General features: G+C 65.2%; 138 protein-coding genes. 83 read left to right on the forward strand and 55 right to left on the reverse strand.

Annotated features, from left to right (window positions below):
* The 3 genes from PAN31108_RS26410 to PAN31108_RS26415 all read left to right on the forward strand — a co-directional run.
* The coding region (locus tag PAN31108_RS26410; RefSeq protein ID WP_217426324.1) for a hypothetical protein at window positions 1–239 on the forward strand (239 nt) is incomplete at its 5' end.
* A 425-nt stretch (window positions 240–664) separates the two neighbouring features.
* Window positions 665–1,468, forward strand: coding sequence for a MetQ/NlpA family ABC transporter substrate-binding protein (locus PAN31108_RS16340; RefSeq protein ID WP_150669881.1), 804 nt, complete (start codon window positions 665–667; stop codon window positions 1,466–1,468).
* A gap of 156 nt (window positions 1,469–1,624) precedes the next feature.
* On the forward strand, window positions 1,625–1,786 hold the full coding sequence (locus PAN31108_RS26415) for a hypothetical protein (protein ID WP_174995021.1): 162 nt from the start codon (window positions 1,625–1,627) through the stop codon (window positions 1,784–1,786).
* A 78-nt stretch (window positions 1,787–1,864) separates the two neighbouring features.
* Here the strand turns inward: PAN31108_RS26415 and prpR are convergent, their stop codons facing one another.
* Window positions 1,865–3,835, reverse strand: coding sequence for a propionate catabolism operon regulatory protein PrpR (gene prpR, locus PAN31108_RS16345; protein ID WP_174995031.1), 1,971 nt, complete (start codon window positions 3,833–3,835; stop codon window positions 1,865–1,867).
* A gap of 410 nt (window positions 3,836–4,245) precedes the next feature.
* Between prpR and prpB the strand changes: the two genes are divergently transcribed.
* The 5 genes from prpB (at window position 4,246) to PAN31108_RS16370 (ending at window position 11,775) form a co-directional block, all read left to right on the forward strand.
* Entirely contained in the window at window positions 4,246–5,136 is an 891-nt protein-coding gene (prpB, locus tag PAN31108_RS16350) for a methylisocitrate lyase (RefSeq protein WP_039397405.1), read from the forward strand.
* Between the two features lie 27 nt (window positions 5,137–5,163).
* Window positions 5,164–6,315, forward strand: coding sequence for a bifunctional 2-methylcitrate synthase/citrate synthase (gene prpC, locus PAN31108_RS16355; protein WP_150669882.1), 1,152 nt, complete (start codon window positions 5,164–5,166; stop codon window positions 6,313–6,315).
* A gap of 168 nt (window positions 6,316–6,483) precedes the next feature.
* A complete protein-coding gene (gene acnD / locus PAN31108_RS16360) occupies window positions 6,484–9,081 on the forward strand; it encodes a Fe/S-dependent 2-methylisocitrate dehydratase AcnD (RefSeq protein WP_150669883.1) in 2,598 nt (865 codons plus the stop codon).
* Window positions 9,082–9,092: 11 nt separating this feature from the next.
* A complete protein-coding gene (gene prpF, locus PAN31108_RS16365) occupies window positions 9,093–10,286 on the forward strand; it encodes a 2-methylaconitate cis-trans isomerase PrpF (RefSeq protein ID WP_150669884.1) in 1,194 nt (397 codons plus the stop codon).
* A gap of 31 nt (window positions 10,287–10,317) precedes the next feature.
* Window positions 10,318–11,775 carry a bifunctional 2-methylcitrate dehydratase/aconitate hydratase gene (locus PAN31108_RS16370; RefSeq protein ID WP_150669885.1) on the forward strand — a complete coding sequence of 486 codons (1,458 nt, stop codon included), beginning with the start codon at window positions 10,318–10,320 and terminating at the stop codon, window positions 11,773–11,775.
* A gap of 131 nt (window positions 11,776–11,906) precedes the next feature.
* Here the strand turns inward: PAN31108_RS16370 and PAN31108_RS16375 are convergent, their stop codons facing one another.
* On the reverse strand, window positions 11,907–13,097 hold the full coding sequence (locus tag PAN31108_RS16375; protein WP_246184009.1) for an MFS transporter: 1,191 nt from the start codon (window positions 13,095–13,097) through the stop codon (window positions 11,907–11,909).
* Window positions 13,098–13,340: 243 nt separating this feature from the next.
* On the opposite strand from PAN31108_RS16375, the gene PAN31108_RS16380 reads away from it, so the two are divergent.
* Window positions 13,341–14,243, forward strand: coding sequence for a LysR family transcriptional regulator (locus PAN31108_RS16380; RefSeq protein WP_150669886.1), 903 nt, complete (start codon window positions 13,341–13,343; stop codon window positions 14,241–14,243).
* 55 nt (window positions 14,244–14,298) lie between these two features.
* On the opposite strand, the gene PAN31108_RS16385 is transcribed toward PAN31108_RS16380, so the two are convergent.
* The gene (locus PAN31108_RS16385; protein WP_150669887.1) at window positions 14,299–15,462 is read right to left on the reverse strand and encodes a glycerate kinase; all 1,164 of its coding nucleotides are present in this window, start codon (window positions 15,460–15,462) and stop codon (window positions 14,299–14,301) included.
* A gap of 552 nt (window positions 15,463–16,014) precedes the next feature.
* Between PAN31108_RS16385 and PAN31108_RS16390 the strand changes: the two genes are divergently transcribed.
* The 4 genes from PAN31108_RS16390 to glpK all read left to right on the forward strand — a co-directional run bounded on the left by PAN31108_RS16390 (window position 16,015) and on the right by glpK (window position 20,903).
* A complete protein-coding gene (locus tag PAN31108_RS16390; protein WP_150669888.1) occupies window positions 16,015–16,512 on the forward strand; it encodes a hypothetical protein in 498 nt (165 codons plus the stop codon).
* A gap of 137 nt (window positions 16,513–16,649) precedes the next feature.
* Entirely contained in the window at window positions 16,650–17,519 is an 870-nt protein-coding gene (locus tag PAN31108_RS16395; protein ID WP_246184004.1) for a DeoR/GlpR family DNA-binding transcription regulator, read from the forward strand.
* Window positions 17,520–17,760: 241 nt separating this feature from the next.
* A complete protein-coding gene (glpD, locus tag PAN31108_RS16400; protein WP_150670002.1) occupies window positions 17,761–19,308 on the forward strand; it encodes a glycerol-3-phosphate dehydrogenase in 1,548 nt (515 codons plus the stop codon).
* A gap of 92 nt (window positions 19,309–19,400) precedes the next feature.
* Window positions 19,401–20,903: a glycerol kinase GlpK gene (glpK, locus tag PAN31108_RS16405; RefSeq protein ID WP_150669889.1), complete on the forward strand. Its 1,503-nt coding sequence runs from the start codon at window positions 19,401–19,403 to the stop codon at window positions 20,901–20,903.
* Between the two features lie 839 nt (window positions 20,904–21,742).
* Here glpK and PAN31108_RS16410 read toward each other — a convergent pair.
* Both PAN31108_RS16410 and PAN31108_RS16415 read right to left on the reverse strand, forming a co-directional pair.
* Window positions 21,743–22,447 carry a fumarylacetoacetate hydrolase family protein gene (locus tag PAN31108_RS16410; RefSeq protein WP_150669890.1) on the reverse strand — a complete coding sequence of 235 codons (705 nt, stop codon included), beginning with the start codon at window positions 22,445–22,447 and terminating at the stop codon, window positions 21,743–21,745.
* A 152-nt stretch (window positions 22,448–22,599) separates the two neighbouring features.
* Entirely contained in the window at window positions 22,600–23,019 is a 420-nt protein-coding gene (locus PAN31108_RS16415; protein ID WP_150669891.1) for a VOC family protein, read from the reverse strand.
* A 146-nt stretch (window positions 23,020–23,165) separates the two neighbouring features.
* On the opposite strand from PAN31108_RS16415, the gene PAN31108_RS16420 reads away from it, so the two are divergent.
* Entirely contained in the window at window positions 23,166–24,107 is a 942-nt protein-coding gene (locus tag PAN31108_RS16420) for a LysR family transcriptional regulator (protein WP_150669892.1), read from the forward strand.
* A 290-nt stretch (window positions 24,108–24,397) separates the two neighbouring features.
* Complete coding sequence (gene folE, locus PAN31108_RS16425) at window positions 24,398–24,964, forward strand: GTP cyclohydrolase I FolE (RefSeq protein ID WP_150669893.1); 567 nt, start codon at window positions 24,398–24,400, stop codon at window positions 24,962–24,964.
* A gap of 189 nt (window positions 24,965–25,153) precedes the next feature.
* On the opposite strand, the gene PAN31108_RS16430 is transcribed toward folE, so the two are convergent.
* The 6 genes from PAN31108_RS16430 to PAN31108_RS16455 form a co-directional block, all read right to left on the reverse strand.
* Window positions 25,154–25,726: a YbhB/YbcL family Raf kinase inhibitor-like protein gene (locus tag PAN31108_RS16430; RefSeq protein WP_246184005.1), complete on the reverse strand. Its 573-nt coding sequence runs from the start codon at window positions 25,724–25,726 to the stop codon at window positions 25,154–25,156.
* 10 nt (window positions 25,727–25,736) lie between these two features.
* Window positions 25,737–25,940, reverse strand: a complete 204-nt coding sequence (locus tag PAN31108_RS16435; protein ID WP_150669894.1) for a hypothetical protein — start codon at window positions 25,938–25,940, stop codon at window positions 25,737–25,739.
* Window positions 25,924–26,922, reverse strand: a complete 999-nt coding sequence (cydB, locus tag PAN31108_RS16440; RefSeq protein WP_150669895.1) for a cytochrome d ubiquinol oxidase subunit II — start codon at window positions 26,920–26,922, stop codon at window positions 25,924–25,926. Before cydB ends, PAN31108_RS16435 begins: the two co-directional genes overlap by 17 nt.
* 129 nt (window positions 26,923–27,051) lie before the next feature.
* A complete protein-coding gene (locus PAN31108_RS16445; RefSeq protein ID WP_174995022.1) occupies window positions 27,052–28,497 on the reverse strand; it encodes a cytochrome ubiquinol oxidase subunit I in 1,446 nt (481 codons plus the stop codon).
* 253 nt (window positions 28,498–28,750) lie between these two features.
* Entirely contained in the window at window positions 28,751–29,422 is a 672-nt protein-coding gene (locus PAN31108_RS16450; RefSeq protein ID WP_150669896.1) for a DUF1345 domain-containing protein, read from the reverse strand.
* A 115-nt stretch (window positions 29,423–29,537) separates the two neighbouring features.
* Window positions 29,538–31,349 (reverse strand): CPBP family glutamic-type intramembrane protease, encoded by a 1,812-nt coding sequence (locus tag PAN31108_RS16455; protein WP_174995023.1) that lies wholly within the window; start codon window positions 31,347–31,349, stop codon window positions 29,538–29,540.
* Between the two features lie 599 nt (window positions 31,350–31,948).
* Here PAN31108_RS16455 and PAN31108_RS16460 point away from each other — a divergent pair.
* Window positions 31,949–33,337, forward strand: coding sequence for an MFS transporter (locus PAN31108_RS16460; protein WP_150669898.1), 1,389 nt, complete (start codon window positions 31,949–31,951; stop codon window positions 33,335–33,337).
* A 68-nt stretch (window positions 33,338–33,405) separates the two neighbouring features.
* Here the strand turns inward: PAN31108_RS16460 and PAN31108_RS16465 are convergent, their stop codons facing one another.
* Window positions 33,406–34,230: an isocitrate lyase/PEP mutase family protein gene (locus tag PAN31108_RS16465; RefSeq protein ID WP_150669899.1), complete on the reverse strand. Its 825-nt coding sequence runs from the start codon at window positions 34,228–34,230 to the stop codon at window positions 33,406–33,408.
* Window positions 34,231–34,597: 367 nt separating this feature from the next.
* On the opposite strand from PAN31108_RS16465, the gene PAN31108_RS16470 reads away from it, so the two are divergent.
* The 4 genes from PAN31108_RS16470 to mnmH are packed head-to-tail and all read left to right on the forward strand — an operon-like array spanning window position 34,598 to window position 38,534.
* Entirely contained in the window at window positions 34,598–35,140 is a 543-nt protein-coding gene (locus PAN31108_RS16470; RefSeq protein WP_246184010.1) for a cytochrome b, read from the forward strand.
* A gap of 20 nt (window positions 35,141–35,160) precedes the next feature.
* Complete coding sequence (locus PAN31108_RS16475) at window positions 35,161–36,705, forward strand: glycosyltransferase family 2 protein (RefSeq protein ID WP_150669901.1); 1,545 nt, start codon at window positions 35,161–35,163, stop codon at window positions 36,703–36,705.
* Between the two features lie 24 nt (window positions 36,706–36,729).
* Window positions 36,730–37,434, forward strand: a complete 705-nt coding sequence (locus PAN31108_RS16480; RefSeq protein WP_150669902.1) for a tetratricopeptide repeat protein — start codon at window positions 36,730–36,732, stop codon at window positions 37,432–37,434.
* Window positions 37,431–38,534, forward strand: coding sequence for a tRNA 2-selenouridine(34) synthase MnmH (gene mnmH / locus PAN31108_RS16485; RefSeq protein WP_150669903.1), 1,104 nt, complete (start codon window positions 37,431–37,433; stop codon window positions 38,532–38,534). The genes PAN31108_RS16480 and mnmH overlap by 4 nt, the downstream gene beginning before the upstream one ends.
* Here the strand turns inward: mnmH and PAN31108_RS16490 are convergent.
* The 15 genes from PAN31108_RS16490 to gspG all read right to left on the reverse strand — a co-directional run bounded on the left by PAN31108_RS16490 (window position 38,470) and on the right by gspG (window position 51,868).
* Window positions 38,470–39,303 (reverse strand): AraC family transcriptional regulator, encoded by an 834-nt coding sequence (locus PAN31108_RS16490; protein ID WP_150669904.1) that lies wholly within the window; start codon window positions 39,301–39,303, stop codon window positions 38,470–38,472. The two genes, mnmH and PAN31108_RS16490, sit on opposite strands and share 65 nt — an antisense overlap.
* 270 nt (window positions 39,304–39,573) lie before the next feature.
* The gene (locus PAN31108_RS16495; RefSeq protein ID WP_150669905.1) at window positions 39,574–40,461 is read right to left on the reverse strand and encodes an anti-sigma factor family protein; all 888 of its coding nucleotides are present in this window, start codon (window positions 40,459–40,461) and stop codon (window positions 39,574–39,576) included.
* Window positions 40,458–40,994 (reverse strand): RNA polymerase sigma factor, encoded by a 537-nt coding sequence (locus tag PAN31108_RS16500; protein WP_150669906.1) that lies wholly within the window; start codon window positions 40,992–40,994, stop codon window positions 40,458–40,460. The genes PAN31108_RS16495 and PAN31108_RS16500 overlap by 4 nt, the downstream gene beginning before the upstream one ends.
* A gap of 252 nt (window positions 40,995–41,246) precedes the next feature.
* Complete coding sequence (locus PAN31108_RS16505; RefSeq protein WP_150669907.1) at window positions 41,247–41,759, reverse strand: lytic transglycosylase domain-containing protein; 513 nt, start codon at window positions 41,757–41,759, stop codon at window positions 41,247–41,249.
* 6 nt (window positions 41,760–41,765) lie between these two features.
* Window positions 41,766–42,557, reverse strand: coding sequence for a type II secretion system protein (locus PAN31108_RS16510; protein ID WP_150669908.1), 792 nt, complete (start codon window positions 42,555–42,557; stop codon window positions 41,766–41,768).
* Window positions 42,544–43,065: a type II secretion system protein gene (locus PAN31108_RS27100; protein WP_150669909.1), complete on the reverse strand. Its 522-nt coding sequence runs from the start codon at window positions 43,063–43,065 to the stop codon at window positions 42,544–42,546. Before PAN31108_RS27100 ends, PAN31108_RS16510 begins: the two co-directional genes overlap by 14 nt.
* Before the next feature lie 44 nt (window positions 43,066–43,109).
* Window positions 43,110–43,637, reverse strand: a complete 528-nt coding sequence (locus tag PAN31108_RS16520; protein ID WP_370819670.1) for a type II secretion system protein — start codon at window positions 43,635–43,637, stop codon at window positions 43,110–43,112.
* Window positions 43,637–45,832 (reverse strand): secretin GspD/PilQ domain-containing protein, encoded by a 2,196-nt coding sequence (locus PAN31108_RS16525; RefSeq protein WP_150669910.1) that lies wholly within the window; start codon window positions 45,830–45,832, stop codon window positions 43,637–43,639. Before PAN31108_RS16525 ends, PAN31108_RS16520 begins: the two co-directional genes overlap by 1 nt.
* Window positions 45,829–46,488 carry a hypothetical protein gene (locus PAN31108_RS16530; RefSeq protein WP_150669911.1) on the reverse strand — a complete coding sequence of 220 codons (660 nt, stop codon included), beginning with the start codon at window positions 46,486–46,488 and terminating at the stop codon, window positions 45,829–45,831. Before PAN31108_RS16530 ends, PAN31108_RS16525 begins: the two co-directional genes overlap by 4 nt.
* On the reverse strand, window positions 46,485–47,090 hold the full coding sequence (locus PAN31108_RS16535) for a hypothetical protein (RefSeq protein ID WP_150669912.1): 606 nt from the start codon (window positions 47,088–47,090) through the stop codon (window positions 46,485–46,487). The genes PAN31108_RS16530 and PAN31108_RS16535 overlap by 4 nt, the downstream gene beginning before the upstream one ends.
* The gene (locus PAN31108_RS16540; protein ID WP_150669913.1) at window positions 47,066–47,629 is read right to left on the reverse strand and encodes a PilN domain-containing protein; all 564 of its coding nucleotides are present in this window, start codon (window positions 47,627–47,629) and stop codon (window positions 47,066–47,068) included. The genes PAN31108_RS16535 and PAN31108_RS16540 overlap by 25 nt, the downstream gene beginning before the upstream one ends.
* Entirely contained in the window at window positions 47,626–48,480 is an 855-nt protein-coding gene (locus PAN31108_RS16545) for a hypothetical protein (RefSeq protein WP_150669914.1), read from the reverse strand. The genes PAN31108_RS16540 and PAN31108_RS16545 overlap by 4 nt, the downstream gene beginning before the upstream one ends.
* A complete protein-coding gene (locus PAN31108_RS16550; protein WP_150670005.1) occupies window positions 48,473–50,146 on the reverse strand; it encodes a GspE/PulE family protein in 1,674 nt (557 codons plus the stop codon). The genes PAN31108_RS16545 and PAN31108_RS16550 overlap by 8 nt, the downstream gene beginning before the upstream one ends.
* Before the next feature lie 26 nt (window positions 50,147–50,172).
* Window positions 50,173–51,378, reverse strand: coding sequence for a type II secretion system F family protein (locus PAN31108_RS16555; protein WP_150669915.1), 1,206 nt, complete (start codon window positions 51,376–51,378; stop codon window positions 50,173–50,175).
* Between the two features lie 31 nt (window positions 51,379–51,409).
* Entirely contained in the window at window positions 51,410–51,868 is a 459-nt protein-coding gene (gene gspG / locus PAN31108_RS16560; protein WP_150669916.1) for a type II secretion system major pseudopilin GspG, read from the reverse strand.
* On the opposite strand from gspG, the gene PAN31108_RS16565 reads away from it, so the two are divergent.
* From PAN31108_RS16565 to PAN31108_RS16585, 5 genes are all read left to right on the forward strand, one after another.
* Entirely contained in the window at window positions 51,867–52,256 is a 390-nt protein-coding gene (locus tag PAN31108_RS16565) for a hypothetical protein (RefSeq protein ID WP_150669917.1), read from the forward strand. The two genes, gspG and PAN31108_RS16565, sit on opposite strands and share 2 nt — an antisense overlap.
* Before the next feature lie 180 nt (window positions 52,257–52,436).
* On the forward strand, window positions 52,437–60,401 hold the full coding sequence (locus tag PAN31108_RS16570) for a galactose-binding domain-containing protein (protein ID WP_174995024.1): 7,965 nt from the start codon (window positions 52,437–52,439) through the stop codon (window positions 60,399–60,401).
* Window positions 60,402–60,750: 349 nt separating this feature from the next.
* A complete protein-coding gene (locus PAN31108_RS16575) occupies window positions 60,751–61,308 on the forward strand; it encodes an RNA polymerase sigma factor (RefSeq protein ID WP_246184006.1) in 558 nt (185 codons plus the stop codon).
* Window positions 61,305–62,438 carry a hypothetical protein gene (locus tag PAN31108_RS16580; protein ID WP_150669919.1) on the forward strand — a complete coding sequence of 378 codons (1,134 nt, stop codon included), beginning with the start codon at window positions 61,305–61,307 and terminating at the stop codon, window positions 62,436–62,438. Before PAN31108_RS16575 ends, PAN31108_RS16580 begins: the two co-directional genes overlap by 4 nt.
* Window positions 62,425–63,624, forward strand: a complete 1,200-nt coding sequence (locus tag PAN31108_RS16585) for a cytochrome P450 (RefSeq protein ID WP_150669920.1) — start codon at window positions 62,425–62,427, stop codon at window positions 63,622–63,624. The genes PAN31108_RS16580 and PAN31108_RS16585 overlap by 14 nt, the downstream gene beginning before the upstream one ends.
* A 136-nt stretch (window positions 63,625–63,760) precedes the next feature.
* Here PAN31108_RS16585 and PAN31108_RS16590 read toward each other — a convergent pair whose 3' ends face one another.
* The 3 genes from PAN31108_RS16590 to PAN31108_RS16600 all read right to left on the reverse strand — a co-directional run bounded on the left by PAN31108_RS16590 (window position 63,761) and on the right by PAN31108_RS16600 (window position 66,365).
* Window positions 63,761–64,222, reverse strand: a complete 462-nt coding sequence (locus tag PAN31108_RS16590; RefSeq protein WP_150669921.1) for a cupin domain-containing protein — start codon at window positions 64,220–64,222, stop codon at window positions 63,761–63,763.
* 167 nt (window positions 64,223–64,389) lie between these two features.
* The gene (locus PAN31108_RS16595) at window positions 64,390–65,130 is read right to left on the reverse strand and encodes a response regulator transcription factor (protein WP_150669922.1); all 741 of its coding nucleotides are present in this window, start codon (window positions 65,128–65,130) and stop codon (window positions 64,390–64,392) included.
* A 320-nt stretch (window positions 65,131–65,450) separates the two neighbouring features.
* On the reverse strand, window positions 65,451–66,365 hold the full coding sequence (locus PAN31108_RS16600; protein WP_150669923.1) for a LysR substrate-binding domain-containing protein: 915 nt from the start codon (window positions 66,363–66,365) through the stop codon (window positions 65,451–65,453).
* Between the two features lie 148 nt (window positions 66,366–66,513).
* Here PAN31108_RS16600 and PAN31108_RS16605 point away from each other — a divergent pair, with 148 nt between their 5' ends.
* The 9 genes from PAN31108_RS16605 (at window position 66,514) to PAN31108_RS16645 (ending at window position 75,238) form a co-directional block, all read left to right on the forward strand.
* Entirely contained in the window at window positions 66,514–67,578 is a 1,065-nt protein-coding gene (locus PAN31108_RS16605) for an ABC transporter substrate-binding protein (protein ID WP_150669924.1), read from the forward strand.
* Between the two features lie 46 nt (window positions 67,579–67,624).
* Window positions 67,625–68,776: an ABC transporter ATP-binding protein gene (locus tag PAN31108_RS16610; protein ID WP_150669925.1), complete on the forward strand. Its 1,152-nt coding sequence runs from the start codon at window positions 67,625–67,627 to the stop codon at window positions 68,774–68,776.
* A complete protein-coding gene (locus tag PAN31108_RS16615) occupies window positions 68,773–69,711 on the forward strand; it encodes an ABC transporter permease (protein ID WP_370819672.1) in 939 nt (312 codons plus the stop codon). The genes PAN31108_RS16610 and PAN31108_RS16615 overlap by 4 nt, the downstream gene beginning before the upstream one ends.
* Window positions 69,712–69,725: 14 nt before the next feature.
* A complete protein-coding gene (locus PAN31108_RS16620; protein WP_150669926.1) occupies window positions 69,726–70,541 on the forward strand; it encodes an ABC transporter permease in 816 nt (271 codons plus the stop codon).
* A 3-nt stretch (window positions 70,542–70,544) separates the two neighbouring features.
* The gene (locus PAN31108_RS16625) at window positions 70,545–71,645 is read left to right on the forward strand and encodes an NAD(P)/FAD-dependent oxidoreductase (RefSeq protein ID WP_150669927.1); all 1,101 of its coding nucleotides are present in this window, start codon (window positions 70,545–70,547) and stop codon (window positions 71,643–71,645) included.
* On the forward strand, window positions 71,623–71,931 hold the full coding sequence (locus PAN31108_RS16630) for a (2Fe-2S)-binding protein (protein ID WP_150669928.1): 309 nt from the start codon (window positions 71,623–71,625) through the stop codon (window positions 71,929–71,931). Before PAN31108_RS16625 ends, PAN31108_RS16630 begins: the two co-directional genes overlap by 23 nt.
* Complete coding sequence (locus tag PAN31108_RS16635; RefSeq protein ID WP_150669929.1) at window positions 71,928–73,361, forward strand: FAD/NAD(P)-dependent oxidoreductase; 1,434 nt, start codon at window positions 71,928–71,930, stop codon at window positions 73,359–73,361. The genes PAN31108_RS16630 and PAN31108_RS16635 overlap by 4 nt, the downstream gene beginning before the upstream one ends.
* Before the next feature lie 57 nt (window positions 73,362–73,418).
* The gene (locus PAN31108_RS16640) at window positions 73,419–73,784 is read left to right on the forward strand and encodes a RidA family protein (RefSeq protein WP_150669930.1); all 366 of its coding nucleotides are present in this window, start codon (window positions 73,419–73,421) and stop codon (window positions 73,782–73,784) included.
* A gap of 326 nt (window positions 73,785–74,110) precedes the next feature.
* Window positions 74,111–75,238: a diguanylate cyclase gene (locus PAN31108_RS16645; RefSeq protein WP_150669931.1), complete on the forward strand. Its 1,128-nt coding sequence runs from the start codon at window positions 74,111–74,113 to the stop codon at window positions 75,236–75,238.
* A 98-nt stretch (window positions 75,239–75,336) separates the two neighbouring features.
* Here the strand turns inward: PAN31108_RS16645 and panA are convergent, their stop codons facing one another.
* A complete protein-coding gene (gene panA, locus PAN31108_RS16650; RefSeq protein ID WP_217426325.1) occupies window positions 75,337–75,909 on the reverse strand; it encodes a pandorabactin biosynthesis sigma factor PanA in 573 nt (190 codons plus the stop codon).
* Window positions 75,910–76,284: 375 nt separating this feature from the next.
* On the opposite strand from panA, the gene PAN31108_RS16655 reads away from it, so the two are divergent.
* The 4 genes from PAN31108_RS16655 (at window position 76,285) to fhuF (ending at window position 79,101) form a co-directional block, all read left to right on the forward strand.
* The gene (locus PAN31108_RS16655; protein WP_174995025.1) at window positions 76,285–77,022 is read left to right on the forward strand and encodes a 4'-phosphopantetheinyl transferase family protein; all 738 of its coding nucleotides are present in this window, start codon (window positions 76,285–76,287) and stop codon (window positions 77,020–77,022) included.
* Between the two features lie 108 nt (window positions 77,023–77,130).
* Window positions 77,131–77,358, forward strand: a complete 228-nt coding sequence (locus PAN31108_RS16660) for an MbtH family protein (protein WP_150669933.1) — start codon at window positions 77,131–77,133, stop codon at window positions 77,356–77,358.
* The gene (locus PAN31108_RS16665; RefSeq protein ID WP_150669934.1) at window positions 77,348–78,139 is read left to right on the forward strand and encodes a thioesterase II family protein; all 792 of its coding nucleotides are present in this window, start codon (window positions 77,348–77,350) and stop codon (window positions 78,137–78,139) included. Before PAN31108_RS16660 ends, PAN31108_RS16665 begins: the two co-directional genes overlap by 11 nt.
* Complete coding sequence (gene fhuF / locus PAN31108_RS16670; protein WP_150669935.1) at window positions 78,136–79,101, forward strand: siderophore-iron reductase FhuF; 966 nt, start codon at window positions 78,136–78,138, stop codon at window positions 79,099–79,101. The genes PAN31108_RS16665 and fhuF overlap by 4 nt, the downstream gene beginning before the upstream one ends.
* Before the next feature lie 159 nt (window positions 79,102–79,260).
* Here fhuF and PAN31108_RS16675 read toward each other — a convergent pair whose 3' ends face one another.
* A complete protein-coding gene (locus tag PAN31108_RS16675; RefSeq protein WP_217426326.1) occupies window positions 79,261–80,628 on the reverse strand; it encodes a lysine N(6)-hydroxylase/L-ornithine N(5)-oxygenase family protein in 1,368 nt (455 codons plus the stop codon).
* A gap of 284 nt (window positions 80,629–80,912) precedes the next feature.
* Here PAN31108_RS16675 and panG point away from each other — a divergent pair, with 284 nt between their 5' ends.
* The 6 genes from panG (at window position 80,913) to PAN31108_RS16705 (ending at window position 112,331) form a co-directional block, all read left to right on the forward strand.
* The gene (gene panG / locus PAN31108_RS16680) at window positions 80,913–82,595 is read left to right on the forward strand and encodes a pandorabactin export ABC transporter PanG (RefSeq protein ID WP_150669936.1); all 1,683 of its coding nucleotides are present in this window, start codon (window positions 80,913–80,915) and stop codon (window positions 82,593–82,595) included.
* A gap of 101 nt (window positions 82,596–82,696) precedes the next feature.
* The gene (gene panH / locus PAN31108_RS16685; RefSeq protein ID WP_150669937.1) at window positions 82,697–83,671 is read left to right on the forward strand and encodes a pandorabactin biosynthesis dioxygenase PanH; all 975 of its coding nucleotides are present in this window, start codon (window positions 82,697–82,699) and stop codon (window positions 83,669–83,671) included.
* A 206-nt stretch (window positions 83,672–83,877) separates the two neighbouring features.
* Window positions 83,878–97,281, forward strand: coding sequence for a non-ribosomal peptide synthetase (locus tag PAN31108_RS16690; RefSeq protein WP_150669938.1), 13,404 nt, complete (start codon window positions 83,878–83,880; stop codon window positions 97,279–97,281).
* A gap of 2 nt (window positions 97,282–97,283) precedes the next feature.
* Window positions 97,284–105,287: a non-ribosomal peptide synthetase gene (locus PAN31108_RS16695; protein ID WP_150669939.1), complete on the forward strand. Its 8,004-nt coding sequence runs from the start codon at window positions 97,284–97,286 to the stop codon at window positions 105,285–105,287.
* Window positions 105,288–105,410: 123 nt separating this feature from the next.
* Window positions 105,411–109,709 carry a non-ribosomal peptide synthetase gene (locus PAN31108_RS16700; RefSeq protein ID WP_150669940.1) on the forward strand — a complete coding sequence of 1,433 codons (4,299 nt, stop codon included), beginning with the start codon at window positions 105,411–105,413 and terminating at the stop codon, window positions 109,707–109,709.
* A 267-nt stretch (window positions 109,710–109,976) separates the two neighbouring features.
* The gene (locus PAN31108_RS16705; protein ID WP_150669941.1) at window positions 109,977–112,331 is read left to right on the forward strand and encodes a hypothetical protein; all 2,355 of its coding nucleotides are present in this window, start codon (window positions 109,977–109,979) and stop codon (window positions 112,329–112,331) included.
* Between the two features lie 84 nt (window positions 112,332–112,415).
* Here the strand turns inward: PAN31108_RS16705 and PAN31108_RS16710 are convergent, their stop codons facing one another.
* A complete protein-coding gene (locus tag PAN31108_RS16710) occupies window positions 112,416–114,647 on the reverse strand; it encodes a TonB-dependent siderophore receptor (protein ID WP_150669942.1) in 2,232 nt (743 codons plus the stop codon).
* A 127-nt stretch (window positions 114,648–114,774) separates the two neighbouring features.
* Window positions 114,775–117,444: a penicillin acylase family protein gene (locus tag PAN31108_RS16715; protein ID WP_174995026.1), complete on the reverse strand. Its 2,670-nt coding sequence runs from the start codon at window positions 117,442–117,444 to the stop codon at window positions 114,775–114,777.
* A 167-nt stretch (window positions 117,445–117,611) separates the two neighbouring features.
* Here PAN31108_RS16715 and PAN31108_RS16720 point away from each other — a divergent pair, with 167 nt between their 5' ends.
* From PAN31108_RS16720 to PAN31108_RS16740, 5 genes are all read left to right on the forward strand, one after another.
* The gene (locus tag PAN31108_RS16720; RefSeq protein ID WP_150669944.1) at window positions 117,612–118,493 is read left to right on the forward strand and encodes an ABC transporter ATP-binding protein; all 882 of its coding nucleotides are present in this window, start codon (window positions 117,612–117,614) and stop codon (window positions 118,491–118,493) included.
* Window positions 118,483–120,579, forward strand: coding sequence for an iron ABC transporter permease (locus PAN31108_RS16725; RefSeq protein WP_150669945.1), 2,097 nt, complete (start codon window positions 118,483–118,485; stop codon window positions 120,577–120,579). The genes PAN31108_RS16720 and PAN31108_RS16725 overlap by 11 nt, the downstream gene beginning before the upstream one ends.
* Window positions 120,569–121,570, forward strand: coding sequence for an ABC transporter substrate-binding protein (locus tag PAN31108_RS16730; RefSeq protein ID WP_442417681.1), 1,002 nt, complete (start codon window positions 120,569–120,571; stop codon window positions 121,568–121,570). The genes PAN31108_RS16725 and PAN31108_RS16730 overlap by 11 nt, the downstream gene beginning before the upstream one ends.
* A gap of 103 nt (window positions 121,571–121,673) precedes the next feature.
* Window positions 121,674–122,789, forward strand: coding sequence for a GNAT family N-acetyltransferase (locus PAN31108_RS16735; protein ID WP_442417682.1), 1,116 nt, complete (start codon window positions 121,674–121,676; stop codon window positions 122,787–122,789).
* A gap of 391 nt (window positions 122,790–123,180) precedes the next feature.
* Window positions 123,181–123,501 (forward strand): hypothetical protein, encoded by a 321-nt coding sequence (locus tag PAN31108_RS16740; protein WP_150669948.1) that lies wholly within the window; start codon window positions 123,181–123,183, stop codon window positions 123,499–123,501.
* Window positions 123,502–123,562: 61 nt separating this feature from the next.
* Here PAN31108_RS16740 and PAN31108_RS16745 read toward each other — a convergent pair whose 3' ends face one another.
* Together PAN31108_RS16745 and panV are read right to left on the reverse strand one after the other, a co-directional pair.
* Complete coding sequence (locus PAN31108_RS16745; RefSeq protein ID WP_370819674.1) at window positions 123,563–124,195, reverse strand: GNAT family N-acetyltransferase; 633 nt, start codon at window positions 124,193–124,195, stop codon at window positions 123,563–123,565.
* Window positions 124,196–124,405: 210 nt separating this feature from the next.
* Complete coding sequence (panV, locus tag PAN31108_RS16750) at window positions 124,406–125,077, reverse strand: pandorabactin biosynthesis transcriptional regulator PanV (protein ID WP_150669949.1); 672 nt, start codon at window positions 125,075–125,077, stop codon at window positions 124,406–124,408.
* Window positions 125,078–125,414: 337 nt separating this feature from the next.
* Here panV and PAN31108_RS16755 point away from each other — a divergent pair, with 337 nt between their 5' ends.
* From PAN31108_RS16755 to PAN31108_RS16795, 10 genes are all read left to right on the forward strand, one after another.
* Window positions 125,415–127,388, forward strand: coding sequence for an AMP-dependent synthetase/ligase (locus PAN31108_RS16755; protein ID WP_150669950.1), 1,974 nt, complete (start codon window positions 125,415–125,417; stop codon window positions 127,386–127,388).
* A gap of 99 nt (window positions 127,389–127,487) precedes the next feature.
* Window positions 127,488–128,294: an ABC transporter ATP-binding protein gene (locus PAN31108_RS16760; protein WP_150669951.1), complete on the forward strand. Its 807-nt coding sequence runs from the start codon at window positions 127,488–127,490 to the stop codon at window positions 128,292–128,294.
* A 54-nt stretch (window positions 128,295–128,348) separates the two neighbouring features.
* Entirely contained in the window at window positions 128,349–129,263 is a 915-nt protein-coding gene (locus PAN31108_RS16765; RefSeq protein WP_150669952.1) for a branched-chain amino acid ABC transporter permease, read from the forward strand.
* A gap of 55 nt (window positions 129,264–129,318) precedes the next feature.
* Window positions 129,319–130,395, forward strand: a complete 1,077-nt coding sequence (locus PAN31108_RS16770) for a branched-chain amino acid ABC transporter permease (RefSeq protein ID WP_150669953.1) — start codon at window positions 129,319–129,321, stop codon at window positions 130,393–130,395.
* Between the two features lie 130 nt (window positions 130,396–130,525).
* The gene (locus PAN31108_RS16775) at window positions 130,526–131,800 is read left to right on the forward strand and encodes an ABC transporter substrate-binding protein (RefSeq protein ID WP_246184011.1); all 1,275 of its coding nucleotides are present in this window, start codon (window positions 130,526–130,528) and stop codon (window positions 131,798–131,800) included.
* Window positions 131,801–131,939: 139 nt separating this feature from the next.
* Window positions 131,940–132,752 carry an ABC transporter ATP-binding protein gene (locus tag PAN31108_RS16780; RefSeq protein WP_150669955.1) on the forward strand — a complete coding sequence of 271 codons (813 nt, stop codon included), beginning with the start codon at window positions 131,940–131,942 and terminating at the stop codon, window positions 132,750–132,752.
* A 213-nt stretch (window positions 132,753–132,965) separates the two neighbouring features.
* Entirely contained in the window at window positions 132,966–134,204 is a 1,239-nt protein-coding gene (locus PAN31108_RS16785) for a phenylacetate--CoA ligase family protein (RefSeq protein ID WP_150669956.1), read from the forward strand.
* A gap of 359 nt (window positions 134,205–134,563) precedes the next feature.
* Window positions 134,564–136,033 (forward strand): putative sulfate exporter family transporter, encoded by a 1,470-nt coding sequence (locus PAN31108_RS16790; RefSeq protein ID WP_150669957.1) that lies wholly within the window; start codon window positions 134,564–134,566, stop codon window positions 136,031–136,033.
* Window positions 136,034–136,085: 52 nt separating this feature from the next.
* Window positions 136,086–136,247: a hypothetical protein gene (locus PAN31108_RS26420; protein ID WP_174995027.1), complete on the forward strand. Its 162-nt coding sequence runs from the start codon at window positions 136,086–136,088 to the stop codon at window positions 136,245–136,247.
* Between the two features lie 342 nt (window positions 136,248–136,589).
* Window positions 136,590–137,945 carry an MFS transporter gene (locus PAN31108_RS16795; RefSeq protein ID WP_150669958.1) on the forward strand — a complete coding sequence of 452 codons (1,356 nt, stop codon included), beginning with the start codon at window positions 136,590–136,592 and terminating at the stop codon, window positions 137,943–137,945.
* A gap of 124 nt (window positions 137,946–138,069) precedes the next feature.
* Here PAN31108_RS16795 and PAN31108_RS16800 read toward each other — a convergent pair whose 3' ends face one another.
* The 10 genes from PAN31108_RS16800 to acnB form a co-directional block, all read right to left on the reverse strand.
* The gene (locus PAN31108_RS16800; RefSeq protein WP_150669959.1) at window positions 138,070–139,092 is read right to left on the reverse strand and encodes a HEAT repeat domain-containing protein; all 1,023 of its coding nucleotides are present in this window, start codon (window positions 139,090–139,092) and stop codon (window positions 138,070–138,072) included.
* Window positions 139,089–139,955 (reverse strand): ABC transporter ATP-binding protein, encoded by an 867-nt coding sequence (locus PAN31108_RS16805; RefSeq protein ID WP_150669960.1) that lies wholly within the window; start codon window positions 139,953–139,955, stop codon window positions 139,089–139,091. Before PAN31108_RS16805 ends, PAN31108_RS16800 begins: the two co-directional genes overlap by 4 nt.
* Window positions 139,955–140,767 carry an ABC transporter permease gene (locus PAN31108_RS16810; RefSeq protein ID WP_150669961.1) on the reverse strand — a complete coding sequence of 271 codons (813 nt, stop codon included), beginning with the start codon at window positions 140,765–140,767 and terminating at the stop codon, window positions 139,955–139,957. Before PAN31108_RS16810 ends, PAN31108_RS16805 begins: the two co-directional genes overlap by 1 nt.
* A 116-nt stretch (window positions 140,768–140,883) precedes the next feature.
* Entirely contained in the window at window positions 140,884–142,311 is a 1,428-nt protein-coding gene (locus PAN31108_RS16815) for an ABC transporter substrate-binding protein (protein ID WP_150669962.1), read from the reverse strand.
* 93 nt (window positions 142,312–142,404) lie between these two features.
* A complete protein-coding gene (locus tag PAN31108_RS16820; protein WP_150669963.1) occupies window positions 142,405–142,650 on the reverse strand; it encodes a 4Fe-4S dicluster domain-containing protein in 246 nt (81 codons plus the stop codon).
* 24 nt (window positions 142,651–142,674) lie between these two features.
* The gene (locus PAN31108_RS16825; RefSeq protein WP_150669964.1) at window positions 142,675–144,453 is read right to left on the reverse strand and encodes a fumarate reductase/succinate dehydrogenase flavoprotein subunit; all 1,779 of its coding nucleotides are present in this window, start codon (window positions 144,451–144,453) and stop codon (window positions 142,675–142,677) included.
* Window positions 144,454–144,644: 191 nt separating this feature from the next.
* The gene (locus PAN31108_RS16830) at window positions 144,645–145,427 is read right to left on the reverse strand and encodes a GntR family transcriptional regulator (protein ID WP_150669965.1); all 783 of its coding nucleotides are present in this window, start codon (window positions 145,425–145,427) and stop codon (window positions 144,645–144,647) included.
* 158 nt (window positions 145,428–145,585) lie between these two features.
* Entirely contained in the window at window positions 145,586–146,200 is a 615-nt protein-coding gene (locus PAN31108_RS16835) for a 3'-5' exonuclease (protein ID WP_150669966.1), read from the reverse strand.
* 347 nt (window positions 146,201–146,547) lie between these two features.
* Entirely contained in the window at window positions 146,548–146,874 is a 327-nt protein-coding gene (locus tag PAN31108_RS27315; protein WP_150670011.1) for a YdcA family protein, read from the reverse strand.
* 140 nt (window positions 146,875–147,014) lie between these two features.
* On the reverse strand, window positions 147,015–149,600 hold the full coding sequence (gene acnB, locus PAN31108_RS16845; RefSeq protein ID WP_150669967.1) for a bifunctional aconitate hydratase 2/2-methylisocitrate dehydratase: 2,586 nt from the start codon (window positions 149,598–149,600) through the stop codon (window positions 147,015–147,017).
* A gap of 308 nt (window positions 149,601–149,908) precedes the next feature.
* Between acnB and PAN31108_RS16850 the strand changes: the two genes are divergently transcribed.
* From PAN31108_RS16850 to PAN31108_RS16865, 4 genes are all read left to right on the forward strand, one after another.
* Window positions 149,909–151,090: an alpha/beta hydrolase gene (locus PAN31108_RS16850; protein WP_150669968.1), complete on the forward strand. Its 1,182-nt coding sequence runs from the start codon at window positions 149,909–149,911 to the stop codon at window positions 151,088–151,090.
* A 122-nt stretch (window positions 151,091–151,212) separates the two neighbouring features.
* Window positions 151,213–151,992, forward strand: coding sequence for a YkgJ family cysteine cluster protein (locus PAN31108_RS16855; RefSeq protein ID WP_150669969.1), 780 nt, complete (start codon window positions 151,213–151,215; stop codon window positions 151,990–151,992).
* 217 nt (window positions 151,993–152,209) lie between these two features.
* Window positions 152,210–152,755 carry a sigma-70 family RNA polymerase sigma factor gene (locus PAN31108_RS16860; protein ID WP_281350097.1) on the forward strand — a complete coding sequence of 182 codons (546 nt, stop codon included), beginning with the start codon at window positions 152,210–152,212 and terminating at the stop codon, window positions 152,753–152,755.
* Window positions 152,752–153,393, forward strand: a complete 642-nt coding sequence (locus PAN31108_RS16865) for a DUF1109 domain-containing protein (protein WP_150669970.1) — start codon at window positions 152,752–152,754, stop codon at window positions 153,391–153,393. The genes PAN31108_RS16860 and PAN31108_RS16865 overlap by 4 nt, the downstream gene beginning before the upstream one ends.
* Window positions 153,394–153,415: 22 nt before the next feature.
* On the opposite strand, the gene PAN31108_RS16870 is transcribed toward PAN31108_RS16865, so the two are convergent.
* The 3 genes from PAN31108_RS16870 to PAN31108_RS16880 form a co-directional block, all read right to left on the reverse strand.
* The gene (locus tag PAN31108_RS16870) at window positions 153,416–153,841 is read right to left on the reverse strand and encodes a cyclic nucleotide-binding domain-containing protein (protein WP_246184007.1); all 426 of its coding nucleotides are present in this window, start codon (window positions 153,839–153,841) and stop codon (window positions 153,416–153,418) included.
* Between the two features lie 180 nt (window positions 153,842–154,021).
* The gene (locus tag PAN31108_RS16875) at window positions 154,022–154,924 is read right to left on the reverse strand and encodes an SDR family oxidoreductase (RefSeq protein ID WP_150669972.1); all 903 of its coding nucleotides are present in this window, start codon (window positions 154,922–154,924) and stop codon (window positions 154,022–154,024) included.
* A gap of 64 nt (window positions 154,925–154,988) precedes the next feature.
* Window positions 154,989–155,726, reverse strand: coding sequence for an SDR family oxidoreductase (locus PAN31108_RS16880; RefSeq protein ID WP_150669973.1), 738 nt, complete (start codon window positions 155,724–155,726; stop codon window positions 154,989–154,991).
* A gap of 136 nt (window positions 155,727–155,862) precedes the next feature.
* On the opposite strand from PAN31108_RS16880, the gene PAN31108_RS16885 reads away from it, so the two are divergent.
* The 6 genes from PAN31108_RS16885 (at window position 155,863) to PAN31108_RS16910 (ending at window position 160,386) form a co-directional block, all read left to right on the forward strand.
* On the forward strand, window positions 155,863–156,762 hold the full coding sequence (locus tag PAN31108_RS16885; RefSeq protein WP_150669974.1) for a LysR family transcriptional regulator: 900 nt from the start codon (window positions 155,863–155,865) through the stop codon (window positions 156,760–156,762).
* Between the two features lie 112 nt (window positions 156,763–156,874).
* Window positions 156,875–157,216, forward strand: coding sequence for an ArsR/SmtB family transcription factor (locus PAN31108_RS16890; RefSeq protein WP_150669975.1), 342 nt, complete (start codon window positions 156,875–156,877; stop codon window positions 157,214–157,216).
* A complete protein-coding gene (gene arsB, locus PAN31108_RS16895) occupies window positions 157,213–158,280 on the forward strand; it encodes an ACR3 family arsenite efflux transporter (protein WP_150669976.1) in 1,068 nt (355 codons plus the stop codon). The genes PAN31108_RS16890 and arsB overlap by 4 nt, the downstream gene beginning before the upstream one ends.
* A gap of 39 nt (window positions 158,281–158,319) precedes the next feature.
* Window positions 158,320–158,742 (forward strand): arsenate reductase (glutaredoxin), encoded by a 423-nt coding sequence (gene arsC, locus PAN31108_RS16900; protein ID WP_150669977.1) that lies wholly within the window; start codon window positions 158,320–158,322, stop codon window positions 158,740–158,742.
* A complete protein-coding gene (gene arsH, locus PAN31108_RS16905; protein ID WP_150669978.1) occupies window positions 158,739–159,467 on the forward strand; it encodes an arsenical resistance protein ArsH in 729 nt (242 codons plus the stop codon). The genes arsC and arsH overlap by 4 nt, the downstream gene beginning before the upstream one ends.
* Window positions 159,468–159,726: 259 nt before the next feature.
* Entirely contained in the window at window positions 159,727–160,386 is a 660-nt protein-coding gene (locus PAN31108_RS16910; protein ID WP_150669979.1) for a carbonic anhydrase, read from the forward strand.
* A 142-nt stretch (window positions 160,387–160,528) separates the two neighbouring features.
* Here the strand turns inward: PAN31108_RS16910 and PAN31108_RS16915 are convergent, their stop codons facing one another.
* A complete protein-coding gene (locus tag PAN31108_RS16915; RefSeq protein ID WP_150669980.1) occupies window positions 160,529–161,278 on the reverse strand; it encodes a hypothetical protein in 750 nt (249 codons plus the stop codon).
* A 151-nt stretch (window positions 161,279–161,429) separates the two neighbouring features.
* Complete coding sequence (locus tag PAN31108_RS16920) at window positions 161,430–162,128, reverse strand: GntR family transcriptional regulator (RefSeq protein ID WP_150669981.1); 699 nt, start codon at window positions 162,126–162,128, stop codon at window positions 161,430–161,432.
* Here PAN31108_RS16920 and PAN31108_RS16925 point away from each other — a divergent pair.
* The 6 genes from PAN31108_RS16925 to PAN31108_RS16950 all read left to right on the forward strand — a co-directional run bounded on the left by PAN31108_RS16925 (window position 162,120) and on the right by PAN31108_RS16950 (window position 170,825).
* On the forward strand, window positions 162,120–163,259 hold the full coding sequence (locus PAN31108_RS16925; RefSeq protein WP_246184008.1) for an Ldh family oxidoreductase: 1,140 nt from the start codon (window positions 162,120–162,122) through the stop codon (window positions 163,257–163,259). The two genes, PAN31108_RS16920 and PAN31108_RS16925, sit on opposite strands and share 9 nt — an antisense overlap.
* A gap of 22 nt (window positions 163,260–163,281) precedes the next feature.
* Window positions 163,282–164,502: an iron-containing alcohol dehydrogenase gene (locus tag PAN31108_RS16930; RefSeq protein WP_150669982.1), complete on the forward strand. Its 1,221-nt coding sequence runs from the start codon at window positions 163,282–163,284 to the stop codon at window positions 164,500–164,502.
* Between the two features lie 31 nt (window positions 164,503–164,533).
* Window positions 164,534–165,985, forward strand: coding sequence for an NAD-dependent succinate-semialdehyde dehydrogenase (locus PAN31108_RS16935; RefSeq protein ID WP_150669983.1), 1,452 nt, complete (start codon window positions 164,534–164,536; stop codon window positions 165,983–165,985).
* Between the two features lie 114 nt (window positions 165,986–166,099).
* The gene (locus tag PAN31108_RS16940) at window positions 166,100–167,488 is read left to right on the forward strand and encodes an amino acid permease (protein WP_150669984.1); all 1,389 of its coding nucleotides are present in this window, start codon (window positions 166,100–166,102) and stop codon (window positions 167,486–167,488) included.
* A gap of 67 nt (window positions 167,489–167,555) precedes the next feature.
* Window positions 167,556–168,851, forward strand: a complete 1,296-nt coding sequence (locus PAN31108_RS16945; RefSeq protein ID WP_174995028.1) for an alanine racemase — start codon at window positions 167,556–167,558, stop codon at window positions 168,849–168,851.
* A 219-nt stretch (window positions 168,852–169,070) separates the two neighbouring features.
* Entirely contained in the window at window positions 169,071–170,825 is a 1,755-nt protein-coding gene (locus PAN31108_RS16950; protein ID WP_150669986.1) for a peptidoglycan D,D-transpeptidase FtsI family protein, read from the forward strand.
* Window positions 170,826–170,865: 40 nt separating this feature from the next.
* Here PAN31108_RS16950 and PAN31108_RS16955 read toward each other — a convergent pair whose 3' ends face one another.
* Entirely contained in the window at window positions 170,866–171,831 is a 966-nt protein-coding gene (locus tag PAN31108_RS16955; protein ID WP_174995029.1) for a LysR family transcriptional regulator, read from the reverse strand.
* Between the two features lie 278 nt (window positions 171,832–172,109).
* On the opposite strand from PAN31108_RS16955, the gene PAN31108_RS16960 reads away from it, so the two are divergent.
* Both PAN31108_RS16960 and PAN31108_RS16965 read left to right on the forward strand, forming a co-directional pair.
* The gene (locus tag PAN31108_RS16960) at window positions 172,110–174,476 is read left to right on the forward strand and encodes a penicillin-binding protein 1A (protein WP_174995030.1); all 2,367 of its coding nucleotides are present in this window, start codon (window positions 172,110–172,112) and stop codon (window positions 174,474–174,476) included.
* Window positions 174,477–174,522: 46 nt separating this feature from the next.
* On the forward strand, window positions 174,523–175,572 hold the full coding sequence (locus PAN31108_RS16965) for a D-cysteine desulfhydrase family protein (RefSeq protein ID WP_150669989.1): 1,050 nt from the start codon (window positions 174,523–174,525) through the stop codon (window positions 175,570–175,572).
* Window positions 175,573–175,734: 162 nt separating this feature from the next.
* Here PAN31108_RS16965 and PAN31108_RS16970 read toward each other — a convergent pair whose 3' ends face one another.
* On the reverse strand, window positions 175,735–176,625 hold the full coding sequence (locus PAN31108_RS16970) for an alpha/beta fold hydrolase (protein ID WP_150669990.1): 891 nt from the start codon (window positions 176,623–176,625) through the stop codon (window positions 175,735–175,737).
* Between the two features lie 108 nt (window positions 176,626–176,733).
* On the opposite strand from PAN31108_RS16970, the gene PAN31108_RS16975 reads away from it, so the two are divergent.
* Window positions 176,734–177,612 carry a LysR substrate-binding domain-containing protein gene (locus PAN31108_RS16975; protein ID WP_370819676.1) on the forward strand — a complete coding sequence of 293 codons (879 nt, stop codon included), beginning with the start codon at window positions 176,734–176,736 and terminating at the stop codon, window positions 177,610–177,612.
* A 109-nt stretch (window positions 177,613–177,721) separates the two neighbouring features.
* Here the strand turns inward: PAN31108_RS16975 and PAN31108_RS16980 are convergent, their stop codons facing one another.
* Together PAN31108_RS16980 and PAN31108_RS16985 are read right to left on the reverse strand one after the other, a co-directional pair.
* Window positions 177,722–178,642 (reverse strand): alpha/beta fold hydrolase, encoded by a 921-nt coding sequence (locus PAN31108_RS16980; RefSeq protein WP_217426327.1) that lies wholly within the window; start codon window positions 178,640–178,642, stop codon window positions 177,722–177,724.
* Between the two features lie 355 nt (window positions 178,643–178,997).
* Window positions 178,998–179,732, reverse strand: a complete 735-nt coding sequence (locus tag PAN31108_RS16985; RefSeq protein ID WP_150669993.1) for an SDR family NAD(P)-dependent oxidoreductase — start codon at window positions 179,730–179,732, stop codon at window positions 178,998–179,000.
* 99 nt (window positions 179,733–179,831) lie between these two features.
* Here PAN31108_RS16985 and PAN31108_RS16990 point away from each other — a divergent pair, with 99 nt between their 5' ends.
* From PAN31108_RS16990 to PAN31108_RS17010, 5 genes are all read left to right on the forward strand, one after another.
* Complete coding sequence (locus PAN31108_RS16990) at window positions 179,832–180,194, forward strand: winged helix-turn-helix transcriptional regulator (RefSeq protein WP_150669994.1); 363 nt, start codon at window positions 179,832–179,834, stop codon at window positions 180,192–180,194.
* A gap of 214 nt (window positions 180,195–180,408) precedes the next feature.
* Window positions 180,409–181,038, forward strand: a complete 630-nt coding sequence (locus PAN31108_RS16995) for a hypothetical protein (protein ID WP_150669995.1) — start codon at window positions 180,409–180,411, stop codon at window positions 181,036–181,038.
* Window positions 181,035–182,015, forward strand: coding sequence for a DMT family transporter (locus tag PAN31108_RS17000; RefSeq protein ID WP_150669996.1), 981 nt, complete (start codon window positions 181,035–181,037; stop codon window positions 182,013–182,015). Before PAN31108_RS16995 ends, PAN31108_RS17000 begins: the two co-directional genes overlap by 4 nt.
* Window positions 182,016–182,033: 18 nt before the next feature.
* Window positions 182,034–183,644 (forward strand): amidohydrolase family protein, encoded by a 1,611-nt coding sequence (locus PAN31108_RS17005; protein ID WP_150669997.1) that lies wholly within the window; start codon window positions 182,034–182,036, stop codon window positions 183,642–183,644.
* Window positions 183,634–184,674: a CobW family GTP-binding protein gene (locus PAN31108_RS17010; protein ID WP_150669998.1), complete on the forward strand. Its 1,041-nt coding sequence runs from the start codon at window positions 183,634–183,636 to the stop codon at window positions 184,672–184,674. Before PAN31108_RS17005 ends, PAN31108_RS17010 begins: the two co-directional genes overlap by 11 nt.
* Window positions 184,675–184,919: the final 245 nt, after the last annotated feature.

The raw sequence follows: 184,919 nt of genomic DNA on the forward strand, positions 1-184,919 counted from the left end.
GTGGCGGCGGCGGCGGCGGCGGTGGCGGTGGCGGTGGTGGCGGCACCGGCGGTGGAGGCGGTGCGGGCGCCAGCGGTGGTGGCGGAGGTGGCGTCGGCGTGGGAGGTGGTCCCGGAGGGCGCGGTATCGGCGGCGCTGCCGGCGGCAACGGATTGGGAGCATTCGGCGGGCCGAGCGGTTTTGGCGGCGGCGGCGGATGCGCAATGAACGGCCAGGCGGGCGAGGAGCCATGCCCCTGAGCCAGTCGTGGGGAGGGGCCTGCACGCGTTCGGCACAGCGCGTGCAGGCGCTGGCCCCGCTGTTTCGATGGTTTTGCGAGTCTCGCAGGTTATTCGTCGGTTCCTGACGCGACCGGCTGACAGCCTGGCCGTCAGCCGTGCCACCCCCCCGGCCCGTGATCAGGCTGTTCTCCCGGCGAAGCGCCCCTTCGGTGATCCGAGGGGGCGTTTTTTTGTCATTTGCGAAGCCTATCGAATCGAACGGGGGATATCGAAATGCCGATTATGTATTTCGCGTAAACCCGCACTTGTGGCAGCATCCGGTTTCCGGGTCGCGCGAACGGACTGTCCGCCGCGCGCGACCGAAGCGGACTCATCAGGTTCGCCGTGACTCGCACAGACGCCCAACAGGCGTCGACTCATATAAGCACAAGGAGAAATCGCACATGCTGTCCCGTCAACTGATCAACGCGTTCCTCGGCGCCACGTTTGCGCTGGCCTCCCTGGGCGCCTCGGCCCAGACCGCCGACAAGCCCCTGAAAGTCGGCACGATGGCCGGCTCGGACGCGCAGATCTTCGAAGTCGTGAAGAAGGTTGCCGAGAAGCGCGGCCTGTTCATCAAGATCGTCGAGTTCAGTGACTACGCACAGCCGAACGCCGCGCTCGACGCCGGCGATCTGGACGCCAACGGCTTCCAGCACAAGCCGTTCCTCGACAGTCAGATCAAGGATCGCGGGTACAAGATCGCGACTGCCGGCCTCACCTACGTGTCGCCGCTCGGCTTCTATTCGAAGAAGTACAAGTCGCTCAAGGACCTGCCCAATGGTGCGCAAGTCGGTATTCAGAACGATCCGTCGAACGGTAATCGTGCCCTGCTCCTGCTGCAAAAGGAAGGTCTGATCAAGCTCAAAGCCGGTTTGGAAGGCAAGAACGCCACGCCGCTCGACATCGCCGAGAACCCGAAGAAGCTGAAGATTCGCGAACTGGAAGCTGCGCAACTGCCGCGCGCCTTGCCGGATCTGGACGCCGCGTCGATCAACACGAACTTCGCCGCCCAAGCCGGTCTGGTGCCCAAGCGTGACGCCATCGCCATCGAAGACCTGAAGGGCCCGTACGCCAACCTGATCGCCGTGCGCACGCAAGATCTGAACAAGCCGTGGGTCAAACAGCTGGTCGACGCGTATCACTCGGACGAAGTGAAGCAGTTCATCGACAGCCAGTTCAAGGGCGCGCTGATTGCCACTTGGTAAGCATGTAGGCGTGATTCGGTGCGCAAAGCGCGCATCGTTCGCGGCTAACGAAAAACCGGGGGCGGCCCCGGTTTTTTTTATGCTGCGCATTTGGGGCGTCGGCACAAAAGCGTTTGACTAGAATAGAAACATGATTCCTGTCGACGGGAGGCCGCCATGTCCATGATCAACATTTCGATGATGCTCGTCGCGTTGCTCGTCGGGTTCGCTATCGGGATGCTCGTCGATCACTTCTGGGTGACGCATCACGACGAGCCGTCCGGGCATAAGCGCCTCGACTGGCACGAGATGTGGGAACGCATTCGTCATCAGCATTGAATCGACGATCGTCGACCGAGCGCCGGGGCCCCGCGCCCCTGCGCCCCTCCTTCCCTACGCCCTTACGCCCTTACGCCCTCACGCCCCGGTGCGCAGTTTGCGCCAAAGCGTCGAGCGGCTGATGCCAAGCGCTTCGCACGCGGCGTTGCGGTCGCCACCGCAGGCGGCCAGCGTCGAGCGGATGCGCGCGAGTTCCTCGGCGGCGCGACGCTCGCGCCCCGAGCGCGGACCGCTAGCGGGTTCGGGCGGGGTAATTTGCCGTCCCTCGTTCGTTTTTGAAACATCGAACGTCGGCGCGGCGAGTTCCGGTGCGATCTCGATCAGTCGCGCCCGGCTGATTTCGCGGGCATCGACCACATCCGCGCAGACCACGGCAATGCGCTCCAGCAGATTTTCCAGCTCGCGCACATTCCCCGGCCAGCGATAAGTCGCGAGCAGCGGCAGCAGCGACGCCTGCAACGCGTCCACGCTCATGCGTGCGCCGGCCCGGGCAAGCGCGCGTTCGAGAAAGAGCGGCGTGAGACGCGGCAGGTCGTCCATGCGCTCGCGCAGCGGCGGCAGCCCCATGCGCAGAATGTTCAGGCGATAGTAAAGGTCTTCGCGGAACTCGCCGGCGCCGACTTGCTGGCGCAGGTCGCGATGTGTCGCGGCGATCACGCGCACGTCGCAAGGCACCGGCTCGTTGGCGCCAAGGCGTAGGACTTCGCGCTCTTGCAAGACACGCAGCAGGCGCGTTTGCAGCGGCATCGGCATCTCACCGATTTCGTCCAGAAAGATCGTGCCGTTGTGAGCCGTCTCGAACAGGCCGGCCTTGCCGCCACGCCGCGCCCCCGAGAACGCGCCGTCTTCGTAGCCGAACAGCTCGCTCTCGAGCAATGTTTCCGGAAATGCCGCGCAATTGATCGCGACGAACGGATAGTCGCGTCGGCGGCTCGCGTTGTGAATACCCTGCGCCAGCAACTCCTTGCCGGTCCCGCTCTCGCCATGCACGAGCACGGTCGAGTCGGTCTGCGCGTAGCGCCGCGCCAGCGCGCGCACATGCGTCATGGCCGTGGAGTCGCCGATCAGATCGTCGAGGCGGTAGCGCGCCACGAGGTGCCGTGGGCGATGGCGCGAGCGCAGTGAGCGGTCCACCCTTGCGAACGACTGCGAGTCCTGACAGGTGAGCAGTGCGCCGGTCAAGGTGCCCTGGTCGAGCAGCGGAATCCGGTTGACGACCCAGGTCTTGCCCGCCATCGAGACGATGGCTTCGAGTTCCGCGCTCGCGCTTTCCAGCGTTCGGGCGATATCGAGTGCGGGCGCAATCGCATCGAGCCCACGACCGACGGCATCGGCCACCGTCACACCGAGGATCGCCGCCATGGCGGCGTTGATCGCTTCGATACGTCCGTTGAGATCGACGGCGGCCACGCCTTCGTGCAAGTGCCGCAGCACCGTATCGAGACGCTCGCGCCGCTGCGCTTCGATACGCCCGAGGCGTGCGACTTCCAGTGCCGTGTCGAACGCTGCGCGTACCGAATCCTGCGAATAAAGAAAGATGCCCGTGAGTCCCGCGCGTTCGGTCAGTTGCGTGACGTATCCGGGGCCGACGATGACCTGCATACCTTCGTCACGCAACCGATGCACGAGGTCCTCGGCATTCTGCGCATCGACATAAGTGTGCTGCGCGATGTCGATATGAAAGGCGCTCTTGAATCGCTCGAATTCGGCGGCGGGGCGCGCGTAGGACACCAGCGCGATACGGGAATCGGGAGAGGTCGACGGCAGGGCGCGACGCGCGCGGGCCAGCGCATGCATCACATCGGAGCCCGTCACCTTCACCAGCACTACGGGCAGCGCGAGACGCTCGCGCAGGAAGTCGCCGTTCGATCCCGCGGCGACGATTCCGTCGACACTTCCGGCCGGCAGTCGCTCAAGGGCTTCGATGACCGCCTCGAAACCCTTGTCGACGATGTGGACCTCGGCTTGCGCGGCGTAGTCCGGCACGATGTCGCGATACAACTCACCGAGCTTGCTGATGCCGACCGCCCAGATCACCGGTTTTCTCATGGCGGGCATCGAGCCTGAGCGTGCAGCGTTGAGCGCGCCGGCGACGGCAACCGGCAAGCGGGACGGCAGGTCCGGCGGAATCGCATTCGGCATGGCGGTACGGAAAATGTCATGAGTCCTGCCGTGCATCGTAGCATATCGAGACGTCATGTTTCATTTTTCGTTTCAAAATGAAACATCATGCAATGAAGGTTGCGTCGGCGGTGTGAAGATTGCCTTGACGTAAACGTCATGTCGGCGAAGAATTTTCGTCGACAAATGAAGACGTTAGGCAGGCACGGGCATGTCATGTGCACCGCTTGCGGTGCGTGCTGGCACGTCCATTGCTATGACGTAACCGCTACTCAACCCACGTGCGATGGCGCGGCAGTCAGACTGCGCATCGTGCAAGACACGACCGAGGGACTCAAGTGACGCAAACCATTCGTTCGGCCGGCGCCGCCTTCCGCGAGGCCGTCAAGACCGAGCAACCGTTGCAGGTTGTCGGTGCGATCAACGCCAACCACGCCTTGCTGGCCAAAGCGGCCGGCTTCAAGGCGATTTATCTCTCGGGCGGCGGTGTCGCCGCCGGGTCGCTCGGTTTGCCCGATCTGGGCATCTCGACACTCGACGATGTGCTCACCGACGTGCGCCGCATCACGGACGTGTGCGATCTGCCGCTGCTGGTGGACGTCGACACGGGTTTCGGTCCGTCGGCCTTCAACATCGCGCGCACGGTCCAGTCGCTGATCAAGTTCGGCGCGGGCGCGATGCACATCGAAGATCAGGTCGGTGCGAAGCGCTGCGGGCATCGTCCGGGCAAGGCGATCGTCACGCAGCAGGAAATGGTCGATCGCATCAAGGCCGCCGTGGACGCGCGCACCGACGAGAATTTCGTGATCATGGCGCGCACCGACGCGCTGGCCGTCGAAGGGCTTCAGGCCGCCATCGACCGCGCGTGTGCCTGCGTCGAAGCGGGCGCGGACATGATTTTCCCCGAGGCGATGACCGAATTGCCGATGTACCGCCAGTTCTCCGACGCCGTGAAGGTGCCGGTGCTCGCCAACATCACGGAGTTCGGATCGACGCCGTTGTTCACCGTGGAAGAGCTCAAGAGCGCACAGGTCGGCCTCGTGCTGTATCCGCTCTCGGCGTTCCGCGCGATGAACAAGGCGGCGGAGAATGTCTATCACACGATTCGTCGCGACGGCACGCAAAAGGCCGTGCTCGACACGATGCAAACGCGAGCCGAACTCTATGAGAGCATCGGCTATCACGCCTACGAACAGAAGCTCGACGCGCTGTTCGCGCAACAGAAATAACGAATCCCTGATCCTGGAGGAATGAGCATGAGCGAGACGACTGCCACCGGCTTCAAACCGAAGAAATCCGTCGCCCTGTCGGGTGTGACCGCGGGCAATACCGCCTTGTGCACCGTGGGCCGTTCGGGCAACGATCTGCACTATCGCGGCTACGATATTCTGGATCTGGCGCAGACTTCGGAGTTCGAAGAAATTGCCTATCTGCTGGTCTACGGCAAGCTGCCGACGGTGGCCGAACTGCGTGGCTACAAGGCCAAGCTCAAGTCGCTGCGCGGTCTGCCCGCTGCCGTCAAGGACGCGCTCGAAGCCGTGCCTGCCGCCGCGCACCCGATGGACGTGATGCGCACCGGTGTGTCGGTGCTCGGCACCGTGCTGCCGGAGAAGGACGACCACAACATCCCCGGCGCGCGCGACATCGCCGACCGACTGATGGCGAGCCTCGGGTCGATGCTGCTTTACTGGTATCACTACAGCCAGAACGGTGTGCGTATCGACGTGGAGACGGATGACGACAGCATCGGCGGCCACTTCCTGCATCTGCTGCACGGCGAGACCCCGTCCGATCAGTGGGTGCGTGCGATGCACACGTCGCTGATCCTGTACGCGGAACACGAATTCAACGCCTCGACGTTTACCGCTCGCGTGATCGCAGGCACCGGTTCCGACATGCATTCGGCCATCACCGGCGCGATCGGCGCGCTGCGCGGTCCGAAGCACGGCGGCGCCAACGAAGTCGCGTTCGAAGTGCAGAAACGCTACAACTCGCCGGACGAAGCCGAAGCCGACATCCGTCAGCGCGTTGAGAACAAGGAAGTGATCATCGGCTTCGGTCATCCGGTCTACACCGTGAGCGACCCGCGCAACAAGGTCATCAAGGAAGTCGCGCACGCGTTGTCGAAGGACCAGCAGAACACGGCGATGTACGACATTGCCGAGCGTCTCGAATCGGTGATGTGGGACGTCAAGAAGATGTTCCCGAACCTCGACTGGTTCAGCGCCGTGAGCTATCACATGATGGGGGTGCCGACGGCGATGTTCACGCCGCTGTTCGTGATCGCGCGCACGTCGGGCTGGAGCGCGCACATCATCGAGCAACGGATCGACAACAAGATCATTCGTCCGAGCGCCAATTACACGGGACCGGAAGACCAGAAGTTCGTGCCGATCGAGAAGCGCTGAGCGGCACCTGCCTGCGCCTGCCTGCGCCGATTGGCTCCTGCCGGGCCGGTCGGCGTCGGTGAGCGTTTGTGCCGCGTTCCTACGCTCCGATACGTTTGCGTGCGTCTCAACAGGTCTCAATACGTCACCAGTCCGCCTCAATAAGCGCCAACCCCACAACACCGCGACATGAACACCGCCTACCGTAAATCTCTGCCCGGGACGTCGCTCGACTACTTCGACGCCCGCGCCGCTGTCGAGGCCATTGCGCCCGGCGCGTACGACACCCTGCCGTACACGTCGCGTGTGCTGGCCGAAAACCTCGTGCGCCGGTGCGACCCGGCAGCGCTGACCGAATCCCTCAAGCAACTGATCGAGCGACGGCGCGACCTCGACTTCCCGTGGTTCCCCGCGCGCGTGGTATGTCACGACATTCTGGGTCAGACCGCGCTCGTCGATCTGGCCGGTCTGCGAGACGCCATCGCGGCGCAGGGCGGCGACCCGGCGCTGGTCAATCCGGTGGTGCCCACGCAGCTCGTGGTCGACCACTCGCTGGCCGTCGAGTGCGGCGGTTTCGATCCGGATGCTTTCGCGAAGAACCGGGCCATCGAAGACCGTCGTAACGAAGACCGTTTCGACTTCATCAACTGGACGAAGAAGGCGTTTCGCAACGTCGATGTGATCCCGCCGGGTAACGGCATCCTTCATCAGATCAATCTGGAGCGCATGAGCCCGGTGATTCAGGTGACGCAGGGGGTGACCTATCCCGACACGCTCGTCGGCACCGACTCGCATACCCCGATGGTCGATGCGCTCGGCGTGATCGCCATCGGCGTGGGCGGACTGGAAGCGGAGAGCGTGATGCTGGGCCGCGCGTCGTGGATGCGTCTGCCGGATATCGTCGGCGTCGAATTGACGGGCAAGCCGCAGCCGGGCATTACCGCGACCGACATCGTGCTGGCGCTCACCGAGTTCCTGCGCAAGGAAAAGGTCGTGTCCGCCTATCTGGAGTTCTACGGCGAAGGCGCGTCGAACCTCACGCTGGGCGACCGTGCGACGATCTCGAACATGGCGCCGGAGTTCGGTGCGACGGCGGCGATGTTCTACATCGACGCGCAAACGATCAAGTACCTCAAACTCACCGGCCGCGACGACGCGCTCGTGGCCCTGGTCGAGACCTACGCCAGGCAGACCGGTCTGTGGGCCGACAGCCTGACGAACGCGCAGTACGAGCGCGTGCTCACGTTCGATCTGTCGAGCGTGGTGCGCAACATCGCCGGGCCGTCGAATCCGCACAAGCGGGTGCCCACGAGCGAACTCGCCGCGCGCGGAATCAGCGGCAAGGTCGAGAACGTGCCGGGTCGGATGCCGGACGGCGCGGTCATCATCGCCGCCATCACCAGTTGCACCAACACGAATAACCCGCGCAACATGATTGCGGCCGGGCTGTTCGCGCGTAACGCGAATCGTGCGGGCCTTACGCGCAAGCCCTGGGTCAAGAGTTCGCTCGCGCCCGGCTCGAAGGCCGTCACGCTGTATCTGGAAGCTGCGGGCTTGCTGCCGGAGCTGGAGGCGCTCGGTTTCGGCGTGGTCGCCTATGCCTGCACGTCGTGCAACGGCATGTCGGGTGCGCTCGATCCGGCGATTCAGCAGGAAGTCGTCGAGCGCGATCTGTACGCAACGGCCGTGCTCTCGGGCAACCGCAATTTCGATGGTCGCATCCATCCGTACGCGAAGCAGGCGTTCCTCGCGTCGCCGCCGCTCGTGGTGGCCTACGCCATCGCCGGTACGATCCGCTTCGACATCGAGAAGGACGTGCTCGGCGTCGATGCCCAGGGCAACCCGGTGAAGCTTGCCGACCTGTGGCCGAGCGACGAAGAGATCGACGCGATCATCGCGAGCAGCGTGAAGCCCGAGCAATTCCGTCGCGTGTACGAGCCGATGTTTGCCGCGTCGGTGGTGCAGGGCGAGCGCGCCGAGCCGCTGTACGAGTGGCGCGAGATGAGCACCTACATTCGGCGTCCGCCATATTGGGAGGGCGCGCTTGCCGGTGAGCGCACGCTGCGCGGCATGCGTGCGCTGGCCGTGCTGGGCGACAACATCACGACCGATCACCTCTCGCCGTCGAACGCCATCATGGCCGACAGCGCCGCAGGCGAGTACCTGGCGAAGATGGGCTTGCCGGAAGAGGACTTCAACTCCTACGCCACGCATCGCGGCGATCACCTGACGGCGCAGCGCGCCACGTTCGCCAACCCCACGCTCAAAAACGAGATGGTCGTGGTCGACGGGCAGGTCAAGACCGGCTCGCTTGCCCGCATCGAGCCGGAAGGCAAGATCACGCGCATGTGGGAAGCGATCGAGACGTACATGGCGCGCAAGCAGCCGCTCATCGTGATTGCCGGGGCCGACTATGGTCAGGGGTCGTCGCGCGACTGGGCAGCCAAGGGCGTGCGTCTGGCCGGCACCGAGGCGATCGTGGCGGAAGGCTTCGAGCGCATCCACCGCACCAATCTGGTCGGCATGGGCGTGTTGCCGCTCGAGTTCAAGCCGGGCACGAACCGCAAGACCCTCGGCATCGACGGCAGCGAGACATTCGACGTCGTCGGCGAGCGCACGCCGCGCGCCGATCTCACGCTGGTGATCCATCGCAGGGACGGCGAGCGTGTAGAAGTGCCGGTCACTTGCCGTCTCGACACCGCCGAAGAGGTCTCGATCTACGAGGCAGGCGGGGTGCTTCAGCGCTTCGCGCAAGACTTTCTGGAATCGTCGCAGGCCGTTGCCTGAGGGGAGATGTGATGGCGCATCAGCCACAAATCCGCATTCCCGCCACGTATATGCGTGGCGGTACGAGCAAGGGCGTGTTCTTTCGCTTGCAGGACCTGCCCGTCGCCGCGCAGACACCCGGCGCCGCGCGCGACGCGCTGCTCATGCGCGTGATCGGCAGCCCGGACCCATACGGCAAGCAGATCGACGGCATGGGCGGGGCGACGTCGAGCACCAGCAAGACGGTCATCATCGCGAAGAGCGAGCGGCCGGACCATGACGTCGACTATCTGTTCGGGCAGGTCTCGATCGACCAGAAGTTCGTCGACTGGAGCGGCAACTGCGGCAATCTGTCGGCGGCCGTCGGCCCGTTCGCGATCAGCGGCGGGCTGGTGGATCCGGCGCGAGTGCCGCGCGACGGTGTGGCCGTCGTGCGCATCTGGCAGGCCAACATCGGCAAGACCATCGTGGCGCATGTGCCGATGACGCAAGGCGCGGTGCAGGAGACGGGCGACTTCGAACTCGACGGCGTGACCTTTCCGGCCGCCGAAGTACAACTCGAATTCCTCGATCCGGCTGCCGAGGAGGAGGGGGACGGCGGCGGCGCCATGTTCCCGACCGGCAATCTCATCGACGACCTCGAGGTGCCCGGTGTGGGCACATTCAAGGCGACGCTGATCAATGCCGGCATTCCCACGATCTTCCTCAACGCCGAGGACATCGGCTATCGCGGCACGGAGTTGCAGGACGCCATCAACGGCGATCCGAAAGCGCTGGCCATGTTCGAGACGATCCGGGCGCATGGGGCCATCCGCATGGGACTGATCAAGGACGTGTCGGAGGCGGCGACGCGTCAGCACACGCCGAAGGTCGCGTTCGTCGCGAAGCCTGCCGGGTACACGGCGTCGAGCGGCAAGGTGGTGAATGCGAGCGATGTGGACCTGCTGGTTCGCGCGTTGTCGATGGGCAAGCTGCATCATGCGATGATGGGCACGGCTGCCGTGTGTATCGGCGCGGCGGCGTCCATTCCGGGCACGCTGGTGAATCTGGCCGCCGGTGGCGGTGCGCGCAACGCCGTGCGCTTCGGTCATCCGTCGGGTACGTTGCGTGTGGGCGCCGAGGCGAACGAATCCGGCGGCGAGTGGACGGTCACGAAGGCCATCATGAGCCGCAGCGCCCGTGTGCTGATGGAAGGCTGGGTTCGCATTCCCGGAGACGCATTCTGATCGGAAGCTGACCCCTCACAGGAGGTAGTCGATGACATCGGATACTTCGCACCCGTTGCACGTGCGTGCCTCGCCCGACAAAGTACTGACCGACATTGTCGACTACGTACTGACCTATGAGATCCGCAGCGATCTCGCCTTCGACACCGCGCGCGACTGCCTGATCGACACGCTCGGGTGCGGCTTCGAAGCGCTCTCCTATCCGGCGTGCACCAAACTGCTGGGGCCGATCGTGCCGGGCACCGTTGTGCCGAACGGCGCGAAGGTGCCCGGCACGCCGTATCAGCTCGATCCCGTGCAGGCCGCCTTCAGTCTGGGCGCGATGATTCGCTGGCTCGACTTCAACGATGCGTGGCTTGCTGCCGAGTGGGGACATCCGTCCGACAATCTCGGCGGCATTCTGATGACGGCCGACTGGCTCTCGCGCACTGCCGTGGCGCAGGGGCAGCCGCCGCTCACGATGCGTCACGTGCTCGTCGCGATGATCAAGGCGCATGAGATTCAGGGCTGTCTGGCGCTGGAGAACTCGTTCAATCAAGTCGGACTCGATCACGTCGTGCTGGTCAAAGTCGCGTCGACAGCGGTCGTCGGCGAGATGCTGGGCCTGTCGCGCGATGAACTGATCAATGCGCTTTCGCTCGCGTTCGTGGACGGCCAGAGTCTGCGCACGTATCGTCATGCACCCAACACGGGTAGTCGCAAGTCGTGGGCGGCAGGCGATGCGACGAGCCGCGCGGTGCGTCTCGCGCTCATGGCGCGTACCGGCGAGATGGGGTATCCGTCGGTGCTGACGGCGAAGACATGGGGCTTCTACGACGTGTTGTTCAAAGGCAAGCCGTTCGCTTTCCAGCGGCCTTACGGGTCATATGTGATGGAGAACGTGCTGTTCAAGATTGCTTTTCCCGCCGAATTTCACGCGCAGACGGCTGCTGAGGCGGCCATGACGCTGCACCGCCGGCTGGCGTCGATGGGACGCAGCGCGAACGATATCCGCTCGGTGAAGATTCGCACACATGCGGCGGCGATTCGCATTATCGACAAGCAGGGGCCGCTCGCCAATCCGGCGGATCGCGATCACTGCATTCAGTACATGGTGGCCGTGCCGCTGCTGTTCGGGCGGTTGACCGCCGCCGACTATGAAGACGACGTGGCGGCCGACCCGCGCATCGACGCCTTGCGTGCGCGCATCGTGTGCGAGGAAGATCCGCAGTTCACGCGCGACTATCACGACCCGGACAAGCGTTCGATTGCGAACGGACTGACCGTCACGTTGAACGACGGCGTGACGCTCGACGAAGTGCTCGTCGAGTATCCGATCGGTCACAAGCGACGTCGTGACGAAGGCCTTCCATTGCTGGTGGAGAAGTTCAGGACCCACCTCGCACGACGCTTCGCCCCGCGTGCCCAAGCGCGCATTCTCGAGGTGGCGCTGGACCGGCGCAAACTGGAAGCGATGCCGGTGCACGCCTTCGTGGACCTGATGGTCTGACGCGGCACATGTAGCCTATAGGGCGTACGGGGCATATGGGGCGTATGGGGCACGTCGCACGGGTGCCCTACGCCTGCATCTTGCGCCGTTGTGTGGCATCCGGCGCACACGCGGCGCCAGATGCCCGGGGCTTACATCGCCGAGGTGTCATGGGTCGACCTCGCTGCGCGGGCACGAAGACCGCCCAGCCAGTGCAACGCCAGTGCGAGCCCGCCGAGCACCAGTCCCATCACGACCACCCCTGTCCAACCGAACCGCGCCATCAACCCGCCGCTCGCGCTCGCGCCGAGCGCACCGCCGAAAAACGTTGCGGTCATATAGAGGCTGTTGATTCGGCCCTGTGCTTTCGGGTCGACCGCGAAGGCGCGCGTCTGATTCGCGACGAGACCGGCCTGCACGCCGATATCGAGCACGATCACCCCCAGCACGAGCAGCGCGAGAGACGCATTTGCACCGCCCAACAGCAGATAGGAGAGCGTAACGATGGCGATGCTCGCACCGATGATGCCACGGGGGCCGAGCGAGTCGGTGGCGCGTCCGCCGAGCGAGGCCGCAAACGCGCCCGCCGCGCCGATGATGCCGAAGCCTCCCGCCCAGGCGCTGCCGAGATGCCACGGCCCGTCGGCGAGCAAGGCGGCCAGATTGACCCAGAAGGCGTTGAAGCAGGCCCAGAGCAGCGCCTGAATCATCATCGATTCGCGAAGCGGACGATGATCGCGCGCGAGCGGCCACAGCGATGCCAGCAGGCGTGCGTACGAGAGGTCCGTACTCGGGCGGCCTTTGGGCAGCAGCACGGCGGCGGCGATCCACGCCGGGATCATGAAGGCCGCTTCCATGCCGTAGACGGCGCGCCAGCCGAAGGTCTCCCCGACGATACCGGCGATCGTGCGTCCCAGCAAAATGCCGACCATGATGCCGCTCACCACGGTGCCCACGGACCGGCCCCGTTGCTCGGGCCGGGACAGCACGGCAGCGAAGGGCACCAGTTGCTGCGGCACGCAGCACACCACGCCCAGACCGAACGAGGCGGCGATCAATGCCCAGATGTCCGGCGCGAACGTCGCGCCCAGCGCGAAGCAAAAGGCGAGCGCGATCTGCACGAGTACGAGCTTGCGGCGATCGTACCTGTCCCCCAGCGGCAGCAGGAGGGCGAGCCCCAGCGAAAAGCCGAGCAATGCGGCGGCGGCGACGAGATCGACCAGCCCCAGATCGACGTGCATGCCGGTTGCGATCAGGGGCAGGATCGGCTGCGTGCAGTAAATGTTGGTGACGACCGCTCCCGCAATGATCGCCATCATGAGGATCTTGCTGCGTGAGGCGATCTCCGGCGCACATACCGATGCGCGATGAGATGGCGCGAGGGCGGCTTTCGTGTCGGTGGGGTCGTTCGGGGTTTTGGGGGAGGGCACTGTGCACTCCTGTCATGGATGGATATCGCCGGCGGTGGGGCGTCGCGTATCGTGCGACGGCCGGTGACCGCGGCTGGTGATGCACGTTACGCGCTTGCACCGGAGTAGAGAATCCATCAAGATCAGGAATCATCTTTCCGGAATTTGGTAGAGTCCATGAATCGACTCGAATCGATGTCCATCCTGATCGCCGTGGTCGACGCGGGGAGTTTGTCGGCAGCGGCGCGCCGTCTGGGAATGCCGCTGGCGACCGTCAGTCGTAAAGTCGCGGAGCTCGAAGCCCACCTGAAGACACGGCTGTTGCATCGGACCACGCGGCAGTTGTCGCTCACCGAGGCGGGGAGCGCCTATGTCGCGGCATGCCGCCGGATCCTCGAAGCGATCGGCGAGGCCGAGCGCACTGCGACGGGCGAGTATGTCGTGCCGAAAGGGGAGTTGGTGCTCACCGCGCCCGTCGTGTTCGGGCGTTTGCATGTGTTGCCCGTGGTCGCGGAATTCCTCGCGCAGTACCCGGAGATCGATGTCCGTCTGATGCTGACCGATCGCGTGGTCCATCTGATGGACGAACAGACGGACGTGGCGCTACGCATTGGCGACTTGCCGGACAGTACGTTGGTGGCAAGGCGCATCGGTGCGGTGCGCCGGGTGATCTGTGCGAGTCCGGGCTATCTGGCAGCGCATGGCACACCAGTGCAACCGCGCGATCTGGCCGGGCATGCGTGTATTACGTTCGAAGTGCTGGCGTCGCGCCGCGCGTGGGAGTTCGGCGCCGGCAGGTCCGAGCAGTCGGTGCCGATTCGCTCGCGGCTGGCCGTGAACACCGCGGAAGCGGCGATCTCGGCGGCGGTGCTGGGTGTCGGCTTCGTGCGCGTGTTGTCGTATCAGGTCGCGCAGGCGTTGCGCGACGATTCCCTGCGCGTGGTGCTGGAAGATTTCGAGGCCGTGCCGCTGCCCGTCAATCTCGTGCATAAGGGGCAGAACCCGTTGCCCCTGAAGTTGCGTGTCTTTCTCGACTTCGCGGCGCCGCGACTGCGGGCGAGCATCGCCGGACTCGGTTAGCGCGTCCGAATCGAGCGGGCTCGAGCGGGCGCCCACGGTCCGGCGTGTGCGTGCATCAGCGCTTGTGCGTGTATCGCAGGCGAGCCATCTGTTCGGCGCTGTCGGCCAGCAGGCCGGCTGCGTCGGCGATGGCCTTCTCCAGCGTGGTCGGGCCGAACGTCAGCGAGAAGCATCCCGAGAACACGCGCGAGAGATGCTCCAGCGCGCTGCGGTCGATGGCGCCCGACAGCAGCGACGCCGTCGCTCCCGCCTTGATGGCGACTTGTGCGGCGATCATCGGCGTCTTGCCCGACAACGTTTGTCCGTCGCTGCGCCCTTCGCCGGTGATGAGCCAGTCGGCGCCTTCGACCGCTTGCGGCAGGCCGACGCGCTCCGCAACCACTTCCGCGCCGGAGCGGAATTGTGCGCCCAGCAAATGCAGCGCGAAGCCCAGACCGCCGGCGGCGCCGGCGCCGGCGCGGCTGGCGGCTTCGCTCGCGTTGAACGCGCGATGCGCGTGACCGGCGAAGTGCGCGATGGCGCGATCGAGCGGTTCGACCTGCGCTTCGCTCACACCCTTTTGCGGCCCGAAGATCGCCGTCGCGCCTTGCTTGCCGTTCAGCGGATTGTTCACGTCGGACATCGCCACCAGCTCGCAATCCTTCAGGCGGGCGTCGAGTCCATTCAGATCGATGGACGCCACACGATGCAGCGCGGCCGGCACCGGCGGTACTTCTTCACCGGCTTCGTCGAGCAGGCGCGCACCGAGGCCGACGAGCAGCCCGGCGCCGCCGTCGTTCGTGCTGCTGCCGCCCAACCCGATGAGCACTCGACGCGCCCCGGTGTCGAGCAAGGCGCGCAGCAGCTCGCCGAGGCCGAGCGTCGAGCGCTCGGCCACCGGCGTTTGCATGCCGACCGGGTCGGTGATGCTCACGACATTGGCGCTCTCGAGCACGCCGGTGCCGTCGGGCATCACGCCGTACTCCGCCGTCACCGAGGCCTTGCCTGCGCCGCGCACCGACAGCGGAACGCGACGTCCGCCGGCAGAGAGCAGGGCGTCGAGCGTGCCTTCGCCGCCGTCGGCCATCGGACGCAACCGCAGATCGGCCTGCGGCAGCACGCGGGCGATGCCGGACGCGATGGCTTGCGCCACTTCAGGCGCGCTTAGCGAACCTTTGAACGAATCCGGAGCGATAACAATGATCGGGGCGATGATCGGGGCTTGCGCATTGCTGGACATGGAAATCGGGACAGTCGCAAAAAGTGCTTCAGGTTGGCAGGATTCACGTGCGCCGCAGATGAACACCCGGCCCGCTTGTCGTGATCGCTTATGGCGTACCGGCAGGACGGTGGGCCCTTGGTCCGGTGGGCGGGGTCGCACGCTGGCTCGCAGTGGGGTCGGACGCGAGGCGGTGCGACGCAGTGTGACAGAAACCAGCAATATACGCGATTCGGGCCAGCGCGCATTGCGTGAATTGCCATGCTATGAATAACGCGAGTAAGATGAGCGCCAACCGGCAGTGCGTCGCCCGATAGGCCGCCAGATTCACGGATTCGTCCGTGAAACGGGCGCGGGCATGCGCGCACGACGCGCCGGTGAACCTCAACGGACACAACGACGCGCGTGTCGGCCCGGCATGGATGCATCAAGACATCCCAAGGCCGTCGCATATTCCGCGTCTCGACCCGATACCCGCATGACGTCACGACATCGCCGTGCCTGCTCCGGCAGACGGCGGCGGCAAGCTGGCGCGACGCATGCGATAACGATTTGCAAGTGTGGAGCGGGGCCATGAACCGGGGCATCAACACGAATTTCGACACGGCGCGCGGGGCGCGGCGCGGTGTCGCGCGGGCCGCTGCGCTCGCGCTGGCGGCGCTGCTGGCCGGATGCGCCCAGACGGCGCCGGTGGCCGCCACGCCTGACGATCCGCCCGTAGGCAGTGTCGCCGATGTGGCGCCGGAAAACGTAAAAGTCGAGACGTTGCCCGCCTATCGCGACACGATCAGCGACGCCCGTGCCAACGGCGCGGTCTGGCAAGGGTCGTCGAAGAAGGGGTTCGCCCGCGTGAGCGCCTGCACCGCGCGGCTCTGGAAAAAGCAACTGCCCTATGCGCGGTTGCAGCGGGTCAAGGCGGGCACGGGGCAGACACTCGAACTGTCCTCGACGGACGACGGCATCCTCGCTGTTCTCGATCTCGCGCCGGGCAAGCCGGGCAGCGAAGGCTCCCTCTACCTCGGCTCGACCGGCCCGCAATCGCTGGCCGACGCCGTGCGTCAATGTCTCTGAGCCCCAGGGGATCGACATCGACCGACGGCCCGGTTGTCATGCTGGGGTCACGGTAGCGTCATACAACGGCGGGGTATCATGACGGCGAACGCGCGGCCGGTCGGGCTGCGCGATGGCTTTTACCTGTGTGCGTGCCGATGTCCTCTATCGAATCTGTCGAATCCGCCGACCCTGTCGATTCCGTCAATTCTGTCAGTTCCGTCGACAGCCCGGACGGCACCGGGGCGACCGGTGACGCGGCTCAGGCGTCTCTGAACCCGCGTCAGCAGTCGCTGTTCGACGCCGTTCGCCGCGACGGCTTCCTGACCGTCGACGAACTCGCCGCACGCTTCGAGGTCACGCCGCAAACCATCCGTCGCGACATCAACTTCCTCGCGGAACGCAAATGGGTGCGGCGTTATCACGGTGGCGTGGGCCTGCCGGGCGGCGCGGAGAACGACGCTTACGACGCTCGCCAGACGCAACTGGCCGAAGAAAAGCGCCGCATCGCCGTGCGCCTGGCCGAACAAATCCCCGATCACGCCTCGCTCTTCATCAACCTCGGCACCACGACGGAAGCGGTGGCGCGAGCGTTGTCGCGGCATCGTGGCTTGCGGGTGATCACCAACAATCTGCATGTGGCCGCGATGATGAGCAGCTACCCCGACGCCGAGGTCATCATCGCCGGCGGCGTGGTGCGCGCGCGCGATCAGGGCGTGACCGGCGAGGCCACGCTCGATTTCATCCGTCAGTTCAAGGTCGACTTCGGCATCGTCGGCATTTCCGCCATCGACGCCGACGGCACGTTGCGTGACTTCGACTACCGCGAAGTGCGGGTGGCCGAGGCGATCATCGCGCAGTCCCGCACGGTGTTTCTCGCCGCCGATCACAGCAAGTTCGGACGCCCGGCGCTCGTGCGCCTCGGGCATTTGTCCCAGGTGGATGCGCTGTTCACCGACCGGCCGGTCCCGGCCGGTATGGCCGGCGTGATCGCCGAAGCGGGCACACGGGTCCACGTGGCGGACTGACGGGCCCGGCAAATGCCGATGTGGGAATTCGCACATTGCACTATGGAAATGCGCGAATTCGAAACTCATGTCGCGTGATCTGTTAGAATTCGAATGTTGATGTTCGAAAACGAACATTTCTGATCGTTTCGAATCTCGCTTGGAACCTGGAAGCGAGTCTTTTCGAGCTTTCCCTGATTTGCCCCCCGATATTGGGAGTGACGACGTGCAGACACCCGCTCAATCGCCATCCGCCGACGGACTGGTCGCTTCGGCCCCGCAGGCCCCCTCGGCCCCCTCGGCCCCCTCGGCCCCTTATGACCTGCTCGTCGTCGGGGGCGGCATCAACGGCACCGGCATCGCGCGCGACGCCGCCGGCCGTGGCCTGCGTGTGCTGCTCGTCGAACAGGACGATCTGGCGTCGCACACGTCCTCGGCCAGCACCAAGTTGATTCACGGCGGTTTGCGCTATCTCGAATATTACGAATTCGGACTGGTGCGCAAAGCGTTGCAGGAGCGCGAAGTGTTGCTGCGCGCGGCGCCCCACATCATGTGGCCGCTGCGTTTCGTCATGCCGCATATGCCGAATCTGCGTCCTGCGTGGCTGATTCGCGCGGGCCTGTTCCTCTACGATCACCTCGCGCGCCGCGAGATCCTGCCGGGGTCGCGCGGCATCGATCTGCGCCGGCATCCGGCGGGCGCGCCGCTGCGTCGCGATCTCACGCGTGGTTTCGTCTATTCGGACGGCTGGGTGCAGGACGCACGCCTCGTCGTGCTCAATGCACAGGACGCCGCAGAGCGCGGCGCGACGGTGCTGACCCGCACGCGGCTGGTCGGCGCCGAGCGCGGCGAACACTCGTGGACGGCGCAGCTCGAAACGACGGCCGGCGAGCGTCAGACGGTGCGTGCCCGCGTCATCGTCAATGCGGCGGGGCCATGGGTCGGGCATTTGCTGGGCGACGTGCTGCGCCAGAACGCCACGCATCGCATACGCAACGTGAAGGGCAGTCACATCGTCACGCGCAAGCTGTTCGATCACGATCACGCCTACATCTTCCAGAACACCGACAAGCGCATCATTTTCGCGATTCCGTACGAACGCGACTTCACGCTCATCGGTACGACCGATATCGAGTACCTCGGCGACCCGGCGACGGTCGCGATCAACGACGACGAAATCGACTATCTCTGCAAGTCGGCCAGTGAGTACTTCACCAAGCCGATCACGCCGGCGGACGTCGTATGGACATACGCGGGCGTGCGTCCGCTGATGGAGGAAGACGTCTCCAACCCGTCGGCCGTCACGCGCGACTACAAGCTCGAACTCGACGCGCCCGGCACGCGCGCGCCGCTGTTGTCGGTGTTCGGCGGCAAGATCACGACGTATCGCCGCCTTGCGGAAGAGGCGATGTCGTATCTTCACGGCGCACTGGGTTTCACGCACGGCGACTGGACGGCGGGCGCGCCGCTGCCGGGCGGCGACATGGCCGAGCCCGATGCCGGGGCTTTCGAGACGTCGCTGCGTGCGCAGATGCCGTGGCTGCCGTCCTCGCTCGCCCAGCGTTATGCGCACACTTACGGCACGCGCACCCATGTGCTCGTCGGCGATGCGAGCTCGCTCGACGGCCTCGGTCAGCGCATTTGCGGCGACCTCTACGAAGCCGAGCTGCGCTATCTGGTGCAGCACGAATGGGCACGCACTGCACAGGACGTGCTGTGGCGGCGCACCAAGCTCGGTCTGCACGTTGGCAAGGAAGGCGAGGCCAGCGTGGCGCAATGGTTCGCGCGTCATCTGGCCATGGCGGCCTGAGTACGCCCGTCCCGGTGGCTACCTGAGCCACAGCAAGCCAAAGCGGCCGCAGATGTCAGCGCGGCCGCCATCGCATCAAGGAGACCAAGACAATGTCAGGAGGCGCGTACATCCTCGCGTTCGATCAGGGGACGACCAGCTCGCGAGCGCTGCTGTTCGATCGCGACGGTCATGTGGTGGCGACCGCACAGAAAGAGTTTCGTCAGATCTACCCGCATCCGGGCTGGGTCGAGCACGACCCGCGTGAAATCTGGGCAACGCAGGCGGGCGTGGCCGCCGAAGCGCTGACGCACGCTGGGCTGGGCGGCAGCGACATTGCGGCCATCGGCATTACCAATCAGCGTGAGACGACCGTTGTCTGGGATCGCCGCACGGGCGAACCCGTCTACAACGCCATCGTCTGGCAAGACCGCCGCATGGCCGACTTTTGCGAGCAGCTTCGCGCGCAAGGCAACGAAGCGCTGGTCGCGAGCCGCACCGGCCTTCGCATCGACTCCTACTTTTCCGGCAGCAAGATCCGCTGGATTCTCGATCACGTGGATGGCGCGCGCGAGGCGGCGGAGGCGGGGCATCTCGCGTTCGGTACGGTCGATAGCTGGCTGGTGTGGCATCTCACCGGCGGCAAGCTCCACGTGACGGACGTGTCGAACGCGTCGCGCACCATGCTCTTCAACATCCACGCGCTCGAATGGGACGACGAACTGCTTGCGCTGCTCGATGTGCCGCGTAGCATGCTGCCCGAGGTGCGTTCGTCGAGCGAGGTTTACGGTCACACGGCAACGCCGTTGTTCTCGGCGCAGGTGCCGATTGCCGGTATCGCAGGCGATCAGCAGGCGGCGTTGTTCGGGCAGATGTGCCTCTCGCCGGGAATGGTGAAGAACACCTACGGCACCGGCTGTTTCATGGTGATGAACACCGGCGACAAGCCGCAGGCGTCGAGCCATAACTTGCTCACGACGGTCGCATGGAAGATCGGCGATCGCGTCGATTACGCGCTCGAAGGCAGCATCTTCATCGGTGGCGCGGTCGTGCAGTGGCTGCGCGACGGACTCGGCATCATTCGCCATTCGCGCGATGTCGAAGCGCTTGCCACGAGCGTGCCCGATGCCGATGGCGTCGTGCTCGTGCCGGCCTTCGCCGGGCTCGGCGCACCGCACTGGCAGCCGCACGCGCGCGGCACGTTGTTTGGCGCCACACGCGGCACCACGGCGGCGCACGTCGCTCGCGCGGCGCTCGACAGCATCGCCTTCCAGACGCTCGACGTTCTGCGGGCCATGGAAGCCGATGCCGGATTGCATGTGTCGGAATTGCGTGTGGACGGCGGCGCTGCGGCCAACGATCTGCTGATGCAATGGCAAGCCGATTTGCTCGGGGCGGATGTGGTGCGTCCGAAAGTGATCGAGACGACGGCAGCCGGGGCGGCTTATCTCGCGGGACTTGCCGTGGGCTACTGGCCCGACATCGATACATTGCAACGTCAATGGCAGTTGCAGCACCGCTTCTCTCGCAAGCTCTCCGAACCGGAGGTCGACCGCGCGGTCGGCGCATGGCAGCGTGCGGTACGCGCGGCCAAGGCGTGGGCGGAAGACAGCTGAGCGGCTGTCGGCCGGGGGGCGGGGGGCGGGCCACCGCCTCCCGGGCACTGACGTGTCCCGGCATCCTCCCCGGTGAGGGCCGATTTCAGCGCAATGCCCGCCCGGGGGCGACATGGCGGCGATCGCCGGCGCCATCGTGCCGACGATGCCGCCAGCTTGCACACCGCTCGCGCGGATGACGACGGGCCGATTTGGCCGGACTCGCCGGTGCGAGCGATCTGACGCAGGGACTTAGGGCGCAAGGCCCGGTGCGGCGCATTCGCATGATCCTCTCCCTGAAGCGATACCTTCCTCCGACCGGCATGCGCTGCGTCTTTCGTATCCGACGCAGCGATCGATGGCGGTCGCTGGTGCAGTCCGTCCGCGCCCGGGGCGCTCCCGGCGAGGCATGGGCATCGGGCGTGCCGGGGCCATGTGGCGTGCATGGCTTAATTCCCGAGGCGGTCGGCCTGGCGAGGAGACTTCCCCGGGGGCGGACGGCTTGCCACCGGGTCGATGCGAGAAGCATGCCAAGGTGCGCAACTCCTTGAATCGACTCGAAAGTTCGAGGGGGGAGGCGACGAGTTTTTCGCTGTGCAGCGAAAAACGTTTCAGGAATGAACGACAGACACGAACGTGCGCGGTCAACGTTTCACGTCCGTGAGCGACGCTTCAGGGAAGGGGGCGGCGCATCGTCGACAAGCGAATGCGCCACGTTATTGCGCGAGTGTGACGGCAAATTAGGCAATGCACTTGACAGCCAATGCCGGCGGGCGATTCCGCTGCCGGCAAGGCACTTATGCAAAGGGTTATCAACAGTTGCTGTGGATATCCTTGCCGTCACTTTCCGGGAGGTTCGCTCAGGCCACCGGCTTCTCGCCGACGGTGAAAGCGATCTCACCCACGCCCGCCACACCGGCGCTCACTTCGTCCCCCGGTTCGAGCGGACCAACGCCGGCGGGGGTGCCGGTGAAGATCAGATCGCCGGCGGCGAGCTTCACGCTGCGCGAGATCTCGGCAATCAGATCGGGCACCGACCAGATCAGTTCGTCGAGGTCGCCGGTCTGGCGGTTCTCGCCGTTTACGTCGAGCCATACACGGCCCGCGTTCGGATGCCCGACGTCGGCCACGGCATGCAGCGGGCCGCAGGGTGCCGACGCGTCGAACGCCTTGCCCCAATCCCAGGGACGGCGTGTGTCCTTGGCCTGCTGTTGCAGGTCGCGACGCGTGAGGTCCACGCCCACACCGTAGCCCCACACCAGCGACAGGGCGTCGCCTGCATCCACGTTCTCGCCGTCGGCACCGATGGCGACGACGAGTTCGATTTCGTGATGCAGCTCGCTCGTGAGCGGCGGGTAAGGCAGCGTGCCCTCGGCAGCGACGACGGCATCGGCGGGCTTCATGAAGAAGAACGGCGGTTCACGGTCCGGATTGCTGCCCATTTCACGGGCGTGTGCGGCGTAGTTGCGGCCGACGCAGAACACGCGGCGCACGGGAAAGCGGGCGTCGCTGCCAGCGACGGCGACCGACGCCTGAGGCGGGGCCGAAATAACGAATTGGCTCATGAGAAAACTCTCGACTGATGTGAGGCGAATACCAACGACAAACACAAACCGGTGCCGTCCGGGCGTGAACCCGCGACGCTACCGGGAAATCGGGGAACCTGCATAAACGATCCGACTGCGATCCGAGTGCGACCCGAGCGCTCATCGGCCCGTCACTTCGCGAAGACTTGCGACATATCCGCGAACGCCTTGAACTCCAACGCATTGCCCGACGGGTCGTAAAAAAACAGCGTTGCCTGCTCACCGACCTGTCCGGCGAAACGAATATGGGGCTCGATCACGAAACGCGTGCCCGCTGCGCGCAGCCGCTCGGCGAGGGCATGCCACGCGGGCATCTCAAGGATAACGCCGAAATGCGGAACGGGAACATCGTCGCCGTCGACCGGGTTGGTGATGCGCTTGCCCGCCTCGTCCGGCGACAAATGCGCCACCAGTTGATGACCGAAGAAGTCGAAGTCGATCCAGTGATCCGAACTGCGCCCCTCGGCGCAACCCATCACACCACCGTAGAACTGGCGGGCCGCGGCGAGATCGTGCACGGGAAAGGCAAGATGAAAAAGCGGCGTTGTCATGCGGGTCTCCTTGGGGATGTGGGGTGGGGCGTTCGCCGGCGCGGCGCTGATCGCGATGCGCGCGCCGATTTGCTGTAAATTCTATCCATCGATAAAAATAATCGAAAACGAATAATTCGACCGCTCAGCCACAAAATTTTCGATCCATGATCCGTTACCTCAAAACCTTCGTCACGGCTGCTGAAACCGCGTCGTTCTCGGCGGCCGGCGCGCGTCTCGGTCTGACGCAATCGGCGGTGAGCGCGCAGATCCAGCGTCTCGAGGACGACCTCGGTGTGCAACTGTTCGAGCGCACCGGGCGCGCCGTGTCGTTGTCGGACGATGGGCGGCGTCTGCTGGCGCAGGCGCAGGGCGTGATCGCGGGTTATCAGGCGATGCGCGGCGATGCGGGGGCGCTTGGCGGGCAGGCGGCGCTCGCACCCATTCACGTGGGGGCGATTCTGACCGCGCAGCTTGGCCTGTTGCCCGGGGCCGTGAGACGCTGGACCACGCTCGGCGCGATGCCGCATCTGAATATCGTGCCGGGCATGTCGGTGCAGTTGCTCGCGCAACTCGACGCCAGGGAACTCGATCTGGCCGTGATGATTCGCCCGCGCATCGGTGTGCCGGCCGACATGAAGTGGCTCACGCTCATGCATGAGCCTTACGTGGCTATTGCGCCCAAGGGCACGCGCGGTGACGTCGCCGGATGGGCGACGACGCTACCGTTCGTGCGCTACAACCGGCGCTCGTATGGCGGCGATCTCGTCGACCGGTACTTGCGACGTCACCGGCTATGGGTGCGCGAGGGCGTGGAGCTGGACGAGCCGGAAGTCATTCTGCGCATGGTGCGCGCGGGACTGGGCTGGTCTATCGTGCCGGCCACGCTCATCGGGCTTGCGTTCGAGGGGAAAGCGGCGGGCGCGTCCGCGCCGGCCACAGGCTCAGGCAAGTCGCCCCGGGCAGGCGCGGGTGTGCAGGTGCTGCCGCTCTCCGGCGCGCCGCTCACGCGGGAGCTTGGTGTGCTGGTGCGCCATTCGGCCCTGAAGCGCGCAGCCGTGAGTACGCTGCTGCAATGCCTCAGCGACGAGGCGGGTTCGCGGGGCTGACGCCGGTCGCGAACGCCGCGCTCGCGATGTGGCCGGCGTTCTGCGCGCGTCGTGCATCGATTCGCCTGCTTTCAGGTCGGTGGTCGATTTGGCGAGCGATGCGACCATAAGCGACGACGGATTCGCCGCATGCGCATGCCGGATCCGATAACGCGATGAAGGCCTTACGGTTTAGGCGGCTTCATGCGGGCGATGAAACTCTCTGTTATTGTGCGCACATGTTCGGTGGCGCGGGGATGCGCGAGTGGTGGCGCAGCGCGCCGAACCCAATGCAAGGGAGCTTGATTGATATGTCTCACGACACGTTCGACGAAAACGACTGGAAGCGATTCCTGAAACACATCGGCGAAGATCCGAATCGTCCAGGCCTGCATGAGACGCCGGCGCGAGTGCAAAAAGCCTGGCGTCAATGGACGGCAGGCTATGACCAGGAACCGGCCGAAGTGCTCAAAGTCTTCGAAGACGGCGCAGAGCAATACAACGAACTGATCGTGGTGCGCGGTATTCCCGTCTATAGCCATTGCGAGCACCATCTCGCACCGTTCTTCGGCAAGGCGACGATCGGCTATCTGCCCAATGGCAAGATCGTCGGGCTGTCGAAACTCACGCGGCTTGTCGATTGCTTCGCGCGTCGTTTGCAAGTGCAGGAACGCATGACGACGCAGATCGCAGAAGCGCTGATGACGCATCTGCAACCGAAAGCCGTCGGTGTGGTCGTGTCGTGCCGTCACATGTGCATGGAGAGCCGTGGCATTCGTACGGCAGGCGAAGAAACGGTGACGTCTGCGATGCTCGGTGAGTTGCAGCCGAATCTGGCACTGCGCACCGAATTCCTCGCCCTCGCCCGGGACAAGTGATCGCGGCGCGGCGAGCGGAACCGTTCGATATGTGCTCGCCGATCGGACCCGCCGAAAACAAAACGCCAGCGAACATACCGCTGGCGTTTTGTTTTGCTCGCCGACGCGCGCGCGATATGCGCGCGCCGCAGGGCATGCCTGAACGCTGCGACATCAGCGACATCGGCAACGTCGGCGACATCGACGCGCTCAGCGACCGTAGCGCGCTACGATTGTCGAGCCGTTCAGTGTGCGCCCGGCGAGTTGACTCGCGAGACCGGTGGCGTCGAGTCCGGCGGGCAGCGTGCCCGGTTCGATATCGGTCGCCGTCACCGTGATGATGTAGTGGTGCGGCGTATCGCCGACTGGCGGACATGCGCCGCGATAAGCCTGCGCGCCGGAGATGTTCTTGCCGACCGTGATGTTCTCGCTGGTTTTATTGCCGGCACCGGCAGGCAATGCGTGCACCGATGCCGGGATGTTGTAGGCGAGCCAGTGAACGACACCGCCGCCCTTCGCGCCGTCTGGGTCCGTCATCCGGATGACCACGCTGCGCGTGCCCTGCGGCAGATTGTTCCATTCGAGCGGCGGGCTCACGTTCTCGCCCCCGCAGGTATCCGCCCCGGCGTGGATCGCAGGCAGCAGGCCGCCGTCGGCGAATGCACTGGATGAAACGCTCATGCCTTGCGCGCGCGCCGTGCCGGCGAATCCGGCAAGCAGGGCGACGGCCATGGCCCCCGCGCCTGCCATGCGCTTGACGTCCGGCGATGCAATTCGCTTCATAAGCTGCCTCCTATTTGGCAGTTGCAATGATGAGTTTGAATGGTAGGGCAAGCACGACGGTGCCCGCCACCCCGGCGCACCAGAGCGCAACGAACCAGCCCCAGCGCATCCACGCCTGTCGCCGTGAACCGCGTGAATCGCATGAACTGGCGATGTCCGCCTGCTCGCGTTGCCGGCGCACGCCGGGACGCACGAGATCAGTGATAGTGCGCATCGTGTGTCACCTTGCCGCGAAAGACCCAATACGCCAGCATCGTGTAGGCGAGGATCACGGGAATGATAAAGGCCGCACCCCACATCGTGAACGAGAGACTGGATCGCGGCGCGGCGGCGTCCCACAGCGTAATGCCCGGCAGAATCGCATACGGATACGCGCTGATGAGCAGGCCGCTGTAACCGAGGAACACCAGCCCGATGGCGAGCCAGAACGGCGTGGCGTCATGCGCGCGTTGCAGCACGCGACGCATCGCAAACGTTGCGCCGGCGACCACGAACGGCACCGGCAGGCAGCGCCAGAACCATTGATCGCCGAACCAGCGCTCCGCCACGATCGGCAAGCGTAGCGGCGTCCACAGCGAGACAACGGCCATCGTGGCGACGAGCATCAACGTGAGCGGCCAGGCGAGCATGCGCAGACGGCGTTGCAGATCGCCCTCGGTCTTGCCGATCAGCCAGCAGGCGCCGAGCAGGGCATAAGTGACGAGCAAGCCGAGGCCGGTGAACAGATTGAACGCCGTGACCCATGCGAAGGCGTCGCCCGCGAACTGTCCGTTCTCGACGGGAATGCCCGACAGGTACGCGCCCAGCGCCACGCCCTGAAAGAACGTTGCACCGGCCGAACCGCCGATGAACGCCATATCCCACCATTGCCGCGTGCGTCGCGACTTGCCGCGAATCTCGAACGCCACGCCGCGGAAGATCAGACACACCAGCATAAGCACGAGCGGCAGATAAAGTGCCGAGAGCAACACCGAGTAGGCCATCGGGAAGGCGGCAAGCAGTCCCGCGCCGCCAAGCACGAGCCACGTCTCGTTGCCATCCCAGACAGGCGCGACCGAGTTCATCATCGTGTCGCGCTCACGCGCGTCGGGGAAGAAGGGGAAGAGAATGCCGATGCCGAGGTCGAAACCGTCGAGCACCACGTAGAGAAAGAGGCCAAGCGCGATGATGGCGGCCCACGCCAGGGTCAGGTCCATGAGAAGTCTCGCTATATTGGGTGTGTGTCGATGAGCGTTGATGCGTGGCGACGCTAGGCGACGTATTAAGCGACGTATTAGGCGACGTATGTCGACGCTGTGGGTCCGCTGAAGCCGATGCCGATCGGCTCACCGGCGCGCGTCGGGATCGATGCGACCGGACAACCCGGACATCGCCGGAATGGCCTGTGGCCCAAGGTGCGCGCCGTCGGTCTGCAATGGGTCCGGTGTGCGATTCGAGGGCGGCGTCACGTCGGACCCCGCAGGCCCGCCACGCAGAATTTTCAGCACGTAATACACCCCCGTGCCGAACACGAGAAAGTACGACAGCACGATCACCAGCAACGAAACCTGTACCTGTTGCGCGCTCACCGGGGACATCGCATGCGCGGTGCGCATCACGCCGTACACGACCCACGGCTGACGTCCCGCTTCGGTCGTGATCCATCCGGCGAGCAGCGCGATAAAGCCCGTTGGCGAGAGCAGCAGCATGACGCGCGCGAAGGTGCGTGACGTGAAGAACGTGCCGCGACGGCGCAGCCACACCGCCGCGAGCGCCGCGCCGATCATCGCCAGCCCGAGACCGACCATGATGCGAAAGCTCCAGAACACCAGCGGCACATTGGGACGCTCGTCCTTCGGGAATTCCTTCAGACCGCGAATCTCGCCGTCCCAGCTATGGGTGAGGATCAGACTGCCCAGATGCGGTATTTCGAGGGCGTAGCGCGTGGTCTCGGCCTCCATGTCGGGCCAGCCGACCAGGTTGAGCGGCGTGCCGCCGGTCTTCGTCTCCCATAGCCCTTCCATGGCGGCGAGCTTTGCGGGTTGGTGTTCGCGCGTATTGAGGCCGTGCAGATCGCCCACGAACGCTTGCAGCGGCGCAAAGATCAGCAGCAGCCACATCGCCATCGAAAACATCGTTTTGATGGCGGGATCGCGCCGCCCCCGCAGCAGATGCCACGCGCCGGTGCCGGCCACAACCAGCGCAGTTACCACGAACGCTGCGATGCTCATGTGCGCGAGGCGATACGGGAAGGACGGATTGAAGATCACGTCCCACCACGACAGCACGACCACACGGCCGTCCACGATCTCATACCCCTGCGGCGTTTGCATCCAGCTGTTCGAGGCCAGAATCCAGAACGTCGAGATGAGCGTGCCGATGGCCACGCACAGCGTGGCGGCGAAGTGCGCGCGCGGGCCGACACGGTTCCAGCCGAACAACATGATGCCGAGGAAGCCTGCTTCGAGAAAGAAGGCGGTCATCACTTCATAGGTCAGTAACGGCCCCGTGACCGCACCGGCGAAACTGGAGAAGCCCGACCAGTTCGTGCCGAACTGATAGGCCATCACCACGCCTGAGACCACGCCCATGCCGAAGCACAGGGCGAACACTTTCGTCCAGAAGCGGCACAGGTCGAGATAGTGCTGTTGACGTGTCTTGAGCCACAGACCTTCGAGCACGGCGATGAAGCTCGCCAGACCGATGGTGACGGCTGGGAAAACGATGTGAAACGAGACCGTGAACGCGAATTGCAGGCGTGCGAGGTCGAGGCCTTCCGGGACGGCAGTCATGTTGCGCTCTATATATGCAATTGAACCCTGTCTTGTATTGTGATAATGACGAGATTTCACCATTTATTTGCCTGCATATTAGGCGCGATTGAATTGCGGCACGCGTGGCAAGTCGTCACATGCGGCGCATTGACGCGGGATTTTTCGTTCTCGAAATCCGCCTTATTTGTATGTTTTTAAAGGGATTCATGTACGCGGACGATGCGGCGTCATGTCGCACGTGTTCCGCGTAGGCTGGCGCTGGGAGCGGGCGTCAGCTCAGCAATCCGGCGCCGATGTTGATCGACAGGCCGAGCACGGCCAGATTGAAGAAGAACGAGAGGATGGCCTGTGCGAGCGTGGCGCGTCGCATGCGGCGCGACTTCAGTGCGATGTCGGCGGTTTGCGAGGCAACGGCAATCGTGAACGAGAAGTACAGGAAATCCCAGTAGTCGGGGTCGCAGTCGCGGTCCGGCCACGCCAGCGCGTAGGGCGATTCGGTGTCGGTGAAGTACAGACGGGCGTAATGGAGCGTGTAAATCGTCGGCACGAGAAACCAGCCGGCGATCAGCGTAGCCGCGGCGAACAGTACATGCTCCGAGGCGTGCGACGCGCCGCCCGCTTTCGCGCTCGCCAGAACGTGGATGATGGCGGCCACGCTCGCGATCGCGGACAGACTGACCACTGTCAGCACGACGACGGCGCTCTGGTCCTCCTGCTCGGCAAATCGCTCGATACTGCGCTTGGGCGCGGTGACCATCATCAGCCAGATCATCGCGAGATAGGACCACGCGCCGGCGTTCCAGCCGATGAGTACGCGCGTGATCGTGCTGAACTCCCCCTTGACGAACACTTGCACGAACACGCCGGCGAGCATACCGATGACGATGGCGATGAGCAGGCGCGGGTGAAAGCGGACCAGATGCGGGAAAAGCTTGGCGTTCATGGGCGATTTCCGGGCGGGGCATGGCAGCGGATGGGGTCGATTATCCCCTACGCCTTTCGATGCCGCCATGCGTTGCTGCGCGAGGTGTCCGGCAGGATCCCTTGCCGGATTTCGCTCAGCGCGCCAGAACCATCCCGACGAAAATCGCGTTGTTGATGGCGTGAATCACGATGGGCACTGCCAGTCCGTGCGTCTTCTTGGCCAGCCAGCCGGTGGTGAGGCCGAACAGCATGAAGAACAGAAAGTGTTTGGCGTCGAAGTGCACCGACGCGAAGATCACGGCCTGCCAGAGGTTGGCGGCGGCGAAGCTCATGTGGCGTGTCAGGCCGCCCAGCAAACAGCCCCGGAACACAAACTCCTCGACAATCGGCACGGCGATGGCGATCAGCAGGAAAGCGAGTCCTGCCCCGCCTGCCTGTTCGGCGCTGCGCACGATGATTTCGTTCCAGACGGGCTTGTCGGGGGTGTCCGGCAAGCCGTGTCGCGTCATCGTCCACGCGCTCAGCGCCGTGATCGTCAGCAAAATGGCGGGCCAGATGAACCAGCGCACCTTCCATTGCCCGTCGCCGGGCCACTGACGCCATCCGAACTTCCACAAGGTATGGGCGAGGGCGAGCGAAACGAGACCGAGCGTGATGAATTGGGCAATCGCGAGTTTGGGTTGGGCCAGCGGCAGATCCGCCGGCATGCCCGTGCCTGACGTCGAGGTCTGCCCTATCATGAGCGCCGGAACGACCCAGGTGACGAGGCAGAACACGGCGAGTCCGTACCACGCATGCCGCAAGCCGATTCCCTCGAAGATCGGCAGGGTCGGTCGGCCTTTGCGAGCACGCACCGTACCGACGTAGTGCACCGGAAACATCAGCAGACCGGGCAGCGACACGATGCACAGACCGATCGCGATCAATGTGAGCATGAGCCCGAGGAATGCCGGATGCATGGCCGCTAACGGGTCGATGGTGAGCAGCACCGCGTACGACTGCGAGAGCGGCCACCGGTTGCCCGTGTCGTGTTCGAGCGAGGACTGGAGCGCGGTCGATGCGGCTTTACCGTCGCCGGCGGCGAGTGCGACCGACAAGCGCAGCGCGCGATTCTGCGCAATCTCGGCAGCGCCGGGCTGGGTATCCGCGAGGGCGCGTTGTGCGCCGGCGGCGTCCCCCGCCTGAAGCAGGGCGCGGGCGCTGGTGTATGCGTCGATCTTCAATCCGGCCTGCTGCATGCGTTGGAGCAGCTCGCGCGCGGTGGTGCCGGGCAGCACATCGTAGGCGGTGTTGATGCGAGTGCTCGCCAGCCAGGGCACTTTGGGCGCGGGGGCGTCCATCAGCAGACGCGTTGCCTGCGTCTTGTCGCCCGTCGAGGCAAGATAACGAACGGCGAGCAGCAGCACGGGCGTCTCTGGCCAGAGTCTGGCGGACTCCACCGCATGTTTGCCCGCGTTGCGCTTGTCCTGCGTGGCCTCGTAGGCATTGGCAAGTGCGGCATGCAGACGGCCGCGATCACCCGGCGACCAGCGCGCCGATGTCTCCAGAAGCGCCAGACCTTGCTCGATGGCGGCCTTGCCATGGGTGCTTTGCAGCGTATACAGCGCAACCTCCGGCACCGCGCCGAATTTTTCCTTGAGCGTTTCCTGGCAGATCGAAAGGTCCGTTTGCGCTTGTGCCGCCCAGCGCACGTCTTCCGACCACGAATAGTTCTGCATGAACTGGCAGCGTGCGAGCGCCAGCGCCGTATCGGCGGGGCGCTCGCGAATGGCGGCGTCGAACGTCGCGACGATCTCGCGATACTTGGCGTGCGATGCCGCATCGACCTGCTGTGTGAGTACATCCTGAGTCAGCAGCGGATTTCCCTTCGAGGGGGCGGCGTGGGCGTGGGTGAGCGGCAGGAGGCCGAGCGCGGCCACCAAGAGAGAACGAAAGATGCGGTACACGCGAGATTTCCCGGAATATTGTCGTCGTCGACTGCACAGGCAGTCTGCCTGAGTGGCATAACGACTCGAGGATGCCCGAACTGAAATGGCGCCGGCTATCGGGAAACGATGCTCCATCTCGAGTGAGCCTTCGGAAATCGCGACGCGCCATCGCTTGCCGTCATGCACGGTGCTGGGCATGACGCGCACGATCGCCGGCCAGTCGCGTGCCGGACGACCCGCCGGCGCACGGTAATGGTGCGCCGCCGCATCGCGATGCGGCATTGTGCCCGTTGCCATGCCATGACGCCGGGGGCCGCAGATAGCTTCGGGCGTCGCGCATCTAGACCTCATGCGTCAGGTGCGCTCCGCCGAATGCCCCGTGAAATGGACGTCCAACGGATTTCGCTGCTGAGAGGATGCGCACTTGGCACGCCAATTGCTAAGCATTGCATAAGGCCAACGGCGGCCGAGTAAAGACAAGCGAATTTTCTGCACCGCATGCATGACCTCGCGAAAGCGGGGATTTCGGGGCAACGGCGTCCCGGAGCTACAGGTCTGTTTTCAGGCCGACGGCTTCGGGACGCTTTTTTTTTCGGCATACGAACACGAGGGTACCCATGAGCACGCTCACGCAATCGTTGAAAAGTGGCAACTGGCGCGCGCTGGTTGCGTGTTTTCTCTACTTCGACACGGGTTTCACCGTCTGGGTGATGCTCGGCCCGCTGGCCCCGTTCATCGGCAAGGACATTGCGATGACGCCCGCTCAGACCGGCTTCCTCGTGGCCGTGCCGGTGCTGGGCGCCGCGATTCTTCGCGTGACGCTGGGCAATCTCTATCAGGCCTACGACGGTCGCAAGATCGCGTTGATGGGCCTCGTGCTGTCGGCGATCCCCTCGGTCGTGCTGCTGCTGATGCCGGGCACGCCGTCGTACACCCTGCTGCTCGTGCTCGGCGTGTTCCTGGGCGTGGGCGGCGCAAGCTTCGCCGTGGCGCTGCCGATGGCCGGCAGCAACTATCCGCCGAAAGTGCAGGGCCTCGTGCTCGGTCTCGCTGCTGCGGGTAACGTCGGCGCCGTGCTCGACGGCTTCATGTTCCCGGGGCTGGCCGAGCACTTCGGCTGGGCGCACGCCGCCGGCGCCGCGCTGCCGCTGCTCGCGCTCGCTGCGCTGGCGCTGGTGTTCTGGGCGAAGGATCTGGGCGTGAAGTCGGGTAGCGCACCGCGTGCGTTCTCCAGCTTCTTCGTGACGGTATTCGGTCTCGTCGCCCTCGTGCTATGCGTGCACGCCGGTGCGTTCGGCGAAGGCAAGGCTGGCGTTCTGCTGCTGCCGGTGCTGGGTGCACTGCTCGCGATCGCGGTGCTGCCGCGCCACTATCGCGGGGTGCTCGGCGAGCGCGACACGTGGGTCATCATGCTGGTCTACAGCATCACGTTCGGCGGCTTCGTGGGCATGTCGTCGTATGTCACCACGCTGCTGATTTCGTTGTACGGCATGCCGCGTCTCGAGGCCGGCCTGTTCATGTCGCTGCTCGCCTTCCTCGGCGCGCTGGTGCGCCCCATCGGCGGTCTGGTGGCGGACCGCATCTCCGGGGTGCGTGCGCTCGTGCTGCTGCTCGCCGCCATCTCGATCATCGATTTCGTCTTCGCCGCGTGGATGCCCCCGCAAGGCGCCGGTATCGCGCTGCTCGTGCTGGTCTACGTGTGCTTCGGTCTGGGCAACGGGGCCACGTTCCAGCTCGTGCCGCAACGCTGGCAAGGCAAGACAGGCCTGATGTCGGGGATCATCGGCGCCGCCGGCGGTATCGGCGGCTTCTATCTGCCGGTGATCATGGGCATCGCCAAGGAGTCGACCGGCAGCTATCAGATGGGCTTCGCGACGTTCGGGGCGCTGGCGGCGCTGGCTTTCGTCCTGGTGGTCGCCCTGCGCACGCACTGGATGTCGTGGGCGTTGCCCAAGGAAGTGGCCGGTGCGCCGGTGCTCGCCGGGGGCGTGGCGCACGCAGAGTAGGGGCGGAGTAGGGGCAGAGTAGGGGCAGAGTCGGGCGGCGTAGGCGTGGAGCCCTATCACTCGCCCTATCACGCGCCCGGTCGGAACAGCGCGTTGAGCGTTGCGCCGCTGGCCGCGCCGTCGAACCCGTCGAAGCGCCCCTCGGCGAGCGCCTGCGCGGCATGCATGAAGCCGCCCCACGCCGAGCGCGCGAGTGCGCCACCGACGCTCACGCGTCGCACGCCGAGGCTCGCCAGCGTCTGCAAGGTGAACGGCGATGTCGCACCGATCAGCACGTTGACCGGCTTGGGCGCGACCGCCGCCACCACGGCGCGGATCTGCTCGGCGGACTGGATCCCGGGGGCGTAAAGGCAATCCGCACCCGCTTCGGCATACGCCTGCAGGCGTTGGATCGTATCTTCGAGATCGGGCACCCCCGCGAAGAAGTTCTCCGCGCGGCCCACGAGCAAGGTGTCGCCCCCGGTCTCGTCGATGGCGCGACGGGCGGCGCGCATGCGGGCAACGGCTTCGTCGATAGGGAAGAGCGGCGCGTGGTCGATGCCTGTCGAGTCTTCGATGGACAACCCGGCGACGCCTGTCGCCACCGCCATCTTCACGCTTTGCGCCACCTCGTCGGGCGTGCTGCCGAATCCGCTTTCGAAGTCGGCGTTCACCGGAAGGTCGGTGGCGTCGACGAGTGTGCGCAAATGCGCAAGCACGCTGTCGCGCGTCACGCCGTTATCGGGGCGTCCCGTCGACCAGGCGAATCCGGAACTGGTGGACGCAATCGCCTGAAAGCCGATGTGTTCGAGATACCGGGCGCTGCCGGCGTCCCAGGGATTGGGGATGACGAAACAACCGGCGAGGTGGAGCTCGCGAAACGCGGCGCGTTTTTCGGCGGTGCTGCGGGGCATGGCGTGTCTCCTGAGGGGCGGCGCAGTTCGTTGCACGCTGCGCACGGAATGGCCCGATCATCGCGGTTTTGTTGCCCGCTCGCAAGGCAGATTCCATGAAGGAGAACGAGACGCATCGGGAAATACCGATCGCCAGACGTTTTTGTGCGCGTCGTAAAACGCAGCGCCCTTGCTGCGCCGGTCATTCGGGGTAATATTTTTTACGGCAACGCGGGAATAAGCGCGCTTCAACCGGCGTTATGCAATCATCTTCCCGCGTATTTTCAGGACGTCTATCGTGAATTCTCTGCCTCCCTCAGCCACTTCCGCATCTGCCGGCAAGCCACGCGTTGCCCTGTACGAAGATCCGAAGTACACCCGTGTCGCCATGCTGCTGCATTGGGCGGTCGCGCTGCTGATGCTCGGCAATGTCGCCATCGGCCAGACGATCGCCCTGCTGCCCGATGCCACGCTCGAGAAAATCGACGTGCGCTTCTGGATCGATCTGCACAAGTCCGTCGGCATCACGGTGCTGGGGCTCGCGATGCTGCGCATTCTGTGGCGCGTCACGCACCGCCCGCCCGCGTTGTCGCATGTCTTCGCGTCGTGGGAGCGCGCCGCAGCGCATCTGGTGCACTGGCTGCTGTATGCGCTGATCTTCGCGATGCCGCTCTCGGGCTGGGCGCACGACTCGGCGTGGGTGGCCGCATCGACACATCCGCTGGTGCTGTTCGGCGCCGTGCCGTTCCCGCGCATGGGCTTTCTGATGGCGATGAGCGACGCGAGCAAGGATTACTGGCATGGCGTGCTGGGCGATGTCCACACCTACTGCGCCTACGCCCTGTACGGATTGCTGGCGCTGCATATCGGCGGTGCGCTCAAGCATCAGTGGATCGACCGTCACCCGGTGATTGGCCGGATGCTGCCGTGAGTGCGTCCCCGAGCCGGATCATGACCCAGACCATCGAGACGGGCGTTGCCCGACTGGAAGCGGCGCGCGAGCAACATTCGCCGCGCTTTACCCTACCGCCCACGCCGCTCGCGAGCTGGCTGGTGCATGCCGGCGTCGCCGTGCTGTGGTGCCTGCTGTTTGCGCAGGCGTTCGTGCTCAAAGGCGTTTTTGCATGGGGCACCGGCGTGGCCTACGTCGCCTACGACACCGTGTTGCTGGCCTTCGTCTTCTGGCAGGCGTGGCGCTTGATGCGCCCGGACCCGGACGAGACGTGGGGCAATGCCGATAATGCCGGTAATGTCGGCAATGTGGGATCCGTGCGGGCCTCGGTGCGCACGTCGGCGCGGCTCACGCTCGGCGTGGTCGTGGCGGCGCACAACGAGGCGGCGGCGCTGCCGGTAACGCTGCGGGCGCTGATGGCAGGCCGCCATGTGCCCGATGCCATCGTGATCGCGGACGACGGTTCGCACGACGGCACCGTCGCCTTGCTCACCGGCGAATACGGGCTAGTCGATCCGGGCCTGGGCGCCCTGAGTGCCGCGAGCACGCGTTATCCGAACCTGCGCTGGTTGCGCGTGCCGCACGGCGGCAAGGCGAAGGCGCTCAATGCCGCGCTCGTCGGCATGGACACCGATATCGTGATGACGGTCGATGCCGACACGTTGCTCGACGCGGGCGCCTGCGCGGCGATGCACGACGCGTTCGCCCGTCGCCCGCGTCTGGTCGCGGCCACCGGCGTACTCACGCCGGTATGCGGCGACACCATGAGCGCGCGCGTGTTGCAGTTCTTCCAGACGTACGAGTACATCCGCAACTTCATCTCCCGCTTCGCCTGGATGCGGGCTGACGGCCTGTTGCTGATCTCAGGCGCGTTCGCGTGCTTCCGTCGCGAGGCGGTGCTGGCCGTGGGTGGTTTCGACCCCGCCTGTCTGGTCGAAGACTACGAACTGATCCACCGTCTGCGCCGCTACTCGGTGGCCCATGGGCTCGATTGGGAAGTGCGCGTGGTGGGAGGCGCTCAGGCGATCACCGATGCGCCGGGCAACCTGACGAGTTTCCTGCGTCAACGTCGACGCTGGTTCGCGGGCTTCCTCCAGACGCAATACTGGTATCGCGACATGGTCGGCAACGGCCGCTACGGCAATCTCGGTCGCTGGATGTTGCCGGTCAAGGCGTTCGACACGCTTCAGCCGATTTACGGGTTGACGGCCTTCGCACTGCTCGTGACGTTCGTCTGCGAGGGGCATTACGGGGTGGTGCTGCCGGTCTCCGGGATCATTCTCGGCAAGATCGTCGTCGATCTGGGTTTTCACCTGTGGTCGGTGCATGCGTATCGCCGCTGGACGGGACACCGCACCGGCACGAGCCTCGGGCTGGCTTTCGTTGCCGCCGTGCTGGAGCCGTTTTCGTTCCAGTTGATGCGCCATACCGGGGCGGCCATGGGGTGGGGGCACTTCCTCACGGGGCGTCAGCGTTGGGGTGTTCAGGTGCGACGAGGTATCCTGTCGGGCGAGCGCGGGGCGGAGGTGTCCCGCGAGAGGTGATTTCCCGGCAGGCTCTTCTCCCCGATGATTCGATCTTCGACGTGGTTGGCAATGGTGTGTGCGCTCGGTGCGGTACTGGGCGCTGCGGGGTGCACGACCCCCGTGCCCAAGCCGGCAGGCCCTGACTATGTGGCGCAAGGCGGCGCTGCCGAAGGGCGCGGCGACTGGAACGCCGCCCGACGGGCCTTTGGGCAGGCGGTGCTGGTGGCCGACCAGTCGGGCTGGCCGGCGTCGCAACGCGCGGCGGTGCATTTCGACTACGGACGGGCGCTGGGCGTGACCTGCTATTACACCGAAGCCGAACGCGAGTTGAATCAGGCTTACGATCTCGACATTCTCACGGCGCGCTACCGCTATCCGGCGCTCGTCGAACTGGCCCGGCTGGCGCTCGTGCAGCGCCGGTTCGACGTCTCGGCCAAGTATTTCGGTCGTGCGCTCGGCACGCTCGACCGTCTGGAGGCCGCACGCAAGGCGCCGTTCGCCTACGCCGAATTGCTGGACGAATACGCGCAGGCCCTCGGCGGTGCGGGCGACGCCGAGGCGGCGACGCGCATCATCGATCGGGCGGCCAAAGTCCGAGCCGCTGTCGGTGCCGATGTCGGTGCCGATGTCGGTGCCGATGTCCGTGCCGATCCCGGCGATGGCGCGCGCAGCCGGCTCGCGTCCCGCACGCCATACGGCAGCCAGTGCGCGCAGTCGGGCGAAGCCCCGGCAGTGGGGATGCGATGAACCATCTACGCGTACCGCTCGCCAGCGTTGGCGACTTCGACGAGATTATCGACGTGCGAACGCCGCTCGAATTCGCAGACGATCACATTCCCGGCGCGATCAATGCACCGGTGCTCAGCAACGAAGAACGCGTGATCGTCGGCACGATGTACAAACAGGTGTCGCCGTTCGACGCCTCGCGTGAAGGCGCCGCCATGGTCGCGCGCAACATCGCGCATCACCTCGACACGCTGTTCGCAGACCGGCCGCGCAACTGGCGTCCGCTCGTATATTGCTGGCGCGGGGGCATGCGTTCTGCCTCCATGACGCTGATGATGAACATGATCGGCTGGCGTGCGCGTCAACTGGAGGGCGGTTACAAGACGTATCGCAGCGATGTCGTGGCCTCGCTCGAAACGTTGCCGCCGACGCTCGATTACATCGTGCTCGCCGGGCATACCGGCAGCGGCAAGACGCGTCTGCTGCATGCGCTCGCCGAGGTCGGCGCCCAGACGCTCGACCTCGAAGGTCTCGCGGTGCATCGCGGCTCGCTGCTCGGGGCGATGCCGGACGCGCCGCAGCCGTCGCAGAAATCGTTCGATACGCGGCTGATCGGGGCACTGCGGGCGTTCGATCCGACGCGTCCCGTGTTCGTCGAAGCGGAGAGTCGTCGCATCGGCCTCGTTACGCTGCCGGAATCGCTGATGGCTTCGATTCGCGGTACGACGCGCTGCATCGAGGTCGAGGTCCCCATCGGCGAGCGCGTCGAGTTGCTGATGCAGGAGTACGGTCATCTGCTCGCACAACCGGACTATTTCCGCACGCAATTGCTGCGGCTCGTGCCGTTGCATGGCAGGGCGGTCGTCGATCAATGGCTGGCATTGCTCGACAGCGGGCGGCAGCGCGAACTCTCGGAAGCGCTGATCACGCGCCACTACGACCCGGCATACACGCGCAGTTCGCGCAAGCTGTTGCAAGGGCTGGCGAAGGCCATGCCCTTCGCGTTCCATCCGGTCGGGCAAGACCTGCACTCGCAGGCGCAGGCCCTGCTGGCCATCACTTCACCGGCAGACAGATCTTCGTCTGAAGCTGCGACGCCGGGGTCGAGCGCGGGGCGTTGAGGTACTGCTCGAACATCGGGAAGTCGGCGGGTTCGAGTCCGCTGTTAGGCAACCATTCCGAGAACAGCCACTGATACGGCCTGGTCATCTCGTTGTAGGGGCCCGTGTAGGTCAGCACGGCACAACGTCCGGCCGGAATCTCGAAGCGATCCAGATAGCCGCCGATGACGGCGTTGCTGGCGACCGGCACGCCCGCGAGCGAGCGCAATTGCGCGACGGGGACTTGCTCCGGGTCGTCGAAATAGATGCCGAAGCCGGTGCTGTTCGGCTGCGCCAGTCCGTGCGCGGCGGCAAGCATGAAAACGCGCGCGAAGACCGCGCCGATGGCCTGATAATCGCCGCTGTGCCGGAGTACGGCGAGCGTGGTGGCAGGAAACGATTCGACTGAGATTGGGTACATGCTGGGCTCCTGAGGATCGAGGGGGGCGGAGCGGGTGTCCCGATAGCGTCCCGGCGGCATGCCGAAGAACGCACCGAAGGCCCGGTTGAATGCGGCCTCCGACGTATAGCCGGCGCGCGACGCGACAACACGCATCGAATCCTCCGAGTCCGCCAGCGCGATGGCCGCACGGTGCATGCGAATGCGCTGCATCGTGCCGTTCACCGTCTCGCCGAGCAACGCGCGGTAGACACGGTGAAAGTGGTACGGCGACAGGCAGGCCAGTTCGGCGAGGTAGTACAGGTCCGGGGTGCTGTCCGGATGGCTGGCCAGCCAGCGCAGCACGGGCTCCATGCGTTGGGCGTAGCGAAGACGGGTCTCGGGTTTCATATGCGGCTCCTTGGACGCCAAGGTATCGACCAGCGGTTTGCCGATTTTGCGTTTTTTTTGTGACACGTCGTCGTCCATCGTCAGATCGGGGGCGTCGCCGGTGTGATGCGTGATGGCCTCGGTGCGAATGAAATCGCCGCTCCTGATCGTCGACAGAAACGCACCATTCGGCGCGCTTGACGCCTTCGCCGGCGCTGGGAGAAACGAACGCTGGCCGAAGGTTGACCGAACGTAGACTGAACGCGTTGACTGAACGCGTTGATTGAACGTTTACCCGCGCCGTTTCGCTGTTTGCCCACGCGCTGCCAACTGCGCGTCAATCTCCTGCGACAGTCCCAGCAACACCTGCCGATCGATGCCGCCCGAAATCGCGTAGCCGAACGTCCCGTCGACCCAGTAGAAGACCTTGACCGGCCCGTCCTCGTAAAAGCGGAACGCCGCGGGCTGGCCGTCGATGCCGGCTGGCGAGATGCAGACCGTGATGCGCTCGCCGGCATCGTTGCGATACATGTATTGGATCACGCGTTCGTCGCTGCCGGGCAGCGCGCGTCCGCCGCTTAGCCGGAAGCCGCGTGCGCTGAGGTCGGGGGCGTGCGCGGGGGTTTCCAGCCGGCTCGCGATCCATTGCGAGAAGCGGGCTTCGGTTTGCCCGTCCGTGCCCGACGGACGCTGGATCTCCGGCATGTAGACGACGTGTGCGATGGCCGCCCGCCGGGCGAAGCGCACGGCGCTGTCGGCAACAGCAAGGGGCTTCGTCGGCCCGTCGGTCATCGCCAGCGACGCGGCGGCGGGGGAGGCGGGTGCCGACCACATCCGGTTGCCCTGCACGCCGATACCGATGCCGACGACCAGCGCGGCGGCCAGTCCCGCGAAGCGTGGCCAGTTGGCGGCGCTGGCGCGACGGGCTCGCACCGACCGAGGGGGCGGTGCGTACGGCTGCGGTGGGCGTTGCAGGCGGGATGGCACCGGCTCGTCGAGCACGTCGTCGTACCGGGCATGCAGCGCACGCTTGAGGGCGACGATCTCGCTCACGGCCGCTGCAAGTGCGGGATCATCGGCGAGCGCCCTGTCCAGCTCGGCGCGGCGTTGCGGCGGCAATTCTCCGTCGACGTACGCGTGCAATTCGCCGTCGTCGACCGGGCGGTTCGGTTCGTTCATCGCACCACCTTCAGCTTGGCAGGTTGACCGGCATGGCCGGATGGCGCGATGCCGGACATCAGATCGCGCAGTCGTTGTCTGCCGCGCGAGAGCCTCGACATGACGGTGCCGATCGGGACCTGCAGCGATGCGGCGACATCCGCGTAACTCATGTCTTCCAGCCCGACGAGCAGCACGATGGCGCGCTGCTCGGCCGGCAAGTGCCGCAGCGCCTCGTCCAGATCGCGGATTTCGAGTCGGCGCGCCGGGTCGGCCGGCACGGCGACTTCGCGCTCGGCGACGTCGGTGTCGTCCAGTGAGATGTGCGCGGCCTGCGCGGGGGCGCGCCGTTGCTGATTGAGAAACAGGTTGTGCATGATGGTGAAGAGCCATGCGCGGGCGTCCGTGCCGGCTTCGAACATGGTGTAACGGCTCAGCGCGCGCTCCAGCGTGTCCTGCACGAGGTCGTCGGCCAACTCGGCGTTGCCGGTGAGCGCGCGCGCATACCGCCGCAGGCGCGGCACGTGATCGTACAGCTGGTCGCGGATATCCATGCTGTCAGAAGGGCCGAGTTTGGGGCCGAGTCGGGGGCCGAGTTTGGGGCTGGGACGGGGCCGGGAGCGGGCGAGACGGCATGAGGATCGGGGTCATATCCGGGTCAACACCCTTTGAAGACAGCTTATTCCATGCGACGGGAAAAATCTCGATGCGTCGCAGGGGAGCGGGCAGACTGTCCGAGCGCGGTTTGGCCTCGATCGGCCGGGCGGGAAGGGAACCGCGTCGATGCGTCGCCCGGCGCGACGCGCTTAACGCCGGTTCTCGCGTGCGTCCCTGATCGCGTTGAGCTTGGCCGCGATGCGTGCGGCGTAAGCGTCACGCAGCGCCGGGGTGGCCGAATGGTACGCGCCGATGGCGGCCCACGTGTTGCCGTACTTCGCCATCTGACGTTGCAGATGCCATGCTGCGATGTACACGCTCTTGCACGGCACCATGAGGTCGTCGGTGCCGATGCCGAAGCGCGCCAGCGTTCCCAGATGCACCGAGTTGATCTGCATGAGACCGTAGTCGACCGAGCCGTTCGTGTTCGTGCGACGGGCGTCGGGCCGGTTGTTCGATTCTTCCCACGCGATGGCGCGCAGCACGTCCGCGTTCACATGATGATAGGTCGCGGCGTCGTCGAAACAGTCGGCGAACGACGGCTGACTCGTAGCGAGGGCCGCGAGTGCGATGCCTGCGAATGCGAGTGCGCGCGAGCAGGAACGGCGCAGGACGAACCGGCGGGCGGGCTGATCGATGTCGACGGAATGGCTCGGGCGCATGAATCGTCAGAAGGGTGGGTTGGGTTGAGACGTAGGCAGCGAGGAGAATGGCGACGCTGGCGGTGGCGAGCCTCCCGACGCGTTACCGGACGAGTTACCAGACAAATCGCTCTGCGGGCTGTTGATGCTGCCGCCGAAGTTGTTGCCGCCAAGGTTGGTGTTACCGACGTTGGCGTTCGGCGAGTTCGACAGGCCCTGCGGTCCCCCGAAGGCATTGCCCAGAGGATTGTTTATCGAGTCGTCGACGGGCGTGCCGGGGCCGGCGCCCGGTGTCGGCGTGGACGGCAGTATGACCGGCGTGGCCGTCGCTGCGGAGAAGCGCCAGTCGTAATAGTGCGTCTTGCCGCCGAACGTGCCGAACTGCTCGTCGAAGTGTCCCGTCTTCAACGGGGCGGCCGACGAGCGGCTGTACACCTCCAGCACGCCCTTGTTGGTCGTCACGTAGGTTATGCCCCAGTCCGTGCTGCCGGTGATCGGGTCTGCGAAGATCTTGCGCAAATAGCGATGCGGTGTCGGAAAGCGCGGGTCGAGCAGCAGCGCAGCCAGATTCGGCGGTTGCGGCAACTGCCCGGCCGGCGTGGCGTCTGCATAAGCCCGCAGTGCGTCGCTGAACTGGGCGCCGATTTCTAGCAACTGCGCTTCGCGCGACGCCCGTTGCCACAGCGCACCGACTTTGATGGTGAGCGCCGCGACCAGTCCCAGCACGGCGACCAGAATCAGCAGCCCCACATAAGTGAACCCGCCTTGCGCCTGACGTGACGAGCGCCGGCGGCGCACGCGCCGCTCAATAGTCCGCATACGCCTTGCCCGCCGGATCCGTGCCCGTCGCGCCGCTCTTCACGCAGCACACCCCCTTGTCCTCGACGACAGGAATCGCCCCCGGCGGCGGTGTCGGCGTGGAGGCGCCGAAACGCGCCGACTCCTGCGCGGCGCGCGTCGTAGCGAGAATCTGCGCACTCGGGTCCTGCGCGGCGTTCTCGGCGAGCGTCATGGTGATCCACGTCGAGTCGCTGCCGGTCACGGGGTCGACCGGGATCGCCCGCAGATACTTGCGTTCGACCAGTTCGTTGAGGTTCACCGGGTAGTGGCCGGTGTCGTCGTAGTACTGGTCGATGACCTTGCGCAGCGTGCGCAGATTCTCGGCCAGCACGGTGTTCTTCGCCTTGTTGATGGCCGGCACGTAGTTCGGAATCATTAAGGTCGCGAGCGTGGCGATGATGCCCAGCACCACCAGCAGCTCGATCAGCGTGAAGCCGCGATACCCGCGACGGGATCGGTGCGAACGGGGTTTGGGAGAGCGGTTCATGTCGAAGTCCACAGGGTGTGCACAGGGTCCACCGGGCGTGAGCGTCACCAGAGGCGATAAGGAACGCCGTTCAGGCTGACGCCCTGCGACAGCGTGTAGACGTCGTAAATGTCGTCGCCTTCGGCGGGCGTGTCGGGCGGGCTCGCGTAGCTTCGCTTGCCCCACGTCTGCGAGTTCGTGAGCGAATCGTCGTTGTTGAACGGGTCGCGCGGAATGCGTCGCAAAAAGTACTGGCGTTTGCGCTTCGGGTCGCGCATGTCGGGCACGCCCTGCACCAGAATTTCGAGCGAAGGGGGATAGCCGGTCTCCGTCGCCTTCTTTTCCATGTGACCGGTGTCCCAGGCGCGCTTGTAGGCGTCGATCGCCTGACGGATTTCGCGCAGATCACGCGCCAGTTCCTGCTCCTGCCGACGCTGCACGGCCAATTGCGAGACGGGGACCGCCAGTGCTGCCAGCATCGCCATGATGGCCAGCGTGACGAGCAATTCGATCAGCGTGAAGCCACGCTCACGCCCGCCGCAGGGGGGGCGTGCAGCGTGGCGCGAGCGAAGCGGTGCCCGGCGCATTCGCATCAGCGCGGTGCCGGTGCGCCACCGACGGGCACCGGTTGTTGCGAGGAGAGCGGCACCGGATCGCTGGTCGGACCGAGCACTGTGGTGGGCGTCGGCGCCGGCGCAGGCACCGGGTTGCCCGGCGGTGGGGGCACGGCGCCACCGGCCTGCGGGACGGCGGCGGGCGGCGGTAGCGGGGCTACCGGCGCGGCCGGCGCGGGCGTGGTCGGCGCGGCGGCGGCCGGTGCGCCATGCGACGCTTCGTACAGCGAGAGCCCGTTGGCCGACACGGCGGCGCCGCCGGCGCCCGACGTGGTCATCACCACTCCCGGCACGACGGTCGAGGTCTGCGGGCGCGGCGTGGCGTCCGGCAGCGCCGGTGCGGGGCGGCGACGGAAGTTGCCTTGCGTGCCGGACAGGAACTCGGTCGCGCTTTCCGCCGGGCGCGCCACATTGCGCACGATGTGCGGCGTGATCGACAGCACGATCTCCGTCTTCTTGTCGTTGTTGGTCGTGTTGCCGAACAGACGGCCGAGAATCGGGAAGTCGCCGAGACCCGGAATCTTGTTCCCCGACGTTTGCTCCTGATTGTTGAGCAAACCGGCGAGCACCTGATTCTCGCCGTCTTTCAACTGGAGAACGGTGGACGCCTGACGCGTGCCGATCTGGAACACCGTGCTGCCCGACTTCGTGACCGTCTGCGTGCCGAGGCTGCTGACTTCCATGGCAATGCGAATGCCGACCTGATCGTTCATGTAGACCGTCGGCTCGACGTTGAGCGTGAGGCCGACGTCGATGTAGCTCACGGATTCCGAGGCGAATGCCCCGACCCCCGCGCCCACGGTGGTCGAAATGACTGGCACCTTGTCGCCGATCAGAATCTTCGCCTTTTCTTTGTTGCGCACGCGAATGCGCGGATTGGCGAGGATATTCGTGTCGCCATCGGTCGCATTGAGGTTGATCGTGGCCGACGGATTGCCCACGCTCACGCTGTTTCGCGTGGGAGAGAGCAAATCGGCCAGCGTGAGGGCCGCACCGTTGCCCGCCGACGCCAGCGGTGAGAGCGTGACCTTGTCCGGCCACTGAATGCCGAGGTTCTGCAAGCGGGTACGCGTGATTTCGAGCACTTCCACATCGAGCACGACTTCCGGCTCGGCGCGATCCTGGAGCGCGACGATCTGCTCGGCGACCTTGATCGCCTCGGGCGTGTCGCGCACGATCACCGCATTGAGTTTCTCGTCGACGACGATATCGGTGGACTTGGTGAGCGTCTTGAGCGAGGCGGCGACCAGCTTGGCGTCGGCGTTGTTCAGGAAGAACGTGCGCACGACCATTTCCTTGTACTCGCGCACCTTGGCGGGCAGGTTCGGATAGATGAGCAACGTGTTGTTGTCCATCACCTGTTGCTCGAGCTGGTTGGTCACGAGCATGAAGTACAGCGCCTGTTCCACGGTGCTGTTGCGCAGCGAAATCGAGACCTTGGTATCCGTCTTCAGGTCTTTGTCGAACACGAAGTTCAGCCCCGAGCGCTGTGCGATGACCTGAAAGACCTGTCGCAGCGGTGCATCGCGGAACTCGATCGACAACGGCTGACGGAAGGCGTCGGAGAGTTCTGCGCTGAGCACTGGCTGGGCGGCGCGCGACTCCACTTCGGCGAGCATGGCGCGCGCGGCGTCGTTGTCGGGGCGCTCGCGAAGAATCTGTTCGAGTGTCTTTCGCGCGGCGTCGAAGCGTCGTTCGTCCATCGAAATCGACGCCTGCTTCATCATGTTCTGGTGACGCAGCAGGGCGTCGAGCGTGCGCAGATCGGTCTTCGCCTTCTCGTTGTTCGGGTCGAGATCGAGCACCCGCTTGAACCACGGCCTCGCGGCCTGATACTTGCCGGCCGTCATCTCCTTCTCGCCACTGGCGATGAAGTCCGTGAGCATTTTGTCGCGCGCGTTGAGATAAATCAGGCGGTACTCGCCATTCGCGGGATCGCGCTGACTCGCTTCCTGCAACTTCTTGAGCCCGGCTTCGGGCTGATCGTGCGCGATCAGATCGCGCCCGTCGCGCAGTGCCATTTGCGCGGCGCAACCGGACAACGCGACGAGCGCGAGTACCGCCGTGGCACGCCATACCGTGGCGCGGGTCGTGGCGAACGACCGGCGCGAGCGGGCCGCATGCGCCGACGGGGCGGCTTGGGACGAAGGGGGAGACACGACGGGCAACTTCACTGCGCGCCTCCGATATCCAACTCTTGCTGCTGGTTCATGGGGATGTAGATGAGCGACAGGCGAGGCGGCTTGATCGACTCGACGCGATACACGTCGTCGACGACCGAGTTCTCATGCACGATGAAGGTCTTTTCGCCGCGCGCCAGATAGACCTCCCACGCCCCGGCGGCCTGCGCCTTGCCGAGATACGTGAACGGCATGGGCGGCGCGGTCGGCGGCAGAGGCGCGACGGGCACGGGCGCGGAAGACGGCGCTGGCGGCGGCGGCCCCCAGTTCTGGCTGGCGAACAGGCGTTGCGAAGCGGCGGGGGAGCCGTCCGCGTCGATGAGATTCTCGCGAGGTGTCGGCGCAACGATGGACGACGCCCCGACGCTCGGCCCGCTGCCCGACACGAACGCGCGCACCTGCGCGAGCAATTCGCGCCGGGATGCGGCGAGGGCGTCGGCATCCGCGTCGCCACGCATGGGGGCGACCGCCATGGCGGCGCTCGCCGGCGTGGCGGGATGCGCACGCGTATGCGTGACGGGCGAGGCCGCCGAGACAGCCGGCGCGCCCGACGACGACGCATCGAGAAACGGCAGAAACGAAGGATCCACGAGCGCAGCCGCAACGCTCGCGGCGAGCGATCCCCACAAGAGCAGGCGACGCCGCGTCATGGGGCGCGCACCGGGCCGTCCCGGAGATAAAGCGTGAAGCGCACTTGCGCGCTCACGGCGGCGTCGCCGATCGCGTCGCGCTTGAAGTTGATGTCCTGCAAGGCGGCGAACGGCAGCGTCTTCAGCACTTCAAGGACGAAATGCCAGATGGCATCGTAGTTGCCCTTGAGCGGCAGCACGATCTGGCACGTGGCGACGTGCGCGGCGGTGTCGTAACCGTACTGGTACTCGCCTTGCTTGAGCGTGAGGCCGTTCTGCTTTGCCAGATCGAAAAACAGCTTGATGTGCAGGTCGTTCTGCCGACGGTTGCCGAGCGTTTCGAAGAATGCGAGAAGGCCGGCGTCGACAGGCGTCGGCGTCGGCGATGCGCCTGACGGGCGGCGCTTGCCCGTGACCGCTTCGGCGACAGGCGACGCCTCGTCGCGCGACAGCGAAAAACCGAACGTGCTGAGTGCGATCAGCGCGCACAGCAAGAGTGCGATTACGCCGGCCCGCGCCGCGCCCATGCGGGCCAGGGCGACGCGCGCGCGCAGCAGCGGCGCCGTCGGGCGGGCGGGCAGACGCGCGCCGAGCGCCGTCAGTGAGCGGCCGATACCGTCCATACGGCCTCCAGTACAAAGCGAATGGGACGGTTGATGTCCTGCTCGTTGATTTCGTGATGCGTCAATTGAACGTCGGAAAAGAAGGGCTGCTCGCGCAGCACCCGCAGGTAGATGATCATTTCGTCGGAGGACGTCGTTTCTGCCGTAATTCGCACGGCATGCCGGTTGACGTCGGGCGCGAGCGAGAGCAGCGCGACGTTCGCCATGGCGGAGGCGTCGAGTGCGTCGCGCAGTTCGCGCCATGGCAGATTGAGCGTGCGGGCGATGGCGTTGATGGCGTTCGCCTGCGTCACCGGCACCACGATCGGGGGTGTCGGGGGATGGGCGCGGGCGTGTGCCGCGTCACGTTCTGCGACACGCTGGGCAGCCGCTTGCCGTGCCTGCTCGCGTGCGTAGACCCGATAACCGAGACCCCCTGCCGCCGCGGCCATCACGACGGCGAGCGCCAGCACGGCGTACCAGCGCGGCGAGAGCTGTCGTAGTGTGCGCTGCCAGCTACGCGGCGCGAAATCGATGGCGATGTGTGTCATGCCTGTCATACCAGCGCCCCTCCCGTTGCGAGGATGTCGGTGGCTTGCCAGTCGTGCGCGTCGCGCGGGGCGACCGGCGACAGGGCGTTCAGATGCAGGGCGGCGAGCGTGACGCGACCATCGTCCGGTACCGCGCCGCACAGGTGCAGCGTCGTCGTTGGGGCTACGCCCATGAGCATGGCCGTGCGGCTCAGCGCCTGCGCGAGCCAGTGGACGTCGTGCGTCGCCGGTATCGTCACCTCGTGAATCGCTTGCAGATGCCGTCGTGTGCCGCTTGAGGCATTCATGCCCCCCATGACGCCTATGACGCCTATGCGCATCAGGTGGTCGTGCATCACGGCAAACCAGCCGGGCGCGCGGCACTGCCGCTGCCAGCGGTTCCATGCGCTCACGAACTGCGGCGCGATGCTCGTCACCGGAATGCGGCACGCCTGCGCGGTCACGATGAGCGTATCGACGAGCGCGCGCGGTAATGCCGCCGTGCAGAACGGACGTGCGACCTGCCAGTCCCCCGCGATCTGCCAAGGCTCGGGCGGTTGACCGAAGAGGTTGGCGAAGCGCAGCATGGCGGCGCCCTCGATATCGGACAGACGCGTGGCGCCGGCGGGCGGCGTGGTCATCCAAAGCCGTGCGAGGCGGTCGTCGAACACGATATCGAGCGTGGCGCGGCGCAGCGCGTGAGCGCCAAGCAGCTCGCGCACGGCGTCTTGCACGGCCGGCACGTAGGCGTCGCCGGTGAAGTCGCGCAGCGACGTGGCGCCGAGGACTCGCCATGTCTGCGTCTTTCGCTCGTGCAGCACCAGACTCGCCGCATCGCGCGACACGCCCAGATGCAAGGATTGCGCGCGCCAATCAAGCATTCGTCGTCACCCGCCGGACTTCTTCCAACGTGCTGTCACCTGCGCGCACCAGCATCAGCGCGGCGTGGCGCAGGCTGCGCGTGCCGTTCGCGTGTGCGGCCGCCTTGATCTGGCGGATCGGTCGCTTGTCCACGACCAGTTCGCGAAGTTCGTCGTTGAGCATCAGGATCTCGGCAATCGAGCGCCGTCCCTTGTAACCCGATCCCCGGCACTGCGAACAGCCGCGACCGCGCATGAAGCGGAAGTCGGCGACGTCCGCGCGGGTCAGGCCGACGCTGGCCAACTCCGCGTCGTCCGGTGTCGGGGCGTCTTCGCGGCAATGCGGACAGTTCACGCGCATGAGCCGCTGGGCCCAGATGCCGTTGAGCGCGGAGACGAACGCGTACGGATCGATCCCCATGTGGTTGAAGCGGCCGAACACGTCGAACACGTTGTTCGCGTGCACGGTGGTGAGCACCAGGTGGCCTGTCAGCGCGGATTGCACGGCGATTTCCGCCGTCTCGCGGTCGCGGATCTCGCCGACCATGATCTTGTCGGGGTCGTGACGCAGGATCGAGCGCAAGCCCTTCGCGAACGTCAGGCCCTTCTTCTCGTTGACGGGGATTTGCAGAATGCCCGGGAGCTGATACTCGACCGGATCTTCGATGGTGATGATCTTCTCGCGACCGTCGTGAATTTCGGTAAGCGCGGCGTACAGCGTGGTGGTCTTGCCCGAGCCGGTCGGCCCCGTCACGAGCAGCATGCCGTACGCTTCGCGCGCCAGCGCGCGCAGGCTCACGAGCGACGTGGGGTCGAAGCCGAGGGCTTCGAGCGTGAGCGCGCCGTACGCTTCGATCATGGCGCGCTTGTCGAGAATACGGATCACGGCGTCTTCGCCGTGAATGCTCGGCATGATCGATACCCGCAGGTCGATGTCGCGCCCGGCGGCCTCCACGCGGAAGCTGCCGTCCTGCGGAATGCGTCGCTCGGCGATATCGAGTTCCGCGAGCACTTTCAGACGCGAGATCGCCTGCTCAGCGAGATCGGTGCCACGTGCGGACGCCGCGTGATCGAGCACGCCGTCCACACGATACTTGATCGCCAGACCCGTGGCCGTGCTTTCGAGGTGAATGTCGGACGCGCCGGCCTTGAGCGCATCGTAAAGCGTCGAGTTGACGAGCTTGACCGCCGGACTCGCTCCCTCGGCCACACTCGCGAACGACAGGCGCGTCGACGTGCGGTCGTTGCCCGCGGCGTCTGCGTCGCCCGAGACCACATGATCGATGGCCCTGGCCGTCTCCTCCTGCTTGGCGAGATACGCGTGGAGGTCGTCGGTCAACGCCAGCGCAAAGGGCAACGGGGCAGGGGTGGCGGCGCGCGCGCCCAGCCAGACCCGCAAGTCCAGATCGAACGGATCGCTGACGACGCCTACGAGCACCCCGTCCACGCGAGAGAGCAGGGCGCAATGGCGCTGCAACGACTGCGAGAGCGGCACGATGTCGAACGCCGGTTTCGCGGCGAGCATGTCGTTCAGGTCCATCACCGGCAAACCCAACTGCGTGCCGAGCGCGAGCGCGACATCGCGCGCATCGCCACCGGTGAGCGATTGCAGCGCCGTGATGAAGTCCTGCCCGGTGTCGCGCCGGATTTCGCGGGCGCGTGCCACTTGCGCTGCATCGATGAGCATGTCGGCAGGGCTGAGGTCGAGCGTGCTCACGAGAGATCTCCCGCCAGATCGAAGATCGGCATGTAAAGCAGAATCACGATGGCGCCGACAACCAGACCGATGGCCGCCATGAGCACCGGTTCGAACGAGCGCGTGAAGCGGTCGATCCAGCGATCGATTTCGCCGTCGTAGAAAGCGGCCGACTGCGTGAGCATCGGACCCATTTCGCCGGTGCGCTCGCCCACGCGCAGCATGCGCAGCGAAATCGGCGTGGTCAGTCCGGCCGTCTCGAACGCGGTGGACAGCGGCGTGCCGGCGTCGACGCTCGCCGACGCCGCGCCGAGCGCCGCGCGCAGATTGACGGACGCCATGGGCTGTACGGTGGCGAGTGCGCGCAGGATCGTGATGCCGCCTTCGAGCAGCATGCCGAGCGTGAGATACACGCGCGCCAGTTCATAAATGCGTACGCGCTCACGCAGCACGGGAATGCGCGAGAGCAGCAGTACGACGCCGCCACGGCTTTGCAGACGCCGCCAGAGCAGGATCAGTGTCAGCACGATAGCGCCCTGCGCCGCGAGAAAAAGGGTGGTGTGCGCGCTCACCAGTTGCCCGAAGTCGAGCATGAGTTGCGAGGCGAACGGCAGTTGACGCCCTGCGCCCTGGTACACCTCGGCAAAGCGCGGCACGACGTACATCATCAGGAAGAAACTCACCGCACCGCCCACCGACATGAGAATGCATGGATAAATGGCAGCGCTCACAACCTTGTTGCGTACGCTGTCCACACGTTGCTGATAGTCGACGTAGCGGGCGAGCGACCGTGGCAGGTCGCTCGTGCCCTCGGCCGCCTGCACGATGCCGACGTAAAGGGGCGGGAAGATGCGCGGTTGCTCGGCGAGCGCGGCGGAAAAGCGTTTGCCCGCCGACAGGCTCTCGAGCAGCCGGTGCAGGCATTCGCGAACACCGGGGTTGCTCTCCTTCTCGTGCAACGCCTGAAGCGACTCGACGACACCGAGCCCGGCGTTGATAAGGGCGAGCAACTCCTGACTGAAGAGCACCAGCGAGAGCTTCCTGGCGCTGGCGCCGCCCTTGCGGCTGCCCAGACGAAGCGGCGACATGCGCACGGCGCGCACTTCGCTCACGAAGCGGCCGTCGTCCTGTGCGCGGCGGCGGGCGTCCTCGGGGCTGTCCGCCTCGATACGAATCGTCTCAATCGTCCCCTGCGGGCCGATCGTGCGAACGTCGAAATGCATGCGTCGGTCGGTGTGGCGACAGTGTTCGCGCTTACTGCGAGACGATGTCGGCGTCGTCGCCGGTGCCGCCGGGCTGGCCGTCGCGGCCGTAGGACATGACTTCGTACTCGCCCTTCGTGGCGGGCGACGTGTACTGATACGGATGGCCCCACGGGTCGAGCGGAATCGCCTTTTGCAGGTACGGACCGTTCCATGCCTGGCCGGCGGATGTCGGCGCGACCATCAGGGCGTTCAGGCCTTCGGCCGTCGTCGGATACCGGCCCACGTCGAGACGGTAGGCGTCGAGCGACTTGGTAAAGGCGTCGATTTGCGCTTTGGCCACCGTCACTTCGGATTTTCGCAATTGCGCAAAATACTTCGGCCCCACGTAAGCCGCGAGCAGGCCGATGATCACCACGACCACCAGCAATTCGAGCAGCGTGAAACCTCGCTGAGCGCGACGTTGACTGAAGGCGGAAGCGCGACGGCGGGCGGACGGGCTGAGTTTCATGACGCGTGGGCTCGAAGTGGATATAACGGCGGATCGTTCGGCGAAGTCCACGACGCAAACCAAAAAAGCGTCCGAAAATCGACGAGCGCATCCGGGCCGAACACAATGCGGCCGCGAGCATCATCGTGGAATTGCGAAGAGGCGGGAAGATGTGAATCCCTCAGCATTGAATTGCAAAAAATTCAGTGCCGAGGCGCGCGAAGAAGACAGGCTTCCGAATGTCTTCGCGCATTTACCGGGTGGTGGGTGGTTTGTCCTACAGCGCAAATTTGAGGATTGTTGCGCTGCACCCAAACTTGCCTTGTCGGCGCTGGCGCTGCGGGGATTTCACGGTTTTGGTGCTTGCGCACTCGGCGTCTCGCGAGGTCGTTCAAATGAAAACGACTAATGACACTCGTGAAAATTTCGCCGCGCAAAGCCAACTTAGTATTGCGCCCGAAGTGGGTAAGACCACTGTAACTCGTTCGGAGTTCAATCTAACCGTCGACGTTTTTCGAACGCATCTCACGCTTGCTCGGGATGACGGGAGCGAATGTTGCACGGGTTCATTCGGAACCACAATGACGAAATGAGAAATCGACACTCATTAGCGTGGACATGCGCCGGGCTTCTGCTCGCGTGGATGTTCCTGATGGCGGGCACAGCCACGCCACAGACGAACGCGGGAGCGGCGCCGATACCCATACCGGCGTCAGGACGCGTAAAGATCAATCTCGGAGCCACCCCCTGGAAGTTCCAGGCAGACGACTCCACTGCCTATGCGCAACCGGGGTTCGACGACTCCGGCTGGAAAAACGTAGGGATTCCGCACTCGATGAACGAGAACAACATGTTCTCGAACACGCAGAGCGGTGGCGATGTGCCCAACGGGCGCGGCTGGTATCGCAAACACCTCAAGCTCGACAAGTCCTACGCTGGCCGCAAGGTCATCATCGAGTTCGAAGGCGCGCACATGGCCGCGCAGGTCTATGTCAACGGCACGCCGGTCAAGGGCAGCAGCGTTCGCAGCCCCGACGCCACGCACGTGGTCGGCTTCCTGCCGTTCGCCATCGACATCACCAACATGGTGACGGCCGACGGCGTGACCGATAACGTGATCGCGGTACGTGTGGCCGCCAACGGCGACTGGTTCCAGGATCCGGACTTCTCGGGCGCGTTCCGCTTCGGTCAGGGCGACACGGGTATTTTCCGCCCGGTCTACCTGTACATCACCGATCCGGTGCACATCCCGCTGAACGACTACCCTGTCATGCAAACGTGGGGGACACACGTCTCGACCGTGAGCATCGACAGCCCGGCCACCGATGGCTCGGGCACGGCGGCGTCGGCGAACATCCAGATCGAAACGAACGTGCTCAACGAGTCGGGCGCTGCGCAGACCGCACAGGTCACTACGCAGATCGTCGACGCGTCGGGCAAGGTCGTGCAGCAGGCGAAGGACGATGTGGTCCTGCCGCCGAACGCCGGCCCGGGTTATCACCCGACGCTCGTTCGCCAGAATCTGGTCGTCGACCACCCGACGCTCTGGTATCCGAACAACGTGCCGCGTGGCCGCCCGTACATGTACCGTGTGTTCCACATGGTCAGCGTGGGCGGTGTCGTGGTCGATGCGACGGAAAGCCCGCTGGGTATCCGCCTGATCACCTGGGATAACAACTTCCCGAGCATCAACGGCTATCCGACCCACCTGTGGGGCGCTTCGGGCCGCTACGACTATCCGGGTCTCGGCACGGCCGTGCCGGAAGAGCAGCAGTGGCGCGATCTGCGTTTGCTGGCCGATGCCGGCGGCAATCTCTATCGTCCGGGCCACTCGTCGTCGAGCCCCGAATTCCTCAGCGCGGCCGACGCGTTGGGGATTTTCGTCGTGCAGCCGAGCGGCGACGGCGAAAACGGCTTCAACGAGTGCTACCAGCTCTCGGCGCCGACGGCGGATTGCCCGCAGAACAAGATCGACAAGTACGCGCTGAAGCTCGAGCTGCATCGCGACATGATCGTTCGCGACCGCAACAACCCGTCCGTGCTGGCCTGGGAAGCGAACAACGGCATCATGAACACCTCGTTCGCGCCGCTGCTCGCCGCCATCGGCCGTCAGTGGGATCCGGTCAACACGCGTGCGCAGGCGGACCGTACGCCGAACGCGCTCAACGGCGACATCCTGAGCTGCTCGCGTCAGGGTTGTGAAGTCGGCGTGAAAAACCAGTTCCCGAACAAGCCGGCCTGGTCCGCCGAATACTGGGGTCGTGGCGAGTTCCGCGAGAACTACGACTTCGAAATGGATCAGGTGGCGTCGTTCCTGAACGACTGGCGCAGCGGTGTTCTGGTCAACGCTTTCGGTATCGCTCACTGGTATCTGGCGGATACGCCGGGTGAAGACAGCTACTACTGGAGCGGCAAGACCTACGATCCGAAGCTCAACCCGACCGGTCCGATGGTTCGCTCGCTGGGCGAATCGATGACCGACGGCAACCGCTTCCCGCGTCTGCTGTACTACGCGTATCAAGCCGCGTGGACGCCGTTCTCGATCAAGCCGGTGGTGCACCTTGCCAACACGTGGAACCGCAGCGGTCCGGTGCGCGTGAACGTGTTCAGCAACTGCCCGGCCGTGCGTCTCGTCGTGAACGACGTGGTGCAGGGCGCCGATCAGAAGCCGAACAACCTCTCGACGTCGACCGACAATTCCGCCGGCACGACCACGGGTCTCGTGGGGCAGGCGCACTGGGATGACGTGGTCGCCACCAGCGGCCACATCCAGGCGCTGTGCGTGGACGGTTTCGGCGCGCAAGTGACGTACAACGGCAAGGCGGTGCTCGACGAGCAGTTCACGGCCGGCGCGCCCGATCACATCGTGCTGTCGGTGGTGCCGGAAGTCCTTCGTCCGAACGGTCAGTCGTTCCAGGTCACGGCCAACGGCTCCGACGCCGTGTTCGTGACGGCGATGGTCGTCGATGCGAAGGGCGTGGTCGTGCCGAACGCTTCGAACCTCATCACGTTCTCGGTCGATAACACGGCGGTCGCAAACTATCGCGGCGGCTGGGATCACATCGTGACGATGGACAAGCCGGCGAGCTATCACTCGCCGGGCGATCACGAACTCGCCGCCGAAGGCGGTCTGACGCGTATCGCGATTCGCAGCACGTTCCAGACGGGCCATGTGAACGTCACGGCAACGTCGCCGGGGCTGGGCAGCGGTGCGGTCGGTTACGACGTGCAGCCTGCTGTCGTCGTGCCGGTGCAAGCCGCCACTTCGGCGCCGCAAATCGTGGTGCAGCCGGCCAGCCAGCAGGTCAGCGTCGGTCAGCCCGCTCACTTCGATGTGACGGTCTCGGGTGCCGCGCCCATGCAGTTCCAGTGGCAGCGCGACCATCAGGACATCCCGGGTGCGACGAGCAGCAGCCTCGATACGGCCGCCGCGTCGTCTGACGACAATGGCCATGTCTACGGCGTGCGCGTGCGCAACGGTGTTGGTGTCGTCACGTCGAACGACGCGGTGCTGTCGGTGATCCCGGCACGCGCGGTGACGATCGATACGCCGCCCGCCGCTCAGACGGTGTTCGTCGGCCAGACGGCCACGTTCAGCGTCGCGGTGACCGGCTCGCCGGTGATCGAGTACCAGTGGTTCCGTAACGACGTCGCCATCGACGGTGCCAAGTCGGCGACCTACACCACCCCGGTGCTGGGTCCGGACGACGACGGCGCGATGTTCAAGGTGTCCGTCAAGAACCCGCTGGCGCAGGTGACGTCGTCCCCGGTGGCCCTCAAGGTCAACGCGGCGACCGCGCCGACGATCACGACCCCGCCGGCCAACACGGTGGCGATGCTCAACCAGAGCGCGGCCTTCACGGTCGTGGCAGACGGTTCGAAACCCCTGCATTACCTGTGGAGCGGCCCGACGGGCGTAGTGGGCGGCGACTCGCCGACCCTCACGATCGACGCCGTCGCCCCGAAGGATCTGGGCAAGTACACGGTGACCGTGTCGAACGCGTCCGGCAAGAGTGTGACGAGCGATCCGGCAACGCTGAGCCAGGCCGCACCGGGTGTGAACCTGGCGCAGGGCAAGCGCGCGTTCGCCAGCAGCTATCAGGATATTCAAGGCATGCCGGCGAGCAACGTGACCGACGGCAACGTCAGTTCGCGCTGGAGTTCGGATCAGAAGGATGGCGACAATGCATCGATCACGGTCGACCTCGGCGCGCCGATGCCGATCAACCGCATGATCCTGCGTTGGGAAGCCGCTTACGCCAGCTCGTATCGCATCGAAGTGTCGAACGACAACGTTCAGTACACGAAGGCCTACGAATCGCCGGCTGGTTTCAGCGGTGGTGTGGACGATTTCACGTTCCCGCTCGTGACCGCACGCTATGTCCGGATGGTCGGTCAGAAGCGCGCGAGTGCCTACGGTTACTCGCTGTATGAAGTCGAGGTCTACAACGTACCGAACTGTAACGACGGCGGTCTTTACACCAACGAACGTTACACGGTGCTCAGCCCGGGCGAGGCGCAGGACAAGGCCAGCACGCTGATCTGGAATCGCAAGCAGTACGCGACGACGGATCCGAACCACCAGTTCACCCAACTGGCGGCGGCCGACTACTGTGCAGCACAAGGCAAGCGCCTGCCGACGCGCGACGAAGCATTGTCGATCGCCGGCAACAACAGCGCCGCGTGCGCCTTCCCGGAGAAGTGGACGACCTGGACGTCGACGCTCCTCACCACCGACCCGCGTCAGGCTTACCTGATCACGTCGGCCGGTGAAGACCGTCAGGGTCTGATCGACAACGCGCCGGGCTGGGTGCTGTGCGTGGCGGGTACGGCGCAAGTGACGCCGCCGACGGTGACGGTGCAGCCGGCTGACGTGAGCGCAACGCGCGGTACGTCGGCACACTTCGGCCTCGGTATCAACGGCTCGGTTCCGCTCACGTTCAAGTGGTATCGCGTGGCGAAGGCGGGCGAGACCTCGGATACGCTGGTCTACACGTCGTCGGAGCCGATCTACGACACGCCGGCGCTCAAGCAGGAAGATGACGGCACGCAGTTCTACGTCATCGCCAGCAACGCCGCGGGCAGCGTCACGAGCCAGAAGTTCAAGCTCACGGTCACGGCACCCCAGCAGAATCCGGGCGGCAACGACCCGCAAGTGCCGCCGCCGACGATCGTCACGCCGCCGGTGAGCCAGTCGGCATCCATTGGCAAGACGGCAACGTTTACGGTCAGCGCGACCGGCAACGGCACGCTGTCGTACCAGTGGTACCGCGATGGCGCGCTGATCGACGGCGCCGTGTCGGCGAGCTACACCACGCCGGCCGTCAAGCTGGAGGACAACGGTGCGCAATTCACCGTGCTTGTCAGCGCCGGCGGTGCAAGCAAGCTGAGCGACGGTGCAACGCTCAATGTCGTGGATGGCGTGCCGTCCAACGACACGAACCTGGCGCTGAACAAGACGGTGACGTCGACGCCGGTGGAAAACCCGAACTTCGGTGCTGCCACCAACGTGAACGATGGCGACATCAACACGCGCTGGTCGTCGCTGTTCCTGGACAACCCGGACGCCGACAAGGCCAACATCACGATCGACCTCGGTAAGTCGCAAGCGGTCAATCTGGTGCGCCTGAAGTGGGAGCGCGCTTATGGCAAGCAGTATCTGATTCAGGTCTCCGACACCGGCAACGATGGTGACTGGAAGACGGTCTACACCCAGAATACGGGCCGTGGCGGTACGGAAAACCTGTCGTTCCAGACGGTCTCCGCCCGTTATGTCCGCATGCAGGGTGTGAAGCGTGCAACGGAGTACGGCTTCTCGCTGTTCGAGTTCGAAGTCTATGGTCCGCAACTGAGTTTCGATCAGCAGCCGCAGCCGCAAACCGTGCAAGTGGGCCAGTCGGCACACTTCTCGGTGTCGGTGATCGGTGCGTCGAACCTGTCGTACACGTGGTTCCGTAACGGCCAGCAAGTGGCGGTGACGGCCAACCCGTCGTACGACACGCCGGCGGCAACGCTGGCCGACGACGGTGCGCAGTACGGTGTGGTGGCCGATGACGGTAACTCGAACATCACCAGCGCGCCGGCGAAGCTGACGGTCACCCCGGCGCCGGTCGGTGGTGGTAATGGCAACACCGGTGTCCCGCCGCAAGGCGGCACCGGTGACGGTGGCAATGGTGGTAATGGCGGTAATGGTGGCAACGGTAGCGACGGCAACAACGGCGCTACCGCTGTGAACCTGGCACTTGGCAAGCGAGTTTCCGCCAGCGGTGCCGAAAACCCGCAGGGCACGCCTGCGACCAACGCGGTCGACGGCAACGCCGACTCGCGCTGGTCGTCGGACTTCAACGACAACGCATGGATCGCCGTCGATCTGGGTGCCCCTACCCAGATCTCGGAAGTTCAGTTGCGTTGGGAGCGTGCTTACGGCGCTGCGTACGAGATCCAGGTCTCGGACGATGGCAACACGTGGCGTAAGGTCGGCGGCCAGTCCGCCGGACAGGGGGGCACGGAGCAGGTGTCGTTCGCGCCGCTCACCACGCGCTTCGTGCGCATGGCCGGCAAGCAACGTGCGACGCCTTACGGCTACTCGCTGTTCGAGTTCGAAGTGTACGGCCCGGCCGGCGGTACCGTTCCGGTGAACAATCCGGCAACGGAAACCCCGACCGATAGCAATGGTGCTAACGGCAACCTGGCGAAGGGCAAGTCGGTCTTCGCGAGCGGCGCCGAGAACGACGGCACGCCGGCACGCTTCGCGGTGGACGGCATTTCGACTACGCGCTGGTCGTCGGACTTCAACGACAACGCGTGGCTCGCCGTCGATCTGGGGGCTGCGGTGCCGGTGTCGAAGGTGGTGTTGCGCTGGGAGCATGCTTACGGCGCGGCGTATGAGATTCAGGTATCGAACGACAACCAGAACTGGACGCGTGTGGCTTCGCAGCCGAACGGCCAGGGCGGTGTCGAGACCGTCTCGTTCGCAACCACGTCGGCGCGTTACGTGCGCATGGCGGGCGTCAAGCGCGCGTCGCCGTACGGTTACTCGCTGTTCGAGTTTGAAGTGTACGGCCCGACGGACGGCAGCACGCCGCCGCCCCCGCCGCCGTTGCCCGTGATCTCCGGCCAGCCGGCCAGCGTCACGGTGCAGCAGGGTCAGACGGCTCACTTCGCTGTCGCGGTCGCCAACCCGGACGGGGTGACGTATCGCTGGCGTCGTGGTGGCGACCTGATTCCTGGCGCCAATGCTTCGACGTATGACACGCAACCCACGACGGCCGCCGACAACGGCGCGACGTTTACGGTCGACGTGAGCAACTCGGCCGGTCAGACGGTGACCTCCTCGGCGGCAACGCTGACGGTGACGCCGCCGCCGGTGACGGGCGATCCGGGCAACCCGCCGGATGGCGGCACCATCCCGAACTATCCGATCTATCCGAATCAGGTCGGCGTCGAACTTCGCAACAACACGAAGGGCGCTTACACGGACGATCAGATCTACGTGGCGGTGATCGCGCATGATCCGGCAAACAACGGTCGTTTCGTGTATCTGAAGGCCGACGGCACGATCGTGCCGATGGCGGTCGCAGACAACGATGCGCCGGGGCACCTCACGAAGAACGGACAGAACTTCAGTAACTACTTCTTCACGCTGGCACAGGCGAAGCAGTTGAAGTTCCCGAAGATCTTCGGCGCTCGCGCGTTCGTGGCACTCGGCTCGCCGTTGTACATCAAGGTCAATCAGGATGCGGCCGGCAACCTCGGCTTTGCGGGTCCCGACCTGCGCAACCCGACTGACCCCAACATCGACGTGCTCTTCGACTGGTATGAATTCACGTACGGCGACAACGGTATGTGGTTCAACAACACGCAGGTCGACCAGTTCGGCTTCCCGCTGACGGAAGACCTGTATGGCAGCAACCGTACGACGCACGTACGCTCGGGTATCACCGAGTCGCGCGCTTCGATCTTCGCTGCCTACCAGAAGGAAGTGCCGCCGGAGTTCCTGCCGAGCAACCCGTCGCCGCTGCGCATCGCCGCACCGAGCAAGGGTGGTTTCGACGCGGGACAACCGAACGGCAAGTACTTCGATGCTTACATCGACAGCATGTGGGAGTACTACCGTACGCACACGCTGACGCTGTTGATGTGGGGTAATGCACGCAAGTTTGTTGGCCAGACGGTCGGCGATCAGCTTGTATTCACCGAAATCGATCAGGGCAATGGCGCCTTTGTGGGCGGCAAGTACTACGTGAACCATCCGAACACGCAGGACATGCTCGAAGCGAAGGGTCCGCTGGCCTCCGGCAATGCGACGGAGCTGGCGATCGAAGCCCAGGTGGCCGCAGCACTGAACCGCCACATCATGGAAGACGACACGCAGTGGGCAGCCCCGTCGTCGGCCTGGTATGCGAAGGCGCCTTACAACGCCTACGCGAAGTTCTGGCATGACCACAGCATCGATCGTAAGGCCTATGGCTTCTCCTACGATGACGTGGCGGACCAAAGCTCTACGCTGGTCTCGCCGTCGCCGGAGTACCTGATTCTGGGTATCGGCTTCTGACGATTTGACGTTGTGACGTGAAATGGCGACGGGATGCGCAGTACGGCATCCCGTCGTTTTTCATGTCCGATCGATATCGGAGTGCTACCGAACCGGCGGTCGTCCCGGCGTCGGGCGTCGGCGTTGCGTTTGAATTTCTGTCGCAAATAGACGACGCGATATACAGGCGGAATATTGCGTGGTTTTTCTCGTGAAACGCCCGTTGGCCGCATGATCTGGTCATCTATACGAGGATGAGCGGCATTGCGGCTGGTATTGAGACGAATTTCAAATAATTTTTATTCTTTGTCTTCTTGGACTTGTGAATAATGTGGAATCTTTCCGTCAGTGTCTGTGGTGGTGAATGAACATGATGCAGTTCGAGCAAGATTCGGGGTTCGCGCGTTTGCTGCTCCCTATGCTGCCGAAGCTGTGGACGTTCGCGCTGCGGCTGACCGGCGACCGGCATGATGCCGAAGACCTCGTGCAGCGCGCCTGCGTGCGTGCACTCGAACGGGCGGACGCCCAACTGCGGCCCGACAGTGCGCCGCTGAACTGGCTTTACTCCATCGTCCATTCGCTCTGGCTCAATGAATTACGCGCGCGTAACGTGCGCAATCGCGGCGGCGTGGCCTGGGACGACGCCTTGCTCGAAAACATTGCCGACTCCGTGTCGGGATTGCCTGACGAGCACCTCGGGCACCGTCAGATCGTCGACGCCGTGGAGCGTTTGCCGACGCCGCAGCGCGTGGCGCTGCTGCTCGTGGCCGTGGAGGGTTTCAGCTACCGCGAAGCCGCGCAGATTCTCGATGTTCCGGTCGCGACCGTCATGGGACGTCTGTCGGCGGCCCGTCAGCGTCTCGGGGTGCAGTTCGACATTGCCCCACGCCGGCGCAGCAGCGTCGAAGTAGGCGAAACGTCGACGTGATGATGATCACGGACCAGACCCTCCTGTCTTACGTGGACGGCACCCTGAGCGATGAAGTCCACGCGAAGGTCGAAGCCGCCGTTTCCCGTTCGCCTGCACTTGCGGCGCGTGTGGCGGCGTTGCGTGCGTCCGATCTGCCGTTCCGCGAGGCTTACGACGACTGCGTCTCCGCGCCGGTCCCCCCCGAACTCATCTCGACGTTGCGCACGCTGGTGCGCGGGCGCACGACACTCGACGTTCCCTCGCACGTCGCCAGCGCCAACGACGCGCGCTTCGCGCGCGCGCGGCATCGTGTCCATGTTCGCAGCCGTAGCGCGGTCCCGCGTCGCAGCTCGCTGGACCGGGACAAGGACGAGCGCGGCGCGACGGTGACACGCCGCAGGCCGAGTTCGATCTGGTGGCAGATCGGCGGTTTTTCGGCCGGTGCGATGGCGTTCGTCGTGCTGGTTGCGAGCGCCGGCGCACGCTTTCTCACGGAAGGCCCCGCGCCGACGCCGCTGCCCCTCGCGCGCGCCGTGGTGGCGGCCGGCAATCTGGACGTCGACAGTGTCGCCGCGGCGCCGCCGGAAGCGCCGAACGTATGGCACGGCTCGTATGAGCCGTGGGTGCGCGCATTCGTCTCCTACCAGACGCTGATCGCCCGCGCGACGCTCGATCCGCTCGACGATGAACCCGCCGAAGCGATCGCGACGGTGCGTGCGATCCGGCATCGTGACGACATCCCGCTGGTCGTTCCCGATCTGCGCCGCGCCAACATGGAGTTCAAGCGCGTGCAACGGTTGCAGTTCGATGGCCGTGCGGTCGTGCAGATCGCGTATCTGCCACGCGAAGGTCCGCCGGTGGCGTTGTATATCGTCAAGGACACGCGCCTGGCGCATGGCCCTTCGGCGCAGGTGATTCCCCCGATGGACACGGTGACGTGGCGCCGTGACGGACAAATGTTTGCATTGGTCGCTCCCTCCGGGTCGAGCGATCTCCTGCCGATCGCCCGCGCGCTGGCCAACGCCGTCGTGCCGGTGCTCTACGACGGCGGCGCTACGCCGCCGAGTCTGCAAGCCAACGGTATCTTGCAGCCGTTCACCGACGCGATGGCAGATTCCCCCCTCTCCCAGACTTATGAATCTCGCTGATTTTTCTTCCCCCGCGTTCTTCGACAATCCTTACCCTGTATATGAGCGCCTGCGTCAGGCCGGCGATCTGGTGCCCATCGGTCCGGCGCTGATGATGACCGGGCGCTACGACCTGATCGAAGCGCTGTTGCACGACCGCCGCATGGGCAAGGCCTACATGCCGAGCGTGATCGCGCGCTATGGCCCGCTCGCGACCGAGCAGCCCGTGTTCCGCGCGATCAGCCGGATGTTTCTGATGGCGAATCCGCCGGAACACACGCGCCTGCGCACGCTGTTGATGCACTCGTTCAATGCTCGTCGCATCGAGGACCTGTCGAAAGACATGCATGAGCAGGCGGCCCTGCTCATCGAAGCGATGCCGCCGACCGGCCCGGTCGATCTGATGTCGTCGTACTGCACGCCGCTGCCGCTGCGCATCATCTGCCGCATGCTCGACGTGCCGATCGAAGACGGTCAGGTCCTGGGCGAGAGCGCCGCAGCGCTGGTGCGCGCGTTCGATCTCGCACCGCTCGACGAAGCCGGACTGGCTGAGGCCAACAAGGGCGCGCTGACGCTCGAATCGTATTTCGACCGCCTCCTGCGCGTGCGTCGCCGTGAACCGGGCGACGACTTGCTCTCCGCGCTGATCGTCGCCACGAGCGGTGAGGGCGGCTTGTCCGACGACGAGATCGTCGCCAACATGTTGTTGCTGTTCGTCGCGGGCCATGAGACGACGTCGAACATGCTCGGCAATGCGCTGATTCACCTCTACCGTGATCCGGCGCAATGGCAGGCGCTTCGCAGCGATCCGTCGCTCACGCAGGCGGCCGTCGTTGAGGCGATGCGCTTCGACAGTTCGGTGCAGATGGTCGCGCGTACGGCGCTCTCGCCGGTGCGAGTGGGAGACGTCGCCATCGAAACCGGCACGACCGTGTTCATGCTGCTGGGCGCGGCCAATCGCGATCCGGCCAGGTTCGAGAACCCGGATGGCTTCGACATCCGGCGCAACAATCATGGCCGTCTGATCTCGTTTAGCGCCGGTATTCACCATTGCCTCGGCGCACGGCTCGCGACGGCGACGCTGCAAATCGCGCTCGACAAACTGCTTGGCAGCTTCCCGAAGCTGGAGATCACCGGGCTCGACGAACTGCGTTGGCATCGCCGCCATAGCCTGCGCGGCGTGGCGTCGCTGATGGCGAACTACTGAGCGGCGGCGCGCACCATCGCGTCGTTTCGGTGAAGTCAACGCGAATCGGCCCGTCACGGGAAGTGACGGGCCGATTGTGTTTTTGCCATGCGCACGCGTCGGCATTCGACGCGCACGCTGGCTGCCTTACCGGAACTTACTGACCGATATGCGAGGGGGCGTCGGTGTCGTACACGGCGTAGAGCTTGGTGTAGCCCTTCGATTCGAAGACACCCGTCCAGCCCTTGGGCAGGGTGACGGCTTCGCCCGGGCCGGCCTCGACGACCGTGCCGTCGCTCGACGTGAACTTCGCACCACCGGTGAGGAAGACGAGTAATTCGGTGTAAGGATATCCCGGCGCCGAGCGAATTTCCTCACGCACGGGGCCCGACTTGAACACGCCGGTCTGGAAGGCTTTGTCGGGAGATGTGAACGTGGTGACGTCGACGGTATCGTTGCCGTCTTCGCTCTCATGCACGGCGTCGGCGCGCTCGAACACCGGTCCGGTCAATTCCTGCTTGTTCACCTTGACGGGGTGCAGCGCGCCGGCGCTCGCACCGCCTGCATACGCCGCGAGCGTCATTAGCGCGATGGCGGTCAGGCGCGCCGGTCGGGCCATTCGCGTCAGCCTCGCCAGTCCGGTCAGCGGATAGGAACTATGGGGACTGCGGGGGCTGCGGTGCAACATTGGCGTCTCTTTGTCTATTGTCATTCGTCCTCCCGATTGTCGCTGCCGGATAGCGCGCGCGTTTGCGGGCGACCGGCAGCGGGGCGGGCGAGAGCATATCAATCGCGCGGGACTTCAGGCAAGGCTTGCGCGCGCGGGGCGGCACGCGTGACCCGGCGCGGGCGCGCACCGAGGCAGTAGCCGCCGCCGTAGACCGCACGCAACACCAGACCGTGCTCGCCGCGCAGGCCCAGACGATTGCGAAGCAGGTACACATGCTGCTCGATGCTGCGCGCGGCGGACGCCTCGTCGCTGCGCCAGATGAGCGACGCGATACGGGCCCGGCTCACGCGCATGTCCGGCGCGGAGAACAGCAGCCACGCGAGCGCGAACTCGCGTGCGGTCAGCTCCACTTCGATGCCGTTCACCGCGACGGTATCGCGGCTGCGGTCGAGCTGATAGCCGCCGACTTCCAGAATGTCCTCGCTGCGTGCCGCGTTGGCCGAGGCGCGCCGATGGAGCGTCATCGCCAGGCGGGTCTGCAACTCGGGGATATCGACGGGGAAGGGCAGCACGTCGTCGCATCCGGCGCGGAACGACAGGTCGAGCATCCACGAGGGGGTGCCGAACCCGATGACGGGCGCGCCGGCACTGCGCGTGCCGCGGCGGCGGGCGAGTACGCCCTGCAAGTCCAGAGGGCCTAGCGATGCATCGACGAGTACCGCCGAGTAAGGAACGCGCGAGGCAGCCACGAGGTATTGGGCGGCGTCGTCGAATCGCTGACAGTCGCCGTCGGCGCTGAGGCGGTTGCGGATGGCGTCGTAGAGCCCGATGTCTGACGTTAGAACTGCAAACTTCACTTCATGCTCCTATTGCCGAACTCGAATTCGTTATTTCGTGCTTGTGGCGCGCCCGAGAGAGAAATTGTCGGGATTCGCGTTGTCATGCATAAAACACTTCAGTCCGTCAAAAGAAACGTGAGGATTTTGCATCGAACTGTTGAAAAACCGTCGCAATGGATAAGGAGAGCAGTTGACTGACAAGCATCACCGCACGCCCCATTTTGGGGCGCGCGCGATATGCGTTGCGGGCAACCGCTTGCGCAGCGTCCGGTCACACGCGTCATCATGGAAAAAAGGGGGGCGGCGCGGCGTCAGCCATGTGACGGGCCCGGTGGGGATCAGGCTTCCAGCAGGGCGATCATGCGCTGCTTCGTGTAGTCGACGAAAGCTTGCGCGAGTTGCGACGGCGGGTGTTGCGTCGATGTGACCAGCGAAAAGCCCGACATGACCACGGGCTCGAACGGTTTGACGACGACGCGTCCCGCCGCGTAGCGCGCCGTGACCTGATCGATGATCGCGACGCCTGCACCATGCTGGACCAAGACGCAGATGGCCGCCGACAACTGCGACTCTGCGCTCATGACTCGATCGATCTGCCGCTCCGCGAAGAGCCGGTCGATGTACATCCGGTTGTCGAACTCCTTCGGGTAGGAGACGAACGACTCGTCGCGCAGGTCTTCCGGGCGAATCACGTCGCGGTTCGCGAGCCGGTGGCCTGGCGGCAGGATGCAGCGCATGGGCGCGCGATGCAGCGTTTCGACGTTCGCGCCCGCGTGCGTGAGCGGGTGGGCGATGAAACCGACATCGCAGCGTCTGCCGACCACCATATCGACCACGATGCTCGACGCATGAATCAGCAGCGTGGTGCTGATGCCGGGGTGTTCGCGCATGAAGCCGGTGAGCGTCGTCGGCAGGAATTCCAGCGCGAGCGCCGGGGCGCCGGCGATGTGCAGCGAGCCGCGTCGCAACGACTTGATCTGCTCGGCTGTCTGCGCAATGCGATCGATGCCCGCAAACGAGCGTTCCACCTCTTCGAACAACACCATCGCCTCGGGCGTCGGGTTGAGCCGGCCGTTGCTTCTGTCGAATAAGGAAAACCCTACGTCGGCTTCCAGATCGTTGATGAGGCGTGTGACGGCCGGTTGCGAAATGTGCAGCATGTCCGCCGCGCGAGTGACCGTCTGGCGCAGGATCAGCGCGCGAAATGCTTCCAACTGCCGGATCTTCATCGAACCCTCGTCTGCGTGCGCCATAACATTTGCGTATGGCGGAGCAAAAAAATGTGATTTGACCGTGAATGTGTCGAAAATGACCCTACGAAAACCACGCACCAGTTTGATTTTTTTTCGTAATGCCGAGCCATAACATCACATAACACTGCATCACGCAAGGAGCTTCCCGATGAAGACTGTCGTCCCTCAAACGCTTCGCAAGCCGTGTCGCGCCGCCGCGATTTTCGCGGTGGCCGGTCTGGTTTTTGGCGCTGCCGCCGCCCATGCCGACGCCACGTTGTACGTCGGCGCTTATGGCGGTTCGTTCGAGCAGATGCTCAAGAAAGACGTCATTCCCGGTTTTGAGCGGGCCAATCCGGGCACGAAGGTCGTGATCGTGCCGGGCGACTCGACGACCACACTCGCGAAGCTTCAGGCGCAAAAGGGCAAGGCCGGCATGGATGTGGTCTTCCTCGACGACGGTCCGATGTATCAGGCCATTCAGATGGGCTTTTGCGGCAAGCTCGCCGACGCCCCGGTCTATCAGGATCTCTACGACATCGCGAAATTCAAGGGCGGCAACGCCGTGGCGGCCGGTCTGATCGCGACGGGTATCGCATACAACACGCGTCTGTTCCAGGCCAGGGGCTGGCCTGCGCCGACGTCGTGGAAGGAGCTGTCCGATCCGAAGTACAAGGGCAAGCTCGTGATGCCGAGCATCAAGAACACGTATGGGCTGCACGCGCTGCTCGTCGAGTCGAAACTCAACGGCGGCAGCGATTCGAACATCGATCCGGGTTTCAAGGAGATGGAGAAGATCGCACCGAACGTGCTGTCGTTCGATCCGTCGCCGGGCAAGATCGCCGAGCTGTTCCAGGCGGACGAAGTGGCGATCGCCGTGTGGGGCAACGGTCGCGTGCAGGCGCTGCGTCAGCAGGGCATTCCGGTTGAGTTCGTCTATCCGAAGGAAGGCGCGGTCGCGCTCGGCATGGGCATGTGCGCGGTCGACAAGTCCGCCAACGATGCGCTCGCGCAAAAATTCATCCAGATGATTCTCTCGCCGCAGACGCAGGCCGTGCTTGCGGAAAGCCAGGGCGTGGCGCCGTCGAACAAAAAGACGCAACTGTCGATGGCCGTGGCCGCTCGCGTGCCGTCGCCGACGCAGATCGACAAGCTCGTGCGTGTCGACTGGGACGTCGTGAACGCCAAGCGCGCCGACTGGACGCAGCGCTGGAACCGTCAGATCGAGCGTTGAGCCGTCGAGCCTTCATTTGATTCGTCCGTCGGAGACCACAAGCGTCATGATCACCCCAACCCCTACGAGCACGCCCGCGTCGACGCCGTATCTGCGCGTCGAACAACTCGGCAAGCGCTTCGGCGATACGGTTGCCGTCGAAGGCGTCGATCTCTCGATCGCGCAGGGCGAGTTCATCTCCCTGCTGGGACCGTCCGGCTGCGGCAAGACGACCACCTTGCAGATGATCGCCGGCTTCGTCGCGCCGACGTCCGGCCGGATTCTGCTCGAAGGCCGTGACCTGACGCCGGTGCCGCCGGAAAAGCGCGGGCTCGGGATCGTCTTCCAGAGCTACGCGCTGTTTCCGCACATGACAGTGGCGCAGAACGTGGCGTTCGGTCTGGACATGCGACGGGTCGATCCCGGCGAGAAGCAACGTCGGGTGAAGGACGCGCTGGAACTCGTGCATCTCGGCCAGCACGCGCAGCGCTATCCGCGCGAACTCTCGGGCGGACAGCGGCAGCGTGTGGCGCTCGCGCGTGCGATGGTGATCGCACCGCCGGTGCTGCTGCTCGACGAACCGCTCTCGAATCTCGACGCGAAGCTGCGCGAGCAGATGCAGGACGAGTTGCGTGCGATTCAGCGCAAGGTCGGCACCACCACGATCATGGTCACGCACGATCAGGCCGAAGCGCTCGCGATCAGCGACCGCGTGGTGCTGCTCAATGTGGGGCGCGTGGTGCGCATCGACACGCCGCACGACGTGTACGAAGATCCGCGCGCCACGTTCGCCGCAAACTTCATCGGGCAGACCAATCTCATCACCGGCCAGCTCGACGTGCGCGGCGGCGTGGCGCTGCTCGACGTGCAGGGACTGCGGCTCGTGCTCTCGCCTGCGCAGGCCGGGCTGGCGGCGGAGGCGGCCAATTCCGTCAATTCCGCCGGCGGGCTCAATGTGCCCAATGCGCCCAATGCGCCCGTCACGTTCTGTCTGCGTCCCGAGCGGATCCGGCTGACGTCGGCCGGCACCGGCCGCGTGCCGGGCCGCGTCGCGCAGCGCAGCTTCCACGGCAACCACTGGTTGCTGACCGTATCGACCGCGTTGGGCGATCTTCGCGTGCTCGTGTCGAACGACGGTGTGGTCGCCGCCAATGACGGCGATGCCGTCGGTCTCGATTGGGCCGACGACGCCTTGCGTCTGGTACGGGAGCGCGCATGAACGCCGCGACGTCCACGCCACCGCGCGCGAGCGCCGAGCCACCGGCGAAGCCGTCGATGGGGGTCTCTGCGGAGATCGCCGGCCAGCGGCGTGCCGCCTGGACGCTGGTCATGCCGGCAACGCTCTACTTCCTCGTGCTGCTCGCCGTCCCGCTCGTCCTGACGTTCGTGCTGAGCCTGTACGGCTTCGATCCGAACTCGGGCGGCATCTTGCCGACGCTGTCGTTGCAGCATTACCTCGACATCGTCACCGACAGTTATTTTTACGAGATCTTCCTGCGCACGTTGCTGTTGTCGGTCGGTGTGACGCTGCTGTGCGTGCTCGTCGGCGTGCCGGAAGCCTACTTCCTGTTCCGCATGCGCGACCCGTGGCGCTCGCTGTGTCTGGTGCTCGTGCTCGGCCCGCTGCTCATTTCGGTCGTCGTGCGAACGCTCGGCTGGTCGATTCTGCTCGGCCGCGAAGGGCTGATCAATACGCTGCTCACGAAGCTCGGGCTTATCGATCATCCGTTGCAGATGCTCTTCACGATGGGGGCTGTCACGGTGGCGCTGGTGCACGTACTCGTGCCGCTGATGGTGCTGTCGGTGTGGACCTCGCTCACGCGGCTCGACCCCGCTGTCGCCCACGCCGCACGCTCGCTCGGCGCCGGACGCGCGACGGTGATGTGGCGTGTGGTGTTGCCGCAGATCACGCCGGGCATTCTGTCCGGCAGCCTGATCGTGTTCGCGTTGACGGCAAGCGCATTCGCCACGCCGGCCCTTATCGGCGGCCGACGCCTGAAGGTGGTGGCGACCACGGCGTACGACGAGTTCCTCGGCACGCTGAATTGGCCGCTGGGCGCAGCCATCGCCATCGTGCTGCTGATCGTCAACGTACTCATCATCAGCGGTTACAACCGCGCACTCGAGAAGCGCTTCACGCGCCGTCTCGGCTGACGGGAGGCCCTCACATGACTTCGCAGGATTCCCGGTACGATCGCAACGGCTTCGGTGCGCTCGCGTTCCATGTGGTGTTTCTCGTCTTCATCCTCGCACCGCTGGTCGTGGTGTGTCTGGTGGCGTTCACGCCGGACAACTTCCTCTCGATTCCGACGCAGCGCTTCTCGCTGCGCTGGTTCGCCTCGCTCATGAGCGACGAGGACTTTCAGTCGGCGTTGCGCACGAGTCTGTGGCTGGGCGTGATGTCCGCCACGGTGTCCACAGCGCTTGCGGTGCCCACCGCGATGGGGCTCGCGCGCTATCGCTTTCCGGGGCGCGACGCCATCAACTCGTTCCTGCTCTCGCCGCTGATGATTCCGCCGGTGGTGCTGGGCATTGCGTTCTTGCGACTGTTCACGCTGCTCGACATGGGCGGCTCGTTCGAGAGCCTTGTCGCCTGTCACGCGTTGCTGATCTTTCCGTACGCGCTGCGGCTGATCATGGCGGCGCTCGTCGGTCAGGCGGACGAGGGCGAACGTGCGGCGCGCTCGCTCGGCGCGGGGCGCTGGACGACCTTCCGCCGCATCACGCTGCCCGCGATTCTGCCAGGCGTAGCCGGCGGCTGGGTGCTGGCGTTCATCAACAGCTTCGACGAGCTCACGGCAACGATCTTCGTCACCTCGCCCGAGACCATCACGCTGCCGGTGCGCATCTACATGAACATGAGCGAGACGGTGGACCCGAGCGTGGCGGCGATCTCGACGCTGCTCATCGGCCTGACGCTCGCCGTGATGCTGGTGCTCGACCGCATCTACGGATTGAACAAGGTTCTGGTTGGAAATCACTAAAACATGCAAAAGACATACGATATCGCCGTCATCGGCGGTGGCCTCGTCGGCATGGCGATCGCCTACGGGCTCGCCAAGCGCGGACAACGCGTCGTCGTTTGCGATGGCGAAGACAACTCGCTGCGGGCCGCTCGCGGCAACTTCGGGCTGGTCTGGGTGCAGGGCAAAGGAGGCACCTGCACCAACTATGCACGCTGGTCGCTGCATTCCGCGAACACGTGGCAGGGCATGGCTGACGAACTCTTCGCACGCACCGGGGTGAACGTCGGCTTTCAGCGGCCCGGCGGGTTCAACATCGCGCAGACGGCCGACGAACTTGCCGTCAAGGTCGAGAGCATGCGCAAGCTCAAAGACGCCGAGCCGGCACTCGTCTACGAGGTGCTCGATCACGATGCGCTGGCCGAGCGTCTGCCGGCCATCGGCCCCGACGTGCATGGCGCCATCTATTCTCCGAACGACGGCCACGTCAGTCCGCTCTACACACTGCGGGCCCTGTTCGCCGCGTTCGAGCAGTTGGGCGGCGAGTATGCGCCGAACGGGCGTGTGACCGATGTTCGCCCGCTGGGCAATGCGTTTCGCGTCAGCATGGGCGACGCGTCGTTCGACGCCGGGCGCGTGGTGCTGGCCGCCGGTCTGGGCAATCGCGACCTCGCGCCGATGGTCGGGCTCGATGCGCCGGTCAAGCCGTTGCGCGGCCAGATTCTCGTGACCGAGCGCGTTAAGCCTTTCCTCGACTATCCGACGATCTACGTGCGTCAGACTGTCGAAGGTTCCGTCATGCTCGGCGACTCCGCCGAAGACGTGGGCTTCAACGACGGTGTGACGCCGGACGTACTCGCCGACATCGCGCGTCGCGGCATTGCACCGTTCCCCATCCTCAAGGATGTGCGCGTGGTGCGTGCGTGGGGCGCGCTGCGCGTGATGACCGCCGACGGCCTGCCGATCTACGAGGAATCGCAAGCCTGTCCGGGCGCCTTCCTCGCCACCTGCCACAGCGGTGTGACGCTTGCCGCCGCGCATTGTGAAACCCTCGCGCCGTGGATTCTCGGCGCCGAGCGTCCCGCGCTTCTGGATCATTTCTATGCCAAACGTTTCGCTGCTTAAGTCGCTGGCGCGCAGGGATGGCGCGACGGTGCGGATGTTCATCGAAGGAACCCCGGTCGACGTACCGGCGGATGTGAATGTGGCGGCGGCCTTGCTCTTCGCGGGCGTGACGGCATGCCGCACCACGCCCGTGACCGGCAGCGAGCGCGCGCCGTTCTGCATGATGGGCGTGTGTTTCGACTGTCTCGTGGAGATCGACGGCGTGCCGAACCGCCAGGGGTGCATGACGCCCGTGCGCGAGGGAATGCAGGTGCGTCGCATGATTGGCGCAAGGAGTTTGGCATGAGTACGAAGCCCGTGGATTTACTGGTCGTCGGCGCAGGACCTGCGGGACTCGCCGCGGCGCTCGAAGCGACGCGACACGGACTGGCCCCGCTGGTCGTCGACGAAAACGTGTTGCCGGGTGGTCAGATCTACCGCAGCGTGAGCCGTTCGCCGCTGGCCGACCCAGGTGTGCTCGGACCGGACTATCTGCGCGGGCGCGCGCTCGTCGATGCATTTGCCCAAGCGGACATCGCCTATTGGCCGCAGACACTCGCCTGGCAGATCGGCATGGACAAACGTGTCTGCGTTACGCGGCAAAGCGCGGGCGGCGGCACGTTGCAGATCGAGGCAAGCGCGATCGTGCTCGCCGGCGGCGCACAGGAGCGTCCGTTCCCGATACCGGGATGGACCTTGCCCGGCGTGATGGGCGTGGGGGCGGCGCAGACGTTGCTCAAGGCATCCGCGTTGGTGCCGGATACGCCTGCGGTGCTGGCCGGTTGCGGCCCGTTGCTCTACCTGTTCGCGTGGCAACTCATCAATGCGGGTGTGCCGGTGCGCGCGATCCTCGACACGGCCGAAGCGAGCGGACGCCGCGAAGCGTTGCGTCACGCCGGCGGCGCCTTGCGCGCGCCGTCCTATCTGCTCAAGGGCTTCAAACTGCTGCGCGCGATTCGCGCGGCGGGCGTGCGGCACGTCAAGCATGTGTCGTCGTTGCGCGTGCTGGGCAAAACGCAGGCCGAGGCCATCGAGTATGTGGCCGACGGCAAGACGCAACGTATCGATACGGCGCTGGTGTTGTTGCATCAGGGGGTGATTCCGAACACACAGGTCACGCGCTCGATCGGTTGCGATCACGAGTGGGACGACGCGCAGTTGTGCTGGCGTCCGAAGACCGACCTCTGGGGGGAAACCAGCGTGCCGGGCATCTTCGTGGCCGGAGACGGGGCCGGTATCGGCGGGGCGCTGGCGGCGGAGCCGTCGGGGCGCCTGGCGGCGGTTCAGGCCGCCGCGAAGCTCGGCAAGATCGACGCGGCCAGACGCGACTCGCGCGCGGTGTCGCTGCGTCGCGAACTGGCGTCGCACACGGCGATCCGTCCGTTCCTGGATGCGCTTTACCGTCCCGCCGACGACTTCCGTGCCCCCGTCGACGACAGCACCATCGTGTGCCGTTGCGAAGAGGTGACGGCAGGGGACGTGCGGCGCATGGCCGGGCTGGGGTGCGTCGGACCGAACCAGACGAAGACCTTCTCGCGTTGCGGCATGGGACCTTGCCAGGGCCGGTTCTGCGGCATGACCGTGGCTGAACTGCTGGCGCAGGCACAAGGCTGTGCGGTGCCGGAAGTGGGCTACTACCGCATCCGTCCCCCCATCAAGCCGGTGACGCTGGGCGAACTGGCCTCGGCCGTCGAAGCCCCCGAATTTCTGAGTGAACGCGCAGGTTTCCCCAAGTAGGTGAGATGGCTCGCGCCTTTCATCTACTGCTTTTTATTCCCTTTTGGAGACGTGGTAATGAGCGATATTCAACGTCATCACACGAATGCACGGATGAGCCGTGTGGTGGTGCACAACGGAACGGTCTACATCGGCGGCCAGACAGCCGACGACCGCAGTCAGGACATTACCGGCCAGACGCAGCAGGTGTTGGCGAAGATCGACGGCTATTTGAAGGACGCCGGTATCGACAAGTCGCGTCTGCTCTCGGCGCAGGTGTGGCTCAAGGACATCGAGTCGGACTTCGCCGGCATGAACGCCGTGTGGGACGCTTGGACGAGCCCGGGGAACACACCGACGCGCGCGACGGTGGAGTCGCGCCTGGCGGCGTCGGACCTGCTCGTCGAGATCGCCGTGATCGCTGCGGCGAAGTCAGGCGTCTGACCTGTCGGAGGCTCAAGAGGCTCCAGAGGCTTCGGAGGCTTGAGAAGCGTCCGACGATCATACGCAGCAGGAAAGACATTGGGCCCGCAGCACCTTGCGGGCCTTTTTCATGGGCGTCGCCCAACACGGCCTGATGCCGCCCGCCGCTGCCCGGAGTCAATGAACGAAGTAATGTCAACGCACTGGTGAATGAGATTTGCCCGCCGCGCGTCGCGATGTGAAGCTGGAAGTCCCGGAGGGCAGGCATAATGCGCGAACCGGTACATGATCGGCAGCAAGTCGGGCGTATTTATCTCATTTTTCGAGAGAATTCGACACGAACTTAGGTGTCCCTCATCGAAAACTCAGGCGACATGACGGATTCATCGACAGACCAGTCTTCCCGTTATCAGACCCAAAAGGGGCGAGACTTCTCTCGTCGCGTGCTGGGACTGCGCAGTCTGGGGTGTGTGCTGAGCGCCATCGCGGTGTTCGTCGCTATCCAACGCGCCGGGGCGTCGCATATCGGCTATGGGATCTGGGCGCTCAACGCGTTCCTGTGGCCGGCCTTTGCGCACGCCATCGCCATGTCGTCGTCCGATCCGGTGGCGGCCGAGCGTCGCAATCTGCTGTGCGATTCGGCCTTCGGCGGCGGGTGGGTGGTCGCCATGCAATTTAGCGGCGTACCGTCGGCGGTGCTGGTGTCGGTCCTTCTTATGCACAATGCGTCCGTCGGCGGATACCGCCTGCTGCGCGACGGTATTCTGGCGTTGATCTTCGGCGGGCTGCTGACCGGCAGCGTGCTCGGCTTCACGGTTCAGACGCACATCGCGTTCCGCGAGTTGGTGGCAAGTCTGCCGCTGTTGCTCATTTACCCGACGCTGGTGGGAGTCACCAGCTTTCGGCTGGCGAAACGGCTGTCGAAAAGCGAACGTACGCTGCGGCGGATCAGCGATCAGGACGATCTCACGTCGTTGCTCCACCGCCGCTCCTGGATGCGCGCGCTCACGGCTTGCTTCGCCGACAAGCGACTGGGCCGCTCCGGCACGGCGAGCATCGCGCTCATCGACATCGACGGTTTCAAGGAAATCAACGACCTGCACGGTCATCTTCAGGGCGATTCGCTGATTCGGATTCTGTCCGACGTGCTGTTGACCGAACTGGGCAGCCACGATGTGAGCGGACGGTACGGGGGCGATGAATTCTGCGTACTGTTCGACGGCCAATCGGCCGAGAAAGCGCGCCGGAAACTGGAAAAGGTCTGCGCCGTGTTTTCGGACGCGACACAAGGCCTCGATGCGTCACGCAGCGTGACGTTGAGCGTCGGGGTGGCGAACTACACGGTGAATCTGATTTCCCCTACAGCCTGGCTGGCCATGGCCGATCACGCGTTGTACAACGCCAAGCGCCTGGGGAAGAATCGAATCGTGATCGCCGACATCGACGGGGGTTTCGAGGGCGTGGCGCTTCGCTGACGATGTCGGCGCGGGGCCGTGCCGGCGCGCGGCGGGCGGTCCCGGCACGGCGACACGGCGACACGGCGACACGATTCGGCGCTGGCCGTCGGCCAGCGTCAGACCGCCTCTTCGCACGCGCCGTTGATCCACGGCGTGAGCGCCTGACGGGCGTCCTGCATCATGAAATTCACCAGCGTGGTCGAGACGCCCAACGACTGGGCGATCTCACGTTGCGTGCAATCCTGGAAGTAATACATCTCGAAGACAGTGCGTGTGCGCTCGGGCAAGGTCTTGAGCCGGTCGAGCATGCCGCCGATCATCTGTCGCGCCGTGACCTGCGCCTCGGGCGAGGCCGCGCGATCGGGCATATCGATCGCCTCGTCTTCTACCGTGAACACCCGGTTCTCGATTTGCTGGCGACGATAGCCGTCTAACGCCAGATTGCGTACCACCTGCATGACATAGCTGGCGGGATGCCGGACCGGGCACGTGCTGCGTGCGTCGCACAACTTGATGTACGCATCCTGCACCACATCTTCCGCGCGGCACGGGCAGCCGAGAATCCGCATCGCCAGTCCGACCAGTGCGCGTCGGTGGGTGACGAAGACCTGACCGACAACGCCGTCCTCCGTGTCATTGCCCTTAGGCATCCAGCCGGGGCACCCGGCATAACTTAACTGCTCGCTCATGCTTTTGCCTCCAGATCGGCATCGAAGGCACGGCTGTGTGGCGACGCGCTGCAACTGTCGCTTTGGAACCACACTGGCGAGCCCGAAAAAGGCACGAACACAGCCGATGACAAAGTGACGGGCGAACGCCGCCAGGAACGACGCCCACGGCGCATTCCAACACAACGGTGCAGGGAGAAAAGACAGGACTGCAGAACTTCCGCCGCTCAGATCCGACGGACGCACAACTCGGATTGCGGCCGGTGCGCCTATAACTTTCCGCAGGTATCGCAGCAAATTTGACGTAAACAATAGTGAAAATGAGAATGGTTTGCAATTAATATTTTGATGCGCAAGACGTCTGTCGATTGAGTCGCCTTTCATTTCGTTATGCCAATGAGCCTTACTTTGCAATTCATCAGGATTGCTGATGCCTTCGAGACACCGTCCCGTGCGGTGGCGCGGTTGTCCTCCGACGAGCACTTTCGGATGTCGCGCCTGCACAAGGCGGAGGATCGGGCGCGCTTCGCGGCCGTGAGGGCATCGCTGCGCGAGGCGCTGGGCCGCGAGTTGGGGGTCCCGCCGGGCGATATCGTGTTCGAGACGGACGCCAACGGGCGGCCCGGACTGGTCGGGGGGGCAGCGCTTGACTTCAACGTGAGTCACGCAGGGCAATGGGGCATGCTGGCGTATTCGCGGAATGTGCGTGTCGGAGTCGACATCGAGCGGCTCGATGCCGTTGCCGACCCGCGCAGCCTCTGGAACATCTGCCTGCATGCCGAAGAGCAACGCGCGCTGCTGATGCGCAGTTTCCAGTTGGCAGGGCGGGGCGGCGGGGCGCAAGCAGCGTTCCACTGGATCTGGAGCCTGAAGGAAGCCGTTTTCAAGGCGCTCGGCACCGGCTTGCAGGACGGTCTGACGGCGTTGAGCGTCGACGTGGATGCCGTTGCGCGGGCGGCGGCTGCCGTCGAGGGCAGGTTCGACAGCGCTTTTTGTCCTGGCGCGGCAGGCCACACGATCGCCTGGCGTGCCGACGACCCCGAACTGGCTCGCGGGCTGCACGGGCTGGAACTCCGTCTGCTGCCTGCGCCGGCGGGCTATTGTGCCGCGCTGGCGTGGCTGCCGAAGGGGTAAATTGCAGCGATGCTGGACCGTCTGTCAGCCAGAGAGGGGGCGCAGATCGCGCTCCCAATGGTGCAATGGTTTGGCAGGATTCAAGTCAGACGCTTACAGGAGTGATCGATGAGTTTCGACGACGAGAATTGCGTGTTCCGAGTGGTCATCAACGACGAAGAGCAGTACGCCATCTGGCCGGACTACCGGCCCGTGCCCGCCGGATGGCGCGAAGTCGGGGTGAGTGGCAACAAGGCGACGTGTCTGGCGCACATCGAAACGGTGTGGACGGATATGCGTCCGCGCAGCTTGCGCGAGCACCTCGCCACGCAGGGCGATGCACGCAATGTCGTCTGACGCATCTGAGGCAATTCAGGCATTCGGGGCGTGCCGCCTGCTGTGCCTGCCCTGTGCGGGCGGCAGCGCCACCGTGTATGCGCGATGGTCGCAGGCCGCACCGTCCTGGCTGGCGGTACGCCCGGTGGAGTTGCCGGGCCGTGGCACGCGCCATCACGAACCGCTTCAGCACGACCCGCATCGGCTGGCGGACCAGCTGACCGAGGAGTGCCTCGCTCGGCATGTCGGAGCCGGCACGCGTTTCGCGCTGTTCGGGCATAGCCTGGGCGGTTTGCTGGCGTTCGAGATCGCGCATCGTCTGCATGCGCAGGGGTACACGCCTGCGGCCCTGTTCGTGGCGGCGAGCCGTCCGCCCGCCACGCGCGACGACAGCCGCTACGCGGCGCTGGTCGACGATGCCGACGTGTTGGCCGAGATGCGCGCGCTGGGCGGCACACCGGAGGCCTTGCTCGCGGAGCCTGAACTCATGGCGATGGTGCTGCCCGTCATCAAGGCAGACTTCCAGTTGTGTGGCCATTACCGGCGGGCATCGTCGGAAAAGCGTGCGCCGTTGCCGTTGCCGATTCATGCGATGGCCGGACGCCGCGACAGTTTCGCGCCGGAGGTCCTCGACGACTGGCGCTGCGAGACGCGTGGCGCCTACACGCGTACCGACTTCGAAGGCGATCACTTCTTCGTTCGCGACGATCCTGCGCAACTGCTGGCCGTCGTCGCCAACAAGCTCGCGCCCGCGATGCACGCGCCGCCGGCGGTGGCGGTGGCAGTGGCGGCGGCCCAATGAGCGACTGGTCCGGTCGGTCCGGTCTTGCGATGCCGGCGTCGCCAAGCGCTGGTCACTTCGATCTGGCGGCGAGTCTGCCTGCGCCGGTGCGCGGTGAGTTGGGGCCGTTGTGTGCCGGATTGGCGTTCGGCGTGCCCGCGCCCGGTGAGCGCCGGGCCGGCGATGCGGTCATCGGCCTCGCGGACCTCGATGCCCACATGCCCGCCATGTTCGACGGGGTGCGGCGCATCGTGCCCGGCGTGGAGCCGCGTGCGCTGATGTCCCAATGGAGCAAATTCTATTTCCGTGCCGTCGCGCCGGCGGCGCTGGCGATCACTATCGTGCATGGCCGCCGGCTGACGCTCGATCCGGCGGCGTGCCGCATCGTGCTGCGCGGCGGGTTGCCCGTCCAGCTTCGTTTCCCGATCGATAGCTGGATACCGCCGGGCGCAGGCACCGACGAAGCGCAGGACGCGGCGACATTACCGCCGGCGTTCGAGCGTTTCGCGTCGCTGATCCATGTGCACCTTCCTGCGGCCATCTACGCGATGCATCGGGCGTCCGGCGTCTCGCAGCGCGTGCTGTGGAGCAATGCGGGCAATCTGCTGGAGTTCATCGTCGGGGAGATGCGGGCGGTGCGGGAGATGGGGGAGGTGGGGGAGACGGGGGGCAGGCATCACGTGCCGTCGCTGGCGTCGCGCGCTGCTCGTGACTACGAATGGCTGTTCGAGGGCGATGCCGGGTTCGGTCAGACATCGGACAATCCGCTCTACCGCACGGTGCGTTACGTCACCCCGCCGTCGACGGCCATGCCGACGCCGATGCGTGCACGCCGGGTGTGTTGTTTGCGCTACCAGCTTGCAGGCAAGGGCACTAAATGCGACGAAGCCTTGCTGTGCGGATCCTGCCCGCTGATGCTGACGATGACGCCGCAGCAACTTCAGCGGCAACTGGCGATGCAGGCCGGCGGCGCACCGCAATAGCGGCCATTCGGTGGGCCGACGATGTCGGCGATGACGGTAGCCCCCTCAGCGGGCTTTGCCGGCGCGACGAAGACGAACCGAAGACGAACCGAAGACGAACGGCACCGGCGGTCTCGCCGCGGTGCCGTTCGGTGCCGTTTTTACGCTCGTGTGCGACGTTCATCCTGCCAGCGCTGCGACACGGGTCGTCGGCGCCGGCGTATCGGTCTGCGACGGGGCACGTTCCAGCAAAGAGGTTGCGATCTCCGACGAGCGTGTCGCCAGGATCGAGAGCAAGGTGTCCGACAGGCCGTGCGTCGGCTCGCAGTAGCCTTGCAGGTAGATGCCGGGCTGGAAGTTGTCTCTGGCGCGCAGCCGGTAATCGCGCTCGCCCTCGAAGCCGTCGAGCCAGGGGGCGACGTCGCTCAGCAATGCTTCGTGCGTGCGGCGCTCGTACCCGGTGGCCAGCACCACGACATCGTAATGCTGCGTCACGTCACGCCCGGACAGGCGCTCGTGCATATGCAGCGTCACGCGCTCGCCGTTCGCGCTCGTTTCCCGGATCTCGTGGCAAGACAGCAGGGCGTGATGCCCGTGACCGCCCACGCGTTGCTGGTACAGCACGTCGTAGATGCGGGCGATCAGGTCGTCATCGACCACGGCATAGTTCGTATTGCGAAACTCGTCGAGAATGCGTTCGCGCTGCTCGATCGGCTGGGCGTAAATGAAATCGGTGAATTGCGGATCGAAGATTTCGTTGACGAAGGGGCTGCTGTCCGCAGGCTTCAGCGCTCGACCGCGCATGACCAGATCGACCTGGGCCTGCGGCCACTGCTCGGCGAGATCGAGGAAAATTTCGGCCGCGCTCTGTCCGCCGCCCACGACGGCGACGCGTCGCGGTTGCGTCTCGCTCAGCGCGGCGACACGCGCAAGATACTGCGACGAATGGAACAGCCGCTCGTGCCCTGCGCGATGTAGCGAAGAGAACACCGGCGGCACGTGCGGCGTACCGCCCGCACCGAGGATCACGTTGCGGGTGCGGCGCGATTGCAGGTCGCCTTGCCCGTTGCGCGAATGCACTTGCAAGGCCACGACCTGACCGCGTTCGAGCACCGGCTCGATGCCCGTCACGGTTTCGCCATACGCGCATTGTCCGTGGAAGTGCGAGGCCGCCCAGCGAAGGTAGTCGTTGTACTCGCGGCGCGTCGGATAGTGGCTTTGCAAGTTGATAAACGCGGACAGGCGCGACTTCTCATGCAGATAATTGATGAAAGTGAAGCGGCTGCGCGGATTGCGCAGTGTCGCCAGGTCCTTGAGGTAAGCGATCTGCATGCGGCTGTTCGAGAGCAGCATGTTGCCGTGCCACGTGAACTCGGGCTGCTTCTCCAGGAACAGGAAGCGAGCCGGTCCGAGCCGCTGGCCGCAATGCTCTTCGAGCGCGATGGCGAGCGCGAGGTTGGACGGCCCGAACCCCACGCCGATCAGTTCGTGTGTCATCGCGTGAGGGGGAGTGTGGTTCGTCGTGGACGGTTCTGTACTTGCGTGCATGAGGGCCTCGGCAAGATCATCCGGTAAAGTGAGCCGGATCCGGAATCGGGGGGAATGCGTACAAAGCATCCGTTTCCCAGAAGACGATGAGCTTTTCGTGAAATTTACCCCTCGGCTGGCGCGCGAGCGCAGGTGTATCGTGCGGTGAAAATTTTCGGTGTCCTGAATCGTCTTTGAGCGGTGGAGCCCAAAACGGGGCGCAACGCAGTGGCGTCGCGCTCCGGGTTTCGTCGTTCCTTCATCGAGATCCGCCGAGCGGCGGCGGGTCAATCGCGGAGAGCCCCGTGTTCCTGTTTCTGTTCCTGTTACGCGCCTCGCGCTGGCTGCTTGCGGCTGCGGTCGCTGCCTCTCTGGCTTGCGGTGTGGCAAATGTCATGCTGATTGCTTCGATCAACCGTGCGCTCGGTGCGCCGGCGGCGGAACTCGGCGCGCTGGCATGGCGCTTCGCCGCGCTCGCGGTGCTGTCCATGCTCGCGCAGATGTGCGCCGGCGCCCTGTTCACGCGGCTGGGACAGCGCACGCTGGCCGAACTACGTCGTCACGTGTCGCGCATCATCGTCAACGCGCCGTTGCGCGTGGTCGAGTCGACGGGCGGCGCGCGCGTGCAGTCGGTGCTGGCCGACGACGCCAATCACGTCGCGAACTTCTTCATCGGCCTGCCGACGCTGGTCATGAACGGCGCGATCGTCACCGGCTGTTTCCTGTACCTCGCGATCCTGTCCTGGCCGATCTTCCTGATGGCCTGCGTGGCGATCGGTCTCGGCGCGCTGGGCTATCACATCAGTCACACCAAAGTGATTCGCTATCTGCGTACGGCGGGACAGCGTCAGGACGAGCTGTTCGGGCATTTCCAGACGCTGGCGTCCGGCGCAAAGGAACTCAAGCTCAATCGCCGTCGTGCCGATGCGTTTCTCGCGCGCGTACTGGGTTCTGCCATCGAGGCGGTGCGCGAGAACCGCTCGCGCGGTCTGACGCTGTTTATCTTCTCGGTCAGTTGGGTGCGTTTTCTGTTCTTTGCGCTCATCGGTCTGGTGCTGTTCGTGCTGGTTGGCGCTACGTCGAGCAATACGCATGTCGCGACCGGCTACGCCATCGTCTTTCTGTACATGGTCACGCCGCTCGAAGCGATGCTCAACAACATTCCGCTGCTCACTATGGCGCGTGTGGCGAGCGAGCGCATTCAGAAAGTCACCGAATCGATGCGCAACGAGGAAGTGACGTCGTCGGAGACACCGACGAGCGGCGCGCCGCTGGTGCGATTGCACGGCATCACGCATAGCTACTATCACGAGCAGCAGGACGAAATCTTCCGTATGGGGCCGATCGATCTGACGTTCCGCCCCGGCGAGATCACGTTCCTGATCGGGGGTAACGGCAGCGGCAAGACCTCGCTGGCGAAACTGCTTACCGGCCTTTACGTGCCGGAGAGCGGCGAGATCGTCTGGAACGGCCAGTCGGTCGATGTCAGGAACCGTGACCGCTACCGTCAATTGTTCTCCGCGATTTTCTTCGATTTCCATCTCTTCGAAACCCTGCTCGGTGCGGACGACGCGCAGACCGATCCCGCGCGTATCGACGCCTTCGCGGCGCGCTGGCTCGCACGCCTGCATCTGCAACACAAGGTGAGCGTGACCAACGGTGCGTTCTCCACCCGGGATCTGTCACAGGGGCAGCGCAAGCGTCTGGCGCTCGTGGCGGCGTGCGTGGAGGATCGTCCGTTCCTCGTGTTCGACGAATGGGCGGCGGATCAGGACCCGGTGTTCAAGGAAGTGTTCTACCGTGAAATCCTGCCGGAACTGAAGGCGCAGGGGAAAACGGTGCTCGTGATTTCGCACGACGACCGCTACTTCTCGCTGGCCGACCGGCTGGTGAAAATGGAGAACGGGCAACTGATCTCCGACGGCGAGCCGGTTGCAGCACCGTCCGGCAGCGCGACGATGGCGGAAAAACCGCAGTCGTCGGCGTGAACTTGCTAAATTGTCCTTAGATTGCCCTTAAATTGCGGGCTCGAGGATCGTCAATGAAAGTGCGGCGCGTTTGGCGCCGCGGTTTCGTTGAGGATCCAACCATGCTCGATACGATGCTCGATGTGCGCGCCCTGCGCACCAACGGCGACCTCCCGATGGTGGTCGAACCGCGCGATGCCGGTGTGCCGATCGAGGCCGCCGCCAGTGCCCTTCATGCACTGGTGGACGAATATCTCCCGACCCACGGCGGTGTGCTGTTCCGTGGGTTCCGCGTGAATGGCGATGCGGCGTTCCGTGAGTTCGCCGCCTCGTTCGGCCATTCGCTGCTGACCTATGAGTTCGGCTCGACGCCGCGCAGCAAAGTCTCGCAAGGCGTCTATACGTCGACCGAGTACCCGCCGCATCAACACATTCCTTTGCATAACGAACAGTCGTACACACGCGACTGGCCGATGAAGATCTGGTTCTACAGCGTACTCACGGCGCAGGAAGGCGGCGAGACGCCGATTGCCGACAGCCGTCGAATCTATGCCCGCATTCCTAAGGACCTGCGCGAGCGCTTCGCGAGCAAAGGCCTGATGTACGTGCGCAACTTCGGCAACGGTTTCGACGTGCCGTGGACGCAGGTCTTCAACACGGAAGATCGTGCGGAGGTCGAGGCGTATTGCCGTGCACATCGCATTGCCTGCGAGTGGAAGGACGACGGCGAACTGCGCACTCGCCAGTTGTGTCAGGCCGTCGCGCAGCACCCGACCACGGGCGACTGGGTCTGGTTCAATCAGGCGCATCTGTTTCATATCTCGAACCTCGAACCCGATGTGCGCGAGACGTTGCTCGACGTGGTCGGCGAGGAAGACCTGCCGCGCAATGTGTACTACGGCGACGGCAGTCCCATCGAGGAAGACGCGCTGGCGACCATTCGTCACGTGCTGGAAGCCGAGAAGATCAGCTTCCCGTGGCAGGACGGCGATGTCCTGATGCTCGACAACATGCTCGCCGCTCACGCGCGTGCGCCGTTCAAGGGGCCGCGCAAGGTCGTCGTGGCGATGGCGCAGGCGCACGGCGCCGATCGCTGACGGTCGTTGCCAGAAGCCCGATATCGATCCCGACGTCGAGCCCGTCTTCGCCATCGTTTTCTCTGTACTTGTTCTCGTCATTTGCCGCGCGCCGCCGTTTGCCCCGCGTCCTTTAGCGGATTGCCCGATTACCCGATTGCCGGTGCTTGCCGGACAGCGGCGCGCCAGTCTTTGATTCCGTTCCTGCTTCGTGAGTCGCTACCGTCATGAACGACGCTCTCCGCTTGCCCGTCCCCTTCGGCCCGGTCCATTCGCCGGACGCTTCCGCCCCTGGCGCAGCATCTTCCGCCTCCCACGACGCGCCCCCATCGCTCGAAGACCCCATCGAACACATTGTCGGGCTGCTGCGTGCCCGTGCCCGACTCGAACCGGCGCGTGAAGCGTTGCGTGCGCTGTCCAGCGACGACGGCGACGGGCAGGCGCTCACCTGCGCGGGACTCGATACGCGCGCTCGCGCGGTCGCGGCGACCCTTCAGCGTCTGGCCGCCGGACAGACGCACGGCGAGCGCGGGCTGTTGCTCATGCCCACGGGACTCGATTACGTGGCCGGCTTCTTCGGTTGCCTGTACGCCGGCGCCATTGCCGTGCCGGCGTTTCCGCCCGAGTCGGCGCGTCCGCAGCATCTCGCGCGCGTGCGATCGATCCTGCACGATGCGAAGGCGCGCTTCGTGCTGACCGACCGCCAGCATCGCGATGCCATGCTGGCCTTCGGCGATGCGGTGCCGGAGTTGCGCGGTGTGGAGATCGTGGTGATCGACGACATCGACGATGCCGCGGCCGCCGACTGGCAGGAGACGAACGTTTCGCCGGCCGATCTGGCGTTCCTGCAATACACCTCGGGTTCGACATCCACCCCGAAGGGCGTGATGGTCAGTCATGCGAACCTGATGGCCAACGAAGCGGCCATCGTCGCCGGGCTGGGCATGACGCGCGACGACACGATGGTCAGTTGGCTGCCGCTTTATCACGACATGGGGCTGATCGGCGGCTTGTTGTCGCCGATCTATCGCGGGGCGCGCCTGGTGTTGATGTCGCCGCAATTCTTTCTGGAGCGGCCGGTGCGCTGGCTGCGCGCGATCGACAAGTTCGGCGGCACCGTCAGCGGTGGCCCCGATTTCGCTTACCGCCTGTGTGCGCAGCGCATCGACGCCGCGACGATCGGCGCGCTGGACCTGAGCGGCTGGCGGCTGGCGTTCTCTGGCTCGGAACCGGTGCGTCACGACACGCTGGTCGACTTCTGCGACGCATTTGCGCCCGCAGGCTTCGATCCGAAGGCGGTATATCCCTGCTACGGTCTGGCGGAGGCCACGCTGTTCGTCACCGGCGGCCAACGTGGGGACGGGATGACGGCAGCCCGGTTCGATCGTGCCGCGCTGGCGCAACAACGCGCCGAAGCGAGTCGCGCGGCGGCGAGCGACGACGGCGCGATGCTCGTCGGGTGCGGCACCACGCCGCTCGATCACGACGTGCGTCTGATGACGTGGAACGAGTCGCCCGATGTCGCCCCCGCCCCGGTCCCGGCGGGGGGCGTCGGTGAGATATGGGTCAGCGGGCCAAGCGTAGCGCAGGGCTATTGGCGTAACGACGAGGCGAGCGCCCGCACGTTCGTGCAGGTCGACGACCGACGCTGGCTGCGCACCGGCGACCTCGGCTTCGTGCATGACGATCAGTTGTACATCACCGGGCGATGCAAGGACGTCATCATCGTGCGCGGCCACAACCTGTATCCGCAGGATCTGGAGAAGGCTGTCGAGGCCGATGTCGAACTGGTGCGCAAAGGCCGGGTAACGGCGTTTGCGGTGGATATCGACGGCGAACCCGGCATCGGTATTGCGGCGGAAGTGGGGCGCAGTGTGCAGAAGATGGTGCCGCCGCAAACGCTGGCGGAAGTCATCGCCGTGGCGGTTGCGGACGTCTGTCAGCAAGCCGCGTCGGTCGTGGTGCTGCTCAATCCCGGCGCGCTGCCCAAGACGTCGAGCGGCAAGTTGCAGCGCAGCGCCTGCGCCAGAGGCTGGCGCGAAGGTTCGCTGGACGCGTGGGCGACCTGGCAGAACGGGGTCGTCCTCGGCAAGGATGCGGACGTTGCGCCGAACGCCTCGCAAGACGCCGCGACCCCGCAGGACAAGCACTACGAGACGGTCGCCGCCATCTGGCGCGAAGTGCTCGGGCGGGCGACGGTCAATGCCGACGATCACTTCTTCCTGTGCGGTGGCAGTTCCCTGCTGGCCATGCAAGTGCTCGCGCGCGTGCACGAGCGTCTCGGACTGAAGGCGACGTTGGCCCCGCTTTACGAGCACGCGCGACTCGGCGATTGGGTGCAAGCGCTGTCGAAGCTGCCGAAGCTGTCAATGCCGTCAATGCCGTCGAGCGTCGGCAGCGACGCCAGCGCTGCGGCCGCTCACCAGATCCCGAAGGCGACGCCGTTGGCGCAAACGCCGGACACCCGTATCTTCCGGCAGTCGTTCGCTCAGGCGCGCTTGTGGTTCGTGCATCGTCTGGATCCGGCCAACAGCGCGGCGTATCACGTTGGCGGTCAGTTGCTCGTCAAGGGACGGTTCGACGCCGCTGCGTTCGCGCATGCGCTCGCCATCGTCGCCTCGCGCCACGACGCCTTGCGCACGACGTTCGACGAGCGCGACGGCGTTGCCGTTCAGATCGTGCATGCACGTGCCGATGTGCCGCTCACGCAACACGATTTGGCGAGCACGGGGGATGCGGATGCCGCTGCGGCACGTCTGACACGCGAATGGCTGGCGCAACCGTTCGCCCCGGAAGCGACGCCGCCGTGGCGCGTGGGCGTGCTGCGCACGGCACACGATGCTCACCGCATCGTTTTCGTCCTGCACCATCTGTTGACCGACGCATGGTCCATGACGCTGCTGGTCGACGAGCTTGCGCGGGCGTACAGCGCGTGTGCGAACGGCGCAACGCCGGTGTTCGAGGCCGTGCCGGTTCAGCCGGGCGATCATGCGCACTGGCAGCACGCGCAGGTCGACGGCGCTGCGCTCGCCGGCCAGCTCGACTGGTGGCAAGCGCGTCTGCCGGAGCCGTCGCCGGTGCTGACGTTGCCCCTGGACCGGGCGCGTGGCGCGCTGCGCAGCGGTGCCGGCCATACGCTCGCCTTTGCATTCCCGTCCGGCCTCACACGCGACGTGCTGACATACGCGGCGCAACACAAGGCCACGCCGTTCATCGTGCTGGCCGCGTCGTTCCAGTGGTTGCTGCATCGCTACGCGGGCGAGACGGACATTCGCGTGGGGGTGCCGATCGCACAACGCGACGTTGCGGGGCTGGAGCGCATGCTCGGGTGCCTCGTCAACACGCAGGTCTGGCGTGCGGAAGTCGATCCGGCGGGCGGCTTCGACCGGCTCGTCGCCCAGGTGCGTGACGGCGCGCTCGACGCACACGCGCATCGCGATGCCCCGTTCGAGCGCGTGGTGGAGCGCATCGCACCGCAGCGCAGTCTGGGGCAGTCGCCTTTGTTTCAGGTGATGCTCAACCATCACGTGACGAATGCGGCGGCATCGCACGCGGCGGCAGGCTGGCCGGCCGGCCTGAGCGTGGTCGCCGAGCCGCTGACCGGTGGCGCGCAATACGACCTGGCCCTCGATATCGACGAACGCCACGAGGCGCCTGCGGGGGCGAGTGCCGACCCGCTCGACGGCGTGACGCTGCGCGCACGCCTCACGTTCCCGACCGATCTGTTCGACGCGCAGACCATCGAGCGCCTCGGCGCGGACTGGCGCGCCGGGCTCGCGACGTTGCTGGCGCAGTCGACGCAACCGCTGGCATCGCTCGATGTGGCGTTCGCGCGCGTACCGGGGGGGGAGCGAAGGGCAGGAGGCGCGTTGTCCGCCGACGCCTCGTTGCCGTTCCGAAGCGTGCCCGAACGGGTGGACGTGCAGGCGGCGCGACAGGCGTCGGCCATCGCCTTGCGCGACGAGGCCGGCGCGTTGACCTATGGCGAACTCGCCAGCGCGTCGAATCGCGTCGCCCACTGGTTGCTCGCGCAGGGGGTGACACCCGAGACGCGCATCGGATTGGCGATGTCGCGTCAGACCGGCATGATCGCCGGGTTGCTCGGCATCATGAAAGCGGGTGGCGCGTTCGTGCCGCTCGATCCGTCGTATCCGGCCGAGCGTCTCACTCAGATCATAGAAGACGCCGGCATCTCGCTCGTGCTCACCGAGGCCTCGTTGATGGCGGCGTCATGGCTGCCCGCACGGGGCGCTGCCGTCGCCACCGTCGCCGATATTGCCGACATCGTTGCCGATGCCGCATTGCCCGACCGTGCGCCGCACGTGGCGCTGCATCCCGGGCAACTGGCCTATCTGATCTACACGTCCGGTTCGACCGGCGTGCCCAAAGGGGTGGCGGTGGCGCATGGCCCGCTCGCGATGCACTGTGTCGCGACCGGCGAGCAGTACCGTCTCTCTCCCGAGGTGTGCGAGCTGCATGTGCTGTCGATCAATTTCGACGGGGCGCACGAGCGCTGGATGGCGCCGTTGATCTGCGGCGCGTCGTTGTTCATTGCGGACGAACGGCATTGGGCGCCCCAGACGATGGTCGATGCGATGCGTCGTCACGGCGTGACCAACGCAGGCTTCCCGACGGCCTATCTGTGCCGTCTGGCGACGAGCGGCGCGACCGGCGCCCCGGCGCTGCGCCTGCTGTCGTTCGGCGGGGAGGCAATGCCGTGGCCGGCATTGCGTGCGGCACAGGCGATGTTCCGTCCCGCCCAGACGATCAACGGCTATGGCCCGACCGAGGCGGTAATGACGCCGGTGGCGTGGTCCATCGACGGCGATCTCGATGCACAACCCGCGGCGCAACTGGCCGGGCAGGCGTACGCGCCGATCGGCGAGCCGGTCGGTCGCCGTCGCGCATGGGTGCTCGATCCGTGGCTGGGCGAGGTGCCGCTCGGCGCGGTGGGCGAACTGTATCTCGGCGGCGAAGGCGTGGCGCGCGGCTACCTCGGACGGCCTGCGCTGAGCGCGGAGCGCTTCGTGCCGGACCCGCGTGGCGAGCCGGGGGCGCGCATGTACCGCACGGGGGACCGCGTGCGCCGTCTTGCCGACGGCACGCTCGTCTATCTGGGCCGCTTCGACCAGCAGGTGAAGGTGCGCGGTTTTCGGATCGAACCGGGGGAAGTCGAGACGCAACTGCTGCGCGAGCCGGGCGTTGACGATGCGCTGGCCGTCGTGGCCGCAGGACCGGCGGGGGACCAGCTCGTGGCGTATGTCGCGGGCAAGCGGCTCGACGGTGAGGCGCTGCGCGTCGCGCTGTCGCAGCGTCTGCCGGACTACCTCGTGCCGTCCCTGATCCTCGTGCTGGATACGCTGCCGAAGCTGCCGAACGGCAAACGCGACCGTGCGGCGCTGCCTGCGCCGGTATGGGGCAGTGCCGGCGGCCAAGCGCCGCAGAGCGCTGCCGAAGTCGCCCTGGCGGCGCTCTGGCAGGAACTGCTGCGCTTACCTTCGGTGAGCCGCGACGACAATTTCTTCGCCCTTGGCGGCGATTCCATCGTCGCATTGCAGATGGTGGGTCGCGCGCGTCAGGCGGGCTGGCAGGTGGGGGCGCAGGATGTTTTCCGTCATCAGACGCTGGCGCGCCTTGCCGCCCAGGCGCGTGCCGTGGACGACGCGAACGACGCCGTGCGCGCACCGGAGCCGATGACAGGCGACGTGCCGCTCACGCCCGTGCAGGCGTGGTTCTTCCGGCAGGACATCGCGCATCGCGACCACTGGAATCAGTGGGTCGAGGTGCGGTTGCCCGACGGCATCGACCTGTCCGCCGTTCGCGACGCGCTCGCCCGCGTCGTGATGCATCACGACGCCCTGCGACTGCGCTTTATCGAGCGCGACGGACAATGGCAAGCCCGTTACGTTGCGCCGCATGCCGCAGACGATCTGCTCTGGCACGCCGCCATGTGCGACGACGCCCAACTGGCCGACTTGCTCGCGCAGGCGCAACGCAGCCTGTCCATCGCTCACGGCCCGCTGTTGCGCGCGCTGCTGGTCCGTACCGACACCGGTGCGTTGCGCTGTTTCCTCGTGGCGCATCATCTGGTGATCGATGGCGTTTCGTGGCGCATTCTGCTCAACGATTGGCAAACGGCGCTCGCGCGTCCGGACGCTGCGCTGCCCTGCGTCGGTCAGTCGATGCGCGACTGGGCGCAGCGCTGGCACGACTGGACCCGCAGCGAAGCTGCCGGGCCGGCGCTCGACATGTGGCGCAACGCATTGTCCGGCGCGCTCGATGCGATCGATGTCGCGAAAAACACGCATGTCGGCACCGGCACCGGCGAGATCGAGCAGACGTGGCCGGCGGGCGTTGCGCTGCCACTGACGCAATTGCGTCGCGGGCGCATGCACGAGGTGCTGAGTGCCGCCGTGGCGCATACGCTCGGCAAGCGCGTCGACGCGCGCCGCTATGTCGTGCACGTGGAGGGACACGGCCGCGACGGCGAGGGGCAGGGGGATCTGTCGCACACGCTGGGCTGGTTCACCGCCGCATGGCCGCTCGCCGTCGAGGTCGGCGCCACACCCGAGGCAACGTTGACGTCTGCCCGTGAAGCCTGGCGACGGGCGCCGCAGGCGGGCGCGAGTTATGGTGCGTTGCGCTATCTGGGCGCACCGCAGGCGCGCGCCACGCTCGACGCCTTGCCCGAGGGGCACGTCACCGTGAACTTCCTTGGCCGCACGGACAACGACGAGATCGTCGATGGCGGGCTGTCGCATGCGCCGGATGTCGCTCCGCCCAACTGGCTGACGCTCGACGTCTGGCAGCGAGGCGACACGTTGCGGCTCGTTTGCCGCTACGACCGTTCGCGTCTGGACGGTGAGGATGTGCACACGCTCATCGACGAGATCGGCGCGACATTGCGCGCGCTGGCGCAGACGCTGCCCGGCCACGAGCCGGTCATCGCGGAGGACTTCCCGCACGCCGGGCTCTCGCGTGAGCAGCTGGCGGCCTTGCCGGCCTCGCTACAGGCGCTCGAAGCCATCGTGCCTGCAACGTCGATGCAGCAGGGTTTGCTCTTCTACGCTCAACAGCAAGGCACGTCGGATCCCTATTTCTACCAGAAAGGCTTCGTGATCGACGGTCGTCTCGACACGAACGCCTTCGCACAGGCCTGGCGCGACGCGATCATGCAGCACGCGGCGCTGCGTACCGCATACGTGTCGGACATCGGTGAGCAACCGCTTCTGCTGGTCCACGCGCGTGAGACGGTCGCGCCCTGCGCCGATCTGCTACCGCAGGAAGACTGGCGCGATGCGACGGCGCAAGCCCAGCACGCGCGTCTGAACGCGCGTTTCGCTGCCGAGCGCGCCGAGGGCTTCTCGTTTGCGCATGCGCACCGTCCGCGTCTGGCGCTGGTGCGGGTCGGCGAGGCCCGCTGGTGGCTGCTGTGGAGCAGCCACCACGTTGCCCTCGACGGCTGGAGCACCGGGCTGGTCCTGAGCGACGTCATGTCCCGGTACGCCGCGCTGGCAAGCGACGCCGCGACCTCGGGGGACGGCACGTCGGCCACGGCTTCCACTGCTTCCCCTCCGTCCGCCCCGACAGCCCCGACAGCCCCGTCATTCGCCGAATTCGCCGTCTGGCAGCGCGAACTGGACGCGACGGCGTCGCTGAACCATTGGCGCGAGTTGCTCGACGGCGTGGGCGCGCCCACACCGCTGCCTGCCGCGCGTGAACCGCACGCGCGCGTCGATGCGCGCGGGCATGGCGAAGCGGCCTGGACGCTCGCCCCGGCACAATGGCAGTCGTGGTGCGACGCGGCGCGCCGCGCGGGCGTGACGCCCGGCACGCTGTGCCAGGGCGCATGGGCGTTGCTGCTGGCGCGTTACGCCGGTTTGCGCGACGTGGTCTTCGGCGTCACGGCGTCGGGCCGTTCGGCGGCCGTGCCCGGCATCGAACGCATGGCCGGTCTGTTCATCAATACGCTGCCCGTGCGCGCGACGCTGGACCCGCGTCGGACAGTGGCGCAGTGGCTGCGCGATTTGCAGACGCAGACGGCGCAGTCGCGCGAGCATGAGCATGTCGCGCTGGCGTCGATCACGCGTGTGGCACGTCGTGAGGGCAAGAGCGAAGGCAAGGGCGAGGGCGCCGACGGGGCGCTGTTCGAGAGCATCGTCGTCTTCGAAAACTACCCGCTCGACGCCGCATTGCTCGGGCAGCGCGACGACGGTCTGCGCCTGTCCCTGCTCGAGCGCGGCACACAAGCGCGCAACAACTATCCGCTGTCGCTGATCGTCGAGCAGCACGACGGCCTGCGTCTCGTGCTGGCCTTCGCCCGCGAGCGCTTTGACGATGCGGCCGTGCAGGCCCTCGGCGAGCAGTTCGTGGCGTTGCTGGGGGCGGTCGTTCAGGGGTTCGATGCGCCGCTGGGGTGTGTCGGGCTGCGCCAGGCGACGTCTCGGGCGGCCGAGCGCACCGTATGGCCGACGCAGGATTTGCTCGACGACTGGCATGCGCATGTCGCCCGCGATGGCGACGCGCTGGCTGCCGAAGGCGAGGACGGCGCGTATCGTCGCGCGGAACTCGATGCGCTCGCAAATCGTCTGGCGGCGACGTTGCAGGCCCGCGGCATCGGCCCGGAAGACCGTGTTGCCGTGTGCCTGCCTCGCAGCGCCGCGCTCGTGGCGGCCATCCTGGGCATCTGGAAGACCGGGGCCGCTTACGTGCCGCTCGATCCGGCGCAGCCGTCGGCGCGTCTCGACAAGCTCGTGAGCGCGAGCGGGTCGAAGGCGGTGATCGTCGACGATGGCGCACCGGCGCTCACGCAGGCCCCCGTGCTTCACTGGAACGATCTGAAGCGTGTCGGCGACGCGCCCGCGCCGACGCTTGTGCGCCCGCACCCTGCACAAGCCGCCTACGTCATCTACACCTCGGGATCGACCGGCGAGCCGAAGGGGGTGGTGGTCAGTCGCGGCGCGTTGCACAACTACGTGCAGGCGGTGGCGCAACAGTTGCCGCAATGGCTGCCGCAACAGCTGTCACAACAGCTCCCGCAGCGCGGGCCGGACGTTGGCGAACGGGCGGCGGGCGGCTTTGCGATGGCCTCCACCGTGGCGGCCGACCTCGGCCACACGACGTTGTTCGGCGCGCTCGCCCTCGGGCGCGCGCTGTACCTCGTGCCGCAAGCGTGCGCTTTCGATGCGCAGCGCTTTGCGCAGTGGTGCGCGTCGCGTCCTGTCGACGTGCTCAAAATCGTGCCGGGGCATCTGAAAGGCTTGTTCGACGCCGCCGGGGCCGCAGTGCTGCCGCGCGCGCTTCTGATTACGGGGGGAGAGTCGCTCGATGCGGCGTTCGTCGCGCAGATTCGCGCGGCGCATCCTGCCCTGATGGTGCTCAACCACTACGGGCCGACGGAGACGACCGTGGGGGCGCTCACCCATGCGCTGCCACCGGACGTCGCCGACGCCCCCGTCCCGGTCGGCAACCCGCTCGCGAACCTTCACGCCTATGTGCTCGACGCCGACCTCAATCCGGTGCCGCCGGGCGTGGCCGGTGAACTGTATCTCGGCGGCGCGGGGCTGGCGCGAGGCTATCTGGGCGCGCCGGCGCAAACGGCCGAGCGCTTCGTCCCGGATCCGTGGCGCAGCGGCGAACGGGTGTACCGCACCGGCGACCGTGCCGTGCAGCGGGCCGACGGTGCGCTCGTCTACCTCGGTCGTATGGACGATCAGGTGAAGATTCGCGGTTATCGCGTCGAACCGGCGGAAGTGGCGCAGGCGATGCGCAGGGTGCCGGGCGTGGCCGATGCCGCCGTGGTGGCCCGTCACGACGGTCCCGGCGGGGCGTGGCTGCATGGCGCTTTCACCGGAACGGCGACGGTCGATGCCGTGCGCGCGGCGCTGAGCGAGGCGCTGCCGTCCGTCTGGGTGCCGGCGCGACTCGATGGCGTCGAGACGCTGCCGCTCACCGCCAACGGCAAGGTGGATCGCCGCGCCCTGATCGCGATGGCCGCCGCAGCGGACGCCGCGAAGGAAAATGTCGCCGGGTCGGCCGCCGAGTCCGCCCGCAACCCGCCGCACGAAGGCGCTGAAGCCGAGATCGCCGCCATCTGGCGCGAGGTCCTCAAACGCGAGCAGGTCGGGCGTCACGATGCGTTCTTCGAGATCGGCGGCGACTCGATCCTTGCACTGCAAGTGATCGCGCGTCTGCGCAAGCGCGGTATCAAGGTCGGGCCGCAACATCTGGCCTCGCATCCGACGATTGCGCAACTGGCGACGTTGGCCGCGCCGTCTGAGGCGAAGGCGGCATCGCCCGCCGGCACGAGCGCGACCGGCCCGACGCGCGGCGATGCGAATCGCCGCACCTTCCCGCTGTCGTCGTCGCAGATGCGTGTGTGGCTGGAAACGCAAATGGCGCCGCGGGCGGGGGCCTATCACATTGCCGGCGCGCTGCGCCTCGATGGGCCGTTGCAGGTGGCCGCGCTCGAACGCGCGCTGCAAACGCTCTGCGATTGGCACGACGCGTTACGCACGACCGTCTCGGCAAGCGATGCCGAGGCCGGCGCGCCGGTGCAACACGTGCACGCCACGCGACCGGTCGCTTTCACTCGCGACGCCCTTGCAGCGAACCTCTCCGTCGAGGCGCGAGACGCCGCCGTGCAGGCGCATCTCGATCGCCTGACGCGCGAACCGTTCGACCTCGCGGCCGGCCCGCTCTGGCGCGTGCATCTGATGCAGGTGGACGAACACTCGCACGTGCTGATGCTGGTCATGCATCACCTGATCTCGGACGGCTGGTCGATGAACCTGCTGATCGGCGATCTGGCCCGCGCTTACCGCGCCCATGCGAGCGGCGCGACGCCGGTGCGTGAGATGACGCACGTCACGCACATCACGCCCGTGCGCTATGGCGATTACGCCGTGTGGCAGCGCGAACAGTTGAGCAGTCCGGCGCACGCGGCGCAACTCGCTTACTGGCGCACGCAACTGGGCACGACGCACCCCGAACTGGCGCTGCCGTTCGACCGCGCGCGCCCGGCGGTGCGCGACGGTGCGGGCGCGAGCATCGATCTGAGCGTCTCGCCCGGGTTGCCTGCACGTCTCGATCGCTTCGCCCGTGAGCATGGCGTGACGCGCTTCATGGTGATGGCCGCCGCTTTCCATCTGCTGATGCATCGCGTCACCGGGCAAGGGGATGTGCGCACCGGATTGCCGGTCGCCGGACGCACGCATGAATCTGTCGAGCCGGTCGTGGGTTTCTTCGTCAACACGCAGGTGCTGCGCTCGCAGATCGGCGCGCCGACGACGTTCGCATCGCTCGTGACGCAGATCCGCGATCAATTGCTGGCCGCCCAGCAAAACGCGGACGTGCCGTTCGAGCGGCTGGTGGAGCATCTCGCCCCGGTGCGCAGCGTTTCACGTCACCCGCTGTTCCAGGTGTCGATCAATCACCAGAAGCGTGCTTTCGCGCCGCTGAGCGATCTGGCCGGAGTGAAAATGCAGGCCGTCGAACGTCGTGCGCATCACGCGCAGGTCGATCTCGCGCTCGACACGGAGGAAGACGAGACGGGAGCGCTGCGCGGATGGCTGACATACGCTTGCGATGTCTTCGATGCGCCGACCGTCCGCCGTCTCGGCGAGCAGTGGCTGACCTTGCTCGACGTCGCGATAGCGCAGTCGCAGACGCCGGTCGCGCGCCTGGCGATGGTGCCGGACGCCGCCACGACGCCCGGCAACGGTGGGCGTCGTGTCACCGTTGCGGTGCCGATGCCTGTGCATCTGGCCATCGACGCGCAGGCCGCCGCACGTGCCGACGCGGTCGCGGTAAGCGATGCCGACGGCCAGGTGACGTACGCCGATCTCGTCAGCCGTGCCAACCGCGTCGCGCAGGCGCTGATCCGCGCAGGGGTGGAACCGGAAGCGCGGGTCGGTCTCGCGATGTCGCGCAGCACGGATCTCATCGTTGCGATGCTGGGCATTCTGAAGGCCGGCGCGGCTTACGTGCCGCTCGATCCCGCCTATCCCGCCGAGCGCCTGAGTTACATGGTGGCAGACGCCGGCGTTACACACGTCATCACGCACGTCACCACGCAGGCGTCGCAGGCCGGCGCCGCGTGGCTGCCTGCCGGTGCGCACACCATCGAATCGATACTGGCCGACGACACGTTGTGCAGCGATGCGCCGGCGCGCGAGGTTCACGTCGATCAACTCGCGTACGTGATCTACACGTCGGGATCGACGGGACGGCCGAAGGGGGCCCAACTGACGCATCGCAACCTGATGCGCCTGCTGCTCGGCACCTCGCCGGACTTCGCCTTCGATGCCAACGACGTCTGGACGATGTTCCACTCCTACGCGTTCGACTTCTCCGTCTGGGAGATTTTCGGCGCGCTGGTTCACGGCGCCCGGCTCGTGGTCGTCTCGCAGGACACCGCACGCGATCCGGCGGCGATGTGGACGCTCGTCGCCCGCGAAGGGGTGACGGTGCTCAACCAGACCCCCTCGGCGTTCTATCAGTGGCTCGGCGCGATGCCGGCCGATGCGGTCGCGACGACGCTGCGCCATATCGTGTTCGGCGGAGAAGCGCTCACCCCCGCGCGGCTCGCCCCCTGGTGGCAGCGTTTCGGCGAGGCCACGCAGCTCACGAACATGTACGGCATTACCGAGACCACGGTGCACGTCAGTCAACGCCGACTTCGCCCCGAGGACACGGCGGGTTCGCCCATCGGTGAGCCGATTGCCGATCTCGACTGGCGCGTGCTGGACGCCGGTCTCAACGAGGTGCCGCCCGGCGTGGCGGGCGACCTGTATGTGTGCGGCGAAGGGCTGGCGCGCGGCTATCTGGGGCAGGCCGGCCTGACGGCGGAGCGTTTCGTGCCGGACCCGAAGGGCGCGCCGGGCGAGCGCATGTACCGCAGCGGCGACCGCGCGCGCCGGTTGGCCGACGGCACGCTCGACTATCTCGGGCGCGGCGACGCGCAGGTCAAGCTGCGCGGCTTCCGGATCGAACTGGGCGAGATCGAGACGCAACTGCTGCGTCACGACGACGTGACGGACGCCGCCGTGCTGGTGCGTGACGATGGCGCAGGCGAGCAACTGGTGGCCTATGTGGTCTCGCCGGTCGAAGCGTCGGCGCTGTGGCCGCGTCTGCGCAGTCACCTCGGCGGGCAATTGCCGGCGTACATGGTGCCGGGCCAGTGGTTGCGTCTGGACACGCTGCCGCTTACCCCCAACGGCAAGCTCGACCGCCGCGCCCTGCCGGTGCCCGAAGCGGTCGGGGCGCAACGCTTCGAAGCGCCGCACGACGGTCATGAAGCACTCATCGCCGCCATCTGGCAGGACGTGCTGGGCGTGCCGCGCGTGGGGCGTCACGACGACTTCTTCGCGCTTGGCGGCCACTCGCTGCTTGCGACGCAGGTCGCCTCGCGTTTGCGCGATGCGCTCTCGCTGGACGTGCCGCTGCGCACGCTCTTCGAGGCGAGCCGCCTGACGGCGCTGGCCGAGACCCTGGACGGGCTGGCGGCGCAGGCGGGCGCGTCGCCCTCACGCGGCGGCGCCACCGACGATGCATTGCAGGCCGCCCTGCGCGAAATGGAATCCCTTTCCCCCGAGGCGCTGCAAGCGCTGCTCGGCTCAGAGGCACGATAGATATGGACGATATTCAAACGACGCTTTCGCGTCTCGCCCCGACGCAACGGCAGGCGATGATCGCCTTGCTCGAACGCAAGGGCGTGGATGTGCGCGAGCACTTGCCGCTCGACGGCTGGGCGCCGCGACCGCACGCGCCGGCGGGCGAGCCCGCCGTCGCGTCGGTCACTTCAGCCGCTTCGTTCGCCCAACAGCGCATGTGGACGCTGCTGCAACTGGACGACCGGCACGACACCTACCACATCACCGGCGCCGTGCAACTGGACGGCGATCTCGACACGTCGGCGCTGGCACAGGCGTTCGCCGCCGCCGTCGCCCGGCATGCGGCGCTGCGCACGACGTTCGACGTCGAAGACGGCAAGCTCATGCAACGCGTGCACGCTTGTGTCGATGTGCCGCTCGACGTGGTGGACCTTGCCACATCAGCCACCGATGCCACCGATGCCACCGACGTCATTCATGAAGCCGATGTCGACGTGCGTGACGCCGTCGCGCAGGCGAGCCGTGCCGCGTTCGATCTGGCGCGCGGACCGCTCGTGCGCACGACGTTGCTGCGCGTGACACCGACGCGCCATGTACTGGTGCTCACGATGCATCACCTGATCTCGGATGGCGGCTCGCTGGACGTGCTTATCGGTGAGATCGCCCGCGACTATGCGCTCGTGCGCAACGGGCAGACGCCGGCGATGCAGTCGTCCGGGCCGTCGTACGGCGATTACGCGATCTGGCAACGCATGCGTCTCGGTGGCGAAGCGCTTGCCGGACAACTCGATTACTGGGCGACGCAACTGGCCGACGCCGACGATCTGCTGGCGCTGCCGCTGGATCGCCACCGTCCGGCACAGCGCGATGCCGAGGGTGGCCGTGTCGCCTTCACGTTGCCGGAGCCGCTGGCCGCGCGCGTGCGCGACGTGGCCCGGGAGGCGCAGACGACGCCGTTCGCGGTGCTGCTGGCGTCGTTCCAGGCACTGCTGGCCCGCTACGCCGCCGGGCAAAGCGACGACGACGCCGTTGGCGGTCACATCGATGTGCGCGTGGGCGTGCCGGTCAGCCATCGCAGCCGCACGGCACTGGAGCGTGTCGTGGGCTGTTTCGTGAATACGGTGGTCGTGCGGGCGAAAGTCGATCCGAGGGCGGGATTCGGCGCGTTGCTCGCGCAGGTGCGCGATACATTGCTCGATGCGCAACGCCACGCCGATGTGCCGTTCGAGCAAGTGGTGGAGCGTCTGGCCCCGGCCCGCAGCCTGAGCCATAGTCCGCTGTTTCAGGTGATGGTGAACCATCAACGGCGTCATGCGGCCGCTGCGCTGCAACTGCCGGGCGTGACGGCGACGGTGCTCGACGGCGAGACGACGCAGGCGAAATTCGATCTCGACCTGGGCATCGTCGAGTCGCCGGACGGCACGCTGGGCGGCGGACTCGGCTATGCATGCGACGTCTTCTCGCATGCGACGGCGCAGCGCATTTGCCGGCATTGGCAGACGCTGCTCTCGGCGCTTCTGGCGCAACCGGCATCGCCGCTGCAAGACTTGCCGCTGGCCGATGCCGATGAACTCGCGGCCATCCGTGGCTGGGGCGACCCGGCGAAAGCGCAGTACGACGACGAGCGGCTTTTGCCCGACAGGATCGCCTCGCACGCCGCGCTTCGCCCGCACGCACACGCCGTCGAGTGCGACGGCGACGTGTTGACGTACGGTGACCTGCTGCGCCGTGCCGACACGCTGGCGGCGCATCTCCTCGCTCGCGGCCTTGCGCCCGAGACGCGCGTGGGCGTGCGGCTCGACCGATCCGCCAATTCGCTGGTGGCGATGCTCGCCGTGCTTCGTGCGGGTGGGGCGTACGTCCCGCTGGACGTCGAGCATCCGGACGAGCGCGTGGCCGAATTGTGCCTCGACGCCGGGATTGCGCTGGTGGTGACGGACGCGCCGGGACTGGCGCGTCTGCCGGCGGCGGTGGCCGGACTGGATATCGCGCTGGCAACGACGTCGCCGGCCCGCGAAGCCACCCTGCCGGCGTTGCATCCCGCCCAACTGGCTTATGTGATCTTCACCTCCGGATCGACCGGACGTCCCAAAGGCGTTGCCGTCTCGCACGGCCCCATCGCCATGCACTGCCGCGCGATTGCCGGACTGTTCGGCATGACGCCGGCGTTCCGCGAACTGCATGTGGCATCGCTCTCGTTCGACGGCGCGCACGAGCGGTGGCTGACATTGCTGTCGCAAGGCGCGTGCGTCGTGTTGCGCGGCCCGCGTCAGTGGACGCCCGAGGAAATTTGCGAGCAGATCGTCGCGCGACGCGTCACGAACGCGGGCTTGCCGACCGCGCTGTTGCGCCACGTCGCGCAGTGGGTGGACGCACATCCCGGCGCGGTGCCGCCGGGTCTCATTTACTCGTGCGGTGGCGAAGCCCTCTCGCGCGATACGCTCTCGCTGGTCATGCGCACGCTGCAACCGTCGCGTCTGCTCAATGGCTACGGGCCGACGGAGACCGTGGTGACGCCGGTGAACTGGACGGTGCAGGCGGGCATGCAGAGTCCGACGCCTTACGCCCCCATCGGCTCGCTCGTCGGCCAGCGCCGGGCGTATGTGCTCGACGCGCGCCTGCAACCGGTGCCGGTGGGCGTCGCGGGCGAACTCTATCTTGGCGGCGAGGGCGTGGCACGCGGCTATCTGGCGCGTCCCGGTCAGAGCGCCGAGCGGTTCGTCCCCGATCCGTGGGGCACGCCGGGCGCGCGCATGTATCGCACCGGCGACCGCGTGCGCTGGCTCGACGACGGCACGCTCGAATACCTCGGGCGTCGCGATCAGCAACTCAAGGTGCGCGGGTTCCGCATCGAACCGGGCGAAGTCGAGGCGCAATTGCTCGCGGAAACGGGCGTGCGCGAAGCCGTGGTGGGCGCCGCTCAGGGGCCGGCGGGCGTGCAACTGATCGCGCACGTAAGCGCGACGCGGCCCGACGGCGTCGATGCGACGGCTTTCGCAGCGCAGTTGCACCAGTCACTCGCGGCGCGCTTGCCGTCATATCTCGTGCCCGCGCAGATTCTCGTGCTCGACGCATTGCCCAAGCTCGTCAACGGCAAGCTCGACCGCAAGCGACTGCCCGAGCCGGTGTGGCTCAGCGCGAGCGCCGAAGCGCCGCGCGCCGGCGCGGAGACCGACCTGGCCGCGATCTGGACCCAGTTGCTTGGCGCGCCGCAGGTGGGGCGTGCCGACAACTTCTTTGCCCTTGGCGGCGACTCCATCATCGCATTGCAACTGGTGAGCCGGGCGCGCGAGGCCGACTGGCGGATCACCGTGCGCGACGTGTTCAGGCATCAGACGCTGAGCGAGCTTGCCGCCGTCGCGGTGCCGGGGCAGGTTGCCGCCGACGGCGGACCATCGGTGTCCGCGCCCGGTGCCGACGTGCCGCTCTCGCCGATCCAGGCGTGGTTCTTCAGCGAACCGGTCGTGCAGCGCGATCACTGGAACCAGTGGGTGCAGGTCGACGTGCGGGACGGCACCCCTGCACTCGACGCGCAGACGCTTCTCGATGCGTTGCAAGCCGTCGCGACGCATCATGAAGCGCTGCAAATGCGCTACGTTCAGGTCAATGGGGTCTGGCAGTCCCGTCGCGCCCCGTCGCAGGCGTTGCTCGTTGCGCTGGACGTTGTCGATGCTGCGGACGAATCGCAGGCGCTTGCCGCCGCCGAACGCGCACAACGCGGCTTGTCGCTGTCGGACGGCCCATTGTTGCGCGCGGTGCTCGTCAACCTGAAGGGTGGGCGTCAGCGCTTGCTGCTCGTGTGTCATCACATCGCGGTCGACGGCGTGTCCTGGCGTATTTTGCTGGGCGACTTGCAACGCGCGCTCGCGCAACGGGAGGCCGGTCAGCCGGTGGCGCTGGCCGGGAACGGTTCGACCTTCGGCGCGTGGGCCACCTACTGGCGCGACTGGGCGTCGTCGCCCGAGGCCAAGCAGGAGGCGCAGTTCTGGACACGGACGTTACAAGGCGCGCACGATGCGCTGCCTGTGGATGCCACACCTGCCAACGGTGATCGTCAGGCGCACGCCGCGGAAGTCACCGTCGCACTCGACGGCGCGGCCACGCGCCGTCTGCTGGGGGCGGCCAACGATCGGGCCCGCATCCATGAATTGCTCGTCGCTGCGCTGGCGCAGGCCGTCGGGGAGTGGACGGGCGCGGGGCGCGTGGCGCTGTGTGTCGAAGGCCACGGCCGCGACGAGGTCCCGGGCACCGAGGCCTTCGATCTGACGCGCACGCTCGGGTGGTTCACATCGGTCTACCCGGTGGCGGTCGATGTCTCGACGTCCCCGCGCGAAACCCTGTTCGCGCTCAAGCGCTCGTGGCGCGCCATTGCGCGCGCCGGTCTCGGTTTCGGCGCGTTGCGCTACCACGGTGACGACGAGGTGCGCGCCGCCATGGCCGCACTCCCGCAGGGGCGTGTCACCTTCAACTATCTCGGTCGGATCGACGCCGGTTTTGGAGAGGGGCGTTTCGCCCCGAGCGATGCGCCCGCCGGCGCGGCACGCGACGCGGCGGCACCGCTGGGCAACTGGCTGTGTGTCGACGGCGCGATCGCCGACGGTTGTCTGCGCCTGCATTGGCGCTTCTCCCGTGAGCGCTTTCACGAGGCGACGATCGCCGGTGTGGCGGCGCGCATGCGTGCCGCGCTCGATACGCTCGTCGGTGCCAGCGTCGACGGGCAGCTCACCAGTGCGGCCGATTTCCCGCTGGCGAATCTGAGTGAGGCGGAACTCGCGGCCCTGCCGGTGCCGCTCACCCACCTTGAAGACGCCTATCCGCTCTCGCCGATGCAGCAGGGCATGGTGTTCCATGCGCGGCTGGCGCCGGACAGCGCGTCTTACATCAACCAGCTTCAGATTCGTCTCGAAGGGTTGCAGGCCGATGCCTTCGCCGCCGCCTGGCAGGCAGCGGTCCGGCGTCATGCGATTCTGCGTACGAGCTTCGTGTGGCGTGACGATGCGCCGCCGTTGCAACTGGTGCATCGCGAGGTGCCGCAGGCGCTGCGCGTGCTCGACTGGCGCGAGCGTGTGGCGCAACAGGGGGAGGGCGTGCTGAGCGCGCTCGCGCAGGAGGAGCGCGCGCAGGGCTTCGACCTGGCGAGTGCCCCGTTGCAACGGGTGGTGCTCGTGCATGTCTCCGACGAAGGTGAGGGCGGTGACGCAAGCGCACGCAGTGGCGGGGCGTGGCAACTGATCTGGACGCTGCATCACGTATTGCTCGACGGATGGAGCAGTGCGCAACTCATCGGAGAGATCCTTCAGGCCTATCTGTCGGGCACGCCCGACGCGGCGGGACCGGCGCCGCGCTTTCGCGATTACATCGCGTGGCTCGACGCGCATGCCCCCCGGGACGGCGAATCGTTCTGGCGTGAGCGCCTCGCCGCCTTCACGTCGCCGACGCAGTTGCACGAGACCGTGCTGCGCACCTCGGCTCCGCAGCAAGGGCACGGCGAACGCACGTTCCGTGTCGAGGCGGCGAGCGCGCAGGCATGGCAGCGCGCCGCTCGCGCTCGACGTCTGACCGTCAACACGCTGATGCAGGGCGCGTGGACGCTGCTGCTCCAGCGTTACACGGGCAAGCGCGATGTCTGCTTCGGCGTCACCGTCTCGGGTCGTCCCGCCGAGTTGCCCGGCGCGGAACGCATGATGGGCCTGTTCATCAACACGTTGCCGGTCTTGCAGGGCCCGACGCCGTCCGACGGTCTCGACGACTGGCTGCACCGCTTGCAGGAAGACAACCTCGCACTGCGTGAAGCGGAAAGCACGCCGCTTTACGACATTCAGCGCTGGGTCGGCTGGCCGGGGCAAGCGCTGTTCGACTCGCTCATCGTGTTCGAGAACTACCCGGTGGATCGGGCGTTGCGCGCGCAGGGCGCGCAGGCGCTGCGCTTCGGCGACATCGTGAACGTGGAGACGACGCATTACCCGCTCACGATCGGTATCGCGTCGGGCGAGACCATCGATGTACGGATGAGCTATGACCGCCGGTGCTTCGACGACGCGGCCGTCGAGCGCCTGTGGACACAGTTGCACGACCTGCTTTCGCAACTGTGCGCGGCGCAGCCGTCGACACCGCTGCGCGTCGCCGATGTCGTGCTGCACGATAGCGACCTCGCATGGCCGACGCAGCGCGGGCCGCGCCGGACCTTCGACGTGACGACCACCGTCGATCGCACGATTGCCGCCTTCGCGCGCACACAGCCGGAGGCGATCGCTGTCACCGACGGCGAGCGCTCGCTCACGTACGCCGAACTCGAAGCACAGGCGAATCGCGTGGCGCACGCGTTGTTACGTCGTGGCGTGACGGGCGAGGATCGCGTGGGGATTGCGCTGTCGCGTCGCGTGGAACTCATCGTCGCCATACTCGGCGTGATGAAAGCGGGCGCTGCATACGTGCCGCTCGACCCCGCCTACCCGGACGAGCGTCTCGCCTACGTCGTGGAGGATGCGGGCATCGACGTGGTCGTCACCGACGCCGCGCTCGGCATGCCCCTGTGGCTGCCGCCGGGCAGCCTGAGCATCGATGCGCTGGCGCGCGATACCTCCTTGCCGCCGACCGCCCCCGAGGTGTGCATTCACGTCGACCAGCTGGCTTACGTGATCTACACGTCGGGATCGACGGGGCGGCCGAAGGGCGTGCCGGTCGCGCATCGTCAACTGATGCGTTTGCTGCAATCGACCGAAGGCTGGTTCGGCTTCGGCACGCACGACGTCTGGACGATGTTCCACTCGTATGCGTTCGACGTGTCCGTGTGGGAAATCTTCGGGGCGTTGTCGCACGGCGGGCGCCTCGTCGTCGTGCCGTACTACACGAGCCGCGAGCCGCGGGCGTTGTGGACGATGATCGAGCAGCAACGGGTGACGGTGTTGTGTCAGACGCCCTCGGCGTTCTATCAGATCCTGGCCGCGTTGCCCGAGGGCGCATCGCAGACGTCGTTGCGTCATATCGTGCTGGCGGGCGAAGCGCTCACGCCGCGACGGCTCGCGCCGTGGTGGTCGCACTTCGGCGCACAGACGCGCATCGTGAATATGTACGGGCCGACGGAGACGACTGTCTACGTGAGCTACGGCGTCGTCACGCCTGAAGCCGCCGAGGCGGGCATCGGCCAGTCGCCGATCGGCGAGGCGCTGCCCGATATCGGCTGGCGCGTGCTCGACGCCTCGCTCGCAGAAGTGCCGATGGGCGTGCCGGGCGATCTCTACGTCGGCGGAGACGGGCTGGCGCGGGGATATCTGGGCCGCCCCGGCCTGAGCGCCGAGCGCTTCGTCCCCGACCCGTGGGGCCCCGCCGGGGCGCGCATGTACCAGACCGGCGACCGCGTGCGGCGTTTGCCCGACGGCACGCTCGACTATCTGGGCCGCGGCGATCAGCAGGTCAAGCTGCGCGGCTTCCGCATCGAACCGGGCGAGATCGAGGCGCAATTGCTGGCGCATGACGACGTGAGCGATGCGGCCGTGATCGTGCGCGACGATGGGCTCGGGGAACAACTCGTGGCCTACGTCGTGGCAAGCGCCGGCGACGACGGCCTCTGGGAGCGTTTGCGCGAGCACCTCGCCACACGCGTGCCGTCGTTCATGATGCCGGGGCAGTGGCTGCGGCTCGACGCGCTGCCGCTGACGCCGAACGGCAAGCTCGACCGCCGGGCGCTTCCGGCACCCCATGCCGCTGCCGCACGCTTCGTGCCCCCGGAGGCCGGGGTGGAGACGGACGTCGCCGCCGTCTGGCAGACGGTGCTCGGCGTCGCGCGTGTGGGCCGGCACGACAACTTCTTCGCCCTGGGCGGGCATTCGCTGCTCGCCACGCAAATGGTGGCGCGTCTGCAAGCGGCGTCCGGGCGGCCGGTGGCGTTGCGTCAGTTGTTCGAGACGCCGGTGCTGTCCGACTTCTGCGCCGCGTGGTCGGCTGTTGCACCGGCGGCGCTCGACGCGCATGCACGCCATGTGCTCGACGATCTGCTCGGCGATCTGGAGGCCGATGCGGCGTGATGCCATTCTCGCCCACCCGGCCAGACAGCCGGTAAGTGACAAGGGGCCTCGCGCGTGCGTGGTGTCGTGCGCAGCGAGGCCGTCTGAATTCGATGTGTGGTTGTTCGATAGAAGGATCTCGCGATGTCTCTGGCCAATTCCGCCAACGTCACCGGTGCCACCGGCCCGGCAGGTGCCGAAGATTCGGCGCTGATGCGGCGCTTTCTCGCCTTGCCGGGCGACAAGCGTCGCGTATTCCAGACGCGTGCCCGCGAGCAGGGCATCGATCTGGCCGGGCTGCCGATTCCCGGCGGCCTGCGTCACGGCACCGACGCGCCGCTGTCGTATGCGCAACAGCGCCTGTGGGTCGTGGAGCAACTCTCGCCGGGCACCGGCGCGTACAACATTCCGGCGGCGGTGCGCTTGCACGGCGCGCTCGACGTCGCCGCGCTGTCGCAGGCCTTTTCCGCCATCGTCGCGCGGCATGAGGCGCTGCGCACCAGCTTCCACGAAGGGCCGAACGGCGCGCTGCAACGCGTGCGTGCCGAGGTCCCGTTCGCGCTCGACTATGAGGACTGGCAGGGCGACGCGGGGAGCGTCGCCGATCGGCAGGCCCGTGTGCAAGCCTGCGCCCAGCAAGAAGCCGTGCGTCCGTTCGCGCTGGACGCCGCGCCGTTGATGCGTGCGCGGCTTATCCGCCTGGCGCCGGACGAACATGTGTTGCTGCTCACGTTGCATCACATCGTGGCGGACGCGTGGTCGATGACGCGTCTGGTCGAAGAGTGCACGCGAGGGTATGCGCGCTTGGCCGCAGCGGGCACTCACGTCGCGCCGCTGCCCGACCTTGCGATCCAATACGCCGATTACGCCATCTGGCAACGCGGCTGGCTGGAAGCCGGCGAACTGGAGCGTCAACTGGCGTACTGGCGCGAGCATATCGGCGAGGCGCATCCGGTGTTGCCGTTGCCGGCCGACCGTGCGCGACCGGCCGTGCCGAGCGGGCGCGGCGCGACGTACGTCATGCAAGCCGATGCGGCGCTGACGGCACGACTGCGTGCGTTAGCGCGAACTCACGATACGACGCTCTACACTGTGCTGCTCGCCGCCTACGGCGTGTGGCTCGGCCGCATCTCGGGCGTTCGCGACGTATGCGTCGGCGTGCCTGTGGCCGGACGTGCAAAGCTGGAAACGGAGCCGCTTATCGGGTTCTTCGTGAACACGCAGGTGATGCGCGTGGGCCTCGATCCGACGGCGACGTTTGCCGATCTCGTGGCGACTACGCGCATGCGCGCCATCGAAGCACAGGCGCATGCCGACGTGCCGTTCGACAAACTCGTCGAAGCGCTGCAACCGGCGCGCGACGCGGCCGTCAACGCGCTGTTTCAGGCGAAGTTCAATCACGAAATCGCACGCGATGCGGTACCCGAGATGGCGGGCCTGCGCATCGAGCCGTTGCCGGTGGCCGGACAAAGCTCGCACTTCGATCTCTCGCTCGATACGCTGGAGCGCGGCGATACGTTGCAGATCGCGCTGACATATGCGACAGATCTGTTCGACGCCACCACCGTGGAGCCGCTCGCGCGCGCGTTTCACCGATTGCTTGGACAACTGACGGATTCGCCGCGAGCGCGGCTCTCTGATGTCGCGCTCACGACCGACGCGCCGTGCGTCGTCGACGGCGAGCGGCGTGCCTGGGAGACCGGCGACTGGATGGACGTGTGGACGTCGCGTGTCGCGCAGGACGGGGAGGCGTTGGCGGTCGAAGGCGAGGGCGGCGCATGGTCGCGCCGCACGCTCGACGGCCACGCCAACCGTGTGGCGCAGGCGTTGGCCTCGTGCGGCGTCGGCGCGGAAGATCGTGTCGCGCTTCTGATGCCGCGCAGTGCTGCGTGGGTCGCCGCGATGCTCGGCGTCTGGAAGCTCGGCGCGGCCTATGTGCCGCTGGACCCTGCGCAGCCGGCGGCACGTCTCGCACAACTGATCGACGCCAGCGGTGCGAAAGCGCTGATCGTCGCACCTGGACTCGCGTCGGTGCCCGACGTCGACGGGTGCCGTACCCTGCACTCGGACACCTTGCTGGCCGGGGACGCCGCAGGACACGAGGCGCGCTTCGTGAGTCGCAGCGTGCATCCGTCGCAGGCGGCTTACGTGATCTACACCTCGGGATCGACGGGACAGCCCAAAGGTGTCGTCGTCGGCCGGGGGGCGTTGCACAACTACGTGCAGGGCGTGTCGTCACGCCTGAGCGAATTGCCCGAAGCCGCGGGAATGGCGATGGTCTCGACCGTGGCGGCCGACCTCGGACACACGGTGTTGTTCGGGGCGCTCGCCATGGGGCGCCCGCTGCATCTGATGCCGCACGACGATGCATTCGACGCAGGGCGCTTCGCCCAGTGGATGGGCGCGCGCCGCATTGGGGTGATGAAGATCGTGCCGAGTCACCTCAAGGGGCTGCTGCTGGCCGCCGGCAGCGAGGTGTTGCCGCATGACTGGCTCGTCGTCGGTGGCGAAGCGGCAGATGCCGAATTGCTTGCGCTGTTGCACAGCCATCGCCCGGGTTTGCGTGTGCTCAATCATTACGGTCCGACGGAAACGACCGTGGGCGTGCTCACGCATGCGGCGACGTCGCACGACGCTCTGTTGCCCGTGGGGGCGCCGTTGCCGAATGTGAGCGCCTACGTGCTCGATGACGATCTCAACGCGGTACCGCCGGGGGTGAGCGGTGAACTTTATATCGGCGGCGTCGCGCTTGCGCGAGGTTATCTCGGCGAGCCGGGCAAGACCGCCGAGCGGTTCGTGCCGGACCCGTGGCGTCCCGGTGCGCGGATGTACCGCACGGGCGATCGGGTGAAGCGCCGGTTCGACGGGCAGATCGTCTATCTCGGGCGCGCCGACGATCAGGTCAAGATTCGCGGCTACCGGGTGGAACCGGGCGAAGTCGCGCATGCGCTGCGCGCGCTCGACGGCGTGCGCGATGCTGTCGTATTGGTCGAGCGGCAGGGGGCCGATGGATTGAATGGGCAGGAGGGGCGGGAGGGGCGGGAGGGGCAGGAGCGAGGACAGCCGCAGTTGCTGGGCTGTTTCACGGGAACGTTGACGCACGCGCAGGCGAGAACCGCGCTTCAGGCGGTTTTGCCTGACGCCTGGGTGCCGGCGCGTCTCGTGCGTGTGGAGGAACTCCCGCTGACGGCTAACGGCAAAGTGGACCGCCGCGCGTTGCTGGCGGCCGTGGCGGACGTGACGGACGTGGCGGCGGCGGCGTCGCCTTCGCAGACGCGTGCAGAGGCGGCGCCGCTCAATGCGCTCGAAGCGCGTATCGCCGACGTCTGGCAGGCGGTACTCAAGGTCGGGCAAGTCGGTCGCGACGCCAATTTCTTCGAGATCGGCGGCGACTCCATTCTGGCGTTGCAAGTGATCGCTCGCCTCAAACGCGGCACACCGCCGCTCAAGCTGAGTCTGCGCGAGCTGATGCAGCACGGCACGGTCGCACGACTGGCGGCCGCGCTTTCGCCATCGGACGCGGCGCCCGCAGCCGGGGGCGATTTGCTGGTGCGTCTGAATCACGGCACGTCGTCGGCGCCGGCGCTGTTCTGCGTGCATCCGGCAGTGGGGACGGTGTTCGACTACCGGCCACTCGCTCAGGCGCTGAGCGGGACGCGTCCGGTGATCGGCATCCAGTCGCGCATGCTGCTCGACCCGAAATGGACCGACACGTCGCTCGATGAGATGGCGGCACGCTACGTCGACGCCATGCGCACCGCGCAACCGCAAGGCCCTTATCATCTGCTCGGCTGGTCGCTCGGTGGTCCGATAGCGCTGGCGATGGCCGAACGTCTGCGTGCGAGCGCAGAGACGGTGGCGTTCCTCGGACTCGCGGACACTTTCGTCCCGCAGCACGAGGCGCAGACGGCATCCGTTGCGACGTCGCGTGACTGGACCGGCGATCTGCTCGACTATCTGGTCACGATCCTGCCGCAGGTGGATGCCGCCGGGCTGCGGGCATCGCTGGCCTCGCATGCGGGCAAGCCGCTGGACGAAGGGGTGCTCGCGGCGGCCGTCGATGCGGCGTTGACGATGCACAACGGCGACGCCGCGTCGTCGGCGGCGGGAGACTACGCGTCGCTCGGCCGCGACGAACTCGCGCATATGTTCCGCGTGACCGCGCATCTGCGTTCGCTGGCCGACGCACATCGGTTACGTCCCGCCGTCGTCCCGGTGCATGCCTGGTGGGTAGAGCGTCGCGCTGCGCAAGATCGGGCGCGATTCACCCGGGCCATCGGTGCGGCGCCGGTGTACGAGGGCACGGTGGCGTCGAGCCACATGCAGTTGCCGCGCACGCAGGCGTGGATCGACGACGTGGTGCGCGCGTTGAGCGAAGTGAGTCCTTCCGGGGTGGCGGGTAAGTCGGATGAGGCGGGCGCGGGGTGGCGGTTGGCGTCCTGAGCGCGATGGGGGGCAATGAGAGGCATGGGTAGCTGACGGGCGGTAATGCGTCGCATCGGGCGCGATCGGCACGGCGGCGCTTCGGCTCGCGGATCACCGATTCGTAGCGGCGTACGCGCACCCGTTGCCGTCTTGTAGGCTATCGGGGTATGCCGGGCCATCGTCAATCGTGCTCGGCGCGGATATCGCTTGCGTTAGTACCCAGGGACTCCCGAAGTTCGATAGGCAGGTCGCAATGGTTCCATCGACTGCCCAAGGGAGGTTCCCATGCCAAGTTCTTCGTCGTCTTTCCGCCGTTCAGGATCGTACGGATCGTCCGGTTCCGCTGCGGCGTCCCCCACTGAAACGCTCACGCACGATCGCGCTGCCGACGTTTCGCCGCCCGGTGCCGCAGCGCCGATATCGACACCGACCTCGACCTCGACCTCGACGCCGACGCGCGACCGGGGCCGCTCGGCCGACATCCGTTTGCAAACCCTGCGTGGCGGTGTGCGTGCGCCGACGCCGACGCCGGCGTCTGGTGAACCCGGCGCGAACCATGCCGATCCAGAAGCCGATCGCCGGCCCCTGTTCAATGCGCTGCCGAAAGACTGGGAGGGCTTCCGCTCGCAAATCACGGCGGCGCGCACCCGGTTCATCGACACGGCGGAGATTGCGACGATCATCAACGAGGTGCGTCACACGGGCGCACATGCGATTCGCGAGGGCAAACTGGCGACGTCTGCCGAGGCATTGCTCGCCCAGGTCGACAAGCATTACCTCGACCGCTGGCGGCTGGCGCTGGGCATGGCGCCGGAAGACCTCGGCGCCCAGCAGCGGGCACAACGCAGCGCCAATCACCTGCTGCTGATCGCGAGGCTCGCGCCGAGTGCATTGCAGTACGGCGTGGTGCCGACGGTCGGACTGGTGACGCACGATCCCATGAAGACGCTCTACGCCAGCGTGGTGCTATCGATCGCAAATCTGGTGATCAACGCCGTCATGCAGCCGATCACGACGGGCACGTCCGAGTTCATTCAGGCGCGCGGCGGCCCCTCCGTGAAGCTCGATGAAAAGTCGGTCAACTTCAAGCATCGCATGCCCATCGAATCGGACAAGACCCGAGCGGCCGCCAAAGCGCTGGAGGACGCGAAACAGGCGTTGCGCACGTGCGTGGACACGCTTCTCGGCCAGGACGTGGCGCTCGATGCACCGGACATGCACGCACGGCTCGCCGCGCTCGCGCCGCACGATCGGGAGCGGGCGCTCGGCGCCTTCCGGCGTGTCGCCGAGGCGGGGCAGGCGGCGCAGACGCAGGCCCGCACGCTCATGATGACGGTTTCGACGTTGCTGCGTCAGCGTGTCGCCAATCAGAGTCAGGGTGCGTTGAAGATCTCACGCCCGCCGTTCGCGGCGGTCGCATCGCTGCTCGGTCACGGGGCGCACCGCGCGAATCTGCTCAATTCACGCGAGGTGCTGCTCGTCTCCGTGGGCATCGTGCTCGCAAGCTTGCTGGTGCAGTTCCTGCTGCTCGCACCGAAGGACCAGCAGCGTAAGGTCGACGCCAAGCATCGTTTGAACGCCTTGTTCGCCGACGTGGTGAAGCCGGCGAGCCGCGCCAGGATGGCGGCGGGCGAAGTGCTCGGACCGCAGGACATGGACGAGGAAAAGCTCCGCAAGCTCGTTGTCTCGCCTGCGGAGGCGATGCTGGAGCGCGCTATCAAGGAAACGGAGAAAGCGCTGAATCGCTATCCGCCGCAGCGTCGCGAGGCGATTGCGAAGATGATCGAGGAATGGAAGGCGGATCGCGTCGGCTGGCTGGCGCGCTCGGGAGACGGCGCTGGCGTGGCGGAGATCAGCGAGCGCGCGCTCGATGTCGCCAATCGTGCGACCGGCGGCGGTCTGTGGCGCGCCGCGATCACCACCAAGTTCAACCGCCGCGAGATGACCGATGAGATGGTGCGCAGCTTCTGCAAATCCTATCAGTTGGGGTTGTTCGGCGCCGCCGGCGCGCAACTGGTGCCACGCCTGGTGAACGGACTGTCGGGCGGCGCCGCGAACGTGCCGCTGCCGGGCTATCTGGGTTTGCTGGGCGCGTCGTTACTGTCCAGCGCCACGGGCGCGTTCAGCGAAGACATGGTCGTCACGCTGGTGAACACCCGCAAAAAGGAAGACGCTGCGCAACAGCCGCCGATCTGGAAGGACATTGGCACGGGCATGGCGGCGCTGGTCGTCAAATACCTGAATCAGCGCGAGGCCAATCAGGCGCTGAAGTCCGCACATGCGGCGCTCACCGACGGCGCGTATCTCGCGGCGCTGGACGTGAGCGCGAAACATCCGCAGGAGCCCAGTATCGCGCACGTGCCTGACGCGCAGGCGTCGATGACCGTCGTGACCGACGTACGCGGATTGCCGGACGAGGGCACGAGTGATAGGGATAGGGAGGCGGCGACGCCGGCATCGCGCGACCCGATGCATGGACTCGCGAATTCGCTCGGCATGGTAGACCCCGATGATGCGTTCTTCGCGGGGCTGCACGCCGCAGTGTTCGGCATCGAGGGCGCAGACGAGCAAAGCGAGCAAAGCAAGGAAAGCGAGGAAAGCGAGGAAATCAAGGACGGCGGGAAGAAAATGCCGGGCTGATGAAGTGTGACGTGACAAGGCCGAACCGCAGGCCTTGTCACATATCGACGACTTGTCGACTTGGCAGCTTACCGACTCACCAACTTACCAACTGTACTTCGCCGTGCCCAGAATCGTGCGACGGGCACCGTAGGCGCACTGCGAGGTCGTCACGCACACGACGTAGGTCTTGTCGAAGATGTTGCTGCCGTCGAGCTGGAAGCGCCAGTGCTTGTCGTACTGGTAGTGCAGGCCGAGGTCGACCAGCGTGCGCGACGGCGCCTGTCCGGCGGTGTTGGTCGCGTCGATGTAGGTCGGCCCGACGTAGCGCACCCCACCGTTGAAGCCGAAGCCCTTGAGCACGCCCGCGTGGAACGTGTAGTCCGCCCAGAGGGCGGCGGCCGTGCGCGGTTGCTGCGGCGGCACCTTGTCGCGCAGCGTGGGGTCGTTCGTCTTCGAGTTCACGATGTTGGTGTTCGTGTACGAGCCGACCACCTTCAGGTTGTCCGTGATCTCGCCGACGGCTTCCAGCTCGAAGCCCTTCGAATGCTGCTCGCCCGTCGTCACTGAAAACGCCGTGTTGACCGGATCCGGCGTGGGCACGTTCGTCATGCGGATGTCGAACAGCGACAGCGTGACGAAGCTGTTGTAGCCCTTGGGCTGGTACTTCACGCCCACTTCATACTGCTTGCCCTTCGACGGGTTGAACTGGTTGCCGAAGCGGTCCGTGCCGACGTTCGGCTGGAACGACTCCGAGTAGCTGAAGTACGGCGCGAGCCCCATGTCGAACAGATACGTCAGACCCGCACGATAGGTCGCCTGCGAGTCGGCCTGATTCGACGAGCGGTTCGTGAGACGGTTGTAGACGTTCTGCGCGGCCCAATCCTGGCGCACGCCCAGCGTGAGCAGCCACTTCTCGTACTTGATCTGATCCTGGAAGTAGAGCCCGCCCTGCGTGTAGCGAGAGTCCGTATTGAGCGCCTGACGCGTCAGGCCGAACACCGCCGCGCCATAGTTCGGCGAGAAGATGTCGAGCTGGTTCGACGCGCTGGCCACGCCCTGTCGCATGCTGCGATGCTCGTTGTAGTAGTAATAGTCGAAGCCGAACAGCGCCACGTGCGAGAGCGGGCCGGTCTGGAACTTCGTTTGCAACTGGTTATCGATCGTGACCACATCGGTCTGACGATAATCGGCGAACGGCAGGCGATTGATCAGACGATTGCTGCCCGGGGCATAGCCGAGACCGTAAGCGTCCGTATCGACCTTGTAGTCGAAGTACGAATAGCGTGCGGCCTGCTTGAACGAGACCTGATCGTTGAAGCGGTGTTCGATCTGGTAGCCGGCGAAGACCTGTTCGCGCTTGATGTTGTCGTAGTTCGGATCGCCCACGAACCGGCCGACCGGGATCTGGCCGTTCGGGTTGGGCAACACCGTGCCCGAGGCGGGCAGGAACTGGCCGAAGCCGAGCTTGTCGCGCTGGTAACTGGCCTCGAACGTGATCGTGGTCTTGTCGGTGGCCTTCCACGTGAGCGACGGCGCGATATAGATACGGTCGTTCGGCGTGTAGTCGACCTGCGTGTTGCTGTCGCGAAACAGGCCGACGAGGCGGTAGAGCACCTTGCCGTCGGCATCGAGCGGGCCGCTGAAGTCGAACGCCGCCTGCTTGTTCTTGAACGAACCGGCCGAGAGCTGGATTTCGTGAAGCGGCGTGTCCAGCGGCTTCTTCGTCACCATATTGATCAGGCCGCCCGGTGTGTTCTGCCCATACAGCACCGAGGACGGGCCGCGCAGAATCTCGATGCGCTCGAGCGCATAGGGATCGAGCTGGAATTCGGTGGATGATTGCAGACGGGTGCCGTCCATGTATAAGCCCAGCGTCGACGCCGAGAAGCCACGGATGTTGATCCAGTCGAAGCGGGTCTCGAAGCCCGCGTTGTCGGCGAGCACGCCGGCGCTGTAGCGCATGGCCTGACTCACCGTCTGCGCGCCGAGGTCCTGAATCATTTCCTTCGGAATGACCGAGACCGACTGCGGATTCTCGATGAGCGGCGTGTCGGTTTTGGTGCCCGTGGTGCTGCGCTTGGCGACGATGCCATCCACCGGGCCTGCACCGTTCTCCGGCGCACGCTCGGCGTTCACCTGGGTCGGGGCGAGTGCGACGTCCCCTTGCTGTGCGGGCGTCTGCGCATACGCGCCGGACACGAATGCCGTCATGGCCAGCGGTGCGAAGGCGAGGCTCGCCGCGATCGCGATGTGACGATGGATTGGGCGGATCGGACGTTCGATCGATCGCTGGCGACTGGCCCCCCGGCCACGGACGCTCCCGTAATGCTTCATCTAAGACTCCTGGGTGTTATCGGAAACTGAGGCGACGTGCGCACTCGTGTCCCCGGGCGACGGCACCTATCGAGTAGTGGACGAACCAAGGCGTCGGATATTTAGGGGGCTTTCATCCGGATGTCACTTATTGGGATAAGTGCACGATGCTGACCGTGGCGGCCGCCACATCCGCCTCGCTGAACGGTGCGGCTTGCCACCGTTTCTCGGCCCATGCTTCGAGCGCTGCCGCGTTGCGCGGATCGTCGCGGTCGTCGGCGGGGCCTGAGGCGTCGAGCGTCGTGGCATCCACGGCGCCCGAGGGGGTGTCCGGGAAGGTGACGACCTGGATGTACGTGTCGCCGCGCGGCGACTTGTCCATGTCGTAGCGGCCCGCGCCCATGCGCGTGTCCGCGCACATGATCGAGAAGTAGCCCGCGACGTCGCAGCCACCCGCCAGGCCGATGCGCCGCCCGCCGCGGGTGGCGAAGAGCGCTTCGTCGCGACGGCTGTCGAGCGCCAGTCCCATGCGCTGCATCTCCAGAACGGCGGCACCCAGCGCCTGCGTCAGCGACGCGCGCTCACCCGCCAGTTGGCTGGGGGAGGTGGCGGCCTGCGAGGCCACGAACGGATCGGTGAACGCCCGGCCTCCCGTCATGTCGGCGCCTGCCAGACGGACCCACACGGCGTCCCAGAGGTTGGCGCCCCGGGCCGCGCGTTCGCCCGTGCCGTCCCACGCGCGCAGCACGCGGCAAGCCGGGGCGATATCGACCGTTTGCACCGGCGTGAGCGGCTTGCCGTCCAGCGGGTCGTTGGCGACCTGCACTTCGATGCGCGCGACGTTACCGGTGTCGTCTGACGGACAGGCCTGCGCGAGGAACGACCGACGCGCAAGATCGGCCGATAGCGGATCGGCGCGAAGTACCGTCTGCCGAACCGCTTGCGCCGTGACGGGGCCTGCTGCGCGCAGGGCGGCGATGCGTTGCAGGCCCGCGCGGGTGCGCAGCGAAAGCGGCGTGTCGGTGCGGCCCAGCACAGGGTTGAGTCGCGCGAGCGGCGCGTCGGGCGCGGCCAGCCATGCGCTGTCGTTCATATTGGTGACGACGGTGGGGCTCATGAGGTCGGGCATCTCGTGACGGCCGAGCGTGCCCGGCAGCGGGCTGTCCGGCGAGGTTTGCCATGCACAGGCGCTCCGGCTGCCGTCCAGCACGGGCAGCCCCGGGGCCAGTCTGGCGAAGGCTTGTCCGGCCGGCTGGGCGGTGCAGTCGGCGGCCAGCGCGTCCGGCACACCCGGCGCCGGGCCGATGTCGCCGAACCACACGCGCGGATCATGCCGGCCGATGGCCACGGTGTTGACCCACGGATTGGCCGCATCGGCGCGCACGCCGCGAACGAAGGCGTCCAGCGAGTCGGCCTGCGCCATGCGCAAGTAATGATCGAGCAGACCGAAGTTGCCGGCGTTGGCGTCGCGCAGCACCATCGCCTGCCGGGTCGTCCAGCCGAGCGCCGGCGACATCGCCGCGAGATTGACGACCGGCCCGTCGTCGGTGCGGTAGAGCGTTCGCGACGCGACCCGCATCCTGCCGTCGCTGTCGCGCACCGGAACATCGATGCGCACCGGCTGCATGGCTTCGGTGCGTGCGTCGATCCGGTAACGGGTCGGGTCGGCGGGGTCGAGTGTGAGCGCCATCAGGCCGAAGCGTCGGGTGGTCGATACGGTGTGCGTCCACGCGACGTTCCGTGTGAAGCCGATCATGATGAACGGCGCGCCGAGCATGCCGACACCGGCGACATCCAACTGGCCGGGAATCGTCAGATGGGCGGGATAGAGACGATCGGGGCCGTCCCAGTACCAATGCGGGCTGCCGTAGAGGATGGGCTGGCCGTCGGCGCTCAGCGCGGCCCCGAAGGCGATGGCGTTGCTGCCGAGTCCGGCGTCGTTGAGCGATGTCAGTGTCGGTGTTGTTGTCGGTGTTGGCACGCGCTCGGCGCTCGCGACGTCGTCAGCCGCACGCGAGCGTTGGTTGGTCGCCGTGGCGCCGGTCGAGGGCGGCTGCGCGGTGGCAATCGCGGCGACTTGCGTGGCGGCGCTCGCGGCGAGTGTGGCCGCGTACAGCCGGCGGTAAACGTCGTCTTCCGTCACCCGGTTCGGCTCGCGGGTGAGACGGCGCAGCCAGTCGGCCTTGCGGCAGGCGGCGTGCCGACCGGTGTCGGCGCCGGCACGCAGGTCTTGCAGATAGCGATTGATGCCTGCCGCAAATCCCTGCGCCAGTTCGCGTCCACGCGGTGACTGGGCGGTGCGGTAGCGCGTGAGGGTGTCGCGGTCGAACGTCAGGCGGAAGAAGACGTCGGCGTCCAGATTATTCGGCTGTCCGAACGTCGTGCGCTGGGCAACATGGCCCTGCGGCCCGAAGCTTAGTGAGCGCTCGCCGCGAAACGTCACGATGCTCTCGGCGAGCGTGCACAGATTGTCCTGCGCCTGCGCATAGCCGAAGCCGTAGCCCAGACTGCCCCAGTCCTGTGCGCGGACATGCGCCGTGCCGTCGGCCGTGCGGCGAATATCGGCCTGGTAAGGCGAGGTAATGCTTTGGGCGGTCGAAACCGCGTTTTTGGGGAAATTGTCCTGCGAATGATCCGGTGAGCGGGCGGGCGGTCGGGCGACGGCGCACGCGCTCAGGAGGAGAGCGCAAAGCGCCGGGGCGAGACGCAACGGTCTGCCGGGCTTGCGCCGGGAAGGCTGATCGGACAAGGCGGGAGCGGCGTGGAGACGGATGTCGAGGCGGGCGGGCAGGGGGGGCGGCTGAAGCGATCGGGACATGGGTAAATATGCCGGTTGGTGATACGTCTCTTGAGCGACGAACCACAACTTCGTGAGTTTAGGCAGGCGGCGGCGCGCTTCGGACGCCCGCCGCCGAGACCTTTTGGGCCCGATACCTCGATATCCGTACATCAACCGACCCAGCAGCCGCCAGGCCGGCTTTCCATATGACCGAATCTCTGACCCCCGCCGCAGGCGCGTCGTTGCGCGCGGAAGGCCTCAACGTTGCCGTGGGTGCGCGTAACGTCCTCACGCAGGTCGATGTGACCTTTGCCGCTGGCCGCGTGAGCGCCCTGTGCGGCCCCAACGGCTGCGGCAAGAGCACCCTGCTGCGCACGCTGGGCGGGCTGCTGCGCCCGGCATCCGGCCGTGTCTGGCTCGACGACACGCCGCTCGATTCGCTGCGTGCGCGCGCGCGCGCGCGCCGCATCGCCTTGCTCGCCCAAACGCCCGGCATGCCGTTCGGCATGACCGTCGCCGAACTGGTCGCGTGCGGGCGCTACAGCCACACGGGCATTGGCGGGCGCCTCGGCGAACGCGACAACGCCGCCATCGAACGCGCCTTGCATCTGATGGAACTCGAAACGCTGTGCACGCGCGACGTGACGGCCCTGTCCGGCGGCGAGCGTCAGCGGGCCTTTATCGCCATGGCGCTGGCGCAGGAGGGCAATGTCCTGCTGCTCGACGAGCCGACGACCTATCTGGATGTGCGCCATCAGATCGATATCCTCGCGCGCATTCGCGAGCTCAATCGCGAGACCGGCATGACCGTCGTATGGGTGCTGCACGATCTGAATCAGGCGGCCGCGTTCTCGGACGCCATGCTGCTCATGCGCGACGGCAAGCTCGTCTTCTCGGGCACGCCGGACGAAACGATGGATCCCGAGCGTCTCATGGACGTGTTCGCCACGCCGATGCAGCGCATCGACTTTCAGGGACTGCCGATGTGTTTGCCGGTGCTCGACGGTGCGGGTCGCGCAGCGCCGGCCGGTCACGCGCAATATCGGCGTCATTCGGACGATCTCGACGGTGGCGGGCATGCGAGCTGAGCGCACGGCAGGCACGTTGAAGCTCGCCCGGCGGCTGACGTTGCCGGCGCACGCCGCGCCGCGGCAATACGAGCGTCGCACGCGTGCCCTTTGGGGCGGATGGCTGGCGCTCGCGCTGGCGATCGTGGTCCATGCGATGGCGAGCGACGCATGGCCGGGCGCCGATACGGTGATGCGCGCCATGCAGGGGCGGCTCACGAACGACACGTCGCTCGGCTGGCTGCTGTTCGCCGACGCATGGCTCCCGCAGATCCGTGCCGGCCTCGCGGCCGGGGCGTGCCTTGGGCTGGCGGGCGCGTTATTGCAGACGATCACGCAGAATCCGCTGGCGTCGGGCGAACTGCTCGGCGTGTCGGCCGGGGCGCAGATGGGGCTGATCGTGGCGTTGCTGGTGCCGGGCCTCGCCGTGCTGCCGATGATGCTCGCGGGCGGCGTGCTGGCGGCGCTCTTCACCTTCGCACTGGCGGGCGGCATGCGCACGACGCCGCTGCGGCTCACCCTCGCGGGTGCGGCCAATGCGCTCGCCCTCTCGGCGCTGTGCATGGTGGCGTTGACGTTGTACACGCGCGCGGCCGTGGGCGTCGTGCAATGGAGTACCGGCTCGTTGCAGCAGTTCGGCAAGCGTGGGGCGGCGGAGGCGATGTGGTTGTTGCTGCCGGCGGGCGTTGCGCTGATGGCGTTGCTGCATCCGCTCGGATTGGCGCGTTTCGGGCAGGCGCAGGCCGCGGCCTTGGGACAACGCGTCGGGGCCGTGCGCGTGGGGTCGATCTTGCTGGCGGCGGCGCTCTCGACGATTGCCATTGCCCTGGCGGGGCCGGTCGGCTTCGTCGGGCTGGCGGCGCCGAATCTGGTGCGGCTGATGGGGGTGCACCGGCCTGCCTGGCTGGTGCCGCTCTCGGCGTTGTGGGGCGGCGCGATGCTGATCGTCACCGACGCCATCGCGCGGGCGCTCGTGACGTTCGGCGCGCTGCCGGTGGGCGTGATGAGCGCGGTGATCGGCGCACCGGTGCTATTGCTGTTGCTGCGCTACGGCCTGCCGGCGAGCACCGCCGAGATGACCGCGCCGATGTCGGCGGGCCATCGCGCCTCGAGCCGCCGGCCGATGGCGGCGATCGTCGCGTTGATCGTCGTGGCCCTGTTCGCTGTCGCCGGCGCGACGCTGGCGATGGGCGTGCTGCCCTGGCCGTCGAGCTGGCAATGGCGCGATGTATTCGACGCCCATACGGCCGCCGGAATGCTGGTGGATCTGCGCCTGCCGCGCAGCCTGATCGCGATGGGCGCGGGCGCATTGCTCGCGGGCAGCGGGGTGTTGTTACAGGGCGCCTGCCGCAATCCGCTCGCGGGGCCCGAGTTGTTGGGCGTCAATCAGGCGGCGGGGCTGGCCGTGCTCGCGCTGTTACTGGTCTCGCCGGACGCCGCCGCCCGCTGGTCGATGCCGGCCGCGTGGGGGGCGAGCGCGACGGTGCTGGCGATCGTGCTCGGCGTGAATGCGCGCTGGGGACTCGCGCCGATGCGGGTGATTCTGACGGGGATGGCGCTCGCGGGGCTGCTGGCGGCGCTGGCAAACCTTCTCGTGCTGCAATTTCATGTGCATGCGACGCAGGCGTTGGTGTGGCTCGTGGGCAGCAGCTACGGTCAGTCGTGGCACGGCGTGCGAGCGTTGTTGCCGTGGTTGGTGGTTTGTTTGCCGCTGGCCGTGTATGCGGGGCGCTGGCTCGACCTGCTGAGCCTCGGCGACGAGACGGCCGAGGCGCTGGGTGTGCCGGTGGTGCGCGCCCGGCTGGGCTTGCTGGTGCTCGCGAGCGCCATGGCGGCTGCGGCGGTTGCGACGGTCGGCCCGGTGGCGTACGTCGGATTGATCGTTCCCAACGCCTTGCGCGCGTTGCCGCTGGCCGGCACTCGCGACCGGCTGGTGACGGCGGCGCTCGCCGGTGCGCTGCTGCTCGGCGTCGCCGATTGGTTCGGGCGCACCTTGTTCGCCCCCCTCGATTTGCCGTTGGGCATCGTGACGGCCGCTGTCGGCACGCCGTTGTTCCTCTGGCTGCTCTCCCGAACGTTCCTGAGGTCGCATGCGCATGCCGGCTGAATTCCTTGCGGGCGCGCCCGTTAGCGACGCGCGGCGTCGCTGCCTGAAGACCCTCGCTGCCGGTGCCGTCATGGCGGCGGGCGCTGTGCCGCTCAGTGGGCAGGCGCAGAACTATCGCGGATTGTTCAACCGCGCGTCGCCGTCGTTGCCCACCAACGCGCGGCGTGTCGTCTCGCTGGAGTTTCTGTTCACCGAGTCGCTGCTCGCGCTCGATGTCACGCCGGTGGGCGTGGCCGATCCGCGCGGCTATGCGCAGTGGGTCAAATATCGGGCGGACCGGATCGGTGCCGACAGTTCGGTCGGCACGCGCGAGCAGCCGAATCTCGAGGCGATTGCGGCGTTGCGTCCGGATTTGATCGTCGCATATGCCTATCGGCACGAGCGCCTGTTCGATGCGCTGGCGCGTATCGCCCCGACCGTCGTCTTCAACGTCCAGCCCGCACCGGGGGAGGGCGATGCGCTTGAGCGGATGCTGGCCATCTTCCACGCGATCGGCGGCATGACAGGGCGCACGGCTGCGGCCACGCAAATCGTCGCGCACAGCGAGGCGCGTATCGCGGCGGCGCGCGCGGCAGCATTGCGCGACGGCTTTCGCAACGCCCCGATGGCGTTGCTCAATGCGAATGCCGGCGGCGGAAACTTCTGGGCGTACGACAACAAGGACATGATCGGCGCGCTGATCGGGCATCTCGGTGCGCGCAATGCGTTGGGGTGGCTCGACGCGCGTCAGTCGATGGTGAACCTGTCGCTGGGCGATCTGGCGCAGCACCCCGAATGGTCGCTGATCGTCGTCGATAACGGCGCGGCGCCCGCTTACCAGTTGCCCGTGTGGCGCGCGTTGCCCGCCGTGCGCGAGGGGCGTGTGGCGTTCCTGCCGCCGTCGTGGGGCTTCGGCGGCCCCGTGTCGCTCGACCGGATCACGGGGCTCGTGGAGGCGGCCTTCGCGTCGATGGCGCCCGCGATGCGCGCGAGAGCCGCGGCCGCCGCGTGACATACGGGCCTGGATCGGTAGGGCCGTAGAGATACATGACTGATGACGGATGCCGTTGCGGTGTCCGGCTTGCTATTGAGGAAAACGAATCATGTCAATTGCCATGACTGCTGCTGTTGAAACGTCACCTGTAGATGCGGCCCCCGCCGGGCCCGACGCGCCCTATGCGCTTACGCTGGCCGATGGGCGCCGCTATTACGCGAGCGGGCCGGACGACGCCATCGCACGTGCCGCTCAGGACCTCACGCTCTGGTGCGACGGGCGTGCCGTCGCGGTTTTTCGCGTGAGCGAGGCCGAGCGCGGGATGACCTTGCACGCGAGTACGCCGCACGATCCGCGCTTGCCGGTGCAGGCGCTGTTGCCGGTGTTGGCGGCGGTGTACTGCCGTCACAAAGCTTGCGGCGAGGCGAGCCTCGTCTGGCCGGGCGCGCAGGCCGATGCGGCGTTGGCGACGTGGCTCGTCGCCGCCGTGCGCGACGGGGTGGGCGAGCGCTTCTCGCAAGCCGACGGCGCGCTGGTGTTGCATGTTTCGCGTCAGACGTTCTGGCAGCACCCGGCGTTGTGGCTGCAAGGGCCGTCGTCCGCAGGCATGGCGCAGCAGTATCGGGTGTCGGACGGCAAGCGTCACCCCCTGCGCGCGCCGAAGCCGGTCGGGGAGGTCTATCGACGCCATATCGCGCGGCTGGGCACGAGCTTCAGCTTACGGGCCATCGACCAGCCGGGCGACGTCGAGCGGTTTCACGAGTGGATGAATCTCGACAGCGTGGCGCACTTCTGGCAGCAGACGGGCACGCTCGAAGAGCACGCGGACTATCTGAAGAAGATGCAGGCCGATCCCCACACCGTCACGCTGTTCGCATGCTTCGACGACGAGCCGTTCGCCTACTTCGAGGTGTATTGGGCGAAGGAGGATCGCATCGCGCCGTTCTGCGAGGCGACCGACTACGACCGGGGGTTCCATCTGCTGGTCGGCTCGACTCGCTTTCGTTCGCCGGGGCGGACCGAGGCATGGCTGCGGTCCATCGTCCACTACATCTTTCTGGACGATCCGCGCACGCAGCGTATCGTCGGTGAGCCGCGCATCGACCATGACCGCTGGATTGCCTACATGCAGGGGCAGGGGGCGGCGCGGCTCCGGGAGTTCGACTTCCCGCACAAGCGCGCGGTGCTGATCGCCTTCGAGCGTCAGACAGTGTTCGAGCAATACGCGCCGTGGTGATGACGCGCATCTGCCGGCCCACCCCGAGCGACGCATGACGCGACAGGAGTTGCCCGCATGGCATTGCGGGTCCTGATCGTGGCGGGTGTCCAGGCAGATACGGAAACCTCCGTTAGGGGACGCTTCCTATTGCGCGCAGCGAACTGCGCAACCGCCAGCCGCATGCGGGGGCCGTAACGGACAGATCGGCGGGGATCTCGGCCAGCATGGTATGCCACGCGTTTTCATCGCTCCAGTCTCGGCGGCGCGCGATTTTCGAATCCGGTCGTAGTGCTGTTGATTGACGTATCGCGAGTCGCGGTGATTCGGAAGTTTCCGTAACTCTTGACGCGTGTTCTTGCGCATCATGACGAATTGCCCCGCCGGGGCTTTTCGTCGAAGGAGGCATGGAATGACTGCGACACGTGTGGACTATCAACGCTGGATTTCGCTAAGACGACGGGTGCCTGCCAATGAATACCCGGTGTACCCGCTCCCCGAAAAATTACCGCGACGGGGATATGTCGTCTGGTTTTACTTTCGTAACGAATTCTTCGGTTCGCAGTACGACAAAAAACTGAAAACCTACGTGAGCGATCACGTCAAGAACCCATGGGAAGCGGCCTTCTTCGAGACGAAGACCGAGGCGCTGGACATTGCGCGCCGCATGATCTGCCCGTGTCTGGTGTTGTTCGCCGCCGGCCCCCTCGGCCCTGTGAGCGCCGTGGCCTGAGGGGCGGCGGGGCATGCGGCCCTGAACCGATCGCGCGATGCGACTGGCCCGATCGAAGGCCTCACCCCGCGGCGCCACGCGCCAGTCGCTGTTCCAACGCGGTTTTCACTTCGGGCCATTCATCGTCGATGATGCTGAACCGGACCGAATTGCGCTTGCGCCCGTCGGGCATGATGCGCTCATGCCGGACAATGCCCTCCTGCTTCGCACCGATGCGCAGAATCGCGGCGCGCGATTTCTCGTTGAGGGCATCCGTCGTGAATTGCACCCGTACGCAATGCATGACCTCGAACGCGTAGGTGAGCAGTAAATATTTGGCTTCGGTGTTGATGCCCGAGCGCTGTGCCGATGCGCTCACCCAGGTATGGCCGATCTCCTGCTTGCGGTTCACGAGGTCGACCTTCCAGAAGCGGGTATGGCCGACGACCTTCCCGGTGGCCTTCGAGACGAGAACGAAGGGGATGACGGTGCCGTCCTCCCGGCCCTTCAATGCCTTGTCGATGTAGGCGTGGACGGTGTCGGCATTCGGCACGACCGTCACTTTCAGATTCCAGAGTTCGCCGTCCGCCGCCGCAGCGACGAGGTCCGGCGCGTGATGCCGTTCGAGGGGATGGAGCTCGACGCTGCTGCCAGACAGCGTAGGCCGGAAATCGACGGCCGGCGTGGGGGGCGTGGACATGGGGGGCGAGGACATGGGAGGCGTGGGGTGGGTGACGAGGGCATCGATTTTGCGCTGACTCGGGGGAGCGGGCAAGCGGCGGGCAAGCGAGCCGCGCAAGGCGACGGCCACGCGTTCCAGCGTTACCGCGTTACCGTCTTACCGTGACACCGTATTATCGCGGCCTCGAAACTACCGTTTCATTCGCCGGATCGGTATCAACACCCGCGCGGCGCCCCACGCGGCCTACATGCCGAATTCGCGCAATCCCTCCAGATCGAGAATCGTCAGCACGCCGTAGTCCACCTTGACGAGCCCGGCCTGCTCCAGCACTTTGAGCGCAAGGTTGACCCGCTGGCGCGAGACGCCGGCCAGATAGCTCAGCTCTTCCTGGGAAATCTGGACGGTGTTGTCGTCCGACGGATAGAGATTCGGATTGAACATCGACGACAGCGAGCGCGCCACGCGCGCGTCCGTATCGAGCAGCCGTTCGTGCTCCACCGCCGCAATGAACTGTCCCAATCGCTCGTTGAGTTGCCGTGTGAGAAAGCGATTGAACGGGATGCTGGTGTCGAGAAGCCAGTCGAACGTGGCGATCGGCATGTGGGCCAGCACGGAATCGCGCAACGCCATCACATCGTACTTACGGATCTCGTGCTTGAGCACGGAGCCTTCGCCGAACCACGCCCCTGCGGGCACGCCGGTGAACGTGACGGACTTGCCGCTTGCCGACGCCGTGGTGATCTTCACGAGCCCTTCGATCACGCCGAACCAGGCGTGCGTCGGGTCGCCCTTGCGGCACACATAGCCCCCGTTTTCGACCGGGCGCACCTGAATTTCGGCCACCACGCGCGCGCGTTGTTCCGGTGTCAGTCCTTGCGCCCACACGCTGCGCTGCAACAAGCTTTCGAGCGACATATAGGGACTTTCCCTTGATTGTCATCCTGGTGACAAACCCGCCGTGAGCCATGAGGTATCTTCGCCTTGCCTGGTAAGCGAGACAAGCATTCACGGTGGTCTGGCACGACGCCGAAACACAAGTATAGAAGCTGAAATTTACCTGGCATATCGGTAGTCGCCGTAGTCGCATGTCAGCCGTGATTGCGGTATCGCTGTATGGCATTCCAAATCAAAAAATAGCGTCGTACGAAGACGCTGCGAGCCACAAGGAGCGTGCCCAGCGCACGCAAGCCGACCGAGCCACGCCACGCCCCCTCGACGAATGTCGATATGTGGCGAGACACAGGAGACTGGCATGCAGGAGCGGACCACCTTCCCGCGATTGTTGCTGGCGCATGCCGCGACACGGGGCGCCCGCACGGCGTATCGGGAAAAAGATCTGGGGATCTGGCAAAGCTGGAGCTGGCAGGAGGCCGCGCATGAGGTGCGCATGCTCGCCTGCGCACTTGCGGCTGCCGGGTTCAAACGTGGCGACAATCTGGCCATCGTCGGCAACAACCGTGTCCGGCTGTATTGGGCGATGACGGCGGCGCAGGCGCTCGGCGGTGTCGCCGTGCCGCTCTATCAGGACGCCGTTGCCGCAGAAATGGCGCATGTGCTCGAAGATGCGGAAATCGATTTCGCCGTCGTCGAAGATCAGGAGCAGGTCGACAAGCTGCTGGAATTGCGCGAGCGCGTACCGCGCTTGTCGCACATCATCTTCGAAGATCCGCGCGGCCTGCGCAATTACGACGCCGCCGGACTGCAATCCTACGATGCGGCGCTGGCGCAGGGGCGCACGTTCGACGCGCAGCATCCGTGCTACTTCGACGACGCTATCGCCGCCGTCGATCCCGACGACACCGCGACCATCCTCTACACCTCGGGCACGACGGGCAAGCCCAAGGGCGTGTGTCATTCGCACGCCGCACTGATCGGCGCGGCGTATCACGGCAGCACGTTCGACCGGCTCACCCCGGGCGACGAAGTGCTGTCCTATTTGCCGATGGCATGGGTCGGCGATCATCTCTTTTCCTACGCCCAGGCGCTTGTGGCGGGTTTCACGGTCAACTGTCCCGAATCGCCCGACACGATCCCGACGGATATGCGCGAGATCGGCCCGACATACTACTTCGCGCCGCCGCGCGTGTACGAGAACGTGCTGACGCAGGTCATGATCCGCATGGAGGACGCCAGCCGTCTCAAGCGGAAGATGTTCGCGCACTTCATGAACGTGGCGAACCGGTGCGGCGCGGCCGTGCTCGACGGGCATCCGGTGCCCGCATTCGACCGTCTCCAGTACGCACTCGGCAATCTGCTGGTGTATGGCCCGCTGCGCAACACGCTCGGCATGAGCCGCATCCGTACGGCATATACCGCCGGCGAGGCGATCGGCCCGGACCTGTTCCGTTTCTATCGTGCGATCGGGATCAACCTGAAACAGTTCTACGGACAGACGGAGACCTGTGCTTACGTCTGCCTGCAACCGGATCGTCAGGTGCGGTTCGATAGCGTTGGTCCCGTGGCGCCGGGCATGGAGATCAAGATCGCCGAGAACGGGGAAGTCCTCGTGCGCGGCGTCGGACTGCTCAAGGCGTACTACAAGCGCCCGGACGCCACCCGTGAGGCGCTCGACGAGGCGGGCTACTTCCGGACGGGCGATGCCGGCATCATCGACGCCGACGGTCATTTGCGCATCATCGATCGCGCCAAGGACGTCGGCAAACTCGCCTGCGGTGCGTTATTCGCGCCGAAGTACATCGAGAACAAACTCAAATTCTTCTCGTACATCAAGGAGGCCGTGGCGTTCGGCGACGGTCGCGATGGCGTGTGTGCGTTCATCAACATCGACATGGATGCGGTCGGCAACTGGGCCGAACGGCAGAACCTCGCGTACGCCGGCTACATCGATCTGGCCGGCAATCCGCTCGTGGCGGAACTGATCGTCGGTTGCATCGAGCAAGTCAATGCCGATCTCGCCGGAGAGCCTGCCTTCGCCGCCGCGCAGATTCAGCGGTTCGTGATTCTGCATAAGGAACTGGATCCGGATGACGACGAACTCACCCGCACGCGCAAGGTGCGACGTGCCTACATCGCGCAGAAATACGACGTGCTGATCGACGCGCTTTACGCCGGCCGCGCGTCGCAATACATCGAGACCCGGGTGAAATTCGAAGACGGACGCGAGGGCAGCGTGAGCGCCACGCTGACGATTCATCCGGCGCGCGTGGTCGGGGTGCGTGCGCCCGTCGACGACCCTGCGCCTGCGACGTTGCGCTGTGCGGCATGAGGAGACACCGCCATGAAGGCCGCCGCATACGAATCGATGGGCACCGATTGAGCCCTGACCACGCATCGACCTCAGCCCGGCATTGCCGCAGGAGACGGTATGAGTGAGCACCGCAAGACTGGCGACGTTTTGCTCGATTTGCAGCACATCAGCTTGTCGTTCGGCGGCGTGAAGGCGTTGACCGATATTTCGTTCAACGTGATGGCGCATGAGATCCGCGCGATCATCGGCCCGAACGGCGCAGGCAAGAGTTCGATGCTCAATGTCATCAACGGCGTTTATCACCCGCAGCAGGGGACGATCGTCTTTCGCGGCGAAGTGCGCCAACGCATGCATCCGACGGCGGCCGCCCGGCAGGGTGTGGCGCGCACGTTTCAGAACATTGCACTGTTCAAGGGCATGTCCGTGCTCGACAACATCATGACGGGGCGCAATACCCGCATGCGCGCCGGGCTGCTCGCCAGTGCGATCTGGTGGGGCAAGGCCCGGCAGGAGGAAATGGCCCACCGCGCCAAGGTCGAAGCGATCATCGACTTCCTCGAAATCCAGCACATCCGCAAGATACCGGTCGGCCGGCTGCCGTATGGCCTGCAAAAGCGCGTCGAACTCGCGCGGGCATTGGCTGCCGAGCCCGAACTTCTGCTGCTCGACGAGCCGATGGCCGGCATGAACCTCGAAGAAAAGCGCGACATGTGTCGCTTCATCCTCGAAGTGAATGAAGAGTTCGGCACGACGATCGTGCTCATCGAACACGACATGGGGGTCGTGATGGACATCTCCGACCGTGTGGTGGTGCTCGATTACGGCAAGAAGATCGGCGACGGTACGCCGGCGGAGGTGCGCGCCGACCCCGAAGTCATTCGCGCGTATCTCGGTGCGGCGCACGGCATGCCGGCGGCGGCGTGAAGGCGACGTGACGGTGGCGGCAGTCGACGGCGCATTGGCAACCTGGAGACATCGATGCAGTTCTTTTTCGAAATCCTGATCGGCGGTCTGCTCTCGGGCGTGATGTATTCGCTCGTGGCGCTCGGCTTCGTGCTGATCTTCAAGGCGTCCGGGGTCTTCAACTTCGCGCAGGGCGCGATGGTGTACTTCGCGGCATTGTCGGTCGTGGGGCTCATGGAGCGGGGCTTGCCGCTGTGGGCGGCGGCTATCGGAGCGTTCGTGGTGATGGTGCTGGTGAGCATGGCCACCGAGCGCTTCGTGTTGCGCAAGCTGGTCAATCAGTCGCCGATCACACTGTTCATGGCCACCATCGGCCTGTCGTTCTTTCTCGAAGGTCTCGCCCCGCTGCTGTGGGGCAACGAGGTACGCCCGCTGTCGCTGGGCATCGTGGACGAGCCCATTGCGTCGATCATGGACTCGACCGGCGTGCTGGTGAGCCGCTTCGATCTCGCGGCCGCCGGTATCGCCGCCGTGCTGGTCGCGCTGCTGGCGCTGTTCTTCAAGGCGACGAGCATCGGCCGCGCGTTGCGCGCCGTGGCGGACGACCATCAGGCGGCGCTCTCGCTGGGCATCCCGTTGCAACGCATCTGGGTCGTCGTATGGAGCGTGTCGGGCTTCGTCGCGCTGGTGGCCGGCATGCTGTGGGGCTCCCGCAACGGCGTGCAATTCGCGCTCACGATGACTGCACTCAAGGCGCTGCCTGTGCTGATTCTCGGGGGCTTCACGTCGATCCCTGGAGCCATCGTGGGCGGGTTGATCATCGGCGCGGCGGAAAAACTGGCGGAGATTTACGTGCCGCAACTGCTGCAAGCCCAGTTCGGCGGGAATTTCGGGGGCATCGAGGGTTGGTTCCCGTATGTCTTCGCGCTGCTGTTCCTGCTGGTGCGCCCGGAAGGGCTGTTCGGCGAACGGCACATCGACCGCGTTTGAGCGGCCCGTCATCCCTTCGGGATGTCCGCATAAGCATTCATCGCAGAGGCCACACATGTTCTATCGTGAAGCTGGGCAGTTCAAGACGTCTTACGTTGCCGACAGCCAGATTTTTCCGATCCGGCAGGACCGGATCGCCGTGTGCACCGTGCTCGTCGTGGCGTTCGGCGTGCTGCCGTGGGTGGCGTCCGAATACTGGCTCACCGCCATTCTCGTGCCGTTTCTCGTGTTCTCGCTCGCCGCGCTCGGGCTGAATCTGCTGACGGGTTATGCGGGCCAGTTGTCGCTGGGCACGGCGGCGTTCATGGCGGTGGGGGCCTATGCGTCGTACAACTTCCAGTTGCGCATCGAGGGGATGCCGATTCTGGCGTCGTTCGCGCTGGGCGGGGTGTGCGCCGCGCTCGTGGGCATCGCATTCGGGCTGCCGTCCCTGCGCATCAAGGGCTTCTATCTCGCCGTCGCCACGTTGGCTGCACAATTTTTCGTGCTCTGGGTGCTGACGAAATTCCCCTGGCTCTCGAACAACAGTTCGTCGGGCGTGATCACGGCGCAGAAAATTTCGGTGTTCGGGGTGGATGTCGACACCCCGGTGCGCAAGTACCTGTTCGTGCTGGGCGTGGTGACGCTCATGGCGCTGATCGCCAAGAACCTCGTGCGCTCGCATATCGGGCGCGCCTGGATGGCGGTACGCGACATGGACGTCGCGGCGGAAGTCATCGGCATTCCGCTCATGCGCGTGAAACTGCTCGCGTTCGCCGTCAGTTCCTTTTACTGCGGCGTCGCCGGCGCGCTGTACGCCTACTGCTATCTCGGCTCCGTGGAGCCGGACGGCTTCTCGCTCGACCTGTCGTTCCGCATTCTGTTCATGATCATCATCGGCGGCGTGGGCAGCATTCTCGGCAGTTTCCTGGGCGCGGCGTTCATTTTGCTGCTGCCGATCTTGCTCGACAGCACGTTGCCGACGATCGCGACCTTCCTGCATTTGCCCTTCACCAACGCTACCGTCTCGCATATCCAGATGATGGTGTTTGGCGGTCTCATCATCTTTTTCCTGATTGCCGAACCGCATGGGCTGGCGCGGCTCTGGCAGATAGCCAAGGAGAAGCTGCGCATCTGGCCCTTCCCGCATTGACGTTTGCCCGGCCGGCGTGCATTGCCGGCACCAGTTCGGTCACACACAAAACCACAGATGGAGACACAGCATGAACACGAGACAGTTGACGACATCGTTGGGCCTGGCGCTGGCGCTCGGCACGGGGGCGATGGGAGTGGCGGGGACGTCGTTCGCGCAGTCGAACGAGCAGTTCATCGCGCTGGCGGATTATCGCGTCGGCCCGTACGGCGCGAACGGCCAGTCGTTCTATGGCGGGTTCATCGACTATCTGCAATACGTGAACCTGAAGAACGGCGGCGTGAACGGCGTGAAGCTTACGTGGGAAGAGTGTGAAACGGAGTACAACAACGCCAAGGGCGTGGAGTGTTACGAGCGTCTGAAAGGCAAGAATCCCGTGACGAAGGGCACGGCGTATCACGTGATGGCGACGGGCATTTCCTACGCGCTGATCGACAAGACGGCGACCGATCAGGTGCCGCTCGTGATGATGGGCTACGGTCGCACCGACGCCGTGGACGGCACCGTGTTCCCGTGGGCGTTCCCGCTGGTGACGACGTACCAGATGCAGGCGTCGGCCATTATCAAGTTCCTTGCCGACAAGAACGGCGGCGCGCTCAACGGCAAGAAAATCGTCTTCCTGTATCACGACTCGGCGTACGGCAAGGAGCCGATCGTCGCCATGCAAGCCGAATCGAAGATCCACAAGTTCAACCTGATCGAGATTCCGGTGGCGCACCCGGGCAACGAGCAGGGGGCGCAGTGGCTTCGGATTCGTCAGGAGAACCCGGATTACGTGGTGTTCTGGGGATGGGGCGTGATGAACCAGACGGCGCTCAAGGCGGCGCAGAAGGTCGGCTATCCGCGCGAGAAGATCGTCGGCAGTTGGTGGGCGGGGTCGGAGGAGGACACGATTCCGGCCGGCCCGGCAGCCAAGGGGTATATGAGCGCGACGTGGAACGTGGCGGGCAAGCAGGTGCCGCTCATCGCCGACATCGAAAAGGTCGTGTACGGCGCAGGCAAGGGGAACATGCAGGATCCGTCCAAGGTCGGCTCGATCCTCTACAACCGTGGCGTGTCCGCTGCCGTGGCGACGGTCGAGGCGCTCAACACGGCGCAGAACAAGTTCGGCAAGGGCAAGGTCTCCACGCCGGTGCAGGTGCGCTGGGCCCTCGAAAACCTGAACATCGATGCCGCCCGCCTCAAGGCGCTCGGCGCCACGGGGCTGCTGCCCGATATCAAGACGAGCTGCGAGGACCACGAAGGGTCCGGCAAGGTGCGCATTCAGCAATGGGACGGCGCCAAGTGGGTCATGGTCTCGGACTGGATCGAGGGCAATCGCCGCCTGATCCACCCGCTGTTCGAGGCGTCTGCCAAGCAGTACGCCAAGGAAAAGGGCATCGCACCGGCCTGCTTCAAGGGGTGATCCGGGGCGACGTTGCTCGCCCGTGCGGCGCAGGAGCAAGCTGCGCGGGCGAAGCGCGACATTGACACATCGGACGATGCGGGGCGCGAAGACGATGCCAGCCCCATCGATCCCGGCAGCAACGATTGCGGAGTCACGCATGGAAGCGAGTTTGCGCGTCAATAACATCGAAGTCATCTACGACCACGTCATTCTGGTGCTCAAGGGGGTGTCGCTGATCGTGCCCGAGGGCAAGATCGTGGCGCTGCTCGGGGCCAATGGCGCGGGCAAGAGTACGACGCTCAAGGCGATTTCGAATCTGCTGCACGCCGAGCGTGGCGAAGTCACGAAGGGGACCATCGACTATCGCGGCGAGCGGGTCGAGAAGCTCACACCGAACGGGCTCGTCAAGCGCGGCGTGATTCAGGTGATGGAGGGGCGTCACTGCTTCGGCCATCTGACCATCGAAGAGAATTTGCTGACAGGCGGCTATGTGCGCCATGCGTCGCGCAGTGCGCAGCAGCATGCGCTTGAGCGCATCTACGCCTATTTCCCGCGCCTGAAGACGCGTCGCAAGTCGCAGGCCGGTTATACGTCCGGGGGCGAGCAGCAGATGTGTGCGATCGGGCGCGCCATGATGGCGCAGCCGTCGATGATTCTGCTCGACGAACCGTCGATGGGGCTGGCGCCGCAGATCGTGGAGGAGATCTTCACGATCGTGCGCGATCTGAATCAGCGAGAGAACGTCAGCTTCCTGCTCGCCGAGCAGAACACCATGGCCGCACTGCGGTACGCCGACTACGGTTACATCCTCGAGAACGGTCGCATAGTGATGGACGGCGATGCCGATGTGTTGCGCGATAACGAGGACGTGAAGGAGTTCTATCTCGGCATCGCCAAGGACGGCGCGAGCAGTGCGGGGAGTTTTCGCAACGTCAAGAGCTATCGGCGTCGCAAGCGCTGGATTGCCTGAGCGCGTAATGAGCGCGTAATGAGCGCGTAATGAACGCTTAATGAGCGCGCGATGGCCGTGTGATGATCGTGTGATGCCCATGTGATGAGCGCCTGCGAGCGCCTGCATGCATGAACGCCTGCATCCGCGAAGTTCACGAAATGCCGCACGCGTGACGCGGCGAAGGGCGCGGTCGTCCCGCGAAACCTTAATACTGATCGTCTTATCGTTGATATGAACGAATACTTCGACACGCTGGAAACTCGTGCGCCGGCGCTTCGCGAGCAGGCGCTGCTCGCCGCGCTGCCGGCGCAGGTGGCGCACGCTAGGACGCATGCGGCCTACTTCGCGCAGACGCTCGGGGACGTCGATGCGAGCGCGATCGGCTCGCGCGACGCGCTCGCGACGTTGCCCGTCACACGCAAATCGGATTTATCGGCGTTCCAACAGCGGCATCCGCCGCTGGGCGGTCTGAATGCAACGCCGGTCGGCGCGCTGGCGCACGTCTACCAATCGCCCGGTCCGATCTATGAGCCGGACGGACGCGGCAGCGACTGGTGGCGTTTTGCGCGGGCGATGTTCGCCGCAGGGTTGCGCGCGGGCGATCTGGTCTACAACACCTATTCGTATCACTTCACACCGGCGGGCATGATGATCGAGACGGGCGCCGCGCGTCTGGGCTGCTGCGTGTTTCCGGCCGGCGTGGGGCAGACGGAGTTGCAGTTGGAGGCGATTCGTCATCTGCGGCCGGTGGCGTATGCCGGAACACCATCGTTTCTGAAGATTCTGATCGACAAGAGCGAGGCGGCCGGGGCTGACATCAGCAGCATTCGGCGGGCGACGTTGTCCGGCGAGGCATTGCCGCCGTCGTTGCGCGAATGGTTCAACGGCAGGGGGATCACGGCGCGTCAGTTGTACGGGACAGCCGATCTCGGCCTGATTGCATTCGAGAGCGAAGCCCAGGCGGGGTTGATCGTCGACGAGAACGTGCTGGTGGAACTGGTAGAGCCGGGCGGGACGAAACCCGTGGCGGACGGTGAGGTCGGCGAGGTGGTGGTCACGAACTTCAATCCGGACTATCCGTTGATCCGTTTTGCGACGGGGGATCTGTCGGCGGTGGAGGCGGGCATCAGCCCGTGTGGTCGCACGAACATGCGTCTGCGGGGGTGGCTGGGACGTGCCGATCAGACCGTCAAGGTGCGCGGCATGTTCGTGCATCCCGGCCAGATCGGTGAGATCGGCAGACGCTATCCGGAGTTGGTGCGTGTACGTCTGCGTGTGGAGGGACGTGTCGGCGACGATCGGATGCGGCTGCTCTGCGAGACGACGGACACCCCGCCGGAGGGACTCGCCGCACGCGTGCAGGAGACATTGCGCGACGTGACGCGCCTGCGCGCCGACGTCGACTTCGTCGCCGCCGGGTCGCTCCCGGCAGACGGCAAACTGGTGGAGGATGCGCGGGCTTACGATTAGTTTCCCGTCCCCGATTGCCTGCCCCTCGTGGGGTGCAGTGGCCTGGCGAACGTCGTCACCGCGACGGCCCCGTCCGGTGCCTGCCATGCCACTGCTTTTTGTTGTGTGTCGACAAGTAAAACAACGCGCGTCATTTTCCCCTAACGTTATGCCGCCCGCGCGCATTTGCATGCGCGTATCCCGCATTCATCCAAAGCGCAAATCGTTCGTTCCCCCGACGTCATCCCACGCTTAGGATGGGCTCGCCCGCCTGCGTTGCCAGCGTTTCTGTGCGACGACACACCACAACAGTCATCAGGCGGTGCATTCGGGCCATCGTTCAATACGTCACGTAACACCGACTTTTAGGGGAATGCGTTATGGCGGAAGCCACCACCACACCGCAGGTTGTCGCTGCGAGGCCGCTCAGTGAAGACTGGCTTGCGGTCATTATCGGACTCGTCATCGTCGCCGCAGGGCTCATCGGGGTTTCCGGCGCCGACCCCATCGGCTGGGTCGTCACTACACGCGTCTGGACCGATCCCGCTGCGGCGCTCGCCCCTGCGACAGCCGCTTATGGGCGACTCGGCGGCATCGGCGCTTTTCTCGCGACATGGCTCGCGCTGACGGTCGTCCTGTCGCTCGGCGCGGCGTCGTTGCAACAGGACGTCAAACGCTTTGCCGTGCGTTTCTCGGTCCTGTTCTGGCTCGCCTATGCCAGCTGGTTCGTCGGCAGCTACGCGCATCTGGCGGCCGTCACACCGGCCGAGCAGGCGAAGTTCGGCATCGACTGGTCGCTGCGCCTTACCAACGAAGGCGGCTACATCGTCGCGCTGCTCGCAGGGCTCGTGATCGCCAACGTCTTCCCGGGCGCCACGGCGTGGCTCTCCGACGCGGTGCGCCCCGAGTGGTACATCAAGACAGCCATCGTGGTGCTGGGCGCATTCATCGCCGTGACGGTCGCCGAGCGGCTGTCGTTCGCGTCGTCGATTCTGCTGCGCGGCATTGCCGCCATCGTCGAGGCTTACCTGATCTACTGGGCGGTCGTGTACTTCATCGCGCGCAAGTGGTTCAAGTTCCCGCGCGAGTGGGCCGTGCCGCTGGCCTCGGGCATTTCGATTTGCGGTGTCGCTGCGGCCATTTCGACGGGGAGCGCCATTCGTGCGCGTCCCGCCGTGCCGATTCTGGTGTCGTCGCTCGTCGTGGTGTTCGCCGTCATCGAACTGCTGATCCTGCCGTTTCTCGCGCAGCACTTCCTCGCAGACGATCCGCTGGTCGCCGCCGCGTGGCTAGGCCTCGCCGTGAAGACCGACGGGGCCGCCGTAGCCGGCGGCGCGATTACCGAAGCCCTGATCAACGCGAAGGCGGCCGCCGGCGGCACCCATTACGCTGCCGGCTGGATCGTCGGCACGACCGCCACGATCAAGGTGTTTATCGACGTGTTCATCGGCGTCTGGTCGTTCATCCTCGCGTGGATCTGGACCAACCACATCAACGTCACCGATCCGTCGAACCGGGCGCGTCCGCGTGAAATCTGGGAACGTTTTCCGAAGTTCATTCTCGGGTTCGTGGCGACGTTCGCCGTGGTGCTCGTGTTCTCGCTGAGCGCCGGGCCGGAACTGGCCGCGAAGATCAAAGGCGCGGTCGGCGAGGCCAACAACTTCCGCGTGATCTTCTTCGTGCTGACGTTCTTCTCCATCGGCTTGCTGTCGAATTTCCGCAAGCTCTGGGCCGAGGGCATCGGCAAACTCGCCGCCGTCTACGTCATCAGCCTGTTCGGATTCGTGATCTGGGTCGGACTGTTGATCTCCTGGCTGTTCTTCCACGGCGTGAAGCCCCCGCTGGCCTGAGGCGATGTCACCCCATCCGACGTTGCCGAATTATTTAAGGAATCCTAATCGTATGTCCGATCTCAACGACCTGTCGAAAGCCATTGTGGAAGTCCCGGAAGAACCGCTGCTGCCTATCGAGAAAAAACTGATCGCAGGCAGTCTCGCGCTCGGGATCGCCTTGTTGGTGGTGCTGGGTATCGTGAATCACTTCCTGCCGATCGCATCGATCTGATCGCGCTATCTTGTGCGTCTGCCCCGAAACGGTGCATGCAGCCCCGTGTTTCGGGGCGTTTTGTTTTTGAGCGGCGGAATTGCCGGCGAGTCAGGCGAGTCAGGCGAATCAGAGGAATTAGGGAAACAAGGGAAACAAAGGGAAAAAGGGAACATGCTGACAAAAACGCATTAACCGATAATTTAATGTCGCTTTACCGCCGGGGCCGGGTGTTCGAATAATACGCGACCCTCTTTGCGGCTCGCAAACGAACGTCAAAGATTCAGGCTTTGACCAATAACACTTCGCAGTCGGAGAAGAGGGGGATAACAAGTTCCGAAAACATCACCCCCGGAGACAAGGATGTCGGAGACGAACCATTCGCAGGACAAATCCCGTCAGGCGCGCCGCGCCGCCCTCGGCGCCTTCATCGGCACGACCATCGAGTGGTACGACTTTTACGTTTACGGTACCGCTGCCGCGCTTGTCATCGGCAAACTGTTTTTCCCGTCGGACGATCATCTCGCACAAACGTTGCTCGCTCTCGGCACGTTCGCGTTCGGTTTTCTGTTGCGTCCCCTCGGGGCGATCGTCTTCGGTTATATCGGCGACAAGATCAGCCGCAAGTCCTCGCTGCTCATCACGCTATTGTTGATGGGCGGATCGACGATGTGCATCGGCTTGCTGCCGACGTATCAGTCGATCGGCATCTGGGCGCCGGTCTTGCTGGTGCTGCTCCGTCTGGCGCAAGGCTTGTCCGTCGGTGGCGAATGGGGCGGTGCCGTGCTCGTCGCCTCGGAAGCGGCGCCGCCGCACCGCAAGGCGCTTGCCGCGTCGATGGCACAGATGGGTTCGCCCGCCGGCTCGTGTCTCGCTACGCTGACGTTCATGGCGATGAGCGACAACTTTCTCCTCAACGGCGGATGGCGGATTCCGTTCCTGCTCAGCGGCGTGCTGCTCATCGTCGGGTTGTTGATCCGAATGACGCTCGAAGAGAATCCGGAGTTCATCGCCGCGCGGGATCGCCAGAAAAAGATGAAGGAGGCGAGCGCGCCGCTCACCAACGTGCTTCGCCAGTTTCCGCTCACGAGCCTTTGTGTGTTCGTCGGGTCGTTCGCTGTGTCGGGCGTCTACTTCCGCAACATCTTCGCGCTGAACTGGGCCACCGGCACGTTGGGCATCGATAAGAGCCTGTTCCTGAGCGCGTTGCTCGCGGGCGCGTTCGTGCAGATTTTCGTCACGCCTATCGCCGCGATGATTGCCGACAGGATTTCCGTGCAACGCGCGCAGATTATCTTCACGGTGATGTATCTCGTTTGCGTGCCGGTGCCGCTCATCGCCCTGATCAAGGACGGCAGCGCGGTCAGTGTATTCGCGGGCGTGATTCTCTCGTACGTCGGACACGGTCTCTACTACGCCACGCTTTCCGGGTTCTTTACGACGTTGTACCCGGTCGAGTTGCGCTTTACCGGCATCTCGTTCGGGTATCAGCTCTCGGGCGCGCTGGTGTCGGGCATCGTGCCTCTGGGAGCCGTTGCGCTGGTGAGCGCCTATTCGCCGAGCATCTTCCCGATCCAGCTTTTCTACTCGGCGTTGATCTTGATCAGTCTGGTCGCCATTTGGTACGGCCCCCGTGTCGCGCGCACGGAGTTGCGGAATCGTCAGCTACCGGAAATCTCGCCTGCCGCTCCCGTCATGGACGCGGTGAAGGGGCGCTAACGCGCCGTCGAATCGACGCAGGGCTCGCCGCGCAAAGTCCCGCAGCGAGTCCTCCGTCTCCGGTTCCCTCGGGGGAATCGATCCATTCTCACAAGGCACGGGTCTCGCGTCGCGCGGGGTGCCGTCATCGAGCGGCGCCGATCTGCGCGATGGCGATGCGCGCGGCTTTGCGGACCTCGGGATCGGGGTCGCCCAACGCGGCGTCGAGGACGGCCAGCGCTGTAACGTCGCCAATCTCGCCGAGCGCCAGCGCGGCCTCTTTGCGCACGTTGCTGATCGGGAACGTCAGCAAGGCGCTGACGGCGGCCGTACTGTCAGCCAGCTTCAACCGGCCCAACGCACGCGTGGCTTGCAGCGTGACTTGCCAGTAGGCGTCGTCGAGTGCGAGCGCCAGCGCGTCGCGCGCGGCCGTCAGACGCAACTTCCCCACCGTGGCGGCAGCTTCTTCGCGCACTTGCCATGCCGAGTCGGTCAGCGCGGCGATGAGCGTGCTCAGCATGCTGTCGTCGGTTGCGAACCCGAGCGCGCCGGCGGCGGCTTTGCGGACTTCCGGCGACGGATCGGCGCGCACGAGCGCGGCGAGGGCAGGCAGCGCGGCTGCGTGTCGCAACCAACCCAGCACCGCCACCGCTTCACGCCTGACGGCCGGGGAGGGGTCATCGAGCGCATTCAACGCGAGAGCCGCGCTTTCCGGCAGCCGAAGTTCGCGTAGGGCACGCAACAAGGCGGTGCGGGCGAACGTGTCGTGCTCGGTGAGCAGGCGGCGCACCAGCGCACGGCCGGGATCGGCCTGTTTGAGCGCCGACAGGCTGTTTGCTGCGGCCGCACGTGTGGCGGCGTCCGGATCGTGCAGCGCGTCGCACAGCGACTCGACAACCGCATCGGTTTCCCAGCCGGACAGACGCTCGGCGGCCGTTCTGCGCACGTCGGCGTCGCCATCGGTCCGTAGTCGCTCGATCAGTAGCGGCAGCCAGGCGTCGTCCTCCAGTTCGGCAATGTCGAGTACTGCGAGACGGCGGCGCGTCGCGTCGCCGTCGGACAGACGCGCGAGCCGCCTGGCGTTATCGGCGTCGGTCGTGTCGACGTCGAAGGCGTCGCGCGCGAGGTAGGCGGACGGCGAGGGCGATGAGGACAGGGAAGACGTCATGAGGTGAGAGAAGCAGTGGAGGAATGCAGATCGCCCAGCGGGTTCAGGCGCGGCGCGGGCAGCGGGCTTTGCTGGTGACGCAACCGCATGAGCAGATGGCGTTTGAGCGCGACGAATTCCGGTTGTGTGACGAGGTCTTGCGCCGCCTCACGCAGCCGTGGACGGGCGAACGGCACCCGCAGGTCTTCGATGATCGAGCCGGGACCGGGACTCATGACGAGCACCCGGTCGCCAAGGAACAGCGCTTCGTCGATGTCGTGCGTCACGAACACGACCGTGGGCCGCTGTTCGGTCCACACGTCGAGCAACAGCGCCTGCATCATGGCGCGGGTTTGCGCGTCGAGCGCGCCGAAGGGCTCGTCCATCAGCAGAATGCGAGGCCCGGTAATCATCGCCCGGGCAATCTCGGCGCGCTGCTGCATGCCGCCGGAGAGTTGCGCGGGATACCGTTGGGCGAAATCGCGCAGCCCCACACGGTCGAGCCATTCCGTCGCCAGACGGTGACGCGCCGACTTGTTCATGCCTTGCATCTTCAGCCCGAAAGCGACGTTCTCCAGCGTCTTGCGCCACGGAAACAGGGTGTGATGCTGGAAGACCATCCCCCGCTCGGGACGTGGCCCGTCGATGCGCGCGCCGTCGAGCGTGGCGCGGCCGTGGCTGGGCGCGATGTGACCGGCGAGCACGCCGAGCAGCGTCGATTTCCCGCAGCCGGACGGACCCAGCAGGCAGATGAATTCGCCGGGCGCGATGTCGACGCTCACGTCCTGCACGGCGACGAAACGGCGAGCATCGTCGCCCAGCGTAATGCGCAGGTTCTCGATGACAACGTGGCCACCGCGGCGCGTCTGGCGCGTTCGATGCATCAGCGGCCTCCCGCAGACGTGCGCCATGGCGTGAGCCGCTGGCCGACGAACCGGATCAGGACGCTGCTGCCCATGCCCAGCAGCCCGATGATGAGCATGCCGACGACGATGTTGGGGTAGCGTTGCACGGTGTAAGACTCCCACGTGTAATAGCCGATCCCGAACTGTCCGGAGATCATCTCGGCCGTCACGAGGCAAAACCATGAGGTGCCCATGCCGATGGCCAGCCCGGTGACGATGCCCGGCGCCGCGCCCGGCAGCACGACTTCGCGCAGCACGTCCCAGCGCCCGGCGCCCAGACTCCGGGCCGAGGCGATCAGCCGGGCATCCACCGATTCGGTCCCGTGAATCGTGCCCAGCAGAATCGGAAAGAGCGCGCCGGTGAAGGTGATGAAGATCATCGAGAGTTCGGACGACGGGAACATCAGAATGGCGAGCGGAATCCAGGCGACGGCCGGAATCGGACGCAAGACTTCCAGTGGCGGCAGCAGCGCGATGCGCGCCCACGAGGCGCGGCCGATGGCGACGCCGCAGACGACGCCGATGATCGCCGCGATCACATAGCCCCACGCCACCCGTTGCAGGCTGCTCGCGAGGTGGTGCGCGAGCTTCGGTGATTGCAGCAGCGCCCACGCGGCATCCAGCGTTTGGGCAGGCGACGGCACGTTTTCGAAATTCACGATGCCGAGATGGACACGATGTGTGGTGACCCAATGCCACGCCAGCACGCACACGGCGAGCGAGGCCCATTGCAGCACCACCTGGAGGGACCGCGAGCGGGGAAGTCTGCGGGTCCTCGCCGTTGTGCGCATTCGTGTGAAATTGGGGGCGACACTGGGTGCAACATTGGGTGCGACGCTGGGTGCGACGCTGGGTGCGATGTCTGGTGAGACGTCGGGTGCGAGCTTCGATGCCATGGCGACGCCTCTCAACGCGCGGCGAGCGGCGCCGGCTGACGCGCCCCGGCGAAGTCGAGCACCTGCGCGCCGTGTTTGTCTGCCCAGGTTTGCGCTTGCTGCTTGAGCAGGAAGGCGCTCAACTGGCCTTGCTTGTCGCGTGCAAACCATGCCTGATGGCCCAGCAGCTTGATGCCGGAGTCGCGATCCTGCACGTAAAACGCACGCACCGGCTTGTTCTCGCGTTGCAGCTTGGCAAGGGCATCGAAAGCGTCTTCGGGCGATGCGTAGCTGCGCACCTTCGCTTCACCGCGGACCCAGATTTGCGCCACGCGCTCGAACCGGCTGATGGGTTTGCCGGTGGTGGCGTCGTTCGCTTTGAGCGGCAATTGCGCGTAATTGCGCAGCGCGGCGTCGTAGTCGAGCTTGTCCGCCTTGAAGGCGGCGCGCAAGTACCGGTCGTCGATCACGGCGTTGGCATCGAAGTTGCCTTCGGCGCGACCCATCAGCCTGAGCGTGTCGAACGACGTCTGCACGGCTTTGCGATACTCCGGTTTCCACGTGAGGTCACGGGTTTGCAGCCCTAGCGGGCCATGAAACAGGTAATCGACTTCGGGCTCAACGCCAGTGACCGAGGCGATCAGTTCGCTGTACTTCTCCGGTTCGGCGTCGATCAGACGATTCGCTTCGATGACTGCGCGCAGATAGGCGACAACGATTTCGGGATAGCGCTCGGCGTAGGCCTTGCCGACGAGCGTGCCGTGCAGGGTCGGGGCGTCGGCTTGCGAGCCGTCATAGATCTTGCGTGCGAACCCCCGGTAGGGGAACAGCTCGGCGAAGGGCACGAAGTCGGCATGCGCGTCGATCTTGCGGGCCTGAAGCGCGGGGCCGGCGACCTCGGGCGCTTGCGTGATGATGTTAACGTCCTTGTCCGGATCCCAACCCTGTGCGGCCACGGCGCGCAGCAGCATGCCGTGGGCGGTGGACGCGAAGGGAACGGAGATCGTCTTGCCCTTGAGGTCGTCGAGCGACTGCACCGGCGAGTCGGTGGGCACGACGATGCCGTTGCCGCTGCCGTGCACGCTGCCGGACAGTACATTGATGAAGAGGCTCGGCTTGCCGGCCTTCGTCGTGGCGACGATGTTGTTCACGCCCGGGAAGTCTGCCATCGATCCGAAGTCGAGTTTGCCCGCGACCATCTCGTTGGTAATCGGCGCACCGCTGGTGAAGTTTTTCCACTGGATGTCGTAGGTCACGTCCTTGTACTTGCCGTCGTGCGGCAGATATTTTTCGATCAGCTTGAGTTCGCGGATCAGCACACCGCCCGCGGCGGTATTGATCGTGGTGTCCTGCGTGCCGATCGCCACGCGAATGGTTTCGGCATGCGCGCTGGCGGCGAACAGCGGGCTGAGCGACATGAGCGCTGCGAGTGCGAGGGTGCTGAGGTGATGGCGGGTCATCGGTCGTCCTTGAGCGAGTTGTTATGCGCGGCGGTTGCCGTGGCGGCGGCGCAGACAGCCTTAAGACAGGCGGGGCAGTCTTGTCAGGGGGTGTCAGCGAAGCAGATAAGGAATCGCGACGTGAACGGCGCCGGTCGGGCAGTCCTTCTCGCAGGGCATGCAGTACCAGCATTCGTCGAACTTCATGAAGGCTTTGCCCGTCTCGGGATCGATGGCGAGCAGATCCATCGGGCAGACGTCGATACACACGGTGCATCCCTTGTCGGCAATGCACTTGTCTTCGTCGATCGTCACGGGCACGCTGGAGCGCGATTGCGCGTCGCGGGGAACGAGGGCCATAAGGGTTTCCTGAACGGTAGCGGGCTATGCGGTAAGGGTTTCGGCGGCGTGTTCGGTGGCGCTGTCTGCCGGATGGCGGGGCGCCGAAGCCGTGGCGACGCGCAGTCGCGAATACGCGCCGCGCTCGGTGTCGTCGACCGCCACGAGATAGGGCTCGACGGGCTTCTTGAACGACGTCATGGTGCCGTTCTCAGTCTGCTTCAGATGCGCGTGGCAGAACCACTCGGCATCGTTGCGCGCCGGATAATCGACCCGGTGGTGATACAGACCCCATCGGCTCTCGGTACGGAAAAGCGAGGCGCGCGCCGCCATTTCGGCACAGTCGCGAATGGCCGCGACTTCCGCTGCGCGCATCAGTTCATGCGGATTGGCCGCGCTCAGCTGATCGATGTCCTCGCGAATCTCGTCGAAGCGCTGCAGGCCGATCTCCATGCGACGCGTGACTTTCGGCGGTTGCAGGTAATCGTTGACGAAGCGCCGCAGTTTGTATTCGACCTGAGCCGGCGGCAGACCGTGGGCACGATGCAAGGGCGCGAAGACGCGCGTGCGTTCGGCTTCGACCTGCGCGGCGTCGATGGTGGCGAAATCGGTACCCGATACGCGCTCGGCCGCATGCTCGCCGGCGAACCAGCCGTAGGTGAAGGCGCCGAGCATGTAGTTGTGCGGCACGGCAGCCATGTCGCCGGCGCAATAGAGGCCGGGCACCGAGGTGGCGCCATGCTCGTCGACCCATACGCCGGATGCGCTGTGTCCGCTGCAAAATCCGATCTCGGAGATGTGCATCTCGATCATGCGGGTGCGGTAATCGTTACCGCGCCGTGCATGGAAGCGGCCACGGCTGGGCCGCTCGTTCGTGTGCAGAATCGTCTCGATGGTCTGGATCGTTTCTTCTGCGAGATGGTCCAGCTTCAGGAAGACGGGACCATTGCCGCTCTGAAGTTCCTGATAGAACTCCCACATCATCTGACCGCTCCAGTAATCGCACTCGATGAAGCGCTCGCCGCTACCGTTGGCGGTGTAGCCCCCGAGCGGGCCGGTTACATAGGCGCAAGCCGGACCGTTGTAGTCCTTGATGAGCGGATTGATCTGGAAGCACTCGAGATTCGATAACTCGGCCCCGGCGTGATACGCCATGGCATAGCCGTCTCCGGCATTCGTAGGGTTCTCGTACGTGCCCATCAGATAGCCGGAGGCGGGCAGGCCGAGGCGGCCGGCGGCGCCGCAGCACAGGATGACCGCCTTGGCGCGAATGACGTAGAAGTCGGCCGTGCGGCAGTCGAAGCCCATTACGCCGGCGATTTCACCGGAAGGGCCCGTAAGCAGGCGTGTCGCCACCACGCGGTTGGTGATCGCCACACGCGCGCGCTTGAGCTGACGATAGAGGATCTTCTTGACGTCGTGCCCTTCGGGCATCGGCAGGACATACGCGCCCATGTGATGCACCTTGCGCACGGCGTAGTCGCCTGTCTCGTCCTTCTCGAACTTCACGCCCCAGCGGTCGAGTTCTTCGATGGTGGTAAAGCTATGGCGCGCGTAGGCGAGTACCGTCGCCTGATTGACGATGCCGTCGTTGGCGACGGTGATTTCCTTGGTGTATTGCTCGGGCGTGGCGTGCCCGGGAATGACGGCATTGTTCAGCCCGTCCATGCCCATCGAGATGGCGCCACTGCGTTTGACGTGCGCCTTGTCGAGCAGCAGCACGCGGAGATTGGGGTTGCGCTGTCTGGCCTTGACGGCCGCCATGGGGCCGGCGGTGCCGCCGCCGATCACGACGATGTCGTATTCGAGTTCGTGGGTCTGCATGGTCCTTGGGCCATCGCCGTCGATGCATTTGATCCGTGCGGCAACTTGTTATAACAAGTAAGGACCTGATTGTAGGAGCGTGGTCTCCGAAGCGAAATGAATTGTTATTGCTTAGCTTTCGTCGCGCGGTGATAAGCCTTGCCGCATGCGGGTTGCGAGCAAGTCATCGGGGGGGAAGCGCGTGTGTGCGCCTAGCGACGTTTGGGCGAGGGCTTCGGTGTCGCCGGATGCTCCCGGTCGACGCGCAGCCGGTACTGGAAGGTGTCGCCCCGAAAGTACAGAAACTCGAAATCGATGGGGCGCCCCTCCTTGTCGTGCGTCAGTCGCTCGATGCGCAGCAACGGGGCGCCCTCGGGGGTGCTGAGCGCGCTGGCGAGCGCGGCGTCGGCCTGAACGGCGTCGATGCTCAGGTCGGCGGACCCCAGCGGCACGGCACAGTCGTTCTCGAGAATGAGGAAGATGTCGCGCGTGACCAGATCGGCGCGCTGCAATTGACGCCCGAGTGCTTCGGGCAGATAGGTGATCTCGTACGACACCGGCGCGCGATTGAGCAGGCGTACCCGATGGATTTCCGTCACCGTCTCTCCTTCGTTCATGCCAAGCCGGTGCGCGACGTCGGCCGCCGCCGCGATGAACCGGAAGTGCACGACACGATTGACGATCTCGTGCCCCTGCCGCGACATGGCTTCCGCAAAGCCCTGAAGGGACGTCACGTTCTGGAACGCCTTCGGCTGGGAGACGAACGATCCCTTGCCATGCACCTTGAAGATCAGCCCCTCCTTCTGCAAGTCGCCCAGCGCCTGACGGATCGTAATGCGGCTCACGTCGAACATGGCCTGCAATTCGCTTTCCGACGGCATGCGGCTCAGCGGCTCGTAGTGCCCGTCCAGGATGCCGCTACGCAGCATGTCCTTGATTTGCGCGTAAAGCGGCACAGGCGAGTCCGGTTCGAGTTTCAGGCGGCGAGTGAGCATGGAAGGGGGGCGGAAGGACGTACCGACGGAGGGTGTCACGCACGGGGCGATGCACTGCGGGGATTATAGCGGGATGGGATGGGGCATGCCGCGAAGCGAGGGAGCGGGGGAGCCATCATGGGGCGATGACATCGGACCGCCGCGCGCCCCACAATGTGTCATGCGTTCTGCGCGAGCGATCTGAGCAGGGTGGACACCTTGTCCTTGCTCGTGGTTTGGACGCGTGAGATCAGTGCGTGGTCCACACGTTTCAGACCGTAGGTGCGCGAGATGTCCTCGTGCATGCGGCGCCAGAGATGCGTCGTCATTTCCGCATCGACCATGGCCCGGTGGGCCCGGCCGGTCTTAGGAAGCGCGAGCAATTCCGCCAGGCTGGAGAGCCGGTGATTCGTCGCGTGCGGATAGAGCCGTCTGGCGGTCAGCATCGTGCATGCGAAAGCGTGATCGGCGCGCGTGCCCAGCATGGCGAGTTCGGCTTGCCAGAAGCGTTTGTCGAAGCCCGCGTTGTGGGCGACGACCGGGCAGTTGCCGACGAACGCAGCCGCCTCGCGCATGACCTGAGCGACAGGCGGTGCCGACGCAATCATGTCGTTCGTGATCCCGGTGAGCGCTGCGACATCCGACGGAATACGACGCCCGGCGTTCATCAGGCTCTGATAACGGTCGACGATCTGCCCGTCGCGCAGGAGAATGACGGCGATTTCCGTTGCCCGGTCGCCCTGCGTGGGCGAAAGGCCGGTGGTTTCGAAGTCTAGGATCGCGACTGTCTGCATATGGCTTTTCAATGTGTGTCGTTCCGCTGCCGACATCGGGGTTCAAGTGGGCATCGGTGGCTGATTTTACAGGGCTTCGCCATTGCCCTGAATTCGGACGACGCCGCGCAAACTCCGCCGAAACTCCACGATGGGTTCATGGAGCGAGTCGCAGCGCCGCATACCATCTGCCGCGACTCCCGTCGACAACGGTCATTTCGCTCACATCATGAAAACCATCAAGGTTCTGTCCCGTATCACCGCTGCATTGTTTTGTGCTGCGTGGCTTTCCAACGCAGCGGCATCGCTGCCGACAACCCGATGATTTGCGACGAGCGATAAGTGTGCCCGGTTCGAAGGCAGACAGATTACTTTCTGAAATAGGACTTCTTGCCGTTATCGGCATAGCAGAACGTGCCGCCTCGCGGACCGGTGCAATACCGCCCCGATCGGCAATCGCACTCGCTGGCGGAGGCCTGGGAAGGGGCCCGGGGTGTCATGGCCGGCGCCGTAGGGCCGGGCATCGAGCAAATGCGTTTCGACGCGCTGATCGAACCGTCGCGGCAAAGAAATTGGTCGCCGAGGCAACGATCGATGCCGCCTTTGCTGCCGGAGCATGGATAGTTACGGGAGTTAGCCGGCCCTGAGAAACCTACCGCCAGCAGTAGCGATGCAAGACACGTGATTGTTCTCATTGTTTTCAGGTGCGAGTGGTACGGCGTGACGCGGAAGTGTCGAGCAATGCTCAAAAAAAGGCGCCGCGGGCCATTGGCCAGCGGCGCTTTTTTATCAGATCATAACGGCGTCGAGATCACGCCGTCATCCGACGTCACACTCAGAGCTGCACCGTGTCCGCGACTTCCTTGAAGTCTTCGATCTGGTCGAAGTTCATGTACTTGTAGATCTTGTCGCCGTTGCTCGTAAGCACGCCCATGTCGGCCATGTACTCTTCCTTGGTCGGGATCTTGCCCAGACGCGAGCAGATCGCCGCCAGTTCCGCCGAGCCCAGGTACACGTTCGTGTTCTTGCCCAGACGGTTCGGGAAGTTACGGGTCGACGTCGACATGACCGTTGCGCCCTCGCGCACTTGCGCCTGGTTGCCCATGCACAGCGAGCAGCCCGGCATTTCGGTGCGTGCACCGGCCGTGCCGAACACGCCGTAGTGGCCTTCTTCCGTGAGTTGCTTCTGGTCCATCTTGGTCGGCGGGGCGACCCACAGCTTGACCGGAATGTCGCGCTTGCCTTCGAGCAGCTTCGACGCGGCGCGGAAGTGACCGATGTTCGTCATGCACGAGCCGATGAACACTTCGTCGATCGTGGCGCCGGCAACGTCGGACAGCGTCTTCACGTCGTCCGGATCGTTCGGGCAGGCGACGATCGGCTCATGGATATCGGCCAGATCGATTTCGATGACGGCGGCGTATTCGGCATCTGCATCCGGCGACAGCAGTTGCGGGTCGGCCAGCCACTGCTCCATCGCGGCGATACGGCGTTGCAGGCTGCGCGGATCCTGATAGCCCTGCGCGATCATCCACTTGAGCAGCGTGACGTTGCTGTTCAGGTACTCGATGATCGGTTCCTTGTTCAGGTGCACCGTGCAACCGGCGGCCGAGCGCTCGGCGGAAGCGTCCGACAGTTCGAACGCTTGCTCGACCTTCAGATCGGGCAACCCTTCGATTTCGAGAATGCGGCCCGAGAAGATGTTCTTCTTGCCCTGCTTGGCGACCGTCAGCATGCCTTGCTTGATGGCGTACAGCGGGATCGCATTGACGAGGTCACGCAGCGTAACGCCCGGCTGCATCTTGCCCTTGAAGCGAACCAGCACCGATTCCGGCATGTCCAGCGGCATCGTGCCGGTGGCCGCCGCGAAGGCGACCAGACCCGAGCCTGCCGGGAAGCTGATGCCGATCGGGAAGCGGGTGTGCGAGTCGCCGCCGGTGCCCACGGTGTCGGGCAGCAGCATGCGGTTCAGCCACGAGTGGATCACACCGTCGCCCGGGCGCAGCGCGATACCGCCACGGTTGCTGATGAAGTTCGGCAGGGTCTGGTGCGTCTTCACGTCTACCGGCTTCGGATACGCGGCCGTGTGGCAGAACGACTGCATCACGAGGTCGGCCGAGAAACCGAGGCAGGCCAGATCCTTGAGTTCGTCGCGCGTCATCGGGCCGGTCGTGTCTTGCGAGCCGACCGAGGTCATCTTCGGTTCGCAGTACGTGCCCGGACGGATGCCCTGACCTTCCGGCAGACCGCAGGCGCGCCCCACCATCTTCTGCGCCAGCGAGAAACCGCGGCCATTGTCGGCCGGTTGCGTCGGCAGACGGAACAGCGTCGACGGGGCGAGGCCCAGCGCTTCGCGCGCCTTGGCCGTCAGGCCGCGACCGATGATCAGCGGAATACGGCCGCCGGCACGCACTTCGTCGAACAGCACGTCGGACTTGACCTGGAATTCGGCGATCACGGCGCCGTTCTTCAGTGCCTTGCCTTCGTACGGGCGCAGCTCGACCACGTCACCCATTTCCATTTGCGACACGTCGAGTTCGATCGGCAGCGCGCCGGCGTCTTCCATCGTGTTGTAGAAGATCGGGGCGATCTTGCTGCCCAGGCACACGCCGCCGAAGCGCTTGTTCGGGATGAACGGAATGTCTTCGCCCGTGAACCACAGCACCGAGTTGGTCGCCGACTTGCGCGACGAGCCCGTGCCGACCACGTCGCCGACGTAGGCAACCAGATGGCCCTTTTCCTTGAGCGATTCGATGAACTTGATCGGGCCGCGCTTGCCGTCTTCTTCCGGCGTGATGCCGGGACGCGCGTTCTTGAGCATGGCCAGCGCGTGCATCGGGATGTCCGGGCGGGTCGTGGCGTCCGGCGCCGGCGACAGGTCGTCGGTGTTGGTTTCGCCCGTGACCTTGAACACGGTGACGGTCAGGCTTTCCGGCACTTCCGGGCGGCTCGTGAACCATTCGGCGTCAGCCCAGCTTTGCAGCACGGCCTTTGCGTTGGCGTTGCCCTTGTCGGCGAGTTCCTTGACGTCGTGGAACTGGTCGAACATCAGCAGCGTTTTCTTGAGCGCGTCGGCGGCGACGGCGCCGACTTCGGCGTCCGACAGCAGTTCGATGAGCGGAGCGATGTTGTAACCGCCCAACATCGTGCCCAACAGTTCGGTCGCACGGGCGCGCGAGATCAGCGCGCACGCCGTTTCGCCCTTGGCGACAGCCGCCAGGAAGCCGGCCTTCACGCGGGCGGCTTCGTCCACCCCGGCGGGAACACGATGGGTGATGAGATCGAGCAGGGTCTGCGCTTCGCCGGCCGGCGGGTTCGTCAGCAACTCGACCAGTTCGGCGGTCTGCTGTGCCGTCAGCGGCAGGGGCGGAATACCAAGCGCGGCGCGGGCGGCCACGTGAGCACGATAGTTTTCAAGCATGAGGAGACCTGCTGATGTTGCGTTTCGGGGGAGGTTTTGAGGCCTCCGAGGCTTGTTCCAATACGGCTTTTGCCGTGATTCTAGTCCCTATGGCTGGCAAGGTCAAATGTCTTATGTCTTATATAAGAGTTGTTGGCGGCAATAGGAACGGCGTGAGTGCGGACGGCGCATTTCACCGACGCCCAACGGTCATCGTCTGCCCTAATAGGCGGTTCGATGACGGCGGGGTAGCGTTGCGCGACATCGTCCATGTCGGCACGATGCAATCAAGCTGTCATTAGAACAACTTATCGCCTGAGGGGGCTGTGATGAAACGGGGAGCGGGACTTTGGAGTGCGGTGGTGGGGGCATGGATGCTCGCAGCGTGTACGTTGCCGGGGACGGCGCCGTTGCAAACGCTCAGCGCAACGACATATTTGCCGCCATCAACCGGGGAAATCTCGTTGGATGCGCGCCAGACGTCGCAGACGTTCGACTATCCGGTGATGTTCGGCACGACCCGCAAGCCGCTGCCGTCCGGCGCCGGTTTCTCCGACGAGCGCGACGAAACGATGCATTACGGACGCGTGTTCGTCACGATCCCCAAGGGCCATCGCACGGGATCGCTGGGCACTACGGCCGGTACGCTTTTCGGCACGGATCCCAAGCTGAGCGTGAACCGTTTCGAAAATGTGGGCGACGAGGGGCAATTTCTTGCGTTCGCCCGACAAGCGCTGGCCCCCGTCGTGGGTCCCGAGACCGGGTATGTCGTGGTCTTAATCCATGGTTACAACAACGCGTTCAACGCGGCGGCGCTTCGTGCGGCGCAATTGGGCGTCGACCTCGATATTCCCGCGAACAACATGTTCCTGTTCTCGTGGGCGGCGCGCAGCGACTTGATCAAGTACACCTTCGATGAGGCGACCGTCGACGCCAGCGAGGTCTATTTCCGTTCGTTTCTCGGCGCCGTCGCGCAGGCCGCGAACGGTCGGAAGATTCACATCGTTGCGCACAGCATGGGCAATCGGGCGCTGCTGCGGGTGATCGCGTCGGGCTTGAAGTCCGTGTCCTCGGAACGGGACATTCGATTCGGTCAGATCATTCTGGCCTCGGCCGACGTCGACCGCGACCTGTTTGCCCAACTGGCGCCGAATTACCTGAAAGTGGCGGACCGAACCACGGTCTATCTCTCGCCGTACGATTTCGCGGTGGCGGCGTCGAGTCATGTGCACGACTACCCGCGCGTGGGGTGCGGTACGGCGCCGCAGGTGATCGTGCCGGGCATCGACAGCATTGTGTCGACGATCCACGACGACTTCCCGGCACATGCGTATTTTGCGCAAACGCTGCCGATCCTGAAGGACATCAAGAATCTCATCCTGCGCAATATGCCCGCGAGGTCCGGGGGCGAATGGGCGCGCAAGGACGGGTATTGGACGGTGGGCGGTGCGCCGGACATGGCCAGGGTGGTCTGCCGGACCACGAACACCCTCATGTCGACGGCAAAATGATCGTCCGCCTTCGCGTGCAGGACGCTTGAGATCGGGGTGTTTCGTCATGGGGTGTAACCGTTGGGCGGTGGCAAGCGAACTGAGCCTGAATTCGCCTTTCATACCGACCGTGCGGCATCCCCATGACCTCGACTCACCATTTCTCTTGCACCATGTGCGGCAAGTGCTGCCACGACCTGCGGCTACCGATCGATACCGGGGAGGCGCTTCAATGGATGCGCAATGGCGGGCAAGTGCAGGTGCTGTGCGAGGCGATTCCGTGGCCGACGGACCCTGAAGACCCCAGCGGTCTGGCTGCGTACAAGCGCGAACGGTCCGTGGCGGCTGTGAGCGGCGAGTTGCCGGTTCGTGTGGTGATTACACTGGTGGCGGCCTTCGAGGGCGCATGCCCGCATCTCAGGTCGGATATGAAGTGCGGTGCGTACGAGGTGCGTCCGCGCGTGTGTCGCATTTATCCGGCGGAGGTCAATCCGTTCGTGCCGTTCATGCCCGCGCAGAAGGCGTGTCCGCCTGAGGCGTGGGCGACGTCGATGCCGCCCATGATGATCGACGGGGCGCTGGTCGATGCGCAGACGGTGACGCTGGTGGCGCGCTCGCGCCGCGCCGGCGTGGAGGATATGGGGCGCAAGGCGTTGGTTTGCCACCGTGTCGGCGTGTTTGTCGGCGCATTGGCCAACGAGGGGTTCGCGGTGCATACGCCGTCGCCGGCGGCGTTGGAGGCGGCGCTCGTCGAAGTGCAGGGCATCGACGTCGACCCCGACGAGATTCATCAGGAGTGGATTTTCCTGACGAACCGGTCGCCCACGCGGGACGTGCTTCAGGCGGCCGGTGCCCTGGCCGTTCTGCCCGATGACGGCCTGCCCGACACTATCGGCTACCTGCCTTTTCACCCGGTGGCGTAGTCGTCGACAAAAATCGGCGACGCGATGTAACCGATCGCGGTCTTCCAGCGAACTAGTCGGATTGTGGCGGTATAAAATTCCGATGACTTTGGGGCACAGACGAGTCTGTCGCCGGGGAGCGCATGAACGGCACGCAACGCTGCAAGCGCCCCGTCGCCCGACCGTTTGAGCGCAGTTGTCGGGAATCGATGCGTGCTGTGACTCTGGAGGCTGGACCTTGTATTGCGCAGAGACGCGCCTGAAAGCCCTGTTCGTCAGCGGACTTTCCGGCCATTCGGCCGACTATCGCTCGTTCCTGATCGAGCTGACCCGACACTTGCGTGGCTACCTGCGCAAGCGGATTCCGCATTTTCGCGACGACACGGAGGATCTCGTGCAAGAGATTCTGCTTGCCGTGCACAATGCCCGCCATACCTTCCGTCCGGACGAACCGCTGACGGCGTGGGTTCACGCGATCGCGCGCTATAAGCTGACGGACTTCTTCCGCACGCATTCTCGCCGTGACGCGTTGCACGAACCGTTGGACGATCACGAGGATATCTTCGCGTACGCCGACGACGACCCGGCCGTGGCGCGTCGTGACATCGGAACGTTGCTGGCGCGCTTGCCGGACAAACAGCGGTTGTCCATCGAGCATGTCAAGTTGCAGGGGCTGTCAATTGCCGAAGCTGCGCATCTGACGGGGTTGACCGAGTCGGCGGTGAAAGTGAGCATCCACCGTGGACTCAAGGCGTTGGCGGCATTTGTAAGGGGCGCAGTATGAAAACGGACGAGTTCGTGAATCTTCTCGCGGCGGGCGAGACGCCGGTGCCGGGGGACGTGGCATTCCGGCGTTTTTCGATGGCGATTGCCGTGGCGCTGGTGGGCAGCGCGATATTAATGCTGACGATTTACGGTATCCGGCCCGATATCGGGGGGGTGGCCCGGACGCCGATTTTCTGGGCCAAGGTGGCGTTTCCGCTAAGCCTGGCTATCGGCGCGGCAATGGCCGTTGGCCGGCTCGCGCGACCGGCCACGCGAGTGGGCTTCAGCTTGCCGCTGATGACCGCGCCCGTGCTCGTCGTCTGGATCGCCGCGGCGGCGCTGGTGATGGCGGCGGTGCCGGAAGCGCGCATGAGCCTGATCTTCGGGCAGACCTGGCGCTCGTGCCCGCTCAACATCCTGCTGCTCTCCACGCCGGGATTCGTCGCGATGATCTGGGCGATGCGGGGCCTGGCACCGACGCGTCCGCGCCGGGCCGGCGCCGCCGCCGGGTTGCTGGCGAGCGCCATCGGCACGCTTGTCTACTGCCTGCACTGCCCGGAGATGAGCCCGGCCTTCTGGGGCATCTGGTACCTGCTCGGCCTGCTGCTGCCCACGGTCATCGGCGCGCTGCTGGGGCCGAGGTTGCTGCGTTGGTGAGTCGGGCGCACGGCGCGCTTGCCTACCGGGACTTGACGAACAGCGTCCTGTAGTAAGTCCTGCCGTCCTGCAAGTGACGCTCGAACGCGAAATCCCGGGCCAGCATGTCCGCCATGTCCGCCCGAGTGATTTGCATCACATAGCTGTGCGCCGTGGTGACGAGCCGCCACTGGCCGCTGGCCTCGGACGCACTGAACCACTTGCCGGGATCGGCATGACCGGACGGATACGCGTGGCCGTCCACTTCCACCTGCCAGCCGCCGTCCAGCAATATCCATATTGCGTCGTCCGGCGGCGCGGACCCGGCCTGCCCCGACACGATCACCGTTCCGCGCGCGGCCTCCCACTCGCGGGAGTGGTCGATCGTCCAGCGCAACTGCCACGTGTCGAGTGACGTAAAGAACGGGGTATGACGCAAGAGGTGAAGGTAAGTCACGGAGGGTTTCATGGCCGACGACGCCTGCGTTGTGTGGCAACCCGCGCCGATTGCGGTGCAAGCGGTCGCAAGCAGTGCCAGCGTGATGATGAGAGATCGGTGCATCTTGGCGAAATGGGGGGGGCAGCCCAGGGGCGTGCCGGTCACGGTCATCCGACATATCGGACGCGCCGTGACCGGGCGGGACGCCTCTCAGCGTGTCCTGACGTGAGGCTTGAGCAGATCCGACAAGCCCACGCGATGCAGCATTTCGGCGCGCAGGCGGTCGAGGACGGTGAAGCCGACGTCCGCGCCGTCCTGCGCCGGATCGATATGCACGCGCAAAGGGCGCGTGCCGAACGGCGCGTCGACGACTTTCACGATGGCGTCGGCCACGAGGCCCGCATCCGCCTCTTCGGGCACGATGTCGGCGAAGGCTTTTTGAACCTGTTCGCCGAACCCCGCATAGGGGCCGTTTTCGTATTCCTGCGCGCGTGCCGGGTCGGCGGGCGCTGTCGAATGGGTGAAATGGTTCGTTCCGCGGGTGAAAGCGCCCGGCACGATGATCGATGTCTCGATGCCCCAGCGCGACAGTTCGCATGCGTATTGCACGGCGATCGCGTCCATGGCGGCTTTCGCACCGAAGTATGGCGCCAGATAGGGTGGTGTACCACCGGCAGCGCTGCTGCTGGATACCCAAATCAGCAGCGCCTGGCCCTGCGCACGTAATTGCGGCAGTACCGCGCGGTTGACCCGCTGGGCGCTCAATACGTTGACGTCGTACAGTTGCGCGAATTGCTCGGGCGTGAAGGCTTCGGCAGGGCCGAACACCATATGGCCTGCGTTGTGCATCACGACATCGATACGGCCTGTGTCGGCGATGACGTTGGCGATGGCCGCGTCTACCGAGGTCTGCGACTGCACGTCCATGTCGACGGTGCGCAGATCGACGGCGTTGCGCTTCGCGAAGGCTGCCATTTGTTCGACGACGGGGGCGTTACGGCCCGTGGTGTTGCGCATCGAGGCGTAGACGGTATGGCCCGCGCGTGCGAGCGCTTCGGCGGTGAGGCGGCCAAAGCCGCTTGACGCGCCCGTGATGAGAATGATGTTGCGCATGGTGATGCTCTTTGGGTAAGCGGACAGTCGATGAAGAGGTTTGCGGGACAGCGGCGTGTGGCGCTCAAACCATGCCGCCGTTGGCGCGCAGCACCTGCCCATTGATCCAGCTGCCGGCCGGGCTGGCGAGGAAGGCGACGGCGTGGGCGATGTCGTCGGGGGTGCCGAGGCGTTCCAGCGGGTTCATCTTCGCCAGCCGCTCGACCAGTTCCGGCGACTTGCCGTTGAGAAAGAGGTCGGTCGCGGTCGGTCCGGGGGCCACGGCGTTCACGGTGATCGCGCGTCCGCGCAGTTCTTTCGAGAGGATGGCGGTCATCGTTTCCACGGCGGCTTTGGTCGCCGCATAAACGCCGTAAGTCTCGGGCTTGAGGCCGACCACGCTGCTCGACAGGTTGATGATGCGGCCGCCATCGCGCAGGCGACGCGACGCCAGACGCAACGTGTTGAACGTGCCTTTCAGATTGACGGCGATCTGACTGTCAAACAAGGCGTCGTCGCTGTCGGCGAGCGTGGCGAGCTTCATGATGCCTGCATTGTTGACAAGCACGTCGATGCCGCCGTAAGCCGCTTCGATGGCATCGAACAGGCGGGTGACGTCGGCCGATTCGCGGACATCGGCTTGCGCGCTGAGCGCGCGGCCGCCGGCCGCTTCGATCTCGGCGACGAGTTGCTCCGCTTGCGCCGTGTTGCCGGCGTAGTTGACGACGACGGTGAAGCCGTCGCTCGCCAGATGGCGTGAAACGGCGGCGCCGATACCGCGCGACGCACCGGTAACGAGGGCGACTTTGGGTTGGGAGGTCATGGCAGTGCTCCGATAGAGACCGCGGGATCGCGGCGTTGGAAGCACTATGCGATCTTTCGGAGCGGAGATAATCGGTGTAAATTGCACGTCACTGTTTCTTCGTAACGAACAATAGGCATTGAGTGGGAGGGCGCACATGGATCGTCTGGAGGCGCTGCGGCTTTTCGTCCGGATCGTGGAGCGGCGCAGTTTCACGAAGGCGGCGAACGACTTGGAGATTCCCCGCTCGACCGCGACCAAGGTGATTGCGGAGATGGAGACGCGACTGGGCGTGCGGTTGCTTCAGCGCACGACGCGCGTGGTGCGTCCCACGCTTGACGGCGAGGCATTTCACCAGCGGTGCGTGCGTGTGCTGGACGATCTGGAAGACGCCGAAGGGGCGTTCCTGGGCGCGCAGCCCAAGGGGCAGTTGAGGGTGGAAGTGCAGGGCACGCTGGCGCGCCACTTCCTGATGCCGGGGCTGCCTGCGTTTCTCGAGCGTTATCCGCACATCGAGTTTTCGATGAGCGAGAGCGATCGGTGGGTTGATCTCGTGCACGAAGGCGTAGATTGCGCGGTGCGCTACGGCCATTTGCCCGATAGCGACCTGGTCGCGCGACGGGTGGCGACGTTGGACCGGTTGACCTGCGCGACGCCTGGGTATCTAGCGAAGTTCGGCACGCCAGCGAGCGTCGATGCGCTCGAGGGGCACCGCATGGTCGGGCTTCGCTCGATCACGACGGGACTGGTGACGCCGCTGGAGTTCACCCACGCGAACGGGGTGCGAACGTTGTCGCTGAGGGGGCCGCTGGTCGTGACCGGCACCGAGAGCTATCTTGCCGGTATCCGGCTTGGCCTGGGCGTCGCCCAGGTCCCGCGTTTTCACGTCGAGGACGATCTGAAAACCGGCAAGCTGGTCGAAATCCTTCCAAATGCGCGCCCCCCTTCCGCGCCGGTCTCGTTGCTCTATTCGCGCAAGCGTCAACTGTCGCCGCGGGTTCGTGTCTTTTTGGCATGGGCGAGCGACGAATTCAAAGCGAAAAGCGGGGCGCCCTGAACTAGCGTGGGTGCGCCCGAGCGTCGATGCCCTGTGTCTCGCTTTGCGCCGCCTCGCCATCCTCATCGAAATTCTGTTTGCAATATTTCCATTATTCGACTAAATTCGAAATATGGAAACTAACAACGCTCTCACTGCCCTCGCGGCGCTCGCGCATGCCGTGCGTCTGAAGGTCTTTCGCTTGCTGGTTCAGGCCGGCCCGCAGGGGCTGCCTGCCGGACGCATTGCGGAACTCATGGAGATGCCGGCGTCCTCGTTGTCGTTCCATCTCAAGGAACTGCACCGCGCCGACTTGCTGAGTAGCCGTCAGGAAGGCAGATCGATCATTTACATGGCGCACTTCGAGACCATGAACGCATTGCTGGGCTTCCTCACGGAAAACTGTTGCGGCGGCGAGCCGTGTCTGCCGGACGTCGCCTGCCATGTTGTCGAAATACCAGGGAACAAACGATGAGCATTTCGCAAAAGACGGCGGCCGTGCCGCAATCCGGGGCTATCGGATTTTTTGAGCGTTATCTGACGGTGTGGGTGGCGCTATGCATTGTCGCGGGGGTGCTGCTCGGCCAATGGTTGCCGGGAATTTTCCGAGCGGTCGGCGCGATGGAGGTGGCGCAGGTCAATTTGCCGGTAGGGCTGTTGATCTGGGTCATGGTGATCCCGATGCTGATCAAGATCGATTTCAGTGCCATGGGGCAAGTCGCGGGGCACTGGCGCGGGATCGGCGTGACCTTGTTCGTGAACTGGTTCGTTAAGCCGTTTTCGATGGCGCTGCTGGGCTGGCTCTTCATCCGCCATCTGTTCGCGGCGTGGCTTCCCGCGCATCAGCTCGATAGCTACATTGCGGGGCTGATCCTGCTCGCAGCGGCGCCGTGCACGGCGATGGTCTTCGTGTGGGCGCAGTTGTGCAAGGGCGATCCTTACTTCACGCTTTCCCAGGTCGCGCTCAACGACGCCATCATGGTGGTGGCCTTCGCGCCGGTCGTGGCGCTGCTGCTCGGGTTGTCGTCGATCGCGGTGCCCTGGGATACGCTGGTGATCTCGGTCGGGCTGTACATCATTGTCCCGGTCCTGATCGCGCAGGCCATTCGCAAGGCGTTGCTGGCGCGGGGCGATCGCACCTACAAGCGCGTGGTCGATGCGCTCGGGCCCTACTCGATCGCAGCGTTACTGCTCACGCTCGTGTTGCTCTTCGGCTTTCAGGGCAATGCCATCGTCGAGCAGCCGTTGATCATCCTGCTGCTGGCCGTCCCGATCCTGATTCAGGTGTTGTTCAATTCCGCGCTCGCTTACTGGCTCAACCGCAAATTGGGGGTGGCGCATTGTGTCGCGGGGCCTTCGGCGTTGATCGGCGCGAGCAATTTCTTCGAGTTGGCGGTCGCCACGGCGATCAGCCTCTTCGGTTTTCAGTCCGGCGCTGCACTCGCCACCGTGGTGGGCGTGCTGATCGAGGTGCCAGTGATGCTGCTGGTCGTCGGCGTCGTCAATCGATCGCAGCGCTGGTACGAAGTCCGGCAATGAAGCGTCATGATGCATCGCAACGAGAATAGGGAACGCGATATGTCCGTCACCATTTATCACAATCCATCCTGCGGCACGTCGCGTAACACGCTGGCGATGATTCGCAACGCGGGCATCGAGCCCATCGTCATCGAGTATCTGAGTGCGCCACCGGAGCGTCGGGCGCTGCAAGCGATGATTCGCGACGCAGGGCTTTCGGTGCGCGAGGCGATCCGGGAGAAGGGTACGCCGTACGCCGAGTTGGGGTTGGGGGATTCGTCGCTGTCCGACGACGCGTTGCTCGACGCCATGCTCGCGCATCCCATTCTCATCAATCGTCCGTTTGTGACGACCGAACTGGGGGTGCGGCTGTGCCGTCCCTCCGAAGTCGTGCTCGAAATTCTGCCGTCGCCGCAGAAGGGGGCGTTCACCAAAGAGGACGGCGAGCAGGTTGTCGATGCGCACGGCCGGAGGGTCTCGTGATGGTCGACCTGCCGAACGTGACGGAATCCGTGTTCGATATTCCAGACCTCGCCCGGCTGGATCCGGTGAGCGTCAGCACGCACGCGCCGCGTATTTTGCTGCTTTACGGGTCGTTGAGAGCGACTTCGTATAGCCGACTGCTGGTACTCGAAGCCGAGCGCATTCTCCGTCGCTTCGGTGCGCAGACGCGCGTCTTCGATCCCGAAGGTTTGCCACTGGCGGACAGTGTGCCGGCGGACCATCCGAAGGTGGTGGAGTTGCGCAAGCTCTCCGAGTGGTCGGAGGGGCAGGTTTGGTGCAGCCCGGAGCGTCACGGCACGTTGACGGCGGTCTTCAAGAACCAGATCGACTGGCTGCCGCTGGAGATGGGCGGCATCCGTCCCACACAGGGGCGCACGCTTGCCGTCATGCAAGTCTGCGGAGGCTCGCAGTCGTTCAACTCGGTGAACGCGCTTCGCGTGCTGGGACGATGGATGCGGATGGTGACGATCCCGAACCAGTCGTCGGTCGCCAAGGCATATCAGGCGTTCGATGCCGACGGGCGTATGAAGCCGTCGTCCTACTACGACCGGGTGGTCGACGTCATGGAAGAACTTTACAAGTTCACGCTGCTGGTCAGAGATCGGACGGAATACCTGACGGACCGATATAGCGAGCGTAAGGAGGCCGCGCCGGCGGTGGCGTCGTCACTTGCGGCGGCGGCGATGCGGCACGAGACGCCATAAGGAGCCATGAGGCCCGATGAGGCTGAGGCCTCCTGAGGCCCCATGATGCCCCAGGAGGCGGTGGGGCCGGTGAAGGATGCCGGTCGTGGTGAAATCGAGTCGCGCGCCCGTGGCGTGGCATGGCGCAAGTCGCTTTCGGGCGGCGCTCGCCATGTCGGCCGACGCGGAGATAGGCGATAATGGGCGACCGGCGGCAGGCCGCTCATCGCTTCGCGCAGTTGGCCGCGCCCGTGCCGGGGTCTTAACTCAGAGATTCGCTATGCGTGACATCATCGACGGCTTCCTGCGGTTTCAGCGCGAAGCCTATCCTCAGCGTGCCGAACTGTTCAAGCAGCTCGCCACTAGTCAAAATCCGAAAGCACTGTTCGTGACATGCTCGGACAGCCGCGTCGTTCCGGAGCTGCTGACGCAGCGTGAACCCGGTGAGCTTTTCGTCATACGTAACGCCGGCAACATCGTGCCGTCGTACGGGCCCGAGCCGGGCGGCGTTTCCGCGACGGTGGAGTACGCGGTAGCGGTGCTGGGTGTGAAGGACATCGTGATCTGCGGTCACTCGGACTGCGGCGCGATGGGGGCTATTTCGCGCTGCACCTGTCTGGACCATATGCCGGCGGTCGCCAACTGGCTGCGCCATGCCGACGCCGCGAAAGTGATCAATGCGGCCCATTCGTTCGAGACGCCCCACGCGAAGCTCGACGGGTTGGTGCGGGAGAACGTAATTGCCCAGTTGGCCAATCTGCGAACCCACCCCTCGGTAGCGCTTGCGCTCGAACAAGGGCGCATGAATCTGCACGGCTGGGTTTACGACATCGAAACCGGGGGTATCGAAGCGCTCGACGGCGCCACCCGGAAGTTCGTCTCGTTGGCCGATTCGCCGACCACGGTGGCAGTGACGTCGCGCAAAGTCGACGGGCGCTGAGTTCCTCAAGCTCACGGGGTTTGCCCGGCGTCCTCAGCTCGTTTAGCGCTGCTGAGCGGATCAGGGCGGAACTGCCGGCGCGAACGTCATGGTTTCGGAGTGCGGTGGCGGTCTGCCAGGATCGCCACCTGCCCCGAAGGGCTCACGTCTGCTGTCGGGCGCGTTGGAATGCAACGGTTTGCCGGGACACGACCTGCGTGGCGAAGTCCGCATCCTGGGGAATCGGTTCCCAGAAAAATCCGAGTTTGAAAATGGGCAGGAAATTGAATTTCCTTGACCGGAAGATGCCCCGGTTGCGCTTGAACTCGCTGTAACGATCCCCTTTGAAGGCTCGATTGACCGACGTAAAGGGCAAGAGGCGTTCGGCAATATCGGGGAACAGAAAGTCCGGGTGCGTTGCGCCGAAGTTCTCCATCGCGTCGAACTGGTCCTTGCCGATCACTTGAATCGCCGTTTCGGGCATGCCGTAGCGCATCGCCCACAGCACGTGCCATCCGGCGTCCACTTCATTGATGAAGTCCGCGAGCCGAGGCGTGAGGATATACGCGTCGGATTCGATGTGCACGATCTTGTCCGCATCGATTTCTCTCGCGAGCTTCACGGAACTCAGAAAGCTTCGCCACCAACCGGGATAGCTGTGCATGCTCTGCCGACCGAGATTCTTCTCGAAACGCAGCAGGCAGGCTTGCTGACCGGTGCTCGACAGACCTTGCTCGAAGGGCGCGCAGGCGAGTTCGTCGACGGGAGGGAGGTACGGGGAGCCGTCGTCGATGAGGACCGTGTGGGTCGCATGGATCGGACCTTTCGTGTAGTAATCCAGCCAACGTTTATATCGAACCTGCCAAGCGTTAGCGTCCGACATATAACTGGTACAGAACAACAAAGTTTTCATCGATTTGCCATGGATGTCTGATGATGTATGTTTGCCCGCAGCGGGGGCATAGATGCGTTACGCCGGTACTCTACATTCATTGATGCGCGGCGACGACTTCGCAACGTGATGTTTAAGCGTTCCCTCGGCGCGCATGATCGGTCGGCGAGGCTTACTCGCCGAAGAACGGCGAGAGCCGTTCTCTCGAGCGCAGAATGTGCGTTCGCATGGCCTGCGCCGCACGCTCGGCATCGCCGCCTAACAAGGCGTCCAGGATCGCACGATGCTCGCCGATCGCCTCTTCCGTGACCTGAGAGTGAAAGCGCAGACGGAACAGATGCATGTGCGAATGCAGGCGGGCAAGCGTTTCCGCGGCGAGCGCATTGTGGCCGTACTCGGAAATCCATGCATGAAACTCGGCGTCCGCGACGGCGAATCGCCCGTAGGCGACTTTCGCGTCGTCACAATCCAGCGACGTCATCTGACGCTCGATCGCCAGCAACGCATCCTTTTGGGCGGTCGTCATCTGCTGCGCGGCCCGGCCCGCCATGTACGGTTCCAGTAACAGGCGAAGGTCGTAAATCTCCTCGAAGCGCTGCCGCGTGGGCATCGGCGCCGCGCTGAAGCCGATGTTGTGGGTCTTGGCGACCAGTCCCTCCGCCTCCAGCCGGATCAATGCCGCCCGGATCGGCGTCTGCGAGACGTTCAACTCGCGCGCCAGGGCGTCGATCGAGATTCTCGCACCCGGCGGTAACTTCAACGAAATCAAACGACTCAGCAGGGCTTCATAGACCTGATTGCCCAGGGGCTGACGCGTCAGTTCACGCTCCGGCTCGCCTTCCAATGCTCTCGTGACGTTAGGGTGTTCCATAACAAGCTCAAGATTGTTCTTGACGCCATGATACCCCGCTACTACGATAAATCAAATCGTGCATCGTATCGGATACGATTTTGGAGAATAAAGTGGAGACGCATCATGGATGTTGAATGGGTCACGGCGGATGTTGCGCGTGACATGAGCCTGCGGGCGCTCGCCCGCGCCGGCGTGCCGGAGCCTCACGCCGAAATTCAGGTCGAACTGCTGCTGGAGGCGGAACTGCGGGGGCGACCCTCGCATGGTTTGCAGCGATTGCCACGGGTGATCGAGCGTATTCGCAACGGGGTCGCCGACCCTATCACCCGGGGGCAGGGGCGTTGGCGGGGAACGGCCCTGCTCGATGTGGATGGAGAAAACGGGTTAGGGCCAGTGGTCGCCTTCCATGCGTTGACGCAAATTTCGGAGCGTGCCCGAACGGCTGGCGTATCGGTGGCCACCGTTCGCCGGTGCAATCACCTCGGCATGTTGGCGCTTTACGCCGAGCGCATGGCCCAACGTGGGCAAATTCTGATTGCACTCACGACCAGCGAAGCGTTGGTGCATCCTTGGGGCGGGCGAAGCGCCCTGATCGGGACCAACCCGATCGCGATCGGCGTCCCGGCGTCCCCGCATCCATTTGTCCTGGACATGGCAACGAGCCTCGTTTCCATGGGGCAAATCCACGATTACGCCAATCGCGGTGAAGCGCTGACGCCCGGCTGGGCGCTCGACGCCGACGGGGAGGCGACGACAGATGCGGCGGCGGCCCGGCAAGGTGCGCTTGCCCCATTTGGCGACGCGAAGGGTTATGCCCTCGGCCTTGCGTTCGAAGTCCTGGTCGCGAGCCTCACCGACACGGCGTTGGGCAAGGATGTGGCGGGCACGCTCGACTCGGATCGCGTCTGCAACAAGGGGGATGTCTTCATCATCGTCGAGCCCGCCTCCGAAGGCGTCGCCCGCCGAGTGAGCGCGTATCTCGACGCCTTGCGAAATTGCCCGCCGAGGAATCCGGATTGCCCGGTCGTCGTGCCGGGCGATCGGGCGCAGCAAGCGCGTCGCGCCTCTCTCGCACGAGGTGTCGCGTTGCCCGGTGACGTTTGGGCGCGCATCGTCGCGCTGGCGTCCTCCGACACCCAAGCCTCCTGACATAGACGACAAAGGATCAGCCATGACTCAACTCTTTGGCGTGCAACGCGCGCCGGGCACCGTATTGTTCGGCGAAGGCCAACGTCACGCGATCGGCGCGCTCGCCAGCCCCTTCGGCAAGCGCGCATTGATCTGTACCGATACGCGCTTTGCCGCATCGCCCGACATGCAGGAGATGCTGGCGCACCTGCGGGCGAGCGGCGTTGCTACGGAAGTATTCGACGGCACGCAAGCGGAGCTGCCGCTGGACAACATTCACGCGTGCGTCGAGCGACACCGCGCGCATCTGCCCGATATGGTGATCGGCATCGGTGGCGGCAGTTGCCTCGATATGGCCAAGCTGGTGTCGCTGGCGCTGACATACCCGAACCTGTCGCTCGATGCGTTTTACGGCGAACTCAAGGTACCCGGCCCCATCCTGCCCGTGATCGCGATCCCGACGACATCGGGCACGGGCTCTGAAGTCACCCCGGTCGCCGTGCTTGCGGACAGCGCTCGCGACATGAAGGTCGGCATTTCTTCCCCGTTCCTGATTCCCCGCATCGCGATCTGCGACCCGGAACTCACGCTGACGTGTCCGCCGGGATTGACTGCCGTGTCGGGCGCCGACGCGCTGACGCATGCCGTCGAAAGCTTCATGGCCGTGCGCCGTCCGGCGGCATCCGATATCGCGCTCACGCGTGTTTTTGTCGGCAAGAACTGTCTGAGCGACACACACGCGCTCGCAGCGATCGAGGCGATCTTCCGCTATCTGCCCACTGCGGTGGCCGACGGCCAGAATTGGGAAGCGCGCAGCATGATGATGTTCGCCTCGCTCTCGGCCGGGCTGGCGTTTTCCACGGCGGGTACGGCGGCCGCCCATGCCATCCAGTATCCGGTGGGCGCGCTCACGCACACTGCCCACGGCCTGGGCGTTGCGACGATGTTGCCTTACGTGATGGCCTTCAACGCGCGCCATTGCGCGCAGGAATTGGCACGGATTGCCCATGTGACCGGCTGCGCCCGGGACGATGAGCAGGCCACGGCGCGGTGCGTCATCGACAAGACCAGGGCGCTCCTCACAACGATCGGCATTCCGGCGACGCTCGCCGACCTCGGCGTACAGGAAGACCAGTTGGCGTGGATCGCCAAACAGTCGCTGCTATCGACGCGACTCATCGACAACAACCCCAGAAAGCTCGACCCGGACGCCCTCCAGACCCTCGTTGTCGCGGCATTCCGCGGCGAAGCCATCGCGATTTAACCCTCCTCTGACACTGCCGGAGACGTATCAAATGAATCACGAACCAAACGGCCTCATGCAATACGGCCTTTTCATCGACGGTGAATTCACCGCCGATGCCGACACTCGCTGGATCGACGTCTTCGATCCGTCCACGGAGGCGATCGTGGGACGCGTCGCCGACGGGAGCGTCGACGACGCGAAGCGCGCTGTCGATGCTGCGGCTTCGGCGTCGCGCGCCTGGGCGGCGACGCCGGCGCGCCGGCGCAGCGAGATTCTTCGCAACTGCTTCGAGCTGATGGTGCGCGAGGCCGACAACATCGCGCAGCTGATTTCGCGCGAGAACGGGAAGTCGCTTGCGGACGCTAAGGGCGAGGTCGCCTATGCGGCGGAGTTTTTCCGCTGGTTCTCGGAAGAGGCTGTCCGAATCAACGGCGATATCAGCACGTCGCCCAGCGGGGCGGCCAAGACCATCGTGCAATATCAGCCCATCGGCATCGCCTTGTTGGTGACGCCATGGAATTTCCCGGCCGCGATGGCCACGCGCAAGATCGCGCCGGCGCTCGCCGCCGGGTGTACCTGCATTCTCAAGCCCGCGACGGAAACGCCGCTCACGGCTTACTACATCGCCGCCTTGCTGGTCGAGGCGGGGGTGCCGGCGGGGGTCGTCAATGTCGTGACGACGTCCACGGCAGGCAAGGTCTGCAATGTGATACTCGACGACCCGCGTGTGCGCAAGCTGTCGTTCACGGGCTCGACCGAGGTCGGCCGCATTCTGTTGCGAAAGGCGGCCGATGCCGTCATCAACTGCTCGATGGAACTGGGTGGCAATGCGCCGTTCCTCGTGTTCGACGATGCGGACATCGACGTCGCCATCGAAGGCGCCATGGTGGCGAAGATGCGTAACGGTGGCGAAGCGTGTACCGCGGCGAACCGTTTCTACGTCCAGCGAGGCATTGCCGAGACGTTCTCCAAACGACTGGCGCAGCGCATGGGCGCGTTGGTGGTCGGCGACGGTGTGAACGCGACCACGCAACTCGGCCCGCTGGTCAACGCCGGCGCCGTCTCCAAGGTGCAGTCGCTCGTGGCGGACGCCTGTGCCAAGGGCGCTCGCGTTCTCGTTGGCGGTCATCGGGTTGAACGCACAGGCCATTTCTTCGCGCCCACCGTGCTGACCGATGTTCCGCCGAATGCCGATCTGTTGCGCGACGAGATCTTCGGTCCGGTCGCGCCGATCGTGGTGTTCGATACGGAAGACGAAGCCGTCGAGATGGCCAACGACACCGAATACGGGTTGATGGCGTATGTCTTCACGAAGGATCTGTCGCGCGGCATGCGTGTGGCCGACAGGCTCGAGAGCGGCATGATCGGCCTGAACCGCGGAATCGTCTCCGATCCCGCCGCCCCGTTCGGCGGTGTCAAGCAAAGCGGCCTCGGGCGCGAGGGCGCGCACCACGGCATGCTCGAATTCCTCGAGGCGAAGTACATCTCGACGAACTGGTAAGCCACCTCCGCCGGGCAACGGCGGCAACGCACCCCCACCGGCCTGCATGTCCGGGCCAGTCAACCCAATAATTATTCAACGACATACCCCGTCAGTGAGGGTAGGAGACAACGCATGTCAAATCATTCGGAAGCTGATTCGCTACGACGCGGTCTGAGCGAGCGTCAGATGAACCTGATGGCGCTGGGCGCTGCCATCGGCGTCGGTTTGTTCCTCGGCTCGGCCACGGCGATCAAGTCCGCCGGACCGGCGATCCTCGTGGCATACGGCGTGTGCGGATTGCTCGCCTACGTCGTCATGCGCGCCTTGGGAGAAATGGCGATCCACGACCCCGTAGCCGGCTCGTTCTCGCGGTACGCCTATAACTATGTCGGCCACCGTGCGGGATTTCTGACCGGCTGGACGTATTGGTTCTATTGGATTATCAGCATCATGGCGGAGGTCACGGCCGCCGCCATCTATATGCACTACTGGTTCCCCGAGGTGCCCTCGTGGATCTGGGCGCTGGCGTCGCTGTTTTCGATGACCGCGCTGAATCTGATCGCCGTGCGGGCCTTCGGGGAGCTTGAGTTCTGGTTCGCCTCGATCAAAGTGATCACCATTGTCGTGCTCATCGTCTCCGGACTCGGCATCATCTCATTCGGTATCGGCAACGGCGGTGTGCCCACCGGGATCGCCAATCTGTGGCGTCATGGCGGCTTTGCCCCGAACGGCGTGTCGGGCGTGCTGTCGGTCTTGCCGCTCGTCATCTTCTCCTACATCGGCATTGAAATGCTGGGGCTGACAGCGGGCGAGGCCCGCAACCCCAAGCAGACGATCAAGCGTGCCGTGAGCAGCGTGTTCTGGCGCATCGCGATCTTCTACGTCGGCGCGCTGTTCGTCGTATTGTCGATCTATCCGTGGAACGAGATCGGCGTGTCGGGCAGCCCGTTCGTCATGACGTTCGAAAAACTGGGCATTCATAAAGCGGCGGGCATTCTCAATTTCGTGGTGCTCACCGCCACACTTTCCGCCTGCAACACCGGCATCTTCGGCACCGCCCGGATGCTGTTCAACCTCTCGCAACAGGGGCAGGCCCCGCAACGTCTGAAGCAACTGAATCGTCGCGGCTTGCCGATCTACGCGATCGCCTTTTGCGTGGGGATCGCATTGTTCGGGGTGGCGCTCAACTACTTCGCGCCGAAAGGCCTCTTCGTGGCGTTGACCGCCGTGGCCGCGTTTGCCGGCATTTTCACCTGGACATCCATCCTTGTGTCGCACATCCAGTTTCGCAAGCAAGTCACGATCTCCGCGCAAGACACCCTGCTCAAGGGGGCGCCGTTCGTTACTTACATCGCCCTGGCGCTGATTCTCGGCATTGCGGCCCTGATGCTCTTCTTCGACGAAACGCGACCGGCCATTCTGATCGGCCTCGCGTGGGCGGTGCTGCTCAACGTCGTGTATGCGTTTGCGAGACCCAAGCGCGCCCCGGCCACGCTCGACGCTATCGAGGCCATGGAATGAACCGGTACGCATTGTGGGCCGCTGCCTTGCGCGCGTCGTCGAATGTCTTCACGGAGGCAAGCCGGATATGTTGAATCGAAACAGCGAAATTCCCCTGCGACTCTCGCCGTACAGCAAGGGCGTTCCGGACGCGCTGATCGACGTGCCTCGCGAGCGGCTCGCCTCGCTGTCCCGCTCTGCCGTGAGCGCCTATGCGGCCTATCCGGTCGCGGTGCTCAAGCAAAGCGTGCTGGAAAAGAACCGCGCATGGATGCGGCAGTACGTCGAGATCACCGGCGCCAGCCTGGCGCCGCATGGTAAGACATCGATGAGTCCGGAGCTGTTCGAATACCTCGATCACGGCGCAACATGGGGGCTGACGCTCGCCACCTGGCATCAGGTGAGGGCCGCGCGCGCGCACGGGGTGTCCCGCATCATTCTCGCCAACGTGGTCGGCAGCGAGTACGAAGCGGATTGGTATCTCGACGCGCTTCGCAGCGACCCGTCATTCGACTTCTATTGCTACGTCGATTCGATGGCGTCGGTGGAGGTCCTGTCGCGCGCCGCACAGCGCCAGCCCCTCGACCGTCCTTTGAAAGTGCTGCTGGAACTCGGCTATGCCGGGGGGCGGACCGGCTGTCGCGACGACGGCGATGCGATCAACATCGCGCGCGCCGTGCAGGACACGGGGGGATGTCTGACGCTCGCAGGCGTCGCAGGATTCGAAGGGCTGATCCCGGGGGCGACGCCGGCGCAGCGCCTGAGCGACGTCACCGCTTTTGTCGAGCGCATTCGACGTATCGCCAAACGATGCGACCGCAAGTCGCTCTTCGCCGGCGCGGAAGTCGTCCTGAGCGCCGGCGGATCGGCGTTCTACGACGTGGTCATCCGAATACTGCGAGACACCGAGCTGTCTCGCCCGACGCGGGTCGTGACGCGCAGCGGTTGCTTCCTTTCTCACGACGTCGGCATGTACGAGGCCTTATATCAGCATTTGCGCGAGAGAGACCCGCTGGCCCCATGCATTCCCGGCACGCTGGAACCGGCGCTGGAGGTATGGGGGCAAGTGCTGTCGGCACCGGAACCCGGCTGGGTGATCGTCAACGCGGGCAAGCGTGATTTCGGCACGGACGCCGGCCCTCCGACCGCGCGGTTCGTCATCGGCGCCGACAACCGAATCAGGCCCTTCCCGGCAGGCGCTGAGATTGTCGCCACCAGCGATCAGCATGCGCATCTGAGGGTTCCGCCCGGGCACGGCGTGCAGGTCGGGGATCGTGTCGGCTTCGGGGTCTCGCACCCGTGCACGACGTTCGACAAGTGGCAGGCGATCTACGTTGTCGATGACGACTACGTCATTCAGGACATCGTGCAAACCTGCTTCTGAGCGTGATGTGGCGTGATGTGGCGCGATGTGGCGTGATGTCGCATGGGGGGCATGCGTTTGGACGCGTGTGCCCCCGCGACACCGGCGTTCCGGCGTGTCGGACGACGCCTGCTAATGGAGGGATAAGAAATCGTCGATTGAACGAGGGCGCCGACGGCGATAACTTGGCCGGCCGCAACGATCTTTGCGTGCAAGGTTTTCGCCACGTCACGACTCACCATGCCAAGGAAGCTCATCTCGTTCAACACCCATGTCAGTCATCGGAGGGACCTGCCGGAGTGGCGCTCCAAATGTGTCGTGTTTTGCATCACGATGGCATTTCTGGTGCTGATCGCCCGGGCGCTGTGGGTTCAGGTCATCAACCGTCAGTTTTACGAAGCGCAGGGCGAGCGCCGATACGAACGTGTGGTGACGTTCACACCGCAACGCGCCCGCATTCTCGACCGACGTGGCAACGTGCTCGCGATCAGCGAACCGGTGGACGACCTGTGGGCCGATCCCGCGCATTTCCGTCAGGCAACGCGTGATCAGATTCAGGAAATTGCGGCAGCGCTCGATCTGCCGTTCGCGGCGGTCGCCGCGCTGGCGCAGGCCCCTAATCGCTTCCGGTATCTCAAGCCCACCGTTCAGATTCCGGTCGCTGACGCCCTGCTCGCGCAAGGGATTCCCGGTGTCCATGCAACACGCACGGAGCGCCGTTTCTTTCCGGAGGGAGCGGCGACGGCGCAGATCGTCGGCATTACGGGGCGCGACGGCGACGGGCGCGAAGGGCTGGAGTTGTCGCTCAACCGTCAACTGAACGGACAATCGGGCCAGCGCAAGGTGATCGTCGATCGGTTGGGACGCGTTATCGATAAGCCGACGCAAACGAAGCGCGCCGAGATATCGCCCGATCTCGTGCTGACCATCGATCGCCAGATTCAACGAATCGCCTTCGATGCGCTGGCAAAGGGCGTAGCGCGCACGGGGGCCGAAGCCGGCGCGGCCATTGTCGTGGATCCGCGCAGCGGCGATATCCTCGCGCTGGCCAATGTGCCGGCCTACGATCCGAACGTTGGCGCAAGCGCCGAACGGGTGCCGGTGCGAAATCGCGCATTGACCGATGCTTTCGAGCCGGGCTCGACGATCAAGCCCCTGACGGTGGCGCTGGCGCTGTCCCGCAAGCTGATTCGACCCGATACCGTTTTTCATACGAGCCCGGGCGTCATCAGGTTTCACGGCAGCGAGATCCGCGACACGTCGAATCATGGCGATCTCACCACCGCACAGATCATCTCGAAGTCGAGCAATATCGGCATGGTGCAGATTTCCAGCATGCTCGACGCCAGAGCGATGTACGAAAATTTCGCTCGCTTCGGGCTGGGACAAGCGCCGGTGAAGGGATTTCCCGGCACGGTCGCCGGAACGTTGCGCCCGCCAGGGAAATGGGGGCCGGTCGAGCAGGCCACGATGTCGTACGGCTATGGTTTGTCGGTCTCCCTTGCGCAGCTCGCCGATGCCTATGCGGTGCTGGCCAACAAGGGCGTTCGTGTGCCGCTGCGGCTCGTCGATCGCGGTGCTGACTCGACGACCGCCTCGGCGTCGAACGCGCAGCCGAACCTTGCGATGAACCCGGCGATGGACCCGGCGGCCAGCCAGCGGGTGGTTCCGGAAAGCGTCGCAAACAGCGTGCTCGACATGCTCGAACAGACGGTCGCGCCCGGCGGCACGGCCACGATGGCGCGATTGCCGGATTATCGCGTGGGCGCAAAGACCGGTACCGCGCGTAAGAGCGTGGGCCGGGGATACGAGCGTGGGAAGTACCGCGGGGTTTTCGTGGGCGTTGCGCCGATGTCCGCGCCGTGTCTGGTGGTTGCCGTGATGATCGATACGCCCACGAAGGTCTCATACTACGGTGGCCCTGTCGCCGGACCGGTATTTGCCGAGATCGCCGAGCAGACACTTCATGTGCTCGGCGTGAGGCCCGACAAGTAAGGTTTGCCCGATACCCCCGATACCCCCGATGCCCCCGATCCTAATCGGGCGTGTCGACGAGATCGATGCGCATCCGGGTCAGTTCGGTGGCCCGCCGGCGGACGAACTGCTCGCTCTGGCCGATCAGCCAGGCCTCGAAGGCGCCCGTCGCGGGGGCTTCGGGGCGTTTGGCGACGACCCAATACGCCGCCGGAGAGCGTACCGCGACCGGCAGCACGGGCACTAGGCGGCCGTCCGCCAATTCCTCCATCAACATCGAGGCCCGACCGATCGCGATGCCCTGATGATTGAGGGCAGCGCCGTAGGCCATGCTGGCGATATTGAACCGCGGTCCGTCGACATGCCTAACCCACGCCGGTCTGATGGCCCGGATCCACACGCGCCACTCGGCAAACGTCTCGGCCTGAGGCCACGCGAAGGCGTCGTGCAGAAGGACGCACGATGCATCGAGCTTGCCTTCGGCAAGCTTGGGATGCCGTTCGATGTAAGCGGGGCTGGCCACGGGAATCAGCCATTCGTCGAACAGCGCCGTGCTGCGCCCCGCGCCGGTGGGCTCGTCTTCGCAGTAGCGAACTGCCGCATCGACTTGTGTCGCATCGTTGGTTGCCACGCCAAGCGCCGCGAACTCCGCCATGAGTTGCACCGGATTGCGCTCGTAATGGTGGTGATACTGAGACAGCCGCGATACCAGCCAGTGCATCGCAAAGGAGGGGCAGCACCCCACCTTGACGGGTTCGCCCGAGTCCGAAATTCGCGCCAGCGTCGATTCGATTTCCTCGAACGCCCGCTGCGCGCCCTCCAGAAGCATTGCGCCCTCGGCGGTCAGCGTCAGGCTGCGATGCCCGCGCACGAATAGCGGGTACCCGAGGCGGCGTTCCAGCAGACGCACTTGTTGACTGATGGCGCTTTGCGTGAGGCTGAGCGCCTCCGCTGCACGCGTGAAGCTGAGCAGTCTGGCGGCCATCGTGAATGAGCGCAGCGCGCCGAGCAGAGAAGCGTCGACCATGTTTCGCATTAGTTCATCTAATTCAAGGATTAGAAATCATCGCTTGTTGGGTTGGCGGGATTTCTAGACTATTTGCCGAATGTATCGGAAATCTCGGCATATCGAAGGTCTGTCTGCACCGGACGCTCGCATAAGTCTTGTTTTCGGAAATGAATGACTCATGATGGAACAGCTTGCGCATGTTGGACAAGTTTTTTCGGCGACCCCGACGCGAACCGGGGCCCGCTCCGCAATCCGATTCCCCCTCTCCCGCACCCTCCTGGAAAGGCCGGCGCTGGGTGCGCCTCTTGCTGATGCTCACGGTGGCAGGTGTCACGGCGATGAGCGCGATTGCCGCTTACGTCGTGATCGTCGTGTATCCGGAGATGCCGAACGTCGCATCGCTTGCCGACTATCGACCGACGGAGCCGTTGCGCATTTATTCGGCCGATAACGCATTGCTTGCCGAGTACGGTATCGAGAAGCGCCGGCCGCTCAAGTACGACGAAATTCCCGCGTGCCTGCGCAATGCGTTGCTGGCTACCGAGGACGTTCACTTTTTCGAGCACGACGGCATCGATCTGCCCGGTCTGGTCCGGGCGACGCTCGTCAACGTGTTTCGTGGCGAAAAATCGCAGGGCGGCAGCACCATCACGATGCAGCTTGCACGCAACTTTTTTCTGACCCGGCAAAAGACGTACGCACGCAAGCTCTACGAGATTTTGCTTGCGCTGAAGATCGAGAGGGCGCTCTCCAAGCCGCAAATTCTCACGCTCTACATGAACCAGATCTATCTGGGAGAGCGGGCTTACGGATTTGGCGCCGCAGCCAAGGTCTATTACGCGAAAACCGTCGACGAATTGACGCTCGACGAATGCGCCATGCTCGCCGGGCTGCCGAAAGCGCCGGCGACCTACAACCCGATCGTGAACCCCGGTGGCGCCCGCGAGCGGCAAGTGGTGGTGTTGAACCGGATGCAAAGCGCCGGGTTCATCTCGCATGACGACTACCTTCGTGCCGTCCACGCGCCCGTCTTCTCCGCGCCGCAGCGCTCGGAGCCGAGCGTGCCGGCGTCGTCGGTGAGTGAAACGGTGCGTCAGCTCATCGTCAACGAGTTTGGCGACGAGGCGTACGAGTCGGGATTGCGCGTGTGGACCACGATCGTGTCGGACAAGCAACGCGCCGCGGCGGACGCCGTACAGGCCAGTGTCGACGCGTATCAGGATCGGCAAGCTTATGCGGGCCCGGAAGCGAAGTTGCCGCAGGCGCTGATGGCGACATTCGATGCCGGGCGGGGAATCACACCCAAACTCGCGTCTTTTCTTGAGTCTCGACCGGATTTTGCCGATACCGACGTTGCTGTCGTCGGCGCGGTAGGCGCGGTCAATGTGTCGGCGTATCTGGCCAGCGGGGAGAAGGTGTCCGTTGCGCTGCCCGGCGTGGGGCGCCAGCGCGCGCTGGCACGATCGCGTGTTCGGGCCCGACCGATCGAAGTCGGCGACATCGTTCGCATACGACGTCTGCCGAACGGGGCGCGCAAACTGGTGAGTCTGCCGGCCGTGCAGGCATCGCTGATCGCCATCGCGCCGGATGACGGCGCCATTCTTGCCATGGTGGGCGATAACGGTGTGTCGGGGCAGCATTTCAACCGGGTGATTCAGGCTTCGCGTCAGCCGGGGTCCGCGTTCAAACCGTTTCTCTACGCCGCTGCACTGGCTGACGGCTACGGCCCCACCACGGCGGTCTTCGACTTGCCGATCGAGGTCACGCCCGCGCCGGGGGCGCCCGTGTGGCGTCCGAGAGCGGACGGCAGGGCGCTCGGCGAAATCACGCTGAGTACCGCGTTGGCGCGCTCTCGCAATTTCGTCGCTGTTCGGCTGGCTCAGGCCGTCGGGCTACAGCGCGCCCAAGCGTTCATCGTGCGCAATTTCGGCTTCCGGGACGCGATGATTCCCGCCAATTTGCCCATGGCGCTCGGCGCGGGCGCTGTCACGCCGCTGGAGATGGCGGTGGGGTATGCCGTGTTCGCCAACGGCGGATACCGCGTGTCGCCCTACCTCATCGCGCGGATCGTCGACGCGAGCGGCGCCGAACGCTTTCGCGCCAAGCCGCAGCGGGCGCGGGTGATCGACCCGAGCGTCAGTTACCTGATGTCCGGCATGCTGCGCGAGGTGGCGCAGCGGGGGACAGCATCGGCAACCCGATCCCTCAAGCGCCAGGACATCGGCGGCAAGACCGGCACTACCAACGACTATCGGGACGGTTGGTTCGCGGGGTATCAAAAGACGATCGCGACGGTTGCATGGATGGGGTTCGATGCACCCAGATCGCTGGGGCCGGGTGAATGGGCTTCGAAAACGGCGTTGCCCATGTGGATTCATTTCATGGGAAAGGCGCTCAGCGGTGTGCCCGAGGCGGAACTCACGCCGCCGGACGATATCGTCGACGTCGACGACATTCCTTACGACAAGGCCCACACCCCCGGTCATGGCTTTGTCGAGCGACTGACGCAGAACGGTGATGTCGAGCGTACCGGCAGCGTCGCCTCGGCGCCGTTGGCGCAACCCTCCCCGCCCGCAAGTTCGGCAGCGGCGCATGCCGGTGCCGTGGCCGACGTTTCGTCACAGGAGCGTCAGCGCATTCTTCAGTACTTTCTTCAACCGTAATTCCACGACTAACGCACCGGCATTTGACGCCATGCAAGGAACCTCCATGACTTCTGTACTGAAATCGGCATTCGAGCGCCATGCGCGCGTTGCCCTGATGCAGCAGCCCACCCCGATCGCGCGCCTGACGCGGCTCGAGTCTTTGAGTGGGGCGCAGACGCGAGGCATTCGTCTTTTCGTGAAGCGCGACGATCTCGGAGAGGTGGGGGGCGGCGGTAACAAGCTGCGTAAGCTCGAATTCTTGCTGGGGTATGCGCTCGCCGAGCGTGTCGATACCGTCATCACGTTGGGCGGGATTCAGTCGAACCACGCGCGACTGACGGCGGCCGCCTGCGCAAACCTGGGCTTGACGTGCGAACTGGTGCTCGCCGATATGGTGCCCAGGCATGATGCCGAGTATCGGGAGGGCGGCAATGTCATGCTGGACCGGCTGTTTGGCGCGAAGCTCACATTCTTGTCGCCGGGCAGTGACGCGAGAAGTGTCGCCGCCGCGCGCGCCGAAGCGTTGAGGGCTCGCGGGCATCGCCCGATGGTGATCCCCGCCGGCGGGTCGTCTGCGCTCGGTGCGCTCGGGTATGTGAAGTGCGCGCAGGAGATTCTCGACTATGAGGCCGCTCATGGCGTCGTGTTTCGCCACGTGGTCGTGCCGAACGGCAGTCATGGGACACAAGCCGGTCTGGTCGCCGGCTTTGCGCGGGCGGCGGGGCGCGGCGGCATTGTGCGCGCCTATTCCGTACTGTCCGATCGCGAGACGACGTACGTCAACACCGTCAATCTGGTCAGGGAGACGTTGGCGCTGCTGGACGCAGACGCCTCGGACCTGAAGGAAGACGTCGACATCGTGGTGCAAGGCGACTACCGAGGGCAGGCGTACGGTCTGCCCACGCCGGCGATGGTCGATGCGGTGCGGTTGCTGGCGCGAAGCGAGGGCATCCTGCTCGATCCCGTCTACTCGGGCAAGGCATTCTCCGGGCTGCTCGGCGATCTCGCCAACGACCGGTTGCCGCCGAATTCCGACATCCTGTTCGTCGCCACCGGCGGCACGCCGAGCCTGTTCGCCTATCGCGATACGTTCGACGGCTGCGATCAGGCGTGATTCGTGCGCCGAACGTCGAATGGCCCCGGAAACCGACGCACCGCCCGGGATGAGGCGCTCAACCTGACGTGAAGCCTCCGGCGAATCGTTTCCGGGGCTTGTGCAGCGAAGGCGTGAGGATTTTCCTTGCGCCTTCGCTTCACGCCGTTCGCCGCCGCGTGCTCAGGTGCGCGTCAGAAATGTCAGAATCCGGTGCGCAACCGTCTGCGGGGCCTCCCGCTGCGGGAAGTGCCCGACACCGTCGATCAGAACACGTTCGTAGGGGCCGGAAAAGAAGCGCTCCTTGTCGGCAGAGCTTTGCGGATGGTTGCAGGTGTCCTCGGTGCCGTGGAGGACCAATGTCGGTACGAAGAGGATCGGCACCGGGTTCAGTTGCAATTCGTCGGCGTCGTAGGCCGGATCTCCTGCGACGAAACCCCAGCGATGCCGGTACGAATGCAATACGACGTCGGCCCAGTCCGGTCCGTCGAAGCCGTCGCACACGCTTTCGAACCACGCGTCCTTGCGCCCGTTGGGTGGCGACCAGGTTTCCCACATATGGCGAGTGAAGGCATGACGCTCGTAACGCACGGCGTGTTCGCCGCGAGGCGTCGCCATGAACCAGTGGTACCAGTAGCTGCGCGTCTGATCCAGCGACAGGGATTGATGCGGGTCATTCGTGCCGTAGCCTACCGACATCATCACCAGATGGGTGGCAACCCCCGTGCGCAGTCCGCACGCGTTCGCGACGGCCCGCGCGCCCCAATCGTGGCCGACGAGCGCCGGCGCCTGAATGCCGAGCACTTCGATGAACGTCAGCAGATCGCGCCCGAGCGCCGAGAGCTGGCCGCTGCGCGGGGTGTGGGTATCCCGGAATGCAGTGGGGGCGAAGCCGCGCAGTGCTGGCGCCAGAACGCGATAGCCTTGCGCGGCGAGTGCGCCGGCAACGTCGGTCCATGTGGCGGGGCCGTCCGGCCATCCGTGAACGAGTATCACGGTGCGCGTGCCGCGTGGGTTCCATTCCAGGTAGCCGACGTCGAGTGTCGGGGTGCGAACAAAGCGATATTGCGTCAATGCCGTCTCCAACGCAGATGTGAGAGATCGATGGTAGCGACGCGCGCCTGTGAGATTGGCGAGCAATCATTCACTATCGTCAACAAGTTGTGATGAATCGGAGGGATCGTGGAGACTGTTTTCGAGCCGCAGTCGTCATTGCTCGATATCGTGTTGCTGCGGACGTTTCTTGCTGTCATGGAGCAGGGCAGTTTTACGCAGGCCGCCGAGCGTCTGGCGCTTACGCCGTCGGCCATCAGCGGGCATGTCAAACGTCTCGAGGAGGGCATCGGGGTGAGGTTGCTCAGGCGCACGACGCGACGGGTCGAAGCGACGCCGGCTGGCGACACGCTGCATGCCTATGCGCGAAACATCGTGGCGTTGGAGCGGGAAGTCGTTGCGCGGCTCAGGGGAACGCAGATCGAGGGGCGAATTCGCGTCGGCGCCTCGGAGGATTTCGCCAGCACCTGGCTGCCGAAGGCGCTTCACGCGTTCCAGCTAAGGCATCCGGATGCCTCCATCGAGCTGCGGGTTGGCATCACGGCGGACTTGCTCGAGCAGCAATCCCGGGGCAAGTTGGATGTCGTTTTCGGCAAGCAATGCGCGCTGGCGGACGAGCGTGGCGAAATGCTCTGGGAGGAACCGCTGGTATGGGCGTATGCCGAGCGCGCCGAATTCGATGCCAACGGTGTCGTGCCGCTTGCCGTTTTTCCCGAGCCGTGCGTTTATCGCGAGGCGGCGCTGGCCGGCCTCAGCGCCGGCGCCCGACGATGGCGGTTGGCGTTCGAGAGCAGCAGCATGGCGGGCTGTACGTCTGCCGCGCTCGCCGGTTTTGCTGTGACGCCGCTCGCACTGAGCCAGCTTCGGCCGGGCCTGCGGCAGCTTGGCGCCGAGGCGCAAATGCCGACGCTTCCCAATGTGCGGTTTTACGCATTTCTGCACAAACGCACCCCCGCAACGCACTCGCTGGTCAAGGCGGTGTGCGATGCGGGGGGATGGGGGATGTGAGAGGCCCGACGTGCCCCGGTGGCCGCCCATCTTGGGTTGGCGTCGTCACGTTACCCGGGGCCGTCGAGGGGGCTGTCCGAAGGCAGCACGATCGTCATCGGAAGCGGGGCTATTTCTGCGGGCCGGAATCGAGAAAATCGAGCAGTATTCGAGACGTTTCCGCCGGTTTTTCCTCGGCGACGAAGTGGCCGCTGTCGGTCAGGTGAACCACCCGGGGCCGGGTAGTCCGTCGCTGTAAAAAGCCGTTGAGCCATTCATATCCCACGCCGCCGATACCCAGCACCGGCATGTTCAGCCGTTCCGGATAATCCCGCTGGTCGATGATGTCCTGAGTAAACGCCTGGTACCACGCGTTGCCTGCCCGGATGGCGTCCCGCGTGTTGTAAGCGTTTGCGTAGACGGCGCGATCACGGCGATCCAGCGCATCCGGGTATTTCAGCAAGTAGCGGAAAAACCAGGCCTGCTGAATTTCTGCGCGGCCTTCTAGCAACGCTTCCGGCATGTCTTTGACCTGGTTGAACGCGAACCACCAGGTGAATGGATGCGCAGCGTCGATCCGGTCGCCGAACGTTCCGTGTTCGGGCAACAGACGCATTTCCAAAACCGTGTCGTCCGAAGCGGGCACGTCGAGCAGCGTCAAGGACTGTGTGGCCTCCGGGTGATTCGCTGCGAAGGCGTAGGCGACCTGGGACCCGATGTCATGACCGACGATATGCGCACGCGCATACCCCAGCGCGCGCATGAGTCCGTAGATGTCGAGCGCCATGTTCTTTTTGTCGTATCCGCCGGCGGGCTTGTCGGACGTGCCCATGCCACGAATATCCACCGATATGACCCGGTGCGTTTTGGCAAGCGCCGGCATGATCTTGCGGTAGGCCCACCAGGTTTGCGGCCAGCCGGGCAACAAAATCACAGGATCGCCGTTTCCTCCGGAAACGTAATGCAAACGTACGCCGTTCGCCTCCACGAATCCCGAGCTGAACCCGGGGAGATCGCGAACGAGCGAGGCGTCCGACACGTCGGATGCCACGGCATCGTTGCCTGGGGTAGCGGCTATTGTGTTAGTAGTACTTAATATTAAACAAATGGCTATCGATGAAATCGAGAGTGCTAACTTCTTGTATGACATGCTGATCTCCAGCGTCGACCCTCAGTCAACCCTCAGTCAACCGTGAATCGACCCTTAGGCACCGCCTGATAGTCGCCCGCTCCTTAGTCGTTGACCCCTGGTCATCGTCCCGTCGTCGCCTCAAGCGCGGCAACTGATGCGGCAACTGACGGCGAGGGCGCCCGTTACGAGGTCCGACGAACGCGCGGCCGCGTGTCTTGAACGTTCGGTCTTGCATCCCTTCGGCGGTATGCAGAGCCGTGAAAAATGGGAAAGCTCAGATTTGCGCAAACCCGCCGTCGACGAAAACTTCGCTGCCTGTCATGAAACTGCTGTCGTCGGAGGCGAGAAACGCGGCCACGGCTGCCGTTTCGGACGGCGCGCCCATACGGCCCAACGGCGTCGCCTGCACAAGCGCTTCCAGTACGTTGTCGTCGAGAAACGCTTTCACGGCTTCGGTTTGCGTCGGCCCGGGCGAGAGCACATTGACCCGGATGCCGGTGCCTCGCAGATCCTGCGCCCAACTTCTGGCGAAGTTCCGGACCGCTGCCTTGGAGGCGCTGTAGACGCTCATGCTGGGCGTGCCCATGACGCCGACCGTCGAGCCCGTCAGGATGATCGAACTGCCTCGCTTGAGCAGCGGCAGACCGCGTTGAACGGTGAAAAGGGTGCCTTTGACGTTGATATCGAACGTACGCGCGTAATGCTCCGGGGTGATCGCTTCGAGCGTCGCCAGTTCGCCGATGCCGGCGTTGGCGAACAGAACGTCCAACGATCCTGCTTCCGTTTCCACGGTCTCGAACAGGCGATCCAGGTCGTTCAGGTTCGTGACATCGCCTTGAATGCCGCGGGCGGCGCCCCCCAACTCGGATAACGCAGCATCGAGCGATGCCTGACGCCGTCCGAAGATGTATACCTGAGCGCCCTCGGCGACGAAACGTTTTGCCGAAGCCAGTCCTATGCCTGTGGCGCCGCCCGTAATGACGGCCACCTTTCCTTGCAACTTACTCATGCCACTTCTCCTGTGTGTTGGTGCAGGAGCAGTGTAGGTTTGATAATATCTTTTTTACAAGTATGCACCTTTTAGTAAGTACCCATGGAGTGACCGAAAATGTCGGAATCGCCCGTTTTCAGCTGTGGCCTGGATGCCACCCTTCGCGTGATCGGCGGGAAGTGGAAGCCGCTGATTCTTTTCTTTCTGCACGATGCGCCGAAGCGCTATGGCGAGCTCAAGCGATGCGTTCAGGGGGTCAGCGACAAGATGCTGATTCAGCAGCTCAAGGAGTTGGAATCTGACGGGGTCGTCTCCCGGACCGATTACAAGGAGATTCCCCCGCGGGTGGAGTACGCGCTGACGGCCGTGGGGCGGGATCTTGCGCAAGCGTTGGTTCCGCTTTGCGGCTGGGGGACGGAAAACGCAGACAAGATTGCGTCGATGTTGGTCAAGCGGGGGCAAATCACACCGTCGAAGTAAACGATTCGTCTCGTCATCGCGATGGCGCCGGGAGCGTGTCGGCTGCGCGTTCTCCAGGCCAAGCGGGATGCGATGCGGCGCTCGCGAGCGATTCGCATCGCGCCGACTGTTCGACCCATACGAATTCGGGCGCAAAAACTCGTACGTTGTGTTTGATGTGCCGGCTTTATTGTCTACCTATCCTCGTACGTAAATTCCAAGCGAGGAGAGTCCGGTGAACAGGAGACAGTTCGCATTCGCAAGCGCGGTATCCGCTTGTACGCTCGTCACACGTTACGGATATGCGGATGAGACGCCGGGCGTGGTTCAACGGCGACTGCATCACGAAGACTTTGCCGACGCCTTGCTGACGCAAATCCGGCAAGCGGAATCGGTGACTGCCGCGTTCCAGGCTTGGTACGGCATCGTCAATCCGTTGTTGCCGTTCATTCACGCCACGGCGCTGGTATGCAGTAGTTCGGCCAGTGCGGCCGGTGCCGCCGGAGATCGCTCGCCGGGCGATGTGCGTCGCGTATTTTCGACCGTTCCCACGGCGTACCCGGTCGGTGGCTGGAAGCACCTGTCGGGCAGCGATTGGGCGCGGCATGTGCTCGTCGAGCAGAAGACGCTGATCGCATCGGGTCCCGAGCGTCTGAAACACTACTTCCCCGATTACGCCTTGCTGGAGTCACTGGGCGTTCGTACGCTGGTCAACATTCCCGTGGTCGTGTGTCGACGCACGGTCGGCGCTTTCGCGCTTCTTTTCGACACGACGCAGATCGATCCGGCCGCACTGGTCGAGGGGGAGCGCCTCGCACCGCTTATGGCGGGTGTCTTCGCGCTTGGTCAGGTGGAGTCGACATGAGCCCGGAAGCCGCGCGACAGCTGATGGAGGTCCGGAATTTCCCGCCGTCCTCCACGCATGCCGTGTCCAGGCCGCAAGCCCCGTCAGGCCGTCTGCCGCTTGCCATTGCGATTCTGACGCTGCTGATCTGGAGCACGTTGGCCGTGTCGGTCGTGAGCCTGAGCGCGGTCCCGCCGCTGTTGACGACGGGCATTGCGCTCACCGGCGGCGGTCTGCTGGGCTTGCCTTGGGTTCGATGGCGGTCGCTCGATTGGCGTGCCGTCGTTGTCGGATCGCTGTCGATGTTCGGCTATCACGCTCTGTATTTCCTGAGCCTGCAATGGGCGGATCCCGTTGCCGCCAGCCTTTTGCACTACCTCTGGCCGCTCTTCATCATCCTTCTGACACCTCTCATGCTCAGGGAACATCGAATTTCCCTGCTGCATGTGCTCTCCGGTCTGTGCGGCTTTGCCGGTGCGGCGGCCTGCATCGCATCCGGGCCGGCATTTTCCGGCAGCACCTGGGCGGGTTTCACCCTCGCGGGGATCTCCGGCCTCATCTGGGCCTATTACACCGTTTGGTCTCGCAAGCGGCGCTCGGTGCCGACCTCGACCGTCGCTTTGTACTGCCTCCTGGCCGGTGTGCTGGCGCTGGCGTTGCACGCCGCGCTCCAGCGCGGTTCGAGCGGCGCAGGCATCGCGTCGATGTTCGGTCTTGCCGAACTGAGCCTGCGTCAATGGGCAACGCTGGCGTATCTCGCGCTCGGCCCGCTGGGTGGCACGTTTTACATGTGGGATTTTGCCATCAAGCACGGTCGCCCCCATCAGATCGCGCTTCTGGCTTACGCGGTTCCCATTGCCTCGACCTTGTTCGTCGGTCTCTTCCTGGGGCGCGGCGTGGACCCGGCGGCGCTCGTCGGCGCGGCGATGGTCAGCATTGCCGTCGCCCTCGGCAACCGGGCCGACCGGCAGGTCCGGACGACGGGGACGACGGCTTAACTCTCGCGATCACACATCATGAATTCGAACCAACACGACGCCAGGCGTCAGATCGCCATCGGCGAGGAAATCGTCGCGGGCTTCGCCAAATACAAGCTGCCGAGCGTCGCGCCCGCAACGTCTCGCGATCGCGGCATCGGTCCTCACCGTCGACTGGTGCTTCGAGGTGCAACGCTCATCGACGGGACCGGTGCGCCGCCCTGGGGATTCGTCGACGTCGTTGTCGAGGGGGGCGTCATCGCGGACATCGTCAGTGTCGGTGCGCCGGGGCTCGCCATCAAGCCGGAACGGCGTCCCGCGTCCGGCGAGTTCGAAATCGATTGTCATGGCAAGTTCGTCACCCCGGGATTCATCGACGCGCACGCCCACATCGGCGCGCCATTTCACGCAGCCCGTGGGCTCATGCCGAGTGCGGACTACGTCTACAAGCTTTGGCTGGCGCACGGCGTGACGACGATCCGCGAGGCCGGGTGCTTTAACGGGCTGGCGTGGACGCTGGCACAGAAGCACGCCGCTGCGGAGCATCGCATCGCAGCGCCGAACATCCATGCCTACGCCTATTTTCCGGCGATCAACGATTATCTGAAGACGATTCACACCCCGGCGCAAGCCCGGGAGTGGATCCGTCGCATCGCGGATGCCGGCGCCGATGGGGTGAAGTTCTTCGGCGCGCCGCCCGCCGTCATGGAAGCCGCGCTGGACGAGGCGTGCGCGGCGGGGCTGCGCACTTGCTGCCATCACGCCACGCTTGCCGTGAGTCGCATGAATGCGCTGACCACGGCCCGCTGGGGATTGACCAGTTCCGAGCATTCCTACGGTCTTCCCGAGGCGTTGTTCGACGATCGTACCGTGCAGTCGTTTCCCGCCGACTATCACTACAACGACGAATATCTGCGCTTCTCCACCGCAGGGACCACGTTCCTTCAGGCGGCCAAACCGGGCAGTGCGAAGTGGAACGACGTTCTGGACGCGTTTCTGGAGGCGAAGCACACCTTCGTGCCGACGATGAACGTCTACGACGCGAACCGCGACCTCATGCGCACCCGTCGGGCCGATTGGCACGACCGGTTCACCGACCCGACGCTCATGCGCTATTTCGAACCGCATCGCGGTGGGCACGGCGCGTACTGGTATCGGTGGAGCACACAGAACGAGGTCGACTGGCGTGAAACGTTCCGGCTTTGGATGCACTTCCTGCGCGACTACAAGAATCGCGGAGGGCGTGTGTGCGCGGGAAGCGACTCGGGCTTCATGTATCAGGTCTACGGCTTCGGCTTCGTGCGAGAACTCGAGTTGCTTCAGGAGGCAGGATTCAACCCGCACGAAGTGCTGCGCGCCGCGACCCAATCGGGCGCCGAGTTGCTGGGCGTGGACGACAGCGTCGGTACGGTGGAAGTCGGCAAGCGCGCCGATTTGCTCGTGCACGATACGAACCCCCTCGACGACTTCAAGCAGCTTTACGGGACCGGTGCGCTGCGACTGAACGAGGCGCGTCAGGTCGGTGTCTGGCATCGTTGCCTGCGATACACCATCAAAGACGGGGTCGTGTTCGATACCGGCGAATTGCTGGCGGACGTCGAAGCCATGGTCGCTCAGGCGAAGGCGCGCGAGGCATCGGATGACACCTGAACTCACGGATTTCGTCATCCTGTCCGGCTTTCTCGGCAGCGGCAAGACAACGTTGCTTTCCGAGTTTCTCGGCCAGGGGGCAGACGATGGCACCGCCGTTATCGTCAACGACATCGGCGAAGTGAACATCGACGGCGCGATTCTTGCGGTCCACGACGGGGTGCCGATGGCCACACTCGGCAACGGATGCGTTTGCTGTAGCCTGATCAACGACCTTCAGTTCACCGTGGAATCGTTGATTGCCTCGCGCCGTGCGACAACGGCGAGCGCTTTTTCGCGCATCGTCCTGGAGTGCAGCGGACTGTCGGATCCCGGCGCCGTGATGCGCGGGTTGTCGGCGCTGGCATCGTACGGCCTGCGCGTTCGTGTCGTGACGACTTATGCCGCGAACACGTCGGTCAGTCGCGACGACTTTCCGCTATTGGCTGCGCAGGTTTGCGGCGCTCACACGGTTGTCGTCACCAAACTCGATTTATGCGATGTGGGGCAACGCGAACATGCGCTCGCCGAGATCGACGTGCTGGCGCCGTTGTCGCACCGGGTGATCGAACCCGACCGGGGGCGCAGGGCGATCGCGGCGTTTTGTCAGCGCGCGTCTGCGGTGCCGATGCCCACGGATCCCGCCATGACACGCATCGGACTGCCCGGCGGCCACGCTCGCGTAAAGGCATTTACGTTGTCGTGGGATGCTCCGCTCGACTGGCGAGCGTTCTCGGACTGGATGGAGAACGTTGCCGGTTTTCTCGAGGGACGGCTGCTTCGCGTCAAGGGCATCCTGCGTGTTGTCGATTGTGCCGATGGCGTACTCGTGCAGGGCGTCGGGCAACATTTCGATCCCCCGACACGCATTGCCACCCTCGCGCAGCGCTCGCAGATCGTCGTCATTACGGTGGACACGGAGGCAAGAGAGCTTCTGGCGATCCCGACGAATCTGCCCCTGCCCGAAGTGTCGACGCTCTCGAGCACAGCGTCTGCCGGCGATGTCGGGTTTCGCTTTACACGTCCGCTCTTTCTTCTCCCCTCGCGCTGAATTCGGCGCGCTTCCTACGTCTTTCGATGCCACGTCTTCTTATCCTCGACTTCCGATAGTCGCGGCGCCCGCGCGTCGCAATCCACGAGTGGCGCAGCGCGGACCGTCTCGCAGCCGTGCTGAGTCATCCAGATCAACCAGAAGAAATCTCGTATGGATATTTTTGCTCAACAAATCTTGAACGGCCTCGTGCTGGGTAGCGTCTACGCGATCATTGCACTGGGCTATACGATGGTCTACGGCAT

This window comes from Pandoraea anhela, from assembly GCF_902459655.1.
Classification (GTDB): Bacteria; Pseudomonadota; Gammaproteobacteria; order Burkholderiales; family Burkholderiaceae; genus Pandoraea; species Pandoraea anhela.

What these genes read in the sequence shown, in the direction of transcription:
- PAN31108_RS16340 (WP_150669881.1), top strand. Translation starts at nt 665, where the DNA reads ATGCTGTCCCGTCAACTGATCAACGCGTTCCTCGGCGCCACGTTTGCG.
- PAN31108_RS26415 (WP_174995021.1), top strand. Translation starts at nt 1,625, where the DNA reads ATGTCCATGATCAACATTTCGATGATGCTCGTCGCGTTGCTCGTCGGG.
- prpR (WP_174995031.1), bottom strand. Translation starts at nt 3,835, where the DNA reads ATGAGAAAACCGGTGATCTGGGCGGTCGGCATCAGCAAGCTCGGTGAG.
- prpC (WP_150669882.1), top strand. Translation starts at nt 5,164, where the DNA reads ATGAGCGAGACGACTGCCACCGGCTTCAAACCGAAGAAATCCGTCGCC.
- acnD (WP_150669883.1), top strand. Translation starts at nt 6,484, where the DNA reads ATGAACACCGCCTACCGTAAATCTCTGCCCGGGACGTCGCTCGACTAC.
- prpF (WP_150669884.1), top strand. Translation starts at nt 9,093, where the DNA reads ATGGCGCATCAGCCACAAATCCGCATTCCCGCCACGTATATGCGTGGC.
- PAN31108_RS16370 (WP_150669885.1), top strand. Translation starts at nt 10,318, where the DNA reads ATGACATCGGATACTTCGCACCCGTTGCACGTGCGTGCCTCGCCCGAC.
- PAN31108_RS16380 (WP_150669886.1), top strand. Translation starts at nt 13,341, where the DNA reads ATGAATCGACTCGAATCGATGTCCATCCTGATCGCCGTGGTCGACGCG.
- PAN31108_RS16385 (WP_150669887.1), bottom strand. Translation starts at nt 15,462, where the DNA reads ATGTCCAGCAATGCGCAAGCCCCGATCATCGCCCCGATCATTGTTATC.
- PAN31108_RS16390 (WP_150669888.1), top strand. Translation starts at nt 16,015, where the DNA reads ATGAACCGGGGCATCAACACGAATTTCGACACGGCGCGCGGGGCGCGG.
- PAN31108_RS16395 (WP_246184004.1), top strand. Translation starts at nt 16,650, where the DNA reads ATGTCCTCTATCGAATCTGTCGAATCCGCCGACCCTGTCGATTCCGTC.
- glpK (WP_150669889.1), top strand. Translation starts at nt 19,401, where the DNA reads ATGTCAGGAGGCGCGTACATCCTCGCGTTCGATCAGGGGACGACCAGC.
- PAN31108_RS16410 (WP_150669890.1), bottom strand. Translation starts at nt 22,447, where the DNA reads ATGAGCCAATTCGTTATTTCGGCCCCGCCTCAGGCGTCGGTCGCCGTC.
- PAN31108_RS16415 (WP_150669891.1), bottom strand. Translation starts at nt 23,019, where the DNA reads ATGACAACGCCGCTTTTTCATCTTGCCTTTCCCGTGCACGATCTCGCC.
- PAN31108_RS16420 (WP_150669892.1), top strand. Translation starts at nt 23,166, where the DNA reads ATGATCCGTTACCTCAAAACCTTCGTCACGGCTGCTGAAACCGCGTCG.
- folE (WP_150669893.1), top strand. Translation starts at nt 24,398, where the DNA reads ATGTCTCACGACACGTTCGACGAAAACGACTGGAAGCGATTCCTGAAA.
- PAN31108_RS16430 (WP_246184005.1), bottom strand. Translation starts at nt 25,726, where the DNA reads ATGAAGCGAATTGCATCGCCGGACGTCAAGCGCATGGCAGGCGCGGGG.
- PAN31108_RS16435 (WP_150669894.1), bottom strand. Translation starts at nt 25,940, where the DNA reads ATGCGCACTATCACTGATCTCGTGCGTCCCGGCGTGCGCCGGCAACGC.
- cydB (WP_150669895.1), bottom strand. Translation starts at nt 26,922, where the DNA reads ATGGACCTGACCCTGGCGTGGGCCGCCATCATCGCGCTTGGCCTCTTT.
- PAN31108_RS16445 (WP_174995022.1), bottom strand. Translation starts at nt 28,497, where the DNA reads ATGACTGCCGTCCCGGAAGGCCTCGACCTCGCACGCCTGCAATTCGCG.
- PAN31108_RS16450 (WP_150669896.1), bottom strand. Translation starts at nt 29,422, where the DNA reads ATGAACGCCAAGCTTTTCCCGCATCTGGTCCGCTTTCACCCGCGCCTG.
- PAN31108_RS16460 (WP_150669898.1), top strand. Translation starts at nt 31,949, where the DNA reads ATGAGCACGCTCACGCAATCGTTGAAAAGTGGCAACTGGCGCGCGCTG.
- PAN31108_RS16465 (WP_150669899.1), bottom strand. Translation starts at nt 34,230, where the DNA reads ATGCCCCGCAGCACCGCCGAAAAACGCGCCGCGTTTCGCGAGCTCCAC.
- PAN31108_RS16470 (WP_246184010.1), top strand. Translation starts at nt 34,598, where the DNA reads ATGCTGCTGCATTGGGCGGTCGCGCTGCTGATGCTCGGCAATGTCGCC.
- PAN31108_RS16475 (WP_150669901.1), top strand. Translation starts at nt 35,161, where the DNA reads ATGACCCAGACCATCGAGACGGGCGTTGCCCGACTGGAAGCGGCGCGC.
- PAN31108_RS16480 (WP_150669902.1), top strand. Translation starts at nt 36,730, where the DNA reads ATGATTCGATCTTCGACGTGGTTGGCAATGGTGTGTGCGCTCGGTGCG.
- mnmH (WP_150669903.1), top strand. Translation starts at nt 37,431, where the DNA reads ATGAACCATCTACGCGTACCGCTCGCCAGCGTTGGCGACTTCGACGAG.
- PAN31108_RS16490 (WP_150669904.1), bottom strand. Translation starts at nt 39,303, where the DNA reads ATGAAACCCGAGACCCGTCTTCGCTACGCCCAACGCATGGAGCCCGTG.
- PAN31108_RS16495 (WP_150669905.1), bottom strand. Translation starts at nt 40,461, where the DNA reads ATGAACGAACCGAACCGCCCGGTCGACGACGGCGAATTGCACGCGTAC.
- PAN31108_RS16500 (WP_150669906.1), bottom strand. Translation starts at nt 40,994, where the DNA reads ATGGATATCCGCGACCAGCTGTACGATCACGTGCCGCGCCTGCGGCGG.
- PAN31108_RS16505 (WP_150669907.1), bottom strand. Translation starts at nt 41,759, where the DNA reads ATGCGCCCGAGCCATTCCGTCGACATCGATCAGCCCGCCCGCCGGTTC.
- PAN31108_RS16510 (WP_150669908.1), bottom strand. Translation starts at nt 42,557, where the DNA reads ATGCGGACTATTGAGCGGCGCGTGCGCCGCCGGCGCTCGTCACGTCAG.
- PAN31108_RS27100 (WP_150669909.1), bottom strand. Translation starts at nt 43,065, where the DNA reads ATGAACCGCTCTCCCAAACCCCGTTCGCACCGATCCCGTCGCGGGTAT.
- PAN31108_RS16520 (WP_370819670.1), bottom strand. Translation starts at nt 43,637, where the DNA reads ATGCGAATGCGCCGGGCACCGCTTCGCTCGCGCCACGCTGCACGCCCC.
- PAN31108_RS16530 (WP_150669911.1), bottom strand. Translation starts at nt 46,488, where the DNA reads ATGACGCGGCGTCGCCTGCTCTTGTGGGGATCGCTCGCCGCGAGCGTT.
- PAN31108_RS16535 (WP_150669912.1), bottom strand. Translation starts at nt 47,090, where the DNA reads ATGGACGGTATCGGCCGCTCACTGACGGCGCTCGGCGCGCGTCTGCCC.
- PAN31108_RS16540 (WP_150669913.1), bottom strand. Translation starts at nt 47,629, where the DNA reads ATGACAGGCATGACACACATCGCCATCGATTTCGCGCCGCGTAGCTGG.
- PAN31108_RS16545 (WP_150669914.1), bottom strand. Translation starts at nt 48,480, where the DNA reads ATGCTTGATTGGCGCGCGCAATCCTTGCATCTGGGCGTGTCGCGCGAT.
- PAN31108_RS16550 (WP_150670005.1), bottom strand. Translation starts at nt 50,146, where the DNA reads ATGCTCATCGATGCAGCGCAAGTGGCACGCGCCCGCGAAATCCGGCGC.
- PAN31108_RS16555 (WP_150669915.1), bottom strand. Translation starts at nt 51,378, where the DNA reads ATGCATTTCGACGTTCGCACGATCGGCCCGCAGGGGACGATTGAGACG.
- PAN31108_RS16565 (WP_150669917.1), top strand. Translation starts at nt 51,867, where the DNA reads ATGACGCGTGGGCTCGAAGTGGATATAACGGCGGATCGTTCGGCGAAG.
- gspG (WP_150669916.1), bottom strand. Translation starts at nt 51,868, where the DNA reads ATGAAACTCAGCCCGTCCGCCCGCCGTCGCGCTTCCGCCTTCAGTCAA.
- PAN31108_RS16570 (WP_174995024.1), top strand. Translation starts at nt 52,437, where the DNA reads ATGAGAAATCGACACTCATTAGCGTGGACATGCGCCGGGCTTCTGCTC.
- PAN31108_RS16575 (WP_246184006.1), top strand. Translation starts at nt 60,751, where the DNA reads ATGATGCAGTTCGAGCAAGATTCGGGGTTCGCGCGTTTGCTGCTCCCT.
- PAN31108_RS16585 (WP_150669920.1), top strand. Translation starts at nt 62,425, where the DNA reads ATGAATCTCGCTGATTTTTCTTCCCCCGCGTTCTTCGACAATCCTTAC.
- PAN31108_RS16590 (WP_150669921.1), bottom strand. Translation starts at nt 64,222, where the DNA reads ATGGCCCGACCGGCGCGCCTGACCGCCATCGCGCTAATGACGCTCGCG.
- PAN31108_RS16600 (WP_150669923.1), bottom strand. Translation starts at nt 66,365, where the DNA reads ATGGCGCACGCAGACGAGGGTTCGATGAAGATCCGGCAGTTGGAAGCA.
- PAN31108_RS16605 (WP_150669924.1), top strand. Translation starts at nt 66,514, where the DNA reads ATGAAGACTGTCGTCCCTCAAACGCTTCGCAAGCCGTGTCGCGCCGCC.
- PAN31108_RS16610 (WP_150669925.1), top strand. Translation starts at nt 67,625, where the DNA reads ATGATCACCCCAACCCCTACGAGCACGCCCGCGTCGACGCCGTATCTG.
- PAN31108_RS16615 (WP_370819672.1), top strand. Translation starts at nt 68,773, where the DNA reads ATGAACGCCGCGACGTCCACGCCACCGCGCGCGAGCGCCGAGCCACCG.
- PAN31108_RS16620 (WP_150669926.1), top strand. Translation starts at nt 69,726, where the DNA reads ATGACTTCGCAGGATTCCCGGTACGATCGCAACGGCTTCGGTGCGCTC.
- PAN31108_RS16625 (WP_150669927.1), top strand. Translation starts at nt 70,545, where the DNA reads ATGCAAAAGACATACGATATCGCCGTCATCGGCGGTGGCCTCGTCGGC.
- PAN31108_RS16630 (WP_150669928.1), top strand. Translation starts at nt 71,623, where the DNA reads ATGCCAAACGTTTCGCTGCTTAAGTCGCTGGCGCGCAGGGATGGCGCG.
- PAN31108_RS16635 (WP_150669929.1), top strand. Translation starts at nt 71,928, where the DNA reads ATGAGTACGAAGCCCGTGGATTTACTGGTCGTCGGCGCAGGACCTGCG.
- PAN31108_RS16640 (WP_150669930.1), top strand. Translation starts at nt 73,419, where the DNA reads ATGAGCGATATTCAACGTCATCACACGAATGCACGGATGAGCCGTGTG.
- panA (WP_217426325.1), bottom strand. Translation starts at nt 75,909, where the DNA reads ATGAGCGAGCAGTTAAGTTATGCCGGGTGCCCCGGCTGGATGCCTAAG.
- PAN31108_RS16655 (WP_174995025.1), top strand. Translation starts at nt 76,285, where the DNA reads ATGAGCCTTACTTTGCAATTCATCAGGATTGCTGATGCCTTCGAGACA.
- PAN31108_RS16660 (WP_150669933.1), top strand. Translation starts at nt 77,131, where the DNA reads ATGAGTTTCGACGACGAGAATTGCGTGTTCCGAGTGGTCATCAACGAC.
- PAN31108_RS16665 (WP_150669934.1), top strand. Translation starts at nt 77,348, where the DNA reads ATGTCGTCTGACGCATCTGAGGCAATTCAGGCATTCGGGGCGTGCCGC.
- fhuF (WP_150669935.1), top strand. Translation starts at nt 78,136, where the DNA reads ATGAGCGACTGGTCCGGTCGGTCCGGTCTTGCGATGCCGGCGTCGCCA.
- PAN31108_RS16675 (WP_217426326.1), bottom strand. Translation starts at nt 80,628, where the DNA reads ATGCACGCAAGTACAGAACCGTCCACGACGAACCACACTCCCCCTCAC.
- panH (WP_150669937.1), top strand. Translation starts at nt 82,697, where the DNA reads ATGCTCGATACGATGCTCGATGTGCGCGCCCTGCGCACCAACGGCGAC.
- PAN31108_RS16690 (WP_150669938.1), top strand. Translation starts at nt 83,878, where the DNA reads ATGAACGACGCTCTCCGCTTGCCCGTCCCCTTCGGCCCGGTCCATTCG.
- PAN31108_RS16695 (WP_150669939.1), top strand. Translation starts at nt 97,284, where the DNA reads ATGGACGATATTCAAACGACGCTTTCGCGTCTCGCCCCGACGCAACGG.
- PAN31108_RS16700 (WP_150669940.1), top strand. Translation starts at nt 105,411, where the DNA reads ATGTCTCTGGCCAATTCCGCCAACGTCACCGGTGCCACCGGCCCGGCA.
- PAN31108_RS16705 (WP_150669941.1), top strand. Translation starts at nt 109,977, where the DNA reads ATGCCAAGTTCTTCGTCGTCTTTCCGCCGTTCAGGATCGTACGGATCG.
- PAN31108_RS16710 (WP_150669942.1), bottom strand. Translation starts at nt 114,647, where the DNA reads ATGAAGCATTACGGGAGCGTCCGTGGCCGGGGGGCCAGTCGCCAGCGA.
- PAN31108_RS16715 (WP_174995026.1), bottom strand. Translation starts at nt 117,444, where the DNA reads ATGTCCCGATCGCTTCAGCCGCCCCCCCTGCCCGCCCGCCTCGACATC.
- PAN31108_RS16720 (WP_150669944.1), top strand. Translation starts at nt 117,612, where the DNA reads ATGACCGAATCTCTGACCCCCGCCGCAGGCGCGTCGTTGCGCGCGGAA.
- PAN31108_RS16725 (WP_150669945.1), top strand. Translation starts at nt 118,483, where the DNA reads ATGCGAGCTGAGCGCACGGCAGGCACGTTGAAGCTCGCCCGGCGGCTG.
- PAN31108_RS16730 (WP_442417681.1), top strand. Translation starts at nt 120,569, where the DNA reads ATGCCGGCTGAATTCCTTGCGGGCGCGCCCGTTAGCGACGCGCGGCGT.
- PAN31108_RS16735 (WP_442417682.1), top strand. Translation starts at nt 121,674, where the DNA reads ATGACTGCTGCTGTTGAAACGTCACCTGTAGATGCGGCCCCCGCCGGG.
- PAN31108_RS16740 (WP_150669948.1), top strand. Translation starts at nt 123,181, where the DNA reads ATGACTGCGACACGTGTGGACTATCAACGCTGGATTTCGCTAAGACGA.
- PAN31108_RS16745 (WP_370819674.1), bottom strand. Translation starts at nt 124,195, where the DNA reads ATGTCCTCGCCCCCCATGTCCACGCCCCCCACGCCGGCCGTCGATTTC.
- panV (WP_150669949.1), bottom strand. Translation starts at nt 125,077, where the DNA reads ATGTCGCTCGAAAGCTTGTTGCAGCGCAGCGTGTGGGCGCAAGGACTG.
- PAN31108_RS16755 (WP_150669950.1), top strand. Translation starts at nt 125,415, where the DNA reads ATGCAGGAGCGGACCACCTTCCCGCGATTGTTGCTGGCGCATGCCGCG.
- PAN31108_RS16760 (WP_150669951.1), top strand. Translation starts at nt 127,488, where the DNA reads ATGAGTGAGCACCGCAAGACTGGCGACGTTTTGCTCGATTTGCAGCAC.
- PAN31108_RS16765 (WP_150669952.1), top strand. Translation starts at nt 128,349, where the DNA reads ATGCAGTTCTTTTTCGAAATCCTGATCGGCGGTCTGCTCTCGGGCGTG.
- PAN31108_RS16770 (WP_150669953.1), top strand. Translation starts at nt 129,319, where the DNA reads ATGTTCTATCGTGAAGCTGGGCAGTTCAAGACGTCTTACGTTGCCGAC.
- PAN31108_RS16775 (WP_246184011.1), top strand. Translation starts at nt 130,526, where the DNA reads ATGGGAGTGGCGGGGACGTCGTTCGCGCAGTCGAACGAGCAGTTCATC.
- PAN31108_RS16780 (WP_150669955.1), top strand. Translation starts at nt 131,940, where the DNA reads ATGGAAGCGAGTTTGCGCGTCAATAACATCGAAGTCATCTACGACCAC.
- PAN31108_RS16785 (WP_150669956.1), top strand. Translation starts at nt 132,966, where the DNA reads ATGAACGAATACTTCGACACGCTGGAAACTCGTGCGCCGGCGCTTCGC.
- PAN31108_RS16790 (WP_150669957.1), top strand. Translation starts at nt 134,564, where the DNA reads ATGGCGGAAGCCACCACCACACCGCAGGTTGTCGCTGCGAGGCCGCTC.
- PAN31108_RS26420 (WP_174995027.1), top strand. Translation starts at nt 136,086, where the DNA reads ATGTCCGATCTCAACGACCTGTCGAAAGCCATTGTGGAAGTCCCGGAA.
- PAN31108_RS16795 (WP_150669958.1), top strand. Translation starts at nt 136,590, where the DNA reads ATGTCGGAGACGAACCATTCGCAGGACAAATCCCGTCAGGCGCGCCGC.
- PAN31108_RS16800 (WP_150669959.1), bottom strand. Translation starts at nt 139,092, where the DNA reads ATGACGTCTTCCCTGTCCTCATCGCCCTCGCCGTCCGCCTACCTCGCG.
- PAN31108_RS16805 (WP_150669960.1), bottom strand. Translation starts at nt 139,955, where the DNA reads ATGCATCGAACGCGCCAGACGCGCCGCGGTGGCCACGTTGTCATCGAG.
- PAN31108_RS16810 (WP_150669961.1), bottom strand. Translation starts at nt 140,767, where the DNA reads ATGCGCACAACGGCGAGGACCCGCAGACTTCCCCGCTCGCGGTCCCTC.
- PAN31108_RS16815 (WP_150669962.1), bottom strand. Translation starts at nt 142,311, where the DNA reads ATGACCCGCCATCACCTCAGCACCCTCGCACTCGCAGCGCTCATGTCG.
- PAN31108_RS16820 (WP_150669963.1), bottom strand. Translation starts at nt 142,650, where the DNA reads ATGGCCCTCGTTCCCCGCGACGCGCAATCGCGCTCCAGCGTGCCCGTG.
- PAN31108_RS16825 (WP_150669964.1), bottom strand. Translation starts at nt 144,453, where the DNA reads ATGCAGACCCACGAACTCGAATACGACATCGTCGTGATCGGCGGCGGC.
- PAN31108_RS16830 (WP_150669965.1), bottom strand. Translation starts at nt 145,427, where the DNA reads ATGCTCACTCGCCGCCTGAAACTCGAACCGGACTCGCCTGTGCCGCTT.
- PAN31108_RS16835 (WP_150669966.1), bottom strand. Translation starts at nt 146,200, where the DNA reads ATGCAGACAGTCGCGATCCTAGACTTCGAAACCACCGGCCTTTCGCCC.
- PAN31108_RS27315 (WP_150670011.1), bottom strand. Translation starts at nt 146,874, where the DNA reads ATGAGAACAATCACGTGTCTTGCATCGCTACTGCTGGCGGTAGGTTTC.
- acnB (WP_150669967.1), bottom strand. Translation starts at nt 149,600, where the DNA reads ATGCTTGAAAACTATCGTGCTCACGTGGCCGCCCGCGCCGCGCTTGGT.
- PAN31108_RS16850 (WP_150669968.1), top strand. Translation starts at nt 149,909, where the DNA reads ATGAAACGGGGAGCGGGACTTTGGAGTGCGGTGGTGGGGGCATGGATG.
- PAN31108_RS16855 (WP_150669969.1), top strand. Translation starts at nt 151,213, where the DNA reads ATGACCTCGACTCACCATTTCTCTTGCACCATGTGCGGCAAGTGCTGC.
- PAN31108_RS16865 (WP_150669970.1), top strand. Translation starts at nt 152,752, where the DNA reads ATGAAAACGGACGAGTTCGTGAATCTTCTCGCGGCGGGCGAGACGCCG.
- PAN31108_RS16870 (WP_246184007.1), bottom strand. Translation starts at nt 153,841, where the DNA reads ATGAAACCCTCCGTGACTTACCTTCACCTCTTGCGTCATACCCCGTTC.
- PAN31108_RS16875 (WP_150669972.1), bottom strand. Translation starts at nt 154,924, where the DNA reads ATGCGCAACATCATTCTCATCACGGGCGCGTCAAGCGGCTTTGGCCGC.
- PAN31108_RS16880 (WP_150669973.1), bottom strand. Translation starts at nt 155,726, where the DNA reads ATGACCTCCCAACCCAAAGTCGCCCTCGTTACCGGTGCGTCGCGCGGT.
- PAN31108_RS16885 (WP_150669974.1), top strand. Translation starts at nt 155,863, where the DNA reads ATGGATCGTCTGGAGGCGCTGCGGCTTTTCGTCCGGATCGTGGAGCGG.
- PAN31108_RS16890 (WP_150669975.1), top strand. Translation starts at nt 156,875, where the DNA reads ATGGAAACTAACAACGCTCTCACTGCCCTCGCGGCGCTCGCGCATGCC.
- arsB (WP_150669976.1), top strand. Translation starts at nt 157,213, where the DNA reads ATGAGCATTTCGCAAAAGACGGCGGCCGTGCCGCAATCCGGGGCTATC.
- arsC (WP_150669977.1), top strand. Translation starts at nt 158,320, where the DNA reads ATGTCCGTCACCATTTATCACAATCCATCCTGCGGCACGTCGCGTAAC.
- PAN31108_RS16910 (WP_150669979.1), top strand. Translation starts at nt 159,727, where the DNA reads ATGCGTGACATCATCGACGGCTTCCTGCGGTTTCAGCGCGAAGCCTAT.
- PAN31108_RS16915 (WP_150669980.1), bottom strand. Translation starts at nt 161,278, where the DNA reads ATGAAAACTTTGTTGTTCTGTACCAGTTATATGTCGGACGCTAACGCT.
- PAN31108_RS16920 (WP_150669981.1), bottom strand. Translation starts at nt 162,128, where the DNA reads ATGGAACACCCTAACGTCACGAGAGCATTGGAAGGCGAGCCGGAGCGT.
- PAN31108_RS16930 (WP_150669982.1), top strand. Translation starts at nt 163,282, where the DNA reads ATGACTCAACTCTTTGGCGTGCAACGCGCGCCGGGCACCGTATTGTTC.
- PAN31108_RS16935 (WP_150669983.1), top strand. Translation starts at nt 164,534, where the DNA reads ATGAATCACGAACCAAACGGCCTCATGCAATACGGCCTTTTCATCGAC.
- PAN31108_RS16940 (WP_150669984.1), top strand. Translation starts at nt 166,100, where the DNA reads ATGTCAAATCATTCGGAAGCTGATTCGCTACGACGCGGTCTGAGCGAG.
- PAN31108_RS16945 (WP_174995028.1), top strand. Translation starts at nt 167,556, where the DNA reads ATGTTGAATCGAAACAGCGAAATTCCCCTGCGACTCTCGCCGTACAGC.
- PAN31108_RS16950 (WP_150669986.1), top strand. Translation starts at nt 169,071, where the DNA reads ATGCCAAGGAAGCTCATCTCGTTCAACACCCATGTCAGTCATCGGAGG.
- PAN31108_RS16955 (WP_174995029.1), bottom strand. Translation starts at nt 171,831, where the DNA reads ATGGTCGACGCTTCTCTGCTCGGCGCGCTGCGCTCATTCACGATGGCC.
- PAN31108_RS16965 (WP_150669989.1), top strand. Translation starts at nt 174,523, where the DNA reads ATGACTTCTGTACTGAAATCGGCATTCGAGCGCCATGCGCGCGTTGCC.
- PAN31108_RS16985 (WP_150669993.1), bottom strand. Translation starts at nt 179,732, where the DNA reads ATGAGTAAGTTGCAAGGAAAGGTGGCCGTCATTACGGGCGGCGCCACA.
- PAN31108_RS16990 (WP_150669994.1), top strand. Translation starts at nt 179,832, where the DNA reads ATGTCGGAATCGCCCGTTTTCAGCTGTGGCCTGGATGCCACCCTTCGC.
- PAN31108_RS17000 (WP_150669996.1), top strand. Translation starts at nt 181,035, where the DNA reads ATGAGCCCGGAAGCCGCGCGACAGCTGATGGAGGTCCGGAATTTCCCG.
- PAN31108_RS17005 (WP_150669997.1), top strand. Translation starts at nt 182,034, where the DNA reads ATGAATTCGAACCAACACGACGCCAGGCGTCAGATCGCCATCGGCGAG.
- PAN31108_RS17010 (WP_150669998.1), top strand. Translation starts at nt 183,634, where the DNA reads ATGACACCTGAACTCACGGATTTCGTCATCCTGTCCGGCTTTCTCGGC.